This window comes from Hominimerdicola intestinalis, from assembly GCF_054655215.1.
The window spans coordinates 173014-377610 of sequence record NZ_BAAHNZ010000002.1 but is presented as its reverse complement, the minus strand read 5'-3'; the positions used below and the strand labels follow the sequence as shown (position 1 = coordinate 377610).

Below are 204597 nucleotides of genomic sequence, written 5' to 3'. Positions count from 1 at the left end.
AGAAGCTGATTCCATGTGTTGCCTCCGTTGCCGTCAGTAGGCTGTGTACATAAAGCGCCCATGAAGTTTCCGGGAACCATTGATTCTGTACCGTCATCAGCTGTGAAAGGACCTACTGCCTTTGTTACAACATCTACTTTAATTGTAAATATCTTAGGAAGATCTTCTTCATGTCCTGCAAAAAGCTTTGACATATCAAATTTGATCTTAGGAATCTTATAGTCACCGTATTCGTCCTGATCAAGTGTCTGAACGCGGAGCATAGGAATTCCTGAAAGCTCTTCAATAGAAAGCTCAATGTGGGATTCGCCGGTATCGTCAGCATAAACGCCGCTTCCCTTGTCCTCAGCAAAAGGTCCGACAAAATCCTCAATATTCATATCAGTTGAAAATTTGAGTGATGCGTTTTCATAATTCTTCAAAGTCTCAGGCATTTCTGAAATGTCCTTAGGTGTATTCTCCTCTGCTGTGCTGTCAGTAGCCGACTCAGCTGCGGATTCTGCCGTTGACTCAGCTGCGGATTCTGCTGCAGAAGATTCTGCTGCACTGGACTCTTCAGCTGCTGAAGATGTTGAAGCAGCTGCGGATGATGAATCAGCCTTGCTGGATGATGAGTCGTCAGAATCGCCGCAGGCTGCGAGCAATGAAGCTGTCATTAAAATTGCTAAAGTTGAAGCAAGTAATTTCTTCATTTTTATTACCTCCGATTATTTGTTTCTTTTAAGCAGAAACTATACAAACTTTACTTTTAAATTATAGCATATCTCTTTTACTTAATCAATATGATATTTGCACAATAAAAGGTTGATTTATTAGTGAAAATGTATAGAAAACGTTTACGCATTAGTGGAATATATACAAAAAAAGACTGCGGAAACAAACCGCAGTCTTAAATTAAACTAATTTATATCAGTTATAACTGTATTAAATTACTTCTTCTTAGTAACAACTATTGCTGCGCCTGCAAGAGCGATACCTGCAAGAGCGATACCTGCGGCAGCGCCTGCCTGAGGATTCGTTTCATCAGATGGTTTGTTTGTAGTTGATGTTGTGCCGCCGGGAGCCTTTGAGGTTGTTGTAGAAGTGTTTGAACCCTTGGAATCAGTCTTAGAGTCGCTCTTTGAATCAGTCTTAGAGTCGGTCTTTGAGTCAGTCTTAGAGTCAGTTTTTGAATCTGTCTTAGAGTCATCTGAAGGCTTGCTTTCTGTGCTGCTAGGAATGATAGGAGCAGGATTGCCGTCCTCGCCGATCTCCATAGCAACTACGGAATCACCAGAAACAACAGAAGTCCAGGTACCCTTTGCAAAGTGACCGAACTGAATATTGAAGCCTACATTGTAAACTGTTACTGCGTTTCCGTCAGCGTCTGTTGCTTCAATAGGATCGATCTTTGCAGCATAGGTTGGATTACCGTCAGCATCTTTACCTGTCTGAACGCTGGTCTGCTCAGCGATCTTGGAGCCGGGAACTGTTACAGTATATACGCCGCCGTTATTTTCACACTGATAGCCTACAGATTCGCCGTCAACATATATAGCCTGTGTAGAAGTGTCAGTTTCACCCTCTTTATCGCCGTTGGCAACTCTGAGAACAGTATAAGAACCGCTTTCGTTTAAAGCAACGCCGTCCTCACCCTTTTCCCATTCAGCTGATGTAGTGTCAATTGTAAAAGTCAGAGTAACATCGCTGAGATCCTCTTTGGTTGAAAAGAACTGATACCATGAACCGTTCCAGAGTGTCGCGGTATCCATGTTATCAAATGCGATAACATTCTGCTGATCTTTAACCTTCCAGTCTTTGATAAAAGGCTTCTGGTCTACTGCAGAAGCAGAAATTGCCATTGAAGCAGCCATTGCCAAAGCTGACATACCTGCAAAAATTTTTGAAATTTTCATTGTAAAATCTCCTCCATATAGAAATATGTTTACGAATTGTCGTTCAATTCTGTAACTAATTATAACAGATTGTTACCGTAAAATCAAGCCTTTTTCTAAATTTTATACCTAAATAAAGTTGAAATATCTAACAATATTGATAAAGGTTTTTTGTGCAAAAAATACAGAAAACGTTTACCAATTTCCAATAAATGCAATTGATAATCAGAACAGCGGGAGTATTTTATTGCATAAATACTCCCGCTGTATATTCTATAGAAAATCAATGCGTATCGACATCTGAGAACGAAATTCCTACCAGTTTGCCTTCGTAAGTAGCCGAATATTCAAAGCTGGTTCCGCTAAGCTTTGCCTTTCCGTCGCTGATATTATATGAGCCCTTTATTGTTTTTGTAATATAAATTTCTTTGGTTTTTCCGGGATAGTTGCTGTCGTATACCTGAAGTATATACTTTCTGTGACATGACGAATCCTGAATAAGACCGATGGCGTTTACAGTGTGAGTATCGTCGATCGTAGTTACGACCGGAACTCCCTGGCTCAGAAGTTTTTTAAGCCGCTCAAAGCCTTGGTCGCCGTTTGTGAGGTTAAATTCGCTTTCAGAATCGTCCCACTGAATTGCGTTAAGTCTGTAGAGCGCAGCAAAGAATCCGGCTTCCCATTCTGAATATTTTGATTCGATTTTTGAAAGACCTCCCGCAATGTCAAGTGACATAAGCTCAACTGACGACCATTCAAGGTTTCCTCCGTTAATAGGATATTTATCTATGATCCAGCCGCAGTTCTTTGCGTCTGAAACAAATTCGTCCTTTATTTTCAGGAGGCTGCCTTTGCTTTTATAGTCCAGGTAAAGAGTGACGTCGCCATACGTTCCCAGCAGCGAACCGGGCTTTATATCGTGAAGAGGGATCCGTTCTTCATACTTATCCGCAATTTCAGTGCCGCTCATATCGTAGCCGGGCGCATCGTATTTTTGTGAGCTTTTATCTCCGGGGGAAAGTTTGTTTAAAGATAACGGAACATTTCCGAGATACCAATCTCTTGCCATTACTGCAAGACCGAAATCCAGGCTTGAAGCAGTAGAGGTTCTGAAATTTTTAAAGCAAAAGCCGTTTGTCTCAGGATCGAAACCTGTGTTGTACAGAGAATAGCCGTTTACTGTATCAGACGAGTTGGAATAGCTGACTATATCATAGTTGAGCGTTGTTACTATCTGCTTGTAAACGTCCTCTAAAGCGTTGGCGTCTGACGCAGAATAATATTTTCCTCCGGTAGCGTAGGCAAATTCCTGAAGCCAGCTTCTGTCTACCTCTCGTCCAAGTCCTACCGTTAATACAATTATATTTTTTTCTTTGGCGATCTGAGCCAGCTGTTCAATAGATTTCGGATTGTTTTCGTCCGATTCGCCGTCGGTAAGCATTACTATAATGTTTCTGTATTTTCCGTATGAATCATTGGTGAATTCGTTCATGCAGGATTCAAGAGCCGATTGGCTGTGAGTTCCGGTAAATATTTCAGTTTCATTTTTTATGCTGTCGAGTGCGTCTTTAAGCTTTTTACGGTCATCAGTAAAGCCCTGAAGCTTAGTATAGTCACCTGTAAATTTTGAGATAGAGAATTTATACTTGCCTTCTATCTTATTGATAAGACTGCTTGCAAAATCAAGTCTTTTGAAATCAATATCATTTTCAGATGACGGAGGACAAAGCTCTTTGGGGTACATAGAGCCTGAATTGTCTACAAGAAAAGCTATCCTTGTAGTAGCCTCGTCGTTGACGGTTTTTTCAACGCCTACTACATAGGTCGAAAAATGCTTCAGCTCCGCAGTAATTGTGCCGTTTTTCTTGTCGACGGACGATTCGACTTTTTTATACTGCAGGGTAGCGGGGTTGAAATTCAATACCGTCAGATCGTCATAGGAGTAGCCGAGTTTGTCTATCTTTGCTTTATCAAGCTTAAATGTTACCTTTGCCGAAGTAAAATCATAATCACAGTAAAAATCGTAGGCGCTGCTGACTATGCTTGTATTAGATAAAATACCGAAAATATCAAGCTGCTCAATAGTAGTGCTTGCGACATTTGCATTTCCTGTAACTTCAAGAGTTACCTGTCCTTTTTCGCGTTTTACGGTAAGCTCTCTCTGAGCGTCGTCGGTTTTTCCGTCGGTAGAGGACTTTCTTGGATCTGTTCCCGCAATTATTTCGTATCCGTCGAGAAGTCCGTCACCGTCAGTATCGGGATTTGTCGGGTCTGTGCCCAGTTTTAACTCGTCGCCGTCTGAAATACCGTCGCCGTCGGTATCTTCATTTTGTATATTTGTTCCTTCGCGTTCTTCCTTTGCATTAAGAACTCCGTCGTTATCCCAGTCGCCGTTGTCGTCGAACTCCGGTTCTTTATATGTAGTGCTTATATCCAACTGTGTTATAACGGATTTTGCCTTGGATATTCTGTTGCTTTCAACTATTTGATAACCGATAATTACAGCAGCGGCTATAACTATCAGAAGCAGAACGCCAAGAAAAATAAATAAGGGCGTTTTTGTTCCGAATTTTTTTCGTTTAGCGTTTTTTCTGGCAAGCGCTTCGGCTGCCGACATTTTCTCCTGCATTTATAGACCTGCTTTCTAAATTGTTTTTGTTTATGTATTGAAATATTTTAAAATATATAACGCTTTAATATAACTAATATTCTATCATAAATAATTATGTTTTGCAATATGCACAGCAGTAAAAACATAAACAAAAGTAATTTGTGTTTTTTATAACATTCTTATTATTATTGCCTAACTGTAAAAATAATTCAGATATATTGATACTATTTAAAAAGCTAAATAAAAATTAAATATATCATACATCAAAACAATTATTACTGGATTTCTGGAATTATGAAAAATTATATGAAATCTTGAAAAACGTCAGCGCTTGTGGTATAATTATATAAATCTGCGGCAGTCAGCATTCTATCGCTGCAGGAAAGGAAATGGTTTACAATGCTAATAGATTTTCATGTTCATGCCTTTAATCCGAAGATAGCAGACAGGGCAGTTCAGAAACTTCAGAATATCTGCGGTATCGTACCGTATACAAGAGGTCTGACCGAACAGACGATCAGACGCTTTGACGAATGGGGCGTTGACAGGGGAGTTCTGCTTCCGATAGCGACCAAGCCGTCGCAGCAGAGGATCATCAACGACTGGGCGTCTGAGCAGGACGGCGGCAGGTTTATCGCTTTCGGCAGCATACATCCGGACGCAGAGGATTTTGCCGAAGAGCTTGACCGCATTAAGACAATTGGGCTTCACGGTATCAAGCTTCACCCTGATTATCAGGATTTCATGGTAAATGACAGAAAGCTCGATCCGGTTTACGACGAAATAACAAGACTTGAGCTTCCTGTGACGTTTCATGCCGGATACGACTGCGTTTCTCCGGATCTTATACATTGTCCTCCTGAGCTTGCGAGGGAAGCTGCCGACCGTCATAAGGGAATGAAGATGATATTCGCTCATCTGGGCGGAAACGGAGAGTGGGACAAGGTTCTGGATAGTCTGGCCGGCTGCGGCGGAGAGGTTTATCTTGATACGAGCTTTACGCTTGATTGTGAAAACGAACTTATGGAAAAAATTATAAAAAAGCACGGAAGTGACAGGATATTGTTTGCAAGCGACTGTCCGTGGCAGAGTCCTGCACTTATAGCTCAGAAAATAGACTCCCTGAAGCTTTCAGACGGGGATAAGGAAAAGATCTATTATAAAAATGCTATGCGTCTGCTGAAACTGCAATAGCTGCTTAAAAGAATAATTGAAAGGAGTAAGCTGTAATGAAGCTGAGATATTTAAAAGTCTTGAGTGCGACAGTTTTAACGGCTGCGGTTCTCGGCGGCTGCGGTTTGGACGCAGCTTCGGAGGATCCTGCCGAGAGCGCTGCGGTGCCTGCGGCGGTTACTTCGAGGGAATATGTAAAAACTACAAAAACCGCATCACGCAGGATCGAAGCGGATAATGACGATGAGGATATTTCTGGTTATACGACGACAACCGAGATAACCGGGGCAACTCTTGAAAATTCATATTCAGTTGACGACGAACCTGATCCCGATATTCTTGCTACGCTGACGACTACTACGACCCTATATACTTTGCCTGAGGGAGCAAAGACGACAAAGACCGAAAAGTCCGCCAAGAAAACTACCTCGGCAGCAAAGACGACTACGACGGCTTTAGCTCCGGACAAGCTCTATAAGCCGCTTACTGCGGATAAGTTCAAGAAAAAGAAAAAGTATAAGGTCGTATCAGATACTACATATCTTAATCTTAGGTTCGGCCCTTCAAAAAAATACGAGGTCCAGCTCAAGATCCCTGACGGAGAATCAATTTACGGAACGGCGCAGTCATCTGCTCCGGACGATAAAGAAGAAAAGTGGGTATATGTATCCTACCGCGGAACATCAGGCTGGGTTATGCGCGGTCTGTTGGAGGAGTGCGGCTGACCTGCTTTCAGCTGTAAGCGGAAAGAGTTCGGAAGAGTTTTTAATTAATGCGTTTTATAATGCAGGTGCGTATAATTTGTTGACAAATAGCTTAAAAGGTTGTATAATAAAACAGTGCTTTGCCGTTTCTGCAAAGACATTAAAATTACAAGGGGTGTGAAATAAATTAATGGAATCACAGGAACAGGAAATAAATCTGAAGGATTTGTTTTCACTTTTGCTTAGCAAAATAAAGTTTATTATTCTGGTTACTCTTCTTGGAACTGTTTTAGCGTTTGCCTACGCTAAGATCATTCTTCCGGTTGAATATACGTCTGCAGTATCTATATATGTTAAAAATACCAGCAGCACTGTAACTGGGGAAAACCCTGCGGGTGAAGCGACTCAGACTGGTATAGCCGCGTCTAAGCTGCTTGCGGAAGCTTATATCGTTATATTAAACGACGACGTAGTTTACGATCAGGTTTCAAAGATGCTTCTTGAGGACTATGCAAGGGAGGATCTTGAAAACTTTTTCACTGTAAAGGAAAGCGACGGTAATTATTATATCCCTGCACAGCAGATCAGGGAGAAGGTCGATATTGCAACTGTCAATGAAACCGAGGTAATAAAAATTAAAACTACTACAGAGTCGGCTCAGCTGTCCGCAGACATCTGTACATATATCTCCGATATAGCTCCGGATCTTCTTACAAGAGTTACAAAGGCGGGTTCGGTCGAGACGATAGGAACGGCGAAAGTTCCTGACAGTCCGTCGTCTCCCAATGTAAAATTTATTATTATTATAGGAATGCTTGCGGGCCTTTTTATTTCGGTAGCTGCGGTAATTATTCTGAATATGCTTGACAACTGTATTTCTTCGTCAGACGACATAAAACAGCGGTTCGGAATACCTGTGCTTGCTGAAATACCTGATATAGAAGCCGAAAAAAAGGAGGGCGCAAAGTATGAGTATTAGAAAAGCCAATGTGCGCTCAAAAAGGTTTACACTGATCGACGGCAATGTTCCGTTTCAGGTATCAGAGTCGTTTAAAACTCTCAGGGCAAATCTGATCTTTGCGCTTTCGACACAGAAAAGCAAGATCATTGCCGTTTCCAGCGCACTTCCGTCAGAGGGCAAGTCTACAGTTGCGGCTAACCTTGCGCTGACGCTTACACAGACTGACGCTAAGGTTTTGTTTATAGATACCGATCTGAGAAAACCGGTGCAGCATAAGGTCTTTAAATTGAAGAATAAGCTTGGACTTTCCACTTTACTGGGCGGACTTCACTCGTTCAAGGAAGTTCTGAACAGTCAGGTAGTTCCGGGGCTTGATATTGTGACCAGCGGGCCTATTCCGCCGAATCCTTCGGAAATGCTGGCAAGCGAGAATATGAAGGTTCTGCTGGAGGAGCTTTCTAAATTCTACGATTATATTATATTGGATACAGCTCCTGTAACCGTTGTATCAGATACGCTCAGTATGGTAAACTATATTGCAGGAGTAGTTTTGGTCGCCTTGCAGGGCGGAACTCCCAGAGAGGCTTACGAAAAGGCAATAAGCTCAATAGAATTTGCGGACGGTCACGTTCTCGGCGCTGTAATAAATAATGTAGCGTCAAGTGAAAAGAAATACCGTTATAAAAGCTATAAGCGGGGGTATGGGTACGGTTCACACGGCTACGGAGAAACTCCGCAGTTTTCCAAGACAGCTGCAAAATAGAATTTAATAAAAAACTGCTGCATATAATTCAGTGCGTCGAAGCCGTTCGGATAAAGAACGGCTTCGTCTGCTGGTTTCTGCGGCGTTTTTGTTTTATAAATCATCATAGGGAGGAAAATATTATGCTTGTTACATTACAAAGCGGAAAGCTTCAAATATCCGCTGACAGCTTCGGAGCAGAGCTTCATTCGGTAAAGTATGACGGCTGCGAATATCTTTGGCAGTGCAAAAGCGCATGGAAAAGATACGCTCCCGTGCTTTTCCCGTTTATCTGTTCGCCTGCAAATAAAAAATATATCGCCGGGGGAAAAGAGTTTACAATGCCGTCAAACCATGGCTTTGCCCGTGACAGCCGATTCACGCTTCTCAATGCGGACGAATACTCGGTAAGTTTTGCGCTTGAATCCTCGGAGGAAACCAAAAAGGTATATCCTTATGATTTTAAGTTTATTGTAACGTATAAAGTGTCGGACGGCAGGATAGAAGCGGAATATAAAACCGTAAATACGGGAATAAGCAATATGTATTTCTATACCGGCGCTCACCCCGCCTTTAACTGTCCGGTTGAAGAGGGTCTTGAATTCGGCGATCATTATTTGGAATTCAACAAGCCGGAGAATATCGTACAGAAGATACCCGGGGGAACGAAAACTGTACTTAAAGACGGAAGGAGAATAGCTCTGTCAAGAGAGCTTTTTGACAACGATGTTTTTATGAAAGAAGCTCCCGAATCGGGGTCGGTTATTTTAAGATCCGATAAGTCCCAAAGGTATATAGGAGTTGAATATCAAAGCGGCAGCGGCTGTATTGCAGTTTGGTCGCCGACGGGTAATAACAGCGCCGGATTCGTATGCCTTGAACCGTGGTCATCAGTTCCCGTCTATGAGGACGACGAATATCCTGAGCTTGAGAAAAAGCCTCATGCAATAATGCTGAAGCCGGGAGAAGAGCATTCGTTCAGATATAATATTATATTAGGATAACTAAAAAGAGGAGCAGTATATGAAAGCGGTAATTCAGCGTGTAAAGAATGCATCTGTAAAAGTCGGCGGAGAAACTGCAGGAGAGATCGGAAACGGTCTTTTGGTTTTTCTAGGCGTTTCGGACGAGGACGGAGAAAGGGAATGCGAGAAACTTGCCGATAAAATATCCGGGCTTCGTATATTTTCAGATGAAAATGATAAGATCAATCTTTCAGTCGACAATATCGGAGGTGATATTCTTGTAGTATCTCAGTTCACCTTGTACGCCGACTGCCGTAAGGGAAATCGCCCGAGCTTTGTAATGGCAGGCAGACCCGATCATGCAGAGAAGCTGTACAGGTATTTTTCCGAAGCGCTGAGAAGCAGGATAAAGGGAAAGGTCGAAAACGGCGTATTCGGGGCGGATATGAAGGTCAGCTTGCTGAATGACGGCCCGTTTACCGTTGTTCTTGAATGTGTAAACGGAGAAATATTGCTCTGAGCATATAACGGAGGGAGGTATCTGCGGGAAGCGGCGGTCTTTTACAGTTTTCCGCAATTCGGATATATGAATATACAGATTTTTGGAAGAAAAAAGTGCTTTGATACTAAAAAGGCAGAAAGATATTTTAAGGAAAGAGGAATAAAATTTCAGTCGGTTGACATAAACTCTAAAGGGCTGAGCAGGGGAGAGCTTGACAGCGTACTTGCTGCTGTAGGATCGCTTGACAGTCTTATTGATGAAAAGAATACAAGTCAGGACGCGCTTCTGTTTAAATATCTTTCCTCAGATGAAGCGAAAAAGGAAAAGCTGCTGGAAAACCCGTTGCTTTTTAAAACTCCGGTAGTAAGAAACGGAAAGCAGGCGACAGTCGGTTATTATCCCGAGGTATGGGATAAATGGATCTGAATCGTGCGGTATTTTAAATTTAATGTTTAATTATATTGACTTCCATTGATTTCTGAAGTATAATAACTATATGTGTAGAAATAAAAAGAATCGGAAAACTAAATTTTCAGGAGGCGCTTTATGAGAAAAAACTTAGGTATCGTACTGTCCTGTGCAGCAGCCTGCGCTTTATTTGCCGGCTGCAGTATTCCGGGTATGTCGAGCCGGGCGGATGACGATAATTTTGATCCCGACGGTTCCTATTACAGCAGCGAAAGCTCGGAAGGGGATAAAACGGTAAATTACAGCTGGGTTCTTGAGCCTTCGGTTCAGGCAGATAATATCATAGTTTTTGATTCCAGTCAGATAGACCCTGACAATGAAAGCAATACAGCGTATATAAATGCGTCTGTTATTTACCGCAACGGTATGTACGGATTTATTGATTATGCAGGGAACATAATAGTTAATCCCGCATACAGCAATTTTTATACAAGCGCCGGCGGTGAAATGGTACTGTATAATGTGACAAATGAAGAAACAGGGGAGCGTGAATACTGTACGCTCGACAGTCAGGGACAGGTTCTGAACTACGTTAAGGACTATGAGGACTATTCTCCCGATTATTACTGGAACAGCGATGAAAAGGCTGTTTATGTAAAGGACAAAAACGAGGATCGCGCAACAAGATATACCGGCAAGAAAACGGTAGTTGTGTCAAAGGCTGAGATCTCAGATGCCGGAAACGGCTGGTTCGAGGTAAAGAATATCGACGAATCGGCGTTCGCTCTTGCCAAAGAGGACGAGCTGATACTTGATTTTGAATATACTGATTATTACGCTCCTGCATTCAAGGGTTCAGGGCTTACGGCGATCGCTCTTGAAAAGAACGGAAAATGGGGATATGTGTCCTCGTCGGGAAAAGAGATTATTCCGTTTAAATGCGACGGGATCTTAAGCTCCTACAGCGGCAGTCTTATTGACGACGCTGAAAGCATACATCCCTATCTTTTTACCGAGGAGTTTGTTCCGGTAAGCATAGGCTCTACCTACGGATATTATAATATAGACGGTGAATGTGTCGTTTCTCCCGGGGAATTTGAACAGGCGCGTCCTGTTCATAACGGAAGAGCATGGGTAAGAAAGAACGGAATGTGGGGAATTATCCAGCTCGGCGAAATAATTGAAGAGGAAGAAAGCAGCGATAATGATTCAAAGGTAACGACTACGGTAACTTCATTTACATGGTCAAGCTCGACTACAACGACCACAACGACTACGTCTGTAACTTCGTCTGCGGTAACCTCTGAGGAAACAACAACTACGAAAAAGACATCTGTATCTTCTGTAACGCAAACAGAAACCTCCGCCTCCCAGGTAACCGAACCCACAGTAACTGAATCTGTTACTGAGACCGAGTCGGCAGTTCCTCCTGCCGACAGCGAAGAAGAAACACCTCAATAAAATATTTAAAGCTTCCGGAGCTTAATCTTCGGAAGCTTTTTTATTTTAAATATTATTAACTGAATAACTGCATAGATAAAGGAGCATAATCAAAATGATCATGCTCCTGTTTTTATATAGCCGGTAACATATGAGCCGTTATCTTTTTATTGCTTTCAGGCTTTCCTTAGTACCCAGTACGAGGATCGTTTCTCCGTCAACAAATTTGTGATCCGGCCCCGGAAGTGTATCAAATACCTCTCCGCTTTTTATTGCAAGAACATTCAGACCGTACTTCTGGCGTACGTTCTTTTCAAGCAGCGTTTTTCCGACCCAGCTTTCAGGAACGGAAATTTCATAGATAGCATATTCATCATTCAGCTTGAAGTAATCAAATATCCCCTCTGAGCTGAATTTTACCGCAAAGCGTTCTGCGGTTTCCCTTTCGGCGTATACTACCTCGTCAGCGCCGTTTCTGAGAAGAAACTTTTTGTGAATATCTCGGTTTGCTCTTGCGAAAACGTATTTTGCACCCATTTCCTTAAGCAAAGCAGTAGTTTCAAGTGAGCTTTGAAAATTATCTCCTATTGCTACAACACAGATGTCGAAGTTTCTAACTCCCAGCTCCTCCATAAATCTTGGGTCGGTAGCGTCGCCTATCTGAGCGTTGGTAACGTATTTAAGGGCGGCGTCAACTCTGTCCTCGTTGATATCTACTGCGAGGACCTCGTTTTTCTGGCTGGTAAGAGTTTTAGCCATATGCTTTCCAAAACGGCCTAGACCTATAATCAAAAAAGACCTCATAATAATCCCCATTCCTCCGCATAAGCGGAAAATATTAATCAGCCGACAGTGATCTTTTCAGTCGGGAGCTGTGATTTTGAACTTTGAGCAGAGCTGCTGAACGCCATAAGTACCGTCAGACCTCCGGTTCTTCCAACAAACATCAGCAGTGCGAGCAGGATATGAGAAACCGAACTAAGATGAGGCGTAACCCCCAGGGAAAGTCCTACAGTACCTATTGCCGACGTCGATTCAAAGACTGCGTCAAGCATAGGTATATTTTCAAATGCACAGATAAATATTGAAACCGCAGCTGTAAGTATAATATACATCATAAAAACGCATACCGCATTATGAACTATATCGTCAACGATACGCCTCTTAAAACATTCAAGCGATTTCTTTTTCTTGAAAACGCAGATAATACTAAGTGCAAGTACAGCAAAGGTAGTTGTTTTTATACCTCCCGCAGTAGATCCGGGAGAACCTCCGATAAGCATCAGTATACACATTACCGTAAGTCCCGCTTCGCTGAAACCGTTCAGATCGACGGTATTGAAGCCGGCAGTTCTGGTAGTTACAGACTGAAAAACTGAGGAAAACATTTTTTCCCCGAAATTCATGCCTTCATATGAAGCCGAATTATATTCAAGGAGCATGATAAGAGCCGCTCCTCCGAATATAAGAATAAAGGAAGTAGATAGAACTATTTTAGTCTGAAGTCTATAAGAGCGGAATGAAAATTTATGCTCTTTAAGATCGTCCCAGACGAAGAAGCCCAGTCCGCCTATAATTATCAGAAGCATTACGGTAATGTTGAACATTATATCAAGGTCTACAGTCGTTAGCGATGAGAATTTCTCGAAATTGCCCATCAGGTCTATTCCTGCGTTGCAGAAAGCCGAAACTGAATGGAAAATCGCAAAGTAAATTCCCTTTGCCGCACCAAGCTTCGGTATAAATCTGAATGATAAAAGCACGGCTCCGGCAGTTTCAAAAAAAATGGCTCCAAACAGAATGAAGCGGGTCATTTTTACTATTCCGCCCAGATGCGGAGCGTTGACCGATTCAAGCATTGTAAAACGCTGTTTTAAACCGATCTTCTGCTTAGTAAGCGTAAGAGCAAATATAGCTACCGACATAAATCCTACTCCGCCTATTTGGATAAGAAAAAGAATTACCAGCTGACCAAAAAGCGACCAGTAGGTATAAGTGTCGTGAATAACCAGCCCCGTAACGCAGGTCGCGCTGGTAGCAGTAAACAGGGAATCTTCTATGGGGGTGAAAATACGGTCGCGCGTACTTATAGGAAGCGACAGTAAAAACGTTCCCGTCAGAATTATTATTCCGTACCCGAGAAGAAGAAATTTAGTCAGCGGAACGTTTTGAAAGAAATTTTTTATTTTTTCAAACATAATTTCATCCTTTAATCGGAAAAATATTTCAATCCAATCTATATCATAGTATTATAGCACCATTAAACATAAAAGTCAATTGTCCATTTATATCAAAAAGCACAGTTTTTTATTGGTGAAAACAGTGGATTTTTTATATATGACGTAAACTTATGCTTGTTTTATTGTTCTATATGCAAAAATTTCACCTCAGATTTTAAAAATCGTTGACATTGTGATAATTATGTAATATTATAGTATATACAGAAGTTTTTAAAGTAAATTTAAGTTAGATGTATAACAAAAGGAAGAGATCAAAAGAAAATGTTTATTATCAATTTTTTTACCGTTCTTTTCGGTAAGCTGATGGTAGGAGTTCTGCATCTTCTGGGAAAGAATGCGGGAAACCTTCCGGGACTTGTGCTGTGGACTGTAAATAAAAAGTGCCTTAAAGCCTTTAAGCCGGATTGTCCTATTATTGCTGTAACTGGTACAAACGGCAAAACCTCGGTGACGAATTTTCTCAGCCATATGTTTGAGAAGAGCGGAAACGGAGAGCTGAAGATCATAACAAATCATGAGGGCAATAATCTTGATACGGGGATATGCTCGCTGCTTCTGAGTCACTGTACGATGACAGGCAGGATACACGCCGATTATCTTGTGCTTGAAATAGACGAGTCGCACGTTCCTGTGGTTTTTTCACAGCTGAAGCTTGAAACCCTTGTGGTTCTTAATTTTTTCAGAGATCAGCTTGACAGGAACGGAGAGGTTGAAACTCTTATTCTCAAGGTAAAGAAGTTCTGCGAAACCTTTGAAGGCAATCTGATTTTAAACGGAGACGACCCCAATACAGCTCGGCTTGGTCTTGCAAACCCTGATAACAGAAACGTGAAATATTTCAGCGTTGACAGGTATAGATATGCCACCGATTCGCTTCATGAGGCAGGGGAGGGCAGATTCTGTCCTGTGTGCGGTCATGCGCTGAAATATGAATACTATCAGTATTCTCATATAGGAAAGTTCCGCTGTCCTGAATGCGGATACGGGAATAATCCTATATATACAAGGTTTACTGACATTGATCTGGACAAGCCTTCGTTTACAGCCGACGGAACGGAATACAGGACGGCCGGGAACAGTATATACTATATGTATAATCTTTGCGCCGTATACTCCGTTGCTAAACTCTATGGGATAGATGAGAGAATAATACGTGAAACCTTTGAGGGATTTCAGGTCAATAACGGAAGAATGGAGCGATTCAGGTATAAAAACAGCGAGCTTATGCTTAATCTCGCTAAAAATCCCGTCGGTGCGAATATGACTGTAAGGATATTGAACGAATGTGAAGGCGAAAAGGAGCTTATGTTCGTGCTGAACGACAATATTGCTGACGGACTTGACGTTTCGTGGATATGGGATATAAATTTCAGCGTATTTAAAAACGTTACACGGGTCATAACAAGCGGAACAAGAGCCTATGATATTGCGGTCAGAATAAAATGCTCAGGATACGACGCTTCAAAAATTAAGGTATGTCCCGAGCTTGACGAAGCAGTAAAAGAGCTGTTTTCAACAGACGGCAGGAAATTCGCCGTTGCAAATTATACTGCTGTTCAGCCGGTAAGGTCAGCGCTCGGCAGGTTCATAGGAGGCGGCAGCAATGATTAATAAGCTGAAGATACTTCATATGTATCCCGATATGCTGGATCTGTACGGCGACAGCGGTAATATGGAAATAATCAGATACAGATGCTCTAAAAGGAATATAGAATGTGAAACCGATATTCATACGATCGGCAGTAAGACTGATTTTTCAGAATACGATCTGATATATCTTGGCGGAGGAGCAGATCTTGAGCAGCAGCTTTTGGCGGACGATTTAATGAGCAATGCGGCAGAGATACGTTGTGCATATGAAAACGGAGCATTCTTTCTTATGATATGCGGCGGTTATCAGCTGATGGGTCGGTACTACAAGGATTCCAACGGTATGAAGATCCCCGGCCTTGGACTTTTTGATTATTATACCGAGGCGTCTAGGAATAAATCGGAAAGATGCATAGGCAATATAGTTATAGAGGCAGACTTCAACGGTAATAAAACAAAGGTTATCGGCTTTGAAAATCACGGCGGCAATACCTTCGGCTCAAAAACCCCTTTCGGCACGGTGCTGTTCGGAAACGGAAATTCCTTCGGTGACAGCTTTGAAGGGTATACTGAGAAGAACGTAATCGCAACATATCTTCACGGGCCTCTGCTTTCAAAGAATCCTGCGGTTGCTGATTATATTATCGAATACTGCGTAAATAGAGAATACGGCGGCGGTATAAAGCTTGCTCCTCTTGATGATACGCTCGAGAATAAGTGCAGAGAGGTGCTGTTGAAAAGATTTCTTGAGAAAGAATAGTTTTTTGTAACAGCAGCTTAAAATTGACAAAATTATTATAAGGTGATATAATTAAAAGGTTAAATATTAATTTATCTCATAAAAGCTGATACAGGATATTTATATCTCAGCGCAGATAAACATCCGAAAAGGTAGGATAGCTAATGGAGCCTAAACATTTGCCGGATATGCCGGCTTACAGTGTGCTTATGTCGGTTTATGCAGGTGAAAAGCCGGAATATCTGAGGGAAAGCCTTGAAAGTATGTATTCACAGACCTATCCTGCGGCTGATTTTGTTCTGGTCTGCGACGGAAAGCTTACTGAAAAGCTTGACGAAACAGTAAAAGAGTACGAAAATAAATATCCCGATACCTTTCACACCGTTAGGCTGGAGAAAAAGCGGGGAGTAGGCGAATGTGCCAATATAGGCATAGACGCCTGCAAGAGCGAGTATATAGTGAAAATGGATTCGGACGATATAGCTTTGCCGCAGAGGTGCGACAAACAGCTTTCTCTAATGAGAGATAAACCTCAGCTTGATATGTGCGGCGCTTATATAGAAGAGTTCGATACTGATACAGGCGAAGAAATAGCGGTAAAGAAAACCCCGGTTGAAAATGAGCAAATACACAGGTACGCAAGGCGGCGAAATCCTTTTAATAACCAGACCCTTGTTTTCAAGAAGTCCTTTGCATTGAAAATAGGCGGCTATGATACGGTAAAGCGCTGCGAGGATTATGATTTTGTAGTAAGGATGCTGCAAAACGGAGCAGTCGGTGAGAATATACCCGAGGTTCTTGTCAGATACAGAGTTTCAAAGCATAATTATGAGCGCAGGCGCAACTGGGCTAATACCAGATCGTTTATCAGCGTAAGGTGGAGAATTTTCAGGTCGGGATATTCAAATTTTGCGGATTTTATTATTCCCTGTGCAATGCAGCTTGGAATATTTATTCTCCCTAAAAGTCTGACCGGGAAAATATACAAAAAATTTCTGAGGTAGTCTATGGAAAGCATAAAACAGATTCTCAGGCAGTATATAAAGACCGTTCTTCAGAAGACCCTCCTTCCGATTTGTTATCTATGGGGTAAAAGAAAGCCTGTTGACAGTTCTCTGGTTTTGTTTGCCGACTGTAATTCTTATGAAATGCCTGAAAGCATGGTTCTGATCAAAAAGGAGATCGGAAGACGAGGCTACAAGACGGAAGAGCATTTCTGCGACTTTTCATCGGCAGGAGCGACGGCGTCCCTTAAATATATGATGAAGTTTATGGTTAGGTATGCTCAGGCGGGGGCGGTCTTTGTGTGCAATTATTTCGTACCATGTACTGCCTGTCGGAAACGCCCTGAAACAAAGGTAATTCAGCTCTGGCATTCCTGCGGAGCGCTTAAAAAGTTCGGATATGATACTCCTGAGGATATTTCTCCTCACTTTAAGGGAAGCGTAACAAGAAATTTTGATTATTATACCGTAAGCAGCCGATTTTGCGTAAAGGTATTTGAGTCGGCATTCAGGCTGGAGGAAGGCAAAGCGCTTGCTATCGGTGTTAGCCGTACGGACGAGCTTTTGAGCGATGATTTTGCAGCGGTCTGCAAAGCTGAATTTTATCAGAAATATCCTCAGTATAAGGGGAAAAAGCTTTTGCTTTATGCTCCAACCTTCAGAGGAAACGCAGGGAACGCTGTCAGCGCCGGAGAGGACGCAGTTAAGCGGCTTGAACAGAAGCTTGGCAGAGAATGGGCAGTGCTTATTAAAATGCACCCAAGGTTAAACAGTCCTCTTACAAACTGCGATATTCCGGTAAACAGGCTTTTTCCGGTAATAGATATACTTATAAGCGATTATTCTTCACTTATATTTGAATATTCGCTGTTCAGGAAGCCTATGGTCTTATGGACTCCTGACCTTGACGAATATATTTCTGTACGCGATTTTTATATTGACTTTAAAACAGAGATACCCTGTCCGAAGGTTACGGAGGAAAGCAGGCTTTACGATACCGTATTAAGCGAATACTGCGGTTTTGATCTCGGCAGATATGATGAGTTTATAAATAAATATATGTCCGCCTGCGACGGAAGTTCGACCCGGCGTATAGCGGATCTGTTAAAAACATAAAGGAGCTGAGTAAAATTAGTAAGGAAAAATTTGATTTTTTCGGACTTAAAACTATACTTAACGAGCATAAGGGGCAGCGTAAGCAAATAATCATGCTTTCGGTAAACGAGCTGAAAAAGAAATACAAGGGAGCGGTACTGGGACCGCTTTGGGCGCTTATAAAGCCGACCTTTACGCTGTTTATACTTTGGTTTGCGTTTGCTGTAGGACTCAGGGGTTCGGGTCATGTAAACGGTTATCCCAGGTTTATTTTTATGCTTACCGGCTATGTACCCTGGTTTTTTATAAGCGAAAATATAATCGGAGGCTCTCGGTCGATAAGGCAGAACAAGCAGTTTGTAACAAAGCTGTCGTTTCCGGTATCAAACATAATGACGTTTACTTCGCTTTCGACCCTCTACATTCATTTTCTGCTGTGCATAATAATGTACATTACCCTGCTGTGCTTCGGATACGGTCCGTCGGTGTATAATCTTCAGTATTTTTACTATATGCCGCTTATGTTTGTGTTTTTTCTTGTGCTGTCTTGGGCAACAGCTCCGCTCAGCGCCTTCAGCAAGGATTTTGAAAATCTTATCAATTCGGTAATTACAGGACTCTTCTGGTTATCCGGAGTATTCTGGAATACCTACGATATGGATAAGCCTTGGCTCAGGACGCTTATGTACTTCAACCCTATAAACTATTTTGTAAACGGCTACAGGAAGTGCTTTTTGTACGATCAGTTCATATTCGACAGCAACTATACTACTGAAACGGTTGTGTTTTATGCAGAGCTTATAGGTATAATCTTTATCGGCTCGCACTATTATAAAAAACTCAGAAAAATTCTGCCGGATATTTTGTAAAAGGGAGAGCTAAATGGAACAGCCAATAATAGAATTTAAGGACGTATATAAGGAATATCTGCTATTCAAAAATGAAAAGGCAAGATTCAAAGCTATTTTTACCAACAATAAGGGCGTAAGGCGTCATAAGGCTTTAAACGGCGTAAGCTTCAGGGTATATCCGGGCGAGGCAGTAGGTATTATAGGAAAAAACGGCGCTGGAAAATCGACGATACTTAAGATGATCACCGGAGTAAGCTTTCCCAGCAAGGGAGAAGTGACCGTTCACGGAAAGGTAGCGGCTCTGCTTGAGCTTACCGCAGGCTTTTCGCTGGATATGACGGGTATGGAGAATATATACCTGAAAGGGTATCTTCTCGGACTGAGCGACAGTGAGATCTCACAGATCGAAAGTGAAATAGTTGAATTTGCAGATCTTGGAGAGTATATAGATCAGCCTGTCAGGACTTATTCAAGCGGAATGAAAATGCGTCTTGGCTTCGCTATCAATATAAACATAAAGCCGGATATTCTTGTAATAGACGAAGCTCTAAGCGTAGGCGACGCAGATTTTAAGAAGAAGTGCAAGAATAAGGTAAAGGATCTCATAAAGTCTGGAGTCACGGTGCTTTTCGTATCTCATTCAATGGATATGATCAGGGATACCTGCAGCCGTGCTGTTTATCTTAAAGACGGACTTGTACAGTTTGACGGGGCGGTAGACGATGCATTTGAGGTTTACAGTGCAGGAACGGGAGAAATAGTTACTATGAATCCTAAGAAGCCTGTTGCCTTTAAGGTAAAGCAGAAGTCGGAAAACAGCATTACTCTTTCATGGAATGAAGTAAGCGGAGCGGATTTTTACCGTATTTACAAATACAGCAACCAAAGCGGTGAATATGAACCGATAACCGAGGTATCTGACTGCGATGAATGCTGTATTAAGGAGCTTCCGGAGGGTGCAAGATACCGTTTTAAGATATGCTCGGTAAGAGCGGTAGAGGACAGGGAATACCTTTCGCCCTGTACCGCAAATATTTCGGTGGCTACCTTGGGAACCGAATATTACGACAGCTGCGATTACAGCGGGAGATCGCTTGACGAGGCGCTGAGATCAATAAATGTAGATCCGGACGAGGAGCTTATTGCAAGGATAGCTGAAGTCAATGCGATCGGAAATTATACAGGCAGCGATGTTCAGAAGCTTAAAATGCTGGAGCTTCTGAAATCGGGCAAGCTTATGGTGCCTCATGATTCGCTTCAAAAGGATATGTAGGGTAAATGCCGGTCAGTTTTATGATCGGCATATTCATTTTCTGATATAATTATAAAATATTTATATTTACAAAAGCCTGTATACGGTGTATACTCTAGCTAAGGTTATGGGCTGTAACAGAATTCAGTCCGGATCAAACTGTGCAGATATTGAAAGGAATTTTACTATGAACAGCAGGGAGTATTTTATTTATCACGAGGATCCTCAGCAGCTTCACATAGGAACGCTTCCTCCTCACGCTTATTTTATTCCGTTCAGAAAAGGACAGGATCCATCTGAGCCGAGGGAAAAGTCGGAGCTTTTTGAGCTGCTAAACGGGGAATGGAGCTTTGATTTTTATCCGAGTATATTTGATATGCCGGATAACTTTCTTGAAACAACGCCTGAGTCTGTTATCAAGGTCCCGGCTAACTGGGAGCTTTGCGGTTTCGGAAAACCACAGTATACGAATGTTCGCTATCCTATACCTTATGATCCTCCTTATGTTCCGGACGATAATCCTGTTGGCGTGTACAGAAGAAAGTATTTCTGCAAGGGCGGAGATATGAGAAAAATACTGGTATTCGAGGGCGTTGATTCGTGTATTTATCTCTTTGTAAACGGCGTTTTCTGCGGTTACAGTCAGGTATCTCACTGTACGTCCGAATTTGATATAACTGAGCTTGTTCATGACGGCGAAAATGAAATTGCGGCGGCAGTTCTTAAATATTGTGACGGAACATATCTGGAGGATCAGGATAAATGGAGAATGTCTGGTATTTTCAGGGACGTTTATATGCTTTCAAGAGAAAGCGGAGGAATTGAGGATCTTACCGTAAGAACCTTATTGAACGAAGACTTTTCTGAAGCGGAGATTTCAGTAGGGATAAAGGCGGAAAAAGACTGCCTTGTTTCTTTGTATTCGCCGGATAATGTAAAGCTCGGAGAGCAGCGGGGAAGACAGCTAAGCTTTAATTTAGAAAACCCCGTCCTGTGGAATGCGGAAAAGCCTAAGCTGTACAGGCTTGAGATCATATGCGGTAACGAAGCGGTAACAGAGTTTGCGGGAATAAGAAAAATATCTTCGGAAAACGGAATATTAAAGATAAACGGAACAGCAGTCAAATTTCGGGGAGTAAACAGGCACGACTTTTATCCTGATACCGGCTATTATGCTTCCGAACAGCAGCTGAAAAGGGATATTGACCTTATGAAGTCTCTTAATGTCAACGCGGTAAGAACCTCACATTACCCTAATTCTCCGCTGTTTTATCAGCTTTGCGACAGGCTGGGCTTATATGTTATCGACGAAGCAGACCTGGAAGCTCACGGAGCGGTTGAGGCTTATAATACCTACGGCTGGACAAATGGATATAACGGCATAGCCTATACCGTAAGCCGAAGTGAGTTTTTCAAGGCGGTTTCCGACAGGCATGAGCGGCTGATAAAACGTGATATAAATCGACCATGTGTTGTAATGTGGTCGCTGGGCAACGAAAGCGGTTACAGCGACGCTTTCAGAGAATCGGCGAAACGGATAAAAGAGCTTGATAATTCAAGGCTGATACACTACGAAAGCTCCAGACATACTCTTGACGGAAAGGGAGAAAATGAGCTTGATGTCGTTTCGGTAATGTATCCGCAGATAGATTATGTAAAAAAATACCCGTCAAGCGAAGAAACAGCAAATGGACGGCCGCTTGTTTTATGTGAATACTGTCATGCAATGGGAAACGGACCGGGGGATATTGCTGATTACTGGCAGGAGATATACAGAAACGAACTGGTATGCGGAGCGTTTGTGTGGGAATGGTGCGATCACGGTATCGCCGCAGGAAAAACCTCTGACGGTCGGGTTAAGTATTATTACGGCGGAGATTTCGGCGAGGACGTTAATGACGGTAACTTTTGTATTGACGGCCTTGTATATCCTGACCGAAGGCTTCACACCGGCGCTTTAGAAATGAAAAATGTATACCGCCCTGTATATGTCAGCGCAGAAAATGCAGCAGAGGGACACTTTATATTTGAAAACAAGCTTGATTTTACCGCAGTTTCAGAAGATTGGCGCTGTGAATATAAAATCTGCGATAAAGGAAAAATGCTGTACAGCGGTGAACTTAAGCTTGATATTCCTCCGCATGAAAGCCGAAGGGTATATATATCCGAAGCGGCGGGGCTGACGGGAGAGCATATTACTATTGATTTTGATTTTTATTACGGCAGAGAAAGCAGGGGGATTGAGCAGATCACGCTTTTGCGTTCCTGCCGCAGCTTTGAATTTAAACAGGATAATGCATGGAAGCTTACTGACAACGGGAAGGTCATAGCAGCGGAGTGCAGAGGAAAACGGATAGAAATTTCAAAGCACACTGCTCAGATCTGTTCGCTGAGTTCAGACGGAATTGAGCTGCTGTATGAGCCGTGCGGCATAAACCTGTTCAGAGCGCCCATGGATAATGATATATCTGTCAAAGGTGAATGGTATAAAATTTTTCTGGATAAGCTTAAGCCTAAGGTATACAGAATAACTGCGGAGAATAACAGGGTTTATGCCGAGCTGTCAATGGGGTATGCGGTTCATGAGTCTGCGGCGCGTTTCAAACTAGAATACAGCTTCGGTGATTGCGGAATAAGAATTTCTCTAAAAGCCGAGGTACATGAGAAAATAAATTATCTTCCGCGTCTGGGAATGAGATTTTTATTTGATAAAAGCATTGAAAGGGCGGAATATCTTGGATATGGGCCATATGAAAGCTACGTTGACAAACGCCGCGCTTCCGTATACGGATCATATTCATGCAAAGCTGCGGAACAGCATGAGGACTATATACGTCCTCAGGAAAACGGATCTCACTATGGCTGTGAAAGCGTTTCATTGTTCAGGAATAATGCAAAGGCTGTAGAATTTATTTCCGATTCGGATTTTTCTTTCAGCTTTCTTCCGTTTACTCAGGAGGAGCTTGCGTCGAAAACTCACAATTATATGCTTGAGGAATATAACGGAAACGTATTCTGTATTGATTACAAAATGTCCGGAGCGGGTTCTTCCTCCTGCGGTCCGGAGCTTTTGGAAAAGTACAGGCTCAATGATAAAAAGCTAGATTTTATTTTCTATCTTTTATTTTAATTGCATATCTGACGGGCGGTAATGTTTTACCGCTCTTTTTATTTATCAGACCAGTTTATTAATCATGACGCTGCAATTAACAAATTTATAACATAAAACCACTTGACAATCTTTCTGAAATCGTATATAATATTTTAGTGGAATCGGGGTGTGGCGCAGATTGGTAGCGCGCTACCTTGGGGTGGTAGAGGCCGTGGGTTCAAGTCCCGTCACTCCGACCATTAAGGGGCTGATACAAGTCAAGATTCTCCTGCGTCCGCAAGGTATGCAGGAGACGGTATTGGCTTTCTGAATGCATAAAATTAAATGCCCCTATAGTTAAATGGATATAACAAGCCCCTCCTAAGGGCTAGTTGTAGGTTCGATTCCTACTAGGGGTGCCAGTTGGTTACTTAGGTGTTTAAATAAAAATTATAAACAAGAGTGTATCCGTGAGTGATGCACTCTTTTTTTAACTGTATACCAGTTTACTGTATTTTGTTTATGCCTATCTCTTTAAATTAACTGTAAGATCACAATTCGGCTTCTTTCAGAACATCATGAGCGGTAAAATTCTTTGATTCAAGCTCAATTACGGTTTCTCCCGTACCTTCATATTTTAGAACGGCATTTTTCCAGTCGGAAGGTATCTCATATGTAAACTGGACTGCGCAGCTGTCCCACGGTTCAACGTATATGTATTTAAAATCATCATATCCCCTAGGCAGATTTATAAGGCGTTCTTCTTGATTTTTATTTTCAGTTTTCCCATTTTAATTAGTTTTACTTTTATTAAAATACCCTGATTGAATAATAGCATATAATTTATCTTGTATAAACATTTTTAGACAATTTAAGCAAATTTCTTTACATTATATGATATTACGTCAGTTGTGTATTTTTGTTATATAAAACCTCATAAAAGCTTGACTTTATACGGTCATTATGTTATTATATATTAAAATATGATATGCTAAGGGGTTTGAAAAATAATCAGTATACAGAGGTCGTTTTTATGAGAAAATCAGTGCTGTTTGCAGCTGCGCTATACTTCGCTGCATTTCTTATCGGGTGTACAAACGAAGCTGGCAGCTCAGCTGTAAAAGCGGATTCGTCTGTTGCAATGAAAACGGTTACATCGGAAAGCGAAAGTATACCCGCCGACTTATCCGCTCCCGAGGACAGCCTGTCTGAGGAAAGACCGGCGGTAACTGCTGCGGTAACTATATACGAAGGCGAACCGGAGGAAATTTCTCAGGATATGCTTAATAGCCACAGCGTTTCTGTTTCAGGTTTTTCTAAGGTAAAGTCCAATGAAAAGCTGGAGGAGTGCTTCAGCAGGCTAGATGAAATATGCGGAAGTTTCGGATATTCCATCGCTTTTTCGTATGAAAATATTGAAACCGGCGCTCAGGTAAACTATAATTCTATGAAGCAGTTTATGACATGCAGTACTATTAAGGCTCCGTATGTAAAAAGCATTCTGGCAAGCGGCATAGATCTTGACGAAAAAATAGTTAAGGATAAAAACTGGCCGGGTGATATTGTCGGGGAGGACTATATAGCCTCTACGGCTATGGGTACTGAGTTTACGGCGAAGGAACTGATAGAAGCGGCGATACAGCGTTCTGACAATACGGCGTATTATCTTCTTGAACAGCATTACGGCTGGAATGTATTCAATGATCTTCAGTATAGGCTGGGTTCTTACTACTATGTAGGAGCTGACTGGATATTTACCTATGCCACAACTTCGGATATGCTTAAATCTTACAGAGATATTTATGAGTTCGGAGAAGAAAGCGAGCTTGGGGAATGGCTTACCGACCTGATGACTGATACCGACCTTAACGAACAGATAGGAAAAAAGCTGTCTGGGAAATATAAAGTATCTCAGAAATACGGCTCCGAGTTTAACGAGTCCGTATATAATGACTGCGCTGTAGTTTATGCTCAGTCACCGTTTGTGCTCTGTATTTATTCCAATCAGTACCCTGAAACTGAAAAGAGCAATCAGGTCTTTATAGACCTTGCTGATATATTTGACGAGATAAATTCATTGATCTATTATAATTAGGAGGACGAAAAAAATGAGCGAATTAAAAGCGTATTCCGTTCATATGGGAAAAGCAAAATGCGCCGTTGACTTAGGCGACGGCTCGGAAAGGGGAGAATATGTTAATCAGGACTATATTCTTCATAAGCTTGGCAGACCTCACAGAAGTATTTCTCTGATGTACTGCTATTATCCGCTTGACAAGGAATGGCCCGGCAGGATCTCGGAGGTTATGAAGGACGCTGATATTTCTTTTCAGTGGGACTATCCCTATGACGATTATTTTACCTATAAGGGAGGACTTAACGGAACGACCGACGACGAGCCTTTCACTTATATGAGAGATGTGCGCCGTCACGGACAGGACGTTACTCTTACTCTTACTATTGATCCGAATGTTTCTGATGAACACCTTATTGCTATTGCCAATGACCTCAGGCCTTTCGGCAGGCTTCTTCTCAGAGTAAACCATGAGGCAACCGGAAATTGGTTCTCATTTACAAAGAGAACAGGGGAGGCAGGTTATCAGGGAGTTGCGGATTTCTACTGCCGCTTCAATAAAATACTGAAGGAGTACGCTCCAAACGTTTCGACTATTTTGTGTATCGGCGGTATTGAAGATCCTAACGAAACCGAGATCATAATGGAAAAGGAATTTTCTCAGGCGGTAAAGGAAACGGATATCTGGTCGGTAGATAAATATATGGCGCTTCATTGGGGCTGGCCCTTTGATGTTGCACTCAAGGATTCTGTGAACAGGTCGTTTAAGAGAGATACCGTTGAGAATACCTATAAGCTTACAAAAATGTCCTACAACAGATTCAAGGAAATCAACGGCGGTGTTGCGAAGCCAATGGTAATGAGCGAGTTCAACGCCGACGGTGACGTTACCGGCGCATACGATCAGGCTGTTATGGTCAGGGAATTCTGCGAAATGCTCAAAAACGATCCCGAGGATTGGTTCAGCGGCTTCACATTCTATCAGTTCCGTGACAGGGGACGTCTTGGCCTTGAAATTGAAGATCCCAACTATTCCGACTGCGGTATCGAGCAGCCTGTTATGCAGACCTATAAGGAAATTATCCACGACGATTTCTTTAAGCCTGCAATGACTAAGGGCGATGAGCTTTCATTCCCTGTAACTCTTCGCTGGGGCGGAGCGGAGGACGCTGAGGGAATCGAGATCCCGCTTCATTTTGAAAAGAATCCGCATTTCTGCGAGGTAACCTTTGATAATGATTCTAATATAATGATGGAGATAAACGGAAAGTGGTTCTATAAATCTCCGGAGGCCAGAACTATCGACCTTATGAGTGCTTTCTTTGAAAAGCCGCTTGAAGGTGAATGCGACCTGACGCTCAGACTGTTCGCTCCTCCTGCAAGCGGAGAAAACGATCTATCGGCGGCTGACGGACTTTATAATGCTTATACTACTATAGAAAAACTGCCCGAAATAAGAATAGATTTTGAGCCTGTAGAGCCGTAATAAAGCAATGATGGATTAACCAAAACAAAAACATCTTCATATAGTATACTAATAACAGGAAGCGGAGAGATCTATTCTCTTGCTTCCTGTCTTGGTATACAGTAAATTGGTTACCGTCTGCTAATTAAATGGGGCAAGGAGTATGGGGTTATGAGAAATAAAAAATCTTCAGAGCTTGCAATCGCTATGCGGGTATCGTTTGTAAGTATAGCTGTGAACATTGCATTGTCTGCGGGAAAGCTTATTGCAGGAATAGTCGGCAGGTCAGGGGCAATGATCTCCGTCGCGGTTCATTCGGCTTCGGACGTTTTTTCTACTGTCGTGGTAATAATCGGAGTCAGGCTGGCAGATAAAAAAGCCGATGAGGAGCATCCATACGGTCATGAACGGCTTGAAAGCGCAGCGGCTATAATACTTGCCGCCGTGCTTATGGCTACAGGTTTATGCATAGGATATACAGGCCTGAAAAGTATATTCGGCGGAGGGTATGACAGTTTAGCCGTTCCTACCGTTCTTCCGCTTATTGCGGCGGCTGTTTCGATAGCTGTTAAGGAGTGGATGTATTGGTATACAAGAGCCGCGGCAAAGAAAATAAATTCTGATGCCTTAATGGCTGACGCCTGGCATCACCGCTCGGACAGTCTATCGTCAGTGGGAAGCCTGATAGGTATAGCCGGTGCAAGGCTCGCTTTTCCTATTCTGGATCCGATCGCCGGAGTTGTGATCTGCCTGTTTATTATAAAATCGGCGTATAATATCTTCCGCGATGCTATGGATAAGATGGTTGATAAATCCTGCGATAAGGCGTTGGTTGACAAAATGAGAAAAGAGATCAGCGCTCAGCCGGACGTTATACGTCTTGACGAAATAAAGACCCGTCTTTTCGGTTCGAGAATTTATGTGGATATAGAAATTGCCGCCGACGCTTCCGCTACATTAAAAAAGGCGCATGAGATAGCTACAGAAGTTCATAATATTATTGAGGAAAAGTTTCCGTCGGTAAAGCATTGTATGGTTCATGTTAATCCATGTGATAAAGCTGAATATGAAAGGAATGATAAAAATGCTGTTTGTAAACTACCCGAAATGCACCACCTGCATTAAAGCAAGAAAATATCTCGAGTCTAAAGCTTTGGACTTTGAAAGCAGGCATATCAAGGAGGACAGACCCTCCTATGACGAGCTTAAAGAGTGGCATAAAAAAAGCGGACTTGAGCTTAAAAGGTTTTTTAATACCAGCGGAACTCTTTATAAATCAATGAACTTGAAAGAAAAACTCCCCGCCATGACTGACGAGGAGAAGCTAAAGCTTTTATCTACCGACGGAATGCTCGTAAAGCGTCCGATACTTGTCCTTAAAGACAAAGTCCTCGTAGGCTTTAAGCAGTCGGAATGGGACGAGGTTCTGAAATAGCGTTATTTTGTTTTAATTAAAAATGCACTGCACGGAGGTACGGAGATCTTTCCTGCCTCCGTGTTTATTTCTCCGCCTGTTTTAAAGAGTACATCTCCGTCAATACATATTCCAATGGAGCATTCGGCAGCTTTACCCAGCGGATTTATTACTGCGAAGATCTCTTCATTATCGTCGAAGCGGCGGTAGATAAGCGGATATTTATCTTTTTCGGCGTATATAAATTCAAATCCGCCGAAATTCTGCATAGCGCTGTGAGTTTGTCTTACAGCTATAAGCTCACTGACCGTATTAAGCAGAGAATCCTTATCTGCCAATGAGGAAAGTACGTCAGGGCGGTCGGGAGACGGATCGAGAGGGATAAGAGTTTTCTGACAGGCAGAGAAGCCAGCGTTAAGCGTCTTATCCCACTGCATAGGAGTACGGGATCCTGTCCTCCCGAAGCCTCCCTCTACTGAGGTAAGACCTTCGACATAGTTCATTCCGATCTCATCTCCGTAATATACGAACGGCGCTCCGCACATTGAAAGCAGAAAAGCGAAACATACCTTCAGATCGTCAGTATCCCGGTAACGTGCGATTCTGTCCATATCATGATTTGAGGAGGGAATGCAAATAAGTCCTCTGCCGTCTGCCGAATCGTAGAACTTCTGATATTCATTGCGGAAAACAGAAATATCTCCTCCTGATTTTGAGAAAAACGGCTTTTCGCTTCTGAAAAGAGAGGTATAGCACATAGGTCCGAAATGCAGAAGAAAATCCATATGAAAGCCGCCGGCAATAGATTTTTCAGGTTCGCCCCATTCTGAGATCATTGCGCAGTGAGGGTATTTTTCATCAAGGAACTGTCTGAAATCCTGCCAAAGTTTTATATTTTCACTTCCGTCAGGATCGTTCTTTACAAGGCTTCCTGCCATATCTACTCTGAACCCGTCGCAGCCCATATCCAGCCAGAAGGACATGACGTCCTTTATCGCCGCTCTTGCTGCCATCGGTGCTTTGTCATTGGGAGCCTGCATATAATCTCTGGTTCGGTCGGCATAGCCGTAGTTTAGCGCAGGCTGAGTTGAAAAAAAGTTTACGCCTGCCGAACCGTCGCGGTCTGAGATACCTCTGATACAGGGTATCCCTTCGGTGCTTTCCCAGATCGAGTTTGTCCAGATATATCTGTCGGTAAATTCGTTCCGTTCGGGCTTCATTGACTGCCTGAACCATTCATGCTCAGCTGAGGTATGCCCGGGAACAAGGTCAAGAATAATATGCATATCTCTTTTATGCACTTCGTCTATCAGCTGTTTCATATCTTCGTTAGTGCCGTACCTCGGAGCGATTTTTTTATAGTCGCGTACATCATAGCCGGCATCTGTAAACGGCGAATCAAAGCAGGGATTAAGCCACACTGCATTAAAGCCAAGCGTTTTGATATAGTCAAGCTTTTGGATGATCCCCCTCAGATCTCCTATTCCGTCGCCGTTAGAGTCCTTGAACGACTGAGGATATATTTCATAGAATACGGCATTATTGAGCCAGCCGGGAAGCTTATTTGTTTTCATAGCAGTTCTCCTTTGCAAGCTGTAATTTAATATGTTCATATTTTACTACCGTTTATGGTTATATTAAAGCAAAATCTTTGATTATTGTTTATATTATTTGTGAATGTTTGCAGTTGACTGTACGGCTGAAAAATGCTATACTGTATAAATAGTTAACTAGGTTAAATATAAACCAAGTTAACAATGTGAAAGTCTTGTGAAAAGGTTGTGAAAGGGAGGTTTTGGATGTGGACGACTCCGTAGCGCGCAGGTTTATGGAGCTTCATCACAAAATGAAATCCGTAAGCTTCAGTATACTTCTGAATAATGATTTTAATCAAAGCGAGTTTGCAACGCTTATGGTGATGTCGCATATTCTTGGCGACTGCGGCAAGGATCCGGTCGGCAGAAGCGTATCAATGAACAGTCTGACAAAGGAGCTTAGGGTCTCGCCGGCAATGATCTCAAAAACTGTGGGAAGTCTTGAAAACAGGGGCTTGGTCGAAAGGATTATAGATAAATCTGATCGGCGGGGTGTAAGGGTCTGCTTTACCCCAAAAGGCTTCGAGCTGTTTGAAGCAAATAAGGAAAATACCAAAAGGTTTATGTTTAAGGTATTTGAAGAAATGGGGGAGGAGAACCTCAGTACATTTTTTGACCTTAACGAACGACTTTGCAGTATAATCCTCAGGCGGCTGCAGGAATATAAAAATAATAATCTTAACGAAGGAGAACAGAAACATGGGCAAAATACTTAAATACTTGAAGAAGTATTGGCTGTGGATAGTGACCGCACTGTGTCTGCTTGTTGTTCAGGCATACTGCGACCTTTCGCTTCCCTCTTATACCTCTGAACTGGTAGATACCGGAATAATGCAGCAGGGTGTAGAAAGCCTTGCGCCCAAGGCGATAAGCCGGGGGTCAATGCAGACTCTTCAGATGTTTATGACCGATGAAGAAAAGGAACTTGTAAACGGCAGCTACAGCCTTGAAAAAGGTATAAGCGAAAGCGATCTGCCGTATAAAAGCGGCGCTTCAGAAGCTGAACTTTACGTTCTGAAGTCTGATCTTGACAATGAGTCTTTAGAATCTCTTGATAAGGCGTTCGGTATGCCTATGATGTCGCTGTCAGGTGCAATGCAGATGCCTGACGAAGCTGTTGCAGCAATGCTTACTCAGGGAGATCCGCAGGGTGCGTCACTGGATCAGATTGCTCAGTCTATGGGAATAGAGGTCAAAGAGGGACAGAAGGTCAATATGCTGACCTTTATAGCATCAGGCAAAGTAAGCGCGGCAGATTTCAGAAGCTCAATAGAGGAAAAGTATGCCGACCTGTCGGATATGATCGTTGAGCAGACGGGAAAGGCGTTTGTTATCGGCGAGTATACCTCTCTCGGAGTTGATCTTGATCAGCTTGAAAAGGATTATTTATTTGTAACAGGCGGAAAAATGCTTGCAATGGCGCTTATAATAATGCTTGTATCAATGGCTGTGTGCTATATTGCGGCTAAGATCGGTGCAGGGGTAGGTCTTGATCTGAGAATAGGCGTATTTAAAAAGGTAGTCAAATTTTCAAGCGCTGAAATGGATAAGTTTTCTACAGCAAGTCTTATTACCCGTTCGACAAATGATATTCAGCAGATTCAGATGGTTGCGGTAATGCTGATAAGAATGATAGCGTACGCTCCTATTATAGGAATAGGAGGAATTATCAAGGTACTCAACACAAATGCCCATATGACCTGGATAATCGGTCTTGCGGTCGCAGTAATACTGGTTCTGGTAGGGATCCTAATGAAGGTCGCAATGCCTAAATTTAAGATCATGCAGAAAAAGGTTGACAATCTTAACCTTGTAATGAGAGAGATCCTTACGGGATTGCCTGTAATAAGAGCCTTTTCAAGGGAAAAATATGAGGAGCAGCGTTTTGACGGAGCAAACAAGGATCTGACTAAAACAATGCTGTTTACGAATAGGGTAATGACGTTTATGATGCCGGCTATGATGTTTATTATGAACGGCGTTTCGGTACTGATTATCTGGGTAGCCTCAAAGCAGATAGACTTAGGAAATCTTCAGGTAGGAGGAATGACTGCTTTTATAACCTATACAATGCAGATAGTTATGGCATTCCTTATGATCACAATGATTTCGGTAATGCTTCCCCGTGCGGCGGTATCAGCTGAGAGAATCGATGAGATACTTACTACCGAGCCGTCCGTCAAGGACATAGAAACTGCGACTCAGGACAGAGTGGAAAATGGACTGGTTGAATTCAGGCATGTCAATTTCAGATATCCGGGAGCCGACGAGGACGTTCTTTATGATATAGATTTCACAGCAAAACCGGGAGAGACCACAGCGATTATAGGAAGTACGGGAAGCGGAAAATCTACTCTCATCAATCTTATACCCAGGTTTTATGATATTACCGGCGGCGAGCTGCTTATCGACGGTAAGGATATAAGATCCTATACCCAGCATAATCTCAGAGAAAGCATAGGCTTTGTTCCGCAGAAGGGAGTGCTTTTCTCAGGCGATATAGACAGCAACCTGCGTTTCGGATGTCAGGACGCTCCTGAAAGCCGAATAATTATGGCTTCTGAGATAGCTCAGGCTTCGGACTTTATAGCTACAATGCCCGATAAATACAGCTCCCATATCGCTCAGGGCGGTTCAAACGTATCTGGAGGACAGAAGCAGCGTCTTTCTATTGCCAGAGCGATTGCAAAGGATCCCAATATATATATCTTTGATGATTCCTTCTCGGCTCTTGACTATAAGACCGACGTAAAGCTCAGAAAAGCGCTGTCAGAAAGGGTTAAGGACAAAACGGTAATAATCGTAGCACAGAGAATAGTAACTATCCTGAATGCAGATAAGATAATCGTGCTTGATGAAGGAAGGATCGCAGGGATCGGAACTCATATACAGCTTCTGTGCAGCTGCGAGGTATACAGGCAGATAGTAAAGTCGCAGCTTTCCGAAAAGGAATACAGCGAGCAGCTTGAGGCCGCGGGATATACGGAAAAGGAGGAGTATTAAATGTCTGAAATGAAAAGACAGCCGCCGAGGAGGCGAGGCCCTATGGGTCACGGTCCTATGATGGCGGGGGAAAAGCCTAAGGATTTTAAAGGCTCGTCCTCTAAGCTTATAAAATATATGGCGCAGTTTAAATTCAGGATATTGGCCGTAATAATATTTGCAATAGGCGGAACGGTATTTAATATTCTCGGTCCAAAAATCCTCGGACGCGCAACAAATGAGCTTTTCGACGGACTTGTCGCTAAGATAGAGGGTATCGGCGGTATAAATTTTGATAAGATCGCAAGGATACTGCTTATCCTCCTTGGACTTTACTGCCTGTCAGCTGTGCTTCAGTTTATTCAGGGTTGGATAATGACGGGGGTTTCTCAGAAAATATCCTATAAAATGAGAAAGGATATAAGCGAGAAGATGAGCCGTCTGCCGATGAACTACTTTGATACGAAAACTCACGGAGAAGTACTTTCAAGAGTAACAAACGACGTGGATATGCTTTCTCAGAGCCTTAATCAGTCTATTACTCAGCTTATCACATCAATAACGCTCATTATAGGGATCCTTATAATGATGCTGTCTATAAGTCCGGCTATGACGGTAATCGCACTGGTTATCTTGCCGGTTTCCGCCGTACTTGTCGGAATAGTAGTTAAGAAATCCCAGAAATACTTTCAGCAGCAGCAGGAATACCTTGGTCATGTAAACGGTCAGGTAGAAGAGGTATACGGCGGTCATACGGTAATCAAGGCGTTCAACCGTGAGGAAGCCGCCGCTGAGGAGTTTGACAAGGCAAACCATATTTTGTATAACTCCGCATGGAAATCTCAGTTTATTTCCGGTATCATGATGCCTATAATGCAGTTCGTAGGCAATCTCGGCTATGTCGGAGTAGCGGTATACGGCGCCTTTCTGGTAATGAAAGGTTCTATTGGCGTCGGAGATATTCAGGCGTTTATCCAGTATGTAAGACAGTTTACACAGCCTATCCAGCAGATGGCGCAGGTTTCAAGTATGCTGCAGACTACAGCGGCTGCTGCTGAAAGGATATTTGAGTTCCTGGAAGAGCCGGAGGAGCGGCAGAAGGCCGAAAATCACGCTCCCGTTTCGATAGACGACGTAAAGGGCGATGTAGAATTTGAGAATGTAAGATTCGGATATGACCCCGAAAAGATAATAATCAACGATTTCTCCGCAGATGTAAAGCAGGGTCAGAAGATAGCTATAGTAGGCCCTACCGGAGCAGGAAAAACCACAATGGTAAAGCTGCTTATGAGATTTTACGATCTTAACGGAGGGAAGATCAAGGTCGACGGCTACGATATCAGGGATTTTGACAGAAGCGAGTTGAGAGAAGCTTTCGGAATGGTGCTTCAGGATACATGGCTGTTTAAGGGTACTATTATGGAGAATATCCGCTACGGCAGACTTGACGCAACCGACGAGGAGGTTATTGCGGCAGCGAAAGCGGCGCACGTTCATCACTTTATTCAGACACTTCCCGGCGGCTATAATATGGAGCTTAATGAAGAAGCCTCCAACGTTTCTCAGGGTCAGAAGCAGCTGCTTACTATTGCCAGAGCTATTCTAGCCGATAATAAGATACTAATCCTTGATGAAGCGACCTCATCTGTAGATACAAGGACCGAAATAAGGATACAGAAGGCTATGGATAATCTGATGGAGGGCAGGACCAGCTTTATAATAGCTCACAGGCTTTCTACTATACGCGACGCAGACCTTATTCTCGTAATGAAGGATGGAGATATAATAGAGCAGGGAAATCATCAGCAGCTTATTGAGCAAAACGGTTTCTATGCCGAGCTTTATAACTCTCAGTTTGAAGCGTCATAGAAAAATTATATACAAAAACACCGGACAGTTCAAATCTGCCCGGTGTTTTTATATATTTATTAAGGTTTCGGCGGATTTTAAGCAGCAATGTTCCGTAAATATGCCCGCTGCTACCAAGGTCTGACCGTTCCAACGATCTCGGTGATGCTTTTTACTCCGTTATCATTGCACCATTTGTTCATTCCGTCGATTATTTCAATCGGTGCGTACGGGTTTGAGAAAATCGCCGCACCTACCTGGACAGCGCTTGCTCCCGCCATCATCATTTCAACAGCGTCCTCATAGCCGGCAATTCCGCCCATTCCGACAACGGGAATGCTTACGGCATTTGCAACCTGCCATACCATTCTTACCGCAACGGGGAATACCGCAGGTCCAGACAGTCCGCCGACATTGTTTTTAAGAATAGGTCTGCGGGTTTTGATGTCGATTCTCATGCCCAGCAGAGTGTTTATAAGCGAAACAGCGTCCGCTCCGTTAGCCTCAACAGATTTTGCAATGTCTACAATACTTGTTACATTTGGCGAAAGCTTGACCATAAGAGGCTTTTCTGAAGCGTCCCTTACCGCCTTTGTTACCTGACCTGCAACGGTGCAGTCGGTTCCAAAGGCTGCGCCGCCCTGCTTTACGTTAGGGCAGGAAATGTTAAGCTCGATCATATCGACAGCCGTGCCGTTGAGCATTGCCGCCAGCTCGGCGCATTCCTCGATTGTAGAGCCTGCGATATTTGCAACGATTCTTGTATCCTTTGTAACAAGATTAGGAAGCTCATATTTAAGAAATTTTTCCACGCCGCCGTTTTGAAGTCCTACGGAATTGAGCATTCCCGAGGGAGTTTCGGCAATTCTCGGTCCCGGATTTCCCTGACGTTCATGAAGAGTCGTACCTTTTACCGAGATACCGCCAAGCCTTGAAAGGGGATAAAATTTTTCATATTCACGTCCGTAGCCGAACGCTCCGCTTGCAGGGATTACAGGGTTTTTAAACTCTACACCTGCAACGTTGACTCTCAGATCAGCCATTGAGATCTACCTCCTTGCTGTCAAAAACCGGGCCGTCCTTGCAGACGTGCGAGTAGATATCTTTGCCGTTTTTTACGGTTCTGCATACGCAGCCAAGACACGCACCCACGCCGCAAGCCATTCGCTGTTCAAGCGAAACCTGCGTTTCAATGCCGTATTTTTCAGCTATGTCAACGATACCTTTAAGCATCGGCATAGGACCGCAGGCATAAATAATATCCGGCTTTTTAGATTCAAGACAGGTCTTTAGAGCCTCGGTAACAAAGCCGTGAATACCTGCTGAGCCGTCGTCTGTGCAGAGAATAGTTTCAGCTCCGAGCGTCTTGAAATCGTCCTGCAAAATTGCAATTGAGGAGGTTCTGAAGCCGCTGATAACGGTGGCGTTTTCGCCGTAAGCCTTAGCAATTCCCACCATAGGAGGAGTGCCGATCCCTCCGCCTATGCAGACAGCTGTACCGCCCTCGATAACCTTAAAGCCCTTGCCTAAAGGAGCGATAATATCAATCAGATCTCCCTTGTTCAGCTCGGAAATTTTCTCAGTTCCGTGGCCTCTTACTTCAAAAACAAAGCGGATAGTTCCGTTTATCTTATCAATATCGCATATAGAAATAGGTCTGCGCAGGAAAAATCCCTCGGCAGTGATCTGTGCAAACTGACCTGCCTCAGCGTCAGCCGCAATTTCAGGACATTTAACCGTCAGGTCGAAAACTCCTTTTGCAATGGCGGCTTTTTCAACAATCGGATATTTGCCTTGTCTGTACATTATATCATTCCTTCCATATATGATTTACTTTTATGTCTGATGTTGTGTTATTAAAGGCTTTTCAGAATTCATTCCAACCTCCGACAAGATATATACATAAAGCGAACAGTGCTGCAAAAAACAATACCGTGAGTGATGTAATCAGCTTTCCTTTTTTACTGATTCTCTTGAACAAATAGACGTTAGAAGAAGTGGCTACCGTAAGTAATATTATAAGCTCAAAGCAGCCAAACAAAACTGATATGTCTTTTTCATCACGCAAATCGTAGCCGTAACCTTTGGAATGACCGGTTATATTCATAAAAATAATTCCGGAGGCAACAGGTAATGAAAATGCAATTAGGCTTGAGAGAATGAAATTCAGTATTAATGAAATCTTATTTTTCATAATTTGTTCCGTATTCTATTTGTAAATAAAACAATATGCCCTATCAGAGATTTTATCAAACCAAAACGCAGGCTGAGCATTCCTCGCCTGCGTAAATTTTATTCCGGAAGCGCTATTTTAGGCAGATAAGAAATAATATCCTCTTTCATTCTGATAACCTCACGTCTTGCTGCCTTTGCAAAGTCATGCTCGTCGCACTCCTCCTTTTTGTATGCGCACATTACCGCACGGGAAGAATTAACGATAGCGCCTAAGCCGTTAGCGTCAAAGCCCTTTGCAACGCCCTGAGCGCCGCCGCCCTGAGCGCCGTAGCCGGGAACAAGGAAAAAGGTGTGAGGAAGCGCCGCTCTCATTTCGGCAAGCTGTTCGGGATAGGTTGCGCCGACAACTGCTCCAACGCCGCTGTAGCCGTACTTACCCATGACCTCAACGCCCCATTTTTCGCACATATCGCCCATTGTGGCGTAAACTGTTTTATTTCCGATCATCAGATCCTGCAATTCACCCGACGACTTGTTCGAGGTCTTCACCAAAACGAAAATTCCCTTATCATAGGATCTGCATTTTTCAAGCAGAGGTGAGATCCCGTCAGTTCCCAGGTATCCGTTTACAGTAAGAGCGTCAGCTCCGAAAGCAGGAATTTCTTCTCCGCATACTTCTGTAAAGCCAAGATGAGCCGTCGCATAAGCGTCCATAGTTGCGCCTATATCGTTGCGCTTTCCGTCTGTCATAACGAACATACCGTTTTCCTGAGCGTACTGGATAGTTTTATATAAGGTCTTGACTCCCTCGTAGCCGTACATTTCATAATAGGCCGCCTGAGGCTTTATTGCAGGGCAGATGTCGTGTATCTCGTCAATAATGCTCTTGTTGAACTCAAGTATAGCTTTTGCCGCTGCTTTAAGGGTCTTTCCGTACTTTTTAACCTTTTTGTCTGTAATAAATGACGGAATATACTCAAGCTTCGGGTCAAGTCCCACTACCGACGGGTTCTGAGTCTTTACAATATTTTCAATAAGTCTGTCAAATGACATTTTCATCTTCCTTTCAAATTAAGCCTATCATCAATTGATTATATCATGATAACACTGTTACAGCTCGTAAACGACTTTGCCGCCGCAGACTGTAAAGAATACTTTTCCTTTGAGCTTTTCTCCCTTGAATACTGTATTCTTTGATTTTGAATGAAGCTTTTCCGGCTCTACCGTCCATTTAAACTCAGGGTCGAAAATGCAAAGCTCGCATGGCTCTCCGACAGCTATCTTTACAGGTCTGAGCTTTAGGATCTTTCTGGGATTGACCGACATAAGCTCGGATATTCTGTCCAGTCCGCACTTCCCGGTATGATAAAGTTCTGTAAGCGTTACGGCAAGAGAGGTCTCAAGTCCCACAACTCCGTTTGGCGCTTTTTCAAAATCCGCCTTTTCCTCTGCCGAATGGGGAGCATGGTCTGTAATAATACAGTCAATAGTTCCGTCAAGCAATGCTTCCTCTATAGCCTGCCTGTCCTTTTCGGTTCTCAGCGGCGGTGACATTCTGTAGTCTGCGTCGCGGCTCAGCAGCTTTTCGTCAGTATAGGTAAAGTAATGCGGTGCGGTTTCACAGGTTACGTTTACTCCGTCACGCTTTGCCGCCCGTATAATATTTACCGAACCGTATGTCGAAACGTGGCAGATATGGATATGCGCCCCGCAGGAAGCCGCAAGCGCAATTTCCCTTGCGGTAATATAGTCCTCAGACGCTCTGTCCATTCCTTTAACGCCCAATTTTTTGGACACTTCGCCCTTGTTTATTATTCCGCCGTTTATTATTTTCAGATCTTCACAGTGCGAAAGCACGGTAAGCCCGTTTTCATTTGAAAGCTCCAGCGCCTTTCTCATAAGCTCCGCATTTTCAACGGGCCGTCCATCGTCGGTAACGGCAATTACTCCGGCCTGTTTCAAGGCTTCGTAATCGCACAGCTCGCCGCTCTGCATACCCTTTGTAATACAAGCTGAGGTGTAAATATTGATTCCCGTCTGACTGCCTTTTGTCAGAATATATTCAGCAGTTTCGGGATTGTCGCAGGCAGGCTTTGTATTGGGCATAAGCAGCACGCCGGTTACTCCTCCCGCTTTTGCGGCGTCTGCACCGGTTATAATATCCTCCTTATAGGTAAGCCCCGGATCACGGAAGTGAACGTGCATATCGAATAGTCCGGGAATAGCTGCCAGCTTTGAATGTCCGTCGATTATTCTGTCCGCTTCACAGGATATTTTTCCGATCTCCTTAATAACTCCGTCCTCGGCGAGAATATCCGTTATACTGTTAAGCTCTGCCTGAGGGTCTGCCGCCCATACGTTTTTAATTAAAAGCTTCATTATTTCTTTTCCTCGAATTTTTTGCCCTTTGAATAAAGATCAAGGGTCTTTTCCGGCATTTCACAGTCGTATATTTTGTTTGAGCCGTTTATAAGAAATGTTGCCGTACAAGGCTTGCTCTTTTCCTGCTCCGAGGCCTCCTTGTCAGCTGACGGGTCGTTAAGGTCAGTATAGGAGATCTGAGCGAAGAACTTAAAATCCATCGCCTTGTCAAATTCAGGCGAATGGTTTCCAGGCAGAATAAAAAGCTTTATTTTCCTTGCGTCCTCATCTACCTTGAAATAGCCCTCTGCGATAACGCTTTCATCGTCGATATGCAGTATCTTGAACTTACTGTTTTCGTCGAAAGTCATGGCTACGTTTTTGTCCTCATCATACCATGCGCCTGAAATAAGCGTTCTGGTATCGCCGTCGGTAGCGGGGTGATTAAGCATATAGCTGCCTACGATAACGGCGCATATGACAAATGCTATAAAAATCAGGAGCAAAAGGAACTGTACGATCTTCTTTACCATAAAAATTCCGTCCTTTCAAATTTCCGGAGATAAAATTACAATGCCGGTTTTAAGGATTATTATTTATTTATCTCAAGAACCGCTCCTCTGTTTCCGGAGGTTACCAGTGAAGCGTATCTTGCTAAGTAGCCTGTAGTGATCTTAGGCTCTCTCGGCTTCCACTGTGCTCTTCTTGCAGCCAGTTCTTCGTCAGAAAGCTTTACGTTAATTGTATTTGCAGGAATATCTATTGATATAATATCTCCCTCCTCAACCAACGCAATAGGGCCGCCTACCGCCGCTTCAGGGGAAACGTGTCCGATAGCCGCGCCTCTTGTAGCGCCGCTGAAACGTCCGTCGGTAATAAGCGCTACTGTAGAGCCGAGGCCCATTCCCGCTATAGCCGAGGTCGGATTAAGCATTTCTCTCATTCCGGGGCCTCCCTTAGGACCTTCATAGCGTATTACGACAACGTCGCCGTCAACGATCTTTCCGCCTCTGATAGCTTCAATAGCGTCCTCCTCGCAGTCAAATACTCTTGCAGGGCCTTCGTGAACAAGCATTTCAGGTGCAACAGCCGAACGCTTTACAACGCAGGTATCGGGAGCGAGGTTTCCTTTAAGAACTGCTATACCGCCGGTTTCTGAGTAAGGCTTATCTATCGGTCTGATAATATCCGGATCCTTGTTTACAGCACCCTTGATATTTTCTCCTACGGTTTTTCCCGTGCAGGTCATGCAGTCCGTATTGATAAGTGATTTCTTGTTAAGCTCGCCGAGAACAGCGTAAACGCCGCCCGCTTCGTTAAGATCCTCCATATATGTATGTCCGGCAGGAGCAAGATGACAGATATTAGGCGTTCTTTTTGAGATCTCGTTAACAAAGTCAAGATCAAGCTCTATTCCGCATTCATGGGCGATCGCCGGCAGATGAAGCATAGAGTTGGTAGAACAGCCGAGCGCCATATCAGCAGTAATTGCGTTGATAAACGCTTCCTTGGTCATTATATCCCTCGGTCTGATATTCTTTCTGTAAAGCTCCATTACCTGCATTCCTGCGTGTTTTGCAAGCTTAAGTCTTTCGGAATATACTGCCGGAATAGTTCCGTTTCCTCTAAGCCCCATTCCAAGAACCTCGGTAAGGCAGTTCATTGAATTTGCGGTATACATACCCGAGCAGCTTCCGCAGGTAGGGCAGGCCTTGTTTTCGTATTCCTCAACGTCCTCGATAGAATATTTACCTGCATTGTACGCTCCTACCGCTTCAAACATACTTGATAGCGAAGTCTTTGAGCCTTTGACACGTCCGGCAAGCATAGGTCCGCCTGATACAAATATAGTCGGAACATTTACTCTCGCCGCCGCCATCAGCAGTCCAGGAACGTTTTTGTCGCAGTTAGGAACCATAACCAGCGCATCAAAGTGATGAGCAAGCGCCATGCATTCGGTGGAATCGGCGATAAGGTCGCGTGTAACAAGGGAGTATTTCATTCCCTGATGTCCCATAGCGATACCGTCGCATACGGCGATAGCAGGGAAAACTATGGGAGTTCCGCCCGCCATTGCAACGCCCATTTTTACGGCTTCAACTATTTTGTCGATATTCATATGCCCCGGAACTATTTCGTTATACGATGAAACTATACCTACCAGCGGTCTTTCCATTTCCTCCTTAGTCATTCCCAGTGCGTTGAAAAGCGACCTCTGCGGAGCCTTGTCCGCTCCGCCGCAGAAAAAATTACAATCCTTGCATTCTGACATATTAATTACCTCTTTTTATTATAATTTGATTTATAAGACTGTTTCCTTATATGTTGCCGCCGCTTCGTCAACCGCCGCCATAAGCTTTTTTTCAAGCGGAGTTCCTAAAACGTCGGGATTATACCATACTCCGATATAATTGTTGTCCCAGTTTATACCCTTGTCAAGCGCATAGAAATAAATTATATTTTCACCTAACTGTATTTTAGCCTTAAAATAAAATTTTTCGCCAAGATCGCTGACTCTTAGGAACATAAGGGCATCTTCGGGAGTTCCGCCGTTCTTGCATTCGGCTATCATATTAGATATTTTATATTCGGCTGCACATGTAATACAAAAGTATGGAATGTCCGAAGAATATTCCTTATCTCCGTATTCCTCATTGCTGTAAGGCAGGTATTCTGCAATATAATCTACATCGTCTGCTGCTCCGCTTTCAAGAGGAAGGAAATCCCCGCTGAGTTTAAAAGAATATTCGACCTCGACCTCTGCGTCTTCGCCGTCGTAAAACGTTTCATTTACCTGTCTGGACGGCTTTGCCGCTGTCGTACCGCTTTCAAGGATACGGGCAGGAGTTTTAGCTGCCTTGGACATTATCGAAGAAGCGCTGTTTTTCTCTTGGACTGCTGTATCCCTGCTTTTATCCTGAACGGGCGAAGGATCAGCCGCTCCGCTGTTTTTCGGAGTTGAGTCAAGTATTTCGTCAACTGTTTTAATTACCTTTGTTAGCTTGTCTAAAAATCCCATAATTTTTACTCCTTATTTTTTGAAAATATTTTTCTGAGCTTTTTATCCAAATATCCGCTGAAAATATTTGGAAGCAATACTGCCGATAAAACTATCACAAATGGAATCAGCGTCCAATCTGGCGGCTCGCAGGAAAATCTATAAGCATATATCATGTAGAATATTCCTGCTGCACAAAGCGCCGATATCATCTTTGCATATACCTTGATCTTGTTTATTTTTGCTCTGTCTTTTTGCAGAAGATAGAGCTGCCGTATCAGAAAAGCGATTCCGAATACAGTCATAATTCCGGTCGCTGCTGCGGTTTGTTTGCTGCTGTCAAGCATATGCTCGACGTATGCGCACAGCGGCAGCAGTAAAATTGCAAAAATGAATATTCCCGATATGATCGGACGCTTTTTCATACTTCAAAACCTTTCGGTTTAAAACAGATCATATTCGGCAAGCTCAGTATGCATCGCCGTGATAATTTCACATTAATAATATCCATATCAATGTGATAGTCCCAGGAAAGCCGCTCCTATGATCCCTGCGTCGTTCCCGAGCTGAGCTATAACTATCTCGGTGTTTTTCGGTGAATTTCTTGTGTATACCTCTTTTGCTACCAGTTCCTTTAAAGGAAGCAGCAGCGGATCTCCCTCGTTGCACACTCCTCCTCCGATACAGAGAATATCAGGCTGGAATATATTGATAGTGTTGGTTATTCCGCAGGCAAGGTATTTTATATATTTGTCAACGACAGCCTTGGCCGCAGTATCGCCCATTCTCATAGCATTGAAGGCGGTTCTTGCAGAAACCTTTCCTTCGTTTTCAGAAGCCTTCCAGAGAAGAGATCCTCGGTTGTATTCCATAGCTTCTTTTGTCATTCGTACAAGTCCTGTAGCTGAGGAAAACACCTCGAAGCAGCCCTTTCGTCCGCAGGTGCATAACGGGCCGTCAGGATCAATTACCGTATGTCCTATTTCAGCTCCCGCGAAGTTGAAGCCGGAGTATATCTTCCCGTTTATGATTATTCCTCCGCCTACTCCTGTTCCGAGAGTAATGCATACTGCGTCATTTGCGCCCTTTGCCGCTCCGGCGACGAATTCTCCGTAAGCTGCGGCATTAGCGTCGTTTTCAACGTAGCAGGGCTTCGGAATATGAGTTTTCATAAGCTTTACTACAGGAAAGTTATCGAAGCCCAGATTGTTTGAATACTCGATTATTCCTGTTGCAGAGTTTGCGATCCCCGGAGTGCCTATTCCTACGCTTTCTATTTCGTTCAGGGTAAGGCCGGCAAGTTCTACCGCTCTCAGGGCTATTTCAGCCATATCCCTGCAGATCTCTTCAGCGGGTCTGGGAAGATTGGTTTTGCAGGAAGCCTTAGATACGATATTGAACTGTTCGTCGACAACTCCCGCTTTTATATTTGTACCGCCCAGGTCTATACCTATGTAATATTTCATATTTCATTCTCCCTTTTGCTTGTTTATTAATATTTCAGTGTGCGGCTCGTTAAAAGCCGCAGCGCCTATTTATCTGATTCAGGCATATGCTCCGTCGGTCATACTTTGGTAAGCACGAATCGGCACTTGCCCTCAACTGTGTATTTTCCTGTGCCCGCCGATATAAAAATGCTGTCGCCCTTTTTCGCTTTGACAATATCGTCGGCAATTATTTCAGGCTCTCCCTCCAGCACCAGAATACTGTTGAAAGATTTTTCATCAGCTTCAAGCACAGCCTTGCTTTCAACGTCAACTCTGTATGCAGTAAAATATTCACAAGACGAAAGCAGCTTGATCTTATAGCCGTTCTTTTCTTCAGCAGGCGTTTCTGGATACTGCTTTGCAGGTCCGAGAACGGTTACGTCCTTAGCCTTTTCAACGTGCAGCTCTCTCGGCTTGCCATCATTGCCGACTCTGCCGTAGTCGTAGATCCTATATGTAGTATTTGAATTCTGCTGAATTTCCGCAATGAGGATACCCTTTCCTATAGCGTGAAGCGTTCCTGCCTCAATAAAGAATACATCGCCTTTTTTTACAGGAACGGCGTTTGTTACTTCAAGCAGGGTATTGTCTGCAATACGGTTTGCAAACTCTTCCTTTGTGATCTCGTGCTTAAAGCCGTAGAGCAGTTCAGCGCCCTCGTCGCAGTCGACAACATACCACATCTCGGTTTTACCGTATTCTCCCTCAACTCTCTGAGCGTATTCGTTATTCGGATGTACCTGGACCGAAAGGTTATCCTTAGCGTCGATAAGCTTGATGAGAATAGGAAAGCTGTCAAATTTCTCACAGTCGGTTCCTAAAACTGACCTGCCGGCTTTTTCAATATATTCCGTAAGCGTCATACCGGCATATCCGCCGTTAGCTACGATTGAATTTCCGTCCTTATGACATGAAAGCTCCCAGCTTTCGGCAACCTTTTCAAAATCGCAGTCCTTTCCGAAATCGTCGCGCAGTCTTGTTCCGCCCCAGATGTAATCTTTAAAAGCGGGTTTCAGCTTAATTACTGACATAGTAATTTTCCTCCGATATAATTAAATTTACATTTAAAACAATTATATCACAGCCGGGGTTTAATGTCAACAGATCAGGTAAGAGCAGTTCGTAAATCGATTTTGCTGATCAAATCTTTGCTTCTGTTTTGCCAAACTGATAGAAAATAAAAACCGTACTCAAAGGATAATTTGTGTTTGACTTGCTCTCATATATATGGTATAATAAAATGTCAAATTGTATTCATTTCTATGAGCTGAGGTGAAGATCTATGCACTTTGAAATACAGCGGCAGACGGATAAAACCGCAGAGGGAGCCGCATATGTGCATTATAAAGCGTGGCAGGAAACCTACAGAGGATTTATGCCGGACGAATTTCTTGCTTCTCATACTTTTGAAAAAAGCAGAAAGTTCGCCTGCGTAAATGAGAATAAACTTGCAGCCGTTGTGAACGGACAGGTCGGCGGTTTTGCCGCTTTTCTTCAGGAATGCAGGGAATTTTGCTCTGTCAGAAATGTCGGAGAGATCACAGCATTGTACGTTCTTAAAAAATATCAGAAAATCGGAATAGGAAAAGCACTTTTGAAAAGCTGTCTGAATAAAATTGAAAAAAGGGAAGCTGTGCTTTTTGTGCTGAAAGGAAATGAAAACGCAATAGGCTTTTACCATCATATGGGCTTTAAACCTACCGGACACGAAATAACTCAGCAGGTCGCAGGAGGAGAAATAACCGAGCTTGAAATGCTGCTGAAAAGATAGTTTGCTGCCGCCTTAAAAGGGCTGTTTATAAAAACTGAAAATCATTAAAAGGAGTAATTTATAATGGGAAGACTATTCGGAACAGACGGAGCAAGGGGAGTTGCAATTACCGGGCTTACCTGTGAAACCGCTATGAACATAGGAAGAGCGGCGGCTCTGGTGCTTGCCAAGGAAACCAAACATACGCCTAAAATAATAATCGGAAAGGATACAAGAATTTCAGGCGACGTACTTGAAGCGGCGCTTATAGCAGGTATCTGCTCGGTAGGTGCAAATGCTCATATTCTCGGGGTAGTTCCTACTCCTGCGGTTGCTATGCTGGTTCAGAAATACGAAGCCGACGCAGGCGTTATGATCTCCGCTTCGCATAACAGCGTTGAGTTCAACGGAATCAAGCTGTTTTCCGGAACGGGCTTTAAGCTTTCAGATAAGATCGAGGAGGAAATAGAGTCACTGATCTTGGATGAGCCTGAAAAAATGGAGCTTAAAGACGGCTGTGAGATCGGCAGGGTCTTCTATGAAGCAAACGCCGAGTGGGATTATATAAGGTATGTTATGAAAACCGTGGACTGCGATTTCAAGGGCATTAAGGTCGCGATCGACTGTGCAAACGGTTCAGCGTCAAGGGTCGCTCCAAAGCTTTTCGAGGGCCTTGGCGCAAGCTGCGTGTTCATTCACAACGAGCCTGACGGAACAAATATAAATGAAAACTGCGGTTCAACGCATATTGAAGATTTGCAGAAAACAGTCGTTGAGAAAAAGTGCGATCTGGGTCTTGCTTTCGACGGCGACGCTGACAGGTGTCTTGCAGTGGACGAAAACGGTCAGCTTATTGACGGCGATAAGCTTCTGGCGATATTCTCAAAATTTATGAAAGTTCAGGGGAAATTAAAGTCAAACACCTGCGTGGTTACGGTTATGAGCAATCTTGGTTTTTTTAAATTTGCGGAAAACGAGGGTATCAGCGCAACAACAACAGCCGTAGGCGACAGGTATGTTCTTGAAAGAATGCAGAAATTCGATTATAATCTCGGCGGCGAGCAGTCTGGGCATATTATTTTCCTTGACGAAGCGAATACCGGCGACGGCGAGCTAACAGGAGTAAAGCTTCTCGAGGTTTTGAAGAAAACAAAGAAAAAGGCGAGCGAGGTAGCTTCCTGTATGGAATGCTATCCGCAGGTGCTTGTAAACGTAAAGATAACCGCCGATAAAAAGGGTATGTGGGAGAAAAACGAGGCGGTTCGGAACGCTATTGAAACGTACAGGGAAAAGCTGGGCGGCGACGGAAGGATCTTAGTCCGTGAATCCGGAACAGAACCGCTGGTCAGAGTTATGCTTGAGGGTAAGCGTACGGGAATTATTACTGAATATGCCAATAATATTGCCAGGCTGATAGAGGAAATGTAATATAAAACAGACTTTTTGAAATTCCGCCGCTCTGCTTGTTTTTACCGTTATATTGCATAAATTCTGCGGCGCTGATTTGTAAGGGTATCCAAATTTTGTTTTAATTAAAAACTTTTTTGTTCATAGTTGTACATTTACGTGCAACTTTTCCCCCTTTTTTGCCTATTAGTAGAGGGGGATATCGCACAAAATAAAAATGCACGGAAAAACAAAGTACAATAATTTCAGGAGGCGGCGCAATGAAAATAGCTCTTATTCACGGTCAGAACCATAAAGGCTCTACATATCATATCGGCAGGCTTATGGCTCAGAAGCTTGCGGAGGAAAAGGATATTTATGAATTTTTTCTTCCGCGGGATTTCGGGGAATTTTGCTGCGGCTGTACAAACTGTATCGTAAAAAGCGAAAGTCTTTGTCCTCATGCCGCAAAGCTCAAGCCTATTACCGACGCAATGGATAACGCCGACGTGATAATTCTTACTTCTCCTGTGTATGTCTATCACTGCACAGGTTCAATGAAAGCATTTCTCGACCACTACGGCTGGAGATGGATAATACACCGTCCGGAAGAGAAAATGTTCTCGAAAAAGGGGATAGTAATTTCCACCTGTGCCGGAGGCGGTTCAAGATCCACCAATAAGGATATGAAAGACAGCCTGATATTTTGGGGAGTTCCGAAGGTCTATTCTGTCGGAAAGGCAGTCAGGGCGGCTTCCTGGGATGGCGTAAGTGAAAAGAATAAGGCTCGTATAGAGTCGGAGGTCAGCCGGATCGCCGCAAGGATAAAAAGCTCCGGATTCAGGCCTGCCGCAGGCTTGAAGGGACGTTTCTTCTTCGGGATCTCCCGTATGATGAACAAAGGCGGTTCATGGAATAAGACAGATACCGAATACTGGAACGCCAGAGGCTGGACGGAGAAGAAAAGACCGTGGAAACGGCAGGTATAGATGAAATAAGAATTTGGACGGAAATGTTCTGTCCGGGCATCGTAAAATAATAATCGAGGATCTAATTGAGGACTGAAAATATGAGAATTGCAGATAACTGGCAGGATTATAAGATAATCGACACTTCGGACGGCGATAAGCTTGAAAGCTGGGGCGGTAAAACTCTGGTGCGACCCGATCCGCAGATAATATGGAAAACGCCCCGCAAAACTGACCTGTGGGATAAAGCGGACGCAGTTTATCACCGTTCATCAAAGGGCGGCGGCGAGTGGGAATACCGCAAAAGACTGCCCGAAAGCTGGAATATCAGCTACGGGGATCTTAAATTTATTATCCGTCCCACAGGCTTCAAGCATACGGGACTTTTCCCTGAACAGGCGGTAAACTGGGACTTCATGGCTGATAAAATCAGAAGTGCGGGACGTGAGATCAAGGTGCTTAATCTGTTCGCATACACAGGCGGAGCGACTCTCGCCTGCGCCAATGCTGGAGCGCAGGTTTCCCATGTCGACGCTTCAAAAGGTATGGTGGGCGAGGGAAAACGCCGCGGCAAGCGGACTTTCAGATAAGCCAATCCGTTGGCTGGTTGACGACTGCCTTAAATTCGTTCAGCGTGAGATACGCCGGGGAAACCGCTACGATGCGGTTGTAATGGATCCGCCGAGCTACGGCAGAGGTCCGGGAGGAGAGGTCTGGAAGCTTGAGGACTGCATTTATGATCTGGTAAAGACCTGCTCCGAGGTGCTTTCGGACAAGCCGCTTTTCTTCCTGCTAAACAGCTATACAACAGGGCTTTCTCCATCAGTTATGGCTTATATTCTGAATGAAGTCATTACCCCTGGATTCGGAGGAAAGGTAACAGCCGACGAGATAGGACTGCCTGTTGAAAAGTCGGGAATGCCCCTCCCCTGCGGCTCAACGGCGGTGTGGGTAAATGAGCAGTGATGGATATATTAAATCTTTACCTGTCCGAAAAAGCAAAAGTCCTGACTTTCGGAAAGGCGAATTCGGAGAACACGATCGGGTATGCTGAAAAAAGAAATTTCGGCGTAAAGAGCTTAAAAGCTTTTTTGAAGAGAAAGAGGAGTGATCAAATGTCAGATCATATCTATATGTACGGCATGGTAATGTCGACCTGCGCATACCTGCTGTGCGGCAATTATCCCGAAGCCGACGGCTATGCTGAAATAAAGGAGAAATATCATCACGTCGGGGGAGAAACGGGAACTGCGGCGGCGGTGCTCTGCAGTCTGGGAGTGTCTTTGAGGCTTGGAGGAACGCATATCGGAAATCTGAACAGGGATATTATAATTGGTTATTTTAAGGATAAGAATTGTGATACGAGCGAGCTTGTTCATGAGGACTTTGACGGAATAATTGATTATGTGATAATTGACAAAAGCACCCGTACCTGCTTCGGAGAATGGGAAAAGCACTTTGGCAGAAAAAAGCCGTTTTACGAGCCTCCCTGTGAGGGATCGGTGAAAAACGCCGTTTGCGTAGGCGCTGACCCGTTTTTCGGAGATGAGATCGCACAGCTTTGCGTAAAGCACAATAAGCCGTATGCAACGATAGACTGCGATCACGACAGCTATATAAATAAGCACTGCGCCGTAAATGCGGTCTCTCACCAGTATCTTGACGGTCATTATCCCGATAAAAGCTATGAGGAGCTTTACAGGCTCTATACTGAAAACACCGACGGACTGGTTATATTCACCCTCGGCGAAAAGGGCGCAATGTACGGCAGAAAAGGTCAGCCGCCTAAATCCTGCGGCTCGGTGAAGGTCGATGTTGTTTCAACTCTGGGAGCAGGTGACAGCTTTAAGGCAGGTACGGTCTACGGACTTTACAAGGGCTTTGACGATGATAAGCTTGTAAGATTCGCCTGCGCAGCAGCGGGAACGGCGGTTACAAAATTCCCGATACCGCTGTATCCTCCTAAGCTTGAAGAGGTCGAAAGGCTTGTAAAACAGTACGGAGGTTCAAAGCGGTGAGCTGAGCCGTTTCTGAGGGTATAAATTTACGGCACAGGTTTACAGCTGCTGTAAACTCTTAAAACTTAAGACTGATTTGAAGATGTGAATAATCGTAACCGAGAAAAGAGGAAACAAAATGAACGCATTTTTAAAAGCGGAGCATCTGAATTTTTCATATATAAATGAAATGGAAGAGCCTCCCGTAAAAACTGAGGTGCTTAAAGGAGTAGAGCTTGAAATAAAAAAAGGCGAGTTTGTGGCTGTCCTTGGGCATAACGGATCGGGAAAATCAACTCTCGCAAAGTGTTTTAACGCTATAAATATTCCCGAAAGCGGCGACGTTTACGCCGACGGAATGAATACAAAGGTCGAGAAAAACCTGCTTCCGATACATCAGCGTGTAGGAATGGTATTCCAGAATCCGGACAATCAGATAGTTGCTACGATAGTCGAGGAGGACGTAGCCTTTGCTCTTGAAAATATGGGAGTCGAGCCTACGGAGATACGCAGGAGAGTAGACGAGGCGCTGAAAACCGTGGGTATGTACGAATACCGCAGTCACGCTCCCCATAAGCTGTCGGGAGGACAGAAGCAGAGGGTAGCTATTGCAGGAATAATCGCTATGCGCCCCGACTGTATCCTGCTGGACGAGCCGACTGCAATGCTTGACCCGAAGGGCAGGGCGGAGGTCATGAAGACAATAAAAATGCTTAACCGTGAAAACGGAGTCACTATAGTGCTTATAACTCACTATATGGAGGAAGCGGCGCAGGCGGACAGGGTAGTCGTTGTAGACGGCGGCGAGATAGTTATGGACAGCGTTCCTAAAAAGGTTTTCTCTCAGGTCGAAACGCTGAAAAATCTCGGACTTGACGTACCTCAGGTAACGGAGCTTGCCTACGGACTGAAAAAAGCGGGATATGATATTTCTACCGAAATAATATCCGAGGAGGAATGTGCTGAGGCGGTCGCAGGACTGCTCAGAGAAAGACTGGGACAGGGGTAAAAAATAAATTGCAGGGGAAGGTTTTATATGGTTTCGTTTGTAATCATCGCGCTGTTTGCGGCGCTTATCATTCTTGAAAGATCCGGAAAAGCAAGGCTTGATTCTCTTGGTGCGTCAATATTGTATATGACAGCCGTTCCCGTACTTTTCAGCGTCTATATTTCGGAGATTATCATCAGCTTTGCAGCTGCCTTTACAAAGGCGTTATCCGATAAGCTCAGCGGCGGTTCGGTACTTTACGCATTATTCTGCCTCAGCCTGTCTGTTCCGGTAATTGCCGGAGCGATTTACATAATAATAAGGCTTGTGAAATGTCCCGTTAAAGCGAAGCCGGGAGAAAGCGTATGCGAAACGGCGGTCAAAAGCGGAAAACGGCTGACGGTTCTTTGCATTGCCGCCTATGCTTTGTCGGCGTTATCCCTTACTGCGGGAGCTTTTATCATAGCTCCTCAGATCAAAACGCTTGTTCAGTCATCGGTAATGCTCTTTAATCCTCTGCTGCTGTATATTGTTATTTTTGCTACAGCAGGACTGGGGCTTATCTGGTTAGCCTTTTTATTCTTTGCGGTAAATATTCAGCTGTTTGCAGCATTAACGGTTATTTCCGTTACAGTATGCATATTAAGTTTTATGATACTTGTTTTCGGTATTTCCGCAGTAGTAAGAACAAGCAGGTGGTGTCCCAAGATCAAAAGCCGCAGGCTGCTGTATATTGCTCTGCTGTTTCTGCCGGTATGGAATATTATAGCCGTGCTTTTGATAAGAAAAAGCATAAAGGCTCAGGCTGAGATAAGCGCAGACGAATAGCGGTCAAAGAAATCACCCGTCATTCAAACAATTTTCTTGAAATCTACACAAATGTATGATATAATTATACGATAACGGATTTTTTATTTTGTAAGAAGGAAAGTATTTTATGGCAGTTATCAGAACTGAAAATTTATCTTATGTTTACGGTGAGGGAACTCCCTTCAGAAAGACAGCCGTAGATAATGTCAATATAGAAATAGAAGAGGGCGAGCTTGTAGGAGTTATCGGTCATACCGGCTCGGGGAAATCAACGCTTATACAGCACTTCAACGGATTGCTGAAGCCTTCGTCGGGAAAGATCTTCATAGACGGAGAGGAGCTTTGGGCGGATAAGTCGAGGCTCAGACCTATAAGGTTCAAGGTAGGACTTGTATTTCAGTATCCCGAATATCAGCTTTTTGAGGAGACCTGCTATAAGGATATTGCGTTCGGCCCTAAAAATATGGGACTTTCTGACGCTGAGATAGACCGCAGGGTAAAGGAGACCGCAAGGCTTGTCGGACTTTCGCCGGAGATATTTGATAAATCCCCGTTTGAGCTTTCAGGCGGTCAGAAAAGGCGTGTTGCAATAGCGGGAGTTATGGCGATGGAGCCGAAGGTACTTATTCTTGACGAGCCGACCTCAGGGCTCGATCCCAAAGGCAGGGAACAGATCCTGGGACTTATAAGGGAGTATCATCAGGAGAAGAAGAATACGGTAATGCTGGTATCTCATTCAATGGAGGACGTGGCTAAGAGCTGCTCTAAGATACTTGTGATGAATTCGGCGAGGGTATTTTGCTACGATACGCCGGTAAACGTATTTCACCGCTCCGAGGAGCTTGAGGCTATGGGACTTGCCGTTCCGCAGATAACAAGGGTCTTCGGCAGGCTCAAAGCAATGGGCTTCGATTTCGGAGAGGACGTTTATACTGTCGATTTCGGCAGAAAGCTGCTTTTGCAGATCTTAGCGGGAGAGAAGAAGATCGGAATATGACAAGCGTAAAAAGACAGATGTCCGAAACCTATCCCGTGGCTTCGATCCTTGCGGCGGCAGGCGGATTTCTTGACGCCTACAGCTATGTGTGCAGGGACGGCGTATTTGCAAACGCTCAGACGGGAAATATAGTATTACTGGGGATCTCGGCGTTCAGGAACGACTGGCTGGCTCTTGTAAAATACCTTGTTCCTATAGTTATGTTCGTACTTGGCGTTGCAATGGCGGAGTGGATAAGAAAACGTTTTTCGGATTCCCGTTTTCACTGGCGGCAGTATATAATTCTTATAGAATCAGCCGTGCTTGCCGCAGCAGCGTTTATTCCGGTAGGAAAATACAATATCGCCGCCAATATAATGATCTCCTTTGTATGCTCGCTTCAGGTGGAAAGCTTCAGGAAGGTCCATTCCATAAGCTTCGCAACTACTATGTGTACCGGAAATCTGAGAACTGCGACGGAAAATATATGCAAATACAGGCTTACCGGAGAAAAAGAATGTTTAGGAGCAGGACTCAAGGTTTACGGAATAATAGCATTTTTTATACTCGGCGTTGTACTCGGCGCGGCGGTTACTGAGATATTGAGCAATTACGCCATGCTGTTTGCCGTAGCGCTTCTTGCGGCTGTATTTATACTGATGTTTATCGGCGGCGGAAGCGGCGGGGATTCAAACGATAATTAGAATAATACAATCAATTTAAATACCTTACGTTGCTGAAACGTATTATGGTATGCCGCAGAATTAAGGAGGATGTACCTTTGTTAAAGGATATCACTATCGGACAGTATTTTCCGGGCAGATCGCCCGTTCACAGAATGGATCCGCGGGTAAAGCTGGTGCTTACTATGGCGTTTATAGTAATGCTTTTTATGTCGTCAAGCTTTTACGGTCTGCTTGCCGGTATAGCTTTTACACTGCTGACCTTCGCCGTATCTCGGATCCCGGCGAAAATGATGCTGAAAAGCCTTAAGCCTATAATTCCGATTATAATTTTTACGGCTCTGCTGAATCTGCTGTTTGTAAGAACGGGAGATGTGCTGTGGCAGTTCAAGTTTATAAAAATTACTCAGGAGGGCGTTCATACGGCGGTATTTATGGTAGTAAGGATAGTCTGTCTTATAATAGGGACATCTCTGCTTACCTATACTACTTCGCCTATCGACCTTACCGACGCGATCGAGCGGCTGCTTTCTCCTCTTAAGAAAATAAAAGTGCCTGTTCATGAGCTTGCTATGATGATGACAATAGCCCTAAGGTTCATACCGACGCTTATCGAGGAAACGGACAAAATAATGTCAGCTCAGAAAGCAAGGGGAGCTGATATGGAAAGCGGTTCGCTGCTGCAGAGGGCAAGGGCGCTTATTCCGATACTGATACCGCTTTTTGTTTCTTCATTCAGGAGAGCGGAGGAGCTTGCGCTTGCAATGGAATGCCGCTGCTATCACGGAGGAGAGGGCAGGACCAGAATGAAGCAGCTGAGGACAGGAGCGGCGGATTATATCGCAATCGCAGTAACGGCGGCTTTTATAGGGGCGGTCGCTGTGATAAACATATTAGTCAAGGGGTGACGTAATGGGCTGGTTAAACGATATTGAGCAGGACGATAAGATAAAGCGTCTTGCTGAAAAAATACGCAGGCTTGAAAATAAAATAAACGGGGGAAACGGTATGTCGAAAATAATAAAGGATCTTATAGGCATGGAATGTACTGTTGAAAGCGACGAGCTGCTGGAGGAAAAATGCACGGTTCTGGACGCAGACGAGGAATGGGTAAAGCTTACCGTTCACGGCAGGAAAAAGGACATAACAAAAATAGTCCGTATAGATTCCATAGAAGCTATAACTGTTGATTAGAGAATGGCTATGAAGAATTTTCTTGTAAGGGCGGCTTACAACGGCGCAGCGTATCACGGCTTTCAGCGTCAGAGCAACGCTCTTGCGGTACAGCAGGTAATTGAGGAAGCGATAGAAGCTTTGACAGGGCAGGCTGTAACGATAAACGGCTGTTCAAGAACCGACGCAGGAGTTCACGCAAGAGAATATTATTTCAGCTTTACGATAGAGTCCGGAATAAACTGCCGCGGGATAATTGCCGGGCTTAACGACAAGCTTCCCGACGATATTGCTGTGCTTAACTGCAAAGAAGTTCCGAAGGATTTTCATGCACGTTTTATGTGCAGAGGAAAGGAATATGAGTACATCGTCCATAACAGCTGTATAAAGGATCCCTTTTATAAGGATACCGCCTACAGAAGCCGTATAGCTATAGACGAAAAGCTGCTTGATAAGGCGGCGCAGGCATTTGTAGGGGAGCATGATTTCAGGGCGTTCTGCTCCGCCGACTGCGAAAAGGAAAATACGGTAAGAAAAATATATTGGTTTCGGGTTAGGCGGGAAGGCGATATGGTCGTTTTTACCGTTGCAGGAAACGGATTTTTATATAATATGGTAAGGATAATGGTGGGTACGCTTCTGTACATAAACGAAGGAAAAATAGAAGCGGACGCTATTGAAGAAATAATCAGATCAAGGGACAGAACAAAAGCAGGGATAACGGTGCCTCCTCAGGGACTGTATCTCAACAAGGTTTTTTATGATGAAGAAGGATTTGACTAAAAGTGAAAAAAGATGAAAACGAAAAGACTATGAAATTCAGTATAAGCGAAACTGAAGCTCTGCGGTCGGGCGAAAAGGCTGACGAAGCGGCTGAAAAGCCTATAAAGGTAAGTCTTAACGAGTCTGACATAAAGAAAAAAGGGAAAAAGCGTGAGCTTCAGAATGAAAAGACTATTGATATGGAGGATCTTCGGGCGGCAAGAAAAAAGGAAAAACGCCGCAGAAGACTTAAAAAAGGTATTATTATTCTTATAATAGTTCTTCTGGGTCTTGCCGTTTATATTACGAGAGAGCTTTGGATACCAAAGCTTGAAGGGATAATGGAAAAACCGCACGATACTATTGTAAACGACGGTGTAACTCAGTCGGGAAATTTTCCTATCGGACTTAGCGGCGGCTCGGTAAATATTATTGACAGAATGGACAACAATATTATAATAGCTGATGAGAGCCGTATTTATTTTTATGACGAAAACGGAAAGCTTCGTGATACGGCAAACCATAACTTTGCCAATCCGATGATAAAAACTGCCGGAAAGCGTCTGCTTTCGTTTGATAACGGCGGATATACCTTCAGGCTTTACAATAAAAGCGGAGAGGTATATGAGAAAACTATAGAGGATCAGATAATTTACGCAGCGCTTGCTGAAAACGGAAACGCCGCAGTTATCACACAGACTGAAAAATACGCCGCCTGTATGACGGTTTTTGATTCAAACGGAACCGAAATATACCGCTGGAGCAGCGGTCAGAGGATCATGGACGTAAGCTTTGCATCTGACGGAGCAGGCTGTTATGTAAGCGCGTTCACCTCTGAGGACGGAGAGATAGTTTCTCAGATACATTATGTTGAATTTGACAAGACCGACGAACTTATGAAAAGCGAAAAGCTGGATTCGCTTGTGTTCAGCGCCTGTGAAAACGACGGAGGAAGGATATGGGCGGCGGGAGATAAAAAGTTTTATCTTCTTGACAAAAAGGGAAAAATAATTGACAGCTACGAATATACCTCGGATATGGTATCATATTCCTTAAGTGAGGAATGTGCGGCGGCAGCGGTAAGGGGTACAGCCCGAAACTCTTCCCGCCTTGCGGTTTTTGACTGCGATTCGGATAACGCTCAGCCTTCGCTTATAGAATCGCAGAGCGGCAGTCCAAAAAGAGTCCGCTGTGAGGACGGAACAGCGTATATACTCGGCTCTGATTCTGTTGAAGCTTTTGATAAAAAAGGGAATCTGCTGGCTACCGCTTCCGTTTCTCCGGACTACACCGATTTTGTCTATTTTAATGACGCCGTTTATTTTATGGGCTATAGGGAAGTAAACAAGATACTGTTTAAATCATGATACTATTCCGGAAAGGACTGAACTTATGGCTTTTGCGCTTGATACTGCGGTTATTCTGATATTTACTCTTTCGGCGGTAATAGGCTATTGCAGGGGATTTATAAGATACGCTCTGAAAATGCTTGGTACGATAGTATGCGTAATAATCGCTTTGATAGCGGCGGAGCTGCTGTCAGGACCGGTTTACGAAAGATTTGCCGCTCCGAAAATAGAAGCTGCAATAAGCGAAAAGCTGGAGGATTTCAGTATTGAGGATTCGGTAAGGGATTTTCTGAAGCAAAACGGCTGTGAGGCTGAGATCTCCGATGAGCAGCTTAGGGAGGCGCTTACCGACAGCGGAAGCATTCCTCAGGCAGTTGCAAAGGCGGCGGAGGAAAGCGGACTTGACAGCGCTCAGGCTGAGCAGATCGAGAATAAAATGAATGAATTTTTTGAGGGCGGATTTGTGTCGGAGGTCTGCGCTGAACTTGGTATTGAAGAAACGGACGAAGATCTTTCAAAAGGCTTTGTATATGATACGGTAAGAGCCTTGGCAGACGAGGATAAAACTGTGGGCGCAGAATATCTTACAGGCACTGCCGCTCCTCTTGGCACTTCAGTCGTTAAGTATATTCTTTTTATAATTATCCTGATAGCCGCAGAATCTGTGCTTGCTATTATATTTGCAATCGCCGGAGTATTTGACAGGATACCGGTAGCAAACGGTATAAACAGGTTTTTCGGTCTTCTGGCCGGAATGGCTAAGGGAACGCTTTATCTTCTGCTTATAGGCTTTATCTGCTCCGCCGTAGTAAGTGCGGGAGGAGATAATTCCGATATTTTTCCGCTTAATACTGAGTTAATAAACAAAACGTATATTTTCAGATATATATTCTATATCTTCTATAAATAAAAATCAGAAAGACCTTTAAGGTCGGGGAAAGGAACAGATGAATTATGTTGATGTGTTCACGCTGCAAAAAAAGACCCGCCGTTGTATTTATCTCTCAGATGAACGCCGGCGATCCCAATCAGAAGCATAACGAGGGGCTTTGTCTTGTATGTGCAAAAGAGCTGGGAATTTCGCAGGTTGACGATTATATAAAATCAATGGGCATAAGCGAGGATGAGATACAGGCAATGTCGGAGCAGCTTATGGAGCTTACTGACGGCAACGACTTTGAGCTAGGAGGAAGCGGCACTATGCCCAGCTTTCTGAGCAGTCTTTTCGGAGGAGGAGTTCCTGGCGAGCCGCAGGATAACGGCATTTCGGCAGAACCCATAAAGAACCGCGGAGCTGCGCCGAAGAATTCGGACGCAAAAGGGGATAAAAAGAAAAAGCTTAAATTTCTTACTAATTACTGCACCAATCTTACCGAAAGAGCAAGAGAGGGAAAGCTTGACAATATAGTCGGCAGGGATAAGGAGATATCGAGAGTTATTCACATTCTTTCACGCAGACAGAAAAACAATCCTTGTCTTATCGGGGAGCCGGGCGTCGGAAAAACTGCTGTTGCTGAGGGTATAGCTCAGAAGATAGTAAGCGGCGATGTTCCGTTTCATATCAAGGATAAGGAGCTTTATCTGCTTGACCTAACGGCTCTGGTTGCGGGAACTCAGTTCAGAGGGCAGTTTGAAAGCCGCTGCAAGGGTCTTGTAGAGGAGGTCAGGAACGAGGGCAACGTTATCCTTTTTATTGACGAGGTTCATAACTTAGTCGGAACAGGCGACAGCGAGGGCACAATGAACGCCGCTAATATACTTAAACCTGCGCTTTCCAGAGGCGAGGTCCAGGTAATCGGAGCGACTACCTTCAAGGAATACAGAAAGTATATTGAAAAGGATTCCGCTCTTGAAAGACGTTTTCAGCCGGTTACCGTTTCAGAGCCTACCGTAGAGGATACGGTCAAGGTTCTTGAAGGTATCGCAAAATACTATGAAAAGCACCACAGAGTAAAGATCTCAGATGAAATGCTTAGAAAATGCGCGGTGCTTTCTGAAAGATATATCAACGACAGATTCCTGCCGGACAAGGCTATCGACCTGCTGGACGAGGCTTGTGCGGTCGCAAGCATAAGAAGTCCTGAGCTGGAGGAGTTTGACCGTCTTAACGAGGAGCTTCATACTCACGAAAAACTGGTTTCCGATCACGAGGCTACGGAGAATCCGGACTATGAGATAATAGCAACTGAAAAAGCTGAAATACTGAGAATACAGAACAGGCTTAAAGAGGTCGAGGATATAATTAAGAATATTCAGGTCAGCGATGAGGATATTTCAAAGGTCATCGAGCTTTGGACCGGAATTCCCGCAAACAAAATAGTTGAAACGGAATACGAAAAGATACGCAGTCTTAAAAAGGCTCTGTCTGCGCGGGTAATAGGTCAAGAGCAGGCGGTAGACAAGGTAGCTAAGGCGATAAAGCGTACAAGGGTTCAGCTTACAAAGCGCCGCAGACCTGCATCGTTTATATTTGTCGGTCCTACGGGAGTAGGAAAGACCGAGCTTGTTAAGGCTCTCGGAGAAGAGCTTTTTGACGCTACCGAACCGCTTATACGGGTTGATATGTCGGAATTTATGGAGAAGCATTCGGTTTCAAAGCTTATAGGCTCTCCTCCGGGGTATGTAGGCTTTGACGAAGCGGGACAGCTTACGGAAAAGGTAAGGCGGCGTCCTTATTCGGTCGTGCTTTTTGACGAGATCGAAAAGGCACACCCCGACGTAATGAATATAATGCTCCAGATCCTTGACGAGGGAAAGATAAGGGATTCTCAGGGGCGTTCGGTTTCCTTTGAAAATACTGTAATAGTTATGACGTCGAATGCCGGTTCTACAGATAAGGATACGGGAGTAGGCTTTAACAAGACCGACGCCGAGGTATCTCAGGAAAAGGCAATGAAGGCTCTGAGGGAATTTCTGCGTCCTGAATTTCTGGGCAGAGTTGACGAGATAGTAGTATTTAATCCGCTTACAGAGGAAAATTATGCGGAGATCGCCGCTCTTATGCTTGACGAAATGAAGGAGCCGCTCGGTGAGAAAAATATCAGGCTTGCTTATGATAAGGAGGCTTTGAAGCTTATAGCTCATAAGGCTTACGGCAAGAAGCTGGGAGCGAGAGATATACGTCATGTTATCAGGGACGAAATAGAGGATAAGGTCGCAGAGGTTCTTATAGACAAGGGAGAGGGAGCGGTAAGCGCTCTCGGAATTACAGCAAAGGACGGAAAGCTGACGGTTGAAGCGGTTTAACAGGACTTCCGTTATCATTTCGTAAATAATATTTAACGGGCAGACGCAGTTTTCTCCTGCATGATTAGCAGGGATAAGCTGTGCTGCCCGTTTGATTTTATTTTACATAGCATTTTGCTTTTGTTTCAAATTCAATATTCTGCTTCAGAGTATTAAAATCATCCATATAATCAAGATATATCTGAGGATAATAAAATTTGACCAATTGAGTTACGTTCAGGCAGTCTGCGTTGTATTCAAAATAAGCCTTTTCAATTGCGGCTTCGCAGTCGGAGCGTATCTTTTCTTCAACCTTTTTCTCAAGCTCGTTTTCATCAAGCTCGGCGAGGATATTGGTATCGGTCAGAATTATTGCTTTAATATCAATTTTGTAAACAAGCTTATTATCTTTCTTTTCAAGCTTTGTTTCAGAGCTTCTCTTTTTTACGGTAACTCCTACAGACTTTCCGTCTATCTCGGTATTGATCACAGTTTCATGCATATGGTCGGTGATCCAGTTTACTCCTTTTATTTCGTCGTCGGAAATATATCCTTTTACTTTTCCTCCGGAAATAACGGCGGCTTTTTCAATTGTTATAAGTTTCTCAGCGGATTGAGAGCCTTCTTCGCCGCTTTCCTTACTTCCGCCGCTCTGCCCCCCCTGCTGTGAGGATTCAGAGCTTTCTTCCGCTTTGCTTCCGCTTTCCGAAGAGTCTTGGCTCTCTGAGGAGTTCTGGCTTTCTGAGGAACTGCTGTCCTGAGAAGAGCTTTCATTTTCAGATGATTCTGTTTCGGAGCTGTTTTCCTCTGACGAACCGCTTTCCTGTTCAGACCCGCCGGATCCTTCGGAGCTTTCCTGTCCGGAATCATCTGACTGAGTTGACAGCTCCTTTACGGATACGACAGGGATAACTGCGGATTTATCCTGGGATTTCATTGAGTTCAAGAAATGAAGCATATCGGAAAATACGGTTTCTCCGTTATTGTAATACATATTTATAATATCGGTAAAGTTTTCTGATGCGATAGCTCCTGAGGTAAGCTCTACTTCCATGATCTCCTTTGCCGTATTTTCTGCCATTACTACTGAAACACCGAGATAGTTGTTTTTGTTTTTAATAAAATAGCTTAACAGCTTATTCGGATCATCCAGCTTTACGCCTGAGCCCAGTACGATTATCTGGTTATGACCTATAAAAAGGTAATTTCCGAGCTGGCTTTCGCATTTACCGATAGCTTCATCGAAGGTCGCGGCGGTATTCGATATTACAAAGGTATTTGATTTGCTGGGGTCTATCTGGGTATCCGAGCCTGCGCCGCTTGATTTGAATACCTGAAGAGTAACGGTTATCCCTTTGTCCGTTTGGTCTATTCCAACAGCGTGAATAAGAGAGCGTTCCGATATTTCTACGGATTCTCTGTTATTGACCGAAACCAGAACAAGAGCAAGTATTACTATCCAGAAATACATTCTTTTCATTTTGCACCTCCTGTTTTAGTATACCTGGTTTTGAGGAGCATTACTATAAGCGGAACTGCTGCTGTCAGAATAATTATAGGAATATATCCGAACCTTTCAAATCTTATAACGTTCCATTTATCAAGCGTGATCAATACTACGTCCGCCGCTGAGCAAAGGATAACTGACGAAAACATCCATATTCTTTTATGTGTTTTCGGAAACAGGTATTTCATACAGTCGGTAATGCAGAATATTATAACAGAGGTTCTTATCAAAGCGCATAATGTCCAGAACATAAGGAAAAATGCGTCGAAGCGTTCTATTATTTCGGTTTTTGAATATGAGGATAACGAGAAGAAGGGAAGCGTTGTATCAATTGCATATTCTCCGAGGATCACGGCTATCGAGATCACTATTGCTGACGATAAAAGAGCCTTAGCCGCAATATATGAATAAGCTGTCTTCCCCGGTTTTGACTTCATTTGCGGCAGCAGAACGGCGAATATTACAAGCTCTTCTGAGCGTGAAAAGGTATCCCGTAATCCGGTAAGAAGCGTTTTCCCGCGGTTTACGGCTGCAATATTAAGAGCGCGGAAATCTACAACTCCCTTAAATCCCGTAAGAACCAGTGCAGTACCGAGGATCGTTATAAACGCAACGACGACCGCAGTCCGCGCACCGGAGGAAATACCCATTGAAGCGACATAGATCGCAGCCAGTGAAAATACCGTTACTACAGTCCATGCAGAATAAGATGACGAAAAGCTGTACTGAAGAAAGTAGGTAAAGTTTCCTATAGTCAGAAACAGTATAAACAGACAGAACAAAAGATATAGAATTGCAGCCGTACAGCCTGTAAAACGGTTCTTTGCAAAGGCAGTTTCAATAATTCCCCTGCCGCCGGTCTTGTTATATAGTCTGATTAGAGGAATAATTATTACGCACTGAACGGCAATTGATATAAGCTTGGAGCATAAAAGCAGAACGGCGTTGTCTTCCTCCGACGGGATATATGTCATAAGCCGTGCAAACAGACAGCAAATCAAAATTGATACCATTTGTACCGGTGTTATTTTCTTCATTTAAAAAACTCCCGATGATAAATTATTTATGCCTTTTATTTTTCAGTAAATTCTTCTACCGTAGTATGATCCTTCTGCATCTGGAAATAGCTTTTTCTCGATATAACATTTTTTATTTCCTTTATTGAAAACGGTGAAACAGGCGCAGTATAAGGAATGTGAAATTCGTCCATAGCGCAGATGTTGGCAACTATCATTATCGTACATACAGCAATACCGATAAAGCCTGCTGCACCTCCCGCTACTATATATACCAGACGCAAGATCGACGTCTGCTGATTAAGGCTCGGGATAACAAAGGAAGCTGTAGCGGTAAGTCCTACGATTATTAGCAATGGCGACGATATTATTCCGCTTTTTACTGCGGCGTCGCCTATAACAAGTCCTCCTACAATAGAAACTGCGCTGCCTACTGCGCTGGGAAGCCGTATACTTGCTTCCCTCATCAGCTCCAGCAGAGCCATTATTATCAATATTTCAAAAAACAGAGGATACGGAGTAGACTGCTCGGAAGCATAAAGATTGAGCAGCAGCCGAAGAGTAAGCATTTCAGGGTGAAAATTTGTGATCGCAACGTAGATACCGGGAAAGGCTACAGCAAAGAAAAATGCTATATAACGTATCCATTTAAGATATGAAGCAAAGTAGGATTTTGAGCAGTAGTCATCTATTGTTCTGAAATTTTCTTCAAAAAGCGACGGACACAGTAATGAAAAAGGAGTTCCGTCGATCAGAACGCCTACCTTTCCTTCGTTAAGCTTAGTACAGAATATATCAGGCCTTTCGGTTGCGGATATACCTGAAAACAGATTCTGGCTGTTTTTTTCTTCAAGGAACGGTTTGATATAGCCGCTTGCTATAATAGTATCCATCCGTATCTTTTTCAGCTTTTTGCGGACTCTGTCAACTATACGGGCAGGAGCCTTTCCCGCCATATATACAATACATACGTCGGTAGAGGATTCTTCTCCCAGCTGAAGCATTTCAAAGCGAAGGGCGGGATTTTTTATTCTCCTGCGGATAAGTGAGATATTGGTTCTTATTACCTCGGCAAACGCTTCCTGAGAGCCCATAATATTGCGTTCGCTGGTAGGCTCGGATATGGATTTTTTATCGTAGCCCTGTATACCGTAGGCAACAGCTCTGGATATACCGTTTATAAGGATCAGAGCGAAGCCTGAAAAAAGCAGCTGTATAATGTCTCCGTAGGAGCAGATTATCTTTCTTTCGTTGGCAAAAAGACTCTGTCTGGTACAGAAGCTGAAAATACCCTGAGCAGGCTCCTTCTGCGGCACCTTAAAGTTCATGAGCGGTCTGAAAATAAGCTCTGCCATTGACGAGGTAGCCACCATTCCTTCGATTGTAACAACGGCGCAGTCTACTCCGCCGAGATTGATCTCCATTACGTTAAGATCCATAGTATTTCCGGTAACCGCTCTTAAATTTATCAGATTTTCGGTTATATCGTCTGAGATCAGCGCTTCTTTATAATTGGAGTAATCAAGGGTTTTACTCATACTATACAGCTCCTTTCCTTATGACAGGTTTATATGCAAAATATTGCCGTTCGTGCTTATTATCTGCATAACATTTCTGAATATTCAGGATAATTTGAGTTAAAATAATTCTGAACGATTGATGTGTTTTTCTATGGCATATCAGAAAATTCATTGAAACGGAGGCGTATTTAAGCGCAGTATCCTAACGGATCAGCCGCGAAGGCTTATGCTGATAGTTTTTTTCAGAGCGATAATACTTTATTTCATTATTGTTATTTCTATAAGGCTGATGGGAAAACGTCAGATAGGAGAGCTTCAGCCGTCCGAACTTGTTGTAACTATTCTTATGTCCAATATTGCAACGCTTCCGATAGAGGATATAAATATACCGATGATCATGGGAGTCGTTCCGATCTTTACGCTGGTCTGTCTTGATGTATTTATGTCCCAGTTTTCGCTTTATTCACGAAAGGTCAGGAAGTTTTTTTCAGGAAGTCCGAAGATAATCATATCGGACGGAGTTGTGGACGAGGCGGTAATGAAAAAGCTGAGGTTTACAATAGACGACCTAATGGAATCACTGAGAAGTATGCAGGTTTTTGATCTGGACGAGGTACAGCTTGCTGTTGTTGAAACAACAGGAAAAATCTCTGTTTATCAGAAGCAGTCCTGCCAGCCGTGTACGCCTAAGGATCTTGGCATAGATGTCAAATGCAAAAACCCCCCTCAGCTAATTGTAACCGACGGAGAAATAGCGGATAACGCTCTCGACTTTATCGGCTCGGACAGAAAGTGGCTGATGAACGTGCTTAAAAAGGAAAAATGCACCCTTGACCAGGTATTTCTTATGACCTGTGACGGTGACGGAAAATACAAGCTTATTAGGAAAACCGGCGGAAAAAACAAATAAAAGCTGCGGAGGAATATTCCATATGAAAAGAGTATATATATGCATAGGGATATTTTCTTTGATAATCGGCATATCCGTATATTCGCTATGCATAATGAAAAACAGCAACGAGGAGCTTTACAGCAGGATAGACGAAATAATTTCTCTGCATGAGGACAAGTCGGAGGAAACGGCAGATAAGGTAGCTGAGCTGGAGGATTTCTGGGAAAAGTATTATATCCGTATATCGTTTGTAGCAAGATCCTCGACCCTGGACGATATTTCATATTCGGTAATAAAGCTTGCGCCGCTGCTTGACGAGGATTCGGACGAGTTTATTTCGGAATGTAAAAGTATCAGGTACTGGGCATATCTCATTTATAACAGTCAGTTTCCATATCTTCATTCAGTCCTGTAATACGGCTGTAAAAGCTCAGTTTTTCGGAAATTTGTTCATAAACGTTATAATATATATTAAAAGTCCCTGTAAAGGGGCTTTTTTGTATGTTTGATGTATTGACAAAGCTATATTTTTATAATATAATTAAAAGGCAACAATTGGACGAAAAATAAATTTTTTTGTCTGGGGAGTAATTAATAATATAAATTTGGAGGTAAATTATGAGTCAGCCAAAATTTTGTGCAAAATGCGGTAGTCAGCTGAACGAAAATGAAAGGTTCTGCGGTAGGTGCGGTGAGCCTGTTGAAGCGGTAATTCCTGAGCAGCAGTCGGCAGGATCGGTTCAGACACCGGAATATACCGCAGTACCCACAGCAGGTGCAGAGGTTTCCGGAACAAAGGATAAGAAAAAAGTAATGTTAGCTGTTATTGCCGCTGCGGCGATAGTTCTTCTTATAGTAGTTATAATCGTTATAATTAATACTACCAAATATCAGAAGATAGACGCTAAGGAGCTTTTTAAGATAGAATTCAAGGGTATAAACGGTTTGGGAAAATGTACGGCCGCTCTTAATTGTTCGCCGTCTGATTATCTGTCAAGTGTTCTCGGGGATCTGGGAGATCTGGGGGATCTCGGCTACAGAGGAACAGACGATGAGGATGAGGACGCTGAATACAGCGATTACTTTTCAAACGATAAGAAAACTCTTCTGAAGGTTTATACGAAGGCTAAGGATAAAGGCGAAGCGGAGGATATGCGTGACGCTCTTATGAAAATTAACAAGAAGTCTGGGAAATTTGAAATGACTCTGGATCTGTCTGAGGATTCCGGGCTTTCCAACGGAGATAAGATAACCTGTACGGTTGAATATGACGAGGACGATCTTAAAGAAGCAAAGATAAAGCTTACGAATACAGAGTTCGAGGTAGAGGTAAAGGGTCTGAATGAAGGCACTAAGCTGGATATTTTCGAGGATTTCAATGTCAAGTTCAGCGGAATAGACGGAAAAGGCGAGGCTGATTATCCCAGAAATTCGGAGAAATATCCGTTTATAAGTTATTGTCATGAAATCAGCAAGTATGAGCTTTCAAACGGAGATACATTTACTGTTGAGGGTTACATAAACATCTATGACGTTGGGGATATTGAAGATATTGACCCTTACGACAGCGATTCGGGAAAATACTTTACTTATGAAAATGTAACGTATATAGTAGAAAATCTGTCGGGGAAAAAGGATTTTGTTGTAGAAGGACTTACCGAGCTTGAAGAAATTGATGTATTTGAGGGTATTGAATTTAAAACAAAGGGCGCACTGCCAAGGCTGAGGATAACCGACGTAATCACTGAAGGCTGTCCCGACATAGTAAAGGAAAACGTTAATTTCCATGTTGAGGACAGTGATAAGGAATACAAGGCAGGAGATAAGTTTGTAATAAAGGCTTACGTTTACTCGAGTTTAGAAAAAGAAGGCTACAAGGCTGTAGGAACTAAGGATTCCGACGGATATTATACAAAGGAATTTACCGTTGATGAAGCGTCATACAGTAAATATCTGACGGCGGATTCACCTTATGAGGATTTTGAAAAGCTAGACGATTTCTTTGCGGAGCAGGTAAAGGAATTTAAACAGGATAATCTTAATAGTTCGTTTATTATAGGTTTAAGCTCATTTGACGGTAAGATAACCAGCTTTGAAAGCTTTGAGCTTGAAAACACTTACTATGCAGATCTTCCTGAAAAAAATTCTATTTTCTCTAGCGGAGCTGATAGCTGTGTTTACAGAGTTTACAAGGTAAAGGTAAAGCTTGACGATAAGAAAAAGTCAACTGAAACCTTTTATGTATCGTTTGAGGCAGATGGTCCTTATCTGACCACTGACGGAAAGGCTGAGGTTTCAAGCGGGTACGTTTCATGTAATGTAGAAGCCAAAAAGAATGACCTATTAAAGAAATATATAAAGAAAGATGGTTCAACGGTAACGGAGATAAAGAAGGGCTCGTCCGGAGCGTCTGATAAGAATGATGATTCTTCATCAAAGGCTGACGTATCGTCGGCAGCAACAGACGCTTCATCAAGCAAGGCCGATAGTTCTGCTTCAAACAAACAGGACAGCACATCAAGCGAAATGGTTCCTTAATTTAATAATCAAACGACCGCAGGACTGTAAAGCTCTGCGGTTTTTGTATATTCTCACATCAAAAGGGCAATGCTTTTTATATGGTTTGCTATAAGAGCGCCTTTTTGTGAAAAACTGATAAAATATAAGAAACACATTGAAAATATATTGGAGATATGTTATAATAAAAACAGAGCAGTTTAACTGCTGTGAAATGCGTTTAGGATATTCTGCTAAATAAAAAAAGGGGACGATCTTATGAAAACTACCTTTATCGGAGCGGCTCACGAGGTAACGGGAAGCTGTACTTATATCGAAGCCTGCGGAAAAAGATTTCTTGTTGATTTCGGTATGGAGCAGGGCTTTGATTCTTTTGAAAACGAACAGATACCCACATCTCCGGGGAAAATAGATTTTGTATTGCTTACTCATGCTCATATAGACCATTCGGGACTGATTCCGCTGCTGTTTGCCGGCGGCTTTAAGGGTGAGATACACTGTACTGAGGCAAGCTGTAATCTTTGCGATATTATGCTGAGGGATTCAGCGCATATTCAGGAATTCGAGGCTGAATGGCGTAACAGAAAGGGCAGGAGAAAGGGTCAGGAGGAGATCGAGCCGCTGTATACAATGCAGGACGCCGAGGGCGCAGCAAAATGCTTTGTACCTCACAGGTACGGAGAGATGTGTGATATTGCAGACGGAATAAAGGTAAGGTTTTCTGACGCAGGACATCTGCTGGGGTCTGCAAGCATTGAGATCTGGCTGGAGGAAAACGGTGTTTCCAAGAAAATAATTTTCTCCGGCGATATAGGAAATACCGATCAGCCGTTGATAAGAGATCCTCAGTATCTTGACGACGCAGATTATGTAGTCATGGAATCGACCTACGGCACAAGGATCCATGACAGACCTACTGATTATGCTGCGGCTCTTGCCGGAGTTATTCAGACGACCTTTGACAGGGGAGGAAACGTTGTTATTCCGTCATTTGCAGTCGGAAGAACACAGGAACTGCTGTACTTTATAAGGCACATAAAGGACGGCGGACTTGTAAAGGGACACGGTGATTTTCCGGTTTATGTTGACTCTCCCCTTGCGATAGAGGCTACAGCCATATTCAATAAAAATAAGGATTCCTGCTTTGACGAAGAGGCTATGGAATTTGTTTCAAAGGGGATAAACCCCATAACATTCAGCGGTCTTCATCTTTCTACCACCAGCGACGAATCAAGGGCGATTAACTTTGATAAGACACCGAAAGTAATTATCTCCGCCAGCGGAATGTGTGAAGCTGGAAGGATCAAGCACCATTTGAAGCATAATCTTTGGAGAAAGGAATGCACAGTGCTTTTTGTCGGTTATCAGGCCGCCAATACTCTGGGCAGAAGTCTTTGCGAGGGAGCGTCAAAGGTAAAGCTGTTCGGAGAAGAGATAACGGTAAACGCTGAGATAAAAATTCTTCCTGGAATAAGCGGTCACGCTGATGTCAGCGGTCTTGACAAATGGATAAAGCATATCAAAGCGCCTGAAAAGGTATTTGTAATTCACGGAGAGGACGCAGTTGCTGAGGCTTTTACAAAGCACCTCAGGGAAGAGCTTGGACTTGATGCTTACTGTCCGTACAGCGGGGCAGAGCTTGATATGGCGACAGGGCAGTTTATGAACGCAGAGCCGAAAGCGATCGTCAGAAAGCCGAAGCCGTCTACCGCTTATCAAAGGCTGTCCGCCGCACTTGATAGGCTATCTGCCGTAGTACAGTCAAGCAAGGGACTTACAAATAAGGAGCTTGGAAAAATGACTGATACTATAAATAACCTTTGCTCTAAATGGGAGCAGTAATAATCGGAGTTGAGATTTGCTGCATATAATATATAATACTTATCACATAGAGCGGCTTAGCTTGCCGCAGCATAAAGTAAAAGGACAAATCAATTAAGTTAACAGGAGAAAACAGGTATGAGAAAGCTGCACTGCACATCTATCAACCGTAAGCTTGAGGAAAACGAGGCTGAATTTATAAGGAGAAGCGAATACAATTATCACAAGCAAATCGAAACAGTTGCTAATTCCATAGCTGACAGCAGAAAGAAAAAGCCAATTATTCTTCTTTCAGGGCCTTCCGGCGCAGGAAAGACGACTACCGCTCTCAGGCTTGAGGATTATCTTGACGGCCGAGGAATTGAAACGCATACTATTTCAATGGACGATTACTTTCTTCCGATAGATCCTGAAACTGCTGTTAAGGACGAGAACGGCGAGATAGATTATGAATCGCCTATGCGGCTGGATATTCCGCTTCTCAACGAGCATATGCTGAAGATCTCAAACTGTGAGGAGGTCGAGATCCCCGACTTTGATTTTGCCGGACAGATCAGAAAAAAGGGAAGAGCGTTTAAGAGAAAGCCGGGCGAACTGGTAGTTTTCGAGGGTATCCACGCTCTTAATCCTCAGGTCACCGGTCTTACCGACAGCTTTGCAAATTTTGTTTATGTAAGCGTAAGAACCAGAATAGAGACCCGAACAGGAGGACTGCTTCATCCGTCGCATATAAGGCTGATGAGGCGTATCATCAGGGATAAGTTTTTCCGCGGCAGGGAAGTTGAAAGCACAATAGAAATGTTCAAAAACGTAGAACGCGGAGAAAACAGGTTTATCATGCCGTTTAAATACAGAGCGGAGTATTCTATTGATACCTTTCACCCTTATGAGCTTTCCGTTTATAAGAAATTTTTATACGGCGATCTGAAGTCAGAGGAGCATAAGTTCAAGGATTTTGATAATTACGGACTTATGCTGGAGGTTCTTGAAGAATTGAACGGCGTATGCATTGACAATGTTCCCGACGATTCGCTTGTAAGAGAATTTATCGGCGGCAGCAGATTTAAATATTAATTACAATAATATTATAAAGACGCTTTTGATATTTGTATCAGAAGCGTTTTTTACGTTTTTAAAGTAATTAATGTCTGACGGGTGCGTAGTACAAAAACACGCCTCAGAGCTCTTTATTCTCTGAGGCGTATTTACAGCTGCCGAATTTTAGTGGATACTCTTTAAATATTTATTGCTGACAGCCCCAAGGAGCCATATTCATTCTCAGGAAATAGCCCTGCGGGTGTAAGCAGACAGGGCAGTTTTTAGGAGCCTGAGCGCTTTCAAGAATATATCCGCAGTTAAGGCACACCCATGTGGTTTTTTCTTCAGCTTCAAAAAGCCTGCCTGACTCCATCAGGGTCTTAAAAGTATTGAAGCGGTCGCCGTGGCATTTTTCAACCTTTGAGATATTTTCAAAGTCCTGGGCGATCTTTGAGAAGCCTTCCTCCCTTGCTACTGCGGCAAAGGAAGGATATACGTCCTCATATTCCTCGTATTCGTTGTGATGAGCCATTTTCAGAAGATCTTCGCATTTCTTTGATATATCAACCGGATAGCCTCCGTCGATATGAATAGTTTCTCCGGAGCATTCGGTAAGATGATTATAGAAAACCTCTGCGTGTTCCTTTTCCTGATTTGCGGTAAAGTTAAACAGGTCTGCAACTACATAAAGCTGCTGCTGACGGCACTGTCCCGCGGCAAAGGTATAGCGGTTTCTTGCCTGACTTTCTCCTGCGAATGCCCTCATAAGATTTTCTTTGGTTTTGCTTGATTTGAAATCTGCCGGCATGATAAAACTTCCTTTCTGTGATGAAAAATTATATTGAATTTACATTGTAAGCGTACCGTTTTCGCTTTCAAAAAGCATTAGTATCTGCTCTTCCTTGCCGGTATATGCGTTAACGTATACCAGAACGTGAGAGCCGTCCTCCGCCTGACATTTAAACTCATAGCATAAAAGCTCTTCAGTCGCGTCCGACGGAATTACTGCCAGGCGGCGTGAAAGCACCTCGAGCATAGGAGATACCTTTTTCTGAGCGTCCAGTACGGAAACCCTATCTTCTTTATAGGTTCTTTCTTCGTGATTTACAAGAAAACCTCTTGCGTCATAACCCAGTATTTCTCCGTTATCCATAGCTACAGAAACCTTTACGAGATCGGTATAGCAGCATATTCCGTTATCGTCATAAGCGTAATTGACGGTCAGTATTCCGTTGTAGTTTTCATAATAGGTTTTCGTCATAGAGTTTATACCGAGTTCCTGGAGGAATTTATCAGCTGCGTTAAGTCCGTCCTCCTGGGAAATGGAGCTGTCGGTAACCTGACGGCTTTTTAGAAAATAGGATATATATCCTCCGTTTTTGGTAACTCCGCAGGTTACACTGCCTTTATCGTCAGAAAAGACCCATGAAGGCATTTTTCCTGCTTCTTCATTGACCTGTGTAAACTCAGTCGAGTTGATACCTAGGGCAAGCGTACAGCGCTCAAGAGCCTTTTCCTGAGTGACTTCTTCTGCGCCGGAGGTCATTTTAGGATTTTTCTCAAGGATATGATCGGAAAACGGGCCGTCGTATATAAGCGTAGGGTAGGAATCGAAGCCCTCTTCAAAATCCTCGAAGCCTTCGGTAACAGTAGGCGCTTTTTCGTTTTCTCCCGCTGTTCTGGTTTGGCTGGCAACGTTTGAAAGTGATATTTCTCCGCTTGAAATACTGTTTTCAAGTTCCCACATATCATCGTTCAGACGTTTTGAGAAATCATGCAGTGTTCTGAGCTTTTCATATTCCTCTATTGAGATCTCTTCTCCGTTCCTTGCTTTTTCAGAGATCGACAATGCGTAGTTTCCTACCTGAGATAAGAATTTATAGGTGTTCTCAAGCTGAAGCTCCTCTACGGGAAGCTGGGATAGTGCCGCTTTAGCGGCTGAGGATTCCCTCCAGAGCTTTGCGGCAAGGCTTTCATGCATATCCGCCGTTCCGGCATACAGCTCCTTTTGGAGAGTATTGCTGATATTGTCAGCGGCAGTTGAAAGATCCTCAACAGCCCGCAGATATGAATATTCAAGCGCCCTGGAGCTGTTTTTTTGCTGATTCATAAGCTGAGCGTTGCGTACTCCCAGAGCTGCTACCGCGGCGGCGGCAAACGAGCAGATCCTTATTAAACCTCTTCTTGTAACTGACATAACTGCCTCCTTGAATTTACTGTACATATAAACGTACTTGTTATTACTGCTGTACATTTTTATATACTTTTATGATGAAAAACAATTGGTACATATTATTGTACATATTTGAAAACAAGTACAATAAAAAGTACATATATTATCCTTGTCAGAATTATTATGCCGTATTTTATTAAGAATATACTTATTTATTTGCATTATCGGACAGATTGTGCTATAATAAAATAGTATGACTGTAGCAGCAGTGCGAAAACAGCAGGAAATAATGATCATATATTTTGCTGCGGTGTACAGTCTGTTGGATAGTACATATTAAGTAAAAATTTTCTGAAAGGAACTGAAAATTTTATGATATATCTTGACAATGCGGCGACTACGAAGCCTTGTGCGGAAGCTGCGGAAGCTGTCGTAAAGGGAATGGAATGCTTCGGAAATCCGTCGTCACTACACAGTCTCGGAGTCGAAGCCGAAAAACTTATGAATAATGCGCGAGAGCTTATCGCCGAGTCAATAGGCGCTTCGGGCGAAGAAATATTTTTTACATCATGCGCTACCGAAAGCAGCAATGCTGCATTTTTCGGCATTTCCGGAACATTGGGTAAAAGGAAAAAAAGGATCGTTACGACTTCGGTCGAGCATCCGTCGATTCAGTCGTGCTGTACGGAGCTTGAAAAGCGGGGCTTTGAGATTGTCAGGATCTCTCCGGGAGCAGACGGAAATATAAATGCAGAGGATATAATTTCCGCAGCAGACGACAGCACCTGTCTTGTAAGCTGTATGCTTGTCAATAATGAAACAGGACGTATATTTCCGGTACAAAAGGCTTTCAGCGTAATAAAACGCAGATTCCCGCAGATAATAACACACTGTGACTGTGTTCAGGGGTATCTGAAAATTCCCGTTAATGTAAAAAAGCTTTCTGCGGATATTATTTCCCTAAGCGGTCATAAAATTCACGCTCCTAAGGGAATCGGAGCAATTTATATCAAAAAAGGAGTAAGAGTTCCGGCATTTATTCTCGGCGGAGGTCAGGAAAAGGGCTTTCGTTCAGGAACCGAATGTATTCCGCTTATCTGCGGCTTTGGCGCTGCAGCTGAAAAATATTGCGGCAGTATTTCGGAAAGATTTAAAAGGGTTGACTCGCTTCGCAGGTATTTGTTTGACAAATGCGCAGAAGCCGATGGGATATTCATTAATTCGGATCTTGAATGTTCGCCTTATATTAACAGCATTGCTGTAGAAGGATATAAATCCGAGGTTTTGCTTCATTTTCTGGAAAAACAAGGAATATATGTTTCAAGTGGTTCAGCCTGTTCAAAGGGAAAGAAAAGTTCGGTGCTGAAAGAGTTCAAGGTACCGGATAAATACTTAGACTCCACACTCCGCATAAGCTTCTGCGATGAAAACAGATTTGAGGATGTCGACGCTTTGATTGAAGCCTTGAAACAGGCGCAGAAAAAACTGTGCAGGATAAAATAATATTAGGAACAAATGGTTTATACTATTTATAATATATAAAGGACGAAAAATATACAGGATTTTTGAAAGGTGAGAAAAATTGCAATGAAAGAACTTATACTGTGCAAATACGGTGAAATTGCTCTTAAAGGGCTGAACAAAAATAATTTTGAAAGTATCCTTGTAAAAAATGTTAAAAGGCGTCTGCGCGATTGCGGAAGCTTTAAGTATTCAAGGGCTCAGTCAACACTTTATATCGAGCCGCTTTCGGAAGATATTGATATGGACGAGGTAGTTAAAAAGCTGTCATGTATTTTTGGAATTGCCAAGCTTTGCCGCGCACTTATGGTTGAAAAGAATATGGAATCTATTCTGAATGATCCAATGGATTATCTTGAGGAAGCGCTGGAAGGTGCAAACAGCTTTAAGGTAAATGCAAAGAGGGCAGATAAGAAGTTTCCTCTAAAGTCTCCGGAAATATGCAGAGAGCTGGGGCATGAGATCTTGGAGAGATTTCCGCACCTAACGGTTGATGTTCATGATCCGGACGTTACGGTAACGGTAGAAATACGAGAGGAACACGCGTTTATAAATGCTCTGAAGCTTGACGGTGCAGGCGGTATGCCGGTAGGTTCAAGCGGACGCGGAATGCTTTTGCTTTCGGGAGGTATAGATTCCCCAGTTGCCGGATATATGGTTGCAAAAAGAGGAGTACAGATCCAGGCGATACATTTTGAGGCTCCGCCTTATACTTCTGAGAGAGCCAGAATGAAGGTTGAAAAGCTTGCCGAGGAGATCGCAGCTTACTGCGGAGATATTAACTTCTATTGTGTTCCTTTTACAGAGATACAGGAGGTTCTGAGGGATAACTGTCCCGAAGAGCTGTTTACGATCTTGATGCGCAGGCTTATGATGGAGATCGCTCAGAGATTCTGTGAAAAAGAGGATATCCAGTGTCTGGTTACCGGAGAGAGCATCGGTCAGGTCGCAAGCCAGACTATGTACGCAATGGTATGTACTGACGCTGCCTGCCGCATTCCGGTTTTCCGTCCTTGCATAGGAATGGACAAGTCCGAAATAGTTGCGGTATCGCGAAAAATAGGAACATTTGATACTTCTATCGAGCCATATGAGGACTGCTGCACGGTATTCACTCCTAAACATCCTAAAACAAAACCTGTACTCGCAGAGGTAGAAGCAGCTCAGGAAGCTTTTGATTATGAACCTCTGATACAAAAGGCGGTTGAAAACACAACGGTAAAATTAATCAAAAATAAAGCGTGATTTAGTTGTATGGTAAAGTAAAACTGCGGAAAATAAGGGGTTACAGATGACAAGCATTTTAACTTGTCAGAGAATTTTGCTTGTGCTTTATTTCTATTTTTGGAAAATAAAACGAAAATTCAATCCTAGCGCTGATTCCAGGAAACGAATGTGCTGTAAAGGCGCAAGCCTTTGTTTTGCGGACGTGTACGCAAAATCAGACAGTAAAATTGAAGATACGAAACAATTTTGCGCTTAAAATTTTCTTTGCTGTTCGTTCTTATGTATTTTGCGCAGCAATATTTTATGGGACTTTTATTGTACAATTGAAAAAGTTACGCGTCGGTAAAGAATGTAACCGAATTTAAATAAAATGTACGATAAAATGGACATTTCCACATTTCGGCATATGACTTCTAAAGTTGCTCAAATCGCGCAGTTTCGGGAAAATCCGAGGTATTTCGGCATAAGAAAACCGACGTAAAAATGATGAAAACAATTAAACATACAGCTTTAAGTGTAACAAAAAGGTTACATAAATATCCATAATTTAACAGCGTATTATGTTAAATAAATTGCCTATATTAATATATGTGTCAATTATACAGCGGTTTTTATGTGCATTATACTAAATAAACGGGGGTCAGGTACTGTGAAATTTGCCGAAGATAACAAACTGGTTACAAAAACTCTTGACATTGTTACAAGCAGTGTAGTAGAATATATGATAGCTAAGGGCATAACACTCAGCACGGCGGAAAGCTGTACCGGAGGAATGCTAAGCCAGACAGTAACCTCGGTTTCCGGAGCTTCAAAAATTTTTCTCGGCGGCGTATGCGCATATAACGAGGAAATCAAGATGAAGCTGCTGGGAGTAAGCGCTGAAACGCTTGAACGCTATACGGTTTATTCGGAGCAAACGGCTTCGGAAATGAGCGCAGGTATAATGCGTCTTACGGGAAGCGATTCGGCAATAGGCATTACCGGTCTTGCAGGACCTGACGGAGGAACTGATGAAAAGCCTGTGGGAACGGTTTACGTTTCCGTAAGGTATAAGGACTATGAAGAAGTCAGAGATTTAATGCTGTATAAAGAATATGAAGATATGGACAGAAAATTTATCCGTTTGACAACTGTGCAGAGGGCGCTTAAAATGTTAAGTGAGCTTCTGTTAAAAAAAGAAAGTTGAGGATTGATTATGTCTATGGCTAACGAGATCAAAAATATTTCAAAAAATGACGACACAAATTTTTTTGTCAGATTTGTAAAATACTTTATTCCTTGGAAAGGCGATAAGAGCTCAGAGATTATCAGAAAGGCTGTATTTATTTTTTCTATTTTCCTTTTTGTTTTTTCTCTCAACGAGCTTACCGATTTTCTTAAAAGCGATCAGGAGCAGATCAATTACGCTCAGGAAATAGTAAAGTATGAACCGAATTTTGACGACCTTAAGCTCAACGACGTAAGCGGAACAGCGGAGGACGGCGATTCCAATCCGGAAAATACCGTTAAAGAGCGAAAGGTTCAGAGCTGGGCTAAGGATCTGCTGAAAAGAAACGATGAAGTCGTGGGCTGGATTAAGATACCGGGCTTTGTCAATTCAAACGGCGAGGAATACATAAACTTTCCGGTCCTTCAGCACGTTACAGACGATATTGAAGAAGGAAACAACTACTACCTGAAAAGAAATCTCGATAAGGAATATTACGAATCCGGCAGTATTTATGCTGACTGCGTAGTTCCTATTGATAAAAACGGACAGGCAGACAATATTACGATTTACGGACATCATATGAGAAAGCTCGGTACTTCGTTTACTCATCTTGCCGAGTATAAGGGCGGGGTCGACTTTCTTAAGAAGTATCCTGTAATTGAGTTCAATACTATATTTGATAACAACGAAAAATATGTTATTATAGGCTGCTTTTTGTCTGCTGAGGATGACCGGCAGGACGATGTGCCGATTTTCGATTATTGGAGATACCGTAATTTTGACGACGACGAGTATTCGTTTGAAAGCTGGATAGACAACGTCAGAAAACAGTCTTGGTATTCTTCTGATGTCGAGTGTACTGAGGACGATGATTATATTTCACTTTCAACCTGCTCAAATGAGGTAAGCAAAATGAGATGGGTCGTTGTTGCAAAGAAAATGACTGCCGACGATAATCTTGATCTAATAGTAGATTCATATAAGGAAAAGGCTGATAAGGATATATATTTCCCTAAGTGCTGGAGAGATGTATGGGGAAACAATAAAAAATATCTCGGCTGGTCCTATTAAGTTTACTGCATCTTAAAGATGTAAATATATATTTGCTCTGCGGATCTCTCACGCCCGCAGGGGAGACGGCTTGAATGTAAAGCGGTAATAAGGCTGTCGGAAAGGTAATGTGATACAAATGAAGCAGAAACAATCTGTAGAGGGAGTCTTGCGAAGCTCGAAGCCTTCTATCAAGAAAGTAGGAACAATGCTGGGTTCCGGAGCAATGGCTGTGCTGGCTATCGGCGCGATCAGTGTTTACGGACTTTCGGATAAGACCGAAATTTCCGGCAGAGAAACAAAAGCTGCAACTGAGTATAACGCTGTGGCAGTGCAGGCTGCTGAAGAAGAGAGAATTCCTGCATATACAAGTGCTTCAAGAGCAACTGTAAGCTGGTGGAAGGCCGGAGTTGAAGAGTATGAGTTTGCCGAAAATGCGGTGACTACCGTTACAGCTGAAAAGGCAAAGAAATCCGAAACTTCTGAGACTGAGAAAACAAAGGCTTCAGCGGAAACTGCGAGATCAGAGAAGAAATCTGAAAGTTCAAAGGTCAAAGCTGCCGACGTTAAGGCTATGTATACAGCGGAAGCGGTCAATATGAGAAAAGGTCCGTCAAAGAGCAGCGATGTTATTACGGTACTTGACGCAGGAACAAAGGTAAACTGCACCGGAAAAACCGATGATGGCTGGTACAGAGTTGAATTCAGCGGAACTGAAGGCTACTGTATAGCTGAATATCTTACAGCAAATGCGCCTGTTAAGGAAACTGCTGCTAAGACGCAGAAGGTAACGGAAAGCAAGACCAATACCACAGCGTCGGCTGCCGATACGACAAAGAAAACTACTTCGGAGAAATCGGATAACAGCGAAAGATCCGTTATAAGCTATACTGATGAAGAATTTGAAATGATGTGCTACGTTCTTCAGGGAGAAGTAGGAGGCTGCTCCGACGCAAGTAAGATCGCTGTTGCGAATGTCATTATAAACAGGGTAAAATCAAGCAGATTCCCTGATTCTATCAAGGGAGTTCTTACGGCTCCTAATCAGTTTACCGCAATTTCGTCATATTACAATAAAACCAATGCTCCGTCCAAAAACACAAAAGACTGTGCTAAAAGGGCTCTTAACGGAGAGGGAGCAGACGCCTCCAAGGGCGCTACATATTACTATGCTCCGAAATACTGTTCAGGTTCATCAGCGGCTTGGTTTGAAAGTCTTACTTTCTGTATGGAGCTTGAAGGACAGAGATTTTTTAAGAACTAAATCAGTTTTGTGAATATTGCTGAATAATTTTAATATAGTTTGTGAGAAACTACAAAAAGTCAGGACATAATTTGAAATGCCTTGACTTTTTTTTATTAATGATTAAAATTAAATTAGGTATTGCCATAAGAACCGATGGTAAAAAATAAGCCTTTTAAAGGAATAAAAAATACAAAGAGGTATTTTATGGATAGTAAGATCAGAAAAATGCTGACAAATGCGGGAATAATGCTTGCTGGATTTGCTGTTATAGGATCGTTCGGAGCTGCTGCATTTGAAGACGGCAGGACTGCAAGAAAGATAAGTCATAATACACCCGTTAATATTGAAGCTGCTGCTGCGGATACGTCCAACGCTTACGAAGCGGCAAAGTTTATTGATTTCAGAAAAGCCGGGATCGACGAATATGATATGACGGTCGTTTCAAAAGCCGAGAAGAAAAAGGCGGCTGCTGAGAAAACAGATAAAAAATCTGAAAGCTTTTCTATGGAGCTTCCTGAAGATGATACAATGTTTTACGATCCTCAGCCCGAGCCTCTGAATTATTATGAAACCAGAAGCGTTGCAGATGAATTCTATACGGTTTACGATATAATCTCCGGTTCGACTGTTACTATGAACGCTCATGAACTTCTCTGCCGTATGGTTTACAGCGAGATCGGAGCGGAGTGGAAAGAGGACGCTATAAAGGCTCAGGCAGTAGCAGCTTATTCGTATCTGCGCTTTAACGACAGCTTAGGTCTTATACCTACTGTAGGTCTGAAACCGGGCTATCCTTCTAAGATCGAAAACTGTATAAGCGCCGTGGAAGGTCAGTGCGTTTACTATAACGGTAATATAATCAACGCCGTATACTCTGCTTCATCTGCGGGATATTCAGCGGAAAGCGAAAATGTATGGGACGTTTATTATCCTTATCTGCGGGCTGTTGTAAGCGCTTATGACGATCAGGATCCTAATTTCGGGCTTAAAACTGAATTTACCGAGGAAGAAGTAAAATCGGTTTTTGAAGAGAAAACTGATCTGACACTTTCTGATAATGTTGAAAATTGGTTCAGAACTGATTCACGCTACAGCAGCAGGTATATCGGAGGCATGACTATTGACGGACATACCTCATGCTCCGTAGGCGGAAGCTCGGTAAGAATCACCGGAACGACAGTTCAGAAGCTTTTCGGCCTTAGATCCAATGCATTTACTATAGATTACAAAAAAGGCGTGTTTACATTTACTACCTACGGCTATGGACACGGAGTAGGAATGTCTCAGTGGGGTGCCTGCCTTTATGCCGAAAACGGCTATACATATGACCGGATCCTTATGCATTATTATGTAGATACTTATCTGAGAGTTTCGGATATTAACGAAAAGGCAGTCGAAAGAGGAAAAATGTCGCAGGAGGAGCTTGATGAAGAGATAAGCAATTCTGAGATCTCAGGCGACAACGAAAATGATATTCCTGCAAATTCGATAATCAGCAATGAAGTTCAGACTTCTGCTTCAACTCAGACTTCCGCTTCACAGACAGTTTCATCAGGCACTGATCAGGCACAGACTACCAAAAAAACTTCTGCTCCACAGCAGGATATTCCTCAGAAGGATTCGGCTGTTGATCCAGAAGATTTGCAGATAGCTGATAAATAATTTAATTATATAATTGGAGGTTTTAAATATGGCATTTTTTAATAAGCTGGGAGAGAAAATTTCTTCCGGAGCAACTGCGGTTTCGGATTCAGCTAAGAGAATGGCTGAAACAAATAAGCTTAACGGCAGAATCAACTCCGCACTTTCGGAAATCAATAAAAAGTATACTGAGATAGGAAGGGCGGTAAAGCTTCGTCTGCTCGATACCGTAGATGATGAAGAGGTAAAGAGCCTTGCCGCTGAGATCGACGCATTGCTTTCGGAGGTATCTCAGATGAAGGAACAGGTCAATACTTTAAAGGGTCTTAAAAACTGTTCAGGCTGCGGCGCTTCCATAAATGCCGACGTGGTATTCTGTCCTATCTGCGGAACTAAGCAGGAGGTAAAGGCAGCTAAGTCCGAGCAGCTTCCGATTACGGAAGCGGAGTGCAGTCAGCCGGCGGCTGTACCACAGTTCGTTCCGTCAGATGAGTTTAAGTCGGAAGCCGCACCTGAAAGCACAGAAGCTCAGGAGTTTCAGCCGGTCATTTCGGAACAGCCGGAAGCGGCGTCAATTTTCTGTACGGAATGCGGTCATAAGGAAACGTCGGGTACTAAGTTCTGCTCTGAATGTGGAAATAAGCTTGCTTAGATCAACAGGGATTTCTCCTATGCGGGAAATCCTTTTTGTCTGTTGAATTTGAAAGGAAAATGCATAATGCCGATGAAAATACGAACGCTGTTAAAGGGTAAAAAAGTAGTTCTGGCTTCACAGTCGCCGCGCCGCAGGGAGCTGATGAAGCTTTTGTGCAGTGAGTTTGAGGTTTGTCCTGCTAATTGCGAGGAGATCGTTCCGGACGGGATAAATCCGGAGTACGCTGCCGAGGCTATTGCCGTTCAGAAATGCAGGGAAGCGGCTGGCAAGTGCAATGGAGATGTTATTATAGCCTGTGATACTGTGGTTGTGCTTGACGGAAAAATAATGGGGAAGCCTGAGGACAGCGCTCATGCGTCAAATATGCTGAGAGCGCTTTCAGGCAGGACTCATAAGGTAATTACCGGAGCGGCATTTATCTGCAATGGAAAGCTGCGTTCATTTTCCGAAATTACCGAGGTAACGTTCAGGCGTCTGACTGAAGAGGATATTTCAGATTATATCGAAACGGGCGAGCCTTTTGATAAAGCGGGAGCCTACGGTATCCAGGGCGCAGGTTCTCTGCTTGTTTCCGGAATATACGGAGATTATTTCAATGTAGTCGGAATGCCGGTTTCAAAGCTTGCCGTTTTGCTTGAAAGCTTTCTTTAATCAAATAGATCCTTTTTGACTTTGTGGCTGCATTGCGGATAAAAGGTTATCTTGTTATTTCCGTCAACTGAAGCCATAAAGATGTCCGAGGGTGAGGAATAGCCCTGCTTGTGCATTTCATTTGAAAGCCATTTCATATCGTTTCCTGTATGCTTCAGGTTATCCTCCATTACTACTCCGTCAAGAATTACGTTTGCGCACAGCTTGTCGTCGGGAGGCTCCTGCCCAAGATCCTTCAAAGTAACGGGAGTGTAGGCTTTTTTAGGAAGAAATGAGATCTTACCGTTGTTTTCAAGAATAGCATATGATATTTGAGAGAGGTCAAAGTAACCGGAGTTTCTTGCTCTGGTAAGCAGGTCACTGGTATCAAGCTTTGCGGTTTTTATATTTTCAGGATAGATCTTACCGTTTTCCATAAGGATCAAAGGGGTTCCTGCAAAGAAACGTCTGGCGTGTATGGACTTGATCGTCAGGATAGAAAGCAAAAATCCGGTTACTCCGTAAAGTACCATAGCGATTACGGCGGTAATGATCTCCTGACCATTGCTGGATATTGCAAGCTCAGACGCTATAGAGCCTATTGTGATTCCGTTAATATAGTCAAACATATTCATTTCGCTTATCTGTTTGTTTCCCAGCATTTTAGACAGCAGAAACATGATGACTATTGAGGCTATAGTGGCGAGAATAGTTTTTAATACAAACAAAACTGCAGCGACTTCCTTTCAAAAATAATTTCTGTATTAGTATGCTTTGTCTTATCTGCTTTATTCACTGAAAGAGAAAGACATACATATAATAAATATGTAGAAATTAAATGACGGAACGGGCTGATTATTTTGAACAACTGCTATGGTCAGAAGCTGAATTTTATTGCCGTATCTATTGCTAACGCACTGTCCGAGGGTCTTAGTGACGATGAAATAAATCTGCTTGCCGGGCTTTTACAGCTAGTCGGCGAAGCGCTGGCGGTTATTCCTGCGTCAAAGGCTCTGTGCAGTCCGTCTGATCAGAATAACGGAGTAATTATGGAATAAATGAAAGGAGTGCGCTTTTACATCAGCGCATAAAACAATGGGATTATTTAAAAAGAAAAGGACTTCATCAAAGGAGCTTGACAGCCTGCACGGAAAAAGGCTTTCATATGCTGTTGAGAGAAACGGGTCAGACGAGCTTGTATTGGGCAAAAAGGGCGGTATCTCCGTAACTGACAACGAGATAATCGTTGTCTGTGACGGCCATGAGATATTCAGGTGCGTAAAAAACGGAGCTTCAGCCGCGGAACTTATGAGCCGCAACGGAGCTGATATAAAAGGCGTCGATTCCAATACGGGAGAAAATAGACATATAGTTGTTTATTATTCAAATCTCAGACAGTGATTTGTGAATATAATATTACTTTTAGCTATACCTGTTTGCATATGGGTATGGCTTTTTTTATGTGGTTTTTATATGACATAAAGGGGTTTTAAAGCCGATAAATAGGGAACATTTACACTGAAGCTCAAAATTTTAGCTGTTATTTTGACCGAATAGCTATTGATATTCTGTGAATAAATACAAAAAGGCATTAGATATTGCAACGGCTTTTTATATATTCGTACAAATATTGTGAAAACGATAAGAAAATACGCTGTAAAATTTGACAAACAACGCGAAATAGGCTATAATACAAGCAGAAATTTAATTAACGGAGGTTTTTATCATGACAAAATCGGAACTCATTTCTGTAATTGCCGAAAAGGGCGGTTATACAAAAAAAGACGCTGAAAAGGCTCTATGTGCTGTTGTAGATACAATATCAGAAACTCTTGCAAAGGGTGAAAAGGTTTCAATCGTAGGATTCGGAACATTTGAGGTACGCGACAGAGCGGCTAAGGAGTCTATCAATCCTGCTACAAAGCAGCCTGTACATTGCCCTGCAAAAAAGGTGCCGGCATTTAAGGCAGGCAAGGCTCTTAAAGAGGCTGTTGATAAGAAGTAATAAGCATGTTTTGAACCGAAAGGAGATTTTATTATGGCTGTAAAGAAAACCGCAGAGGCAGCAAAGGAAGCTGTAAAGAACGAAGCTGAGGCAATAAAGGAAGCGGTCAAAACCGAAGCACAAGCTGTAAAAAACGCCGCTAAGACTGCTGAAAAAAAGGTTTCTGAAAAGGCAGGAAGAAAAACGGCCGAAAAGAAGGCTCCCGCTAAAAAAACTTCAGCAAAGGCGGCTGATAAGCCTGCTGTTAAAAAGGAAACCGTATATCTTCAGTTTGCTGGAAAGGAAATCGATATTGATTCAGTTGCCGAAGCTGCGAGAGCTGATTTCAAGGCTAATAATAAGGGCTGCGTACGAAAACTCGAGGTATATGTAAAACCCGAGGACAGCGCTGCTTATTATGTAGTAAACGGCAAGATCAGCGGTAAGATCAAATTATAATTTACAGGTAATATATACCTGAGGAAACGTTTGCTTCCTCGGGTATTTTTTTATTAAGGCATAAACGCAATAAAAACATATAGAAGCGTTTGTTCATAAAATATCAGTTGACTTGACGGTCCAAAAAGTTCATAATAGGTTTAACATAATGCGGCTGATTTTTCCGGCTTTAAGGAGAAAACTTGATTATTAAGAATTGAAATGAGGTATCTGCGTGAAAATTGAGCTTAACGACAACTGGGTTATGACAAAATGCGGCGGAAGCGAAAGGCTGATGTGCTCCGTTCCCTGCTCGGTATATAAGACCCTGCTGGAGCACGGCAGGCTTCAGGATCCGTATCGGCGTGAAAATGAGTACAGCTCAACCTGTATATCGGACGACGACTATGAGTTTTCAACTGTTATTTATGCAGATTCAAGCGTTCTTCGCTATAAAAATATCAGGCTTGTTTTTGACGGTATAGATACTTTAAGTGAGGTTTATCTTAACGATAGGCTTATCGGAGTAACCGATAATATGCACAGGGTATGGGAGTTTGACGTTAAGCAGCTGCTATGTGCCGGTGAAAATCAGCTGAGGGTAAAAATTTTATCTCCTAACAGATATATAGCTCAGAAGCAGACTGAGCGCCCTCTCTGGGGAGTAGATTCCACAATGCCGGGTTATACCCATCTGAGAAAGGCTCACTGTATGTTCGGCTGGGACTGGGGTCCTAAGCTGCCGGATATGGGTATATGGCGTGGTGTGCGGTTGGAATGCTTTACAGAAGGCAGGATACTTGACGTTCGCTATTCACAGGAGCATAAGGGCGGACGGGTCGGGCTGAAATGTTTTGTTCACAGCGAGAACTACGGCTGCGGTTCGGCGGTTCTCGAGGTTTATTCACCCGGCGGTCGTTCCTTGTTCTGTGAGGAGATCAAGCTTAACGGCGGCGGGTATCATGAGATAAGCTGTATAATTGATAAGCCAAGGCTTTGGTGGGCAAACGGCTATGGAGATCAGCCGCTTTACAAATGCGCTTTAAGGCTTATGAAAAACGGAGTAGCCGTCGATGAAAGAATTACAAAAATAGGTCTGAGGACTCTTACGGTAAGCAGGGAAAAGGATCAGTGGGGAGAGGAATTCTGCTTTAAGCTTAACGGTAAGAAAATTTTTGCGATGGGCGGCAATTATATCCCAGAGGATCAGATCGTTTCCAGGTGTACAGAAAAACGTACCCGTAAACTGTTGGAGCAGTGCGCTGCTGCAAACTTCAATTTTATCAGGGTATGGGGCGGAGGTTACTATCCCGATGATTACTTCTACGACTGCTGCGACGAGCTTGGCCTTATCGTATGGCAGGATTTTATGTTCGCCTGCTCTTCATATCTGCTGACCGAGCAATTTGAAAAAACGGTAAGGGAAGAAGTAAAGGATAATATTATCCGTCTGAGAAATCATTGCTCTCTTGGAATGTGGTGCGGAAACAACGAGATAGAGTCGGCTTGGGAGGGCTGGGGGATACCCGACGATCCTCAGTCAAAGGCGGATTATCTGCGGCAGTTTGAGGAGATAATACCGTCGCTTGTAAAAGAATATTCACCCGATATATTTTACTGGCCCTCGTCGCCTTCGTCGGGCGGAGGCTTTAATAATTCCTCATCAAATCATGCGGGAGATATGCATTACTGGGATGTATGGCATAATCTGAAGCCTATAGAGGATTTCAGAAAGTATTATTACCGCTTCTGCTCTGAATACGGCTTTGAATCCCTGCCCTGCTTAAAAACCATAAAGGCTTTTGCCGATAAGGATAAGGGTGATTTCGACCTTATGTCGCCGGTAATGGAGGCTCATCAGAAATGTGCTCAGGGCAATGAGAAGATAATGTACTATCTGGCTCAGATGGTCAGGTATCCATACAGCTTTGAGCGGCTTATATACTCCTCTCAGCTCGTTCAGGCAGACTGCATACGTTCAAACGTTGAGCATATGCGCCGTGCCAGAGGGCGCTGCATGGGTTCGGCTTACTGGCAGATAAACGATTCAAACCCGGTTATCTCTTGGTCAGGTATTGATTACTTCGGACGCTGGAAGGGCCTGCATTATTATGCGAAGCGGTTTTATGATCCTGTGCTCATCTCATGTGACAGCAGCGATCCGCAGAAGCCTGTGCTGAATGTTTCAAACGAAACTCTTGAAACGCTTTCCTGCCGATTAAGCTGGCGGCTTAGAAACAGCAGGGCGGAAGTTCTGTTGGAGGGCGGCGGGGATATCAAAGTTCCGGCGCTTTGCGCTGAAAATGCAGCCGTATGCGAGCTGAGCGGTCAACTGGATACCAGACAGGACAAGCGTGAAAAATATCTTGAATACAGCCTTATTAAGGACGGAGAGGTTATAAGCCGCGGCACTGCTCTTTTTGTTCGCCCTAAGGAGTTTGCTTTTGAGAAGCCGTATATATCCGTTACAGCTAGGGAAAATAAGCAGGATTTTATACTGAGGTTCTCAGCGGAAAGCTTTGCGAAGTCCGTCTGCCTTGATCTGGAGGAGGGCGACTGCGTCTTTTCGGATAACTGGTTCGATATTCACGGCTCGGAGGCTGTTACAGTAACGGTAAGCAAGAAAGACATCTCCGTAAAAATGAATCTTGAAGAATTTATGGATAGGCTTACTATACAATCAAATTATGAGGAATAAATTTATTGCCGTGATTTTTTCACGGCATTTTTTGTAACGAAATGCAATTAAGGCTGTCTAATAAAGTGAAGGGGGGAATAGCGTGCAGGATTTTGACGAGATATATCGGCTGTATTCCCAGCCGGTCTACAGATTTGTTCTGAAGCTTTGCGGCAATACCGAAATTGCAGAAGAGATAATGCAGGAAACTTTTTATAAGGCGGTTAGGTATTCTGACAGATTTAACGGCAGATGCAAGGTCGTAACCTGGCTTTGTACTATTGCCAGAAACGAGTATATCAATTTTACAAAGAAAAAGGAGAATTCAAACATTTCAACAGACGATTTTTCATATTACGGCGACAGCTTTAATATTGAGGATATGTTTGAGGACAGGGAGCAGGCGCTTGGAATACATAAGGCAATGCACGCTCTGGAAGAGCCATACAAGGAGATTTTTTCACTCAGGGTAATGGGTGAGCTGAGCTTTCGGGATATCGGCGGATTGTTTGAAAGATCTGAAAACTGGGCTAGGGTTAATTTTTTCAGAGCAAAGCAGAAAATTATCGAGTTACTTAAGGAGGACGGCTATGAATTGTAATGTTGCAAGAGATCTTATTCCGTTATATGCGGACGGATTGTGCGAAAAGGAGACCAGGCATGAGCTTGAGGAGCATTTAAGGGACTGCGATGACTGCCGCAATATGGCTGAGGAAGCAAAGACCGGTCTTGATACCAGGCTTAAGATCAAAACGGATAATGAAATAAAACCGTTTAAGAAAATAAACAAAAAAGCCAGAAGATCAAAAATAATATCGGTAACCGTAATATCTGTGCTTTCGGCTGTAATAATAGCGCTGGGACTTATGATATATTCGCAGATAGTAAAATCGGACAAAATACCTAATTTTGAAAAAATACAATGGTATTATGATTCAGAGAAAAAGATCAGACAGCTCCTTGACGGAGATATCGACGGATTTCTGAAAGGTAATGTGATCAGTGAAAATTGTGTATATGAAAAGTTTCATGACAAAGAACTCCTAGAGGCGCAGTATAATAAATATATCAAAGGACATAAATTTGAAATAAGATGTCAGCCTGTGTATTATACCGGATCTGGTTATGAAAACTTAGGCGAAGGACAAAGCAATCAGGCAGTTTATCTGGCTTCGCAGATATGGCTCACAAGCGATAACCTCGGCGATATTTGTATAATTCTTTACCGTTACAACAGCGGCGGCGTATTTGATATTGAGGCGTCTACCGATGACCATAACAATAAAGCTGCCAATGACTTTGTACAGGCGCTTTCCTATATCTGTAGCTGCAAGGCTGACGCAGACAGCAGCTTCGATCAATTTATGGCGGAAAACATTCTTGTAAAAGAGCAGCCTTGCAGCAATGATTATTTTAAAGACGGATTTAAAGAAAGAGCGGAGGAAATAACTGCGGACGGCTCTGAAATACTCAGCTGTATTCCGTCGCAGAGAGTTTTTGATGAAGATAACAGAACCGAAACCTTCAGCTACTTTGTTGAATTTAAAGACAAGGACGGAAATAAAGCTCTGTTGAAGCAGCAGGTATATGTGGATTACAAAAACAAATATACCGCAGTCCCCGGAGCCGCAGAAATTTACGGAAATATTTCCGATTATAAAAAAGAACAGCTTCTCAGCTTATTTTAAGATTTTCAGGCGCCGTTTAAAGCGGCGCTTTTTTCTGCAAAATATTTGCCGATTAAGCTTGAAAAGAATGCGGCTTTGTGTTATAATATAAATATATGTACGCTGTAAATAAGCGGGCGTTTTATTTGTTTTAACGGGAGTGGTGAAATGAGATTGAAAAGGGCGGCGCTGCCGCTGGCGGCTGTGCTTGCAATGACGGGCTGTTCGCCTGTTAACTTCAATGTTGATAATATTCTCACTGCGCCTAAGCTTACCGAGGAGCAGAGTGAAATACACGAAGCGCTTATTTCTGCTGTCGGAAACAACATAACGCTTAAATATCCGCGAAACGGCGCCAACAGGTCAGCTTACGTTATCGCTGATATAGACGGCGAGGACAGCGACGAGGCTCTCGTTTTCTATGAATATACGGGAACCGGAGGAGAAAGCGACGGACTTCGGGTAAATCTCCTTGATAAAAACAGCGACGGAAAGTGGGTTTCTGTAAAGGAGATCGCAGGAGCGGGGACTGAAATAGATCAGGTCATTATAACTCCTATGGGAAACGGCAATCAGATCGACGTCCTCGTCGGTTATCAGAATATTGCAGGAGACGATAAAACTCTTGAAATATACAGCTATGACAAAGGCGATTTTACAAGAATAGGAACAGACACATATTCCGTACTTGAAACCTTTGATATAAATTCGGACGGCTTTAACGAAATAATTACTATTCAGAGAAGCACGAATACAGATACGGGTATCGTTACCGCAAAGGCGGCGCTGCTGGAGCTTCAGGACGGCGAGATAACAAAGGGCGACGGAATAGATATGTGCGATAACGTTGCGTCCTATGTAAGTTCAAAGAAAGGCTATCTTCCGGACGGGCGTCAGGCGATCTATATTGACGGACTTAATGCGTCGGGGGAGCTTCAGACTGAAATAGTATATTTCAGGTATTCTACGCTTCAGAATCCTATGCAGCTGAGAAGCGAAAAGCTGCTTCCGCTGTGTACTCGTCCGTCAGGATACTATTCATCTGATATAGACGACGACGGAATTATCGAGATACCGTCCTCAAAGCCGATGCTCGGCTATGAAAACGCCGTAGCTGAGGAGCAGCTGCTAATGACGACCTGGTCCGTTTATAAGGATTTCTATAATCTTGAAGCCAGATATTCAGGCTACTATGCTATTTCCGACGGATACTCGATGATGTTTCCCAGCCGTTGGACGGATAAGGTAACGGTCAAAAAGGACGCTGATACAGGTGAAACGGTTTTTTATAAGTATCAGGGGGATATTAATTCGGAAATGACCGAGCTTATGAGAATAGCCGTAGCTTCAAAGCAGGAAAGCGAGGACTATCTTTATGAGGGGTACGAGCTTATACGAAGCAAGGGCCAGCTCGAATATCTTGTAAAGCTGCCGACTAATAAGCGGGAACAGCTGATACTTACGATAGATGAGGTTCAGAATAATTTTTATACCGTTGAATAGCTTAAAAGCATTTACAGGGAGGTTTTGATATGAAAAAGGTTTTGGTCTGTGAGGACGAGGATTCGATCCGCGAATTTGTGGTAATAAATCTTAAAAGAAGCGGCTACGACGTAATTGACGTTAACTGCGGCGAGGACGCAATAAGGGTCTTTGAAGAAAATGACGGCGGAATTGATATTGCGCTGCTTGATATTATGATGCCGGGGATAGACGGAATGCAGGTTTGCAAGAGATTCCGAGAGCGTTCTGATACAATGGGTATTATCATGCTTTCGGCGAAATCTCAGGAAATGGATAAGATCTCATCTCTTATGATAGGTGCTGACGACTATATTACCAAGCCGTTTTCGATTTCCGAGCTTATTGCAAGAGTTGATGCGGTTTGCAGAAGAGTAAATATGTCCCATGCAAAGCCGGAGGCGGCTTCCACCCTGGTTTCAGGTCCGTTTACGCTCAACTTAAAAAGCCGCACTGTCTATAAAAACGGAGAGCAGATAGATCTGACTCAGGTCGAGTATCAGATAATGGAGTACTTCTTCAAGAATCAGAATACGGCTCTGGACAGAACCAGTATACTCAATCATATCTGGGGCGAAAGCTACTACGGCGACGATAAGATTGTTGACGTAAATATAAGACGTATAAGAATGAAAATAGAAGATGAGCCGTCAAGTCCTAAATATATTCTTACTATCTGGGGCTTCGGCTATAAATGGGCTTCGACCTGATTTTTAATACTGCGCCTTACAGCGGCGGTTTATTAGCTTTGAAAGGGGCTTGCCGGTGGGCATAAATAAAAATAAGAGCAAATACGGCAGACACAGCATTACTCAGCACTGGATCAGAAACAGTCTGGGCGTTGTTATCGTGATACTGCTTATAGTCGAGGTGCTTCTTGTTCTGGTTGTAAGAAATTACTACTACAGCTCCGCAAGACAGTATGTAACCTCAAAGATGAACGTTGTTACCGGAGCCGTTATGAAGAACAGCGACGACGCTTCGGTAAATTATAATTCTGAAATACGTTCGGTAGTCGAAAGCTACGAGGACAAGGATAAGATAGAGCTTATGGCTATAAAGACCGACGGAAGCATAGATATAACCTCTTCGGGGTTTTCTCCGGCACAGGAAACCGATCTTTCCGATTATGAAACGGCAAAAAAGGAATCCACAGGAGTAGCTTCGCAGATATTCAGGCTTCCTACCGGCGAAAAGGTCATAGCGGTCACCGCAGTTATTTCTCCGAGGGGCTGCGAATACGAAGCCCTTAGAATGATCTCCTCAATGAAGGGCGTCGATCATCAGCTTTTTATTATTTTCCTGCTGATAACTCTTGTAGTGGCAAGTATTATACTGCTTATGTTTTTCTCGGGAATGTTCTTTATAAAATCTATCGTTTATCCTGTTATACAGATAGGTCAGATAGCAAGAAAGTTTGCCAAGGGGGATTTTTCCGAAAGAATTGAAAAAACCTCAGATGACGAGCTGGGAGAGCTGTGCGATTCCATCAACTATATGGCGGAGGAGCTTTCAAATACCGAGGCAATGAAAAATGAGTTTATCTCCTCTGTTTCTCATGAGCTCAGAACGCCGCTTACGGCAATAAAGGGCTGGAGCGAAACAATGACGACTATTGACGACGCCGAGACCTTTAAAAAGGGAATGAGAGTAATAACCTCCGAAACCGAACGTCTTTCCCAGATGGTAGAGGAGCTGCTTGATTTTTCAAGAATACAGGACAACAGGCTTTCTCTTAATAAGGACACGATAGATATTCTTGCAGAGCTTGGTGAAACGGTGCTTATTTATCAGGAGAGAGCAAGAGCGCTGGGCATAACTTTGAATTACTATGAGCCTGAAATGCTTCCGTTTGTATACGGAGATAAGAACAGGCTTCGTCAGGTATTTATCAATATTGTTGACAATGCGATAAAATATTCCGATAAGGGAGATACGGTATCGGTTGAGGCGTATGAGGAAAATAACGAGATCTGTATTTCGGTATCGGATACCGGAATGGGAATTTCAAAGGAAGATCTGCCGAAAATAAAGACTAAGTTCTTTAAGGCAAATCATACGAGAAGAGGCTCGGGAATAGGCCTTGCAGTAGCCGATGAAATTATCCAGAGGCACGGCGGGACTCTTGAAATAAACAGCGAGCAGGGCGTAGGAACAACAGTAATGATAACTCTGCCATGTATCGAGCAGAAGAAAAAGCCGGACAATCAATCGACGGTAAACGTAGAGCTTATATCAACAGATAATACGCTCAGCGAAGGAGAAAAGCTTGATAAGTAAATAATTATACTATCGGAAGGAGGATATGCCGGCTTTGTGCTGGTATTATCATATAAATGAGCGAGAGTAAGGAAGCTTCGGGAACGGAAAAGTTTAAATCCAAAATAGGAGGTCAGGCGGTTATCGAGGGCGTAATGATGCGCGGGATCGATAAGGCGGCTATGGCTAACCGTCTGCCGACAGGAGAGATAGATCTCGAGGTCTGGAATATAAAAGGCGGAAAAAATGTTCCGTGGTATAGGAAATGCCCTTTAGTAAGGGGAGTATTCAATTTTGTTATCTCAATGATAGACGGCTATAAATGCCTTACCAGATCTGCAAATAAGCAGATGGAATATGAAGAGGAAGAAGAACCGACTAGGTTTGAAAAATGGCTGGACGAAAAGGTCGGCGATAAGCTTATGCCGGTCATATCGGTAATATCCATGGTGATCGGGGTTCTGGCGGCGGTTTTTCTGTTTATGATGCTGCCCTCATGGGTATCAAAGGGGATAGAGCATTTTGTTCCTATGCCGGTAATAGTGAAAAATATTATAGAGGGGCTTCTTAAAATCGGAATATTTGTAGGCTATACGGCTTTGACTGCGCTTATGAAGGATATACGCAGAACCTACGAGTACCACGGTGCGGAGCATAAGACTATCGCCTGCTTCGAGCACGGTGCAGAGCTTACTCCTGAAAATGTCAGAAAGTATTCCCGCTTTCACCCAAGGTGCGGTACAAGCTTTATTTTTCTTGTATTGTTCATAAGTATATTTGTAAATACGGTTTTCAGGCTTACCTGGGAAAATGTAGCGCTGAGAATGCTCTGCAAGCTTGCACTGCTTCCGCTTGTTATGGGAATAGCCTACGAGCTTATAAGGATTGCCGGAAAATACGATAACCCGGCAACAAAAATACTTTCCGCTCCCGGCCTTTGGATACAGAGGATCACGACAAGAGAGCCTGACGAAAAGGAAATTGAGTGTGCTGTAGCGGCATTGAAAGCCGTAATACCCGAGGACGAGGAAAAGCTTCATAGGCAGGCGTCTGAAACGGATACTGAAACTGAAATAAAATGAGTACATATAAGAGTCTGATGGAAATAGTCAGCGGCGAGCTTAGAAACGCCGGGATAGATAATGCGGAATTTGAAGCCAGAGAGCTTCTGGGTGCAGCTTTGAAAACGGACTGCCGCTGTGCGTCTTTTTTGAAAATGCTTGAGTGCAGCGTAAGCGGCAAAACTGCGGCGGGGTATCTTGAGCTTGCCGGCAGGAGGAAAAAAGGCGAACCTCTTCAGTATATTCTGGGTGAATGGGAATTTTACGGCCTGCCGTTCAAGGTAGGAAAGGGTGTTCTTATCCCAAGGCAGGATACCGAAACGCTGATAGATCATGCGGCTGAAAAATACAGGGGAAAATCGGGGTTAACCGTTATAGACCTATGCTCAGGTTCAGGCTGTATCGGAATCGCACTTGAAAAAAGCCTTAGCTGTGAAAGGGTATTGTGTATCGAGAAATCTTATGAGGCGCTGAAATATCTTAAAGCCAATAAGACTCTTAATAATTCAGCTGCTGAAATAATTCAGGGCGATGTTCTTGACAGCAGCGTTGTCAGCGAAGCTCCCGATGCCGATCTGATAATCTGCAATCCGCCTTATCTTACCTCAGAGGATATGAAGAAGCTTCAGAGAGAAGTTGGCTTTGAGCCGAAAAGCGCTCTATATGGCGGTGAGGACGGACTCGATTTTTACAGGAGCATAACCCGTTTGTGGAAAAGCAGAATAAAGCCGAGCGGAATGATGATATTTGAGATCGGTATCGGCCAGGAAAACGACGTTATGGATATTATGATCCGTCACGGCTTTAAAAATGTCAGGGCAAAAAAGGATATGTGCGGAATTTACAGGGCGACTGTAGGCGAATACTGCGGGAACTGATAAACAGTACATAATTTTGTACATAAAATCGGGGGTTTTCTGTAACTGTCCGATAAAAGATACTGTTAAACTGAAAAAGTATGCTATAATATATATGAAGAGGAAAATCCCATTAAACATAGGAGGCTTTTGATATGGCTATCGACAAGAAGAAAAAGGAAGTAAAGACCGTTGTAAAGATCGTTGACAAGGAAGAAAAGCAGAAAGCGTTGGATACCGCTATTGCATACATAGAAAAGCAGTTCGGAGCGGGAGCAATAATGAAGCTGGGCGATTCAAAAGCGCTGGACGTTGAGGCTATACCTACCGGCTCTATGACTCTTGATATGGCTCTAGGAATAGGGGGAATACCGAGAGGCAGGATCGTCGAGATATACGGACCTGAATCGTCCGGTAAAACTACCGTAGCTCTGCATTGTATTGCTCAGGCTCAGCGAGCCGGCGGAGAGGTTGCTTTTATAGACGTTGAACACGCTCTGGACCCTGTTTATGCAGAAAAGCTGGGAGTGGATATTGACAGTATGCTGGTTTCTCAGCCTGACAGCGGCGAGCAGGCTCTTGAGATAGCCGAGGCTCTTGCAAGATCGGGAGCTATCGACTGTATAGTTATAGACTCAGTTGCGGCAATGGTAACAAAGGCGGAAATAGACGGGGAAATGGGCGATACTCATGTAGGACAGCTTGCAAGGCTTATGTCGCAGGCAATGAGAAAGCTTACCTCTGTAATTGCAAAATCAAACTGCTGTGCGATCTTTATCAATCAGGTTCGTGAAAAGATAGGCGTTATATACGGTAATCCCGAAACTACTCCTGGCGGACGCGCTTTGAAATTCTATGCTTCGGTAAGGATCGAGGTAAGAAGAGGGGAGCAGATAAAGAACGGCGCAGAGGTAATAGGAAACCGTACCAAGTGCAAGGTCGTAAAGAACAAGGTCGCTCCTCCGTTCAAGGAATGCGAATTTGATATTATGTATGGAAAGGGAATTTCAAGGACAGGAGAGGTGCTTGACCTTGCTGCTGAAATGAATATCGTCAAAAAAGGCGGCGCATGGTATAGCTATAATGATATGAAGCTGGGACAGGGCCGCGATAACGCCAAGGATTTCCTTGACGCCAATCCTGAAATTATGGCTGAGATAGAGGATAAGATCAAGAGCAGCGAAGTTGAAGTAGTAATGGCTTCAAAGAAAAATAAGAAGGCGGCGAAGCTTGAGGAAAAGTCTGCGGCAGCGGCTAAGCCTGTCAAAAAGGAAGAGCCTGTAATGCCCGATCTTACCGTTTCGGCGGAGGACGATTTCGAGGAGTTTGCTCCGGTGGATATAAGCGAGCTTGGCGACTGATAAATGCTTAAAATAATTTCTGCTGAAAAATATAAGGGAAGCACCTACCGTGTAGATATTGAGAACTCTGAGCCTGCCTTCCTTAATTCTGAAATAATTTCAAAATATAATCTCCGCGGCGGCATGGAGGTTTCTGAGGATGTATGGGATGAGATCGTTTATTCAAACGAATTCCGCCGCGCGAGGGAACGGGCAATGTATCTTCTTGATTACAGGGATTATTCCTACAGCGAGCTTTATAAAAAGCTGCTTAATAATTACGGCGAACAGATCTGCTACGACGTATGCGATAAGCTTGCAGAGCTTGGTTTTATCAATGACAGGAGGTACGCCGAGAGCCTTGCAAGGAAATACATGGAGGTAAAAAAGTTCGGCTATTTCCGTGCAGTTCAGGAGATGCGGCTTAAAGGGCTTTCAAAGGAGCTTATAGATGAAGTCCTGAGCGGATACGAGGATACGGTACATGAGCGTCTGGCGGAGCTTATTGAGAAAAAATACCTTAGAAAGCTTGAGGACGAGGACGGCGTAAAAAAGGTTAAAAACGCACTGGCACGTCAAGGATATTCATACTCCGATATAAACGCGGTTCTTGACGATATACTTGGATCATAGGATCAAGCTGACTTACCCTATGACAGATTGGATTTTATACAAAAGAAAGAAGACGATAAACAGCGAAAGGATCTGCTTATGAAAAAGATTTCTGCAATATTGGCTGCCGTTATCCTATGCTTATCGGCTGCCGGCTGCAATGAAAAAAACAGCGGCGGAGTTTCGGACGGAAAATCGCCCAATACAGGATCGCTCTCCGAAAGCGTTTCCAAAGAGCCTGACGAAAGCATGGGTAACTCGGTTTCCGACGATCCTATCGAGAATGCCGAATACGTTGTGGGTCAGTATATGAAGTATGCGAATTTTGAATTTGACGAGTCAATGCTAAAGCTTATGACCTCTGAGATGCAGGAGCAGTACAGGGACACTATGAAGAATCAGGGGCATGATCACGGATACGACGAGCATGAGGAAAATATGCTTTCAGACGTTTCGTTTACCGCCGACAGAGAGCAGTCAAAAATACTAGAAAGCGTTAATATCAAGGACGAATATATTACCGCAGTCGAGCTTATAGGGACGGTAAGCTATAAAAATCGGGGGAAGGAAGCTTTCTATGACGGGTATGCAATAGTAATAGAAACTCCCGGGCATGAGTGGAAAATAGCGTATGCCGGAACGAAAAGCCAGGCGTATCTCGCAGGGATAATAGCCGATGATAAGTCCGATAAAGCGGACAGTAATGCAGCGGCTGTCTACGAGGCGGCGGAGAAGGCATGTACTGCTCTGGACGGAAAATATGAATTTAAGTATATGAACTACATAAGCACTGAGAACGACGATTTTGTCAATGAGATAAAGAAAGGTCTGCCGGAGGAGCTGAATGAAACTTATTTTACGGTTTTTATTACGGACGGAAAGCTTGATTATGTTCTATGGTCTGAAAATATGTCAAGTGAAACGGTAGGTCGGTATCCTAAGAACAACTGACAAGCAGGAGTAAAGCAATGTATTCAAAGAACGATTTTCTTATTTTGCCCGATCATGAACTGAGAAAAATATACCGCAGAAAAGTAAAGCAGCAGAAGTTTCTGTCAGCCGTACCTATGCTGCTGCTTGCTGTCTGCGTTTTAGTATACGGTTTTTCAGGATGGGTGAACTATTTAGCGGCTGAATTATTTCTTTTCAGAAACGTTTCTTCATTTGGGTTAGGTATTCTTTTTTATATTGCGCTGTTTATTCACGGACTTGTGCTGCTTATTGACGATATACGCATACAGAAAATAAATATAATTTGCTTTGCCGGAGTTTATATGGTTCTATTTATGGTATTTAAACTCAGCGGTTTGGACTTGTCGATTTTAATGGCTTGTATGCTGGCGTATATTTATCTGGCGGAGTTAGCAGATATAAAACTGATAAGAACTATAAATGAAATGAGAGAGTTGCCGTCGTTTCCGTTTAACGGAGAGCATAAAAAAATGGTTGCTGAAAGCTCGCTTTCAAGAGAGCAGATGTCTGAATATCTTAAAAGAATGGATAAGGATCAGTGTATTTCAACAGGTTTTGAAGATATTCTTGACGGAAATATTGACGCTCATAAGACGGAAGAACAGGACAGATCTGATTTCTTTCAGCAGCATGATTTTTACAGATGAGTTTTTTACCGCGCTTTGCTGTCTGTGAAGCGCGGTTTATTTCTTTGTGTAAATAAAAATAGGTATGTTTCAGTATGACGGTTATTGATTCTGCACAAAAATAATGCTGAAAATTTTACCTTTCCCACAAATAAATTTGCAAGACAAAATGCCGGATTTGTGATATAATTATATAGAAATGTAAACGTTACCGCTTTAGGGCGGCGGAAATACATTGTAAATCAGAAATTTTCAGGAGGTTTTATTATGGCAAAATCAAGACTTATCGGAGATTACCCGGTTATAGGAATCCGTCCGACTATTGACGGAAGACGGGGGGTTCTTAACGTAAGGGGTTCTTTGGAAGAGCAGACAATGAATATGGCTAGATCGGCGGCAAAGCTGTTTGAGGATAATATTAAGTATTCAAACGGCGAGCCTGTAAAGGTAATCATAGCCGATACAACTATAGGCAGAGTTGCGGAAGCCGCCGCCTGTGCCGATAAATTCAAGAAAGCCGGAGTTGACATAACTCTGACGGTTACTCCATGCTGGTGCTACGGCGCTGAAACTATGGATATGGATCCTATGACGATAAAGGGAGTTTGGGGCTTCAACGGAACTGAGCGTCCCGGTGCGGTTTATCTTGCATCTGTGCTTGCTACTCACGCTCAGAAAGGACTTCCGGCATTCGGAATTTACGGTCATGACGTTCAGGAGGCTGACGATACTACAATTCCGGCAGATGTTAAGGAAAAGCTGCTCCGCTTCGGCCGTGCGGCTGTTGCCTGCGCTACTATGAGAGGAAAATCATACCTTCAGATCGGTTCTGTTACAATGGGAATCGGCGGCTCTATTATCGACCCGGCGTTTATTGAGGAATATCTCGGAATGAGAGTTGAATCGGTGGACGAGGTTGAAGTTATCAGACGAATGACCGAGGGTATTTACGACGAGGAAGAGTTCCAAAAGGCTCTTGCATGGACTAAGGAAAAATGCATAGAGGGCTTTGACAAGAATCCAGAGGAGATCCAGAAAACAAGAGAGCAGAAGGACGCAGACTGGGAATTTGTAGTTAAGATGATGTGTATTATCAAGGATTTGATGAACGGCAACGATAAGCTTCCTAAGGGCTGTGAGGAAGAAGCTGTTGGTCACAACGCTATTGCCGCAGGCTTCCAGGGTCAGCGTCAGTGGACTGATTTTTATCCTAACTGCGATTTCCCCGAGGCAATGCTGAACACCTCGTTCGACTGGAACGGCGCAAGAGAGCCTTATATTCTTGCTACGGAAAACGATGTTCTAAACGGACTTGGTATGCTCTTTATGAAGCTTCTGACAAACCGCGCCCAGATTTTTGCAGACGTTCGTACATACTGGTCGCCTGAAGCTGTCAAGAAAGCGACAGGTTATGAGCTTGAGGGAGTAGCAAAGGACGCAGGCGGATTTATCCATCTTATCAATTCCGGTGCAGCTTGTCTTGACGCAAACGGTCAGGCTGTTGATGAAAATGGAAACAACGTTATGAAGCCTTGGTACGACATAACCGACAACGACATTGATAACATCATGAAGGCTACCACCTGGAACTATGCAGACTGCGGATATTTCAGAGGCGGCGGATATTCCTCACGCTTTGTAACGGAAGCCGAAATGCCTGCTACAATGATAAGGCTTAATCTTGTAAAGGGTCTCGGACCTGTTCTGCAGATCTGCGAGGGCTATACGGTTCATCTGCCTGACGAGGTAACCGACAAGCTCTGGAAAAGAACCGACTATACATGGCCCTGTACCTGGTTCGCGCCCAGAACTACGGGCGAGGGTGCGTTCAAGACCGCATACGACGTAATGAACAACTGGGGCGCTAACCACGGCGCAATCAGCTACGGACATATCGGCGCAGACCTTATCACTCTTGCTTCAATGCTGAGAATACCAGTATGTATGCATAATGTTCCGGAGGACAAGATCTTCCGTCCTGCCGCATGGAACGCTTTTGGCATGGACAGGGAAGGTCAGGATTTCAGAGCGTGTGCGGCATATGGTCCGATGTACAGAAATATCAGATAATTTCTCAGGATAAAGAATATGAGTACAAAAAAGTGTACAGAGGCTGATATATTGTTAACACCCGATCGGAGATGATAAATTGTATAAAAAAGTACTGGCGATAGATTTCGGCGCTTCGAGCGGTCGTGCCATTGTCGGCACGTTCGACGGCGAAAAAATCACTCTTGAAGAGATTCACCGATTTTCAAACGACCCCGTTATTCTGGGCAAAACCATGTACTGGGATGTGCTGAGGCTTTTTCACGAAATTAAGCAGAGCCTTATAAAGGCTAAGCCGTATGAGGTGGAAAGCGTTGCAATAGATACCTGGGGCGTTGATTTCGGGCTTTTGGATAAAGACGGCAGACTGCTGGAGAATCCTATTCATTACCGGGATTCACGAACGGCGGGAATGATGGAGGAAAGCTTCAAGCTTATCGACAAGGATAGGTTCTACGACATAACAGGTAATCAGTTTATGGAAATCAATACAGCGTTTCAGCTGCTGAGCCTTGTAAAAAACCGTCCGGAGCTGCTTGAGCGTGCGGATAAGCTTTTGCTTATGCCTGACCTGTTTGCTTATTTTCTCAGCGGTAAAATTCACGCCGAGCAGTCGATAGCTTCGACAACTCAGCTTTTCGACCAGAAAAACAAATGCTGGTCAGATGATGTTTTGTCTGCTTTGGGAATAAAAAGATCGCTCATGCCTGAGATCGTCAAAAGCGGTGTTTGTGTCGGAACGCTTTCAGATGAGATATGTGAAGAGCTTGACATAAAGCCCGTTAAGATAATTGCAGTCTGCGGTCATGATACTCAGTCTGCGCTCGCCGCCTGTCCTGCCGCTGAAAAGGATTTCGCTTTTCTCTCATGCGGAACATGGAGTCTGCTCGGAACTGAGCTTGACGAACCTATTATTGATGAAAACTCCAACCGCCTCAACGTAACAAATGAGCTTGGCTGCGAGGGCAAAACGTCGTTTCTTAAAAATATTATCGGCTTGTGGCTTATTCAGGAAAGCCGCCGCCAATGGGCAAGAGAAGGCAAGGAGTACTCCTTTATGGAGCTTGAAAACTTAGCGAAGAAAGCCGAGCCGTTTAAGTGCTTTATCGATCCTGATGCGCCGGAATTTACTCCTGCCGGAAATATTCCCAGGCGTATTAAAGAATACTGTAGGCTCACGGGGCAGGCGATTCCCGAAAGCGTTGGCGAAATTATGCGCTGTATTTACGAAAGTCTTGCGCTCAAATATCGCTCGGCGATCGGGCAGCTTGAAGAATGTACCGGCAGAAAGTTTGAAACGCTTTATATGTTCGGCGGCGGCACAAAGGACAGATTTTTGTCAAAGCTTACGGCAAGCGCCTGTAAAATAAAAGTTTCCGGCGGACCTGTGGAGGCTACCGCTCTTGGAAATATTGCCGTTCAACTTATTGCAAGCGGTGACATTGAAGATATTGGCGAGGCAAGGAAAATCATAAGAAACTCCGAGGATATTTTCCTTTTTGAGGGAGAAAACTCAGAAGATTGGGACAGGGCTTATGAGAGATTTCTTCAAATAGTAAAATAAAAAGGACCACACAAAAGGGTGATATTATATGAAAAAAACATTTATCAACATTCACACAAAACACAGGTGGGTTGATAAATAACAGTCCTCCGCAGAAAACAGGAGTATCTATATGTATTAAAAACACAATAATCTCGTAATCAGAAACGCAGAAATTTGTGACGCAAAAATCCTTGCAGGTTGGTGGAACGACGGTAGGGTCATGGCGCACGCCGGATTTCCGCTTGGTATTGGTACAAGTGCAGACAAGGCTGCCGCATAAATTTCAAATGACAGCGACAATACAACACCCAGACATATTATTTAGCTGAACGGTATTCCCATAGGCGAATGCAATTACTATAATGAGGGTAACAACATTGCCGAGATCGGTATAAAAAGATGCGATCATACCAAACAGGAAAAAGGAATCGGAAGAATCGTTCTGTGTATGCTGATAAATTCGCTGTTTAATGATCACGGATATGAGAAAATCATTCTTAATACAAATCTGAACAATACGAGAACTCAGCACGTTTATGAACTGTTTGGTTTCAAAAGGCTGAGAGTAAACTATAATTCGTGGAATGACCAGCTGGGGAATCCGCAAACATACGTTGATTACGAATTAGTAAAGAATGATTTTATCGATCATATCAAATAGTTTGTGTTGTTGAAATATGGGCGGCAACATCTGCCCGTATTTTCACTAAAGATACGAAAGGAATGAATACAATGCTGAAAAATATACCTTTAATTCTTTCTCCCGAGCTTTTAAAGGTGCTTTGCGAGATGGGACATTCGGATAGAATTATTATTGCGGACGGCAACTTCCCCGCCGAAAGCATGGGAAGAAACGCAAAGGTCATCCGCTGTGACGGTCACGGTGTTCCCGAACTTCTGGACGCTATATTGCAGTTGTTTCCGCTGGACACATACGTTGAAAAGCCGGTAAACCTTATGCAGGTCATGCCCGGCGACAACACAAAAACTCCGATCTGGGAGGAGTATAAGGCTATAGTTGCAAAGCATGACGAAAGAGGTTCTGACGCGATCGGCGAAATCGAGCGCTTTAGGTTCTATGAAGAGGCAAAGACTGCCTACGCTATCGTTGCGACGGGTGAAAAGGCGGTATACGCTAATGTAATGCTTCAAAAGGGAGTAGTCTGATTCTGAGGAGGTTTTGCATGTCTAATATATTTACCACAGAGCGGTTATCTATCAGAATGTTCAGACCGGAAGATTATAAGGACTTAGCAGAAATACTTACAGACGAAGAGGTTACATACTTTGAACCGTACGAAACTTTTACGGAAGAAGCGTGCGTTCAGGAAGCGGTCAAATTTTCCCTAAGTAATGAGTTTTTTGCTGTGGTTTTGGAAAATAAAGTTATCGGCAAGATATATTTTTCCGAGCGAAGCGGTGGCAACTGCGAATTGGGTTACACCTTCAACGCCGAATATCAGGGCAAAGGGTATGCGTATGAGAGCGTAAAAGGTATGCTTGATCATGCTTTTGTAAATTTAAAGTCACGCCGTATTTTTGCGGAAATCAATGCACGAAATTTAAGATCAGTTAAATTGGCTGAACGATTGAAAATGAGGAAAGAGGCAGAATTCGCAGAACTGCTTCCGAGAAAAGAAAATAAGGAAATATTTGATAATATGTATGTTTTTGCACTGCTGAGAAATGAATATTTGTTATTGAATGCAGATAAGCAAACTCATAATTAAACATTATTTTGAAAGGACTAGAATTTATGTACGAGGAAATTAAAGAGCAGATGGTTGAGATATGCCATAAAATGTGGCAGAAGGGCTGGGTAGCCGCAAACGACGGAAACGTTACGGTAAAGGTTGGAGAAAACAGGTTTCTCGCCACTCAGACGGGAGTAAGCAAGGCTTATATTACGGCTGATAAGATAGGACTTATCGACGGAGATTTCAATATAATCGAAGCCAAGGAGGGCTGGAAGCCTTCATCAGAAGTTAAAATGCACCTGAGATGCTATGAGCAGCGCCCCGATGTCGGAGCCGTTGTTCACGCTCATCCTCCGGCTGCGACCGGCTTTGCCTGCGCTCATGTGCCGCTTGACGATTACTGCATGATCGAAACGGTAATTGCCGTAGGTTCGGTTCCTGTTACTCCGTATGGTACTCCGTCTACATATGAAGTTCCCGACGCTATAACTCCGTATCTTCAGGAGCATGACGTTATGCTGCTTGAAAATCACGGTGCGCTGACTGTAGGAGCGGACCTTATTACTGCGTATTACAGAATGGAAACTCTTGAGCTTCAGGCACAGATCTCTCTCAATGCCAGGATCTTAGGAGGAGCGGTTGATATTTCAAAGGAAAATATCGACAGGCTTATTTCAATGCGTCCAAAATACGGAGTAACCGGAAAACATCCGGGATATAAAAAATATCATTGATCTTGTATAAAATCAACGCCGTTCTTTCAGTTTGGAACGGCGTTTTTTTATTTTGTTACTTAAAATCAATCAAATTTTCGGAGAGTTTCGTAATATAATTTTCAAAAAGTTAACAATCCCATGTCGTCAGGATCAGCAAACTCGGAGCATTTTGATATATCTTATATATTTCAGACGTTTATATTATGCAAGAAAGCAAAAAAGTTATAATAAACTGTGAAGTCTATTGTCGAAAATAATTTCAAGTGATATAATTAATTTAATATAGAAAAAAGCATGGCGAAATAAATGAACGAAAACGATTTACTGAAATGTTTCGCCTAAGCTTACTGAAAGGAAGGCGGCATTTTGAATTATATAGTACATTATGATATAGCCGCACTGGTAATTTATATCGTAACTGCCGTTATATTTTATTTCAGAAAGAGAATACCGTGCCGAAGAAACAAGATATTCGGTCTTTTACTGGGAACAGCGGCGGTATCCTGCTTTTTTGATCTGCTTTCGGTGTTTACAACAGTTGAAACGGTAGGGCGCGGCACAAAGATCTTCTGTCATATTGCTTATTATTTTACGCATAATCTGATCACTTTTGTATTTATGATGTATGTGCTGTTTCTAACGGATAATTTTACGTCTATCTCAAAGGGCTTCAAGGCTGCGCTTTATATACCTATCTGCGTTGACCTGCTGCTGATCATAACGTCACCGCTTACTGAGTGGATAATTTACCTAGACGCCGACGGAGTTTATACAAGAGGGCCTTTACAGCCTGTCTGCTATGCTGTTTCGGTTTATTATCTTGTTTTCGGCGTTGTTTATACTCTGAGAAACAGACGCATGATCTCTACTCAGGTCGTTATTTCCATAACCGGATTTATAGGAATGACCTGCGCTGCCGTAGTTGTTCAGATGTTCAATCCCGAGCTTCTTGTTGAATGCTTCGGCGGGGCGCTGTGTATAATGCTGGTTATGTTTATGCTTCAGAATCAGGACGATATGATAGATTCGGTAACTAAAATGCTTAACAGAAGTACGTTTGCAAATAACTGCATGATAAATTTTTCTGCGGAAAATAAATTTTCGGTTCTGCTTATCAGAATACCTGATTTTACCTTGCTTATAAAGACATTCGGCGGACGTTTTTCAAATAATCTTCTGCGGAGCTTTTCGGAATATCTTTATTCTTTTGTCAATCTCGGCGACGGATATTATCTTGAGGACGAATGCTTTGCGCTTACATTTTCCAAGGATCATAACAAGGTCGGCAGGATCTACAGGGAGATCGACGCAAGACTCAGTTCAAACTGGAAGATAGGCGCTGTAGATACAATGATATCAGCGCTGTTTCTGCGTATTGACTGTCCTGCGGACGCAGCTGATGTCGAAACGGTCATGGATTATATAGAGCAGTTCAAGCAGTCGGCGTTTATTACAAGCAAGCTTCTGCATACCGCAGATGTAAATCTTTATGATAAAAAACGCAGGATCGATGTTGAAAGAGCGATCGAAAGGGCGCTTTCAGAGAAAAGCTTCAGAGTAAACTATCAGCCTATTTTTGATTCCGAGGAAAACAGGATAGTTTCATGTGAGGCTTTGATACGTCTTTTTGATAAACAGCTGGGAAATATTCCTCCAGATGAATTTATACCTATTGCCGAACAGAACGGAAGCATTATGAAGATAGGAAAGTTCGTTTTCGAGGAAGCCTGCCGTTTTATGAGAAAGGGAAGCGCAACAGCTCTTGGGATAGAGTATGTTCAGGTAAATCTGTCGGTGGTTCAGTGTATGCAGTCAGGATTAGTTGAAAGCTTTGTCAATATAATGGACAAATATAAGATAGACCCGTCTCAGATCTGTCTGGAAATTACAGAAACCTCGGCGGCGTATACTCCGCATATCATGGAGCAGAATATAAAACAGCTTTCTGAGATCGGAATAAAGCTTGCGCTTGACGATTACGGGACAGGATATTCAAATATGAGCTATCTTCTTAATCTTCCCTTCAGATTTATAAAGCTTGAAAAGGAGATAGTCTGGAAATCTCTTGAAAATGAAAAAGCGAGGATAGCTATCGAAAGTACGATAGCTATGATAAAAAAGCTTAATATGAAGATAGTCGCCGAGGGCGCTGAAACATCGGAGCAGGTAAGAATGCTGCTGGATATGAACTGCGATTTTATTCAGGGCAACTATTTTTCCAAGCCTTTGGAAGAGAAGGAGTTTCTTAAAGCTGTTAAAGGCTTTAGTATATGTGAAATAAAAGCATAAAATATGCGGATAAGGATCTCGACCCTTATCCGCTGTTTCTATGCTATATTTTTTTGTCTTCATCGTTAAGACTGCCTAGGGAAAGTGATTTAAGATATGCGTTTATAAATCCGTCAAGATCTCCGTCCATAACGGCGTTTACGTTCGAGGTCTCAAAGCCTGTTCTGTGATCCTTTACAAGAGTATACGGCATGAAAACATAAGAGCGTATCTGCGCTCCCCAGGCGATTTCCTTCTGAACGCCTTTTATATCTTCAATTCTTTCAAGGTTTTCGCGCTCTTTTATTTCTATAAGCTTTGATTTCAGCATTTTCATTGCGTAATCCCTGTTCTGGAACTGCGAACGCTGAGTCTGACAGGCGCAAACTATTCCTGTAGGCTTGTGAATAAGTCTTACTGCCGAAGAGGTCTTGTTGATATGCTGACCTCCTGCTCCACTGGAACGGTAAACCTGCATTTCAATATCCTCAGGTCTTATTTCCACTTCAATCGAATCGTCAATTTCAGGCATTACGTCTATAGCCGCAAAGGAGGTATGCCTGCTTCCCGAGCTGTCAAAAGGAGATATACGTACAAGACGGTGTATACCTGACTCGCTTTTTAAATAGCCGTATGCGTTTTCGCCCTCAATTATTATCGAAGCGCTTTTCATTCCCGCGTCGCCGCCCTCAAGATAGTCAAGAGTTTTGACTTTAAAGCCGTGAGCATCGCCCCAGCGGTTATACATTCTGAAAAGCATTTCGCACCAGTCCTGTGCTTCGGTTCCGCCTGCCCCGGCGTGAAAATTGATTATCGCATTGCATTTGTCATATTCACCTGTAAGAAGTGAAGCCAGCGTAAGCTCGTCAACTGATTTGGCAAGGGCTTCTATTTCGCTTTGTATCTCTTCGGTCATGCTTTCGTCGTTTTCTTCCGCCGCCATATCGAGCATTACTTCAATGTCCTCAAAGGAGCTTTTGATTTTTGAGTATTTTTCTATATTGCTTTCCAGGTTTCTTGTTTCCTGAAGCACCCTCTGCGATTTCTCAAGGTCGTCCCAGAAGCCGGGTTCAGCCGCTTTTTCCTGAAGCTCAAGAATACGCTCCCTGCTGTTTTCAATGTCAAATACTTCGTAAAGCTCTTTGATCTTGGGTCTGTAGCTTTCAAGCTCAGTTCTCAGATTTTCTAAAAATACCATAGATTAATCTCCTTATTTTATCGTCATAATATATTATAAAGCCTTTTTTATAAAAAGTAAAGAAAAAATAGTAAAAACTCTTTCTTTTTTTGAAAAGGTATGTTATAATTATACTAATTTATTTTAGAATAGTATTACGGTTGAGCATATCGTTGCAGTGTCGGAAAGGAAACGTCGCTATGGCAAATTATATCGGAACAAAGTGTATCAGCTGCGGTGAGATATTCAGGGAGGGCGAAGATGTAGTTGTCTGTCCTGAATGCGGAACTCCGTATCACCGTGTTTGTTATGAAAAGGAAGGTCAGTGCATTAATACTGAGCTTCATGAAAAGGGAGAGTCGTGGCAGCCGCATTATGATTCGGATACCGGGTCGGCTAATACTGAAAATAAGCCCGTAAGGTGCGTAAGGTGCGGAGAAACAAATCCTCCGGACGGACTTTTCTGTAAAAAGTGCGGTATGCCTCTTACGGTCAATTCCGGCGAGGCGCGTCCCTTTAACACTCCTCACGAAAATTCTCATAACTCAGGTTTTCAGGGGAATCAGAATAATGCCGGACGCGGTTTTTATCAGGGTATGCCTCCTTTCGGAGCCGGTCAGCAGATGACCTTTGATCAGGATTCAGATATAGACGGGGTAAAGCTTGGGGACTATGCAAAATACGTCGGAAAGAATCCTGTCGTAATGCTCTCCAATTTTATACGTTTCGGAAAATTCGGAGGAAAGTCAAGTCTTAATCTCGGCGCTCTGCTGTTTCCTCAGTTTTATTTCTTTTACAGAAAAATGCCGCTTATCGGGGCGCTTTTTATGTTTCTTACGATCCTTACCGGAATACCGAATCTTTTGTATTCGTTCCAGTCGGGATTTATGGGTATCGACGTTATTTCAGCAGGCGTGAACCTGAACAGCGACGCATTCGGTACAATTCTGAATCTTGCGTATGTGCTTTCTATGGCAGTAAGAGTTGTGCCTGCGATGTTTGCCAACTACTGGTACTATAAAACTGCCAGACGGGATATACTTTCGATCCGTTCAGTATACTCGGAATCGGGTGATGAAAGCTCTGTTAAGGAACGAATAGCGTCTAAGGGAGGAACCTCCTTTGCGGCGCTGATCATGTCGCTGTTGGTATTTATGACTCTTAATATATTGGTGGTATTTATAGCAAATAAGCTGCTTGCGTAAATTTACAAAATATTAATATTTACAGTCTGCGTATCCAATTGACAGTTTTCGCGGACTGTGTTATAATAATTAAGTTATCCTTGCTTGTATTATATATACAGGCGAAATCCAGAAGGAGGTGCAAGTAATGGCAAAGATTAATGAAACTTACGAGGCTGTTGTTGTTTTCAGCTCAAAGGCCGGTGAGGATGCTGTAAAGGATCTTACCGCTAAGTTCAACGAGATGATCGAGGCGAATGCGACCAATGTTGAAATGAACGACTGGGGCAAGCGTAAATTGGCTTATGCTATTAACTACGAAACAGAAGGAAATTATGTATTGTGGAATTTCACAAGCGAAACATCTTTCCCTGCTGAGCTTGAGCGTGTTCTCAAGATCACAGACGGAGTTATCCGTTTTCTGATCACAGTAAAGTAAGGCCGATTGAAAAGAGGGAAAAGTTATGCTTAACAGAGTTATTTTGATGGGTAGAATCACGCAGGATCTTGAAGTGCGTCAGACTCCGGGCGGAGCTAGTGTGCTTTCCTTTACTATTGCTGTAGACAGAGGCTATACTAAGCCCGGCGAAGAAAGGCAGACGGATTTTATTAACTGCGTAGCGTGGAATCAGCGTGCTGAATTTATCGGCAAGTATTTTGCCAAAGGCAGAATGATAGCCGTTGAAGGACAGCTCAGGACCCGTACCTATGATGATAAAAACGGCACAAGACATTATGTTACCGAGGTTTTTGTGGATAATACGTCCTTTACAGGAGAACCGAAGCAGCAGGGTCAGGGTGGTTATCAGAATAATTACGGCTCGAATCCTAACAACGGAGGATACCAGAATAATAATTATCAGCAGAATAGTAATTATTCCGGCAATTCTCAGCCGCAGAATAACAATTACGGCAGTGCGCCCGCCAATGACGCACTGAATATAGGCGACCTTGATGATTTCGAGGTATTAAGCGACGACGGAGTACCTTTCTGATCTGAAAGTCATCATGTTGAGTAAGGAGGATTAATCATGGAAAGAAATAATAGACCTGCTAAAAGAGGTCGTAAGAAGGTTTGTATGTTCTGTGTAGACAGAGCTGAAAAAATCGATTATAAGGATATTGCGAAGCTGAGAAAGTGCATGACTGAAAGAGCTAAGATTCTTCCCAGACGTGTAACAGGCACTTGCGCATATCATCAGAGAGAGCTTACTACAGCAATTAAGAGAGCTCGTCATCTGGCGCTTCTTCCGTATGTTGCAGATTAAATTTTAACTGTAAAGCTGAGAGATATCCGTTTATGGGTATCTCTTTTTGTTTTGTAATAAACAGGAATGTAAATTTACAGTAATTTAGTATACATTAGGGGTTGCAAAGTTTAATAAAATGTGGTATTATATATTTGAAATCGGAAGTTGAATATAAAAAATGTAGATTATTGTAAATATAGATAGGAGCAGCTATGAAAGATAATATAAATATAAAGGAAAGTTCAGGAGTACAGATATATCCTTGCGTACCTACAAGAGAACTTGTGGTATTCCCTAATATGGTAATGCATTTCGACGTAGGACGTGCAGGCTCGGTAAAAGCAATGAAAAATGCGCTTCAAAGCGGCGGATACGTTTACCTTGTGGCACAGAAGGATGTAAATGTAGAACGTCCTGAGAAAAACGACGTATATAAAATAGGAACGGTAGCAAAGGTAAAACAGATAGTAAAAACCCCCAACGGAGTTTACAGATGTCTGGTGGAAGGCGTGCAGAAAGCAAAGCTTGTCGAGCTTATCGACACAGATGCCTGCTATGAAGCCGAGGTCAGGGATATGGCTAATTACAGCCGTGAAACTCTGAGCGATAACGAAATTACTGCGCTTTTCAGGGAGCTTAAGGAGGTCTTTGCAGATTATGCAAGAGTTCTTCCGAGAATGCCGCAGGAGCTGTATACTCAGGTTATGGGAGCGGCTGACGCCAAGTCGCTTTTTGAAGCTATAGCGTTTAATATAGTTCTGCCTTTTACCGATAAGCAGCAGCTATTGGAGATACCCTCGGCAGGTGAGAAAACGGCGTTTCTGCTGTCAGTTCTGTCTAGAGAGATTGACGTGCTTACGCTGGAAGCCGAGATCCATGAGCAGGTTCACGCCGCAATTGAACAGAATCAAAGAGAATTCTATATCCGAGAGCAGATCAAGGCGCTTCAGAACGAGCTTGGCGAAGGCGGCTACGGAGAAGATTTCAGCGATGCAAATGAGATCCAGAACTATATAGATAAAATACATAAGCTTCATGCCGGCAAGGAGGTAGAGGAAAAGCTTTTTTCCGAGGTAAGAAGGCTGTCAAGAATGGCTTCAGGCTCGCAGGAGGCGGTTGTGATAAGAGGCTATCTCGATACCTGCATTTCTCTGCCCTGGAATAAATATTCCAAGGATCAGACAAATATAAAAAAGGCGCAGCAGATTCTGGACAAGGATCATTACGGAATGAAGAGAGTAAAGGAAAGAATACTTGAAAATCTTGCCGTAAGATCACTTACACCAGATATAAAGGGTCAGATAATTTGTCTTGTCGGCCCTCCGGGAGTCGGAAAGACCTCTATCGGAAAATCTATAGCGAGAGCTTTGAACCGTAAGTATGTCCGTGTTTCACTCGGAGGAGTAAAGGACGAAAGCGATATAAGAGGCCACAGAAAGACTTATGTCGGCGCTATGCCAGGACGTATAATAAATGCGATCAAACAGGCAGGTACAAAGAATCCTGTAATACTGCTTGACGAAATTGATAAAATGAGCAATGATTTCAGAGGAGATCCGTCATCAGCTATGCTTGAGGTGCTTGATTCCGAGCAGAACTTCTCGTTCCGGGATCATTATATAGAGCTTCCGTTTGATCTGAGCGACGTGCTTTTTGTAACTACAGCCAATACGCTTGAAACTATCCAACCACCGCTGCTTGACAGAATGGAGGTCATTGAGCTTTCAAGCTATACCAGAGAGGAAAAGTTTAATATTGCAAAGAAGCATCTGATCCCAAAGCAGCTTGCCAAAAACGGACTGAAAGCGTCGCAGATGCGTATTACAAACGACGGTATCTATGCGCTTATAGACGGCTATACAAGAGAAGCGGGGGTTCGTAAGCTTGAAAGGGCCGTAGGCTCTCTTTGCAGAAAGGCGGCAAAGGAGATAGTCGAGGAGGGAGCTGTAAAGGTAACCTTTAAGGACGCAGATCTCGAAGCATATCTAGGTCATAAAAAGTATCTGCCGGAGCTTGTTTCAAAGGAAGATCAGGTTGGCTGCGTAAACGGTCTGGCATGGACATCTGTCGGCGGAGTTATTATGCCTCTGGAAGTTCTTGTACTTGACGGCAAGGGCAAGATTGAGCTTACAGGCTCGCTGGGAGACGTAATGAAGGAATCGGCTAAAATTGCAGTAAGCCTTGTCCGAAGTATTGCAGACAAATATAAAATTTCTTCCGATTTCTATGAGAAAAACGATCTGCATATTCATGCTCCAGAAGGGGCAGTTCCAAAGGACGGGCCTTCTGCCGGCGTAACTATGACTACTGCGTTGGTTTCTGCGCTAAGCGGTATTCCGGTGCGTTCGGACGTAGCAATGACAGGCGAAATTACCCTAAGAGGAAATGTACTTCCTATAGGGGGGCTTCGTGAAAAAACAATGGCGGCATATAAGGCGGGAGTAAAGACAGTAATAGTTCCCAAGGAAAATATGGGCGATCTTGACGAGATCGACGATACGGTAAAGCTTGGACTTGAATTTATTTTCGCAGAAAAGATACAAGACGTTCTTGACGCCGCACTGGTCAGGAAACCGAATCCCGAGGACATAACCTATGAAATAGTAAAAAAGCCTGTTCGCAGGGCAAGTAAAGCGGCAGTGCAGAAATAGGTGACATATGAATTTTAATAAAGCGGAGTTTTTTACGTCATTCGGAAGTTTATCGCAGATGCCGAAGCCTGACAGGATCGAAATTGCCTTTTCCGGCAGATCGAACGTCGGTAAATCGTCGCTGATAAATAAGCTTCTTAACCGAAAATCACTTGCGAGGGTAAGCTCTGTTCCCGGCAAAACCGTAACGATCAATTTTTTCTCGCTGGAGAATATTTATCTTGCGGATCTTCCCGGATATGGTTATGCGAAAACGGCCAAAAACCTAAAGCGGGAATGGAGCGAGCTTATAGGCGGCTATCTTGCAAGTCCCGAAAGGTATATTGAGCTTGTTTTTCAGCTTATAGATATGCGTCATTCGCCTACTGCCGATGATTTGCAGATGATAGATTTTATGATCGAAAATGAAATGCCGTTTGCAATAGTTTTCACGAAAGCCGATAAGCTTAAACTGTCTGCAAGAAAAGCCCGTATGGCTGAATTTGCAAAAGAGATACCGTGCTTTGAGGATATAGTGTGCGTTGAGTTTTCAGCTGTTACCGGAGAGGGCGTTGAAAGGCTCAGGGAAATCATAGAGGAGGTCGCGGAGGCCGGCATACCGTCAGACAGCTCAGAAGAAGACTTTAAAGAAGAGCCGCAAGATGACCGCAGTTCGGATATCGGCTCAGGCTTTCTTACTCCGAGAAAAAGAAATAAATAAAAATTATTAAAACCCCTTTACTTTTATTATGTGATGTGCTAAAATAGCATTAGGTAGTTTAGCACTTTACACTATGATAAGTAAAGGGCTTTTTGCTGAGAAGTACAATAAACAGTAAGAGGAGGCGGGTCTGTGTACGCTATTTCATATTTATATATATGAATTTGCGGACGGGCGTTATTATGATGGAAAAAAAGGAAATAAAAAATCTTGACGATCTTTTTGAAGCGGTTCTCTGTTTGCAGACTATTGAGGATTGCAGGGCTTTTTTCAAAGACCTCTGCACTGTTCCCGAACTGAAGGCTTTATCCCAGCGCTTTCAGGTAGCGAAGCTGCTGACTGAAAATCATGTTTACAGCGATATAGTTTCGGAAACGGGAGCGTCTACCGCTACTATCAGCCGAGTAAACCGTTCAATTTCCTATGACGGAAGCGGCGGATACAGTATCGTATTTGACAGGCTGAAGGAAAAAAAGGATAAGGACAACGGTTAATGAGCGGGTACGGCAAGTTTGCCTGGTTTTACGACAGGCTGACAGATAATGTTGAGTATGATAAAATCGCTGCGGCTGTGGACAGGTATGTGGAACGCTTCGGCGGCAGGAAAAATATACTGCTGGATATAGCCTGCGGAACAGGTTCACTGTGCGAACGGTTTGCAAAAATGGGTTATGACGTTATAGGCATTGACAGCTCCGAGCAAATGCTTAACGCAGCGCTTGACAAGAAATACGACAGCGGTCTGCCGATCCAGTATCTTTGTCAGGATATGACAAAGCTTGATATGTACGGAACTGTCGACGTTACCGTATGCACTCTTGACAGTATAAATCATCTGACGGATATAGAAGCTGTAATGAAAGTCTTTGAAAGAGTTTCTCTTTTTGCATATCCGGACGGCTTGTTTATTTTTGACGTAAATACAGTTTATAAGCATAGGGAAGTGCTTTCAAATAATGCTTTCGTCTATGATCTTGACGGACTTTTCTGCGTATGGCAGAATGAATATAATGCTGAGGACAGTTCTGTTGATATATATTTAGACTTTTTTGAAAGAAACGGACAGGGCGGCTATGACCGTTATCAGGAAAGCTTTGCGGAGCAGGCCTATTCTCGTGAGCTTATACGTCAGTGCCTTAATAAAGCAGGCTTTGAGGTACTTGGGGAATACGATGGCTATACCGACGCTCCTCCTGCTGAAGATTCGGAGAGGATCGTTTACGTTGTCAGGAAAATAAACAGCTGAAGCAGTATGCCGGCAGCGGCGGAAGGTATTAAAAAGTCTGAAAGGAGTACATTCGTATAAATGGGAAGAATAGTAAGAGTTATCAGTAAGGACGCTTCGGTTGTATGCAGCGCCATTGACGGCAGAGATATTGTCGCTCGTATTGAACAGATACATAAGACCTCTGCGGTATGTACCGCGGCGCTGGGCAGACTTACGCTGGGAGCTTCGCTTCTGGGTTTCGGCCTTAAAGGAAAGGACGATTCCATTACCCTTAGGATTGCGGGAGGAGGACCTGCGGGAACGCTTATTGCAGTTTCGGACAGCTTCGGCAACGTTAAGTCCTATATACAGAACCCGATAGTTGAAATTCCGCTCAACAGCGTCGGTAAGCTGGACGTAGGAGGAGCGGTCGGAACGGACGGAACATTAAGCGTTATCAAGGATCTTGGACTTAAAGAGCCGTATTCGGGTCAGATACCGATAGTATCCGGAGAGATCGCCGAGGATATTACAAGTTATCTTGCAGTCAGCGAACAGGTCCCAAGCGTATGCGCTTTGGGGGTACTTGTAAATCCGGATCTTACCTGCGCTCAGGCAGGAGGTTTTCTGATACAGCTGCTTCCGTTTGCACCTGATGAGGCGGCGGATATGATCGAAAAGAATATACGGTCAATGAAGTCGGTAACTTCTATGTTATCGGACGGTCTATCCGCAGAGGATATAGCTATGAAGGCGCTTGAGGGGCTTGAGCCTAATGTGCTTGACGACTTCAAGGTCGATTATATCTGCGACTGCTCAAGGGAAAGAGTAGAGCGGGCATTGGTCTCTTTGGGCAGGGAACAGCTTGAAGAGCTTTCGCATGATGAGATTACAGAGGTAAAGTGTCATTTCTGCGATAAGGCTTATCATTTTACTTCTGAGGAAGTAAAAGCGCTTATGAACAGATAATCAGGCGTTAAGATAATAAGATACCGGAAAAACGATTTAATACGTTTTCCGGTATTTTTTATCTGCACCTTTTCCAGGGGACAGTTTGTTGATAATATACGAAACAAGTCCATTCAGATAATTCATGCCATCGGCGCAGATTATAAACATTAACGGCAGAAAATTAACCAGATATCTGGAACGGGTTTCCCATATAAGCAGGAAAAGAGCAAGTCCGAATACGGAAAGTCTTATAAGGGACACAGGCTTTTTTCTTGAATGAACCGCTCCGTAAATAAACGACAGCAGCATAAGTGTAAGCATTGCTAAATGAACACCGTCAGTATAAAATTTGAACTTTTTTCCGCTTCGTATAGTATACATTAGAGAGCTTTTAGGACATTTTTTCAGATGATGGACTGAATAGAACTTTCCGCTGTTCCAAGTAAAATTAATTTTTTGATTCAGGTGCTTAAAAAAGCTCTGAGCGTCATATTGTTCAAGTCTGAGCTTTATTTCTTCAATATTGGCGGCCTTTTTCTCATCATAGGTTTTAAAGCCTTTGGTAAAATCCCTGTCGCTCCAGCTGTAGCCGCCATTTCCTCTGAGTCCCATCATTATCCAGTGAGTAGGCGGGAATTTGACGGTTTCCAGCAGCTCCTGCGTGGTAAGGTCAGTTAGCATTACCGCCTTATTAAATGAAATGCACCATGTGCTGAAAGTCGTAATTAAGATTATTGAAAAGCACAGCGCACGCTTCCAGCCGATCTTTAAGAGAAAATAGATAATAAACGCCGGTATCAGTACGGCAGCGCTGCCTTTTATACTGAAAGCCATTCCTGCAAGCAGTCCGCTGAAAACAAGCTGTATTATGCTTCTTGATAAACGTTTCGATCTGAGCGCTCTCAGGTAAAGATAAACTGAGCCTAATACAAACGGCATACTCAGCGTATCAGAATAAAAAATAGTCGTGTAAAGATACAATACGGGCATTGAAGCCGCAAGGGCGGCACAGAAAAGAGGGCGTGTCTTATCTCTGAAAATAAGCTTTGCAGTAAAGTACATCAGTATTACCGATCCTTGAATTGCGATAAGATTTATAACAGAGGGCACATACCGAGAAATGCTTCCGAAAACAAGATATATAGCTCTGTATATCAGCGACAGAAAAACCAGTATTCCCCAGTTGTTCGTATAGCGTGAAAAATAATAATACTGTCCGTGTATTCCGTCAAAAGTTCCTGTACGGGCAAAATCCCTAGCGGCAGTATCAACTATTTTACTGTCATAAACAGGCTTATAGTCAAGACTTATTATCAGAAAAATCTGTATTGCTGTCATTAATATTATAATCAGCAGTAAGATCGGGTAGGTTTTGATTTCTCGGTTTATTCTTTCCCTGCGCTTTACCGTTTTAAAAATCATCAGGGCAGCGGCGAGAAATAGCATACCGAACAGAGCCGTATTAAGGCGTTCTTCCAAATAATAGTTAATAACTACGTTTACGAAGATATATATAAACAGTATTGCATATAAACAATGAAATATTTTATTAGCGGCAGACTTCATTAAGCATCACCCTTTTGCTTATAAAAAGCAATAGAAAAATTATATTGTATATTCCTGCGGTAATAATTTTCAATATCGTTTCCCCGTTTCGTTGTTAAATGTATCTATTAATAACACGTCTTACAGTTACATAAAGCAACATACCGGTATATAAATTTTATATTTTTGTGTATAATGTGAAATAATATAACAGCATACGAATATATTTGTGCAATTCAACAGTATTATAGTTTCCTGAATCTATAAAAGTATAAGGGCTGTAGTGCAATTTTATGGTATACAAGAAATTTATTGAAAATTGTGCGCTTTGCTGTCTTCATTTTTTTCAATATCTATTGACTTTTGCATAAAAAAGCACTATAATTATAAAGTGAATGTGCGTGCGGAATTGACAAAATACGCATAGAATAAATTTTAGGAGGAACAATCGTGCGACGAGTTAAAAAACCCGTGTTTTTTATAGTTCTTATTTGTATTCTGGGTTTAGGCTATCTTACGTTTGCCGGAATTCATACTCAGTACGGCGATATAAAAACGACCTACATAAAGGGCGCGGACGAAATACGCTGGGGTATTGATATTCAGGGCGGCGTTAATGCGACCTTTCAGCCTGCGGACGGATACAATGCTACGGACGATGAGATGGACGCGGCAAAGGCTGTTATAGAACAGCGTCTTATAAGTCTTAATATTACAGACAGCGAGGTTTATGTTGATTACTCCAAGGACAGAGTAATGGTTTCATTCCCGTGGCAGGCCGGAGAAGAGAATTTTGATCCGGAGGCTGCGGTATCAGAGCTGGGTGAAACTGCTGTACTTACTTTCAGAAAGGGAACTAATGCCGACGGAGAAGAGGTTCTTACGGGAACAGACGTCAAAAAGGCTGAGGCTCAGCAGTATAAGGACGAAAAGACAGGCGGCGTAAAATTCGGAGTCGGACTTACGCTCAACAGCGAGGGTGCAAAGAAATTTGCCGACGCTACAGCTGAGCTTGCAGGCAAGGGACAGATCTCGATCTGGATGGACGATAAAAGCATATCAGCTCCTAATGTTGAAAGCGCAATAACCGACGGCAAGGCGCAGATCACCGGTAACTTTACTTATGATACTGCAAAGGCGCTAGCAGACAAGATCAACGCAGGCTCTCTGCCGTTCAAGCTTACTACCTCAAGTACGAATATAATTTCTGCAACCTTGGGAGAGGGAGCGAGAAACGCAATGCTTATTGCAGGAGTTATCGCTTTTATTATCATTGCAATTTATATGATAGTTATTTATAGGCTTCCGGGATTCGTTGCTTCAATTGCTCTGATAGGACAGGTTGTAGGCTCTATAGCATGTATATCAGGTTTCTTCGGAAATATCGAAAGCTTTACACTAACTATTCCTGGTATTGCCGGTATAATTCTTGCAGTAGGAATGGGCGTTGACGCCAACGTTATAACGGCAGAGCGTATAAAGGAAGAGCTGCGCAACGGAAAGACCCTTAACGGTGCGATCGAAATGGGTTATAAGCGTGCATGGAGCGCAGTATTTGACGGAAATATCACAGTAGTGTTTGTAGCTGTAATTCTAATGGGTGCGTTCGGGCCTACGGACAGTGTATTCGGCACTATACTAAAGCCTATATTCTTTATGTTCGGAGCGGCTACTGCCGGAACGATCTATTCTCTCGGATATACTCTTTTGGTAGGTATTATTCTTAACTTTGTATTCGGAATTTTCTGTTCAAGGCTGATGCTTTCTTCGCTCTCAAAATTCAAATGCTTCAAGAACCGCAGATTTTACGGAGTTCCGGATACTGAAGAGAAGCTTGCTGAACTTAAGGAAAAGAAAAATAAATCACTTAACGTTACTTCTCACCGCAAGATATTTTATACTGTTTCATGCAGTCTTATTGCAGTATTTATAATTATTACAGCTGTTATCGGTCTTAACGTAGCTATTGAATTCAAGGGCGGAACGATAATAACCTATACATATACAGGCGATATAGATACCAATGAGGTTTCAACGCTTGTAAGCGATACTATAGGCGAAAGCGCTGTAGTTACGAAGGGAGAAAATTTCTCCAGCAACGATACTACTATCAAGATCTCCCTTTCCTCAAAGAAGGGTATAAGCAATGAAAATCAGGAAAAGCTTAAAACCGCTATGGAAAGCAGATTTGCGGACAATAATATAGATCTGCTTGAATCCAATGATATTGCCGCCTCAAACGGTACGGAATTTTTCTTCAAGTGTCTGGTTGCCTGTGCCTTTGCAGCTATAGTAACTATTATTTATATAGGCTTCAGATTTAAAAAGATAGGCGGACTTTCAGCCGGCTGCTTTGCGGTATTGGCGCTTATACATGATATGTGTATGGTTTACGGCTGTTTTGTAATTTTCAGATTTGATATAAACGCAAACTTTATGGCGGTTCTGCTTACGATACTGGGTTATTCGATAAACGCAACTATTATCGTTTACGACCGTATCCGTGAAAACCGCAGACTGCTCGGAAAGAAAATGCCTCTGAACGAGCTTGTAAACCTGTCGATAACTCAGACTATGGGACGTTCTGTACATACTACAGTAACTACGGTTCTGGCTATGGCAACAGTATGTGTTGTTTGTCTGATATGCAATATTACGTCAATAATAAGCTTTGCATTTCCGCTTATAATCGGTATGCTTGCAGGAGTTTATTCCTCAAACTGTATTGCTCCTACCCTCTGGGTAATGTGGCAGGATCATGTGGAGAAGAAGAATAAAAACAAGACTCCGGTCCCTTCTAAAAAGTCGAGAGCCAAGAAGCAGAAAACCGAAAGACCAAATAACGGAGCGGTCGTATAATAGAGATAAAAAAGCTCTGATCTTATTTAAATAAGGTCAGAGTTTTTTATGTATAAAAATAACCGGGCAGCCGTTTTTGCAATGGCTGCCCGGTTTGTGATCAGACGTCGTTTCTATGAGTTCTGAATGGCGCAAGAGGTATCCCGGTTTCGTTATATATGTTAACTTCGCCGTAATTTACCCAGCAATATCTTGCATAGACGGGAGCAGAAACTTTTTCACTGCTGATAAATATTGTATTTCCGGTTATTTCGGCTTTAGCAGGGTAAAATTTTTTGTCCTCTCCGGCTATCTCAAAGCCGATTGGTTCTTCATCCTTGACATTAAAGCCGTTTTCTGCATACTCAAAGCTGAGCTTAATTCCGCCGTTTATATATTCATAAGAACTGTATATCGGCCCGAACGCTTTGACGTTCATGCCGTAAGCAAGCTTTTGAGCCTGTAGACACAGCCGTTCTCCTACGGGGAGCTTATCTGTAGGATGAATATTGTCAAGCTCTCCGCAGTCTGTAATAACAGCGATACCTGTGTTCTTTACAGTCTGAAACGCTCTCATCTGAGCCTCTCTTATAAGACACCAGTGTTTATAGTCTGGATCGTTTTTATATTTAAACATAGGAAGCTGAACAATAATAAACGGCAGCTTTTCGTCGTTCCAGATATTTCTCCAAAGAGATATAAGACTTGTAAGCAGAGTATAGTATGTATTCGGCTTGTGATCGTCCGATTCTCCCTGATAATACAGAAAACCTCTGAGCGTATAAGGGCAAACTCTTGAAAGCATAGTTTCAAAAAGTCCGGCAGGGCGGTAAGGATTGACGCAGTTTATAGGTCCTGGCCACTTGTTTTCTCCGCAAAGCTCCTGAACTTTATCCCAGCTTGCGTCGGGTTCTTTTTTATATACCTCCTGCGATTTTTCATTCCACGCCTTATCGTAATCGAGGTAATCAGCGTATTCCTTTTCCTGCTCCTGTACCGATTTTCCCTCTATTGCTTTATCATACTCTTCAAGGTATGAATTAAGCTCTTTGTTTATATCAAGAGTTTTTCTGTCTACCCAGGCTGACCCTGATGTTCCTCCCCAGTTGCAGCCGATAAGCCCTACTGTTACTCCAAGCTCCTTTGCAAGCTTTCTTGCGAAGAAAAATCCAACTGCGCTCCATGCCTTTGAGCCTTCGTGGTCACACATTCCCCAACAGGAGTCTCTTTCGGCTTCTTCGGCGGCTTTTACCGTTCCGACTTTATTAGTATAGTAAAATCGTACAGGCATATCGTTAGTAAGTTCAGCTAAAACAGCTTTTCCGTTTTTTGCATTTTGAAGCTCAAGCTCCATATTTGACTGTCCCCCGCAGAGCCAAACCTCTCCTATCATAACGTTGCGGAAGATAACGGATTCTTCACTGTCAGTACGGCATACAATATGCAGCTCATACGGTCCGCCTGCCGGCATCGGAGGAAGAATCAGCGACCATTTACCGTCATTTGCAGTACATTCGGCTTTTTTACCGTTAAGCTCTGCGGTTACAGCAGCTCCGCTGTCAGCCTCGCCCCAGACGGAAATATTTTTTTCTCGCTGTAAAACCATATTATCAGAAAATACAGCAGCAGTCTTAAACATATAAATCAGAACCTTTCGGATATTATTAACTGTATAAATAAGTGTTTTTATTTATGCTCCCAACTTATTATCTTCCACGGCGAATTTTCTTCTTCCTTTACAAGATAAAAGTACCAGCCTGTATTCTCCTTTGAAAAACGGTCGTCGGCAAAGCCCGGTGTGCTTTTATATGTAAATGAAGCTGAAACGATCGCGTTATCGTAATAGCTGTCGTAATTTTTAGCCTTTTCGTCCAGAAGAATACTTTCGGTGCATTCTATTGTACAGAAAAAGTACAGGGACGGCAGAAAGTTTTTTGTTTCCGCCGTATTGAATTTGCTTTCAGCAAAGGTAAGCTGACTCATGCCTACGTTATTTCCGTCGTTCCAATATTCAAAATATTGTCTGACTGTATTTGAAGCGGAAAGGTTTTCAGGAACGGAGGTTTTCTCATACTGCCTGTTCTTATAATAGCAGAACAGAACCGCCGAGCCTGCAAGCAGAGCGATCATAATAAAGATTATCATAATTATTTTTATTGCTTTTTTCATATTGACCCCTTTTTTACTGAATAAAAGTGATTACCATCCTGTGAAAATTGCTCCGACGCGCCACGGACTGTCTTTGGTTTCTCTGCAAACCATTATAAAGGTGAAGTTATCTCCTGATACTTTGCCTTGTACGCCCTCGTCTATTGTTTTACTGTAATGTACATTGAAAACCTGCTGCTCATAATAATTATAATCTGTTTTATTGTTCAGAGTTTCATTAACTGCTTCTATTTTGGTGATTTTAATATTGTCCAGCAGATTTTCTGCGGAATAGCATTCATGCCACTTCAGTTGTTCCCGCTTATCGCTGCCGACAAGCGCACCGTCCTTTTCTATGAATTCTTCGGCACATAGATCGGTTTTGATAAGATTAAGTCCTTTAAGATTGCCGCTGTCCCAGTAATCAAAGTATTTCTCTACAGTTTCCTGCGCCGAAAGACCGTCGGGTACTTTGGTTTTGCTGTAGATTACGTTAAGTCCGATCCAAGAAACCGCATACAGCAGAATCAAAGCCGTAATTAAAATGGCAGCTATACGGATCTTCTTTTTTCTTTTCAGACGCTTATTATTATCCGTTACAGAAGGTGTGTCCAAATTAATATTTTCAGATAATTTTGTCATATTATTAGCCTTCTTTCTAATGACTGCGGATCATTCTATATATGATCTCATTCCCTTTTCACGCCTGAACTCCAGATATTCATCGTAGGTTCCGATTCTGTCGATACAGCCGTCGGGGGTGATCTCGATTATCCTGTTTGCAACCGTCTGCATAATTTCATGGTCATGAGAAGCAAATATAACTACTCCCTTAAAATCACTAAGACCGTTATTTACAGCGGTAATGCTTTCAAGGTCAAGATGGTTTGTAGGCCTGTCAAGCAGCAGTACGTTTGAACCGAACAGCATCATTCTTGAGAACATACATCTTACCTTTTCGCCTCCGGACAGAACATTTACCTTTTTGTATATGTCATCGCCTGAGAACAGCATTTTTCCTAAAAAGCCTCTTAGGAAGGTGTCGGTTTCCTCGGTAGTGGAATACTGTCTTATCCAATCTACTATTGTCATATCGCAGCCGTTAAAAAATTCGCTGTTGTCTTTCGGAAAATAAGAGCGGGAGGTAGTAGAACCCCATTTAAAGCTGCCCTCGTCAGGTTGTTCCTCTTCCATAAGAATTTTAAATAGCATAGTGATAGCCTGCTCGGATTCACCGATAAAAGCAACCTTGTCTGTTCTGCCAAGCGTAAAGGAAACATTATTTAACAGCTTTTCACCGTCAACAGTCTTGGAAATTCCTTCTACTCTTAAAATTTCCTTGCCGGGTTCTCTGTCCATATTAAAGCCGATATAGGGGTATTTTCTTGACGAAGCAGGCATTTCTTCAACAGTAAGCTTATCAATAAGCTTTCGACGTGAGGTTGCCTGTTTTGATTTTGATTTGTTAGCGGAGAACCTTGCTATAAATTCCTGAAGTTCCTTGATCTTTTCCTCAGCTTTTTTATTCTGCTGTTTGATCATTCTCTGCATAAGCTGTGAGGATTCATACCAGAATTCGTAGTTTCCAACGTACATTTTAATTTTTGTATAATCTATATCTACTATGTGAGTGCAGACATTGTTAAGAAAATGTCTGTCATGAGATACGACAAGAACAGTTCCGAAATATTCTGCAAGAAAATCCTCAAGCCAGCGTATAGCGTCAATATCCAGATGGTTGGTAGGCTCGTCCAGAAGTATAATATCCGGATTTCCGAAAAGCGCCTGCGCAAGCAGGACCTTTACCTTTTCATTTCCGGAAAGCGAGGACATCTGTGAATACATTATATCCTCTGAAAGTCCAAGACCCTGAATAAGCTTTGAAGCGTCAGACTCTGCTTCCCAACCGTTAAGTTCGGCAAATTCGCTTTCAAGCTGTCCCGCTTTGTCGCCGTCCTCTTCTGAAAAGTCCTCCTTTGCATATAAAGCGTCTTTTTCCTGCATTATATCGTAAAGACGTCTGTTGCCCATAATTACCGTATCCAGTACATTATATTCGTCAAAAGCGAAATGATCCTGTCTGAGTACAGACATTCTTGTTCCCTTATCAATTGAAACATCACCTGTAGTCGGTTCTATTTCACCGCAGAGGATCTTGAGGAATGTGGATTTTCCTGCTCCGTTTGCTCCGATAATTCCATAGCAGTTGCCCGCTGTAAACTTCAAGTCAACGTCTTTGAAAAGCATTTGTCCTCCGAAAGACAGGCTGACGTTTGAAACTGTAATCATTTAATACTCTCCTTATTTTAAGCTGTAATATCTAACACTTAATTATATCATGTACAGAAGTAAAAGTCCAGTGATTTTTAATTAAATAACAGTGTTTGTTCAATATAAAAAAATATCCGTCCTCAGCGTATCATTTTATAGCTCAGCCGTAAGGAAATAGGCTTTTTCTTTAGACAGTTAGGACTGAGTTTAATATAATGAATTATGTTAATTATTATATTGACTTTTTATTATGCGGATAGTATAATAAATAATGGATATATCACGTTATTCAGAGCTGCGGGATAATGAGGAATATGTTTTGTTTTTGCCGAATTATCACAGCCTTTACACAATAGCAGGGTATAATTATTATTTAAGGAGAATTTGATGTTTGGATATGTCAGAGCCTTCAAGCCGTATATGAGAGTATGTGAATTTGACACCTATCAGGGAGTTTACTGCGGACTCTGCAAAAAAATGGGCAGGGAGTTCGGACTTGCTTCCAGATTTACTCTCAGCTATGACTTTACATTTCTGGCTTTGATGGATATGTCGCTGAACGGTAAAAGACTGACAGCCGATAAGCAGAGGTGTATCGCTCATCCGCTTAAAAAAAGAGTATGCGCCGTATGCAGTTCCGGTTTTGAATATCCTGCGTATGCAGCGGTAATACTTGTATACCATAAGCTAAGAGATGACTTAGCCGACAGGGGATTGAAAGGAAAGCTTACTGCGGCGGCAGCTTTGCCGTTTTTCAGGCGCTCATATAAAAAAGCGAGGATTAAATATCCTCAGCTTGCCGATACTATTGAAGAGCTTATGAAGCTTCAGAGTAAGACCGAGGCTGAAAAAACTCAGAGTATAGACAAGGCCTGTGAGCCTACGGCAGGAATGATGGAGGCAATTGCGGGCAGTCTTTCCGATAATGAGGAGATGCAGCCTGCACTGAAACGGTTCGGGTATCTGTTGGGAAGATATATTTATATCTGTGACGCCCTTGACGACGTTAAGGACGACTGTAAAAACGGCGGCTATAATCCTCTGCTTTATTTAATCGGGGATTCAGAGGGCAAGGCGTTGTCGGACAGTGATTATAGGTCTATGTGCGAATATGCTGAGGACAGCGTGAATTTTACTCTGGGTGAGCTTGCCGAAGCATATGTAAAGCTGGATATTCAAATGTATAAGCCGATTATTGACAATATTATTTATCTCGGCCTGAAAAATGTGTTTGAACAGATCCGTGACGGAACCTTCAGAAAAAAACCAAATCATAACTAAGATAATTAAAATAAGATAAATTAATAATAAAGGCTTGGATCGCTAGTGTCAAGCCGTGAGCTTTGCCTGACAGACTCCGTTTCGGTTTGCTGTAAAAGGAATAAGGCTCGGAAAGGAAAGGTCATTAAAAATGAAAGACCCCTATAAGGTACTGGGAGTATCGCCCAGCGCTACAGATGACGAGGTAAAGTCAGCGTACAAGGAGCTAGTCAAGAAATATCATCCCGATCAGTATCAGGACAGTCCTATAGCCGACGTTGCAGAAGAAAAAATGAGTGAGGTCAATGCGGCATACGACCAGATAATGGCGGAACGCAGAAGCGGAGGATATTCATCAGGTTCTTCCTATGAAGGAGGATACGGGGCGGTCAATTATCAAGAGATACGGCGAATGATCCAGACGGGAGATATAACCCGTGCGGACGGGCTGCTTGATACAGTGCCTCAGCCTCAGAGGGGCGCAGAATGGTATTTCCTAAAGGGAAGCGTATGCTATACAAGAGGCTGGCTCAACGATGCGTATATAAATTTTCAAACGGCTTCTCAGATGCAGCCGGGAAATCCTGAATATCAGGCTGCGGTAAATCAGATGAATCAGCAGAGAGGCGGATTTATGAGAGGTAATCCTAATGTCGGTTATCAGAATCAGCCGGCAGGCTCGATGGACTGCTGTACTTCACTTTGCTGTGCCGACTGCTGCTGTGAAATGATGGGCGGAGATCTTATACCGTGCTGCTGATCGGAGGAGCATATGAGAAATAAACTGGCGTTTAAGGTATCTCTCGGAGGGATCGTTACGGCGGTATGCCTGTTTTCAATGTTCTGTACAGGTTTTCTTCCTATGCTTGATTATACTATTCCTACCTTCGCAGGCTTTCTTATGGTTATAATGATAGTTGAAACCAGCACAAAGTGGGCTGTAACTACGTATGCCGCAGTAAGCTTTCTGTGTCTGCTTATAACTCCGAACTATCAGGCTTCGCTGTTGTTTATTCTTTTTATGGGATATTATCCAATATTAAAATTTTATCTGGACAGAATAAAAAGCAGGGCTGCTTCGTGGACTGTGAAATACATAGTGTTCAATGCGGCGGCGTCGGCTTTTTATCTGCTGTTTCAGTTTGTTTTTGCCGGAGCCGATATGCTTGAGGGCATGGAAATGTTCGGAAAATACGCTATTATGGTTATGTGGTTGGCAGCTAACGCTTTTTTCTTTATTTATGACAGGCTTTTAGGTCAGCTGATCGACATATATGTAAACTGGTTCAGAAAAAAGATACTCAGAAGAAAATAGAATTTTCAAAAGAGAGAGCTGAATAATATGAAAGAAAAGGACAGCAAAACAAAAGAATACAGGCAGCAGGATAAGGAACGAAAGAGAAATACCGCCAAGCACCGTAAGAGAGTACAGATAATCAGTCTGATAGTTTTCTTTGCGGCTATGGCCGGCGCTACCTATCTTATGTGGCCTTTTATAAGTAGTCTGCGTACTGACGAGGGAATGGAAAGCGTAAAGGAAACCCTCAGCAGATACGGCGGACCGGTATCTGTTTTGATATTTACGGCAATACAGGCGCTGCAGGTAATTATAGCTATTGTCCCGCCGATCCAAATAGTCGGAGGATTGCTGTTCGGCTGGTTTTTCGGGGCTATTCTTTCCTTTGCGGGAGTTGTGCTGGGAAGTCTTGTGATCTTTCTTCTTGTAAAGAAAATAGGAACGCCGATCGTCGAAGCTTTTGTAGATGAAAAGCAGCTGAAAAAGTTTAAATTCCTTCAGGATGAAAGGAAGCTTACAGGTATTCTTATTGTACTGTATCTTATACCCGGAATACCTAAGGACGTATTGACTTATATAGTTCCCCTTACTAAAGTAAGCACAAAGGACTTTTTTATGTATGTAATGCCGTGCAGGCTTCCGGCAATTATAATGTCAACTGTTCTTGGCAGCAATGTCGGAAGCGGAAACTTTAAAATCGCTATTGGAATAGTTGCGGCGTTTATGGTAATAGGAATTATAGGTTTATTTTTTAAAGACACTATTTTAAACAAAATTAAGCAACATAAAAAGCAAAAGTAGGCGGTTATTCACAAAATTGACCGCCTTACGATTTTTTTATTGTTTTTTTGAAAAAAGGTATTGACAAGTTGGTTTTATTGTGGTATAATTAATTTCGTTGATTGAGAGATAATTTGAATGTAGCTTTGCTCGGCAAGTTAACATATGCGGGTGTAGTTCAGTGGTAGAACTCCAGCCTTCCAAGCTGGTCATGTGGGTTCGATTCCCATCACCCGCTCCAATATGCACCTTATGGTGCAATTTTTATGTATATCCTATGTGCGCCTTTAGCTCAGCTGGATAGAGCAACTGCCTTCTAAGCAGTAGGCCACTGGTTCGAGTCCAGTAAGGCGCGCCAATATTTTTAAGCACGGACGGCTGATTGCCGCCGAATCGTGCTTTTTTATTAGCTTATGGTGGGTATAGCGTAGTTGGTTAACGCGTCAGTTTGTGGCACTGAAGACCGTGGGTTCGAATCCCACTATCCACCCCATACAGCCTTAATACAATGTTATCAGGCATTAAAAAAGCGCATACTTTATGCGCTTTTTTAATGCCTGAATTGTTTTAGTTATAATCAAAAAGAGTATCAGTAATGTGCGGCTGATACTCTTTTGCTTTAATATATGATTTTGCTGTAAAGGTTATTTGTCAGAAATAGTCTTCATTGTTGGGAGAAAATCGGACATCTTGATTAATTCTCCTGTAAACTATATAATGTTATTTTTCTGGATTTTTAAATTTATAATTCGGTTCAACTTGAGTTGCATTTGCACCAGGTATGTGTATGATTTTTGTCTTATCATATTGAAATGTTATCATGTAAGAGTCGATAAACACCAAAAAATGGAAAAGTACAGTTGAAAATTTAAATAGGAATTCCTGAAACTGACCGATGAAATCGCAGTAAAAAAGGCTACAAGTCAGTTAGGTTTACAATATAACATACTTGCAGATTAAAGAAAAAATCGCAAGTTGGCAACAATATTGCCCGGCCCTGCTTCATGCCCGACACCTGAATGGAATTACTAAGGCTACCACCGGAATACAATAAAAAGAAAACCTGCTCTCTTTTTATTGCCCTGCCATCAGTTTAAATTCGTAAGGCATAAAAAGAGATTTGTTGTAACTCTTGATTTTACAACAAGGATATGCTATACTGTATTTAAAATAAAAATTCGGAGGTTTCATAATGCAAATTTCAAGCAGATTTACTATAGCAATTCATATATTTGCGTGTATAGATACATTTAAGGATAGTTACAAACTGACAAGCGATTTCCTGGCAGGTAGTATAAATGTAAATCCCGTTGTTGTCAGAAGGTTATTACAACAGCTAAAAGCAGCAGGACTTATTACTGTAGCAAGAGGAAGCGGCGGAGCTGCTATCGCAAAGCCGCTTGAAGAAATAACATTTCTTGATGTATATAACGCAGTAGAGTGCGTGGATAATGGTGAGTTATTCCACTTTCACGAAAATCCTAATGCCATGTGTCCTGTTGGCAGAAATATTCATAATGTACTTGATGAAAAACTTTATTGCGTTCAAAAAGCAATGGAAGCTGAAATGGATAATATCACTCTTGCCAAGGTTGCAGAAGATGTGCAGGAAATTATAGCAAAAGAAAATAATTAACTTTTAAAGCCGTGTTTTCAGACTTGAGAACACGTTTTTTTATAACCTTTTGGGGATGTTGAGAAAAATTCAATATAATTATGTTGTACCTATTGACATTACAACAAATTCGTGTTATAATGCTGTTGTAACAATAAACGTTACAACAAATTCATAAGGTTTCATAACGGCGAAGACTGTAAACCTTCTTCGCTAATAACGACAGTATGGCAGATAAAAGCCTGCTTTTGAAAATAAAAGTTCAAGAATTTGGAGGTAATTGCAATGAAAAACATCCATAAGGCACTCGAACTCATTAATACTTTTGCTGCCGGTGATACTGAAAAGGCTGCCAGCCTGCTTGCGGAGGGATATATTCAGCATAATCTCGCATACGGCACAGGTCGTGACGCTTTTGTAGGCTCGGTTGCTTACCTTGCGTCTGCTCCCGTAAAGACAACAGTAAATAACGTTCGTTCTTTTGAGGATGGAGATAAGGTGTTCCTACAGACCATATACAACTTTGCAGGTGCAGGTGATCAGGTTGCATTTGATATCTTCCGCTTTGACAATGATGGTAAGATTGCTGAGCATTGGGATAACCTTGCTGCTCTTGCTGAGCCAAACCCTTCCGGTCATACACAGACGGATGGCACAACGGAGATTAAAGACCTTGACAAAACAGAGGATAACCGCAAGCTGGTTGAAAACTTCCTCTATGATGTTATGCAGGGTAACAATCTCGAAAAAACACCGGATTACTTTGATGGTGATACCTATATTCAACATAACACCGCAATTGCCGACGGTGTGTCCGGCTTAAATGAAGCATTAGGCGCTCTTGCTGAGGCAGGAATTGAAATGATTTATGATAAAGTACACATGGTACTTGCACAGGGTAATTATGTTCTCGCAGTAAGTGAAGGTACTTACGGCGGCGCTCAAACAGCATATTATGACTTGTGGCGTGTTGAAAACGGTAAAATTGCTGAGCATTGGGATGTCATGGAAACGATTGCTGAAGAATCAACTTGGCAGAATCAGAATGGTAAATTCTAAACCATGAATCTAATCTTTGAGGCAAGGCGAAATTTCTAATCGGAAGTAAAGTCTGCGAACCGCTTGTGCGGCTGATACGGTGCGAATCCGTGATCGACGGCTATAGTCCGGATGGAAGAAGATATGACGGGAAAGCCTCGCCATAAATCACGGCGGGGCTGTTCTAATCTAATTCATATCTCGCAGGAGGAATCTGAACGCAGAAACAAACACAAAAAAGCGTGCGCTGAATGTAAGAGCGGTTGTAATAACAGCTATACTTTCCGCAATTTCCTTTATCTTTGCATTTGCTGAAATACCAGTTCCGCTGTCACCATCATTCGCACGATTTGGCTTATCAGATTTTCCGGCTTTGATCGGTGCATTTGCTTTCGGCCCATTATCGGGACTGATAATTGAACTTGCTAAAAACGCTTTGCAGCTTCTTTCTACCATTACCGCCGGTGTCGGAGAGCTTGCGAACCTTTTAATTGGCGGCACCTATGTGTTTTCAGCAGGACTTATCTATTGCCGCAATAAAACGAAAACAAACACTTGGATTGCCTGTATTGTATCAAGCATGATTATGGGAATAATAGCCGCAGCAGTAAACTATTTTATTCTGTTTCCTGCATTTGAGCAGTTTATGCCGTTGGACCAGCTTATTGCTTCTTTCGGTGCGATTATCCCGTTTATTCATACAAAATTGGATGTAGTGCTTTACAATGCTTTTCCTTTTAACCTCCTGATAAAAGGGTTAGCGATCGGAGCATTTACAATGCTGATATATAAAAAGGTAACGCCGATTCTGAAAGGAGGGCAATAAAATGAACACGGATTACTATTTGAAAATGCTCGTGGAGGACTTTCACTCTACTACTGTTGCCACTATTGGTGCAGACGGACACCCTCAAACCCGTGTCATTAATATGATGTTATGGGACCCGGATGGTGTTTATTTCCTTACTGCCAAAGGCAAAGCGTTTTATACACAACTGATAGAACAACAGTATATTGCCCTGTCGGCAACGAAAAGCAAGGCGGCAATTTCTTTGCGGGGGCAGATCAGGAATATCGGCTCGGAAAGGCTCGATGAAATTTTTGATAAGAACACATATATGCAGAGTATCTATCCGGGTGATACACGGACGGCCTTGGAGGTTTTTCAAATCTATGAAGCACAGGGCGAGTATTTTGATATATCCGATCCGGTACATATCATCAGAGAAAGCTTTGTAATTGGAAAGACAAAAGCCGCACAAGGCGGATATGCCATCGGAAAGAACTGTGTAGGCTGCGGCTCCTGCTATGAAACCTGTCCGCAGAAGTGTATTGATTTAAGCTGCATACCGGCTCAAATCGACCAAAACCATTGCCTGCACTGTGGGCGGTGTATAGAAATCTGTCCTGTCAAAGCAATAGAAAAGAGATGAAGCCTATGACGCAAGCTGAAAAAAGAATCTATTTAATACGCTCTTTGCTAAATGAACAGCCGCAGTACCGTAATTTGGAGATTCCACAGAATGAGCAGGAGCAAAAGAGTCTGCTCAGGGCATTATTCAATATTCGTATGCCGAGGGAAACAAACGAGGAGTTTTTGCGTATTCAGGATGAATACTTGCAAACTGAAGCAGCGGCGAAGGGCATTACCGATTATAAAACACTTGATCCGATTAAATCCGGTATTTATCTATGGCGAGGCGATATTACAACGCTGAAATGCGGCGCGATCGTAAACGCAGCAAACAGTCAAATGCTTGGCTGTTTTTGTCCGAACCATGGCTGCGTAGACAATGCGATTCATACCTTTGCCGGAGTACAGCTTCGGGCAGCTTGTGCGGAAATTATGGTTCGGCAACAACATAATGAAGAAACTGGCAAAGCGAAAATCACGCCGGCGTTTAATCTGCCGAGTGACTATGTGATACACACAGTCGGCCCGATTATATATAGCAGACTTACAAAGAAAAATATAGAACTGCTTGCAGACTGTTATCGTTCTTGTTTGGAACTCGCAGAACAGAATGGTATAAAAAGTATTGCTTTCTGCTGCATTTCTACGGGAGAGTTTCATTTTCCGAATGATAGAGCAGCAGAAATAGCGATTAACACAGCACGGGAGTACAAGCAAAGAACCCACAGCGAGATTGAGGTGATATTCAATGTTTTTAAGGAACTCGATTACAACATCTACCAGAAGTTACTCGGATAATATAAAAAGGCTGAAAAATGAACTCGAAGCCGCTGATGCTGTAGTAATCGGCGCAGGCTCGGGATTATCAGCAGCGGCAGGCTTCACCTATTCAGGGGAACGCTTTGAGCAGTATTTTTCTGACTTCCGCAAGAAGTATGGGATTACAGATATGTATTCCGGTGGTTTTTATCCCTATCAATACCTTGAAGAATACTGGGCATGGTGGTCAAGGCATATTTTTTACAATCGCTATGTGAATACACCGAACGATACCTACTCCCGATTGTTTGAATTGATGAATGATAAGGATTATTTTGTTCTGACTACGAATGTAGACCATTGTTTTCAAAAAGCGGGTTTTGATAAAAAACGCCTGTTTTATACACAGGGTGATTACGGTCTGCTACAATGCTCGAAAGGCTGTCATCAAAAGACATATGATAACGAAGAAATTGTCCGTCAGATGATAGCAAAGCAGACTGATATGAAAGTTCCGAGCGAACTTATACCGAGATGCCCCGTCTGCGGTGAGCCTATGACAATTAATCTGCGCTGCGATAATACCTTTGTGCAGGATGAGGGTTGGTATGAAGCAGCTAACAGGTACGAGGACTTTATTCTCAGACATAAGAATTTGCGGGTTTTGTTCTTAGAGCTTGGAGTTGGTTTTAACACTCCGGTTATTATAAAGTATCCGTTTTGGCAAATGACTGCAAAAAATCCGCAGGCCACCTATGCGTGTATAAATAAAGAAGGATCATTATGCCCCTGTGAAATTGAAAAGCAGTCAATTTGTATTGATGAAGATATACAAAAAATTCTTAAATGTATTTCATAATTTTATTGTCGCTGAAAATTTGATTTTTTGCGGGAACGGTATTAGTTGCAGAGTATTAAGATAAAGAATCGGATTTGCTTTTCTTTCCCGATATTGAAATTTATTCTTTGATAAGAAAAGTAAAAGTTGGTCAGCAGGAAATTGTGTTAACAACAAAAGAGTATAGCTAGAAAACGTCCATGAAGCAGGTAATATATAAGCGGCAGTCTGAAAAAGGCTGCCGCTATTTATTATAATAAAATTATACTCTACCTTTACGGTGGGATTGATATATAAATTTTATATCATGACTGTAAGATTTCTTAAACTTGCTTGACAAAGGCAAGGAAACATAGTATAATATTAGTCAATCAATTGACTAATATCTGCTTTTGATATATTAGTGAGGTGAAGTAAATGACCAAAGAGGATAGAAGGAATGCCTTTCTCTATTGCAAATTTAGGGATGAGCAATTTGCGCTGTATGATGAATATGCCAAGAACAATGGTATTTTAATGAATACATTTCTGGTATTAAATGTTTTGTTTTATGCAAAAGACGGAATAACGCAGAAGGAAATTTGTCAGCGAACCTTTCAGTCTAAACAGACAGTCAATCTGATTATACGAAATCTTTTAAACGAAGCGTATGTAACTGTTGAGGAGCGCAAAGAAAATAAGAGGGAGAAATTAGTAAGGATAACCAAAGCAGGAAAAGCTTACTGTGAAAAAGTTGTCCGTCACATCACATGGGCAGAAGATACGGCAATGTCTATGTTTACACAGGAGGAGCAAAAACAGCTAATTGATCTTTCTCGGACATTTACAAAAAATTTGACTGAGCTTATCAATCAGGAAACGGAGGTTTGAATTATGGAATTTTATGAAGCAATCAGCAAAAGAAAAACTACGAGAGAGTTTTTAGAAAAAGAAGTCGGTTTTGAGATCATTAAAAGAATTTTGGAAGCAGGAAACAAAGCCCCCACTTGGGATCATAACCGCAATTGGAAGTTTATTGTTTTAAGAACCGATGAAGAAAAAGAATATGCCTTTTCCGAAGCCAAGGTGATTGCGGATAAATTCGATGCCGACAGATATTTGAATATGCCCAGACCTTATCCGATCACATTGGGGCAAAAAATGTACGGTTATGCTATGCCCAAACAATATACCATGCTGAAGGAAGCGACGTATGTCATCATTCCCGTATTCAGATGTAAGGAATTGAACGGCGAATATGTTTCAAAATTAAATCCCTTTGCAACTATTTGGTGTGTGATAGAAAATATCTTTTTAGCAGGGGCGGCAGAAGGTCTATCCTGCTCAATGCGTATACCGCTGAATAAAGAACACGATGCAGTTAAGAAAAAACTGAAAGTGCCGCCGACTTATATGATACCTGTATTTATCGGTATTGGTTACGCCAATCCTGAAGAACCGCAATTAGAGCAATATACTCCCGACATAGATAAGCAAATACGCTTTGGAAGATGGAAATGATTATAAAAAAAATTGTAGCAAAAAGGTTTCGGCAGAAAGCAAAGCTATGGTGGAAGAATTGAAAAGAGTGGATTGTCCTGATTTTTCACTCGTTGTAATCAGCAATTTGCAGTGAGATCATGATATGTCCCCGTGGAAATTTGAATAGGATTTCCATTTTTCAAACCTGACCGCACAGGCGGTTTGCTTATACCTACAGGAAAGTGTCCGGCTCATTCACTCTTAATGTATAATGTGTACTGCATATTGTATATTAGCTGATAGGGTTTGTCAAGGGAAGGATTGCAAAAAGTTTGCCGGAAAAAGAAAAGCGGGGTGGCTTACCGCTGCCCCGCAACCTTTTTACTTAACCGTTTTACTTAGTTTTTCTGCCGTAACCATCGTGCCGGTTAAGCCTGCGCCTGCCGCAAGCATAACCGGCAGCCACATATTGCTGTTGTCGCCGGTTTCCGGGGAGGTAGGCTTATCAATCGGCTTCTTTTCTATCGAAGCAATAGCGTCGTTAATCGCTTTTGTCATAGCATCCACCTTGGATTGTTCTGTGATTTTATTGATTTTTATATTCTAAAATAAACGCCCCGTTTCATAAAAACAAGGGCGTTTTTATTATATAGCCAAGTTCTTTGATTTCTTAAAATGGGTAAATCGTGGGTAAAACCGATTGTTCCTACTCCGAATCCCCTTTATTTAACGGGATTTTTTAGTTTAGGGTCTTCATTGTCGGGAACAGCAGAACATCTCTTATAGCAGGCGAATTTGTCAGAAGCATAACAAGCCTGTCTATTCCATATCCGATTCCGCCTGTAGGAGGCATACCGATTTCAAGCGCTCTGAGGAAGTCCTCATCAATGCGGTTTGCTTCGTCGTCGCCCTGCTTGAGCAGCTCCTCCTGAGCTATAAATCTTTCACGCTGGTCAACAGGGTCGTTAAGCTCGGAATAAGCGTTGCACATCTCTCTGCCAGTGATGAACAGCTCAAATCTTTCAACATATTCCGGATCGTCCGGCTTTTTCTTTGTAAGAGGAGAAATCTCTATCGGGTGATCCATTATAAATGTAGGCTGAATAAGATGCTCCTCAACATATTCCTCAAAGAATAAATTAAGAATATCGCCCTTTTTATGCCTTGCTTCATATTCGATATGACGCTCGTCGGCAAGCTTTTTGGCTTCTTCTTCAGTTTTTACCTCAGAGAAGTCAACACCGGAATATTTCTTTACGGCTTCGATCATAGTCATTCTTTCAAACGGTTTGCCCAGATCAATCATAACATCACCGTATGGAATCGTCGTTGTTCCGCAAACCTCCGTTGCAACGTGCCTGAACATATTCTCTGTCAGATCCATCATTCCGTAATAATCGGTGTAAGCCTGATAAAGCTCCATAAGAGTAAATTCAGGATTATGACGTGCGTCTACACCCTCGTTTCTGAAAACTCTGCCGATTTCATAAACTCTTTCAAGTCCTCCTACAATGAGCCTTTTAAGGTAAAGCTCAAGGGAAATTCTCAGCTTGACGTCTTCGTCAAGGGCATTGTAGTGTGTTTCAAAGGGTCTTGCGGCAGCTCCGCCGGCATTTGATACCAGCATAGGAGTTTCAACCTCTATAAATCCCTGTGAATCCAGGTATCTTCTTATCGACGAAATTATCTGAGAGCGCTTTATGAAAGTATCCTTAACCTCAGGATTGCAGATAAGATCGGTATATCTCTGACGGTATCTTGTATCCTGGTCTTTAAGTCCATGCCATTTTTCCGGAAGCGGAAGCAGTGATTTTGAAAGCATTGTTATTTTCAGGGCATGAACAGAGATCTCTCCTCTTCTTGTTCTGAAAACAAAACCCTCAACTCCAACAATATCTCCAATATCCCATTTTTTAAATTCCGCAAACTCTTCTTTTCCTATATCGTTCATACGAACGTAAACCTGCATTCTGTCGGTTTTGTCACGGATATCTATGAAATTCGCTTTTCCCATATCGCGCCATGACATTATTCTTCCGGCTATGCTTACGGTTTTTCTGCCTGTTTCAAGCAGTTCTTTAAGCTTCTCTTCATCGTCGCCGGCCTGTTCCTTGCAGGTTGCTTCAAAAGCCTCATATTCGGCTTTTGCGTCTGCGTTATGAGCGGTAACATTATATTTAGTTATTTCAAAGGGATTATTTCCGGCGGCTTTAAGCTCTTCCAGCTTGTCCATGCGTATTTTTTTCAGTACGTTTATATCCTCCGCTGAAATTTCTTCATCGGGGGAATTGCTTTTTATTTCTTCACTCATTGGCTGATCTTCCTTTCGGGCAGATTTACTTTGAGATCTCGAGGACCTCAAATTTAATTACTCCAACAGGAGCTTCGACTTCAAAGACATCTCCGACCTTTTTGTTTATTGCGGCTTTTCCTATAGGAGATTCATCGGAGATCTTATTATTTTCAGGATCGGATTCCGTAGAGCCGACGATCTGCAGGGTTTCAACCTCGTCCAGTTCAATGTCGCGTATTTTTATTATTGAGCCTACGCCAACTTCTGTAATCGAAATATCATCATCATCAACTACGACAGCGTTTGCAAGAATATTTTCAAGCTCGGCGATCCTGGCTTCAAGGATTCCCTGTTCGTTTTTAGCCTCGTCATACTCTGCATTTTCCGAAAGATCTCCGAAAGAACGTGCTTCTTTAAGCTTTTCCGCAACCTCGCTTCTGCGGACTGTAACAAGATGCTCAAGATCCTGTTCAAGCTTAGCATATCCTGCCTTAGAAATTGTATTTGCCATAATATAAACTCTCCTGTTCATAAAAATTTCTGTACTATCAAATTAATATTATACCTTATTTATTCCGTGTTGTCAAGTCAAAAAAGTAAGCACGGCGCGGAAATCAACGCTAAGATTCAAATTGAATATATTTGATTTGTTATATGTTCGTGATTTTATTTCGATCAGTAATTTCATTAATATTGTCAACTAATAATAAAATATAGGTTGACAAGTGCGGCGGTTTATGATATAATTGTCAACTGAAAGGACGTGTTTAAGTTGACAAACAAAAACAAGATAAAGAATCTGACCTACTGCGGACTGTTTATAGCATTGATAACAATATGCTCATGGATAGCCGTCCCTACTGTTGTTCCGTTTACGCTACAGACTTTCGGAATATTTGCGGCTGTCGGAATACTCGGAGGTAAGCTCGGAACAGCGGCGGTTACAGGATACGTTTTGCTTGGAGCGGTAGGAGTGCCCGTATTTTCCGGCTTTTCAGGAGGAATGGGCGTTATTTCAGGAACTACCGGAGGATATATAGTCGGTTTTATTTTTACCGCCCTTATTATGTGGCTAATGGAAAGGCTGCTGGGAAGAAGTATTCCTGTTTTTATTGTTTCCATGATAGTCGGTCTTGCAGTTTGCTATGCTTTCGGTACAGCGTGGTATATGATAGTATATACGCAAAATACCGGTGCGGTAGGTCTTGGAACGGTTATCGGCTGGTGTGTAACTCCTTTTCTGATTCCTGACGCAGTAAAAATAGTCTGTGCCGCAATAGTTACAGAAAGGGTAAGAAAATATGCAGGAATTAAAGCTTAGGCCTCATCATGCTTTGTGCGTACGCTTTTTTGAAGGAAAGGGCTACAGCGAAGATTTTACAAAGAATATGTATTCCGTAATAGAAAAGCTGAACAATGATCCTGTAATAAAAATAGTTTTCGGATATGATGATCTGTGTAATGAATGTCCTGATCTGTTTTCCGGAAGCTGTAAGGAAAAGGCAGAGAAATACGATATAAAAACAGCGTTTTACTGCGGTTTTCATAATGGTGAAGAAATTAAGTCCAGTTTATTTTTTAAAAAAGCCTATGATCAGATAGTATCAAAAGGGAAGCTTAACGAGGTCTGCGAAGACTGCTGCTGGATAGATATATGCTCCAGAAAGCTTTGATACAATAAAATTGCATAATATTAAAGCCTGAACCCAGACTGCTTTGCCAGCAGTGTCGGTTCAGGCTTTTTAAATACATTTTTTTATACGCTGAACTGCGAATTATAAAGCTGAGCGTAAAAGCCGTTCTTATTCATAAGCTCGCTGTGCGTTCCCTGTTCGATAATATGGCCGGAATTCATAACAAGTATACAGTCGGCTTCCTTAATTGTAGACAGCCTATGAGCTATTATAAAGCTTGTGCGTCCCTTCATCATTTCATTAAAGGTCTGCTGTATCAGGATCTCAGTTCTTGTATCTATAGAAGAAGTAGCTTCGTCAAGAATAAGCATAGGCGGCAGCGCAAGCATAACCCTTGCAATACATAACAGCTGTTTCTGACCTTGAGAAAGCGAGCCGCCGTCCTCAGAAATAACTGTATCGTAACCGTCGGGCAGTCTTTTTATAAAACCGTGGCAGTGAGCAGACTTAGCGGCACGGGTAATCTCCTCAATAGAAGCGTCAGGCTTGCCGTATGCGATATTATCCCGTATTGTTCCGGTTTTCAGCCAGGTTTCCTGCAAGACCATACCGTACATTGAACGCATAGAATTTCTGGTGCACTGCTTTATCGGAATACTGCTGAGAATTATTTTTCCTCCCGTTACGTCGTAAAATCTCATAAGCAGGTTTATTAACGTTGTTTTCCCGCAGCCGGTAGGGCCGACAATAGCGATCTTCTGACCTGAGCTTACTGAAATATTAAAGTCTTCTATCAGCGGTATTTCGGGATTATAGGAAAAGCTTACATTTTCTGCCTTTAAAGTTCCGTCCACACTTTCAAGAACCTCTGCTTCCGGACTGTCGGGAGCTTCTGCCGGTTCGTTGATAACTTCAAAGACCCGTTTTGCCGAAGCGAAAGCGCTTTGAAGCTCGGTAACTACGCCGGAGATCTCATTGAACGGTTTAGTGTACTGGTTTGCATAGGTCAGGAAGCATGAAAGCTGACCTACAGAGAAACCTCCTCCTATCGCCGCAAATGCTCCGATAATACCTACGCTGGTATAAACAAGACCGTTTATAAAACGTGTAGACGGGTTTGTCAGAGAAGAAAAGAAGGTAGCCTTAACTCCGACCTGCTGAAGATTTTTATTAAGCACGTCAAATTTTTCTTCGGATTCTTTTTCATATGCAAAGGCTTTAACTACTTTCTGATTGCCGATCATTTCTTCTACAAGAGAAGTCATTTCGCCTCTGGCCTCCGACTGCTTTTGAAAAAGCCTGAAGGTGTTTTTAGCAATAAATCTTGCGACAAAAAGAGAAATAGGTGTGATTATTACTACTGCCAAAGTTATTTTTACATTGATGGAAAGCATAAAGAACAGCGTTCCGAAAATAGTTACAATTCCCGTAAAAAGCTGAGCAAACCCCATGATAAGCCCATCTGATATCTGTTCTACGTCAGTTACAAGACGGCTCATAATATCTCCGTGTGAATGACCGTCTATATATTTCAGAGGAAGCTGCTGAAGATTTTTAAAAGCGTCGTTTCTTATATCACGTACAGTATTGTAGGTTACTTTATTTGTGCATAGCGACATAAGCCATTGGGAAATTCCGGTTACCGTCACGACTGCTGCAAGTTTTATCAGTATCGGAATAAGCCCGTTAAAATCCACATTTCCCTCGTCAATTATCAGATCGATACCTCTGCCCATAAGGATAGGTGCGTAAAGCGTTGCCGCTACGGAGATCACTGCCAGTATCAAAGCAATTACAAGCAGCCATATATGAGGCCCGGCATAACTTATAAGCGGCTTGAAAATCGACTCCTTATCAGATACTGTTTTTTTCTTATCCATTTTCTGCGACCTCCTCTGCGGAAAGCTGTGAAAGACATATTTCCCTGTAAACGGCACAGTTATTTAAAAGCTGCGAATGTGTGCCTGTCCCTGCAATTTCACCGTCGTCAAGAACTATTATCTTGTCTGCATTTCTGATTGAAGAAATACGCTGTGAAACTATAAATACAGTCATATCCTGTGTTTTTTCGGCAATTGCTCTTCTGAGCTTTGCATCGGTCGAGAGATCCAAGGCAGAAGCGGAGTCGTCGAGTATCAGTATCTCAGGACTGCCGACCAGCGCTCTTGCTATAGTAAGACGCTGACGCTGACCTCCTGAAAGATTTTTTCCTTCCTGCATTATCATATGATCCAGTTTTTCCGGCTTGGCGTTTACAAATTCAAGCGCCTGTGCTATTTCAAGCGCTTTGTATATTTCTTCATCTGATGCGTTTTTGTCGCGCCACTGCATATTTTCTCTTATCGTGCCTTTAAACAATACTGCCCGCTGAGGAACTATACCTATCTTATGTCTGAGCTGTTCAAATGGGTATTTTCCCGTTTCATATCCGTCTATTAGAAGCTTTCCGCTGCGATACCTGTAAAACCCCGGCATGAGATTTACAAGAGTTGATTTTCCTGAGCCGGTTCCTCCTATAATTCCGACAGTTTCGCCTTTTTCTGCGGTAAAGGTTATATTTTTAAGTGCAGGCTCTTCCGAGTCGTTATAAGAAAAGGTAACGTTGTCAAATATGACCCTAGGACTGTTTTCATTTTCGTTAACAGTCTGATTGCCTTCGTCCGATACGGACGTTTTATACTGAAAGACCTCATTTATCCTTATAGACGAGGCCTGAGCCCTGGTTATCGACGTAACAAGAACCGCAACGGCAAGCAAAGCCAGAAGTATCTGATTCATATAGCTTGTAAGAGCGATAAGCTCTCCCTGTGTAATACCGCCGATATTGACGTCGATCCCTCCGAACCAGATTATAGCAATTATGGCTATATAGACAATAACGTAGGTGCAGGGATTCATAAGCGCGGAGATCTTACCTGCTTTAACCTGCAAACCGAAAAGCTCGTCGGCGTTTTTATGAAATTCATCTTCTTCGTTTTTCTGACGGGAAAACGCTCGTATAACTCTGACTCCCGAAAGGTTCTCATCTACCATAAGAGTAGTTTTATCAAGCTTTTTCTGTATGTTTTTAAACATAGGAACGGTTTTAGTCATTACAAGATAAATTATAAGTCCCAGGATCGGCGCCGCAATAAGGAAAATAAGCGTCAGTTTTACCGAAATAGTAAAAGCCATTATAATAGAGCCGATTACGATAAACGGCGATCTCAGGAAAAGTCTGAGGAGCATATTTACTCCTGTCTGAGCCTGATTGATATCTACAGTCATACGAGTTACCAGAGTAGAGCTTCCGAGCTTGTCTATTTCAGCATGAGACAGGGTGTTTATATGATGATACAGATCCCTCCTCAGCTCAGTTCCGAAACCCAGAGAAGCCTTGGCGGCAAAATACTGAGCGGTAAGAGAGCACAGCAGACCCAGTACGCCGAGAAAAACCAAAACCCCTCCCATGCTTATAATATAGTTTTTATCCGCCCGTGCAATTCCTACGTCTATTATTTTTGCCATAACCAAAGGCACAGCCAGCTCAAAGCAGGCCTCTATCAGCTTGAACAAAGGTCCGATAATGCTCTGAAGCTTATAGTTTTTCAGATATTTAAACAGCTTTAACAAAATAATTCTCCTTAAAATTTAATTACTTTATATAAAGCTAGTATACCATAAAATTATAGCTCATGGCAATATCTATATTGCAATTTTGTTAATTTTGTGGTATACTAATTAAATTAAAGCAGCACGAAAGGCGGAAAGTTATGGAGGCTATAACAAATATAGATTTTGCGGTCTTGGATTTTTTACAGAAGCTTCACAGTAAGGTTCTGGATTTTATAATGCAGGCGGTTACTTTATCCGGGGATAACGGATATATATGGATCGCTTTATGTATAGTTCTGCTGTGCATACCAAAGACACGCAGAATAGGGGTTTTTACAGCTGTTACCCTCATAACCGAGGTAATACTCAACGACGGAATTATAAAGGGAATAATCGCAAGGGAGCGTCCTTTTATACAGAACAGTGCGATAGATACGATAATAAGGCAGCCAAGCGGATACTCTTTTCCGTCAGGACATTCGGCTTCTTCATTTGCCGCCGCTACAGCAGTTTATATGCATAACAAAAAGCTGGGAATACCGGCGTATATTTTGGCGGCCTTGATAGCATTTTCACGACTGTATTTTTATGTTCACTTCCCGTCAGATGTAATAATAGGAAGTCTGCTCGGAGTCCTTATAGGTATCGGTGTAAATAAGCTGCTGAATTATATCCTGAAGCGGTTAGAAGAGAGAAAATTGGCAGATAAACAATAAATGTAAATAGGGGGGGTATAAATAATGAAAACCATACAAGAACTTATAAAAAAGTATAATAAAAGAAAAAGCGTCAAGGTTTATGAGCTTATTATAGACCGTATTAAGACAGAGCCTGTACTATGGGCGGCTTATACTAAATCCACCCATAACTTTTACATAGGAATAGAAAACGGAAAAGCGTGCGCTTATATATTTACTGATATTGCGTATTATAATCAATTTTGCGATTTTTTGAACCAGCAGTATATATTTACTACTTCGGAAGAAATCAGTTACGGGGACAGATTGGGCTTTTTCCAGAAGCTTTATATGAACGGTATCGAGGCGGTTATAATTGATAACGGACAGACTTATCTTTGGACGGATCTGTGTGACATAATCGAAAAGCCTGATTTTTCAAGTGTTCCTAAAGTCAGCAGACCTGTAATGAATCCTTCGTTCTGTCGGGCGGCAAATGTGTTTTTTCAGGCGTACAGCATAAAAAGAGCTGACCGGATACTTGAATTAAATATGTTTAGAGAATTGGTAAAGGCGGAATTTCTTATCCCGGCGGATACTGAACAATTAGATATCGAGCGAAACGGCGGAAATAAGTGTACTTTTAAAAAAAACAGCTGTTTTGGAATACCTCTGATCAAAAATTCTCAAGGGAAAGCATTTTATCCGATATTTACCGATTGGTATCAATTAAGATTATTTGACAAAAATAGTAAATACAGCGGATTAATAATAAATTATAAAGATATTTGGCAGATGGTTGAAAAAGTCGACGGAGCAGTTATAAATCCATTTGGTTTTAATTTTATATTAGATAAGAATATGGCAGGCATAATAGACAATGCAGTCAAGGAGGAAAACGAGAAAGAAGCGTCGAAGAAACCCATACCTAAGAGTGGGGAAGCCGTTATGTGCGAACAAAGTTTTCCGAATGGTACAAAAGTTAAGCTGGGATTGCCGGCGGAATATCCTGAGGAAATGACAAAGGCGATATGCAGGGCAGTCAAATCAAATAAAAATGTTCATGCATTATATCTGCTTTTAATGATGATAGATAAAGAACAGAGCTATCTTATTGTTGCAGATTTTGAGGGAGATAAGGATAGTATTTTCGGAATGATCGCAAACGCCGGAATGCCGTATTCCAACGGAAAATATTTGGATCTTGTCAGATTTGACAGCGAATTCGGCAGAAACGCAGTTAAAGACGTAAAGCCGTTTTATAAGAGCATATAATCTATATAAGACCGTATTTACCGGATTTCATTAGCCGGTAATACGGTCTTTTTCTTTTTTATTCCGTTTTGCGGAAATAACCGCCGAGAAAGCAAGCGCCGCCGCTGTTCCCGCTGCCGCTCCCAGAGTATCTATGCATATATCTCGGAATTCACAGCTTCTTCCGGGAACAAAATACTGATGAAGCTCGTCAGTGCAGGCATAAATAAAAGCAAAAGCTGTCGGAATAAAAAACCTTACAGCTGGCTTTTTCGCTTTTATTGAGTTAAAGGCTAAAATGCCTAGGATTAAGTAAGCAGTGAAATGTGCTGATTTGCGTACAAAAAACTGAAGGTCTTCAACGAAATTGCTGCGTTGGCTTCCCGTAAAGCTGTCAAACTCAGGTACTATGAAATTGCATACCGTTTCTATTAAAGAACCGCTGGTTTCGCTGGAAGTTTCGGCATTCTGAGCTGAAAACATAAATATTACAGCGCACCATAAGATGGTCATGATCAAGAATATCAGCTGCTTCGTTCTTATCATAAAATTACGTCCCTTACATATTTCAGTATTTCTTCTCTGTTGTTTATTATTTCCTCGGAAATAACTGCTTCAAGTATACGGTCAAGCGCAGAGCCTATTTCCCGTCCGCTTAATCCAAGCTCTATAAGATCGTTTCCGTCTGCGTCAAGATCCGATATTTTCATGCAGGCGTTTTCTGCGTCAAGCTCAAAGGCTATCAAAGCAAGCTCGTCCAGGTTTTTCAGCTTTTCCGCCTTTTTATAATCTGACTGAGCATAGGTATCTGCTCGTCTGACTTCGAGGTAATCCATAAAAAAGTCAAAGCTGTATTTTGATATAAATCTTTTTACAGCTTTTCTTTCAGCGGGAATGCGGTTGTCATGTTCATATATCAGATCGTGGATATATCTCAGCGACATATTATCGCAGTGCAGGCGGTGCAGTATCTCCGCCGATATTTCAGCTCCGGCAAACTGATGCTTTTTGAAGTGATCTACGCCGTTTTCGTCGGTAACAGCCATTTTCGGCTTGGCTATGTCGTGGAGCAGCATTGTAAGCCGTATAGCCGGTTCGGGTCTGCAATATCCGACGCTTCTGCATATATGCTCCCAGACTGTGAAGCAGTGATGAGGATTATTCTGCCTGAAGCCGATACATTGCAGTATCTCAGGAATAAATACGCCAATTACTTCGCCGTACTCAAGCAGTATCTCCGCTGCGTCTTTTCCGCATACAAGCTTTTTCAGCTCGGAAAATATTCTTTCCGCAGATATACAGCGCAAAAGCTCTTTTTCAGCAAAAACCGACTCTTTCGTATTCTTTTCAAGCTCAAAGCCTAAAACCGAAGCAAAGCGTATTGCCCGAAGTATTCTCAGCGCGTCCTCTTTAAAGCGTTTCCGAGGCTCTCCAACGCACCTGATGATTTTTTTGTCAAGGTCGTTTGCACCTCCGAAAATATCTATCAGTCCCTGCTTTGGATTGTAGCACATAGCGTTTATAGTAAAATCACGTCTTTCAAGGTCGCCCTTTAGGTCGCTTATAAATTCAACGCTCTGAGGTCGGCGGTGGTCGGCGTAATTTCCGTCGCTGCGGTATGACGTTATTTCAACGGCGTTTCTGTCTATTATAACAGTCAACGTGCCATGTTTCAGTCCTGTTTCAATAGTTCTACAATCAGAGAAAACCTCCTGCATATCTGACGGAAGCGCATTTGTGCATATATCCCAATCATATGGTTCTTTTCCGATAAGGCTGTCTCTTACGCAGCCGCCTACACAGTAGGCTTCATATCCGTTTTTTTCAAGCAGTTCTATTGCGTGCTGAGCAAAATCCGGTACGTTTATTATCATTTTACAGACCTCCTTTCTTGGGGAAATAATAAATCAAAGCATTTTGGGAAAGATAAATTCTGCTGAAGCTTATATACATAAAAGTTGAAAAGCAGGTGAGATTTTTGAAACTGAAGCTGATTCTAATAATCTGCGGAGTTACGGCGGGAATTATTCAGACCTGCGCAGATATTCCTGTATTGTCGCTTATAGCCTATATTCCGATGTTTTACAGCGTTATATATGATAAGGAAATATTTAACGGCAGGTTCTCATGGCTTAAAAGCTGGCATATTTTTGTATTTTTTATGCAGCTTACCTCCTGCTCGTTCCTTATTACGGTTTATAGGCTGATACCTCTGCCGGCGGTGATAGGAATGCTTCTGTCGGTAATTGCTCTGCTTTCGCTTTCGCTGTGGCTGACCCTGCTTATTTCTGTACCGATAATATTTTTTCAGAAAATTAAATGCGGCGGAATATGGGATATATTCAGCTTTTCTATTTTATATACGGTAGGGGAATGGCTTTGCGAAAATGTTTTTGTGCTTTCGTTTCCTTGGTCTACAGTTTCGCTTTCTGCTGTTTCGTGGCAGGAATTTATACAGTCATCAAGCTTGCTGGGAGGTAAATTTACTTCTCTTATTATTCTCATAACAAACGGCTTTATCGCATACGGATTTAGCCGCAGAAGCATTAGACAAAAACTTGGCTGTATAATATGCTCTGCCGCCGTTGTTTCTTTAACCGTTTTCTACGGGGCGAATCATATTTTATACGTTAAGAACCTTATTGCGGAAAGCGGAGAAAACCTTAATGTGCTTATCGCTCAGGACGATGTTGAAGGTAAGGATAAATCCAAGCTGAACGGAAAGGAAGCCGCACAGCATTATATATCCGTACTGTCAGAAAACTGGGCTGACAATACAGACTTTATTCTCCTGCCGGAAACTGCCGTTCCTAAGACCTTTGATGAAGAGAGCGAAAATTTCAAAGGACTTCTTTCGCTTGCAAAGGAAAAAAACGTTATAATATGTTCGGGGGCATTCTGTGAACACAGCGGAAAAACCTATAATGCTCTTTATGTCTTTACTCCCGACGGCGCAGGAGAAAGACCCTATTATAAGCAGATACTGGTTCCCTTCGGAGAAAAGATCCCATTGGCCGGATTATTCGGACTGTCTACCGTTTCCTGCTGCGACGATGACGAGTATACTCAGCCTATAGAAACTCAGGATTATGAAATAGGCTGCGGTATTTGTATCGAGAGTATCTATTCGTCTGTTTTCCGTCGGCAGGCAGAGCAGGGAGGCGAGTTTTTTGTGATCCCGACTAATGATTCATGGTTCGGCAAAAGCTTCGCCAGATACGCTCATTACCGCCACAGTATACTCCGTTCGGTTGAAAATCAGCGTTATACGCTTCGTTCGGGGAACTGCGGTATCTCTGCGGTCATAACTCCTTGGGGCGAAGAATCCTCGTCAATAAAAAGCTCGCAGCGGGCGGTAATTGCAGACAGTATCAAAATGCTGAAAGCGGAAAGCGTCTATACAAGAACCGGCGATGGTTTGTTTATTTCTCTTTGTATACTTTACCTTACCGTAAGATTTTTTATATCGACAACAAAATTAAAAGACGAGCTTGAATAATCTGGCGGTATAAGGTTTTCTGAGCTGAACGGTAACTGCTGACTTTTCCTTGCTGTAAAAGAATTTTTCCTCGTTGCAGGACGGATAAATACAGCTGATCTCAGCGTTTCTGCCGTTCAGGAATGATACAGGAAGCACACAGGCGCTGTCGGCGCTTTCTCTTCTCCATACGGCAAGATATGCGGTATGTTCGGTTCTCAGTCCCAGCGATACCCATTCGTCAGAAAATTTCGATGTGCCCAGACTCCAGAACGGAACGGAATTTTTTATATCGGATCGTATCTTCCTGTAAACGGAAAGCGCTTCCTTCACCAAAGCCTTTCTTTCAGGCTCTATATTTCCCAGATGTCCGCTCTGGTGAACTCTGAGAAGCATTGCATTGACCATATTGAATATGACCTCCTCCTTATCTCCCGAGGTCATAGGATAGCTCCATACAGCCGACTGTTCAGGACAGAGAGCCGACGGGGAATTAGCAGCGATAGTGCAGTATTTTCTGTAATCGTCCTGATCTGAGGTGGACTGGATAGAATAGCGCGACAGCATTGCGTAATCCATTCTCAGTCCGCCGGATGAGCAGTTTTCGATAATAAGTTTAGGATACTTCTTAAATATTCCGTCAAGCCACGAGAGATATGCTCTTTCATGCTGTAAAAGTCCGTCGCCTGCGCTGTCGGCATTCTGCTCTGTACCGATACCCGGCTCGATATTATAGTCCATTTTTATATAGCCTACACCGTATTCTGAAACAAGCCTGTCGATAACTTCGTAAGCATGAGCGATAACTTTCGGATTTCTGAAATCAAGCTGATAGCGTGAACGGTCGTGAACCCTTTCTCCGTGGCGTGTAAAGAACCATGTATCGTCGCAGACGGTCTGAGCCATAGGACATTTAATTCCCATTACTTCTAGCTCAAGCCATACTCCTGGTATCATACCTTTTGAGCGGATATGATCAGTTACCTCTTTAAGTCCGTTGGGAAAGCGTCTGCGGCTTTCTTTCCATTCGCCTACCCAGTCCCACCAGAAGCCGTCGGCATACCAGCCTGCGTCTATGCAGTAATATTCACAGCCGGCTTCTGCAGCAGCGTCGATCAGCGGAAGCTCCTTTTCCGTCGTAGGATCGCCCCACAGACAATTCATATAGTCGTTGAAAATTACGGCAAGCCTTTCGTTGTCGGCATTGCGGCGGCGTATTTTACGGCGGTATTTTGTAAGCTCACCCATTGCGCCGTCAAAGCAGCTGTAGCCGTTCTCAGCGGAGGAAGCGCATACTCCTACGGCGCAGGGAACGGATTCAAAACGTTCTCCCGGCTTCAGTACCCTGCACCAGTGAGATTCTATTTCCGACGGGCCTGAAAGCTGAAGATACAGATGACCCTCCTGATCGGAGATCTCCCAGTGCCATGAGCCGTTATGCTCTATCTGCCAGAATATTGCCGAGCCTATTTCCGTATTTTCCAGAAATCCCATAGGCACATATTCCTTAGCTGACCAGTTTCCGACATTTGTAAAGCCGATGACCTTTGAGGAATGCTGGTAATCCTTGGGCTGGCATTGCTCCAGTCCGAGCTGAGGAAGGGTATATTTTGACCATTGAAGCTCTCTCTGCCATGAGTTGTGGCATACGGAAAGCTCCATTTTCTTGTCCTGTTCAAGTAAGCCTTCTTTTTCTATGCCGTTTATATTGAATGAGGATACATATTCAAGAGTACGGTTTTCTGTACCGTTATTGATGACCGAGGTCCATGTACGGACAACTGAGATACCATTGCAGAACTGAAAATGAGATATAGCTTCTATTCCTGTTTCTTCATCGAATGTCGTGATCTCAAGCTTTCTTCCAAGCTGGTTTGCAGTATCGGTAAAATCCCTGAATTTCATTCTGTAGCCGGGAGCAGTTACTATGTACTTGTTGCCGTGTCTTTCATACGGCCTGTCCAGACCGGAAACGTTTATTTCAGCAAGACGGAAGCCAAGCGTACCGGTACGGGAGGTTATATTTTTTTCATCAAACGGCAGTGCGGAAAAATGCAGCAGCTTTGCTTCGTTTTCATCGTTTATATCAAGGACGAAATGTATTCCGTTTTCACAGAGTTCTATTCTTTTCATAGTCTTTATATCCTTTCAGACGCTGTTAATTTTGGATCGTATTATTTTTGTATACCTCAAAGGCGCAGTTCAGAATAGTTGAAATGCTGTCTTTATTATAGCCAAGCTCACGCTGGGAGGAGTTATCAATACAGTCGGGAAGTATATTCTCAGGTATCCTTTTATCAAATGAAAAAGCAAAACTCTTATCTTCTAGGATCAGGAGATAATTGAACTTTCCGTTATTTTCTGTGCCTTCATTACAGTCTGTACAGGCGAAATAAAATTTGTTTATTCTGTCGGCGCACCAGTACTCAGGAACACCTTTGCCGTTTCCCGTAAAAGATATGATCTTTTCAGTATCTGCTGACGAGGTTTTTTCATAGCTGAAATACGGAGGAAAAAGCAAAGCTTTAAGCTTTGGATTGTATTCTTCATTATCTTCCGAGCTTATTTGCTTGTCCGATCGGCTGAGAGAGCTGTAATTAGGTATATGGTCAGCTGTTTCTGTAATTTCGCTTTCACAAGCTTCAGCTTCTTTTTCGGACTGTTTACGTCTGTGCGGTCTGACGCTTTTATCAAATATTTTATTAAGATCGGTAATACAGTTGTCCAATTCCCGTTTTTTATAATTCTTTATTTTCAGGTAAATGGAATCGGCTATTACTATAAAAAACAATAAATTCACAATTAGAAGAGAAATTAAAAATGATTTTGATACGCTGTCGAATGGTATTAACATATTGTTGCCTATTATAACTACGATAAAAGGTCCTATAATTGCATACGGCTCTTTTTCATCTATTGCTTTTATTATTCTTACGGTTTCAGGTGACTTTCGTATAATATGTACGACCAAGTATATTAATGCGGCAAAGACAGCGTTCATACACAGTATGATCAGTATTGGACTTTCAGAGCTTTTAGAGATCCTCCATAAGGAGTTTTCGGTCAGTATAATGCAGATAATAACTGCAATTATCTTTATATATTTATGATTATTCATAGTATTCTTATTACCTATCTTACTGCGGAAGCCAAACCGTCTTTGTAGTAAAACTGTACAAATCCGCGGCTTGCGGCACGCTTCTCAAGTCTGTCCTTTGTATCATATTCAAGAATTACAGTTTGCTTGTCTGTAAGATCGCAGTCAAGAGGCTTCGGGACCTGAACTATATACATAGGCATTGAAAAGCCGTCGTCCGCCGTTTCATAAATTTTCTGCAATGATATGACTCTGCTGCTTTTACCGTTTATCGTTACCGCAATATCGTCGGTTTCAAGCTCAGGCGCTATATCGGTTACATTGAATTTGTTTTTTCCGAGAATTACTTCATACTCGTCCTTTTTGTAATATAGCATAGGACGGAAGGAAAGAAATAAATTGTTTATTCCGCCGTTGTCTGTAAATACGTTAAGCGAATAAACTTCCCCGCTGCCTATTTTTAAATTGACAGTTTCGTCACGGTCGGCAATAAAATGCCAGCCCCAGCATTCAAGGGAGCCGCTGCCGTAGCTGCTGTCGTCGGAGTAAACAGCGTTGTAAAGTCCGTTGGGTATCTTAAGTGAATAGCTTCCATATTTATCGGTCCATGTGCCTATAATATAAGGACCATCCTCAAAGCCGTAACGGTACAGCATTACTGCCGACGGAAAAGGCTTCCCATCGAAATTCGATACATTTCCGGATATTGTGGAGTAACCGCATTTTTTGTCAAGCTCGGAATGCTGAGAGCCGCTGGTGCATGAAACGTGAATAAAGTCAGGGTAGCAGTCCTTGGTTTCACCTATTTTGATCAAAGCGTTTTTTTCCGCGGCTTTTACATATATCCCGTCGGATAAGCCGTCGTTTGCTATTTCAGTGTTTTTCTCAAATACAAGACTCGTTCCGCAGTAGCCGCAGACGGATATTGTCAGCGGGAAGGTCAGCTCAGTAAATTCGCAGTATATTCCTATATGTGAGCTTGTACTGAAAAAATCAGGCTGTAAAAATTCTTCCTTGCCCTGTTTGCAGTTAAAGTACCAAACATCCTTTATCTTCATAATATGATCCTCCTATTCTTTCATTGTGTTATCTGTCAAGAATAGCTTTAATCCTGTCAAGAATTATATGAGCCGCACTTTCCTTAGACATGATCCCAAGCTCTTCACAGCCGTTTTTTGTAATTACCGTGATAATATTCGTATCGGCTCCGAAGCCTGCCCCCTCTTTTTTTAGTGAATTGGCGCAGATCATATCGCAGTTCTTGGATTCCAGCTTTCGGCGGGAATTTTCTGTTACATTATCCGTTTCCATTGAAAAGCCGCATATGACCTGTCCTATGTGCTTGTGTACACCCAGGTATTTAAGAATATCCTTTGTTCGTTTAAGCATGATCTTCATATCGCCGTCTGATTTCTTTACCTTGCTTTTATAGGTTATCGCAGGAGTATAATCAGAAACCGCCGCAGCTTTGATTATTATATCCTGGCTGTCGGAAAGAGAAACAACTGCATTGTACATATCCTCGGCTGAAATTACAGGAACGGTTTTTACAAACATAGGCGGTTCTACGTCCATATGAGCGCAGACAAGAGTAACGTCAGCCCCTCTGAGCATTGCGGCTTCGGCGGCGGCGCAGCCCATTTTTCCGCTTGAATGATTGGTAATGAAGCGTACCGGGTCAATGCTTTCTCTGGTAGCTCCTGCGGTAACAAGCACTTTTTTTCCGGACAGATCTTTTTTATAAGCGATCTCTTTTATAATATATTTAAGCAGGGTATCCTCCGTGGGAAGCTTTCCGTCCCCTATATCTCGATTTGCAAGCATACCGTTAACCGGCTCTATAATTTCATAGCCGTGGCGCTTGAGCTTTTCTATATTTTCCTGAACTATTGAATTATGAAGCATATTATGGTTCATTGCCGGGGCAATAATTTTTTTGCATGGGCAAGCCATAACGGTTGTAGTCAGCATATCATCAGCGATCCCGTTGGCGATCTTACCTATTACGTTTGCTGAAGCGGGAGCGATCATTACTATATCTGCTTTTTTGGCAAGTGCAACGTGTTCCACGCTGTATTGAAAGTTCCTGTCAAAGGTGTCCATAAGGCACTTATTCTGAGTTATGGTTTCAAAAGTAATAGGATTTATAAACTGAGCTGCATTCTGAGTCATAATAACCTGAACATCGCAGTGAAGCTTTGTCAGCATTCTGGCGAGGTTTGCGGTCTTATATGCCGCAATACTTCCCGTAACTCCAAGAACGACTGTTTTTCCTTTAAGCATATTGCACATCTCCCGTGATTTAAAAAAGTATTTTTAATATTATATCACAAAAAAACGGAAAAAGATATAGATTTTCTGAAAAAAGTATGCTATAATATAAACAGCGGCTGCCGGACTTCAGACGGAGCGGATTTCAAGTACATACCCTGTCCGCAGATATTTCCTGCAAAGAAAATCTGACGCGCTTACATCTGTATATCCCATATGCAGCTGCCGTGTATTGTATCCTCGGAATGAGGAATAATAACAAGGAGGTTTTCATTATTATGAAATCAACATTAAAAACAAAACAGCTGGTTATTCTTGGATTGCTGACAGCTATCCTGCTCATTATGGCATATACGCCGCTGGGATATTTAAACGTCGGCATTTTGGCTATTACTTTTAATGTAATTCCGGTAGCGCTGGCGGCGATCGTGCTGGGACCTGCCGGAGGAGCTGTTGCGGGTGCGGTATTCGGTCTTACTAGCTTTTTGCAGTGCATCGGAGTTGGCGGAACAAGTGCTATGGGAGTAATTTTATTCGATATAAATCCTGTATTAGCTTTTATTCAGCGCTTTGTTCCGCGTGTACTTGACGGTTTTCTGCTCGGATTTATATTTAGAAAAGTAAGAAAATCATCGAATACCTATATATCCTGTGCAGTCACAGGCTTCTGCTCAGCTTTATTAAATACGCTGTTCTTTATGACTGCTCTGGTTGTGCTTTACGGAAATACGGATTATGTTCGGGGCCTGATTGCCGGAGAGAATATAATCGTATTTATCTGTACTTTTGCTGGTATAAATGCGGTTTTTGAAATAGCTGCTTCTACGATTGTGACCGGAGCTGTAGGTTCGGCTCTTTATAAAGCCAGGCTTATTCCCGCTGCGGTAAAACCTGTTTCAGCTTCACAAGCGGATTGATTTTCGGAGGATATTAAAAATGGTTCTTGCAGTTGATATAGGAAATTCAAATATAGTGATGGGCTGTTTTGAAAACGATAAGATCCTTTTTATTGAACGCTTATCAACAAATCGTGAAGCTACTGCCTTAGAGTATACGATAATGCTCAAAAACATATTGGAGCTTAACGGTATAAGCCATATGGATTTTCAGGGCGGTATTATTTCCTCTGTTGTTCCGCCGGTAACGCTTACAGTAAAAGAAGCCATGGAACGTCTTACCTGCAAGCAGGTAATGGTAGTAGGACCGGGAATAAAAACAGGACTTAAGATAATGCTGGATAATCCCGCTCAGCTTGGAAGCGACAGGGTAGCTGACGCGGTGGGTGCAATTAATCTTTATCCGGTTCCATGCATTATGATAGATATGGGTACGGCTACTACTATATCCGTTATAGATAAAAATAAGAACTTTATGGGCGGACTTATAATCCCCGGACTGAGAACATCCCTCGACTCGCTGACCTCCAGAACATCTCAGCTTCCGAACATCAGTCTTGTTCCTCCGAAAAGGGTTATAGGCACTAATACGATAGACTGTATGAAGAGCGGAATAATTAACAGTACCGCTTCAAGTATCGACGGAGTTATCGAGCGTATAGAAGAAGAACTCGGAGAAAAATGTACGGTTATATCTACGGGCGGAATAGCAAAAACTATCATTCCGTTCTGCAAACGAGAGATAATTATCGACGATCAGCTGCTTTTAAAAGGACTGCGTATTATTTATAATAAGAATAAATAACATATAATTATATTAAAACCGCTCCCGAAACGAAATTCGGAAGCGGCTTTTTTCTATTATTTCAATGCATCAAGCAGAGCCTTAACTCTGTCTGTTTTCTCCCATGCAGCTCCGAGATCCTCACGCCCTATGTGACCGTACGCCGCAAGCGCTTTATACTGAGGCTTTCTAAGATCCAAATCTTTTATGATCGCCGCAGGACGGAGATCAAAGACCTTGTTTACTGCCTCTGCAAGCTTTTCGTCAGGATATTTTCCTGTACCGTAGGTATCTACCATTACGGAAACGGGACGGGCAACGCCTATAGCGTAGGCAAGTTCAACCTCGCATTGCTTTGCAAGACCTGCCGCTACAATGTTTTTTGCAGCATATCTCGCCGCATATGTTGCGGAGCGGTCTACCTTAGTCGGATCCTTTCCTGAAAAAGCTCCGCCTCCGTGACGGGCGTAGCCGCCGTAGGTATCGACGATAATTTTTCTTCCGGTAAGACCGCTGTCGCCCTGAGGGCCTCCGACTACAAAGCGTCCTGTAGGATTTACAAAATAGGTAGTATTTTCGTCAAGCAGCTCAGCAGGGATAACTGCCTTAATTACATATTCTATTATGTCTTTTCTTATCTGCTCCAGCGATACGGCTTCATCGTGCTGAGAGGATACGACAACAGCGTCAACTCTGACGGGCTTTGAGCCGTCGTATTCGACAGTGACCTGAGTTTTGCCGTCTGGACGGAGATAGCTGAGAGTTCCGTTTTTTCTTACCTCGGTAAGCTTAAGGGCAAGCTTATGAGCAAGAGAAATAGGCATAGGCATAAGCTCGGGTGTTTCGTCGCAGGCGTATCCGAACATTATACCCTGATCTCCCGCACCTATATCGAAAGCGTTTTCATCCCGCCCTTCTAGAGCATTGTCAACTCCCATAGCAATATCAGGAGACTGCTTGTCTATAGATGTCAGCACCGAGCAGGTATAGCCGTCGAAACCGTATTTAGCACGGTCATAGCCTATACCGATGACCGTATCCCTGACGATCTGAGGAATATCCACGACCGCCTTAGTTGTTATTTCTCCCATGCACATAACAAAGCCTGTTGTCGTTACTGTTTCGCAGGCTACTCTGGACATAGGATCCTGTGCCAGCATAGCGTCCAGTACGGCGTCGGAAATCTGATCGCATATCTTATCAGGATGTCCTTCTGTTACCGATTCGGATGTAAATAAACGTCTTGACATTTTTATTACCTCTTTCATTTTAGACTGTATGTTAAAAACCTATCAAGTAAATAAGAGCATTAAAAAAGACGCTTCATTCCGAAACGCCTGAATTTACTGAAAAATTCCTCATCTCCCGGAATACACCGCAGGAATTAGCACCTTAGCTTAATAACTAGGTTGCCGGGCTTCACAGGACCTGTTCCTCCGCCACTCTTGATAAGGTATTAAATTATAACAATATTATTATACAGCAATCGACCCGTTATGTCAATATGTATAAGAACTGAGTTGTAAATTTATTGTGAATGTCACAGCAGGATTTCTTCTGTGCTGAGATTTTCAAGCAGCTTTCTGCCGTTTTCTTCAATACGGTGCATGACCGCAGCGCCGGCCTTTTTTTGAATAACTTTTTCAGCGTCGCCTAGCAGGGCATGACATCTTTCCGTACGATGAAAATCTGTTCCCAGTACATGAACATAGCCGTCGCTGATCAGTTTAAGACAGTTCTTCCTGGAACGAAAAGTCATAAGCGAATCTGCATTTATCTGTCCTAAAACGTCAAGACTCATAAGCCTTGAAAGTTCCTTATAGCTCGTAAACGAAAGATACCGTTCTATATGGGCGATCATGACCTTGACGTCCGTAGTTCCGGTAATGCGTTCAATATCGCTGATCATATCATCGGTAATACGCGAATACGGCATTTCAAGAAGTATAAAATCAGTTCCCTCGAGACACAGTTTGTAAATTTCTTCGCTTCCGGCAAGTGCATGATTATAAAGCACCTCGGCTCCGGTAATTATTCTTGGGTGTTCAGGCTTTAAATAAGGCTTGATACGTTGAAGCGCATTATTCCTGTTTTCGAGAAAAATATCGATCGAGGTTTGACCGCAGTAGAAATGAGGAGTGGCGGCGACAATATCTACGTTATCTTCAGCCATTAGATCAAGTATTTTAACAGTTTCTTCCGTGCTTCCCGAACCGTCGTCGATCTGCGGCAGGATATGCGAATGAAAGTCTATTTTCACAGTAAACACCCCCGTTTTGATAATTATAGCATATGGCTCTTTTTATGTCAAACGGAAGAAAATTGAAAGCTTATTTTTTGATCCTTTTATTTTCATGTCCGCACCTGCGGTTCATGCATCTGCAGCAGTTACCGCAGCATTTTCCGCTAAAGCTGTCCTTGAGAAAGCGAATAAGTATCAGAACCGCAAGTATAATGAGCATAATACAGAAAGCAATTATAATGTACTTCATAAATTTCACCCGATAAAAAGTGAGCCGATCTGGTAAACTGCCAGAGCTGCTGTGTAAGCGACGGTGCATTGCAGCGCAGCGCTTGCCAAAGCCCATTTTAAACTGCCGGTTTCTTTTTTTATTGTAACAAAGGCTGAAATACATGGCATATACAACAGGCAGAAGATCATAAAGCTGAAAGCCGAAAGGGGAGTAAAGACTGTTGAAATAGCGCCTGAAAGAGCAGCTTCATTGGGAGCGGAGTAAAGCACCAGCATGGTGCTTACAACGGCCTCCTTGGCTACCAGACCTGAAAGCAGCGAAACTCCCGCTTTCCAGTTCCCGAACCCTAGAGGAGCAAATACGGGAGCAAGAAAAGCTCCGATATGACCGAAAATACTTATCTCGCTGTCCTGAGTATATTCAAACGACGGAGTAAACGACTGAAGCGCCCAAATAACTATAGACATTGCAAAAATAACCGTTCCGGCCTTTATAATAAAGCCTCTGCATTTATCCCATGTGTTTTTGAGAACTGAAGAAAGCATAGGAAGACGATATGCAGGCAGCTCCATAACAAAAGGCGCCTGATTAGTTTTAAAGACGGTTTTTTTAAGGATCAGTCCTATAAGTATAGCAAGGGCAAAACCAGTTATGTACATTGAAAATACGACCAGTCCCTGATGAGCGGCAAAGAAAACTCCTGCGAACAGTGCATATACCGGAAGCTTTGCGCCGCAGGACATAAAGGGTATAAGCAGTATTGTGGCACGGCGTTCATTGATATTTTCCTGGGTCCTTGTCGCCATTACTGCCGGGGTCGTACAGCCAAAGCCCATAAGCATTGGTATAAAGCTTTTTCCCGAAAGTCCCAGCTTACGCAGAAATCTGTCGGTTATAAATGCGGCTCTTGCCATATAACCGCTGTCCTCCAGTATTGAAAGACACAGAAACAATATACATATCTGCGGAAGAAAGGTAAGAATGCCTCCGACTCCGCTTATTACTCCGTCTGTTATCAGAGAAACCGTCCATTGAGGAGCGCCGGCCTTTTCCATAAAGCTCAGTACCGCAGGAGAAAGGATATTATTGAACAGCTTTTCAATAATATCGGATAAAAAGCTTCCGACCGGCCCGAAAGTAAGTCCGAATATAGAACCCATTATAAGAATAAAGATAGGCAGCGCAAGAAATCTGTTTGTTACTACAATATCTATTTTATCAGATACCGTAAGCTTTTCCTCACTCTTGCCCTTTACTACACATTTGGCAGTAACGTTTTCTATAAAGCTGTAGCGTGCGTCGGCAAGCATTGTTTCGCGGTCGCCGTATCTTCCCGAACTTTCATACTTTTGCGCAATACGTTCAAGTGCAGCCGCTTTTTCAGCGCTCAGTTCAAGCTCTCCTACTGCGCTTTCGTCGCCCTCAAGGATTTTTGAAGCATAAAATGAATAGGGAAGAACTTTGTTTTCATCATAAATTTCGGAAAATATCTGGTTAAGCGCATTTTGGGTCTTATTGTCAAAGTTAATTTCGGGAGGTATGATATTATTTTCAATAACGTATGAGATCTGTCTCATGACTTCATCTATATTATCGCCTCTTCTGGCAGATACAGGTACTATCGGCATACCCAGAAGCTTTGATAGGTAGCAGGTATCTATAGAACCTCCCTGAGCTTTCACGTCGTCCATCATATTTATTACCAGGACCATTGGTATTCCAAGCTCGACCAGCTGTACGGTAAGGTAGAGGTTTCTTTCAATATTTGTACCGTCGATTATGTTAATTATTGCCTGTGGCTTTTCTTTTATAATGAAATCTCGGCTGACTATTTCCTCCATAGAATACGGTGAAAGCGAATATATCCCCGGAAGATCGACGATCTCAAATTTTCCGTCCTTTGTTTTGCCGGTCTTTTTTTCTACCGTAACTCCAGCCCAGTTTCCTACATACTGGTTTGAACCGGTAAGGGCGTTGAATAAAGTAGTTTTTCCGCAGTTGGGATTTCCCGCAAGAGCAACAGAATTCATGCGTCAGGCTCCTTACTTACCGTTATATTTTTAGCCTCGGAGCGTCTTATCGAAAGCATATAACCTCTCAGCTTTATTTCCAGAGGATCTCCCAGCGGTGCGACCTTATACAGCTTTACTCTTACTCCGGGAGTGATGCCCATATCTATGAGCCTGCGCTTCATTGCGCCCAGACAGTTCATTCTTGTTACTGTCGCATATTCACCGGCGTTGAGATCGTTAAGGGTGGCTTCTTTCATTAAAACATTTCCTTTCGTGGCGTTCGCTTAATACGGCAAAGGCTGAGTTAACCTTTGCTAACTTTAATTATAGCACAGCTTTAACAGAAAATCAACATTATCAGAAGAAAAATTTACGCTTTTTAAGTTCGCACTTTGAAAAGGCGTTTTGCTATGTAATTATATTCAGCCTGTCTGGTATAAATTCAGAAATTTTTCAGCTGCTTAAACGTTTAACTATGATTATAAACAAAATTCGTAAATATCTTCTGTTTAATTTGCACATTGACAACGTTTACAGAAATGAATATAATGATTTGTATATAATGTGAGTGTTATAATGAAAGGAAAGTGATTAGCTTGACAAAGCTCAAAAGAGCGCTGGCAGTTACTGCCGCCGTTTTGTCAGCCTCCGCTGCTGCCGGCTGCGGAAATTCAGGTAATTCCAGTTCTGCTGTTACGACAGTACCTAAGGTTGACGTTAACGATACAGATCTTATAGAGAATATTCCGGACGAAGCGCAGAAGGAAATACTGTGGATGGGTACATACGATCTTAATCCTGCCGAGGGAGCGGATAAAACCGTTGAAATGACCTTGTTTAATAATAAGGGCGGAACAGTGAAGTTTTCACAGGTAAGCGACGGTGAAAAATTCGATAAGCTTGCAAGTGCGATAATGTCGCAGAAGGATGTGCCGGATATATTCAAGTATGAATGGCTGGCTTTTCCCTCTCAGGTTCTTAAGGATATGTACCAGCCTGTAGATTCGATAGTTGATTTCAGCGATCCTCTCTGGGCTGACGTTGCTGATACAGCAGACCAGTTCGTGCTCAAAGGAAAGCATTATGTAGCTCCTATAAGCTTTTCCGTAGGAACATTGTTCATGTACGATCATGCTCTTGTTGAGAGCGAAGGACTTGAAGATCCTTACGATCTTTATATGAACGGGGAATGGAACTGGGATTCGTGGCATGATATTATGACTGAGTTTGTTGAAAATTCTCCTGCAGGAGTTCAGAGATACGGAATAAACGGCTGGTTCCAGACGCAGGTCATTCAGCAGACCGGCAAGACGATGGTAACCTACGACGGGAATACATTTAAGAGCAATCTTAACGATCCTGATATTGAGCGCGCAGAAAACCTGCTTTACGACCTCGGAAAGAACAATCTTGTTTATACCGAGTGGGGCGGAACTGCTAAGCAGGTGCTGAAAGACGGAGATATACTGTTTTTCTGTATGGGACCTTGGGCAATGACAGGAAGAAACGGCCCGCAGGAGGGTGACGAATGGAGGATCGTTCCGGTTCCCAGCGACCCGAATACAGAGGAAAAATATATGACCTCGGATATGCTTGCATATATGTGGGTAAAGGGTTCAACTGCCGATGAGGCTGTAAAGACCTGGTACGAATGCTGCCGTATCGCACAGACCAGCGACGAGTACAAGGAAAACGGAAAGGAAAAATTCCTTAATGCAAATCCGAACTGGACTGAGGAAATGTATGACGTAATGCAGAAGGCTTCCTCCAGCGAGTATAAGCAGGTATTTGATTACGGCTACGGAATTTCTCCTGCTCTTTCTCAGGATAACGCCAGCGAGGACGGAAACTGCGTTACCAGAAAGCTTTATGAATTTACAAATAAGCAGGACGATAACGGTCATCAGTACACATGGTCTGAGCTTAGAGAGGCGTATTCGGCTACTGTTAACAGCGAGCTGGATAAGATAAACAAAGCGATCAAGGAATTTGAAGGATAATTTCAGAGCTGAATCATTGTAAGTTGATGGCAGGTTTGAAAATATTAAACCAAGTTATGATCCCGAAATTGCGTAGATACGTGGTTTCGGGATTTCTTTGTGCAAAACTTACAAAATACAAAACAATACATTGTGCATTTTCGTTGGTTGACAACGTTTACAAATGCCTGTATAATATAATTAAGTAAGAAAGTTTTTGAAGTTAACGAAAATATTACAGAAATTTTAGGAGGCTTTTTATATGAACAGCTATAAAAGAATACTTGCCGGGACACTGGCTCTGGGAATGGTATTCGGAATGACTGCCTGCGGAAAAGACGGCGATTCTAAGGGAAGCGATGACAGCTTTGAGGCGACTAACAAGGTAGAGGTTCAGGCTAGTGATAAGATCAGCGCTATTCCGGAGGGAAGCGAAGGAACGATAATTTATCTGGGTGAGGGCGATCTTAACCCTACTAAGAAGAACCCTGAAAAAAGCACTGAGCTTAATCTTTTTGAACAGAAGGGCGGAAAGATAACCTTCCAGCAGACCAGCAACGAGGACAGGTTTGATAATCTTGCCGCAGCTATAACCGCCAATAAGGACGTTCCTGATATTTTCAAGTATGAATGGCTTGCTTTTCCTTCACAGGTAGTACGCGAAATGTATCAGCCTATAGACGATATTGTTGATTTTAATTCCGATCTGTGGAGTCCTGCAAAGGAAACTGCCGATCAGTTTATGCTGGGAGGAAAGCATTATGTAGCGCCCCTCGGATACCTTGCTTCTTCAATGCTCTGCTACGACCGAGATCTAATTGATGCGGAGGGTCTAGAGGTTCCTTATGATCTGTATAAAAACGGTGAATGGACTTGGTCCGCATGGAAAGATATTATGTCCGAATATGTGAGCAATGCTCCGGCGGATACCGACCGTTACGGCGTAAACGGATTTTTCAGAACACACCTTGTTCAGCAGACCGGAAAGAATCTTATAAATTATAATGCCGATAAAGGAATATTTGAAAGCAATCTGAAGGATCCGGATATAGAAAAGGGTCAGGATTTCCTTTATGATTTGATGAAGGAAGGACTTATACTTAACGGATGGGTAGGCTCGGCTAGAGACTGCTTCAATCAGAATTGTCTGTTCTTCGCAATGGGCGACTGGGCGTATTCCGGAACCTCCGGCCCTAAGGAGGGAGAGAATTGGGAGATCGTTCCTATTCCCGCATATGATTCTAATCCTCAGAAAATTACTACTTCGGATATGACCGCATTTATGTGGGTTAAGGGTTCAACTAAGAACGACGCTGTTAAAACATGGTTTGAGTGCTGCCGCGTTGCAAATACTGATCCTCAGTACGCAGAAACAGCAAAGTCAAAGTTTATGGAGAATAATCCTAACTGGACTGATGAAATGTACGATGTTAAGATGGACGTTGTTTCAGATGATTATATGATGATCTTCGATTATGCGTTCGGAGTTTCTTCCGCTTTGGGAGACAGAAAGCAGTTTGACGGAAATCAGTGTCTTGTAGATTATCTGTACGCAGCCGCTTCAACTCAGGACGAAGAAGGCAATCAGCCTACATGGGGTTCTGTTCGTGAGGAGTATTCCGCTACTGTTGATTCAGAGCTAAAAGACCTTAATTCAAGACTTGAAGCTTTTAATGCAAAGTAAATAAAAATTACAAACCGCTTGTTTCGCTGATCAGGCGGTTTGTTTTAATATTGATATGATAGGCTGCTGCCTCAGAAGATCAAGAAGCCGTGTACAGCAAATATCAGCTGCTCACGGCTTTAGATTATATTAATTAAGTTCTTTTCTGACCGCCTTTTCTAAAGAAGCGGTATCGTCTGCAATAATAAGTACGGCATATCCGTTTTCTTCAAAGACGGCTGCGTTATTTGCTTTTTCGGTTTCTGAGGGACTGTATCCCTCATATACCTTTATTCTTGCTTGTTTCCGGTTCTCAAGAATTTTCTCAGCGTTTGCGGAGCTGCTGTCTGTAAGCTTCAGTATTGAGATCTCATCAGCATATTCACCTGATTCGCAGTATAGTATACCGCCGTCAGTAAGCTCTGAGTATTTAACAGAATACAGTTTTTCGCAGTTTTCCTTAAATATGCTGTCGTTAAAATAAAGCGACGAATCAAGCTTTTCTCTGCTGACGCTGAGATTTTCAAGAATTTGCTGAACGCTTTTGTTGCTTTCCTGAGGGTCTTGATTTTTTTCCGTACAGCCTGTTATTGCTGCAAAAACGCCAACAATGCATATCAAAACCGCAGTTCTGGCTATAAGTCTTTTCATTTTTCTCATTCCGTTTCATTAATATATAAGAATTATAGCATTGTACGGTAAAAAAATCAACAACGTATAAAAAAATTCACACTGTTATTCACTATATAACAAAACCCCTTCTCGGATACATTGATCTGCGGAGGGGTTTATTATTGACTGCATTCATGGTTCTGAATAATTGATCTAATGCTTTCATATAAATGAGGCTTCAGCACGTCAAGGCTGCATGGCTCCTGGTACAGGATTGCCGAATAACAGGTGGAGGAAACCAACTCTACGATCATAAACAGCATGATCTCAGGTTCGTTGATTTTAACAGGCGATTCCTCAAGCATTTGAAAATATACGTCTTTGAAATTAATGTCGTCACCTGCGGTCGGAGTTGTAAGTGCGGTTTTAAAAATTCCCCAGCTTAAGTTTTTGGAAATAAAGGTAAGAAGTGATTTGTTTTCATTAAGCTGATTTATTATATTGTCTATAAGACTTATTATTTTTTCCTCAAAGCTCAGCGGCTTGCTTTGTGCTATAAGCTCTTCTACTGCGTTTCGGAATATTTGGCTTGACTTATGGGAAACGAGCTTGTTTCTTATATCGTATTTATCTTTGAAATAAAGATAGAAAGTACCCTTTGCAACTCCTGCGTCATCAACTATATCGGTTATCGACGTTTTGCTGAATCCTTTTGTCGTAAAAAACTTAAAGGCAGTGTTAAGAAGAGAGTCTTCTTTATGCTTCTTGTTGATGTCGAGCTTTCCCATTAATTATCACTTCCTTTTGAAGTATGTAATAACGCAGCTATTTCTATAACCTTATTATATTACTTTTTAACGTTCGTGTCAACAAGTAAAATTGACTAATAGTCATTTTTATATCTTGAATATTTTTGTTGATATAAACAAAAAACTGACTATAAGTCATTTTTCTTTGTCAGACATATTGACTAACGGTCAGATTTAGAGTATACTGTATTTGTGCTAAAGAAATGACTATCAGTCATTATATTGAAAGGAATGAAGACGGCATGATAAAATTCGGCAAATGGATCGTCAGGCACAGGATAATTATTATTATAGTAAGCGTTCTGCTGCTTGTTCCGTCGGTATTCGGATTTGTCAATACCCGGGTAAACTACGATATTCTTTCATACCTGCCAAAGGACATTGATACTATGACAGGACAGGATATTCTGCTCGGGGATTTCGGCAAGGGCGGTTTTTCAATGGTCATGATCGACGGTATGACCGATAAACAGGTTGAACAGACAAAAAAGAAAATTGAGGATATCAACCATGTTGACAGCGTAGTCTGGTACGATTCGCTGGCGGATATAACTCTTCCTAAAGAGGTCCTTCCTGATAAGCTGTACGACTTCTTTAATTCCGGCGATTCTACTCTAATGGTTGTATTTTTCGACGATACGACGTCAGGTGACGGAACGCTTCAGGCAATTGAGGATATAAGAGCCGTTTCAAAGGAGCAGTGCTTCGTAAGCGGAATGTCTTCGGTTGTTGAGGATATTAAAAATCTTTCAAATGAAGAAAGTATAATGTATGTAGTGATCGCAGTTATACTTACAAGTATTATTCTTGCGGTAGCAATGGATTCCTTCCTTATTCCTGTATTTTTTATGCTGAGTATCGGAATGGCGATCATATATAACCTCGGAACAAATTTTATAAAAGGTGAGATATCATTTATTACTCAGGCTCTGGCGGCGGTGCTGCAGCTGGGTGTAACAATGGACTACTCTATCTTCCTTTATCACAGCTATAAAGAAAAGCAGCAGGTTTACGCCGGAGATAAGGAAAGAGCTATGGCTCATGCGATCTCCAACACGATAGTTTCCGTTGTCGGCAGCTCGGTAACTACAGTAGCAGGATTTCTTGCAATGTGCTTTATGAGCTTTACAATGGGGCTCGACCTTGGAATCGTAATGGCAAAGGGTGTTGTTTTCGGAGTATTGAGCTGTGTTACTATTCTTCCGTCGTTAATACTCTGCTTTGATAAAGCGATAGAAAAAACATCGCATAAGGATATTATTCCTGATATGAGCAAGGCTTCAAAATTTATAATAAAGCATTCGGGAGTATTTATAACGCTGTTTTTAGTTATTCTGTTTCCTGCGCTTTACGGTTATACTCATTATGATGTTTACTACAATCTTGATTCAACGCTTCCTAAGGAGCTTCCGAGTATTGTAGCTAATACCAAGCTGGCGGAAGAGTATCACATGAATTCGACGCATATGCTGCTGGCGGATTCTGAAATGGACGCAAAGCAGGTCAACAGAATGCTGGACGAAATGAACGATGTAGACGGAGTGAAATTTGTTCTGGGCTTTAATGAGCTTGTAGGGCCGGCGATTCCGGAGGAGGTCATTCCGGAATCAGTTGAGAGCATTATGAAGAGCGGAGACTGGCAGCTAATACTTATAGGGTCTGAATATGCGGTAGCTTCCGACGAGGTAAACGATCAGATCGCAAAGCTTAACGATATTGCTAAGAATTATGACAGCGGCTCAATGATAATAGGAGAAGCGCCCGCTACCAAGGATCTAATAGAGGTCACAGACCATGACTTCAAGGTAGTAAGCATAGTATCGATAGGAGTAATATTCCTTATTATAGCCTGTGTACTTAAATCGGTTTCTCTTCCGATAATACTTGTGTGCGTCATTGAATTTGCAATATTTGTAAACATGGGCATTCCCTGCTTTACCGGAACTGAACTTCCGTTTATTGCGTCAATAGTTATAGGAACTATTCAGCTGGGAGCAACAGTAGATTATGCAATACTGATGACTACCCGCTACAAGAAAGAACGTTACGGCGGCAAGGATAAAAAGGAAGCGGTAACGATAGCACTTTCGACTTCCGTAAAATCAATCATAGTTTCAGCAATGGGATTTTTTGCGGCTACCTTTGGCGTAGGAGCTTATTCAAGTATAGATATGATCTCCTCACTGTGTACGCTTATGTCAAGAGGAGCGATAATATCTATGATAACGGTTATCACAGTTCTTCCGTCGCTGCTTATGATTTTTGATAAGCTGATATGCGTTACGACAATGGGAATAAGACCAAAGCTGTTTAAAATACCTGAAAAAGATTATTCGCAGACAAAATTACCGGTGGAAAATAAATAGGAGGCAGATTGTTATGAGAAAGTATACCCGAATTATAGCAGGAGTGCTGGCGGTTTTGATATCAGCCGGAGCTACAGGACTATATGCTGTTGCACAGGACGATAAGTCATCAGACAAAAATCAGACCGCTTCTTCACAGGCTGAAAAAGAAAACAGCGGCTCTGATGATAACAGCAAAAAAGAGCAGTCTGATAATGAAGCGCAGGCAGAAAAGGAAGAAACAGTCTATGTGCTTTACGACAGCGGTTCAAATATAAAGGACGTTATAGTAAGCGACTGGCTTAAAAATACCAAGGGTTCGGATACTCTTGAGGACATTTCGGATCTTACCGATATAAAGAACGTAAAGGGTGATGAAACATTTACCGATAACGGAGGAAAGCTGAGCTGGCAGGCAGACGGAAATGACATATATTACAGGGGAAACTCCGATAAACAGCTTCCGGTTGATGTGAAAATAACCTATTTACTGGACGGAGCGGAAACAGCTCCCGAAAATATGTTGGGAAAGAGCGGTAAGGTCACAATACGTTATACCTATACCAATAATCAGAAAACAACAAAGAAAATAAACGGAAAGGATATCGAGGTATATGTTCCTTTTCTTATGGCAAGCGGAACGATACTTGACGGCGATAAATTCAGCAATGTAGAGGTAACGAACGGAAAGGTAATATCAGACGGAAACAGGCTTATAGTGCTTGGAATGGCGGTTCCGGGACTGTCGGAAAGCCTTGGACTGGACAATTTGGAGGACTTGAAGGACGCAGATATTCAAATACCGGAAACAGTGGAAATAACCGCAGACGTAAAGGACTTTGAAACAACTGCTTCAGTTACCGTTGCGACCGGCGAGCTGTTTTCACAGATCAATTTTGACGATACTGAGACTTTTGACGAGCTTAGTGATAAAATAGACGAGTTAAGTAAAGCCGCCGATGATCTGTGCGACGGAACTGCAAAGCTTTACAAGGGTATTTCAGATCTGTCCGACGGAGCGGGCGATCTATCAGACGGTATAAAGAAGCTTTACGACGGTTCGTCAAAGCTGAAAAGCGGAGCAGGCGATTTATACAACGGCTCCAAGCAGCTTTCAGACGGCGCAAAAACGTTGTATAATTCTGTCGGAAAGCTCAGCGGAGGAATTTCAGATGCAAAGAACGGTTCGTCAGAGCTTGTAAACGGAATTTCAAAGGTTCAAAATGGTTCAAAGGAACTTGTGAACGGAGCGGATAGTCTTAAATCAGGAATTTCTGATCTGTCCGGCGGCGGAAATGTACTTTCAGAGGGTGCAAAAACCTTATCGGACGGAACGGGTCAGCTGGTAACAGGTACGAAGACTCTAAATGCTTCGGCAAAACTGCTTTCCGACGGAATTACCGACGCTAAAAAGGGCGCTGATACCCTGCTCAAAGGCGTACAGTCAGCAGAGGACGGAGTTTCAAATCTTTTGGACGGCTCCGGAGAGTTAAAGCAGGGCGCTGCCGAATTGTCAGCAGGTATGGACGATGCTGCGGGAGGACTTGGACAGACTATTTATGCAGACCAGCAGGTTCTTTCAGGTCTAAAGCAAATGCTTGCCCAGACTGAAGAGGGAACGGAGGAATATATCAGTATAAAGACTATGATAGAAACTCTTGAACAGTCTATAGGCGGACAGCAGCAGATTCAGGGTTCTCTTACAGAGGGCAATGAGGGACTTAAGGACGGAGCGGTAAAGTTAAGCTCCGGTGCAGATCAGCTTCAGAGCGGAGTAAAAGCTTTACTTGATAAGAAAACTGGACTGCCGGCTCTTGAGCAGGGAGCAAGTTCGCTGTGCGTGGGTCTGAAGGATCTTAATAAAGGTGGAAAGGCTCTTTATTCCGGTACAACAGATCTGTATTCGTCCAGCAAGGATCTTAATTCGGGAGCAAAGCGGGTTTCATCAGGCGCAAGCGAGCTGAACGGCGGTATTTCCAAGCTTTCTAAAGGTGGAGATACGATGATAACCGGTCTTAATTCACTTGACGACGGAATAGCTCAGCTTTCTCAGGGCGCAAGTGCGCTTGACAGCGGTCTGGAGCAGCTTAACGAGGGAGGATCACAGCTTTACAGCGGAACCTATACTTTATATACCTCCAGCGTAATGCTTAAAGACGGAGCGCTAACGCTTTCTGACGGAAGCGGAGAGCTTTTCTCAGGAATAAAGACCCTTAAAGACGGAAGCGGAGATCTAATTGACGGAGTTTCTCAGCTTAAGGACGGCTCAAAGGAGCTTGACGACGGAATGAAGAAATTCAGGGACGAGGGTGTAAAAAAGATAGTCGATGCCTATAATGGTGATATTTCCGAATTTATCGACCGTCTTAAAGCTGTAGCGGAAGCGGCTGAGGATTATACCTCTTATTCAGGAGTTTCTGACAGTATGAAAGGCAGCGTTAAATTTATTTATACTACCGACGGCGTAGAAAAGCCTGACGACAGCTCTTCTGCCGATAAAAAGGCTGACTGATAAGCTGCGGTCTGATAATACAGCATTTGCGGCGGGATAAATTCCGCCGCATTTTTTGATTGAGCCGGTATTATACAAATGATCTGTTAACTATAAAACATAAAACATAAAAAATAAGATCAGTCAAATTCATTTGTTCAGAAAAGCAGCAGCTATTCCAAAAAAAAATTTGAAATTTAATTGCTGCGTTTTTTGTTTAATACGCTTGACTTATGCTGAAAAAGGTGTTATACTGTATATTAATTGAATATCAGATTTGCAGGGGGACTGAGCCGAACGGCTGAAAGTTGAGAAGGTAGAACCTGACCCTTTGAACCTGTTGGTTAATACCATTGTAGGGAAGCAATAAAGCGTTACAAATGCGTTTATAGAAGGACTTTCATATAGTGGAGGTCCTTTTTTTATTTATGAATGAGAGGTTCAGTATGAAAAATTGTCTTACTATCGCCGGCTCAGACTGTTCCGGCGGCGCAGGAATTCAGGCTGATATTAAAGCTTTTTCGGCTATGGGTACTTACGGAATGAGCGTAATAACGTCGGTCGTAGCTGAAAATACCTCAAGGGTGATCTCGATCCAAAATATTGACTGCGATATTATAGCGGACCAGATTGACGCTGTTTTTGAGGATATTGAGGTTTCTGCTGTAAAGCTGGGAATGCTTCCGAGCTTTGAGATCATTCGGCTTGTTTCTGAAAAACTTGTGCAGTACAAGCCCGAGTTTGTTGTGTGCGACCCTGTTATGGTTGCAACAAGCGGAGATCCTCTTTGTGAAGATACCGCCGAGGCGCTAAGGAGGTATATTTTTCCTATTGCCGACCTGGTTACGCCGAATATGCCCGAGGCTCAGGCACTTTCCGGAGTTAAGGTCAATACTCTTGACGATTTTGAAGGCGCTGCTGAGATAATTATGGATATGGGAGTTAAAAATCTGCTGATCAAGGGCGGTCATTTTATGGGCGACGCTGTTGACGTGCTTTATACGCCTGATGGAAATTACAGTATGTGCAATCAGCGGATAGATACAAAAAACACTCATGGAACAGGTTGCACTCTTTCATCTGCAATAACTGCTTGTCTTGCCGAAGGAATGGATATGGTTTCGGCTGTCGAAGCCGCAAAGAATTATATTACCATGGCAATTGCCAATGCAGACAAGCTGAACGTAGGCAAAGGTCATGGCCCTACAAATCATTTTTATGACTATTATAATCTGAAAGGAATCTTGTAATATGAGAAACTACGCTACACAGATGGAAGCCGCAAAGAAAGGCTTGATCACTCCTGAAATGGAAACCGTTGCAAAGAAAGAATACCGTACTGCTGAGGAAATCCGTGCGTTGGTTGCTACGGGCGAGGTTTGTATTCCTGCAAATATCAATCATAAATCGCTTTCAGCCGAGGGCATCGGCAAGGGAATGAAAACCAAAATCAATGTAAACCTTGGAATTTCAGGCGACGCAAAGAACTACGATCTAGAAATGCAGAAGGTAGATATGGCGATCAAATTCGGCGCTGAGGCTATTATGGATCTGTCAAACTACGGCAAGACCAATAAATTCAGAACTGAGCTTGTTGAAAAATCTCCTGCAATGATAGGCACTGTTCCAATGTATGACGCTATCGGATATCTTGAAAAGGATCTGCTTGAGATTACTGCCGAGGATTTTCTCAGAGTTGTAAAGGCTCATGCCGAAGAGGGCGTTGATTTTATGACGATACACGCAGGCATTAACCGCCGTGCCGTTGAAGCTTTCCGCCGTGAGGGCAGAAAAATGAACATTGTATCCCGCGGCGGCTCTCTGCTGTTTGCATGGATGATGATGACAGGCAATGAAAATCCATTCTTTGAGTATTACGACGAGGTGCTTGAAATACTCAGAAAGTATGATGTTACGATCTCACTCGGCGATGCACTTCGCCCCGGCTGTCTTGCTGACGCTACCGACGCAGGACAGATCTCAGAGCTTATCGAGCTTGGAAACCTGACAAAACGTGCATGGGATAAGGACGTTCAGGTTATGGTCGAGGGCCCCGGACATATGCCTATGGATCAGATCGCCGCTAATATGAAGCTTCAGAAAAGAATCTGCCACAACGCACCGTTCTATGTTTTAGGGCCTCTGGTTACGGATATTGCACCCGGCTACGACCACATTACTTCTGCTATCGGAGGAGCAATAGCAGCGGCAAGCGGAGCTGATTTCCTTTGCTATGTAACTCCTGCCGAGCATCTTCGTCTGCCCGACGCCGACGATGTTAAGGAGGGAATTATGGCAAGCAAAATAGCCGCACATGCAGCAGATATTGCAAAGGGTATTCCTCATGCAATGGACATCGACAACGCAATGGCTGAGGCAAGACATAAGGTTGACTGGGACGAGATGTTTAAGCTGGCGATTGACCCCGAAAAGGCTCAGAGATTTTTTGAGCAGACGCCTCCTGCCGACCGTCATACCTGTTCAATGTGCGGAAAAATGTGCGCAGTAAGAACTACAAATATGATTTTAGAGGGCAGGGAAGTTAAGTTCTGCACAGAAAAATAGCTTTTGCAGTGCAAAGCCAAATCAGTATATCTGTAGGAAGGAGCGCTTGGCATGGGTTTATTTAAGAAAAAAATTCCAAAAAATGAAAACGGATTTTTAGATATTAAAGTGAAAAAATTGATTGAGTGGAATGAGCCTAACGGGGAAGGCTGTATTGTATCTGACAGGATTACAAAAGACGGTATGAAGGTCGGATATATGTATCGTGATGAGCCTAATACCGATTATCCCGACAGCGGCTGGTGCTTTTTCGCAGGTGATGAGGACGAGGAATATTCAAACGACCCGAATAATCATCATGTTTTCGCACTTAATACAATATGTAATTATGACCCTGAAATTATTCCGTATCTTTATTCCCCGATCGGTACTTATTTGATCAGGGTAAAGGACGGAAAATTTATAATTGATGACGGAACTCAGCCGATTTATATGGAAAAACAAAACGGTATCGGCTAGGTTTTGTTATATAGGGAATTGATAGTTGATAATGGTGAAATGATTTGCAATAATTCATAACTGTCTTTTCCCCCACGCGGGTAGGGCTGATAAATTTACCTCTTGCTCAAAGTAAATGTGGGAGGGGGGGTCCGACCGTTCGGCGTGAGAACTTTTTCCCGTATGAGGAGCGTTTTACGGGGTTTTGCGGAATTCTCCTATCCGTATAAACAGAGTATTCAGCGAGGGAACCCGTGTTTCGGGGTGAGAGGATACAATCGAGTATCGACCGGAAATATTTTATTATTTTCATGCTTTTACTGTACGCTTTTAAGTACAGTAATTTGCCGCCGCTGGATATTTAGCTTGTACTCAGACGGCGCAGGCATGAGTACAGGAGGTTTTTTATATGAAAAAAACAAATATTCACAAGCTAACCTTTGCCGCAGTTTTGGTGTCGCTGGCAGTAGTCGGTTCATTCGTATCTTTTCCGATCGGCGGCTCAAAGTGTGCTCCTGTTCAGCACCTGGTAAACATTATCGGAGCAGTCTTTTTAGGACCCGTATGGAGCGTAGGAGTTGCGTTTGCGGCTTCCTTGCTGAGAAACCTGCTTGGTCTGGGTACTCTTATGGCATTTCCCGGCTCTATGGCAGGCGCTTTGCTGGCAGGAATACTTTACAGGTACATAAAGGCTCTTCCGGCTGCGTATATCGGAGAGCTGTTCGGTACGTCTGTGCTTGGCGGACTTCTGGCATTTCCGGTAGCTAAGTTTATAATGGGAAATTCCGCCGCAGCATTGTTCGGCTTTATTCTGCCGTTCTTTGTAAGCTGTGCGGGCGGAACGGTTCTAGCGGTTTTTATTGTTACCGCTCTCAAAAGGGCAAAGGTATTTGACGGGTTTTTGGGACTTAACAAAGCTTCAGGGGAGGTCAGGGCATGACAGCTGATAAAATTGCAGGGCAGTTCAGTGCGGTTCGGGAAGAATGCCCTCTGGTTCATTGCATTACAAATTATGTTACAGTTAATGACGTTGCAAACGCTGTGCTTGCAATAGGCGCTTCACCGATTATGGCGGACGATATCAACGAAGCGGCAGATATAGCTTCAATAGCCTCTGCACTTGTTATAAATATGGGAACGCTTAATCAGCGTACTGTAGATTCTATGCTGGCGGCGGCAAAGGCGGCGAATAAAAAGGGAATACCCGTTGTTTTCGATCCGGTAGGCGTCGGAGCGTCTGCGTTCAGAAACGATACTGCTAAGAAAATTATGGATAACGTCAGAATTTCAATATTAAGAGGAAATCTTTCGGAGATGTCCTTTATGGCAGGACTTGAGGTTTCAACAAAAGGTGTTGATACTTCCGCAAAAGATGAGAAAAACGACCCTGTTTCAGTGGCGAAAGCCGCAGCGGAAAAATTCGGCTGTGCAGCTGCGATAACCGGAGCGGTAGATACGATAACCGACGGCAAAAGAGTCGTTCGCATTTCAAACGGGCATCCTATGCTTTCAAGGGTAACAGGAACAGGCTGTATGACTACCGGAATTGTCGGCGGCTTTGCAGGCTCGTGCGAAGATATGTTCTTAGCAGCGTGTGCAGGAATCTGTGCAATGGGAATCGCAGGAGAACTTGCCTATGAAAAATCCGGCTTGCTGGGAACAGGCAGTTTCCATATTGCGATTATAGACGCTTTAAGTAAACTGGATTCAACTTTAGTTTCGGAAAGGATCAAGGTTAATGATGAATAAAATTGATTATACTTTGTATCTTTGCACCGACAGGGAGCTTATGTCCTGCGAAACGATAGAGCAGTCGGTCGAAGAGGCTGTAAAGGGCGGAGTTACGCTTGTTCAGCTTCGTGAAAAGGATCTGTCAAGCCGTGACTTTTACGAGCTTGCTGTAAGGGTAAAAAAAATCACCGACAAATATAATGTTCCGCTGATCATAAACGACCGTGCCGATATTGCCCTTGCCGCTGACTGTGCAGGAGTTCATGTCGGACAGAGCGACCTGCCTTGCAGAGAACTGAGGAGGATAATGGGTGATAAGCTTATCGGCGTATCTGCGGCAACTAAGGAGGAAGCCGTTCAGGCGGTAAAAGACGGAGCCGACTATCTCGGAGTAGGAGCAATGTTTCCGACAAATACCAAGACCGACGCAAGGCACGTTACAAAGGAACAGCTGGCGGAAATACGGGCGGCAGCGGATATACCTATTGTAATTATCGGAGGAGTAAATAAAAACACCCTCGGCGGCTTTAAAGGCATGGGAATAGACGGTATAGCGGTTATTTCTGCGGTTGTTGCTCAGCCGGATATAAAAGCGGCGGCTGAAGAGCTGAAGCGTTTATGGACAAAATAAGTATATTAAGCTTTTAAATAAAATAAAACGGGCGGACATTGCTTGTCCCTTGCAATTATAAATCAGCGCAGCAGCGTTGTTTATGCAGGGGCGAATGTCCGTCCGTTTTTTATCATCTATCGGTTCCGTATCTTGAATCATTCAGCTTTTTAAGCATTTCGGCGTGTTCTATCAGCCTGCCTTTATAAAGGGTATCAAGACTGCGGAAATTATTAATCAGCTGAATTTCATCTCTGCTCATATTTGATTTCGTAAGTCCTGCTTTATCATTGGTAAGCCCGGCAATATAGTCGATAGAAACTTTGTAAAACTCTGCAAGGGCAATTATATGATGAAAGGGGATTTCACGGTTTCCGCTTTCATAGCGCCAATATTGGTTAGGCTGTACTTTCAGAATAGCGGCTATCTGTTTTTGTGATAAATCTAAATCTTCTCTTAAATCACGAATCCTTTGGTATATATACATAAGGCTCACCTCCGAACATTTATATTAATTTTATCAAATCAACCATATGGGGGTTGAAAAATCTTCAATATGGTTGTATAATAAAATATGCGTGATCCAATTGGTAGAAAAATCGGAGGCTGTTTAAAATTGAAAAACTTAAAATTTAACAGAAAAAAACTATCAAATATTATGATATGTATTACCGGAGTTTTAGCTTTTGCAGCTCCGTTTTATAAGTCCTTTAACATTTACCGTATAATTCCTGAATTTGTATTTGGAGATACCATATTAAGAGGAACAGTAAAAAAGAATATGTTCGGAGCGGCAGCAGAGATCATAAGTCAATTTTTCGATGACAAAATAATTCTTTGTTCTTTTATAATGCAGATCATGATCCTGTTTCTGTTTTTTCTGTCCTGGGTCAATACGGTAATTTTATTAATTGAGTTTCTGAGGCTGGGCTTCGGTCTGAAAATTGATTCCTGCGACCGTCTGATCGGAACGGCGCTGGATATGGCTTTGCTTTATCTGTCAATAATTATTATGACTTTTACAACAAGCAATATGAGTATTAATCCTGTTTTTCTGACGGTGGTTCTATCTCAGCTGAGCTTTGTTCATATGTTAAGAAAAGCCGACGCTGTATTTTAAGGCCTTTTTGAGTTCTTTTATCTATCTCTACTTGACAAGTCCGGGTTTTCGGTATATAATATATTACAAAAGAGTAACAACCCAAAACCTTTTCGGAGATGGATTATGTATATATTACCTAGAATTAAAAAAGCGGCGGCGGTATGTTTGGCAGTTTTGATAACTGCTGCAGTATTCGGTGCGTCGAATGGTGAAAATTTGGTTACAACCTCTGCCGCCCCCGAAAGCTCAGATTATGAGCAGCGTTTAAAGGATATTGAGGAGGAGCAGAGCGAGCTTGATAAAAAGATCGCCGCTGCGGACGAATCAATAAACGGCGAGAAGCAGAAGCTTGATGCCGTAAATAAAAAAATAGAGAATATAAAAAAGAAAATAAAAGCTGTCGAGGAGCATACTGTGCAGCTTGAGGACGAGATGGTAGCTCTCGACGAGGAAATGCGGGATACTCAGTACGCCCTGAACGGCCAGGAGGAGGCTATAAAATCGGGAGTTAGCGATTTTATGGACAGGATCAGGATAATGTATATTGCAGGCTCGGATACATATACTGATGTACTTGTAAACTCGTCGGATTTCTACGATATACTTATGCGCTTAGAGCTTGTAAAGCGTGTGGCAGGTCATGATAACGACACGATAAATACTCTGATAGAGCAGAAAAACGAGATAGAGAAAACAAAATCTGTACTTGAGGAGCAGAGCAAAAAGCTGAAGGAAAAGAGCAGGGAGTATTCAGAGCAGCAGAAATCGCTTACAGACGAGCAGTCGGAGCTTCTGAAGCTACAGCTTGAATACGACGAGAAGATATCTCAGCTTGAAAACGATAAGTCGGATTATAAGAATAAAGCGGACAAGCTTTCAGAGGAATACAATAAGGTTTCGGGCGAAGCTCAGAAAACTCAGACGACAGTTTCCCAGAAGAGTACGACAACAAAGAAAACTACTGCCGTTTCGGAAAGCGAAGGAAGTAAAAATACAACGACCACAAAGAAAACAACTGCTGCGACCGTTCCTCCAGATGACGGAGAGCCTGATACTACTACCCAAAAGCAGACTACCACTAAGCCTGTAACTACTCAGAACAAGCCTGTAACAACGACAAGCTCGTCAGGCGGTGGAGGAAACTCCTCGTCAGATCAGACGAAGCTTGATATAGTTGTAAGCTACGCCAAGAGTATGGTAGGCGGAAGCTATGTCTGGGGCGGCTCGGAATTCGGTGCAACGGACTGCTCAGGTCTTGTTATGCTTTCCTATGCTCAGGTAGGAATAGCTCTTCCTCACTATGCGGCTTCCCAGGCGGGTTACGGAATTTCGGTTTCATACGGCAATATGCAGCCGGGAGATCTGATATTCTTCGGCGGAAGTTCATATTCCTCGATATATCACGTTGCTATGTACATAGGCGGCGGAAGAATGGTTCACGCAGAAAACAGCAATACGGGAATCGTTATTTCAAACGTTGCTTCGTTCTCAAAGTATAATAATATTACCTGTATAAAAAGACTTATATACTGATAAAAAGCTCCTTGCCTTAACGGTAGGGAGCTTTTTCTGTCTCAGTTAAAAAACCGGCTCAGCGGATTTGCTGAACCGGAAGGTTTCATATTTGATTTAAGCTATCTGTATTCACCCATAAAAAACAAAGCCATAGTTCCCGGACCTGAATGAGCTCCGATAACCGTTCCCGTGTAAGCAGTTATGACCTTGGTTTTCTTGCCCAGCTTTCTTTTGGCAAGCTCTTCGACATACCGGGCGTCATCTATACAGTCGCCGTGACAGATAGCTATAACTGGATTTTCCCAGCCGCCTATACGTTTCTCCATCATTTCGACCAGCTTGTTCAGCGATTGCTTTCTGCCTCTGACCTTTCCGACCGGAACAAGATGACCTTCGTTGTCGACATGAAGTACAGGCTTTATTCCCAGAATAGTTCCTGCAATAGCGGTAGCCTTTGAAACCCTTCCTCCCCTGTGAAGGTATTTAAGATCATCTACAGTAAACATATGACATAGGTGAAGCTTGTTTTCCTCCAGCCATGCGGCAAGCTCGTCAATACCCATTCCCTCAGACTTTTTTTCGCAGGCCTTGTAAAGCAGCAGTCCTTCTCCGGTAGAAGCGCACAGGCTGTCTATGCAGATAATTTTTGAACCGGCGTACTTTTCAAGCAGATTGTCCCTTGCGATACAGGCGCTATTGAAGCTTCCGCTGAGTCCTGAGGAAAAGCCGAGATAAAGAATATCATAGCCGTCCCTTACTGCGGCTTCAAACTCGTTTTCGTAGACATCGGGCGGTATCTGTGCAGTTTTAGTCGATCCGCCTTCGCGCATTTTATTGTAAAAATCTTTGTATGGCATATCTCCGTCCATATACGATCTTCCGTTAAGTTCAAAGCTTAACTTAAATATTTCTGTACCTAAGCTTTCGGTATATTCCTTCGGCAGATCACAGGTTGAATCAGAATAGATTTTGTATTCTCTTTTATCAGACATTGCAGCGCCCTATAATAAAGCTTTTCGGCTTTTTTAGGGCTGCCCTCCGTTTCTTCTATAATTTTAGTATGCTGTTTCAGCATCTGTCAGCTTGTAATAAAATCATTATATCATATGTCGGGAGGGTTGTTCAATATTTTTTTGACATTTGTCGCAAAAATTTTGTAAATAATTTATTAATTAAACTGCTTGATTTACTGCGTGTTCCTTTACAGTGAATTTTCCTTCGCAAAGAACAGCGGCGAAGCAGGTAGGTTTTTCTGCTCCTGATACTATAAGGTCGCTTATAAGGTTTTCGATCTCAGAGCAGACTATCCTCCTGACCTCTCTTGCTCCCGATGGCTTTCCTTCGCTAAGCCTTGCTATTTCCGAGGGTATATCTTCGGTATAGCTGAAGCCGTATCCAAGCTTTTCAAGTCTTTCCTTCAGGCTTTCAAGCTCAGATACCGCTATTTCTGAAAGCTGAGGCTTACCAAGCCTGTTGAATACTATAGTATCGTCTATTCTGCCCAGCAGCTCAGGCGAAAGAAATTTTTTAAGCTCTCCAGTAAGCTCCTTCTTCATATATTCGTAATTGTCTTTATCGGAATCCTCGTCTGAGAAGCCAAGATGTTTTTTATCTTTTAGGTTTTTTACTCCTATATTTGAGGTCATAATAATGATCACGTTTGAAAATGAAACGCGCCGTCCTGTTGAATCGGTAAGAAAGCCGTCCTCTGTTATCTGAAGCAGCAGATTGAACACTTCGGGGTGGGCCTTTTCAATTTCGTCCAGCAAAAGAACGGAATACGGTTTTTTTCTGACGGCTTCGGTAAGCTGACCGCCGTTTTCGTAGCCTACATATCCGGGAGGCGCTCCGATAAGCTTTGAAACGTTATGACGCTCCATATATTCAGACATATCTATTCTTATAAGTGCGTCGTCGCGGTGAAAAAGCGCTTTGGCGAGCGATTTTGCAAGCTGACTTTTGCCGACTCCGCTTGTGCCCATAAAAATAAAGCTTCCCATTGGTCTGCTGTCGTCTTTTAAACCGGAGCGGCAGCGTCTTATAGCGGCGCAAAGCCTTTCTATCGCTTCGTTCTGTCCGGTAACGTCTTTTTTTAGCTGCCTGTCAAGGTCTCTCAGAAGCTGGGATTCTTTTTCGGTCAGCGCAGCGCAGGGGATTCCTGTCTGCCTTGAAACTACCTTTTCTACATCGTCCTTTGTAAGCTCTGTCCGTTCTTCATTATTCTTTCCGGTGATCGCATTGAGATAGTCTTCCCTAGAGATCTTTCCTATAACATAGTCGTTAAATACCGCCGAGATCTCCTGCTTCCCGTTATCCCCTGAGGAGCTGTTTATTCTGGCGCAGGCACAGGCTTCGTCAAGTATATCTATTGCTTTATCTGGAAAGAACCTGTCTGTAACGTATCGCTTTGCTAGATTTACGATATGCGTTATAACATCGTCTGAAACGGATACCTTATGATGCTCCTCGTATTTTCCGCAAATTCCTTTCAGTATTTCAATTGTACCTTCTGCAGACGGCTCATCTATTTTAACGGTCTGGAAGCGTCTTTCCATAGCGCTGTCCTTTTCGATATTCTTTCGGTATTCCTCAAAGGTAGTAGCGCCGATTATTTGCAGCTTTCCTCTTGCAAGCTGAGGTTTAAGGATATTTGCCGCGTCGATCGCTCCTTCAGCCGCCCCTGCTCCCATAATATTGTGTATTTCGTCTATAAATAGAATAACGTTGCCTGCTGATTCCGCTTCGTCCATGCAGTTTTTCAGACGTTCTTCAAAGTCACCGCGGTATTTTGCTCCTGCAAGCAGCAAGGTAAGGTCAAGGGCAAATATTCTTTTTTTTGATAACGCCTGAGGTACTTCACCCATCATAACCTTTGAAGCAAGGCCTTCGATCACAGCCGTTTTTCCCACACCCGCTTCGCCTATAAGACACGGATTGTTTTTTGTACGGCGGCATAGTATCTCCATTATTCTCTGTGTTTCCTTTTCTCTGGCTATTACCGGATCAAACTGTTCACACGCTGCCTTTTTTGTAAGCTCTCTGCCGTATCTTTCGAGATTTTTAAGCTTTACATAATTTTGTTCCATGAAAATCGTTCTGTCGTTTCCTGCGGCGGTGCAGTCGGCGTACATACGGGTAAGATTACAGTCAAGCTCGCGAAGTATCTCTGCGGCGCAGGCGTTTGACTGCCTTAATATAAGCGCCAGAATGTATTCCGATCCGGTTTGCTTAGCTCCGAAGCTTTCGCTTAAAGTACATGCTCCCTTTAATATATTTACTGCGGTAGGAGTAAAGTCATTCTGAGTGAGCCGACAGGGAGTTCCTCTTCCTATTATTCTCAGCATTTGTTTTTCAACGGCTTCTTCCGTTACCGAATGCTTTATCAAAACTGCACACGCCGCAGAAGTACCTTCTTCCATTATAGAAAGCAGAATATGCTCCGAGCCGATATAGGTATGTCCCCACTTTCCTGCGCATACGACTGCGCCTCGGATTATATCCCGCCCTTTTTTTGTAAATCTGTCAATTTCAAAGCTATGATTGCCTGTAGACAAAAAAATCACCCTTTCGTTTGAGGCAGCCCCGACATGAGTTACCATTATAGTAAGCATTGACGCTTTTCGGATTTTTAGACATCGGCTCACAGGTATTGTGCTGCTGAAAAAAATATACTGCTGCTGCGCCGGTATGCTTCCAAAGCAGTTTCAAGCCGCTAATAACATCTTATGCGCAGGACAAATTCAGCTTTCCGAAAATTTTTGTAACACAATTTTTCCTGAATCATAAACTGTAATATAAAGCAAAGGCAAACAGCGAAAACGCTGGCTGCTGCTTTATAAAATACACAGTTAAAGGAGAATGTTTTATGAACGGTTGTGGATTTGGCGGATGCTGGTGGATTATAATCCTTATCCTTATCATCGCTTGCTGCTGCGGCGGCGGTTGGGGCGGCTGCGATAACGGCTGCGGATGCAATGGCTGCGGCTGCTGATTATTAGCATAAAACGAAAAGGACCGCTTATTTAAGCGGCCCTTTTTGTCGTTAAATTGTTAAATATGCACAAAGCCTGCCGTGATAAATTATATGAAATATCAATTGAATTTTCGGAATTAGTTTGTTATAATATGTATGTAAAGTAAATACGGCGGATTGTTACCGGCTTATGTTGGGCAAGACTGATTGTGAGTGTGCATTACTCGTTAATGCAGTTCAGTTTCGGTGTTGTCTTTTTTATTTAATAGGATTGTTACTCGTACCGAGGCAAGACCTGTAAAGCGTATGCATTATTAAAATGTGCCGCTTTTCGGTCTTTTTTATTTGAAAATCGAAATATTATTGAAAGCAGGTGATAAAATATAAATACGAAGGAAAGAGCGGCTGCTGTTATCAGGCTGGCGGGAGGAGCAGAAAATATAAAAAATGTATCTCACTGTTCGGCACGTCTGAGGTTAGATTTAAAAAACATCAGTATTGCCGCCAAAGACGAAATAAAAAAAATTGACGGTATTAGGGGAGTAATATTTCAAAATTCACAGCTTCAGATTATAATAGGACTTTCTGTGGCAGAATACTATAATGAAACGCTGAAGCTTTTGAATCCGGAGCTGAGGGATTTCCGTACTGAAGCTATAGCTAATCCGGCTAAGGGTAGGGTATTTCCGTTAAGCAGGGTAAACGATATAGCCTTTTCATCAGGTATTATGGGCAAAGGCTATGCCGTTGATCCGTCGGAGGGGAAAATAGTTGCTCCTTTTGACGGTACAGTCAGTATCTGCCAAGGGCGTACGGTCGAGCTTATCTCTGATACGGGCGTTGATCTGTTTGTTACAGTAGGAACAAAGGATCAGGCGGAGAGGTGTGATTTTATGCATTGTTTTTCAGACGGAAGCCGTGTAAAAAAAGGAGACTGCGTAATGGAATTTGATCTGAAAAAGCTTAAATTCGGAAGGATCGATACGCTTACGCCTGTCGTTGTGCTTAATTCGGACGAATACCGTTCGGTGACTGTAAAAAATACGGACAGAGCATCGTTTATGGAAGAATTGATTTTATTGACAAAATAAAAAAGGAGATTGATACTATGAAAACATTTGAATATGTAATTACCGATCCTGTTGGGATCCACGCAAGACCTGCCGGTCTTCTCGTTAAGAAGGCTGCCGAATTCGTTTCAAAAATAACACTGTCAAAGGGAGAAAAATCAGCCGACTGCAAACGTCTTTTCGGAGTAATGGGACTATGTGTAAAATGCGGTGACAAAGTAACTGTAACTGCTGATGGCAGCGACGAGGATAACGCGTCAGAAAGTATTAAAGCGTTCTTTACTGAAAATCTTTGATAAGAAGGCGGTGGGAATTATGACTGAGCTGAAGGGAAAGGGCGTAAGCGGGGGAATCGCGATCGGCAGACTTTCTTTTGTCGGGGATAGTGAAGTAAAGGTTCGCAGAGTCAGGACCGAGGACACGGAGGCTGAGCTTAAACGCTTTTCACAGTCAAAATCCAAAACTCTGGAGCAGCTTTCAAAGCTGTATGATAAAGCTGTGGAGGAAGTCGGTGAAACTAACGCTCAGATATTTTCGATACATCAGATGATGGTCGAGGATATGGATTATCTTGATTCAATAAAGAATATAATTACCTCTCAGAAGGTAAATGCGGAATATGCTGTTGCAGTGACCGGAGATAACTTCGCTGCAATGTTTTCTTCAATGGACGATGAATATATGAAAGCCAGAGCTTCGGATGTCAAGGATATTTCAGACAGGCTTATAAGAAATCTTATGCCGGGTTCTGAAGTTTCGGACATTTCTGATGAAGAAGAAAAGCTTATAATCTGCGCTGACGACCTTACTCCCAGTGAAACTGTACAAATGGACAAGAGCAAGGTTCTGGCGTTTGTTACCAGAAAAGGCTCTTCCAATTCTCATACTGCTATACTTGCAAGAACTCTTGGAATTCCGGCGGTGATCGGAGCCGGAGATAAACTTTCCGAGGACTTTAGCGGAAGACCGGCAGCGGTAAACGCATTTACCGGTGAAATAATTATAGAGCCGGATAAAAATACGCTTGAAAAAATGCGGCAGCTTCAGGAAGAGGACAAGCGCCGCAAGGAACTGATAAGGCAGCAGAAGGGTAAGGAAAATATAACGCTTGACGGAAAAAGAATAAAGCTGTACGCAAATATCGGAGGCTTGGGAGACGCAGGAGCGGCGCTTGCCAATGACGCAGGCGGTATCGGTCTGTTCAGAAGCGAGTTTTTGTATCTTGAAAACAGCAGTTATCCGACCGAGGAGCAGCAGTTTTCCGTATATAAAACTGCCGCAGAAAGCATGGCGGGACGTCCTGTAATAATTCGCACTATGGACATAGGAGCGGATAAGCAGATAGACTATTTTGATATGCCGACTGAGGAAAATCCTGCAATGGGCTGGCGGGCTTTAAGAGTGTGCCTTGACCGTGAGGAAATTTTCAGAACTCAGTTAAGAGCGCTTTGCAGAGCAAGCGCTTTCGGTAACATAATGATAATGCTGCCTATGGTAGCGTCGGTCTGGGAGATAAGGGAATCAAAGCGTATAATAAAAGATATTCAGAGTGAACTGGAGGAGCAGGGAATTGATTTTAATAAAAATATGCAGATAGGAATAATGATAGAAACTCCGTCTGCGGCGGTCATAAGCGATATTTTAGCAAAGCAAGTAGATTTCTTCAGTATCGGAACCAATGATCTTACGCAGTATACTCTTGCTGTAGACCGTCAGAATTCCCGTCTTGACAGATTCTATGATCCTTACCATACATCGGTTTTAAGGCTTATAGATATGACTGTTAAAAACGCTCACGCAAACGGTATATGGTGCGGGATCTGCGGAGAGCTTGGGGGGGATCCCGAGATGACTGAGGCTTTTCTGGCAATGGGCGTTGACGAGCTTTCAATGGCACCGTCCAGAATCCTTGAAATACGCAAAAAGGTACGTGAGACCGATATATCGCTGCTTGATAAGGAAAAACTGATAAACAGGGAATAGATTTACAGCCGTCTGCATATTAATGCAGGCGGCGTTTTTATCAGCTGCTGAATTCAGGAAAGTCTTGTCAGAAGCTGTATGTCAGTTTAAAAATTGCATTATTCCGTTACGTTTAGTTCTGTTAGATCTGTTTTTACAATATATTACGGACAAACATAAACCTAAATTCCCTTGCATACACTCTAATACAACACCATAAGTATTGGAGTGAGATAGATGACAGAAACAGACAAGGACCGCTCAGTGGTGCTGGGGGAGTATATGGTTATCCACAAAACTACCGTCAGAGCGACAGCAAAAGAATTTGGAATCAGCAAATCAACGGTACATAAAGACCTTACCGACAGACTGCCTAAAACATCGCCTCAGCTTTATAAGCAGGTGAAAGCAATTCTGGAGGAAAACAAGCGGGAGCGTCATATAAGAGGAGGGCTTGCAACTAAGCATAAATATGAGGAAAAACATAAGCAGTTTATGCATGAGAAGTAAATATAGATCAGGAGCAGACCTTCGTATTGTGCGGAAGTCTGCTTTTTGCATATTAAATTTTTGCTTATGCTTGACCTCGGCAAGAAAAAGTAGTAAAATATATATGATGTATGCGGCTTCCGCATAATTTATTTTGAAAGGATATGTTTTAAATGTCAAAGAAGTTTATTGTAGAAACATCTGCCCGTCACGTTCACGTTACTCAGGAGGATCTTGAGAAACTGTTCGGAAAAGGAGCTGAGCTTACTCATAAAAAGGATCTTTCACAGCCGGGACAGTTTGCCTGCGAGGAAAGAGTAACGGTCGTAGGACCTAAGAAGGAGCTTGCAAACGTATCTATTCTCGGCCCTGTACGTCCAGAAACCCAGGTTGAGCTGTCGGCAACAGATGCACGTTCAATAGGAATTTCCGCACCCGTAAGAGAGTCGGGAGATCTTGACGGTTCAGGAGCCTGCAAAATCGTTGGACCCTGCGGAGAGGTTGAGATCTCACAGGGAGTTATCGTTGCAAAAAGACATATTCATATGACTCCTGCCGATGCAAAAGAGTTCGGCGTAAAGGATAAGCAGATCGTATCTGTAAAAATAGAGTCGGCTGAAAGAACTGCTGTGCTTTGCGATACTGTAGTCAGAGTCAGTGAAAAATATGCGCTTGCTATGCATATTGATACCGACGAATCAAACGCTGTAGGCGCTTCGAGAGAGCAGACCGGCGAAATAATAATTCTCTAATACATAGTTTTTTATACAAAACAACGCCTCCTATGGTTTAATAGAAGCCATAGGAGGCGCTGTTTATTATTGTTAAGCACAGTTTTATTTGTCAGTTAGTAAACAGCTGAACCCAGGCTTTTGCTGCCGGGTCGTAGCCTATTCCTATTTTTCCGAAAGAGCTGTTCAGGATATTTTTACGGTGTCCTTCTGAATTCATCCAGGCGTTCATTACGGCAGCCGGAGTCTGCTGACCTCGGGCGATATTTTCACCGACAGAATTCCAGCTTATCCCGAACTCATCAAGTACCGTAAAGCAGGATGTTCCGTCAGGACGCGTATGACTAAATACCTGAGTTATCTCCTTGGTTCTTACCTGAGCTGCCTTGCAAAGTTTAAGATCAAGGGTAAGCTCTTTAAGCCCTGCCTTTTTTCTTTCTGTATTTACTATAGAAAGTACCTCGTAAACCTCCGGGGCGACATCAGAGGAAACCTGAGCCGGTTTTGTAGTTACAGAAACCGAGCCAAAAGCGCCGGCGTTAACCTTTCCTTTTGTGTCGGTCCTGTAAGCGCGTACCTTGAATTTGTATTCGGTTCCGGGCTTGAGTCCGCTTATTCGGTAAGTAACAGTATTCATATCGCGCAGAGTCGCTATCTTTACCCATGAGCTTCCTTTCAGCTGGTAGACCTGATATCCGTTTCCCGTCTGCTTTGTCCAGTTAAGACGAACTGCATCTTTGGTCCTGCTGGTGCTTGTTATTTTTACGGCTTTGGATTTTGTGGCAGTGTATTTTTCATTACTTGCCAGTCCCCAGTAGTTAGTTCCTCCGACCTTTTTATAAGCCTTAACCTTGTATCTGTAAAGCGTACCTGAAGAAAGACCTGAGTCGCGGTAGGTCGTTGTGCTTCCGTTGTGGATAGTGGCTATATTTGCCCATGTTTTCCCGTTCCAGCGATAAACGCGGTATCCGGAAGCTCCGCTGACCTTATTCCAGTTTATATGTATTGCGTTTGTTGTGCATGAGTATTCTGATCTTACCGAAACCTTTCCCGGCGTATTGGCTGTAGCCGAAAGATTTGCTGTCGTTAAATTAAGTGTCAGTTCACTGCTGTCTGCCGATGAAATGCCTGCGAATGAAGATATAGCTATAATACCTGAACAGAGCATTGAAAGCAGAAGCTTAGTTTTTCTCATAGAATGATCCTCCTTTTGCTATGATAAATATAATTTTATCATACATTGTGCAGAAAGTCAACAATCAATGGTACTAGTTGATAAAAATTGTGCAATATTTATGGATAATAAAGGAGGATCAGCCTATATATAAAGCCGTCTGAATCAAAGGATTCGGACGGCTCAACAATTATGTAATCTTTTTATTTGCTTTTATCGTTAACTACTTCTACATAGCCGTTAGCGTCCTCTGCTCCCTCTGCCATTTCTTCGGCGGCTGTCTTGACGGCTTCCTCTCTTGATTTTGCAAGAGCCTCGTCAATATCCTTGCCTAAAAAGTCGGGAAGTTCCATTCCTGCCTGTTTGAAAAGCTCGCTGAGAGGAGGAACAGACTGCATAAGTCCGCTCAGGAAATTAGCGGTCGAGCCTTTTCCGCCGCCGTTATTACCGGAATCCCAGACAGTGATTTTATCTATCTTGATATTTTTGATAGCTTCAACCTGAATAGCTACAAGCTGTTCGATCTTGTCGGCAATTATCAGCTTTACTGCTGCGTCGGCATCTCCGCCTGCCGCTTCTACAAGCTGTCTCATACCCTCAGCCTGCTTTACAAGTATCTCCTGAGCGCCCTTTGCTTCGGCTTCCATTTTGGCGAAGATAGCGTCGGCTTCACCGCGCGCTTTTCTGCGTGTTACCTCCGCTTCTGCTTCTGCGGCGATCTCCGCCTGCTGCTTTGAAACCTGAGCCTTAACGATAACATCAGCCTGCTGTGTAGCCATTTCCAGCTCGGCACGGGTACGCTCGGCGTCCTGCTGAGCAATATAGGCTTCCTGCTTCGCCTTTGCCGCCTGAACAGCTTCTGCTGCGGTAGCCTGCCTGAGAGCTTCGGCTTCTGCTTCACGGCGCTTGGCTTCCGATTGTGCGACCTCGATCTTAGCAGAGTTTTCACCGTCGATAGCAGTTGCGTTTGCGGCAGCGACCTGAATACGCTGATCCCTCTGAGCATTTGCCTGACCGATCTCACCGTCGCGGTGCTTTTCGGCAACCGAGCGCTTGGCGTCGTTGATAGCCTTTGCAGCGGCTTCCTTACCGAGTGATTCAAGGTATCCGGATTCATCTGTTATATCTGTTACGTTAACGTTGATAAGCCTTAATCCGATCTTTTTCAGTTCGATCTCTACATTGTTTGAAACTGCAAGAAGAAACTTATCTCTGTCTGAGTTGATCTCTTCTATATCCATAGTTGCGATTATAAGACGCAGCTGACCGAAAATAATATCCTTTGCAAGCTCCTGTATCTCCACAAGCTTTAATCCGAGAAGTCTTTCAGCCGCATTCTGCATTACCCCGGGTTCGGTCGAAATTCCGACTGTAAATCTTGACGGAACATCTATTCTGATGTTCTGCTTTGAAAGCGCATTTTTCAGATCGACGTTGATCGAGATAGGAGTAAGATCCATATACTGATAGGACTGTATTACCGGCACTATAAACGCCGCTCCTCCGTGAATGCACTTTGCGCTTTTGGTCTGTCCGTTCTTGTCAATGCCTACCTTACCGTAAATTACAAGCACCTTGTCCGACGGACATTTTCTGTATCGGGACAGTATTCCGGCAACTGCGGCAAACAGCACCACAACTACGATACAGACGATAACCAATGTTTCCACACCGCTCATGTTGTTTTTCCTCCATTATTAATTATTTTTTGTCTGCCCGAATACACAGGCTTATTTATTCTATAAGTCCTTTATTGATTTGACAGGACTATAAGAAGCGTATAATGTGAATATGATAAATTCCATTCAATGCTTTCCGTCAGCGGCGGAAGGTATACATAAATGCAGTTATAAAAGCTTGAAGAATACCTGTGATCCATATCGGAAAAGCCGACCTTGTATCCGCCTTTTAAAGGGTGATTCTCGCTGCAGCACAGAAGCTTTTTGCTCTTAAAATGCAGCCTCCCGAATTTTCCCTTATCCCCGTATTGGATTCCATCTTTTATTCACCTTAATTTAATGGCCCTTAAGGATCTTATTCCTTTTCCACAACCACAGTATCTCCTCTAAGGTCTGTAATTCTGACCTGAGCTCCGGTTTTAAGCGGCTCGTTTTCGTTTGATACCGCCGAAAGTTCCCTGAACTGTCCCTGAACCGTTACAGTAACCTTGCCTTCTCCGTAACCCTTTGCCGGAATCGGTACATATACAGTCGCAAATTCGCCTATACAGTTCTTCATATTAAGAGTGCCGTTCTCGGCAAGCCTTGAGGAAAGCTGAATTATCTTAGCTACCATAAGCATAGTCAAAAATCCCAGGACAAGTCCGAGAGCAATACCTAGAACAGCAGGCATACCGGACTGAACGGCAACTATCGAGGTCCAACTGAAAACGGTAAGAAAAGCCACGATAGTCTGAAGCGTGAACATACGCATAGATGAGAAGTCGGCAGGGTTTCCGCCGTCCACGATCTGATGATGACCTGTAATATCGTGAGAGGTTATATCATGGAACCCGCTCAGATCTCCCCCATTCGGAATATCCGCCCCGCCTCCTGCATCGAAATCAATACCGGAGGTGTCCGAAAAATCAGTGCCTGCGCCTCCGTCGTGAAATCCGAACATTGACATAATTGTTTGAATAAGCAGGATCAGAGTAGACGGAGCTGCAACACAGTATAATATCTTTAATAATGTGCTTAACCCGTCCCACCATTCGCTCATAGTTATCACTTTTCCTTTCTTCTCCCGACCGGATAAATCTTTCTGTAAAATAAGTAAATTTGATTTACATAAATTATATCCTATTTAAATCAATTTGTCAATAGCAAAAGCGGAAATTTTTTTGCTTTTTGTCGGACAAGCAGGATACAGATAGGCATTGGGTTCTTGAAAATTATTTTGTAAAAATTATTGAAACCGCTTGCATTTTGCTTTGCAATCTGTTATGATATAAGTAAATTAAATTTACAGTCATGGAAAGGGGCGTCTGATATATGGATCCAGCAGAGTTAGGAAAACGGATCAAGGAAGCAAGGCTTGCGAAAAAAATGACGCAGGCGGAGGCCGTTGGTGATTTTATTACAAGAAATATGCTGAGCCAGATCGAAAGCGGTTCAGCGACCCCGTCGGTCAGAACGCTTGAATATTTAAGCCGGGTACTCGGGGTCCCTATGACTTACCTTATGCCTGCAAGTGACGGAGATACGCAGGAGGACGCATTGAATCTGCTGGTCAAGGCAAGGGATATGTTCCTGAACGGAGAGTATGAAGCGCTTATAAAGCTTGACGATACTTCAGGAATATTTACAGATGAATATACTGCGCTGAAAGCTAAGGCAAGTCTTTACGCTGCAAAGAGTCTGTCTGATAAAAAAGACGCATCAGTGCTTCAGACGGCGGTTGACTATGCCAAAAACGCCGCTGAGTTGTCGTCGCAGGGGGTTTATTCAAACGAATCTGTAAGAACCGAGGCGGTGCTGCTGCTCAACAGCCTTGCCAACCGTCTCGCAGAGTATTATAAAAACATGATAACGACCGAAAAAGAACCGGCTGCAGATCAATAAGCTGCAGCCGGTTCGGCTTACTGTGTTTTGATTTTTTTTCTGAAAAATCCGGCTATGCGGGCGAATAGGCCTTTTCTTTTTGGCGGGGTTGAAAAATCTGCAGGTTTTGGCGCATTTGCATAAGCCTCTGCAAAAAAGTGTTTTTGGGAATCCAGCGGGAATTCACCTGTTCTTACATGAACATATGTGCCATCTGGAAGCTGTTCTCTTGCTTTTACATTATCGGAAAGCTGTGTATCGAAATAATCAATAACCCTCTGTTTTATTCCCTCGTCAAGCAGGGGAGCGGCAACCTCGATTCTTCTGGTAGTATTCCGCGTCATATAATCCGCAGACGATATGTAAACCTTTTTTCTGACTCCTGAACCGAAAAGGTATATTCTCGAATGCTCCAAGTACCTGCCGACGATAGAAATTATCCTGATATTATCAGTTACGCCCTTTATTCCTGCTATAAGACAGGAGATACCTCTGACGACAAGCTCCACCTTCACTCCTGCCTGTGAGCATTCGATAAGCTTATCTATAAGAACCTTATCGGTAAGGGAATTCAGCTTTGCGCCGACGTAGCCCTCGCCTCCTGCTTTTGCGATATTTATTTCGTTGTTCATCATTTCAATTATTTTATTCTGCAAGCACAGAGGAGCGACAAGCAGCAATCCTGAGCTTTCGACCAATTCGCCTACAGATAACGCTTTGAAAACATTGCAGGCGTCGCTGGCGATCTCATTTCTGCAGGTCATAAGACAAAGGTCTGTATAAAGCTCGGCAGTTTTTTCATTATAATTTCCGGTCCCGATCTGTGTATAATATTTAACTGATCTTCCGCTTCTTTTTGTAATAAGGCAAAGCTTTGAATGTACTTTGAGCCGATGAGGTCCGTACATTACATGACACCCTGATTCCTCAAGCTGCTTTGACCAGCCGATATTGTTTTCTTCGTCAAATCTTGCTCTAAGCTCTACAAGGACTACTACCTCCTTGCCGTTTTCTGCGGCGGAGCAGAGCGCCTTGATTACCTTTGAGTTCTTAGCGACCCTGTAAAGCGTCATCTTTATCGAATCTACCTGAGGGTCGTTTGCAGCTTCCTCCAACAGACGTATAAAGGGTCTGATTGATTCGTATGGATATGAAAGGAATATATCGCCTTTATCTATCTGCTGCATCATCGGAACACTGCTCTGAACCATACGGGACTGCTGAGGCTCGGCTTTGGGAAAGAACAGCTCCTTACGTTCGGAGGTCTTAGCAAATACTGAAAATACATATTTGAAATCCAGCGGAGTTTTTTCAATATACGTCTGTTTTTTTGAAAGCTCAAGTCTTAAAAGCAATTCGCCGAGAGTAAGTTCCGAAAGCGTCTTTGAAAGCTGCAGTCTGACCGGACATAATCTTTTCCTTTTACTGATAAGCACGGACATATTCTGTCTGAAATCCAGCTCGCTGTCGAAGCTCTCGTCTACGTCAATATCGGCGTTTCTTGTTATTCGCATAAGGGCTTTTTCTTCAAGCTTATAGTTTTCAAAGGCTTTGTCTGCGTAATGAAGTATAATATCCTCAACCAGAATAAATTCTATCTTTCCGCTTTCGTCTGAGGGCAGGAAAACTACTCTTTCATATTTTCCGGAGCAGCCGATGATTCCAAGCTTGATCCCTGATTTTGAGGTTATTTTTGCAATAACATAAATGTCTTCATTATTAAGGAACGGGAAAGGGTGGCGCTTGTCTATTATCAGAGCGTTAAGAAACGGTTTTATTTCATAGGAGTAATACGCTTCAATAAATTCCTGCTCGGCTTTGGTCAGATTTTTCATAGATCTCTGAAAAATTCCTTTAAGCTCCAGCTCTTTGTTTATTGCCGAATAGGTCTTGTCCTTTATCTCGTTAAGCGCTCTTACGTTTGAATAGATAGCTGAAAGCTGTTCAGAGGGACGCATTTTGGTTTTGCCGTCCCGTTCGCTGTCATCTATAAGCTTCTGATCTATAAGCGAGCCGACTCTTACCATAAAAAATTCGTCAAGATTACTTCCGTAAATAGAAGCGAAGAGCAGCCGCTCCATAAGCGGAACTGAGCTGTCCTGAGCCTCTTCCAGAACTCTGCTGTTAAATTTCAGCCATGACAGTTCTCTGTTATCATAAACCTTTTTAGACATTTCTACGATCATGCTCCGAAATGGAGCATACCTCCTTATTTATATTTAAAGCCGTTTTGTATCCGAAATCAATTCCGTATAATAATTCAATTATTAATATATATTTAATTATATTGTATTTTGTCATTAAAGTCAATAAGAACAATGTAAAATAATATGTAAAAAGGGTCTGATAGATACAGCCTTATTTTAGTGCTATATGCAAAAACAATAAAGTATATTGATTTTATTTGTGCGTTATAACGGAATGAAAATAATATTGAAAAAGCACTTTACAAATTATATTTTGTATGTTATAATTGTAATCGTAAAAATTTGCGCAAAAAAGGAGGAGCTATAGGTGCAGAAAGCATATCTTATATTGGAGAACGGTATGATATTTGAAGGTAAAAGCTTCGGAGCTTGCGGCGAGGCTGTCGGTGAAATAGTTTTTACTACTGCAATGACCGGCTATTTGGAAACGCTTACGGACCCCAGCTACTACGGTCAGATCGTTGTTCAGACTTTTCCCTTGATCGGAAATTACGGTGTTATTCCCGTTGATTTTGAAAGCGGTCGTCCGAACGTTAAAGCTTATATTGTTAGAGATTGGTGTCAGGAGCCTAGCAACTTCCGTTGTGAGGGTGATCTTGACACTTTTTTAAAGCAAAATAATATCGTGGGACTTTATGGTATTGATACCCGTCAGCTTACTAAGATAGTAAGGGAATCGGGAGTTATGAACGGAAAAATAGTACCCGAGGGATCAGGCTTCAGCTTTGATGATTTAAAAAATTATAAGATCAAAGAGGCTGTTAAAAATACTACCTGTAATAAGGAAGAGATTTTTGCCCCTGACGGAGAGGTTAAAAGAAAAGTATGTCTTTTTGACTTCGGTGCAAAGGATAATATAAGACGAGAGCTTGTTAAAAGAGGCTGCGAGGTAACAGTCGTTCCGGCTTATACAAAATGCGAAAGGATCGAGGAGCTTGCTCCTGACGGAATAATGCTTTCAAACGGCCCCGGAGATCCTTCTGAAAATACTGAAATAATCGAAGAGCTGAAAAAGCTTTCTGAAAAGAAGATCCCTACTTTTGGTATATGCCTTGGTCATCAGCTTCTTGCGCTGTCCCAGGGTGGTAAGACTGAAAAGCTAAAGTACGGTCACAGAGGCGCTAACCAGCCGGCTACCGAGCTTGAAACAGGAAGAGTCTACATTACCAGTCAGAATCACGGCTATGCGGTGATCAACGATTCTATGGGGGATAACGCCAGGGTTTCTTTCGTAAACGCCAACGACGGTACCTGCGAGGGAATCACATATCTCAATATGCCTGCGTTTTCCGTTCAGTTTCACCCTGAAGCCTGCGGCGGTCCGCTAGATACGGGATTCCTTTTTGATAAGTTTATGAAAATGATAGATGAAAATAAGTAAGGAGTGAAGTTTCATGCCTTTGAATAAAGATATAAAGCGGGTACTGGTAATAGGCTCAGGTCCTATAGTCATAGGTCAGGCGGCAGAGTTCGATTATGCCGGAACTCAGGCTTGCCGGGCTTTGAAGGAAGAGGGACTAGAGGTTATTCTTATTAATTCCAATCCCGCAACGATCATGACCGATAAGGCTATGGCGGACAAGATCTATATCGAGCCGCTAACGCTTGAAACAGTCAAGAGGGTAATTAAAAAGGAACGTCCCGACAGTCTTTTGTCTACCCTTGGAGGTCAGACAGGCCTGACCCTTTCAATGCAGCTTGCAAAAGAGGGCTTCCTTGACAAATACAACGTAAAGCTTCTCGGAGCAAATCCCGAAACGATCGACAAGGCTGAGGACAGGCAGATGTTCAAGGATACTATGGAGTCTATCGACCAGCCTTGTATCCCTTCGCTTGTTGTAAATACGGTTGAGGATGCGGTCGATTTTGCAAACCAGGAGGGAATAGGCTATCCGCTTATTATCCGTCCGGCATTTACACTCGGAGGTACCGGCGGCGGTATCGTACATAACGAGGAGGAGCTGCGGGAAATAACACGCAACGGTCTGTATCTTTCACCTATAACCCAGGTTCTTGTTGAAAAGTGCATATCCGGCTGGAAAGAGATCGAATTTGAGGTAATGCGTGATTCAAAGGGCAACGTTATAACCGTCTGCTCAATGGAAAACTTTGACCCTGTAGGAGTTCATACGGGAGATTCTATTGTTATAGCGCCCTGCGTAACGCTTGCGGATAAGGAATATCAGATGCTGCGTTCGGCGGCGCTTAAAATTATAGATACCTTAAAGGTAGAGGGCGGCTGCAACTGCCAGTTTGCCCTTAATCCCGACAGCTTTGAGTACGCCGTTATCGAGGTAAACCCCAGAGTTTCGCGTTCTTCGGCTCTTGCGTCAAAGGCTACCGGCTATCCTATCGCAAAGGTTGCCGCTAAGATAGCTATCGGCTATACTCTTGACGAGATAAAGAATGCCGTTACCGGGAAAACCTACGCCTGCTTTGAGCCGGCTCTTGACTATGTAGTTGTAAAGCTTCCTAAGTGGCCGTTTGACAAGTTCGTTTATGCAAAACGTGAGCTGGGTACCCAGATGAAGGCTACCGGAGAAGTAATGGCTATAGGAACGACCTTTGAGCAGGCTATTATGAAAGCGGTAAGAGGAGCTGAGATAGGTCATGACTGTCTTATCTCTCCTAAAATGGCTGACTTGTCCGATGAAACGGTAAAAAGCCGCCTGCATGACTGCAATGACGAAAGACTGTTCGTTGTTTACGAGGCTTTAAGGCGCGGAGTAACAGTTGACGAAATACATGACATCACTAAAATTGACGAGTGGTTCCTTAACAAGCTCTGCAAGCTTATCGCTGTTGAAAGGGAGCTTGCAAAGGGCGGAGTATCCTATGAGCTTTATCATGAAGCTAAAAAGCTTGGATATCTTGACAAGGTTATTGAAAAAATATCCGGTGAAAAGATCGAAAAGCCGCTTAACGCAGTATATAAAATGGTTGATACCTGTGCGGCTGAGTTTGCTGCAATGACTCCTTACTTCTATTCGACCTATGATACAGAGGACGAGGCTGAAGAATTTATTAAGTCTAGACATACAGGAAACAAGACGGTTATTGTTTTCGGCTCAGGTCCTATCAGAATAGGTCAGGGAATAGAGTTTGACTATGCTTCTGTTCACTGTGTTTGGGCGCTTAAAGAAAAGGGCTTTGACGTAGTTATAGTAAACAACAACCCTGAAACTGTTTCAACGGACTTCGATACTGCCGACAGACTATATTTCGAGCCTCTTACAAATGAGGACGTTATGAATATCATAAGGATAGAAAAGCCGTACGGCGTTGTGGTTGCTTTCGGCGGACAGACGGCTATCAAGCTTACAAAGCATCTTGCAGCTAACGGAGTAAATATTCTCGGAACTCCTCCCGATTCGATAGACGCAGCAGAGGACAGAGAGCGCTTTGACGAACTGCTTGAAAATCTTCAGATAAAGCGTCCTGAGGGTTATACGGTAATGACAGCCGAGGAGGCTCTTGAGATAGCAAACCGTATCAGTTACCCTGTTCTTATGCGTCCGTCTTATGTTCTCGGCGGTCAGAATATGATCATAGCATTTAACGACGACGATATAAAAGAGTATATGGAGATCATTCTCAATCAGGGCATAGAGAACCCGGTTCTTATAGATAAGTACCTGATGGGAACTGAGATAGAAGTAGACGCTATCTGCGACGGTGAGGATATTCTTATTCCGGGTATTATGGAGCATATTGAAAGAGCGGGAATTCACTCCGGCGACTCCATAGCTGTTTATCCTGCATGGAACGTTTCAGATAAGCTTACCGAAAGAATTATCGATTGCTCAAAGCGCCTTGCGGTTTCGCTGAATACAAAGGGTCTGGTAAATATTCAGTATCTTATCTATCATGACGAGCTTTATGTTATCGAGGTAAATCCCCGTTCCTCCAGAACTATCCCGTATATTTCCAAGGTTACGGGAGTTCCTATGGTAGACCTTGCGACAAGAGCCATGCTGGGAGAAAGACTTGCCGATATGGGCTACGGTACCGGTCTTTATCCTAATTCGCCCTATGTTGCGGTAAAGGTTCCTGTATTCTCCTTTGAAAAGCTTATAGATGTAGATAATCATCTCGGACCTGAAATGAAGTCTACGGGAGAGGTTCTTGCGGTAGCTTCAAGCCTTGAGGAATCTCTTTACAAAGGACTTACCGCCGCAGGCTATAAGCTGGGCAAAAAGGGCGGCGTACTTATTACAGTCAGAAATTCAGATAAGGGAGAGATCCCACAAACGGCAAAAATGTTCTATGATTTGGGCTTTGCGATATATTCTACAAAGGGTACAGCGGCTGTTCTTAGAGATCACGGAATCCCCTGTGAAGAGGTAGCGAAGATCCATGAGGCGGAGGAAAATACTCTCACATTGATAGAAAGCGGCAAAATAGCTTATGTTATTTCGACATCTTCAAAGGGAAGAATACCTACCAGAGATTCGGTTAAGATAAGAAGAAAGACCGTAGAAAGAAATATCCCCTGTCTTACGTCAATAGATACGGCGAACGCTATCGCTTCATCTATAAGAAGTAAATTTACCGAGCATAATACCGAGATCGTTGATATAAACAATATGAGAACGGAAAAGCAGAAGCTTCAGTTTACCAAAATGCAGGGCTGCGGCAACGATTATATCTACTTCAACTGCTTCGATCAGAAAATAGATAATCCTGAGGGACTTGCGCTCAAGCTTTCCGACAGGCATTTCGGAATAGGCGGCGACGGAGTTATTCTTATATGCAGATCAAAGGTCGCAGACGGAAAGATGAGAATGTTCAATCTTGACGGCTCAGAGGGAAGAATGTGCGGAAACGGAATACGCTGCGTTGCAAAGTTTATGAGAGATAACGGACTTGCAGACAGCGATGAAATTTCGATTGAAACTCTCAGCGGAATAATTAAGGTTTCGCTTACACGTCATTACGGCGAGGTCAACGGGGCTACGGTAAATATGGGTAAAGCTGTTCTTGCGCCGAATCTTATTCCGGTCAGTCTTGATCCTGACGAAAACGGACGAGTAGTTGACCGTGAGGCTGAAATAGAGGGCGAAAAGTATAATATTACCTGTGTTTCGATGGGCAACCCTCATGCGGTAGTATTTATGGATAACGTAGACGGTCTTGATATCGACAAGGTAGGATATGCGTTTGAGCATAATGAGATTTTCCCTGAAAGGGTAAATGCGGAGTTTATCAAGGTAATTGATGATCGTACTCTTAAAATGAGAGTATGGGAGAGGGGTTCGGGTGAAACCTGGGCCTGCGGAACAGGAGCCTGCGCTGCTGCTGCTGCTGCCGTCCTTAACGGATATTGCCAAAAGGACACCGATATTACAGTCAAGCTGAAAGGCGGAGATCTGAAAATACGCTATACCGATGATGCAGTTTATCTTACAGGAGATGCCGTAACGGTATTCTCGGGAACTATTACAATTTGATCAAATATAACAGGAATGTTTCTGCAGCAATAAAATGCTCCGCCGGAGCATTCCTGAATCTTTTATAAGGAGACTTGACAATGCCTACGATCAATGAGAATTTTTTGAAGCTGGAAAAAAATTATCTGTTTATAAATATTGCAAAAAAAGTCAGCGCTTATACAGCCGCTAATCCCGATGCAGATATTATAAGAATGGGAATAGGGGACGTTACACAGCCTATTGCCGGCTGTGTTGTCGAGGCTATGAAAAAAGGCGCGGACGAAATGGGCGTAAAGGAAACCTTCAAAGGCTACGAGGACAGCGGAGCAGGCTACGACTTTCTGAAAAAAGCTGTTTCCGATTATTATAAAAGCTTCGGCGTTGATGTCTGTGCAGATGAGATAAGGATAAACGACGGAGCAAAGTCTGACTGCGGAAATATAGTCGATATTTTCGGAGATGATAACGCTGTTCTTATAACCGATCCTGCGTATCCGGTTTATGTTGACACGAACCTTATGAGCGGAAGAAAGGTGATCTACGCCGATTCAAACGAGTCTAACGGCTTTGCGGCAATGCCAGACGAAAGCGTTCATGCCGATCTTATTTACCTTTGCTCGCCCAATAATCCAACCGGTTCGGCTTATACAAAGGAGCAGCTAAAGGTTTGGGTAGATTATGCTCTTAAAAATAATGCAATTATAATTTACGACGCAGCTTACGAGGCGTTTATAACTGATGAAGCTATTCCCAGAAGTATTTTTGCGGTCGAGGGTGCGAGAAAATGCGCTATCGAAATGTGCTCTCTCTCAAAAACTGCCGGATTTACAGGTATGCGCTGCGGCTATACAGTAATACCTAATGAGCTTACGGTAAAAGCGAGCGACGGTACGGAGGTTTCGATCTCACAGCTTTGGGGAAGGCGCGAGGGTTCTAAGTTCAACGGAGTTTCATATCCGGTTCAGTGCGCTGCCGCCGCAGTTTTCACAGAAGAAGGACAGAAGCAGACAAGAGAAAATATAAGATATTATCAGGAGAATGCAAAAATTATTGCTTCTGCGCTTGATGAGCTTGGAATCAAGTATACAGGCGGAAAGAATTCTCCTTATATATGGCTGAAATGTCCGAACGGTATGGGATCATGGGAGTTTTTTGACCTTTTGCTTGAAAAGGCAAACGTTGTAGGAACTCCCGGAGCAGGCTTCGGAAAGAACGGCGAGGGCTGGTTCAGACTTACGGCTTTCGGTGACAGAGAAAGAACAAAAGAGGCAATGGAGAGGATCAAGGCTCTGAAATTCTAATGGTATAAAATAATAAACCGCAGCCTTATAAAAAGGCTGCGGTTTTTGCAATTCTGTTAAGCGCGTCAAAGCAGCATTCCGGCGCCTGCGACCAGAAGAGGCAGGGTTATACAGGAAAGCAGAGTGGTGGCAGTAAATATCTCTGAGCATTTCTGCGGATCTTTATCAAGGGTTACTGCGAACATTGTGCCCATTGTAGCGGCGGGACACCCTGCGGCAACCAATATAGTCATTTTTACGGTATCCGGCGCAGGAAAAAGGTTTATTATGAGAAATACAGCTGCCGGAATAAATATAAGCTTCAGAAAGCTTATATAATAAATTTTCATATCCTTCAAGCTCTTTATAATATTAGTCTGAGCGGCGGTAGCTCCGGCAATAAGCATTGCGAGGGGCGTATTCATATCTGATATATATTTCATAGCCTGAGAAGGAACTTCGGGCAGTCTTAGCTGTAACAGATAGCATACCAGTCCGATAATAACAGCAATTACAGACGGAGATTTCAAGGCTTTGGCAAATGATGAAAAGTCTTTTTCACCTTTCATAAGCATAAGTCCGTGAGTCCATACCAGCAGATTAAAAAAGGTAAGGTATGCTGTAAGATAAAGAACGCCCTCAGAGCCGTACAGGCTGTTTATAAGCGGGATACATATAAATGCACAGTTTGAATAGATAACAGAAAATCGCTCGATTGAGCAGGCATTTTTGTTTTTTGATCTTATAAGAAACTGAGCGGCAATTATTGAAAATACAAAGGAAAGCGCCGACAGTATAAATGCCCATAATAGACCGTTCAGCAGGCGTTCGTCATAGTCAGCCTGATATGATATAAATATAAGGACGGGATTTACTATAGTCAGAGCAATGCGGGAAAGCTGCTTCGTACCGTCTTTTGTTATAATACCTTTTACATAACAGAGTGCTCCCAGAATAAGTATCAGGAACATTATAAAAATTCTTTCGCCTACGATAATACCGTATTCCATTGTATCAGTCCTTTCATTCTGTAAGTTTATTTTACAGCATAGTTATGAATATTTTTGCTTACGGAGTTTTGCTCAGGAAAAATTCAGAGATTTATACATTTTACACTGAATCGGTCATACGTTCAAAAAGCAATTTGCACAATAAAATATAAAGGCGCTTCCGTTTAAGTAAATGTTCTATTGACAAATGCCCCGATAATGGTGTACAATTACTTTAATATCAAATGTTTTTAACGAAAGGGTAGATATTTATTATGGACGATGTCGGGCGATTGTGGCAGGGAGTTTTTATCTGCGCTGTTATAGTCTTTGTTATGGGCTTTTTTACCGCCTGTGAAAACGCTCTTATTGAAATGAATGATTCCAGAGCCAAAAAGCTTACCGAGGAGCATAAAAGGGGAAAAATACTGAAAAAGCTGCTTGATAAGCCTAACAGGCTTGTTATGTCAAATCTGGTTTCAAGATCGATAATGACTATTGTAATGTCGGCGGCGGCTACAGTTTATTTTTTTGCCCCGCTGCGAAGCTCTCTGCTTGAATTATTTAATATTGAGGCTGATAAATCTGTCCCTTATTATGCGGTAGGACTGCTCTCATTTTTTATTATAATATGCCTTCTGGCCGCGGCTATTACGGTTTTCGGAATGATCCTGCCGAAAAGGCTTTGTACCGGCGGTAAGATAACAGAGAACTTTGTAATGAAGACCTGTATGCTGTACCGTTTGTTTCTTATGCTGTTTTTGCCTCTTGAGTTTCTTGTTTCAGCTTTTACTTCGGCTGTTCTCAGATTATTCGGAATAAAGGAATCCTCGGGCGGCGAATCGGTTACCGAAGAAGAGATCCTTATGATGGTAGACGCTGTAAATGAAACCGGAGGGATCGAGGAGACTCAGGCGGAAATGATAAGCAATATATTTGAGTTCGACGATCTGGAGGTTCATGAAATCATGACTCACAGAACCGAGGTTGTAGGAGTAGAAATAAATGCTTCTATAAGAGAAGCGGTCAAGCTTGTAATTGACGAGGGTTTTTCCCGTATACCTGTTTATGAAGAAAATATTGACAATATCTGCGGAGTAGTATTTGCCAAGGATCTTTTGAGAGTAGTATATGAGGGGAATGCCGATAACAGTTTTGTTAAAGAATATATGAGGGAAATAAAATATATACCCGAGAGCAACAGCTGCGGAGAGCTGTTTGAGTATTTTACTTCTCAGAAAAATCAGATAGCCGTAGTAGTTGACGAATACGGCGGTACGGCCGGAATTGTAACTATGGAGGATATACTTGAATCTATTGTCGGCAATATACAGGACGAGTATGACGACGAGGAAGAAGAAATACAGGAGATTACACCAAATACTTTTGATATTTTGGGAAAAGCTGATCCTAAGGAGGCTTTAGAGCTTATGGGCGCCGAGCTTCCGAAGGGAAGCGATTATGATACTATGAGCGGATTTGCTACTGATATGCTGGGGTATATTCCCGGTGATGGAGAAACTCCGACTTTTGAATGGCAGAATATTGTATTTACGGTTATAAGGGTAAGCGATAAGCGTATAGAAAAGATCCGTGCAGCAATAAAAAGAGATAAAATTGCCGGCGTCAGTGAGTCTGATAAGACATAGGATCATAAGCTTGCAGAAATTCAATGGAACTGGAAACGGAGAAAAAAGGTGTCAAGATCAGAATTTAACGTCGGTACAGCAAATGAAGCCGGTCTATGCCTGAAAAAAGATAAATTGATTTGTGCTGCGGCAGCGGTCATACTTGCTTTTACAGTATCGTCGTGTTCAATAAAAGGAAGTTATCAAAAAGAAAGCCTGACAGATTCACAGCGATCTTCAGGAAGTATAACTCTGCCGGCGCAGTCAGAGAAGTCAGATCCTAAGGGGCAGCCGTCCGTTAAGACTGAAATAATAACCGGAACCGAGCCGGAAAGCAGCCGTACTGATAATACCGAAATTCAGCCTAAGCTGTCAGCGTCCGCAGAATACTATCTTGAAAATTCCGATGAGAAAATACGCCGATGCTACTATGAGATATACAGCGGACTTATAAGCTATACCGAGGAAATAGATATAACCGACGGAGTTATATCATCCGACAGATTTGACGGATTTATGTCGCTTGTAATTTGTACGTCGCCTGAAATAAACCAACTGGATTCCGATTACAGTATGATAGTTGACAGGGATAATTATGTAAAAGGTCTGAAGGTATCATATGTAAAGAGCGCAGAGGAGGGCGGAAGTGAGCTTTTGCAGCTAAAATCGGAGGTAGAAAGTATTTGCCTGCAAGCTGAAAATATGGACGATCACGAAAAGCTGAAGTATTTTCATGACAGGATAATACTGAATTGTGATTACAGCGACGAAAGCGTTAATTCATATTCAGCATACGGGTGTCTTATCGAGGGTAAGGCAGTGTGTGAGGGCTACTCAAAGGCTATGCTTATGCTTTGCGAGAGATCTGGTATATTGTGTATCCCCGTTTTCGGAAGCTCTGTCAGCGACGGCACAGATACGCCTCATATGTGGAACAAGGTACTGATAAATAAAAACTGGTACAATATAGACGTAACTTGGGACGATCCTATAACAAGTCTTGGAAGCGATTATATAAGATATGATTATTTCAATATAAATGACGATTTCTGTTCGGCAGATCATAAGGCAGAAGAATCTGAGTATATGAAATATCCTTCCGCTGATTCAGACAAAGAAAATTATTATGTAAGATCAGGTCTTTTGATTAATGGTATTGATTCTGCATACATAGTTTTTGAGAAAGCGGCAGTTCAGTCAATGAAAAACCATGAAAGATATATAAGGATAAAATGTACTTCGGATAATGTATATGCTGAGGTCTACAGTGTTATCTTCGGGGGTGGAACACAAAACGGAAGCATATTTGATATTCTGAAAAGCGCAGCAGAAAAAACCGGTTCTGATGTATCATTTAATTCATATTCTTTGATACAGAATGAAAAGATGAATACCTTTACTGTAATTTTAAATCAGGAATAAAAACTGCCGCAGGATTTTGCTGCGGCGGCTTTATTTTGCTCAGAGTTTTTTAGCTTTGTCCGCCAGTCAGCAATTTTCCTGTCTGAGGAGCTTTAAACAGAATAACTGCTCCTATCAGTGTAAATACTAGCTCAGGCAGCATATAAGAGCCATTGTAGCAGAAAGAATACAGATATATATTCCAGCCATCAGGACACCAGGTTCCGAAAAACACAGAACCGCTTATGAAATGACATAAAAACCTTAGAATCAGTGCAAGGGTTATTCCGCCTATAATTCCGGCAGTTCCGCTTCGCCTGAAAATACCTGATAACCCCAGCAGGGTAAAGGGAAGCAGGAAATCAAACACAAGACAGCCTGTCCATATTTTTACGGTCATTCCAAAGGTCATAAGTTCTCCGAGTCCCATTCCAAGCTGTATCAATGCGAAAACAAAGGCTGAAAAAAGTCCCCATTTTACTCCGTATCTGATAGATAGAATACATATCGGAAGCATACTTAACGGAGTTACTGCACCTCCCAGCGGAAGCTCAAATACCTTTATCATGCTTAAAACAGCCGCCATACCAAGCATTACCGCACTAAGTACAAGTCTTTGGATCCTTTTGCTTTTCATATAATATAGTCCTTTCTGTATATAAACAAAACCGTATTGACAAGAAAGCGCCCTAAACGAAACGTTACGGCGCGATATTCGTTAAGCAGATACACTTTGAATCCCTGCGTCGGCATTATCCAGATCAGGTTTCGGGTCAAGACGATAAGCCGTCTGCTTTCAGTTCCAAAATTCTGCATAGCTCTTCGGACAACTGCGGCCTACGCTTTCGTCTTATTCAGCTACTGAAAATAATATCACTACTGTCGAGCAGCTCAGCGGCAGTCGTATTTATTTTCAGCTTATTTTAAGAAAATATGTTTACCTGAAATAACACAGTAATTATTGATAAAAGCTTTTTATTTACGGCTCAAAATATCTTGCATATAATTATCACATAATTTTCTTGTATATTTCAACAAAACACCTTGACATTTGTGCATAATTATTGTATAATAAGTACACAGATTAATTACTGATAGCAGACAGAAAGGAATGTATATTAATGACAAATAGAATGATTTTGAATGAAACGTCATATTTCGGTGCCGGAGCAGTTTCGGAGATCGTAACCGAAGCAAAGAAGAGGGATTTTAAAAAGGCTCTTGTTATTACAGATAAGGATCTTATAAAGTTCAATGTTGCAAAAAAAGTAACTGATATACTGGACGAAAATGGTATGGCATATGATATTTTTTCAGATGTCAAGGCCAATCCGACTGTAGCCGTAGTAAAAAAAGGTGTTGAAGTTTTCAGGAGATCCGGAGCAGATTACATAATAGCTATCGGAGGAGGATCCTCTATAGATACGGCAAAGGCTGTAGGTATCATAACTGCTAATCCCGAATATTCCGATGTAATATCGCTTGAAGGAGCGATAGATACTAAGAATCCCTGTGTTCCGATCATAGCGGTTCCCACTACTGCCGGAACTGCCGCGGAGGTAACTATTAATTATGTTATTACCGACGAGGAGAAAAAGCGTAAGTTTGTCTGTGTTGATCCTCACGATATTCCTATTGTCGCTGTTATCGACAGCGCTATGATGTCGTCGATGCCAAAGGGACTAACAGCTTCAACAGGCATGGACGCTCTTACTCATGCTATAGAGGGCTATACGACAAAGGGAGCATGGGAGCTTACTGATATGCTGCATCTAAAGGCAATTGAGATCATCAGCCGTTCTCTGAGAGCCGCCTGCGATAACGACCCTATCGGACGGGAGGATATGGCTTTAGGTCAGTATGTTGCCGGAATGGGTTTTTCAAATGTAGGACTTGGAGTAGTACACGGAATGGCGCACCCTCTGGGGGCGTTCTATGATACTCCTCACGGAATCGCAAATGCAGTTCTTCTGCCGTATGTAATGGAATATAACGCTCAGTACACAGGAGATAAATTCAAGTATATCGCTGAAGCAATGGACGTTGATACGTCTGGAATGAGCGAGGAGGAATACAGAAAGGCGGCTGTAGACGCTGTAAGAAAGCTTTCAAATGACGTTGGCATACCTGAGAAGCTTCATGAGATAGGGGTAAAGGAGGAGGATCTTCCTGCTCTTGCACAATCTGCTTTTGACGATGTCTGCACAGGAGGCAATCCAAGAGAATGTACTGTAGAATCTATTCTTGAGATTTATAAAACTGCATTTTAAAATAATTTAAAATTAACGCCGGAGCTGTTTTGGTTTCGGCGTTTTTTGTTTGATTTTTACATACTGATGCGTTTAAAAT

The 204597-nt window shown here is 42.8% G+C and carries 180 protein-coding genes, 5 tRNA genes, 3 pseudogenes and 2 riboswitches; of the genes and pseudogenes, 133 read left to right on the top strand and 55 right to left on the bottom strand.

The features are described 5' to 3' along the window. The 3 genes and pseudogenes from ACYQ0H_RS04155 to ACYQ0H_RS04145 all read right to left on the bottom strand — a co-directional run. Positions 1 to 692, bottom strand: a pseudogene (locus tag ACYQ0H_RS04155) (hypothetical protein); the annotation flags it as partial. A gap of 237 nt (positions 693 to 929) precedes the next feature. Next, complete coding sequence (locus ACYQ0H_RS04150) at positions 930 to 1895, bottom strand: NPXTG-anchored protein (protein WP_459811579.1); 966 nt, start codon at positions 1893 to 1895, stop codon at positions 930 to 932. Between the two features lie 262 nt (positions 1896 to 2157). After that, positions 2158 to 4503, bottom strand: coding sequence for a vWA domain-containing protein (locus ACYQ0H_RS04145; protein ID WP_459811578.1), 2346 nt, complete (start codon positions 4501 to 4503; stop codon positions 2158 to 2160). Between the two features lie 381 nt (positions 4504 to 4884). Between ACYQ0H_RS04145 and ACYQ0H_RS04140 the strand changes: the two genes are divergently transcribed. The 8 genes from ACYQ0H_RS04140 (at position 4885) to ACYQ0H_RS04105 (ending at position 11401) form a co-directional block, all read left to right on the top strand. After that, entirely contained in the window at positions 4885 to 5679 is a 795-nt protein-coding gene (locus tag ACYQ0H_RS04140; protein WP_459811577.1) for an amidohydrolase family protein, read from the top strand. 35 nt (positions 5680 to 5714) lie between these two features. Next, positions 5715 to 6383: an SH3 domain-containing protein gene (locus tag ACYQ0H_RS04135; RefSeq protein ID WP_459811576.1), complete on the top strand. Its 669-nt coding sequence runs from the start codon at positions 5715 to 5717 to the stop codon at positions 6381 to 6383. A 169-nt stretch (positions 6384 to 6552) separates the two neighbouring features. Continuing rightward, a complete protein-coding gene (locus tag ACYQ0H_RS04130; RefSeq protein ID WP_459811575.1) occupies positions 6553 to 7341 on the top strand; it encodes a YveK family protein in 789 nt (262 codons plus the stop codon). Further along, positions 7331 to 8086 (top strand): CpsD/CapB family tyrosine-protein kinase, encoded by a 756-nt coding sequence (locus tag ACYQ0H_RS04125; RefSeq protein ID WP_459811574.1) that lies wholly within the window; start codon positions 7331 to 7333, stop codon positions 8084 to 8086. Before ACYQ0H_RS04130 ends, ACYQ0H_RS04125 begins: the two co-directional genes overlap by 11 nt. A gap of 122 nt (positions 8087 to 8208) precedes the next feature. Continuing rightward, the gene (locus ACYQ0H_RS04120) at positions 8209 to 9069 is read left to right on the top strand and encodes an aldose 1-epimerase family protein (RefSeq protein WP_459811573.1); all 861 of its coding nucleotides are present in this window, start codon (positions 8209 to 8211) and stop codon (positions 9067 to 9069) included. Positions 9070 to 9088: 19 nt separating this feature from the next. Then, a complete protein-coding gene (gene dtd, locus ACYQ0H_RS04115; protein WP_459811572.1) occupies positions 9089 to 9550 on the top strand; it encodes a D-aminoacyl-tRNA deacylase in 462 nt (153 codons plus the stop codon). Positions 9551 to 9616: 66 nt separating this feature from the next. Beyond that, on the top strand, positions 9617 to 9958 hold the full coding sequence (locus ACYQ0H_RS04110; protein ID WP_459811571.1) for an arsenate reductase family protein: 342 nt from the start codon (positions 9617 to 9619) through the stop codon (positions 9956 to 9958). 120 nt (positions 9959 to 10078) lie between these two features. Beyond that, positions 10079 to 11401, top strand: coding sequence for a WG repeat-containing protein (locus tag ACYQ0H_RS04105; RefSeq protein WP_459811570.1), 1323 nt, complete (start codon positions 10079 to 10081; stop codon positions 11399 to 11401). Positions 11402 to 11539: 138 nt separating this feature from the next. On the opposite strand, the gene ACYQ0H_RS04100 is transcribed toward ACYQ0H_RS04105, so the two are convergent. Next, a complete protein-coding gene (locus ACYQ0H_RS04100; protein WP_459811569.1) occupies positions 11540 to 12184 on the bottom strand; it encodes a potassium channel family protein in 645 nt (214 codons plus the stop codon). 38 nt (positions 12185 to 12222) lie between these two features. Next, complete coding sequence (locus ACYQ0H_RS04095; RefSeq protein WP_459811568.1) at positions 12223 to 13578, bottom strand: TrkH family potassium uptake protein; 1356 nt, start codon at positions 13576 to 13578, stop codon at positions 12223 to 12225. A 303-nt stretch (positions 13579 to 13881) separates the two neighbouring features. Here ACYQ0H_RS04095 and ACYQ0H_RS04090 point away from each other — a divergent pair, with 303 nt between their 5' ends. From ACYQ0H_RS04090 to ACYQ0H_RS04030, 13 genes are all read left to right on the top strand, one after another. Next, entirely contained in the window at positions 13882 to 15231 is a 1350-nt protein-coding gene (locus ACYQ0H_RS04090; protein WP_459811567.1) for a MurT ligase domain-containing protein, read from the top strand. Next, positions 15224 to 15970: a type 1 glutamine amidotransferase gene (locus ACYQ0H_RS04085; protein WP_459811566.1), complete on the top strand. Its 747-nt coding sequence runs from the start codon at positions 15224 to 15226 to the stop codon at positions 15968 to 15970. The genes ACYQ0H_RS04090 and ACYQ0H_RS04085 overlap by 8 nt, the downstream gene beginning before the upstream one ends. Before the next feature lie 143 nt (positions 15971 to 16113). Then, positions 16114 to 16953, top strand: coding sequence for a glycosyltransferase (locus ACYQ0H_RS04080; RefSeq protein ID WP_459811565.1), 840 nt, complete (start codon positions 16114 to 16116; stop codon positions 16951 to 16953). A 3-nt stretch (positions 16954 to 16956) separates the two neighbouring features. Further along, on the top strand, positions 16957 to 18069 hold the full coding sequence (locus ACYQ0H_RS04075) for a CDP-glycerol glycerophosphotransferase family protein (protein WP_459811564.1): 1113 nt from the start codon (positions 16957 to 16959) through the stop codon (positions 18067 to 18069). Positions 18070 to 18161: 92 nt separating this feature from the next. Beyond that, on the top strand, positions 18162 to 18917 hold the full coding sequence (locus ACYQ0H_RS04070; RefSeq protein ID WP_459811563.1) for an ABC transporter permease: 756 nt from the start codon (positions 18162 to 18164) through the stop codon (positions 18915 to 18917). A 13-nt stretch (positions 18918 to 18930) separates the two neighbouring features. Further along, the gene (locus ACYQ0H_RS04065) at positions 18931 to 20172 is read left to right on the top strand and encodes an ABC transporter ATP-binding protein (RefSeq protein ID WP_459811562.1); all 1242 of its coding nucleotides are present in this window, start codon (positions 18931 to 18933) and stop codon (positions 20170 to 20172) included. 166 nt (positions 20173 to 20338) lie between these two features. After that, entirely contained in the window at positions 20339 to 23281 is a 2943-nt protein-coding gene (locus tag ACYQ0H_RS04060) for a glycoside hydrolase family 2 TIM barrel-domain containing protein (RefSeq protein WP_459811561.1), read from the top strand. Positions 23282 to 23425: 144 nt separating this feature from the next. Next, positions 23426 to 23502 (top strand) — tRNA-Pro (locus tag ACYQ0H_RS04055). A gap of 87 nt (positions 23503 to 23589) precedes the next feature. Then, positions 23590 to 23664: transfer RNA gene (locus tag ACYQ0H_RS04050), tRNA-Arg, on the top strand. A 611-nt stretch (positions 23665 to 24275) separates the two neighbouring features. Continuing rightward, complete coding sequence (locus ACYQ0H_RS04045) at positions 24276 to 25337, top strand: serine hydrolase (protein WP_459811560.1); 1062 nt, start codon at positions 24276 to 24278, stop codon at positions 25335 to 25337. A gap of 13 nt (positions 25338 to 25350) precedes the next feature. Then, positions 25351 to 26802: a glycoside hydrolase family 26 protein gene (locus tag ACYQ0H_RS04040; protein ID WP_459811558.1), complete on the top strand. Its 1452-nt coding sequence runs from the start codon at positions 25351 to 25353 to the stop codon at positions 26800 to 26802. Positions 26803 to 26952: 150 nt separating this feature from the next. Then, complete coding sequence (locus tag ACYQ0H_RS04035) at positions 26953 to 27906, top strand: cation diffusion facilitator family transporter (protein WP_459811557.1); 954 nt, start codon at positions 26953 to 26955, stop codon at positions 27904 to 27906. Further along, positions 27866 to 28216, top strand: a complete 351-nt coding sequence (locus tag ACYQ0H_RS04030; RefSeq protein ID WP_459811556.1) for an arsenate reductase family protein — start codon at positions 27866 to 27868, stop codon at positions 28214 to 28216. The genes ACYQ0H_RS04035 and ACYQ0H_RS04030 overlap by 41 nt, the downstream gene beginning before the upstream one ends. 2 nt (positions 28217 to 28218) lie before the next feature. Here the strand turns inward: ACYQ0H_RS04030 and ACYQ0H_RS04025 are convergent, their stop codons facing one another. Continuing rightward, complete coding sequence (locus ACYQ0H_RS04025; protein WP_459811555.1) at positions 28219 to 29769, bottom strand: alpha-amylase family glycosyl hydrolase; 1551 nt, start codon at positions 29767 to 29769, stop codon at positions 28219 to 28221. 227 nt (positions 29770 to 29996) lie between these two features. Between ACYQ0H_RS04025 and ACYQ0H_RS04020 the strand changes: the two genes are divergently transcribed. From ACYQ0H_RS04020 to ACYQ0H_RS04010, 3 genes are read left to right on the top strand one after another with little or no spacing between them, the layout of a single operon-like run. Beyond that, complete coding sequence (locus ACYQ0H_RS04020) at positions 29997 to 30506, top strand: MarR family winged helix-turn-helix transcriptional regulator (RefSeq protein ID WP_459811554.1); 510 nt, start codon at positions 29997 to 29999, stop codon at positions 30504 to 30506. Further along, positions 30490 to 32793: an ABC transporter ATP-binding protein gene (locus ACYQ0H_RS04015; protein WP_459811553.1), complete on the top strand. Its 2304-nt coding sequence runs from the start codon at positions 30490 to 30492 to the stop codon at positions 32791 to 32793. The genes ACYQ0H_RS04020 and ACYQ0H_RS04015 overlap by 17 nt, the downstream gene beginning before the upstream one ends. Then, on the top strand, positions 32794 to 34641 hold the full coding sequence (locus tag ACYQ0H_RS04010) for an ABC transporter ATP-binding protein (protein ID WP_459811552.1): 1848 nt from the start codon (positions 32794 to 32796) through the stop codon (positions 34639 to 34641). It begins immediately after the preceding gene. Between the two features lie 110 nt (positions 34642 to 34751). Here the strand turns inward: ACYQ0H_RS04010 and ACYQ0H_RS04005 are convergent, their stop codons facing one another. The 11 genes from ACYQ0H_RS04005 to ACYQ0H_RS03955 all read right to left on the bottom strand — a co-directional run bounded on the left by ACYQ0H_RS04005 (position 34752) and on the right by ACYQ0H_RS03955 (position 44672). Continuing rightward, a complete protein-coding gene (locus ACYQ0H_RS04005) occupies positions 34752 to 35663 on the bottom strand; it encodes a dihydroorotate dehydrogenase (RefSeq protein ID WP_459811551.1) in 912 nt (303 codons plus the stop codon). Next, on the bottom strand, positions 35656 to 36426 hold the full coding sequence (locus tag ACYQ0H_RS04000) for a dihydroorotate dehydrogenase electron transfer subunit (protein WP_459811550.1): 771 nt from the start codon (positions 36424 to 36426) through the stop codon (positions 35656 to 35658). The genes ACYQ0H_RS04005 and ACYQ0H_RS04000 overlap by 8 nt, the downstream gene beginning before the upstream one ends. A 61-nt stretch (positions 36427 to 36487) precedes the next feature. Further along, positions 36488 to 36814: a hypothetical protein gene (locus ACYQ0H_RS03995; RefSeq protein ID WP_459811549.1), complete on the bottom strand. Its 327-nt coding sequence runs from the start codon at positions 36812 to 36814 to the stop codon at positions 36488 to 36490. 98 nt (positions 36815 to 36912) lie between these two features. After that, positions 36913 to 37848 carry an orotidine-5'-phosphate decarboxylase gene (pyrF, locus tag ACYQ0H_RS03990; RefSeq protein ID WP_459811548.1) on the bottom strand — a complete coding sequence of 312 codons (936 nt, stop codon included), beginning with the start codon at positions 37846 to 37848 and terminating at the stop codon, positions 36913 to 36915. Positions 37849 to 37905: 57 nt separating this feature from the next. Continuing rightward, positions 37906 to 39174, bottom strand: coding sequence for a dihydroorotase (locus ACYQ0H_RS03985; protein ID WP_459811547.1), 1269 nt, complete (start codon positions 39172 to 39174; stop codon positions 37906 to 37908). Continuing rightward, the gene (locus ACYQ0H_RS03980; protein ID WP_459811546.1) at positions 39174 to 39689 is read right to left on the bottom strand and encodes a hypothetical protein; all 516 of its coding nucleotides are present in this window, start codon (positions 39687 to 39689) and stop codon (positions 39174 to 39176) included. The genes ACYQ0H_RS03985 and ACYQ0H_RS03980 overlap by 1 nt, the downstream gene beginning before the upstream one ends. Before the next feature lie 59 nt (positions 39690 to 39748). Continuing rightward, a complete protein-coding gene (gene ilvD, locus ACYQ0H_RS03975; RefSeq protein WP_459811545.1) occupies positions 39749 to 41428 on the bottom strand; it encodes a dihydroxy-acid dehydratase in 1680 nt (559 codons plus the stop codon). 30 nt (positions 41429 to 41458) lie between these two features. Further along, complete coding sequence (locus ACYQ0H_RS03970; RefSeq protein ID WP_459811544.1) at positions 41459 to 42175, bottom strand: hypothetical protein; 717 nt, start codon at positions 42173 to 42175, stop codon at positions 41459 to 41461. Between the two features lie 5 nt (positions 42176 to 42180). Next, positions 42181 to 42579: a hypothetical protein gene (locus tag ACYQ0H_RS03965; protein WP_459811543.1), complete on the bottom strand. Its 399-nt coding sequence runs from the start codon at positions 42577 to 42579 to the stop codon at positions 42181 to 42183. Between the two features lie 87 nt (positions 42580 to 42666). Continuing rightward, a complete protein-coding gene (locus ACYQ0H_RS03960; protein WP_459811542.1) occupies positions 42667 to 43620 on the bottom strand; it encodes an ROK family protein in 954 nt (317 codons plus the stop codon). A gap of 98 nt (positions 43621 to 43718) precedes the next feature. After that, complete coding sequence (locus tag ACYQ0H_RS03955) at positions 43719 to 44672, bottom strand: type I phosphomannose isomerase catalytic subunit (RefSeq protein ID WP_459811541.1); 954 nt, start codon at positions 44670 to 44672, stop codon at positions 43719 to 43721. Positions 44673 to 44923: 251 nt separating this feature from the next. On the opposite strand from ACYQ0H_RS03955, the gene ACYQ0H_RS03950 reads away from it, so the two are divergent. The 15 genes and pseudogenes from ACYQ0H_RS03950 (at position 44924) to ACYQ0H_RS03880 (ending at position 59729) form a co-directional block, all read left to right on the top strand. After that, positions 44924 to 45412: a GNAT family N-acetyltransferase gene (locus tag ACYQ0H_RS03950; protein ID WP_459811540.1), complete on the top strand. Its 489-nt coding sequence runs from the start codon at positions 44924 to 44926 to the stop codon at positions 45410 to 45412. Between the two features lie 63 nt (positions 45413 to 45475). Then, positions 45476 to 46819 (top strand): phosphoglucosamine mutase, encoded by a 1344-nt coding sequence (gene glmM / locus ACYQ0H_RS03945; protein WP_459811539.1) that lies wholly within the window; start codon positions 45476 to 45478, stop codon positions 46817 to 46819. A gap of 239 nt (positions 46820 to 47058) precedes the next feature. Beyond that, complete coding sequence (locus tag ACYQ0H_RS03940; protein ID WP_459811538.1) at positions 47059 to 47766, top strand: flavodoxin family protein; 708 nt, start codon at positions 47059 to 47061, stop codon at positions 47764 to 47766. A gap of 80 nt (positions 47767 to 47846) precedes the next feature. After that, a pseudogene (locus ACYQ0H_RS03935) lies at positions 47847 to 48711 on the top strand (class I SAM-dependent methyltransferase). Between the two features lie 149 nt (positions 48712 to 48860). Next, the gene (locus ACYQ0H_RS03930) at positions 48861 to 49763 is read left to right on the top strand and encodes a carbohydrate kinase family protein (protein WP_459811537.1); all 903 of its coding nucleotides are present in this window, start codon (positions 48861 to 48863) and stop codon (positions 49761 to 49763) included. Positions 49764 to 49881: 118 nt separating this feature from the next. Next, a complete protein-coding gene (locus ACYQ0H_RS03925; protein ID WP_459811536.1) occupies positions 49882 to 50751 on the top strand; it encodes an energy-coupling factor transporter ATPase in 870 nt (289 codons plus the stop codon). A gap of 27 nt (positions 50752 to 50778) precedes the next feature. Then, complete coding sequence (locus tag ACYQ0H_RS03920) at positions 50779 to 51558, top strand: hypothetical protein (RefSeq protein WP_459811535.1); 780 nt, start codon at positions 50779 to 50781, stop codon at positions 51556 to 51558. A 109-nt stretch (positions 51559 to 51667) separates the two neighbouring features. After that, positions 51668 to 52537 carry an energy-coupling factor transporter ATPase gene (locus tag ACYQ0H_RS03915; protein WP_459811534.1) on the top strand — a complete coding sequence of 290 codons (870 nt, stop codon included), beginning with the start codon at positions 51668 to 51670 and terminating at the stop codon, positions 52535 to 52537. Next, positions 52534 to 53220: a YoaK family protein gene (locus tag ACYQ0H_RS03910; protein ID WP_459811533.1), complete on the top strand. Its 687-nt coding sequence runs from the start codon at positions 52534 to 52536 to the stop codon at positions 53218 to 53220. Before ACYQ0H_RS03915 ends, ACYQ0H_RS03910 begins: the two co-directional genes overlap by 4 nt. A 77-nt stretch (positions 53221 to 53297) precedes the next feature. Next, positions 53298 to 54107, top strand: coding sequence for an energy-coupling factor transporter transmembrane component T family protein (locus ACYQ0H_RS03905; RefSeq protein WP_459811532.1), 810 nt, complete (start codon positions 53298 to 53300; stop codon positions 54105 to 54107). A 4-nt stretch (positions 54108 to 54111) separates the two neighbouring features. Beyond that, a complete protein-coding gene (locus ACYQ0H_RS03900) occupies positions 54112 to 54393 on the top strand; it encodes a hypothetical protein (RefSeq protein ID WP_459811531.1) in 282 nt (93 codons plus the stop codon). A 9-nt stretch (positions 54394 to 54402) separates the two neighbouring features. Continuing rightward, the gene (gene truA, locus ACYQ0H_RS03895; protein WP_459811530.1) at positions 54403 to 55155 is read left to right on the top strand and encodes a tRNA pseudouridine(38-40) synthase TruA; all 753 of its coding nucleotides are present in this window, start codon (positions 54403 to 54405) and stop codon (positions 55153 to 55155) included. Between the two features lie 2 nt (positions 55156 to 55157). Further along, positions 55158 to 56501: a DUF5711 family protein gene (locus ACYQ0H_RS03890; RefSeq protein ID WP_459811529.1), complete on the top strand. Its 1344-nt coding sequence runs from the start codon at positions 55158 to 55160 to the stop codon at positions 56499 to 56501. A gap of 25 nt (positions 56502 to 56526) precedes the next feature. Next, complete coding sequence (locus tag ACYQ0H_RS03885; RefSeq protein WP_459811528.1) at positions 56527 to 57393, top strand: hypothetical protein; 867 nt, start codon at positions 56527 to 56529, stop codon at positions 57391 to 57393. Positions 57394 to 57437: 44 nt separating this feature from the next. After that, positions 57438 to 59729, top strand: coding sequence for an ATP-dependent Clp protease ATP-binding subunit (locus ACYQ0H_RS03880; protein WP_459811527.1), 2292 nt, complete (start codon positions 57438 to 57440; stop codon positions 59727 to 59729). A gap of 97 nt (positions 59730 to 59826) precedes the next feature. Here ACYQ0H_RS03880 and ACYQ0H_RS03875 read toward each other — a convergent pair whose 3' ends face one another. The 3 genes from ACYQ0H_RS03875 to ACYQ0H_RS03865 are packed head-to-tail and all read right to left on the bottom strand — an operon-like array spanning position 59827 to position 63769. Continuing rightward, entirely contained in the window at positions 59827 to 61188 is a 1362-nt protein-coding gene (locus ACYQ0H_RS03875) for a Ger(x)C family spore germination protein (RefSeq protein ID WP_459811526.1), read from the bottom strand. Further along, positions 61185 to 62252 (bottom strand): GerAB/ArcD/ProY family transporter, encoded by a 1068-nt coding sequence (locus tag ACYQ0H_RS03870; RefSeq protein ID WP_459811525.1) that lies wholly within the window; start codon positions 62250 to 62252, stop codon positions 61185 to 61187. Before ACYQ0H_RS03870 ends, ACYQ0H_RS03875 begins: the two co-directional genes overlap by 4 nt. A 35-nt stretch (positions 62253 to 62287) precedes the next feature. After that, a complete protein-coding gene (locus ACYQ0H_RS03865) occupies positions 62288 to 63769 on the bottom strand; it encodes a spore germination protein (RefSeq protein ID WP_459811524.1) in 1482 nt (493 codons plus the stop codon). A 208-nt stretch (positions 63770 to 63977) separates the two neighbouring features. Between ACYQ0H_RS03865 and ACYQ0H_RS03860 the strand changes: the two genes are divergently transcribed. From ACYQ0H_RS03860 to ACYQ0H_RS03840, 5 genes are all read left to right on the top strand, one after another. Continuing rightward, on the top strand, positions 63978 to 64661 hold the full coding sequence (locus ACYQ0H_RS03860; RefSeq protein ID WP_459811523.1) for a DUF421 domain-containing protein: 684 nt from the start codon (positions 63978 to 63980) through the stop codon (positions 64659 to 64661). A 22-nt stretch (positions 64662 to 64683) separates the two neighbouring features. Next, positions 64684 to 65058: a DUF4363 family protein gene (locus ACYQ0H_RS03855; RefSeq protein WP_459811522.1), complete on the top strand. Its 375-nt coding sequence runs from the start codon at positions 64684 to 64686 to the stop codon at positions 65056 to 65058. 203 nt (positions 65059 to 65261) lie between these two features. Continuing rightward, positions 65262 to 67181: a zinc-ribbon domain-containing protein gene (locus tag ACYQ0H_RS03850; RefSeq protein ID WP_459811521.1), complete on the top strand. Its 1920-nt coding sequence runs from the start codon at positions 65262 to 65264 to the stop codon at positions 67179 to 67181. A 237-nt stretch (positions 67182 to 67418) separates the two neighbouring features. After that, positions 67419 to 69002 (top strand): MBL fold metallo-hydrolase RNA specificity domain-containing protein, encoded by a 1584-nt coding sequence (locus ACYQ0H_RS03845; RefSeq protein WP_459811520.1) that lies wholly within the window; start codon positions 67419 to 67421, stop codon positions 69000 to 69002. Between the two features lie 117 nt (positions 69003 to 69119). Beyond that, a complete protein-coding gene (locus tag ACYQ0H_RS03840; RefSeq protein ID WP_459811519.1) occupies positions 69120 to 70055 on the top strand; it encodes a uridine kinase family protein in 936 nt (311 codons plus the stop codon). Positions 70056 to 70224: 169 nt separating this feature from the next. Here the strand turns inward: ACYQ0H_RS03840 and rbr are convergent, their stop codons facing one another. Further along, the gene (gene rbr / locus ACYQ0H_RS03835; protein WP_459811518.1) at positions 70225 to 70827 is read right to left on the bottom strand and encodes a rubrerythrin; all 603 of its coding nucleotides are present in this window, start codon (positions 70825 to 70827) and stop codon (positions 70225 to 70227) included. Between the two features lie 39 nt (positions 70828 to 70866). Continuing rightward, positions 70867 to 72216 carry a germination protein YpeB gene (ypeB, locus tag ACYQ0H_RS03830; protein WP_459811517.1) on the bottom strand — a complete coding sequence of 450 codons (1350 nt, stop codon included), beginning with the start codon at positions 72214 to 72216 and terminating at the stop codon, positions 70867 to 70869. A 348-nt stretch (positions 72217 to 72564) separates the two neighbouring features. On the opposite strand from ypeB, the gene ACYQ0H_RS03825 reads away from it, so the two are divergent. The 8 genes from ACYQ0H_RS03825 to ACYQ0H_RS03790 all read left to right on the top strand — a co-directional run bounded on the left by ACYQ0H_RS03825 (position 72565) and on the right by ACYQ0H_RS03790 (position 81393). After that, complete coding sequence (locus ACYQ0H_RS03825) at positions 72565 to 73695, top strand: cysteine desulfurase family protein (protein ID WP_459811516.1); 1131 nt, start codon at positions 72565 to 72567, stop codon at positions 73693 to 73695. 84 nt (positions 73696 to 73779) lie between these two features. Next, positions 73780 to 74958, top strand: coding sequence for a tRNA uracil 4-sulfurtransferase ThiI (gene thiI, locus ACYQ0H_RS03820; protein WP_459811515.1), 1179 nt, complete (start codon positions 73780 to 73782; stop codon positions 74956 to 74958). A gap of 631 nt (positions 74959 to 75589) precedes the next feature. Next, entirely contained in the window at positions 75590 to 76126 is a 537-nt protein-coding gene (locus tag ACYQ0H_RS03815; protein WP_459811514.1) for a CinA family protein, read from the top strand. 9 nt (positions 76127 to 76135) lie between these two features. Next, positions 76136 to 77221, top strand: a complete 1086-nt coding sequence (locus ACYQ0H_RS03810) for a class B sortase (RefSeq protein ID WP_459811513.1) — start codon at positions 76136 to 76138, stop codon at positions 77219 to 77221. Between the two features lie 118 nt (positions 77222 to 77339). Then, positions 77340 to 78464 (top strand): cell wall hydrolase, encoded by a 1125-nt coding sequence (locus tag ACYQ0H_RS03805; RefSeq protein WP_459811512.1) that lies wholly within the window; start codon positions 77340 to 77342, stop codon positions 78462 to 78464. Between the two features lie 186 nt (positions 78465 to 78650). Continuing rightward, positions 78651 to 80108, top strand: coding sequence for a SpoIID/LytB domain-containing protein (locus ACYQ0H_RS03800; protein WP_459811511.1), 1458 nt, complete (start codon positions 78651 to 78653; stop codon positions 80106 to 80108). A gap of 28 nt (positions 80109 to 80136) precedes the next feature. Beyond that, positions 80137 to 80739, top strand: a complete 603-nt coding sequence (locus ACYQ0H_RS03795) for a hypothetical protein (RefSeq protein WP_459811510.1) — start codon at positions 80137 to 80139, stop codon at positions 80737 to 80739. Positions 80740 to 80805: 66 nt separating this feature from the next. Further along, positions 80806 to 81393, top strand: coding sequence for a Maf family protein (locus ACYQ0H_RS03790; protein WP_459811509.1), 588 nt, complete (start codon positions 80806 to 80808; stop codon positions 81391 to 81393). Here the strand turns inward: ACYQ0H_RS03790 and ACYQ0H_RS03785 are convergent. Further along, positions 81390 to 82100 (bottom strand): DUF421 domain-containing protein, encoded by a 711-nt coding sequence (locus ACYQ0H_RS03785; RefSeq protein ID WP_459811508.1) that lies wholly within the window; start codon positions 82098 to 82100, stop codon positions 81390 to 81392. The two genes, ACYQ0H_RS03790 and ACYQ0H_RS03785, sit on opposite strands and share 4 nt — an antisense overlap. 132 nt (positions 82101 to 82232) lie before the next feature. On the opposite strand from ACYQ0H_RS03785, the gene ACYQ0H_RS03780 reads away from it, so the two are divergent. The 23 genes from ACYQ0H_RS03780 to ACYQ0H_RS03670 all read left to right on the top strand — a co-directional run bounded on the left by ACYQ0H_RS03780 (position 82233) and on the right by ACYQ0H_RS03670 (position 105683). Beyond that, positions 82233 to 82430, top strand: coding sequence for a hypothetical protein (locus tag ACYQ0H_RS03780; protein ID WP_459811507.1), 198 nt, complete (start codon positions 82233 to 82235; stop codon positions 82428 to 82430). Between the two features lie 37 nt (positions 82431 to 82467). Beyond that, positions 82468 to 82773 carry a hypothetical protein gene (locus ACYQ0H_RS03775; protein WP_459811506.1) on the top strand — a complete coding sequence of 102 codons (306 nt, stop codon included), beginning with the start codon at positions 82468 to 82470 and terminating at the stop codon, positions 82771 to 82773. A 325-nt stretch (positions 82774 to 83098) separates the two neighbouring features. Further along, positions 83099 to 83377 (top strand): HU family DNA-binding protein, encoded by a 279-nt coding sequence (locus ACYQ0H_RS03770; RefSeq protein WP_459811505.1) that lies wholly within the window; start codon positions 83099 to 83101, stop codon positions 83375 to 83377. Positions 83378 to 83410: 33 nt separating this feature from the next. Then, a complete protein-coding gene (locus tag ACYQ0H_RS03765) occupies positions 83411 to 83815 on the top strand; it encodes a DUF6465 family protein (RefSeq protein WP_459811504.1) in 405 nt (134 codons plus the stop codon). 214 nt (positions 83816 to 84029) lie between these two features. Then, on the top strand, positions 84030 to 86492 hold the full coding sequence (locus tag ACYQ0H_RS03760) for a beta-mannosidase (RefSeq protein WP_459811503.1): 2463 nt from the start codon (positions 84030 to 84032) through the stop codon (positions 86490 to 86492). Positions 86493 to 86574: 82 nt separating this feature from the next. Then, positions 86575 to 87072, top strand: a complete 498-nt coding sequence (locus ACYQ0H_RS03755) for an RNA polymerase sigma factor (protein WP_459811502.1) — start codon at positions 86575 to 86577, stop codon at positions 87070 to 87072. Next, entirely contained in the window at positions 87062 to 88159 is a 1098-nt protein-coding gene (locus ACYQ0H_RS03750) for a zf-HC2 domain-containing protein (protein ID WP_459811501.1), read from the top strand. Before ACYQ0H_RS03755 ends, ACYQ0H_RS03750 begins: the two co-directional genes overlap by 11 nt. Positions 88160 to 88306: 147 nt before the next feature. Beyond that, entirely contained in the window at positions 88307 to 89641 is a 1335-nt protein-coding gene (locus ACYQ0H_RS03745) for a hypothetical protein (protein WP_459811500.1), read from the top strand. Positions 89642 to 89670: 29 nt separating this feature from the next. After that, entirely contained in the window at positions 89671 to 90369 is a 699-nt protein-coding gene (locus tag ACYQ0H_RS03740; protein ID WP_459811499.1) for a response regulator transcription factor, read from the top strand. A 55-nt stretch (positions 90370 to 90424) separates the two neighbouring features. After that, on the top strand, positions 90425 to 91939 hold the full coding sequence (locus ACYQ0H_RS03735; RefSeq protein WP_459811498.1) for a HAMP domain-containing sensor histidine kinase: 1515 nt from the start codon (positions 90425 to 90427) through the stop codon (positions 91937 to 91939). A 56-nt stretch (positions 91940 to 91995) separates the two neighbouring features. Further along, a complete protein-coding gene (locus ACYQ0H_RS03730; RefSeq protein ID WP_459811497.1) occupies positions 91996 to 93000 on the top strand; it encodes a DUF1385 domain-containing protein in 1005 nt (334 codons plus the stop codon). Further along, entirely contained in the window at positions 92997 to 93857 is an 861-nt protein-coding gene (gene prmC / locus ACYQ0H_RS03725; RefSeq protein WP_459811496.1) for a peptide chain release factor N(5)-glutamine methyltransferase, read from the top strand. Before ACYQ0H_RS03730 ends, prmC begins: the two co-directional genes overlap by 4 nt. A gap of 134 nt (positions 93858 to 93991) precedes the next feature. Beyond that, the gene (gene recA, locus ACYQ0H_RS03720; RefSeq protein ID WP_459811495.1) at positions 93992 to 95197 is read left to right on the top strand and encodes a recombinase RecA; all 1206 of its coding nucleotides are present in this window, start codon (positions 93992 to 93994) and stop codon (positions 95195 to 95197) included. A 3-nt stretch (positions 95198 to 95200) separates the two neighbouring features. After that, positions 95201 to 95809, top strand: coding sequence for a regulatory protein RecX (locus ACYQ0H_RS03715; RefSeq protein ID WP_459811494.1), 609 nt, complete (start codon positions 95201 to 95203; stop codon positions 95807 to 95809). 78 nt (positions 95810 to 95887) lie between these two features. Further along, positions 95888 to 96739, top strand: coding sequence for a hypothetical protein (locus ACYQ0H_RS03710; protein ID WP_459811493.1), 852 nt, complete (start codon positions 95888 to 95890; stop codon positions 96737 to 96739). A 17-nt stretch (positions 96740 to 96756) separates the two neighbouring features. Further along, positions 96757 to 97407 carry a hypothetical protein gene (locus ACYQ0H_RS03705; protein ID WP_459811492.1) on the top strand — a complete coding sequence of 217 codons (651 nt, stop codon included), beginning with the start codon at positions 96757 to 96759 and terminating at the stop codon, positions 97405 to 97407. A 246-nt stretch (positions 97408 to 97653) separates the two neighbouring features. Further along, positions 97654 to 99456 (top strand): L-fucose isomerase, encoded by a 1803-nt coding sequence (locus tag ACYQ0H_RS03700; RefSeq protein WP_459811491.1) that lies wholly within the window; start codon positions 97654 to 97656, stop codon positions 99454 to 99456. 64 nt (positions 99457 to 99520) lie between these two features. Continuing rightward, a complete protein-coding gene (locus ACYQ0H_RS03695; RefSeq protein ID WP_459811586.1) occupies positions 99521 to 100999 on the top strand; it encodes a rhamnulokinase in 1479 nt (492 codons plus the stop codon). Positions 101000 to 101306: 307 nt separating this feature from the next. Further along, positions 101307 to 101642: a GNAT family N-acetyltransferase gene (locus tag ACYQ0H_RS03690; protein ID WP_459811585.1), complete on the top strand. Its 336-nt coding sequence runs from the start codon at positions 101307 to 101309 to the stop codon at positions 101640 to 101642. Positions 101643 to 101713: 71 nt separating this feature from the next. Then, entirely contained in the window at positions 101714 to 102148 is a 435-nt protein-coding gene (locus ACYQ0H_RS03685; RefSeq protein WP_459811490.1) for an RbsD/FucU family protein, read from the top strand. 17 nt (positions 102149 to 102165) lie between these two features. After that, complete coding sequence (locus ACYQ0H_RS03680; protein ID WP_459811489.1) at positions 102166 to 102711, top strand: GNAT family N-acetyltransferase; 546 nt, start codon at positions 102166 to 102168, stop codon at positions 102709 to 102711. A gap of 26 nt (positions 102712 to 102737) precedes the next feature. Beyond that, positions 102738 to 103412, top strand: coding sequence for a class II aldolase/adducin family protein (locus ACYQ0H_RS03675; protein ID WP_459811488.1), 675 nt, complete (start codon positions 102738 to 102740; stop codon positions 103410 to 103412). A gap of 348 nt (positions 103413 to 103760) precedes the next feature. Then, positions 103761 to 105683, top strand: coding sequence for an EAL domain-containing protein (locus tag ACYQ0H_RS03670; protein WP_459811487.1), 1923 nt, complete (start codon positions 103761 to 103763; stop codon positions 105681 to 105683). Positions 105684 to 105726: 43 nt separating this feature from the next. On the opposite strand, the gene prfB is transcribed toward ACYQ0H_RS03670, so the two are convergent. Continuing rightward, positions 105727 to 106860, bottom strand: coding sequence for a peptide chain release factor 2 (gene prfB / locus ACYQ0H_RS03665; protein ID WP_459811486.1), 1134 nt, complete (start codon positions 106858 to 106860; stop codon positions 105727 to 105729). A 179-nt stretch (positions 106861 to 107039) separates the two neighbouring features. On the opposite strand from prfB, the gene ACYQ0H_RS03660 reads away from it, so the two are divergent. From ACYQ0H_RS03660 to hslO, 9 genes are all read left to right on the top strand, one after another. Beyond that, positions 107040 to 108044, top strand: a complete 1005-nt coding sequence (locus ACYQ0H_RS03660; protein ID WP_459811485.1) for an RING finger protein — start codon at positions 107040 to 107042, stop codon at positions 108042 to 108044. Between the two features lie 127 nt (positions 108045 to 108171). Then, positions 108172 to 108462, top strand: coding sequence for a 30S ribosomal protein S6 (rpsF, locus tag ACYQ0H_RS03655; protein ID WP_459811484.1), 291 nt, complete (start codon positions 108172 to 108174; stop codon positions 108460 to 108462). A gap of 25 nt (positions 108463 to 108487) precedes the next feature. Further along, on the top strand, positions 108488 to 109018 hold the full coding sequence (locus tag ACYQ0H_RS03650) for a single-stranded DNA-binding protein (RefSeq protein ID WP_459811483.1): 531 nt from the start codon (positions 108488 to 108490) through the stop codon (positions 109016 to 109018). 36 nt (positions 109019 to 109054) lie between these two features. Beyond that, positions 109055 to 109291 (top strand): 30S ribosomal protein S18, encoded by a 237-nt coding sequence (gene rpsR, locus ACYQ0H_RS03645; RefSeq protein ID WP_459811482.1) that lies wholly within the window; start codon positions 109055 to 109057, stop codon positions 109289 to 109291. Between the two features lie 194 nt (positions 109292 to 109485). Then, positions 109486 to 111924: an endopeptidase La gene (gene lon / locus ACYQ0H_RS03640; RefSeq protein WP_459811481.1), complete on the top strand. Its 2439-nt coding sequence runs from the start codon at positions 109486 to 109488 to the stop codon at positions 111922 to 111924. A 7-nt stretch (positions 111925 to 111931) separates the two neighbouring features. Continuing rightward, positions 111932 to 112624 (top strand): ribosome biogenesis GTP-binding protein YihA/YsxC, encoded by a 693-nt coding sequence (gene yihA / locus ACYQ0H_RS03635; RefSeq protein ID WP_459811480.1) that lies wholly within the window; start codon positions 111932 to 111934, stop codon positions 112622 to 112624. A gap of 182 nt (positions 112625 to 112806) precedes the next feature. Then, positions 112807 to 113118 carry a YerC/YecD family TrpR-related protein gene (locus tag ACYQ0H_RS03630; protein WP_459811479.1) on the top strand — a complete coding sequence of 104 codons (312 nt, stop codon included), beginning with the start codon at positions 112807 to 112809 and terminating at the stop codon, positions 113116 to 113118. Next, entirely contained in the window at positions 113118 to 113870 is a 753-nt protein-coding gene (locus ACYQ0H_RS03625) for a class I SAM-dependent DNA methyltransferase (RefSeq protein WP_459811478.1), read from the top strand. Before ACYQ0H_RS03630 ends, ACYQ0H_RS03625 begins: the two co-directional genes overlap by 1 nt. Positions 113871 to 113930: 60 nt before the next feature. Then, on the top strand, positions 113931 to 114800 hold the full coding sequence (gene hslO, locus ACYQ0H_RS03620; RefSeq protein WP_459811477.1) for an Hsp33 family molecular chaperone HslO: 870 nt from the start codon (positions 113931 to 113933) through the stop codon (positions 114798 to 114800). Between the two features lie 36 nt (positions 114801 to 114836). Here the strand turns inward: hslO and ACYQ0H_RS03615 are convergent, their stop codons facing one another. After that, entirely contained in the window at positions 114837 to 116348 is a 1512-nt protein-coding gene (locus tag ACYQ0H_RS03615; RefSeq protein WP_459811476.1) for a glycosyltransferase family 39 protein, read from the bottom strand. Between the two features lie 429 nt (positions 116349 to 116777). Here ACYQ0H_RS03615 and secF point away from each other — a divergent pair, with 429 nt between their 5' ends. Next, positions 116778 to 119186 carry a protein translocase subunit SecF gene (gene secF / locus ACYQ0H_RS03610; RefSeq protein WP_459811475.1) on the top strand — a complete coding sequence of 803 codons (2409 nt, stop codon included), beginning with the start codon at positions 116778 to 116780 and terminating at the stop codon, positions 119184 to 119186. Positions 119187 to 119286: 100 nt separating this feature from the next. Here secF and ACYQ0H_RS03605 read toward each other — a convergent pair whose 3' ends face one another. The 4 genes from ACYQ0H_RS03605 to ACYQ0H_RS03590 are packed head-to-tail and all read right to left on the bottom strand — an operon-like array spanning position 119287 to position 123602. Beyond that, entirely contained in the window at positions 119287 to 120804 is a 1518-nt protein-coding gene (locus tag ACYQ0H_RS03605; RefSeq protein WP_459811474.1) for a sialate O-acetylesterase, read from the bottom strand. 47 nt (positions 120805 to 120851) lie between these two features. Beyond that, complete coding sequence (locus ACYQ0H_RS03600) at positions 120852 to 121334, bottom strand: DUF4829 domain-containing protein (RefSeq protein ID WP_459811473.1); 483 nt, start codon at positions 121332 to 121334, stop codon at positions 120852 to 120854. A gap of 30 nt (positions 121335 to 121364) precedes the next feature. Beyond that, positions 121365 to 121955, bottom strand: a complete 591-nt coding sequence (locus ACYQ0H_RS03595) for a DUF4829 domain-containing protein (RefSeq protein ID WP_459811472.1) — start codon at positions 121953 to 121955, stop codon at positions 121365 to 121367. A 30-nt stretch (positions 121956 to 121985) separates the two neighbouring features. Continuing rightward, the gene (locus ACYQ0H_RS03590) at positions 121986 to 123602 is read right to left on the bottom strand and encodes an ABC-F family ATP-binding cassette domain-containing protein (protein ID WP_459811471.1); all 1617 of its coding nucleotides are present in this window, start codon (positions 123600 to 123602) and stop codon (positions 121986 to 121988) included. A 369-nt stretch (positions 123603 to 123971) separates the two neighbouring features. Here ACYQ0H_RS03590 and ACYQ0H_RS03585 point away from each other — a divergent pair, with 369 nt between their 5' ends. From ACYQ0H_RS03585 to ACYQ0H_RS03515, 15 genes are all read left to right on the top strand, one after another. Further along, complete coding sequence (locus tag ACYQ0H_RS03585; RefSeq protein WP_459811470.1) at positions 123972 to 124865, top strand: DUF5685 family protein; 894 nt, start codon at positions 123972 to 123974, stop codon at positions 124863 to 124865. Positions 124866 to 124995: 130 nt separating this feature from the next. Continuing rightward, on the top strand, positions 124996 to 125604 hold the full coding sequence (locus ACYQ0H_RS03580; protein WP_459811469.1) for a J domain-containing protein: 609 nt from the start codon (positions 124996 to 124998) through the stop codon (positions 125602 to 125604). Between the two features lie 12 nt (positions 125605 to 125616). Then, complete coding sequence (locus ACYQ0H_RS03575; protein WP_459811468.1) at positions 125617 to 126159, top strand: hypothetical protein; 543 nt, start codon at positions 125617 to 125619, stop codon at positions 126157 to 126159. 27 nt (positions 126160 to 126186) lie between these two features. Further along, positions 126187 to 126942: a TVP38/TMEM64 family protein gene (locus ACYQ0H_RS03570; RefSeq protein WP_459811467.1), complete on the top strand. Its 756-nt coding sequence runs from the start codon at positions 126187 to 126189 to the stop codon at positions 126940 to 126942. A 146-nt stretch (positions 126943 to 127088) separates the two neighbouring features. Continuing rightward, positions 127089 to 127162: transfer RNA gene (locus tag ACYQ0H_RS03565), tRNA-Gly, on the top strand. 40 nt (positions 127163 to 127202) lie between these two features. Further along, a tRNA-Arg gene (locus tag ACYQ0H_RS03560) sits at positions 127203 to 127279 on the top strand. Between the two features lie 58 nt (positions 127280 to 127337). Beyond that, positions 127338 to 127414 (top strand) — tRNA-His (locus ACYQ0H_RS03555). Positions 127415 to 128113: 699 nt separating this feature from the next. Then, positions 128114 to 128557 carry an Rrf2 family transcriptional regulator gene (locus tag ACYQ0H_RS03550; RefSeq protein WP_459811466.1) on the top strand — a complete coding sequence of 148 codons (444 nt, stop codon included), beginning with the start codon at positions 128114 to 128116 and terminating at the stop codon, positions 128555 to 128557. A 264-nt stretch (positions 128558 to 128821) separates the two neighbouring features. Continuing rightward, entirely contained in the window at positions 128822 to 129595 is a 774-nt protein-coding gene (locus ACYQ0H_RS03545) for a nuclear transport factor 2 family protein (RefSeq protein WP_459811465.1), read from the top strand. A gap of 8 nt (positions 129596 to 129603) precedes the next feature. Further along, positions 129604 to 129722, top strand: a riboswitch (FMN riboswitch). 48 nt (positions 129723 to 129770) lie between these two features. Continuing rightward, positions 129771 to 130400, top strand: coding sequence for an ECF transporter S component (locus ACYQ0H_RS03540; RefSeq protein ID WP_459811584.1), 630 nt, complete (start codon positions 129771 to 129773; stop codon positions 130398 to 130400). A 1-nt stretch (position 130401) separates the two neighbouring features. Next, positions 130402 to 131007: a 4Fe-4S binding protein gene (locus tag ACYQ0H_RS03535; RefSeq protein ID WP_459811464.1), complete on the top strand. Its 606-nt coding sequence runs from the start codon at positions 130402 to 130404 to the stop codon at positions 131005 to 131007. Positions 131008 to 131012: 5 nt separating this feature from the next. Further along, positions 131013 to 131786, top strand: a complete 774-nt coding sequence (locus ACYQ0H_RS03530; protein ID WP_459811463.1) for a protein-ADP-ribose hydrolase — start codon at positions 131013 to 131015, stop codon at positions 131784 to 131786. Further along, positions 131737 to 132606, top strand: coding sequence for an SIR2 family NAD-dependent protein deacylase (locus tag ACYQ0H_RS03525; RefSeq protein WP_459811462.1), 870 nt, complete (start codon positions 131737 to 131739; stop codon positions 132604 to 132606). Before ACYQ0H_RS03530 ends, ACYQ0H_RS03525 begins: the two co-directional genes overlap by 50 nt. Positions 132607 to 133002: 396 nt before the next feature. After that, positions 133003 to 133455, top strand: a complete 453-nt coding sequence (locus ACYQ0H_RS03520) for a MarR family winged helix-turn-helix transcriptional regulator (RefSeq protein ID WP_459811461.1) — start codon at positions 133003 to 133005, stop codon at positions 133453 to 133455. A gap of 3 nt (positions 133456 to 133458) precedes the next feature. Further along, the gene (locus ACYQ0H_RS03515; protein ID WP_459811460.1) at positions 133459 to 134085 is read left to right on the top strand and encodes a nitroreductase family protein; all 627 of its coding nucleotides are present in this window, start codon (positions 133459 to 133461) and stop codon (positions 134083 to 134085) included. Between the two features lie 342 nt (positions 134086 to 134427). On the opposite strand, the gene ACYQ0H_RS03510 is transcribed toward ACYQ0H_RS03515, so the two are convergent. The 3 genes from ACYQ0H_RS03510 to greA form a co-directional block, all read right to left on the bottom strand. Continuing rightward, positions 134428 to 134604, bottom strand: coding sequence for a hypothetical protein (locus ACYQ0H_RS03510; RefSeq protein ID WP_459811459.1), 177 nt, complete (start codon positions 134602 to 134604; stop codon positions 134428 to 134430). Between the two features lie 181 nt (positions 134605 to 134785). Next, positions 134786 to 136357: a lysine--tRNA ligase gene (lysS, locus tag ACYQ0H_RS03505; protein ID WP_459811458.1), complete on the bottom strand. Its 1572-nt coding sequence runs from the start codon at positions 136355 to 136357 to the stop codon at positions 134786 to 134788. A gap of 25 nt (positions 136358 to 136382) precedes the next feature. Further along, complete coding sequence (gene greA / locus ACYQ0H_RS03500; RefSeq protein WP_459811457.1) at positions 136383 to 136850, bottom strand: transcription elongation factor GreA; 468 nt, start codon at positions 136848 to 136850, stop codon at positions 136383 to 136385. A 261-nt stretch (positions 136851 to 137111) separates the two neighbouring features. Between greA and ACYQ0H_RS03495 the strand changes: the two genes are divergently transcribed. Both ACYQ0H_RS03495 and ACYQ0H_RS03490 read left to right on the top strand, forming a co-directional pair. After that, positions 137112 to 137660 carry a biotin transporter BioY gene (locus ACYQ0H_RS03495; RefSeq protein ID WP_459811456.1) on the top strand — a complete coding sequence of 183 codons (549 nt, stop codon included), beginning with the start codon at positions 137112 to 137114 and terminating at the stop codon, positions 137658 to 137660. Further along, entirely contained in the window at positions 137641 to 138012 is a 372-nt protein-coding gene (locus tag ACYQ0H_RS03490) for a DUF1284 domain-containing protein (protein ID WP_459811455.1), read from the top strand. Before ACYQ0H_RS03495 ends, ACYQ0H_RS03490 begins: the two co-directional genes overlap by 20 nt. A gap of 83 nt (positions 138013 to 138095) precedes the next feature. Here the strand turns inward: ACYQ0H_RS03490 and ACYQ0H_RS03485 are convergent, their stop codons facing one another. Both ACYQ0H_RS03485 and ACYQ0H_RS03480 read right to left on the bottom strand, forming a co-directional pair. Beyond that, positions 138096 to 139853, bottom strand: a complete 1758-nt coding sequence (locus tag ACYQ0H_RS03485) for an ABC transporter ATP-binding protein (RefSeq protein ID WP_459811454.1) — start codon at positions 139851 to 139853, stop codon at positions 138096 to 138098. Next, positions 139846 to 141585: an ABC transporter ATP-binding protein gene (locus tag ACYQ0H_RS03480; RefSeq protein ID WP_459811453.1), complete on the bottom strand. Its 1740-nt coding sequence runs from the start codon at positions 141583 to 141585 to the stop codon at positions 139846 to 139848. Before ACYQ0H_RS03480 ends, ACYQ0H_RS03485 begins: the two co-directional genes overlap by 8 nt. A 140-nt stretch (positions 141586 to 141725) precedes the next feature. On the opposite strand from ACYQ0H_RS03480, the gene ACYQ0H_RS03475 reads away from it, so the two are divergent. Both ACYQ0H_RS03475 and ACYQ0H_RS03470 read left to right on the top strand, forming a co-directional pair. Beyond that, positions 141726 to 142283, top strand: coding sequence for a phosphatase PAP2 family protein (locus ACYQ0H_RS03475; RefSeq protein WP_459811451.1), 558 nt, complete (start codon positions 141726 to 141728; stop codon positions 142281 to 142283). A gap of 24 nt (positions 142284 to 142307) precedes the next feature. Beyond that, complete coding sequence (locus ACYQ0H_RS03470; protein WP_459811450.1) at positions 142308 to 143519, top strand: enhanced serine sensitivity protein SseB; 1212 nt, start codon at positions 142308 to 142310, stop codon at positions 143517 to 143519. Positions 143520 to 143549: 30 nt separating this feature from the next. Here ACYQ0H_RS03470 and ACYQ0H_RS03465 read toward each other — a convergent pair whose 3' ends face one another. Then, positions 143550 to 144044: a VanZ family protein gene (locus tag ACYQ0H_RS03465; RefSeq protein WP_459811449.1), complete on the bottom strand. Its 495-nt coding sequence runs from the start codon at positions 144042 to 144044 to the stop codon at positions 143550 to 143552. Next, complete coding sequence (locus tag ACYQ0H_RS03460) at positions 144041 to 145372, bottom strand: CCA tRNA nucleotidyltransferase (RefSeq protein WP_459811448.1); 1332 nt, start codon at positions 145370 to 145372, stop codon at positions 144041 to 144043. The genes ACYQ0H_RS03465 and ACYQ0H_RS03460 overlap by 4 nt, the downstream gene beginning before the upstream one ends. Before the next feature lie 104 nt (positions 145373 to 145476). On the opposite strand from ACYQ0H_RS03460, the gene lnt reads away from it, so the two are divergent. Continuing rightward, on the top strand, positions 145477 to 146997 hold the full coding sequence (lnt, locus tag ACYQ0H_RS03455) for an apolipoprotein N-acyltransferase (protein WP_459811447.1): 1521 nt from the start codon (positions 145477 to 145479) through the stop codon (positions 146995 to 146997). Here the strand turns inward: lnt and ACYQ0H_RS03450 are convergent. From ACYQ0H_RS03450 to coaBC, 4 genes are read right to left on the bottom strand one after another with little or no spacing between them, the layout of a single operon-like run. Then, positions 146977 to 149109, bottom strand: a complete 2133-nt coding sequence (locus ACYQ0H_RS03450; RefSeq protein WP_459811446.1) for a glycoside hydrolase family 36 protein — start codon at positions 149107 to 149109, stop codon at positions 146977 to 146979. The two genes, lnt and ACYQ0H_RS03450, sit on opposite strands and share 21 nt — an antisense overlap. Positions 149110 to 149134: 25 nt before the next feature. Then, complete coding sequence (locus tag ACYQ0H_RS03445) at positions 149135 to 150094, bottom strand: hypothetical protein (protein ID WP_459811445.1); 960 nt, start codon at positions 150092 to 150094, stop codon at positions 149135 to 149137. Positions 150095 to 150108: 14 nt separating this feature from the next. Further along, a complete protein-coding gene (locus ACYQ0H_RS03440; protein WP_459811444.1) occupies positions 150109 to 151131 on the bottom strand; it encodes a hypothetical protein in 1023 nt (340 codons plus the stop codon). A gap of 28 nt (positions 151132 to 151159) precedes the next feature. Continuing rightward, positions 151160 to 152356 carry a bifunctional phosphopantothenoylcysteine decarboxylase/phosphopantothenate--cysteine ligase CoaBC gene (gene coaBC / locus ACYQ0H_RS03435; protein WP_459811443.1) on the bottom strand — a complete coding sequence of 399 codons (1197 nt, stop codon included), beginning with the start codon at positions 152354 to 152356 and terminating at the stop codon, positions 151160 to 151162. 266 nt (positions 152357 to 152622) lie between these two features. Here coaBC and ACYQ0H_RS03430 point away from each other — a divergent pair, with 266 nt between their 5' ends. Next, positions 152623 to 153261, top strand: coding sequence for an ECF transporter S component (locus ACYQ0H_RS03430; protein WP_459811442.1), 639 nt, complete (start codon positions 152623 to 152625; stop codon positions 153259 to 153261). Positions 153262 to 153280: 19 nt separating this feature from the next. After that, positions 153281 to 154045: a type III pantothenate kinase gene (locus ACYQ0H_RS03425; protein ID WP_459811441.1), complete on the top strand. Its 765-nt coding sequence runs from the start codon at positions 153281 to 153283 to the stop codon at positions 154043 to 154045. Positions 154046 to 154101: 56 nt separating this feature from the next. On the opposite strand, the gene metK is transcribed toward ACYQ0H_RS03425, so the two are convergent. The 4 genes from metK to ACYQ0H_RS03405 form a co-directional block, all read right to left on the bottom strand. Beyond that, the gene (gene metK, locus ACYQ0H_RS03420) at positions 154102 to 155274 is read right to left on the bottom strand and encodes a methionine adenosyltransferase (protein ID WP_459811440.1); all 1173 of its coding nucleotides are present in this window, start codon (positions 155272 to 155274) and stop codon (positions 154102 to 154104) included. Positions 155275 to 155379: 105 nt separating this feature from the next. Further along, a riboswitch (SAM riboswitch) is annotated at positions 155380 to 155479 on the bottom strand. An 85-nt stretch (positions 155480 to 155564) separates the two neighbouring features. Further along, complete coding sequence (locus tag ACYQ0H_RS03415; protein WP_459811439.1) at positions 155565 to 156284, bottom strand: CpsB/CapC family capsule biosynthesis tyrosine phosphatase; 720 nt, start codon at positions 156282 to 156284, stop codon at positions 155565 to 155567. Positions 156285 to 156521: 237 nt separating this feature from the next. Continuing rightward, positions 156522 to 158528: a ferrous iron transport protein B gene (feoB, locus tag ACYQ0H_RS03410; RefSeq protein WP_459811438.1), complete on the bottom strand. Its 2007-nt coding sequence runs from the start codon at positions 158526 to 158528 to the stop codon at positions 156522 to 156524. Beyond that, entirely contained in the window at positions 158525 to 158767 is a 243-nt protein-coding gene (locus ACYQ0H_RS03405) for a FeoA family protein (protein WP_459811437.1), read from the bottom strand. The genes feoB and ACYQ0H_RS03405 overlap by 4 nt, the downstream gene beginning before the upstream one ends. A 339-nt stretch (positions 158768 to 159106) precedes the next feature. Between ACYQ0H_RS03405 and ACYQ0H_RS03400 the strand changes: the two genes are divergently transcribed. After that, a complete protein-coding gene (locus tag ACYQ0H_RS03400) occupies positions 159107 to 160510 on the top strand; it encodes an ABC transporter substrate-binding protein (RefSeq protein ID WP_459811436.1) in 1404 nt (467 codons plus the stop codon). Between the two features lie 241 nt (positions 160511 to 160751). Next, positions 160752 to 162173: an ABC transporter substrate-binding protein gene (locus ACYQ0H_RS03395; protein WP_459811435.1), complete on the top strand. Its 1422-nt coding sequence runs from the start codon at positions 160752 to 160754 to the stop codon at positions 162171 to 162173. Between the two features lie 129 nt (positions 162174 to 162302). Here the strand turns inward: ACYQ0H_RS03395 and ACYQ0H_RS03390 are convergent, their stop codons facing one another. Beyond that, the gene (locus tag ACYQ0H_RS03390; RefSeq protein WP_459811434.1) at positions 162303 to 162803 is read right to left on the bottom strand and encodes a DUF4358 domain-containing protein; all 501 of its coding nucleotides are present in this window, start codon (positions 162801 to 162803) and stop codon (positions 162303 to 162305) included. A gap of 140 nt (positions 162804 to 162943) precedes the next feature. Further along, the gene (locus ACYQ0H_RS03385; RefSeq protein ID WP_459811433.1) at positions 162944 to 163552 is read right to left on the bottom strand and encodes a TetR/AcrR family transcriptional regulator; all 609 of its coding nucleotides are present in this window, start codon (positions 163550 to 163552) and stop codon (positions 162944 to 162946) included. A gap of 263 nt (positions 163553 to 163815) precedes the next feature. Between ACYQ0H_RS03385 and ACYQ0H_RS03380 the strand changes: the two genes are divergently transcribed. From ACYQ0H_RS03380 to thiE, 8 genes are all read left to right on the top strand, one after another. After that, positions 163816 to 165939 carry an efflux RND transporter permease subunit gene (locus tag ACYQ0H_RS03380; protein ID WP_459811432.1) on the top strand — a complete coding sequence of 708 codons (2124 nt, stop codon included), beginning with the start codon at positions 163816 to 163818 and terminating at the stop codon, positions 165937 to 165939. Positions 165940 to 165952: 13 nt separating this feature from the next. Next, positions 165953 to 168430, top strand: a complete 2478-nt coding sequence (locus ACYQ0H_RS03375) for a hypothetical protein (protein WP_459811431.1) — start codon at positions 165953 to 165955, stop codon at positions 168428 to 168430. A gap of 425 nt (positions 168431 to 168855) precedes the next feature. Then, entirely contained in the window at positions 168856 to 169659 is an 804-nt protein-coding gene (gene thiD, locus ACYQ0H_RS03370) for a bifunctional hydroxymethylpyrimidine kinase/phosphomethylpyrimidine kinase (RefSeq protein ID WP_459811430.1), read from the top strand. A 1-nt stretch (position 169660) separates the two neighbouring features. Next, positions 169661 to 170974 (top strand): phosphomethylpyrimidine synthase ThiC, encoded by a 1314-nt coding sequence (thiC, locus tag ACYQ0H_RS03365; protein WP_459811429.1) that lies wholly within the window; start codon positions 169661 to 169663, stop codon positions 170972 to 170974. Between the two features lie 51 nt (positions 170975 to 171025). After that, positions 171026 to 171433, top strand: coding sequence for a DUF2185 domain-containing protein (locus ACYQ0H_RS03360; protein WP_459811428.1), 408 nt, complete (start codon positions 171026 to 171028; stop codon positions 171431 to 171433). A 388-nt stretch (positions 171434 to 171821) separates the two neighbouring features. Continuing rightward, on the top strand, positions 171822 to 172352 hold the full coding sequence (thiW, locus tag ACYQ0H_RS03355; protein ID WP_459811427.1) for an energy coupling factor transporter S component ThiW: 531 nt from the start codon (positions 171822 to 171824) through the stop codon (positions 172350 to 172352). Then, the gene (gene thiM, locus ACYQ0H_RS03350; RefSeq protein WP_459811426.1) at positions 172349 to 173161 is read left to right on the top strand and encodes a hydroxyethylthiazole kinase; all 813 of its coding nucleotides are present in this window, start codon (positions 172349 to 172351) and stop codon (positions 173159 to 173161) included. Before thiW ends, thiM begins: the two co-directional genes overlap by 4 nt. Then, complete coding sequence (thiE, locus tag ACYQ0H_RS03345; RefSeq protein ID WP_459811425.1) at positions 173151 to 173774, top strand: thiamine phosphate synthase; 624 nt, start codon at positions 173151 to 173153, stop codon at positions 173772 to 173774. Before thiM ends, thiE begins: the two co-directional genes overlap by 11 nt. 112 nt (positions 173775 to 173886) lie before the next feature. On the opposite strand, the gene ACYQ0H_RS03340 is transcribed toward thiE, so the two are convergent. Beyond that, the gene (locus ACYQ0H_RS03340) at positions 173887 to 174240 is read right to left on the bottom strand and encodes a helix-turn-helix domain-containing protein (RefSeq protein ID WP_459811424.1); all 354 of its coding nucleotides are present in this window, start codon (positions 174238 to 174240) and stop codon (positions 173887 to 173889) included. A 129-nt stretch (positions 174241 to 174369) separates the two neighbouring features. Between ACYQ0H_RS03340 and ACYQ0H_RS03335 the strand changes: the two genes are divergently transcribed. Together ACYQ0H_RS03335 and ACYQ0H_RS03330 are read left to right on the top strand one after the other, a co-directional pair. Further along, the gene (locus tag ACYQ0H_RS03335) at positions 174370 to 174873 is read left to right on the top strand and encodes a hypothetical protein (RefSeq protein ID WP_459811423.1); all 504 of its coding nucleotides are present in this window, start codon (positions 174370 to 174372) and stop codon (positions 174871 to 174873) included. A gap of 105 nt (positions 174874 to 174978) precedes the next feature. Continuing rightward, positions 174979 to 176388, top strand: coding sequence for a C40 family peptidase (locus tag ACYQ0H_RS03330; RefSeq protein ID WP_459811421.1), 1410 nt, complete (start codon positions 174979 to 174981; stop codon positions 176386 to 176388). Positions 176389 to 176489: 101 nt separating this feature from the next. Here ACYQ0H_RS03330 and ACYQ0H_RS03325 read toward each other — a convergent pair whose 3' ends face one another. Both ACYQ0H_RS03325 and ACYQ0H_RS03320 read right to left on the bottom strand, forming a co-directional pair. Further along, positions 176490 to 177362, bottom strand: a complete 873-nt coding sequence (locus ACYQ0H_RS03325) for a DegV family protein (RefSeq protein WP_459811420.1) — start codon at positions 177360 to 177362, stop codon at positions 176490 to 176492. Positions 177363 to 177542: 180 nt separating this feature from the next. Then, positions 177543 to 180014 carry an ATP-dependent Clp protease ATP-binding subunit gene (locus ACYQ0H_RS03320; RefSeq protein WP_459811419.1) on the bottom strand — a complete coding sequence of 824 codons (2472 nt, stop codon included), beginning with the start codon at positions 180012 to 180014 and terminating at the stop codon, positions 177543 to 177545. Between the two features lie 221 nt (positions 180015 to 180235). On the opposite strand from ACYQ0H_RS03320, the gene ACYQ0H_RS03315 reads away from it, so the two are divergent. From ACYQ0H_RS03315 to pduL, 7 genes and pseudogenes are all read left to right on the top strand, one after another. Further along, positions 180236 to 180361, top strand: coding sequence for a hypothetical protein (locus ACYQ0H_RS03315; protein WP_459811418.1), 126 nt, complete (start codon positions 180236 to 180238; stop codon positions 180359 to 180361). A 365-nt stretch (positions 180362 to 180726) separates the two neighbouring features. Next, positions 180727 to 180831, top strand: a pseudogene (locus tag ACYQ0H_RS03310) (PTS transporter subunit EIIB); the annotation flags it as partial. A gap of 99 nt (positions 180832 to 180930) precedes the next feature. Further along, positions 180931 to 181434 (top strand): PTS sugar transporter subunit IIA, encoded by a 504-nt coding sequence (locus ACYQ0H_RS03305; protein ID WP_459811417.1) that lies wholly within the window; start codon positions 180931 to 180933, stop codon positions 181432 to 181434. Between the two features lie 17 nt (positions 181435 to 181451). Then, on the top strand, positions 181452 to 181709 hold the full coding sequence (locus ACYQ0H_RS03300; RefSeq protein WP_459811416.1) for an HPr family phosphocarrier protein: 258 nt from the start codon (positions 181452 to 181454) through the stop codon (positions 181707 to 181709). Positions 181710 to 181728: 19 nt separating this feature from the next. Continuing rightward, positions 181729 to 183396: a phosphoenolpyruvate--protein phosphotransferase gene (ptsP, locus tag ACYQ0H_RS03295; protein ID WP_459811415.1), complete on the top strand. Its 1668-nt coding sequence runs from the start codon at positions 181729 to 181731 to the stop codon at positions 183394 to 183396. Between the two features lie 216 nt (positions 183397 to 183612). Continuing rightward, positions 183613 to 183885, top strand: coding sequence for a sporulation transcriptional regulator SpoIIID (spoIIID, locus tag ACYQ0H_RS03290; protein ID WP_124098371.1), 273 nt, complete (start codon positions 183613 to 183615; stop codon positions 183883 to 183885). 152 nt (positions 183886 to 184037) lie between these two features. Continuing rightward, entirely contained in the window at positions 184038 to 184616 is a 579-nt protein-coding gene (gene pduL, locus ACYQ0H_RS03285; protein ID WP_459811414.1) for a phosphate propanoyltransferase, read from the top strand. Between the two features lie 91 nt (positions 184617 to 184707). On the opposite strand, the gene ACYQ0H_RS03280 is transcribed toward pduL, so the two are convergent. From ACYQ0H_RS03280 to ACYQ0H_RS03270, 3 genes are all read right to left on the bottom strand, one after another. Then, complete coding sequence (locus tag ACYQ0H_RS03280; RefSeq protein WP_459811413.1) at positions 184708 to 185790, bottom strand: CAP domain-containing protein; 1083 nt, start codon at positions 185788 to 185790, stop codon at positions 184708 to 184710. Positions 185791 to 185972: 182 nt separating this feature from the next. Continuing rightward, positions 185973 to 187448 carry a flotillin family protein gene (locus tag ACYQ0H_RS03275; RefSeq protein ID WP_459811412.1) on the bottom strand — a complete coding sequence of 492 codons (1476 nt, stop codon included), beginning with the start codon at positions 187446 to 187448 and terminating at the stop codon, positions 185973 to 185975. A 355-nt stretch (positions 187449 to 187803) separates the two neighbouring features. Then, positions 187804 to 188490, bottom strand: coding sequence for an NfeD family protein (locus ACYQ0H_RS03270; RefSeq protein ID WP_459811411.1), 687 nt, complete (start codon positions 188488 to 188490; stop codon positions 187804 to 187806). Positions 188491 to 188762: 272 nt separating this feature from the next. Here ACYQ0H_RS03270 and ACYQ0H_RS03265 point away from each other — a divergent pair, with 272 nt between their 5' ends. Then, positions 188763 to 189332 (top strand): helix-turn-helix domain-containing protein, encoded by a 570-nt coding sequence (locus tag ACYQ0H_RS03265; protein ID WP_459811410.1) that lies wholly within the window; start codon positions 188763 to 188765, stop codon positions 189330 to 189332. Between the two features lie 17 nt (positions 189333 to 189349). Here ACYQ0H_RS03265 and ppk1 read toward each other — a convergent pair whose 3' ends face one another. After that, complete coding sequence (gene ppk1 / locus ACYQ0H_RS03260; RefSeq protein WP_459811409.1) at positions 189350 to 191485, bottom strand: polyphosphate kinase 1; 2136 nt, start codon at positions 191483 to 191485, stop codon at positions 189350 to 189352. 373 nt (positions 191486 to 191858) lie between these two features. Here ppk1 and ACYQ0H_RS03255 point away from each other — a divergent pair, with 373 nt between their 5' ends. From ACYQ0H_RS03255 to ACYQ0H_RS03245, 3 genes are all read left to right on the top strand, one after another. Further along, complete coding sequence (locus tag ACYQ0H_RS03255; RefSeq protein ID WP_459811583.1) at positions 191859 to 192899, top strand: carbamoyl phosphate synthase small subunit; 1041 nt, start codon at positions 191859 to 191861, stop codon at positions 192897 to 192899. A gap of 13 nt (positions 192900 to 192912) precedes the next feature. Then, positions 192913 to 196968, top strand: a complete 4056-nt coding sequence (gene carB, locus ACYQ0H_RS03250; protein WP_459811408.1) for a carbamoyl-phosphate synthase large subunit — start codon at positions 192913 to 192915, stop codon at positions 196966 to 196968. An 80-nt stretch (positions 196969 to 197048) separates the two neighbouring features. Further along, the gene (locus ACYQ0H_RS03245) at positions 197049 to 198251 is read left to right on the top strand and encodes an LL-diaminopimelate aminotransferase (RefSeq protein ID WP_459811407.1); all 1203 of its coding nucleotides are present in this window, start codon (positions 197049 to 197051) and stop codon (positions 198249 to 198251) included. A gap of 65 nt (positions 198252 to 198316) precedes the next feature. Here the strand turns inward: ACYQ0H_RS03245 and ACYQ0H_RS03240 are convergent, their stop codons facing one another. Further along, positions 198317 to 199240, bottom strand: a complete 924-nt coding sequence (locus tag ACYQ0H_RS03240) for an AEC family transporter (RefSeq protein ID WP_459811406.1) — start codon at positions 199238 to 199240, stop codon at positions 198317 to 198319. A 254-nt stretch (positions 199241 to 199494) separates the two neighbouring features. Here ACYQ0H_RS03240 and ACYQ0H_RS03235 point away from each other — a divergent pair, with 254 nt between their 5' ends. Together ACYQ0H_RS03235 and ACYQ0H_RS03230 are read left to right on the top strand one after the other, a co-directional pair. Continuing rightward, positions 199495 to 200868: a hemolysin family protein gene (locus tag ACYQ0H_RS03235; RefSeq protein ID WP_459811405.1), complete on the top strand. Its 1374-nt coding sequence runs from the start codon at positions 199495 to 199497 to the stop codon at positions 200866 to 200868. 48 nt (positions 200869 to 200916) lie between these two features. After that, complete coding sequence (locus ACYQ0H_RS03230) at positions 200917 to 202269, top strand: transglutaminase domain-containing protein (protein ID WP_459811404.1); 1353 nt, start codon at positions 200917 to 200919, stop codon at positions 202267 to 202269. Positions 202270 to 202318: 49 nt separating this feature from the next. Here the strand turns inward: ACYQ0H_RS03230 and thiT are convergent, their stop codons facing one another. Beyond that, positions 202319 to 202885: an energy-coupled thiamine transporter ThiT gene (gene thiT, locus ACYQ0H_RS03225; protein WP_459811403.1), complete on the bottom strand. Its 567-nt coding sequence runs from the start codon at positions 202883 to 202885 to the stop codon at positions 202319 to 202321. A gap of 484 nt (positions 202886 to 203369) precedes the next feature. Here thiT and fucO point away from each other — a divergent pair, with 484 nt between their 5' ends. Beyond that, positions 203370 to 204518, top strand: a complete 1149-nt coding sequence (gene fucO, locus ACYQ0H_RS03220; RefSeq protein WP_459811402.1) for a lactaldehyde reductase — start codon at positions 203370 to 203372, stop codon at positions 204516 to 204518. The last annotated feature ends 79 nt before the right edge of the window (positions 204519 to 204597 follow it).

Bases quoted from the DNA above. Each gene is read 5' to 3' on its own strand.
- ACYQ0H_RS04015 (WP_459811553.1), top strand. From the start codon at position 30,490: ATGGGCAAAATACTTAAATACTTGAAGAAGTATTGGCTGTGGATAGTG.
- pduL (WP_459811414.1), top strand. From the start codon at position 184,038: ATGTCAAAGAAGTTTATTGTAGAAACATCTGCCCGTCACGTTCACGTT.
- ACYQ0H_RS03700 (WP_459811491.1), top strand. From the start codon at position 97,654: ATGGCAAAATCAAGACTTATCGGAGATTACCCGGTTATAGGAATCCGT.
- hslO (WP_459811477.1), top strand. From the start codon at position 113,931: ATGGGAAGAATAGTAAGAGTTATCAGTAAGGACGCTTCGGTTGTATGC.
- ACYQ0H_RS03535 (WP_459811464.1), top strand. From the start codon at position 130,402: ATGAACACGGATTACTATTTGAAAATGCTCGTGGAGGACTTTCACTCT.
- ACYQ0H_RS03965 (WP_459811543.1), bottom strand. From the start codon at position 42,579: ATGAAAAAGCGTCCGATCATATCGGGAATATTCATTTTTGCAATTTTA.
- ACYQ0H_RS04000 (WP_459811550.1), bottom strand. From the start codon at position 36,426: ATGTACAGACAAGGCAAATATCCGATTGTTGAAAAAGCCGCCATTGCA.
- ACYQ0H_RS04005 (WP_459811551.1), bottom strand. From the start codon at position 35,663: ATGGCTGATCTGAGAGTCAACGTTGCAGGTGTAGAGTTTAAAAACCCT.
- dtd (WP_459811572.1), top strand. From the start codon at position 9,089: ATGAAAGCGGTAATTCAGCGTGTAAAGAATGCATCTGTAAAAGTCGGC.
- ACYQ0H_RS03985 (WP_459811547.1), bottom strand. From the start codon at position 39,174: ATGAAGCTTTTAATTAAAAACGTATGGGCGGCAGACCCTCAGGCAGAG.
- ACYQ0H_RS03385 (WP_459811433.1), bottom strand. From the start codon at position 163,552: ATGGGAAAGCTCGACATCAACAAGAAGCATAAAGAAGACTCTCTTCTT.
- ppk1 (WP_459811409.1), bottom strand. From the start codon at position 191,485: ATGTCTAAAAAGGTTTATGATAACAGAGAACTGTCATGGCTGAAATTT.
- ACYQ0H_RS03490 (WP_459811455.1), top strand. From the start codon at position 137,641: ATGCAGGAATTAAAGCTTAGGCCTCATCATGCTTTGTGCGTACGCTTT.
- prfB (WP_459811486.1), bottom strand. From the start codon at position 106,860: ATGGTATTTTTAGAAAATCTGAGAACTGAGCTTGAAAGCTACAGACCC.
- lon (WP_459811481.1), top strand. From the start codon at position 109,486: ATGAAAGATAATATAAATATAAAGGAAAGTTCAGGAGTACAGATATAT.
- rpsR (WP_459811482.1), top strand. From the start codon at position 109,055: ATGGAAAGAAATAATAGACCTGCTAAAAGAGGTCGTAAGAAGGTTTGT.
- ACYQ0H_RS03900 (WP_459811531.1), top strand. From the start codon at position 54,112: ATGGGCTGGTTAAACGATATTGAGCAGGACGATAAGATAAAGCGTCTT.
- ACYQ0H_RS03575 (WP_459811468.1), top strand. From the start codon at position 125,617: ATGAGAAATAAACTGGCGTTTAAGGTATCTCTCGGAGGGATCGTTACG.
- ACYQ0H_RS04105 (WP_459811570.1), top strand. From the start codon at position 10,079: ATGAGAAAAAACTTAGGTATCGTACTGTCCTGTGCAGCAGCCTGCGCT.
- ACYQ0H_RS03450 (WP_459811446.1), bottom strand. From the start codon at position 149,109: ATGAAAAGAATAGAACTCTGTGAAAACGGAATACATTTCGTCCTTGAT.
- ACYQ0H_RS03380 (WP_459811432.1), top strand. From the start codon at position 163,816: ATGATAAAATTCGGCAAATGGATCGTCAGGCACAGGATAATTATTATT.
- ACYQ0H_RS03855 (WP_459811522.1), top strand. From the start codon at position 64,684: ATGAAAAGAGTATATATATGCATAGGGATATTTTCTTTGATAATCGGC.
- ilvD (WP_459811545.1), bottom strand. From the start codon at position 41,428: ATGTCAGAATGCAAGGATTGTAATTTTTTCTGCGGCGGAGCGGACAAG.
- ACYQ0H_RS04060 (WP_459811561.1), top strand. From the start codon at position 20,339: ATGAACAGCAGGGAGTATTTTATTTATCACGAGGATCCTCAGCAGCTT.
- ACYQ0H_RS03550 (WP_459811466.1), top strand. From the start codon at position 128,114: ATGCAAATTTCAAGCAGATTTACTATAGCAATTCATATATTTGCGTGT.
- ACYQ0H_RS03330 (WP_459811421.1), top strand. From the start codon at position 174,979: ATGTATATATTACCTAGAATTAAAAAAGCGGCGGCGGTATGTTTGGCA.
- truA (WP_459811530.1), top strand. From the start codon at position 54,403: ATGAAGAATTTTCTTGTAAGGGCGGCTTACAACGGCGCAGCGTATCAC.
- ACYQ0H_RS03685 (WP_459811490.1), top strand. From the start codon at position 101,714: ATGCTGAAAAATATACCTTTAATTCTTTCTCCCGAGCTTTTAAAGGTG.
- ACYQ0H_RS04095 (WP_459811568.1), bottom strand. From the start codon at position 13,578: ATGTTTGAAAAAATAAAAAATTTCTTTCAAAACGTTCCGCTGACTAAA.
- ACYQ0H_RS03950 (WP_459811540.1), top strand. From the start codon at position 44,924: ATGCACTTTGAAATACAGCGGCAGACGGATAAAACCGCAGAGGGAGCC.
- ACYQ0H_RS03600 (WP_459811473.1), bottom strand. From the start codon at position 121,334: ATGAAAAAAGCAATAAAAATAATTATGATAATCTTTATTATGATCGCT.
- ACYQ0H_RS03255 (WP_459811583.1), top strand. From the start codon at position 191,859: ATGATATTTGAAGGTAAAAGCTTCGGAGCTTGCGGCGAGGCTGTCGGT.
- recA (WP_459811495.1), top strand. From the start codon at position 93,992: ATGGCTATCGACAAGAAGAAAAAGGAAGTAAAGACCGTTGTAAAGATC.
- thiD (WP_459811430.1), top strand. From the start codon at position 168,856: ATGAAAAATTGTCTTACTATCGCCGGCTCAGACTGTTCCGGCGGCGCA.
- ACYQ0H_RS03730 (WP_459811497.1), top strand. From the start codon at position 91,996: ATGAGCGAGAGTAAGGAAGCTTCGGGAACGGAAAAGTTTAAATCCAAA.
- ACYQ0H_RS03865 (WP_459811524.1), bottom strand. From the start codon at position 63,769: ATGAGTAAAACCCTTGATTACTCCAATTATAAAGAAGCGCTGATCTCA.
- ACYQ0H_RS04145 (WP_459811578.1), bottom strand. From the start codon at position 4,503: ATGCAGGAGAAAATGTCGGCAGCCGAAGCGCTTGCCAGAAAAAACGCT.
- ACYQ0H_RS04085 (WP_459811566.1), top strand. From the start codon at position 15,224: ATGATTAATAAGCTGAAGATACTTCATATGTATCCCGATATGCTGGAT.
- ACYQ0H_RS03915 (WP_459811534.1), top strand. From the start codon at position 51,668: ATGGCAGTTATCAGAACTGAAAATTTATCTTATGTTTACGGTGAGGGA.
- ACYQ0H_RS03840 (WP_459811519.1), top strand. From the start codon at position 69,120: ATGAGAAAGCTGCACTGCACATCTATCAACCGTAAGCTTGAGGAAAAC.
- ACYQ0H_RS04030 (WP_459811556.1), top strand. From the start codon at position 27,866: ATGCTGTTTGTAAACTACCCGAAATGCACCACCTGCATTAAAGCAAGA.
- ACYQ0H_RS03825 (WP_459811516.1), top strand. From the start codon at position 72,565: ATGATATATCTTGACAATGCGGCGACTACGAAGCCTTGTGCGGAAGCT.
- metK (WP_459811440.1), bottom strand. From the start codon at position 155,274: ATGTCAAGACGTTTATTTACATCCGAATCGGTAACAGAAGGACATCCT.
- rbr (WP_459811518.1), bottom strand. From the start codon at position 70,827: ATGCCGGCAGATTTCAAATCAAGCAAAACCAAAGAAAATCTTATGAGG.
- ACYQ0H_RS04130 (WP_459811575.1), top strand. From the start codon at position 6,553: ATGGAATCACAGGAACAGGAAATAAATCTGAAGGATTTGTTTTCACTT.
- ACYQ0H_RS03770 (WP_459811505.1), top strand. From the start codon at position 83,099: ATGACAAAATCGGAACTCATTTCTGTAATTGCCGAAAAGGGCGGTTAT.
- lysS (WP_459811458.1), bottom strand. From the start codon at position 136,357: ATGAGTGAAGAAATAAAAAGCAATTCCCCCGATGAAGAAATTTCAGCG.
- yihA (WP_459811480.1), top strand. From the start codon at position 111,932: ATGAATTTTAATAAAGCGGAGTTTTTTACGTCATTCGGAAGTTTATCG.
- ACYQ0H_RS04090 (WP_459811567.1), top strand. From the start codon at position 13,882: ATGTTTATTATCAATTTTTTTACCGTTCTTTTCGGTAAGCTGATGGTA.
- feoB (WP_459811438.1), bottom strand. From the start codon at position 158,528: ATGAATTCTGTTGCTCTTGCGGGAAATCCCAACTGCGGAAAAACTACT.
- greA (WP_459811457.1), bottom strand. From the start codon at position 136,850: ATGGCAAATACAATTTCTAAGGCAGGATATGCTAAGCTTGAACAGGAT.
- ACYQ0H_RS03970 (WP_459811544.1), bottom strand. From the start codon at position 42,175: ATGGGATTTTTAGACAAGCTAACAAAGGTAATTAAAACAGTTGACGAA.
- ACYQ0H_RS03240 (WP_459811406.1), bottom strand. From the start codon at position 199,240: ATGGAATACGGTATTATCGTAGGCGAAAGAATTTTTATAATGTTCCTG.
- thiM (WP_459811426.1), top strand. From the start codon at position 172,349: ATGACAGCTGATAAAATTGCAGGGCAGTTCAGTGCGGTTCGGGAAGAA.
- ACYQ0H_RS03585 (WP_459811470.1), top strand. From the start codon at position 123,972: ATGTTTGGATATGTCAGAGCCTTCAAGCCGTATATGAGAGTATGTGAA.
- ACYQ0H_RS03280 (WP_459811413.1), bottom strand. From the start codon at position 185,790: ATGAGAAAAACTAAGCTTCTGCTTTCAATGCTCTGTTCAGGTATTATA.
- ACYQ0H_RS03235 (WP_459811405.1), top strand. From the start codon at position 199,495: ATGGACGATGTCGGGCGATTGTGGCAGGGAGTTTTTATCTGCGCTGTT.
- thiI (WP_459811515.1), top strand. From the start codon at position 73,780: ATGAAAGAACTTATACTGTGCAAATACGGTGAAATTGCTCTTAAAGGG.
- ACYQ0H_RS03440 (WP_459811444.1), bottom strand. From the start codon at position 151,131: ATGAAGATAAAGGATGTTTGGTACTTTAACTGCAAACAGGGCAAGGAA.
- ACYQ0H_RS03940 (WP_459811538.1), top strand. From the start codon at position 47,059: ATGAAAATAGCTCTTATTCACGGTCAGAACCATAAAGGCTCTACATAT.
- ACYQ0H_RS03745 (WP_459811500.1), top strand. From the start codon at position 88,307: ATGAGATTGAAAAGGGCGGCGCTGCCGCTGGCGGCTGTGCTTGCAATG.
- ACYQ0H_RS04065 (WP_459811562.1), top strand. From the start codon at position 18,931: ATGGAACAGCCAATAATAGAATTTAAGGACGTATATAAGGAATATCTG.
- ACYQ0H_RS03525 (WP_459811462.1), top strand. From the start codon at position 131,737: ATGTTTTTAAGGAACTCGATTACAACATCTACCAGAAGTTACTCGGAT.
- ACYQ0H_RS03425 (WP_459811441.1), top strand. From the start codon at position 153,281: ATGGTTCTTGCAGTTGATATAGGAAATTCAAATATAGTGATGGGCTGT.
- ACYQ0H_RS03470 (WP_459811450.1), top strand. From the start codon at position 142,308: ATGAAAACCATACAAGAACTTATAAAAAAGTATAATAAAAGAAAAAGC.
- ACYQ0H_RS03340 (WP_459811424.1), bottom strand. From the start codon at position 174,240: ATGTATATATACCAAAGGATTCGTGATTTAAGAGAAGATTTAGATTTA.
- rpsF (WP_459811484.1), top strand. From the start codon at position 108,172: ATGGCAAAGATTAATGAAACTTACGAGGCTGTTGTTGTTTTCAGCTCA.
- fucO (WP_459811402.1), top strand. From the start codon at position 203,370: ATGACAAATAGAATGATTTTGAATGAAACGTCATATTTCGGTGCCGGA.
- ACYQ0H_RS04075 (WP_459811564.1), top strand. From the start codon at position 16,957: ATGGAAAGCATAAAACAGATTCTCAGGCAGTATATAAAGACCGTTCTT.
- ACYQ0H_RS04135 (WP_459811576.1), top strand. From the start codon at position 5,715: ATGAAGCTGAGATATTTAAAAGTCTTGAGTGCGACAGTTTTAACGGCT.
- ACYQ0H_RS04070 (WP_459811563.1), top strand. From the start codon at position 18,162: ATGCTTTCGGTAAACGAGCTGAAAAAGAAATACAAGGGAGCGGTACTG.
- ACYQ0H_RS03765 (WP_459811504.1), top strand. From the start codon at position 83,411: ATGGCTGTAAAGAAAACCGCAGAGGCAGCAAAGGAAGCTGTAAAGAAC.
- ACYQ0H_RS03460 (WP_459811448.1), bottom strand. From the start codon at position 145,372: ATGATAATAAACGTACCGGATTTTGCTCAGCACGCAATAGAACTGCTT.
- ACYQ0H_RS03810 (WP_459811513.1), top strand. From the start codon at position 76,136: ATGTCTATGGCTAACGAGATCAAAAATATTTCAAAAAATGACGACACA.
- ACYQ0H_RS03545 (WP_459811465.1), top strand. From the start codon at position 128,822: ATGAAAAACATCCATAAGGCACTCGAACTCATTAATACTTTTGCTGCC.
- ACYQ0H_RS03580 (WP_459811469.1), top strand. From the start codon at position 124,996: ATGAAAGACCCCTATAAGGTACTGGGAGTATCGCCCAGCGCTACAGAT.
- thiT (WP_459811403.1), bottom strand. From the start codon at position 202,885: ATGAAAAGCAAAAGGATCCAAAGACTTGTACTTAGTGCGGTAATGCTT.
- ACYQ0H_RS03475 (WP_459811451.1), top strand. From the start codon at position 141,726: ATGGAGGCTATAACAAATATAGATTTTGCGGTCTTGGATTTTTTACAG.
- thiE (WP_459811425.1), top strand. From the start codon at position 173,151: ATGATGAATAAAATTGATTATACTTTGTATCTTTGCACCGACAGGGAG.
- ACYQ0H_RS03530 (WP_459811463.1), top strand. From the start codon at position 131,013: ATGACGCAAGCTGAAAAAAGAATCTATTTAATACGCTCTTTGCTAAAT.
- prmC (WP_459811496.1), top strand. From the start codon at position 92,997: ATGAGTACATATAAGAGTCTGATGGAAATAGTCAGCGGCGAGCTTAGA.
- ACYQ0H_RS03930 (WP_459811537.1), top strand. From the start codon at position 48,861: ATGTCAGATCATATCTATATGTACGGCATGGTAATGTCGACCTGCGCA.
- ACYQ0H_RS03980 (WP_459811546.1), bottom strand. From the start codon at position 39,689: ATGGTAAAGAAGATCGTACAGTTCCTTTTGCTCCTGATTTTTATAGCA.
- ACYQ0H_RS03660 (WP_459811485.1), top strand. From the start codon at position 107,040: ATGGCAAATTATATCGGAACAAAGTGTATCAGCTGCGGTGAGATATTC.
- coaBC (WP_459811443.1), bottom strand. From the start codon at position 152,356: ATGCTTAAAGGAAAAACAGTCGTTCTTGGAGTTACGGGAAGTATTGCG.
- ACYQ0H_RS03605 (WP_459811474.1), bottom strand. From the start codon at position 120,804: ATGTTTAAGACTGCTGCTGTATTTTCTGATAATATGGTTTTACAGCGA.
- ACYQ0H_RS04080 (WP_459811565.1), top strand. From the start codon at position 16,114: ATGGAGCCTAAACATTTGCCGGATATGCCGGCTTACAGTGTGCTTATG.
- ACYQ0H_RS04040 (WP_459811558.1), top strand. From the start codon at position 25,351: ATGAGCGAATTAAAAGCGTATTCCGTTCATATGGGAAAAGCAAAATGC.
- ACYQ0H_RS03395 (WP_459811435.1), top strand. From the start codon at position 160,752: ATGAACAGCTATAAAAGAATACTTGCCGGGACACTGGCTCTGGGAATG.
- ACYQ0H_RS03595 (WP_459811472.1), bottom strand. From the start codon at position 121,955: ATGACAAAATTATCTGAAAATATTAATTTGGACACACCTTCTGTAACG.
- spoIIID (WP_124098371.1), top strand. From the start codon at position 183,613: ATGACAGAAACAGACAAGGACCGCTCAGTGGTGCTGGGGGAGTATATG.
- ACYQ0H_RS03510 (WP_459811459.1), bottom strand. From the start codon at position 134,604: ATGACAAAAGCGATTAACGACGCTATTGCTTCGATAGAAAAGAAGCCG.
- ACYQ0H_RS03875 (WP_459811526.1), bottom strand. From the start codon at position 61,188: ATGAAAAGAATGTATTTCTGGATAGTAATACTTGCTCTTGTTCTGGTT.
- ACYQ0H_RS03325 (WP_459811420.1), bottom strand. From the start codon at position 177,362: ATGTCTGATAAAAGAGAATACAAAATCTATTCTGATTCAACCTGTGAT.
- ACYQ0H_RS03485 (WP_459811454.1), bottom strand. From the start codon at position 139,853: ATGGATAAGAAAAAAACAGTATCTGATAAGGAGTCGATTTTCAAGCCG.
- ACYQ0H_RS03885 (WP_459811528.1), top strand. From the start codon at position 56,527: ATGGCTTTTGCGCTTGATACTGCGGTTATTCTGATATTTACTCTTTCG.
- ACYQ0H_RS04035 (WP_459811557.1), top strand. From the start codon at position 26,953: ATGAGAAATAAAAAATCTTCAGAGCTTGCAATCGCTATGCGGGTATCG.
- ACYQ0H_RS03710 (WP_459811493.1), top strand. From the start codon at position 95,888: ATGAAAAAGATTTCTGCAATATTGGCTGCCGTTATCCTATGCTTATCG.
- ACYQ0H_RS03910 (WP_459811533.1), top strand. From the start codon at position 52,534: ATGACAAGCGTAAAAAGACAGATGTCCGAAACCTATCCCGTGGCTTCG.
- ACYQ0H_RS04140 (WP_459811577.1), top strand. From the start codon at position 4,885: ATGCTAATAGATTTTCATGTTCATGCCTTTAATCCGAAGATAGCAGAC.
- ACYQ0H_RS03615 (WP_459811476.1), bottom strand. From the start codon at position 116,348: ATGAAGTCTGCCGCTAATAAAATATTTCATTGTTTATATGCAATACTG.
- ACYQ0H_RS03520 (WP_459811461.1), top strand. From the start codon at position 133,003: ATGACCAAAGAGGATAGAAGGAATGCCTTTCTCTATTGCAAATTTAGG.
- ACYQ0H_RS03445 (WP_459811445.1), bottom strand. From the start codon at position 150,094: ATGAATAATCATAAATATATAAAGATAATTGCAGTTATTATCTGCATT.
- ACYQ0H_RS03590 (WP_459811471.1), bottom strand. From the start codon at position 123,602: ATGATTACAGTTTCAAACGTCAGCCTGTCTTTCGGAGGACAAATGCTT.
- ACYQ0H_RS03270 (WP_459811411.1), bottom strand. From the start codon at position 188,490: ATGAGCGAATGGTGGGACGGGTTAAGCACATTATTAAAGATATTATAC.
- ACYQ0H_RS04100 (WP_459811569.1), bottom strand. From the start codon at position 12,184: ATGAGGTCTTTTTTGATTATAGGTCTAGGCCGTTTTGGAAAGCATATG.
- ACYQ0H_RS03375 (WP_459811431.1), top strand. From the start codon at position 165,953: ATGAGAAAGTATACCCGAATTATAGCAGGAGTGCTGGCGGTTTTGATA.
- pyrF (WP_459811548.1), bottom strand. From the start codon at position 37,848: ATGTCATTTGACAGACTTATTGAAAATATTGTAAAGACTCAGAACCCG.
- ACYQ0H_RS04150 (WP_459811579.1), bottom strand. From the start codon at position 1,895: ATGAAAATTTCAAAAATTTTTGCAGGTATGTCAGCTTTGGCAATGGCT.
- ACYQ0H_RS03850 (WP_459811521.1), top strand. From the start codon at position 65,262: ATGAGTCAGCCAAAATTTTGTGCAAAATGCGGTAGTCAGCTGAACGAA.
- ACYQ0H_RS03955 (WP_459811541.1), bottom strand. From the start codon at position 44,672: ATGTCAGTAATTAAGCTGAAACCCGCTTTTAAAGATTACATCTGGGGC.
- ACYQ0H_RS03275 (WP_459811412.1), bottom strand. From the start codon at position 187,448: ATGAGCGGTGTGGAAACATTGGTTATCGTCTGTATCGTAGTTGTGGTG.
- ACYQ0H_RS03805 (WP_459811512.1), top strand. From the start codon at position 77,340: ATGAAGCAGAAACAATCTGTAGAGGGAGTCTTGCGAAGCTCGAAGCCT.
- ACYQ0H_RS03315 (WP_459811418.1), top strand. From the start codon at position 180,236: ATGAACGGTTGTGGATTTGGCGGATGCTGGTGGATTATAATCCTTATC.
- carB (WP_459811408.1), top strand. From the start codon at position 192,913: ATGCCTTTGAATAAAGATATAAAGCGGGTACTGGTAATAGGCTCAGGT.
- thiC (WP_459811429.1), top strand. From the start codon at position 169,661: ATGAGAAACTACGCTACACAGATGGAAGCCGCAAAGAAAGGCTTGATC.
- ACYQ0H_RS03650 (WP_459811483.1), top strand. From the start codon at position 108,488: ATGCTTAACAGAGTTATTTTGATGGGTAGAATCACGCAGGATCTTGAA.
- ACYQ0H_RS03860 (WP_459811523.1), top strand. From the start codon at position 63,978: ATGCTGATAGTTTTTTTCAGAGCGATAATACTTTATTTCATTATTGTT.
- ACYQ0H_RS03430 (WP_459811442.1), top strand. From the start codon at position 152,623: ATGAAATCAACATTAAAAACAAAACAGCTGGTTATTCTTGGATTGCTG.
- ACYQ0H_RS03715 (WP_459811494.1), top strand. From the start codon at position 95,201: ATGCTTAAAATAATTTCTGCTGAAAAATATAAGGGAAGCACCTACCGT.
- ACYQ0H_RS03960 (WP_459811542.1), bottom strand. From the start codon at position 43,620: ATGAAATATTACATAGGTATAGACCTGGGCGGTACAAATATAAAAGCG.
- ACYQ0H_RS03750 (WP_459811501.1), top strand. From the start codon at position 87,062: ATGAATTGTAATGTTGCAAGAGATCTTATTCCGTTATATGCGGACGGA.
- ACYQ0H_RS03625 (WP_459811478.1), top strand. From the start codon at position 113,118: ATGAGCGGGTACGGCAAGTTTGCCTGGTTTTACGACAGGCTGACAGAT.
- ACYQ0H_RS03360 (WP_459811428.1), top strand. From the start codon at position 171,026: ATGGGTTTATTTAAGAAAAAAATTCCAAAAAATGAAAACGGATTTTTA.
- ACYQ0H_RS03465 (WP_459811449.1), bottom strand. From the start codon at position 144,044: ATGATAAGAACGAAGCAGCTGATATTCTTGATCATGACCATCTTATGG.
- ACYQ0H_RS03515 (WP_459811460.1), top strand. From the start codon at position 133,459: ATGGAATTTTATGAAGCAATCAGCAAAAGAAAAACTACGAGAGAGTTT.
- ACYQ0H_RS04125 (WP_459811574.1), top strand. From the start codon at position 7,331: ATGAGTATTAGAAAAGCCAATGTGCGCTCAAAAAGGTTTACACTGATC.
- ypeB (WP_459811517.1), bottom strand. From the start codon at position 72,216: ATGTCAGTTACAAGAAGAGGTTTAATAAGGATCTGCTCGTTTGCCGCC.
- ACYQ0H_RS03265 (WP_459811410.1), top strand. From the start codon at position 188,763: ATGGATCCAGCAGAGTTAGGAAAACGGATCAAGGAAGCAAGGCTTGCG.
- ACYQ0H_RS03405 (WP_459811437.1), bottom strand. From the start codon at position 158,767: ATGAAAGAAGCCACCCTTAACGATCTCAACGCCGGTGAATATGCGACA.
- ACYQ0H_RS03790 (WP_459811509.1), top strand. From the start codon at position 80,806: ATGCCGATGAAAATACGAACGCTGTTAAAGGGTAAAAAAGTAGTTCTG.
- ptsP (WP_459811415.1), top strand. From the start codon at position 181,729: ATGACTGAGCTGAAGGGAAAGGGCGTAAGCGGGGGAATCGCGATCGGC.
- ACYQ0H_RS03675 (WP_459811488.1), top strand. From the start codon at position 102,738: ATGTACGAGGAAATTAAAGAGCAGATGGTTGAGATATGCCATAAAATG.
- ACYQ0H_RS03795 (WP_459811510.1), top strand. From the start codon at position 80,137: ATGGCATTTTTTAATAAGCTGGGAGAGAAAATTTCTTCCGGAGCAACT.
- ACYQ0H_RS04110 (WP_459811571.1), top strand. From the start codon at position 9,617: ATGAATATACAGATTTTTGGAAGAAAAAAGTGCTTTGATACTAAAAAG.
- ACYQ0H_RS03390 (WP_459811434.1), bottom strand. From the start codon at position 162,803: ATGAAAAGACTTATAGCCAGAACTGCGGTTTTGATATGCATTGTTGGC.
- ACYQ0H_RS03740 (WP_459811499.1), top strand. From the start codon at position 89,671: ATGAAAAAGGTTTTGGTCTGTGAGGACGAGGATTCGATCCGCGAATTT.
- glmM (WP_459811539.1), top strand. From the start codon at position 45,476: ATGGGAAGACTATTCGGAACAGACGGAGCAAGGGGAGTTGCAATTACC.
- ACYQ0H_RS03775 (WP_459811506.1), top strand. From the start codon at position 82,468: ATGGGATTATTTAAAAAGAAAAGGACTTCATCAAAGGAGCTTGACAGC.
- ACYQ0H_RS03800 (WP_459811511.1), top strand. From the start codon at position 78,651: ATGGATAGTAAGATCAGAAAAATGCTGACAAATGCGGGAATAATGCTT.
- ACYQ0H_RS03630 (WP_459811479.1), top strand. From the start codon at position 112,807: ATGATGGAAAAAAAGGAAATAAAAAATCTTGACGATCTTTTTGAAGCG.
- ACYQ0H_RS03570 (WP_459811467.1), top strand. From the start codon at position 126,187: ATGAAAGAAAAGGACAGCAAAACAAAAGAATACAGGCAGCAGGATAAG.
- ACYQ0H_RS03680 (WP_459811489.1), top strand. From the start codon at position 102,166: ATGTCTAATATATTTACCACAGAGCGGTTATCTATCAGAATGTTCAGA.
- ACYQ0H_RS04025 (WP_459811555.1), bottom strand. From the start codon at position 29,769: ATGAAAACAAATAAGCTTCCCGGCTGGCTCAATAATGCCGTATTCTAT.
- thiW (WP_459811427.1), top strand. From the start codon at position 171,822: ATGAAAAAAACAAATATTCACAAGCTAACCTTTGCCGCAGTTTTGGTG.
- ACYQ0H_RS03925 (WP_459811536.1), top strand. From the start codon at position 49,882: ATGAACGCATTTTTAAAAGCGGAGCATCTGAATTTTTCATATATAAAT.
- ACYQ0H_RS04010 (WP_459811552.1), top strand. From the start codon at position 32,794: ATGTCTGAAATGAAAAGACAGCCGCCGAGGAGGCGAGGCCCTATGGGT.
- ACYQ0H_RS03705 (WP_459811492.1), top strand. From the start codon at position 96,757: ATGTATTCAAAGAACGATTTTCTTATTTTGCCCGATCATGAACTGAGA.
- ACYQ0H_RS04045 (WP_459811560.1), top strand. From the start codon at position 24,276: ATGAGAAAATCAGTGCTGTTTGCAGCTGCGCTATACTTCGCTGCATTT.
- ACYQ0H_RS04120 (WP_459811573.1), top strand. From the start codon at position 8,209: ATGCTTGTTACATTACAAAGCGGAAAGCTTCAAATATCCGCTGACAGC.
- ACYQ0H_RS03995 (WP_459811549.1), bottom strand. From the start codon at position 36,814: ATGAAAAATAAGATTTCATTAATACTGAATTTCATTCTCTCAAGCCTA.
- ACYQ0H_RS03880 (WP_459811527.1), top strand. From the start codon at position 57,438: ATGTTGATGTGTTCACGCTGCAAAAAAAGACCCGCCGTTGTATTTATC.
- ACYQ0H_RS03245 (WP_459811407.1), top strand. From the start codon at position 197,049: ATGCCTACGATCAATGAGAATTTTTTGAAGCTGGAAAAAAATTATCTG.
- ACYQ0H_RS03845 (WP_459811520.1), top strand. From the start codon at position 67,419: ATGAAAACTACCTTTATCGGAGCGGCTCACGAGGTAACGGGAAGCTGT.
- ACYQ0H_RS03870 (WP_459811525.1), bottom strand. From the start codon at position 62,252: ATGAAGAAAATAACACCGGTACAAATGGTATCAATTTTGATTTGCTGT.
- ACYQ0H_RS03300 (WP_459811416.1), top strand. From the start codon at position 181,452: ATGAAAACATTTGAATATGTAATTACCGATCCTGTTGGGATCCACGCA.
- ACYQ0H_RS03920 (WP_459811535.1), top strand. From the start codon at position 50,779: ATGGTTTCGTTTGTAATCATCGCGCTGTTTGCGGCGCTTATCATTCTT.